This is a genomic window from Sporomusa sp. KB1 (genome assembly GCF_007830295.1).
In the GTDB taxonomy this organism is placed as follows: domain Bacteria; phylum Bacillota; class Negativicutes; order Sporomusales; family Sporomusaceae; genus Sporomusa.
Genome location: NZ_VLKC01000002.1, coordinates 4,206,552 through 4,385,056 on the forward strand (window position 1 = coordinate 4,206,552; position 178,505 = coordinate 4,385,056).

Sequence of the window (178,505 nt, forward strand, 5' to 3'; positions counted from 1 at the left end):
GATGGTTTAACACGGTTTTTTGGGCGAAAGATAAAAACAATCCCAGTGAGTTATGGTAAGTATCCAATGTATTTATCCAAGTTTTAAGGCATTCCAGACCATCATCTGTTATGCTATACAATTTTTTTGCAGGACCCGAATTTGATACATCCCAAACGGCAGTGACATGTCCACGCTGTTCCATTAGTTTCAAGCCCCGGTAAACTCCGGCGGGATCAGGTTTCTTGTTTCGAAGCATATCGGTTTCTTGTAGCTTCTGCACTAAACTATAGCCATGTAGTTGATTATCAACTAGAAGAGTAAGAATAGCTGGATTGATGAATCTTTCAAGATTGGCTCCTGTGCATGGGCAATCTTGAAATTTTTTCTTTAAACTAAATTTTAACATTTGGACGATACCTCATATCTTCACTTATTTTATCTTAGTACGCGAGTCAAGACTCCGCCTGTAGAGGCGGCGTTAATCAGGTGGAGTAGACTCTCCAACTGAATCCTCAATATTTCAGCTATGCTGAAACGAGTTCACTTCAGATAGTTTGGTTGATACTTTAAAACGTATTGCAGTGCAACAAGCTCCTAGTATATATAACCATAAGTAATATGAATTATCAATGCTGTTACGGGCGAAACAAAAAAAGAACAGCCTACTATTTTGCAATCATTACAAAAAGAATAGCACACTTAGTAGACTAAGTCCAGTACTTGAAAGATATCGCTGCAAATTTAATCAAAATTATTAAATTTTTATATCAAGCGTTAGAGTGTCCAAAATTCTTTGCATAGCACATGCTAAGTATTAATTGACCTATTCTGTTAAATGTGTTAGTCTTATAATAAAAATTGTAAAATAATGCAAAGAAAAGGCCGGTGAATTTATTCAAAGATTTATGCCCATGTTTATAGATAATTACATATGCAAATAATCTTTTATTATGGAGGAACCAAATGAATATTGAAAAAATAGTAGACTCTGTTTTAGCAGGCTGTGTGATATCAAGAGAAGAGGCACTGACTTTATTAAATGTAGAAAATAAATCCACTGACTTTTATAAAATATTATCGGTCGCGAATCGTTTGACACGCCAAAATTTTAATAACAAAGCATATATTTTTGCCCAAATCGGGATAAATGCTGAGCCATGTACGAAGAACTGCAAATTTTGTTCAATGGGAAAAGATCATTATTCTATGGAAAGTAAATGGCGAAAAGATTATAAGACTGTTTCTCAAGAAGTTGATAAGCTAATTGAGGCGAACATCGACGATTTATTTTTGATGACTACTGCCGATTATCCTATTGATGATTTTTTGGCGATAGCAGAAAAAGTAAAGAAGAAATTACCGCCTACTATCAAATTTGTTGCTAATATTGGGGATTTTGATGTCAATATTGCTTTAAAATTAAAACAAGTCGGATTTACCGGGGTATATCATATTCATCGCTTAAAGGAAGGCATTGATACCGATATAGAGCCGGAAACAAGAATAAAAACACTTGACGCTATTGTCACTGCCGGTCTTGATCTATACTATTGTGTGGAGCCTATTGGGCCGGAGCATAGCTACCAGGAGCTTATGGATGAAATGATGCGGGCACGTGACTATCATGTAAAAGTAATGGCAGTTATGCGAAGGATACCTGTACCGGGAACACCGTTACATGATAAAGGTCAAATAACCGCGCTAGAATTAGCCAAAATTGCCGCAGTAACACGGATTGTATCGTTACCATCGCGCGCGATGAATGCTCACGAAGTGACACCGTTAACGCTGCTGGGCGGAGTTAATCAATTGTATGCTGAAGTAGGCGCTAATCCCAGAGATAATAATTCGAATACTGAAAAAAACAGAGGAGTATCGGTATCTGCGATCAAAAAATTACTATCGGATGTTGAATATGATATTTGAAATGTCACCGTTTTGATGCGGTTGTGTGATTAGAATAAAATCGGGAGTATAGACTTCAGGGGATTGTCGACAAGAAAAGGCACTTTACGCAAAGCGTAAGGTGCCTTTTAAAAAATGGCGAAAGCTTTGAAAGAGTTGCCTTAGTGTTAATTGCAAATAAATTTAATCTTGCAATTGATAGAATTTTACTATAAAATAATAGTAGATCTGAAGCACAGAGTGAAACTGGAATGAAGGGAAGTTGATGCATACACAGTGGTTTCAAGCAATAAAGGAGGAAGAAAATTGCAACATAAAAAACTGATACCGGGTATATGTCTCTTACTATCATTATGGCTCTTGGTAGTACCGTTCCTTTTTCCACCATGTGTTTCACAAGTTCACGGGATGGGGCATATGTCTTGCTGGTATACATGGCATGCCGAACCATTTAACGCAATTATGGCTGTCATTGTCAGCATCTACCTCATTTTTACATCAAGCTCTCAGGTAAAAAAAGCATTGGGTCTGGTTTTGTGCATCTGTGGAATTATTGCCGCAGCACTACCCCAGTCGTGGGGACTCGGCATGTGTGTCAAAGATACTATGGCCTGTCATAAGACTTATCTGTATACAATGGTGGGAGCGATTCCCTTGTTCTTATTAGGCATAAGTATTTTCTGCAAAAATTTTCGCAGTCATACACTGATTGACAAGGATGAAGATGAATGACTTTATTTCACATGATCCGCAGCAACCTTTTACATAGAAAACTGCAAAATAGTATTCTCATTATAGCGATCGCTATTGGCGTTGCCGTTGCTTTTGCGGTATCCGCACTGTATAAAAGCTCGGATACCGGCATGAATGAGGCGATCAAACGTATGGGCGCCGATATCGTCATTGTTCCCAATACTGCTGAAATCGAAGGCGGAACACTTCTTTACGGCGGCGCACCTGTAAATGTTTATATGAACAAATCTAAATTAGAGGAAATTAAAAACATTCCAGGCCTTGCCTCTGTATCGCCGCAGTTCTTTGTGCATACACTTTCCGGTGCTGACTGCTGCAGTATCAATATTCCAACACGTGTTATCGGGATTGATCCTGCAACTGACACTTATATTAAACCGTGGCTGCCTGAAGCCTATAACGGCAGCTTACCGGAAAATAGTGTTATTATCGGGGCAAAAAATGATTATGCAGGAGAACCGCAAATCACGATTCTCGGAAAAATATTCGATGTTGCTGCCGTTGCCGGAGAAACCGGTTCATCCATAGACTATTCCATCTATATGAATATAGATACTGCCCGCCAGCTGGCAAAAGACAGCGAGTGGTTCAGCTTTATATGGGCTAAGGCCGGACAACCGGACAAGCTTATATCGGTTATTCTCGCTAGAGTGGAAGAAGGCGCAGATATAAACTACATCAATGAATATCTTGCTAAAACAGGGAGCATAAAACTCATTGTAGCTGTTGATGTAAAAAAAAGCATTCAGAGTCAAATGCAGCTTCTCATTCAAATCATCGGTACGCTCAGCTTTATCATTATTGGTACGGTCATCTTTCAAGTATTCGCTAGTTTTTATCTTTCCATGCGGCATCGACGCGGCGAATATGGCATTTACCTTGCTCTTGGCGCATCTCGCTGTAAGATGTATACGCTGATTATCGGAGAAGCAATGTCTATTTCCGTAATCGGCGGATTTATTGGTTTGCTTGCCGGCATGCTATTGTATCGTGGCTCGTGCAGCTTCCTTGCCGCACTGCGTTCTTATCCGCTGATTTCTCTTTCTAGCGGTGAACTTTTCATAAGTGCCGTTATCACATTTGCTGTTGGCGTATTTGTTACAACCGCCGCCTCTGTTTTACCAGCGTGGCAGGCGGCAAGGTTAGATCCAAGCAGTGTGATGACAAAGGGAGAATATGATTGATGAAAAAAACATTGATTGAACTCAAGACTATTCATAAATCATTTGGCAAAATCGACATCCTGAGGGGGATCAATTTTATCGCCGCAGCAGGGAAAACCACGGCTATCACTGGCAACTCCGGCGAAGGGAAAACTACGCTGCTCTCCATTATGGGGTTGTTGCAAAAGCAAACTTCCGGGAGCATCTTAATTGACGGCAAGGATGTTGCTGATACTGACATTGCTGAACTTTCCAAAATTCGTGCCGCTCGATTTGGCTATCTTTTTCAAGCACCGCGCCTTGTGGGCTCACTGACTGTTCTTGAAAATACACTTGTCTGTGCTGCACTTGCCGGGAAAAACAATATGCAAAAAAAAGCCGTCGCACTTCTGACTTCTCTTGGTATGAGTAACCATCTGGACTATAAGCCGGAACAACTCAGTATTGGGCAAATGCGCCGTGTTGCCCTTGTTCGAGCGCTTATTATGGAACCGGATATTCTGTTGGCCGATGAGCCGACAAATGATCTCGATCCTGCATTATCCCAAATCGTCACATCATCTCTCTTTAAAGCAGGCGAAAACGGATCTGCTGTTGTGATTGTCACGCATGACCGCTTTCTTGCCGCTAAGACGGATTGTGAATATAATCTGGCGGACGGGTTCTTACAGCTTGTCCGCTAAAAAGAGGAGGCCCAAAAATGAATAAAAAATTTATTGCTTTTTTACTCGCGATTATGGTAGCGACAGTTTTCGTCATTACTGGCTGTGGCAGTGACCAAAAAACTGCTGCAGATCAAGCCAAAAACAAAACGGAACGGGTTTATAAAATCGGCTATTGGGGCGGTACCTGTGAAGCGCCTATCTTTGCCGCTTACGAAAACAAGGTTGCTGAAAAACTTGGTATCAAAGTTGAACTCGTACAAATGGCATCAACAAATACTGCTGAAATGCTTTCTACTGGTAAGGTTGATGCTGTCCTTTCATCCCCTGGTAGTTTCAAAGGTATTGAACAGGGAATGGATCTTGTATTAATCGATGCCGCTCATACTGGCTGTATTCAAGCATGTGCTCCGCTTAATTCTCCAATTAATAGCGCCGCTGACCTTAAAGGGAAAAGAGTTGGTGTAGACGCCATGGGAGGCCCGTTGATGGCCTATCTCAGCAATGAACTCAAACAGCATGGCATTGATCCGAAAACAGATGTTGAATGGAGAGTTTATCCTCCGCCTCAACTCCAGACCGCAATGGATAAAGGTGAAATCGATTGCTTTGGTACCTGGGACCCGTTTGCGCAGATTCCTGTAAACGAAGGTAAAGCAAAAATTATATGGAGCAATGTAACCATGTCTCCCTATAAAGATTACACCTGTTGCTTCGTAGGTGTTAACGGCAAAGTTGTTAGAGAAGAACCTGAAGTTGCTAAAAACATCCAGGCGTTTTTCAAAGCGGGCGGCGAATTCTGCAATACACAACCAGATGAAGTTGCCAAGATGATGGTTGAAAAAAAATACACCGGCGGTACGCCTGAACTTAATGCACAGCTCATCAAAGCCTATCAATGGTTTTCCGATCCGGCACGTGGTTTAAAGGATTGGAAATGGCATGTCAAAGTATTCAAAGACGTTGGTGTATTTGACGCATCTACAAATCCGGAAGAGCTTATTCAAAAATCCTATAAAATTCTTGAATAAAGTTGGGAACTATGCAAACTTTTAAAAAACAATTTGTATTATGGGCGCCGGTTTTAGCATTGATTATTACACTGGGCATCCATATTGAAATGCCTAACAAGCAACTGGTTAATTCCAGCTACTATACGATGCTCATTTCTTTCCTTACTTTTGTATTCGCAGTTTGGGCTATCGGCGCAAATTTTAAGCAGAACTGGTGTAAAAAACTTTCGTATTACTCGTTATATATTACTGTTGTCATTCTTTTAACACTAATTTATGAAATTATTACGTTGAAAGAAGCCTTGCTTCCATTACCATTTTTCCCATCGCCGGTCAAGATCTTTGAAGCGTATGTCACTGACTGGGCGGTTCTCTTAAAGAGTGTTGCCTATTCCATGCGTCTGCTTGTTCTCGGTTACTTCATTGGTCTGATGCTTGGCATCCCGAGTGGTTTAATGATGGGATGGTACGAAAAATTCGGCTATTGGATGAATCCTGTCGTCCGTATTATTGGGCCAATTCCAGCTACGGCTTGGATTCCTGTCATTCTGGTAGCTTTCCCGACTAGCTTTTCCGGAAGTGTGTTCCTTATTGCCTTAGCGGTCTGGTTCCCAGTTACAGTCATGACCTGTTCAGGTGTCTGCAATATCAATAAGTCCTATTTTGAAATTGCCCGTACACTGGGCGCGGATGAGCGCTATCAGCTTTTGAAAATTGCGCTTCCCGGTGCGGCTCCAACCATATTTGTTGGTATGTTTATGGGCCTTGGTGGTGCTTTTGTTACCCTCATTGCAGCCGAAATGCTGGGAGTAAAAGCCGGCCTCGGCTGGTATATTAACTGGGCACAGGGATGGGCTGAATACTACAAACTCTATGCAGCTCTTGGCATAAGCGCGTTCATGTGCTCCGGCTGTACATCGCTTCTTTTCACAGTGCGTGACCGGATTCTTGGCTGGCAGAAAGGAACTGTAAAGTGGTAGACATAAAGAAAGAATCCCACATAAATGGGGAAATATCCATCCGCAATGTTTCAAAAATATTTATTGATGCACGAAATACAGAAGTAAAGGCTCTACATAATATCAAGCTTGAAATCAAAGCCGGTGAATTCGTTACGATCATCGGTCCCAGCGGCTGTGGAAAATCCACACTCTTGCGGTTGATTTCCGGACTCGACAACCCAACCGGGGGCGAACTTTATATTGATGGCGAGCGTATTACCGGACCTCATTTTACACGCGGTTTTGCCTTTCAAAATCCAACGCTGTTTCCGTGGAACGATGTATGGCACAATGTTGCTACCGGTCTCGAAGCACGTGGTATTCTCAAAGAACATATCGCTGATGTTGATGAATATATCGAGCTCGTGGGATTGACCCCGTTCAAAAATGCTTTTCCCCATCAACTTTCCGGTGGGATGGAACAACGTGTAGCACTTGCCCGTGCCCTTGTAAATCATCCGAAAGCTTTGCTTTTGGATGAACCGTTGGGCGCTCTTGATGCTTTGACTCGCATGAGCATGCAGGATGAGATCCTGCGCATTTGGAACGAACAGAAAATGACGCTTCTCTTTGTTACACACGATATTGATGAAGCCATTTATCTCGGCGATCGTGTTGTTATTATGTCAGCAAATCCCGGACAAATACAAAGGGTCATTGATATTGATATCCCCAAGCCGCGCCGCAGAAATGACGATACCTTTTTTCAATATAAGAAAATCATGTTGGATGCGCTTGGCGTAAACAGCGATTAAATGCATCTGTACTAAAAAAATAATAATTAATGGGGTGGGTTATGTATGAATCAAGAAGTTGAACAAATTCTCAATAAAGCAATTGCCGGTACAAAAATCACCAGTGACGAACTGCTCCTTTTGTTGCAGCAAGAGCCAGAATCCAGAGAAGCATTTGCTATTTGGCAGGCAGCCCGGCAGATCGGCAGGGAATCCGCCCATGGGATGGCGGAAGTTCATGCCCAAGTCGGTGTAAATGCGGGGCCTTGTTCTATAAATTGCCAATTTTGCTCATTTGCGCCGATTAACGACGTATTTCATGAAGAAAAACGCTATTCGGCCGAAGAAATTGTCGAACGTGCTTTGCGTTTTGAAATCGATGGTGCCAATGCTATCTATCTCATGATTACAGCGGACTATCCATTTGATCTCTTTCTCGAAGTTTCCCGGGCAGTTCGCAAAGCACTCAAGCCAGAATCAATCATGGTTGCTAATGTAGGAGATTTTGGCGATGCTGAAGCAAAACAATTGAGAGAAGCCGGGTATGCCGGTATTTATCATGTATGGCGCATGGGAGAAGGGGACACAACAGGAATCGATCCGGCGACTCGCAAAGAAACCATGCTAGCGGCTAAGCGCAATGGTCTCAAAGTCGGGACTTGCATTGAACCTTGCGGTCCGGAACATCCTTTGACTGAAATTGTAAAGCGGGCCGTATTTCTCCGTGATGAAATTAAACCTGTTCATACCGGCTGTGGCCGCCGTCTTCCCATTCCTACATCACCGCTTAAGCGTCACGGTATTATTGATAAGCTGGCTCAGGCACTTCGTATGGCGGCAACTCGCGTATTTTTCGGATATGAAATTCCTTGGCATGCCGGTGATCATTCTATTCTTGGCGGTGTAACCGGATGTAACCTCTCTTGGGCCGAATCTGGTTCTAATCCTCGTGACACCAAAGCCGATACCATTATCGGTGCAACCGTAGCAGAACGCACGGAAGCCTTTGAAGAAACCGGCTGGAAAGTTGTTAAAGGTCCATCCATTATGTTTGGCGGTAAATAAGGATTGTTAAAGGCTCTCTATTATATATAATGACAAACATGCTTGGTGACCTCCAACGCTCTTGTACTGCTGGAGATCATTAAATAAAGTATGTTTGCGAAACATTTTAAACATTCCATTCGGACTGAGAAAACGAACTGCTTGATGAACTGATTTCCACTTTTGAAATTAAACGTTCACTTAGTGTAAAGGTGTCCTTAGGATAATGCAGGGGCAGAGGTACTTCTTAAGATCACCTACTGAGAATACAACAAAATGGGAGGCAACAAATTATGAAAAAAATCACAGCAGCTTTAATCGCTATCATGCTTGCGGCAGTTACGCTTCTTGGCGCAGGCTGTGGCAGTGCAAAAAAAGAAGAAGCCAAAACGACGGCTGAAGCACCGAAGGTAATCCGTATTGGCGCCGTTCCATCTACCAGTTATGCACCTTTCTGGGTCGCAAAAGATCTCGGTTATCTTGACGAAGAACTCAAAAAAGTCAACTACACTTATAAGCTCGAATCGTTTAGCATCGGTTCAGTTGTAAAAGACGCATTTGTTTCCGGCAATCTTGATATGGGTATAATGGGTGAATTTGCTGCAATTGTCGGCAAAGCAAATGGTGTCGATTATAATATCGTGGCGAATGTCACTACGAATACAGAAGGCCGGGGTCTTCTTATTAGAGCCGATAATCCTGCCAAAAGTATTGCCGACCTCAAAGGCCAGCGGGTAGCAGCTACAAAGTCCAGTTCTCATCATCTTGTCTTTATTGACCTAATTAGAGAAGCAGGAATGAAGCTTGATGATGTTCAGTTTATTCACATGACAGACGAAGATGGTGTTACAGCGCTTCTAAGAGGCGACGTTGCGGGAGTTTGTGTTTCCGATCCGATTCTCACACGGGTAGCCGAAAGCGGTGACGGCAAAATTATCGGTTATGGTCCCGGAGCCAGCATGTGGGTTGCGACTGGCGAAACAGTAAAAAACAATCCGGAAGCTGTCAAAGCTGTTCTCGCTGCCTGCCAAAGAGCAGATGATTACATGAATACGCATCCAAAAGAAAGCGCACAGATCGTTCTCAAATATGTAAAGAAATTAAAACCAGAACTGGCGGAACAGATCCTCGGCAAATATACCATGATTACCGAACTTCGCCCATCGGACGTTGAATTCATGTCCAATACCGCTAAGGAAATGTATGATATAGGTGTAATTCCGAATAAAGTTGATAATGCAGAATTTGTAATTACCAATTTTACGAAAAAATAATCTCATTAGAAACTGAAAATGTAAGATTGCAATGATGCATAAAATTGGTTCAGGGGCTGCTGATACAGCACCTGCCATCTACTACTTTGCAATCGGATCTTGACTGTTGAAAATCCGGCAGTCAAGATCTTTTTATAGATGCGCACTGCAAGGAGAAGAGATTATGAAAGTTGGGGCAATGCTCAAAAATATTCTGATGTTTTTCAGTGTGCCGCTTGCTGTTATCTTCATATGGGCTTTCTTTACGATGAATGGCAAAATCAATCCGATTCTGTTGCCAACGCCATGGGATGTATTTTACCAGATTTATGCGATGGCTATTGGCGGTGATTTGTGGCTGCATGTCGGCACGAGCTTGCGCCGTGTTTTGATGGGCTATGCGTTAGGAGCATGTGCCGGTATTACACTGGGGCTTCTTATCGGCATCTTTCCCATTCTCGATGAACTTTTGGGCAGTGTTTTTCTGCTATTGCGCCCGATCCCGACATTGGCATGGATACCATTATCGCTGTTGTGGTTTGGCATTGACGAGAAATCAAAATTGTTCATCATTTTCTTAGGCGCATTTTATCCAATCCTTATCCATGTGTGGAGCGGCGTCCGGCAAATTGATTTAAAATATGTGGAACTGGCTGATGTTCTTACGTTGCCGCGTTTTACCTTTGTGCGCCGCATAGTCATTCCCCACTCACTGCCGTACATCATGTCTGGGCTTAAGATTGGTCTAGGAGTTGCCTGGACATGTATTATTAGTGCGGAACTGACGACTGCTGTTGTTGGAATCGGTTTTTTCATGACACAGGCTCGTTCGATGGCTCATACAGATATGGTATTGGCGGCGATGATTATTATTGGCATCATTGGCAACGGTATCTATGTTATTTTGGGGTTAATTGAAAATCGGCTGATGCCTTGGCGCAAAGGGATAGCGAATGACTAAGAAAGCAAGGGGCGCAATTTCATGAAATTATCAAGAATGCACCGGTGGCTGCTCCGTGCGGCTATACCGCTCATTATTATTATTGTTTGGCAATGGATTGCATCAAGCGGTACGCTCAAGCCGGTTATCCTGCCTAAATTCACTGACGTTTTAATTGCCCTGTGGAAAGTCATTATCAGTGGCGAATTTATCAAACATATTGGGGCGAGCTTTTTGCGTGTTATTGCTGGATTTTGTATTGGCGGATCGCTAGGAATTCTGTTTGGTTTCGCCTGCGGATTGTTTCGTTCGTTGGAAAAGACTTTCGGCAATTTTTTTATGATGCTGTTTCCGATTCCTAAGCTGGCGTTTGTGCCTATCTCGCTCCTTTGGTTTGGCATTGATGAGGCATCAAAACTATTCATCATCTCGATGGGGGCATTTTACCCGATTTTCATTACAGTATCAAACGGTGTGCGCCAGTTGGATAAAAAGTATGTTGAACTTGCCACTGTCCTGCAATTATCGCGTGGTACTTTTATCCGGCGCATAGTTCTTCCCAATACCTATCCGTACATGATAAGCGGTATGCGTATCAGTATGGGTGCCGCATGGATGTGCATTATCGGCGCGGAACTTGCCGCCGGCGTCGTTGGTATCGGCTATTTTTTGCAAGATTCGAGTACGCTTAGCCAGACGGCAAAAGTCATGGCAGGCATGATCTCAATCGGCATTGTTGGCAAGTCAATGGATTATGCATTGCGCTGTATTGAAAAACGCATAAGTAACTGGCGGAAGGCTTACACAGGCAGTCTATAATTGATACTGAATTCGTGGAGGAACCGTATGAGCGATCAAGATTACGTACGCATTGAAAATGTCAGTAAAACTTTTCAGGTAAAAACCAATAAAATTGTTGCCTTAAAGAACATCAGTCTGACCATTGCCAAAGATGAAATTGTCAGTATTGTTGGAGCCAGCGGCTGCGGCAAGAGTACGCTATTACGTCTCATATGCGGACTAGAGATAGAATATGAAGGCAAAATTAGTATCAACGGAAGTAAATTGAGCGGACCGAGCCGCGGCGTTGGGGTTGTCTTTCAGGAACACCGCCTATTGCCGTGGCTGACCGTCGAACAAAATATCCATCTTGCAATCAATCACTTCACAAAAATGCAAAAAAAAGAATTGGTTACAAAATATCTCGAACTGGTCGACTTGCCCGGGACGGAAAAGTATTTTCCGCATCAACTTTCTGGCGGCATGGCGCAGCGGGTTGCAATAGCACGAGCTCTCATAAGTAAACCGGAAATTCTTCTTTTGGATGAACCATTAGGCGCGCTTGACGCGTTGACTCGAAAAAATATGCAAAAAGAAATTCTGCATATCTGGGAAAAGGAAAAAATAACAATGATCATGGTCACACATGATATTGATGAAGCAATCTTTCTCGGTTCGCGTATAATCGTTATGACACCGCGCCCTGGCACGATCAAACGGGATATTGCCGTGCCTCCCAGCGTGGTAAAAGATTATACCGATGCCGAATTCATGCGTCTGCGCAATGAAATTTATCATGAATTTTCATTGTAACGATTGAAAGATAACGCGAAGGATTATCTTTGCGATGAACGAAATCAAGCACTTTTAGCTAAAAAAATCAAAATTACGGAGGCTAAACAATGAGTGGTTATCAGAAAACTGTAGGGTCATTACTATTTTTGCCGGAGATGACGATTCCGGCGGAAATGGGAGATATGGATTACGATTGCAGCATAGATCTTTACTTCGGTGAGATTAAACCAGAAGAAACTGTCTTGTGTATTGGTGCTGGTGATGGAAAAGAAGCACTGCATTTTTCTTATTTCACGCGCCGCAAGGCTTCTATCATTGCCGTTGACAGCATGCCGGAAAAAATCGCCAAGGCAAATGCAAACTTTAAAATTGCCGAAAAATTGAATCCATGGTTTCGATCCGAGTATATAAAAAGCATACAGGGCGATGCTCTAGACTTGCCATTGCCATCCGAATGTGTGAATCTAGTGGTTTTCAATTGCCTATTGAACACAGTTGAGACAAATGATCTAAAAAAAGCGTTAGCAGAAATCAATCGCGTTCTCAAATCAGGTGGGCGGCTTTATATCTCTAGCACTGTCACGAATTCTCCGGTACCAGAAAAACTGAAAAACGATGAATCCCTGCGCACCGAGTGTTTACCTGACGCTATATCATTTGAAGACTATGTCGGCAAATTTGCCGATGCCGGCTTTGGCGAAGTGCAGATCCGCGGGCGCCGCCCATATCATGTGTTTGGAAAAGTGCGCTATGGAATTGCGGAAGATATCATTCTTGATACCGTTGAACTCGTTGCCTTTAAAATACCCGTGTCAAAGGAAGGCCTTTGTTGTTACATAGGTGAAACGGCGACCTATACAGGGAACGATGAATCCTATGATGACGGTAATGGTCATATTCTCAAGCAAGGTATTCCGTTCAATGTGTGCAATAAAACAGCAGGACAACTCCGCTCTCTTGGTCGTGCAGACATCGTTCTAACGCCGCCGACATACCATCACGTAAGCCAGCAAACAGGGAAAAATTCATGTAATTGCTATGCTGGTTCTTCGACAGAGGGTAAGACAGCATCATCGTGTTGCGGCACCTCGAAAAGCACTTTGGAAGCGGATTGTTGCTGCGGGCTTGACATGCCAAATACATCATTGTGTTGCAGTGCGGAGAAACCTTCTGTGACAAAAAAAACATTGGACATTGAGTATCTCTATCTTGACCTTGATGTTTGTGAGCGTTGCTCGGATACGGACGATGTGCTTAGTAATGTTCTTGTCGAAATTGGATCACTGCTTAAAACTGCCGGATACGACGTGAAGCTCAACAAAATTCATGTTGCTACCCGTGCAATTGCACAGCAATATAAGCTGATGACTTCACCTACACTTCGTGTGGACGGACGTGATCTTGCTATTGAATTCAAAGAGTCTCTTTGTGCCGAATGTGGTGATTTATGTTGTGACAGTACGGTAGATTGCCGTGTATGGGTCTATGAAGGCAAAGAATACGATGTGCCACCGAAAGAGATGCTATTGAATAAGATATTAGAAGCTGTTTACACTAAACCGGAACCTTTTGAGGAAGAACTTTATGTTATGCCCAAAAACCTTGAAAAATTCTTTGATGGCATAGAGAGGCAGGCGGATGGATGCGGTTGTTGTAAATCCTAAGTTCTTAGAAATTCTGGCACTTCGAAGGTGGCGCAGGATGCGGCATAAAACGTATAAAAGGCCAATAACAAAACCCAGGATTTCCGGGGCTTTCCCGGTCCTGGGTTTTGCTGTTTTGTTGGCTGATCTCTTAATACGAGAGTAAAAATATTACTATTGCAAATTTATTTACACTTGCAATTAAAATCATATTGCTATATAATGTCAATGGTGGTCTAAACACATGGCAGGACTGCAACATTGCAGTTTTGCCCTATATTTTTAGTTTATCGATTGCATATTATTTTAAACTTGCAATCGATATTTTTTTAGTATATACTGGTTTTGAGGTGATAAAAGTGACAATCTTTCTGAGACGGGTTAAAGCAGATATAGATGCTGGAAAATTGGCATCTGCCGTACTTTATCCGGAAAGACATGCAACTAAGCTCGATCACTTGATAAGAATTGGGGATGTAATCGGGCACCGTGATTCCCTTACACAACTTCAGCAAAAAATATTGAGTACAGCAATTTCTCTTGTCTATTCCTCTGGGGAATTTGACTATACGCGGGCGTCATGCAAAATGCCAATCAATCAATTTTTAAAGTTCTGCAATAGTAAACAGGAAAATATGTATCATAATCTGCTATGTGAAATTGAAAAGGTAGCGTCAAAAGGAATATGGCTCTACGAAAAAAAACATAAAAGATTGGCTCGGACACATTGGTTTCAAACTATTGAATATGCAGACGGAGACATTGCATTTCAATTTGCTAATAAAATTCTGGATCTGATTGCCACTATAGGGCCTAACGATGTCGAGCGGCAGTTAATAAAAGAAATCCAATATAAAGGGAAATATACGCGAGCCATTTTTGAAATCATTAGCTCCTCAAAGACGACGGGAGTGACTGAGTACAGCATTCCCGAATTAATGAAACGTTTATCTTTGGAGCATACAAGATATTCTTATGGACAGCTCAAACTTCGGGTTCTGGAACCTTCGCTGCAAGAAATTTATGATCAGGACGATGCAATATTCGTTCAGTTTGGTCCAACGTTTTCCGGACGCAGAGTTGAAGAACTCTGGTTTAAAGTAACGACCGGGGAAGAAGCCCGGAAATTACGAGAAAAAGAGCCAAAATTTAAATTCGCTTTGCCGAAGGAAAAACCAATCGAACAGACTATGGCTTGATTACTATGGTCTTGTGTTGAAAGCCGAACCAAAAAAATTGGGGGAGGTGTACGCCAGATTTTGAAAAAGGTTTTGCTACCGGCATTTAGATAAGACTAGTTATCTACAAGAATGCAACAAAATGGGAGGCAACAAATTATGAAAAGAAATTTGGCAATAGTGTTGACACTGAGCTTTGCACTGGGGATTGCCGGAACTACCTTTGCCGCTGGCCCGTTTGCCGATGTGCCAACGAAACACTGGGCCTACGACGCTGTGGGCAGTCTGGCGAAAGCTGGCATCATTGATGGTTATGGCGATGGAACATTCCGGGGTGACCACATTATGACCCGTTATGAAATGGCGATGATTGTGGGTAAAGCAATGGAAAAAGCCGAAAAGGCTGACATGCAGCAAAAAGAACTTATTAAAAAACTGTCAACAGAATTTGCCAGTGAACTGCAAAATCTCGGGGTTAAAGTTGATAGCGTAAAAACGAAAGTTGACAAACTGCCGCAGTTTTCCGGTGAAATAAAAGACCGCTACCGCAATGGGGATATAACCAGTCCAGCAGGCATTAAACAAGCCACCTGGATTCAGCACAAACAGATTTTGGCCTTTGATGTGAGCGGTAAAATCAATGACGAGTGGAAGTATATGTTTGAACTGCGCAACGATAACAAAACCAACCAGGGAGCCTATGCTGGTTACCTTGGCAACGATGAAAGCACTTCAAACTTTGGCAGCTATGTTCGGGCTGTTAATGTTCAAGGACCAATTGGTTGTTTTAACGTCACCTTGGGCCGGCAAGACTATTCATTGGCCACTGGATTTATTAATGGCGCTTCCACCTTGCAAGGGGCGAAAGTAAGCTTCGGCAACACCGTTAAGGTAAATCTGGTTTACGGTCAAGATTTCCGAAGCGGCAAGATTTTTTCATCAGATAATAAGCAATTTTTCCTGGCTACCAGCGACGAATTTTGGGACAGTAAATCGGATGGCAGTACAATTGTCACCGGTGGTGATGTCAGCATTCCGGTAGGTCCCGGCACATTGAAAGCGACCTATTTCCAAACAAAGAACAATGATATCAATGTGACAACTAAACGTTGGGAAGCCGGGTATGCAGTTCCCTTTGCACATGACTATATTTTTACTGGTGCCTATGCCAAATCGAATGCCAATGAATACAATAAAGGTTATATACTGCAAGTCAGCTATAAGGGCGCCAATTTGAATAAACCCGGCAGCTATGGCGCTTGGGCTCACTATCTCAAAGCTGATCCCTCAGTAATTTGGGATAGTTTCAGCGGTGTTGCTGATTGGACCTATGCCGCATCAGGCTCGAAAGGTTATGAGATAGGTTTCGCATACGTTCCGGCTAAAAATATTAAATGGGATATTTATTATGACGATATCAAAGCCACCGTTCCTGGCGACCAATCAAAGACTAAGTTTTATCAGACCCAGCTACATTTCTATTTTTGATTGATAGGACCGGAACATTCCATCAATGAAAGTCAATCATGATGTGCAGTTAATCATACTGGAGGTTAGGTACAGATGCTAAGAAGAAAAAGTATTTGCACAAAAATGATTATGGCTAGTTTGCTTGTGGCGCTTTTAGTGAGTTTGTCGTCATGCCCGCAGTTCCTTAGCGCTACCGCGAACGCCAATGCGGAAGATTCCAGAAATCAAGGGTTTGTTAACAAGATTCGCTTATAGCCCCTATGAGTTTGAACGACTTAATGAAGAACGGAACCGTCAAAATAATTGACGTGAGGCCGCCTGAACGCTATCAGAAAGAGCATCTTCCCGGGGCCGTTTGGCTATACTGGGGAGATTTGCTAAATCCGGATAAAACGCTCAAAAATGCCGGCGAGTTGCGAAAAATATTCACTGCAAAGGGAATTACTCCGGACAAGACGGTCATTACCTATTGCCAGGCCGGGGTTCGTGCAGCACATACTGCTTCTGTACTGAGTAAGGTTCTTGGCTTCAAAAACGTGAAAAACTATGCCGGGTCGTGGATCGAATGGAGTCAACGAGAGGAACTGCCGATGGAAATTGATGGGCAAAATAAATCATTCTCTCGAATAGATACTTTGCAGATTGCTGCGACTAATTTGCAAACCGCTTTGTACAAAAAATCATCCCAGACACAATTTTTGTGATCGGGGTGATTTTTTTTATCTTAAAAACTAGACTTTGTCTTTTAATTGTGTTAGTCTCATAGTGAGAAAGCGGTAAATTATGTATAAAAATAATTAAATTTATACCTGACAAAACGGAGGGAAAAATGGATCAACAGCAATTACATGTCATGGAAGCCAACTGTACACAGGAAAACTTGCCTCGTTGTACCGCCGCCTGTCCGATTCATGTTGATGCACGGGGAATGATGGCGGCGGTTCGCAAGGGGGATTTTTCGGCGGGATACGACTTATTTGCCAAAATGGCGCCTTTTCCGGGCATAATAAGCCGGGTTTGCGATCATCCCTGTCAGGAGGCTTGCAAACGGGGGGAAGTCGGGGACGGGATTGCTATTAATGCTTTGGAACGGGCTTGCCGGGACTTCAATACCAAGTCACTGATTAAAAATAATTGGATTCCGAACAAAGATAAAAAAGCGGCAGTGGTGGGGGCCGGAATTAGCGGTTTGACTGTTGCTTTGGATTTGGCAAAAAAAGGTTATAAGCTGACGGTATTTGATGCCGGGAATGAATTTGGCGGCCGGCTGCTGAAAATTCCGGAGGCTAAGCTGCCCCGGCAAATTATAGCCGATGATTTTGAGATACTGACTAGTCTGGGCGTGCAGGCGAAGTTTGGGGTTACTGTAGGTAACAGTGATGGCGCCGATGTATTGTTTGACGACCTGTTGACGGAATTCGACGCCGTTTATCTGGGTCTCGGTCAGATAAAGGCGGCTGATTTAGTCTTGGGACTGGAAATGGATAGTGATGGCTGTATACGCATTGATCCGGTAACTTTGGGCACCAGTAACCCGAAAGTATTTGCCGGCGGCAGCTATCGTCAGGATAATGGCAATCTATCGCTAATAAATTCGGTTTCCGACGGCCGGTCGGCAGCGGTTTCCATTGACCGGGTCCTTCAGGGGGTGTCGCTTACCGCCAGCCGCTCCAATGAGGGTCCGCTGCCAACCAGGCTTTTCACCAGCACGGAAGGGGTTGAACCGCAGCCGGTGGTGGCCATGGCTGATCCCGGTCAGGGTTATACCGGGGAAGAAGCAACGGCGGAAGCGGAACGCTGCCTTGATTGCCAGTGTATGGAATGTGTAAAGCTATGTGAATATATGAAGCATTATAGAGCTTTTCCCCGCAGCTACGCTCGGCAGATTTACAAGAATATGTCCAGTGCAGCGGGTCATAAGTCTAATCAGATGATAAATTCCTGCAGTATGTGCCGACTTTGCGAGGAAGTGTGCCAGGATAATTTCAGTATGGCGGATATCTGCCGCAAAGCGCGGGAGACCATGGTCAGCACCGGGAAAATGCCGCCCTCGGCGTTCGGTTTTGCCTTGCAGGATTTGGAATACAGTAACAGTGATGCCTTTGCCCTGGCCAGACATGAGCCCGGGTTTTCCAAAAGCGAAGTTATGTTTTATCCGGGGTGTCAATTAAGTGGTTCCGCGCCCGGGCAGGTTATAAAGGTTTATAATTATCTGCGGGCAAAAATCAAAGATGGCGTCGGACTTATGCTTGGCTGCTGTGGGGCCCCGGCAGATTGGGCCGGTCAAAAGGAAATATTTATTAAAACAATTCAGTCGATAAAGTCCGAGTGGGAGCGCATGGGAAAACCCAAAGTAATACTAGGCTGTCCGACTTGTTTTATGATCTTTAAAAATAATTTGCCGGATATTTCGGTTGAATTTTTGTGGACCTTTATTGATCAAATCGGTCTGCCGGAGGTACCAGCGACCGAGTCATATACTCTGGCAGTACATGACTCCTGTACCACCCGGTATGAGAGAGAAGTTCACGACAGTGTTCGCAATATTTTACGGCAACTGGGACATAAGGTTGAAGAATTAAAGACCAGCCGGGAACTTACCGAGTGCTGTGGCTTCGGCGGATTAATGCAAATTTCAAATAAAGATCTTGCCCATATGGTTGTGGACCGGCGGACTGGCGAAAGTGACAAAGATTATGTGGCTTATTGTGCAATGTGCCGTGACAATTTTACCAACCGGGGGAAAAAGACCTATCATTTGCTGGATTTGATCTTTGGTGATAAAACTGGGAAAATTGCTGCCCGGCCACCGGTCGGATATTCACAGCGGCACGAAAACCGCGCCCGGTTAAAAAACACTTTACTGCGGGAGATATGGGGTGAAGCTGTACAGGATAAACCAGCGTTGGTAAAATTGGTTATTTCCGATGAGTTAAGTTCGCTTATGGAAGACAGTCTGATATTGGTTTCCGATTTGCAGCAGGTGGTCGAATATGCGGAACGTACCGGTAATAGGTTGCAAAACAGCACTAACGGTCATTTTCTTGCTTACTATAAGCCGGCTTATGTGACGTACTGGGCAGAATATTCAGCCGGTGAAAACAGTTTTGTTATTCATGATGCGTATAGCCATCGTATGGAAATAACTGATAAATGAGGGAAAAATCATGATTAAACAAGAACAAAAAGAGATGCTGGGTAATGGTAAGGATGTCATTGGCGCCAAATGTGATATTTCGTTAAAAGACGAGATGCTAGGTAATGGTGAGGATGTCATTTGCACCAAATGTAATATTCCGTTAAAAGTGGGGTATGTTACTCTGGCTTATGTGGGCGCTACTTTTCCGGTTGAACTTTTTAAATGTCCGGAATGCGGGATGGTTTATATCCCGTCGGGTTTGGCGCGCGGCACAATGTTACAGGTTGAAAGGGCCTTGGAAGATAAATGAAGGGTGATGTTGGTTGCAGGCGGATCTTACCGTCGAGTACTTGCAAAAAGCGCATGACTTGGCCGTAACCGGAATTGATGTATCGGAAGAATTTATCAGGGAGGGATGCCTGCGAGCTCCGTAACCTAATTTAATACAGGGCAACGGGGAAAACCTGCCCTTTGTGGACAGCGGCGGATAGCGAAACTGGGTGATAACGGACGGTTATGCCTTCGGATACCGGGCGGGCTTTAACCGGGGCCTGGTTCCCGGTGTTTATATCCAGTGCGACTGGGATATTTTTTAATGATAGCGGAAAAAACCGAATGTTATGTTAAATAAGATGAAGGTGGTAATCCATATGGATGTAAATAATGCAGATTACTTTCACTTACTGAAACTGGCTCATCAGGAATTATCCTGCAGTCAGATTTTATTGCAGATGAGACTCAACGACCAGGGTAGGGAAAATCCGGAATTAATTCGGGCTATGGCCGGCTTGGTCGGCGGCCTGGGATATTGTGGGAAAATTTGCGGGGCTTTGACCAGTGGGGCTTGTTTATTGGCCTTGTACGCGGGAAAAGGTTCAACCGAGGAAGTGGAAGACAGCCGGCTTAACGCCATGATTGAAGAGCTGGTGAAGTGGTTTGAGCAGGAGGTCGGTTCCCAATACGGCGGCACGGACTGCAATATTATTTTGGAGGGTAATCTCCAAAACCGTATCCAGCGGTGTCCGCAGATTCTTTTGCAGACCAATCAAAAGGTGAAGGAAATTCTTGAAGCCAATGGTTATGATTTATTATCTGGTAAACTCGAGGCTTGACCAGTTGACAGCGGGGGAAGTGAAGTAAGGAAGCCTTTGAAAGACTTTTGCGGCCAATACTAAATGAAAAACAACCATAACTTACAGTTGATGATATTTTCCTGGAAAGGGTGTATTTTGTGGCACCAGATGAAAAGCTTTTAAATAGTACGGAAAGTGTGTGTCCCGAATGTCTTAAACGGATTCCAGCCCAAAATGTAAGACGCGGTAATGATGTTTATCTTATTAAAGAATGTCCGGACCACGGACAGTTCAGCACGGTAATTTGGCGGGGGGAACCGGCTTACGAAAGCTGGGCATATCCCAAAAAAGCTTCCTCGCCGGCGGCTTGCGCGACGGAAAGTAACAAAGGCTGTCCGTTTGACTGCGGTTTGTGCTCGGACCATCATCAACAGTCCTGTGGTGTACTGTTGGAAGTAACGTCCCGCTGCAATCTGGCTTGTCCGGTTTGCTTCGCTGGCATTACCGAGGGCGCTGCCGGTGAAGATCCTGATTTATCAGTCATCGAAAGCTGGTATCGCATGTTGCTCGCCAGCGGCGGACCGGTTAATATTCAATTGTCGGGCGGTGAGCCGACAGTACGCGATGATTTGCCGGATATTGTTGCACTGGGACATAAACTGGGTTTTAATTTTATTCAGATTAATACCAACGGGTTACGACTGGGTAAAGAGTCGGAATACGTTGCAAAGTTGAAAAAGGCTGGACTCAATTGCGTATTTTTACAATTTGATGGTACTAATGATAAGATATATAAACATATCCGGGGGACTGCCTTACTTGAACTGAAGGAAGCCGCAATTAGACATTGCGCCGAAAATGAAATTGGGGTGGTGCTCGTTTCCACTTTGGTACCCGGGATTAATACCGGCAATATTGGCGAATTGATAAATTATGCAGTACAAAAAATTCCTGGCGTTAGGGCAGTCCATTTTCAGCCTATAGGTTATTTTGGACGCTACCCTAAGGCACCGCGGGATGAAGGCCGGATTACGATCCCGGAGGTCATCCGGGCTCTGGAATCTCAGACCGGCGGTAAAGTAAAGACGGCTAATTTTTTGCCGCCGGCTGGCGAAAACGCTCATTGTTCATTTCACGGTAACTTTGTTTTAATGCCGGATGGTACCTTGAAATCGTGGGTCTCCGATCTTTCCGGCTATTATTGCGCCAAAGCTGAACCCAGCAGTGAAGGGTCGGTACATGCCCGGAATTTTATGGCTAAACAGTGGAGTGCTCCGAAAGAGCCGCTAAAGTCAATCAAGCGACTTAAAGAGGCGCCAAAAGTCAAACCGGCAATTAATGTAAGCAGCATGAGTGATTTTTTGGAGCGGGTACACACGTATACGCTTAGTATTTCCGGGATGGCGTTTCAGGATGCCTGGAATTTAGATTTAGACCGGTTACGGGATTGTCATATTAGTATTGTAAGTCCTGACCACCGGATCATACCATTTTGTGCCTATAACTTAACTTCCTGCGCTGGCCGGGCCTTATATCGCGGCAAAGGACCGGATCATGGATAATACTATCGATAAAACAGTCTATGAAGCCTGGATAGCGAAAAAAATAGGTTGGACAGGCAAAGAACTGACAACTAAGCTGTTAATGGAATATCAGTTGTCCATGTTAAACAAGGTGATTAACCGGGCTTACGAGCATAGTTTTTTTTATCGGCGGCATTTAAAGGATTACGGTAAATATCCGCTTACCAGCCTGGCGGATCTAGAGCGGTTTTCCTTTACTACCCCGCAGGACTTGCAGACCGCTGGCCTTAAAATGGTTTGTGTAAACCAGGGTGAGATTAGCCATGTGGTGACGCTGGAAAGTTCAGGGACGACCGGGGAACCTAAACGGCTGTATTTTACCAGTCAGGATCAGGAATTGACTGTCGACTTTTTTACCCAATCCATGTCCATGCTCATCCGGCCTGATGAACAGGTATATATACTGTTGCCGGCCAACCGGCCGGGAGGAGTGGGGGATCTATTATACCAGGCGCTGAAAAGGCTAAACGCCAAACCGGTAAAGTATGGGCTGATTTCCAGTCTGCCAGAAATGCTGGAAAATTTAATTAACCAGCCGGTAAGCTGTCTGGTGGGTATTCCAGTGCAGATTTTAGCGCTGGCCAGGTATTATGAACATCGGGGGGAAAAGCGAAAGATACCGTTAAATAAGATCCTGCTCTGTACGGATTATGTTTCTCAGGCAATAAGTAGGGAAATCGAGCGAATATGGGACTGCGAAGTTTTTGACTATTATGGTATGACGGAAGCCGGTTTGGGCGGCGGCATGGAATGTGGCGCCCGCTGCGGGTATCATCTACATGAAGCCGATTTATTTTTTGAAATTGTCGATCCGATGACTGGTCGTCCGGTTATGGAAGGTCAGCCGGGCGAAGTGGTAATTTCCACTTTAACCCGGCAGGGAATGCCTTTACTTCGCTACCGGACCGGCGATTTATCCCGTTTTATTCCCGGACGATGCCGTTGCGGAACTATTTTACGTCGGTTGGAGAAAGTCCGGGCCCGCAAGAGCGGGCTGATTTCAATCGGGAATGGCGGTTGTTATATTACGATGGCCGATCTGGATGAAGCATTGTTTTCTATTCCGGACGTGGTAAATTTTACGGCAGATGTAACAAGGCAAGCGGATAGAAGCGATTTGAAAATATCGTTATATACTTTAAGCCGCAATATGGATGAATCGGAGATTAAGCAAACCTTGTCCTCCATTCCCGCGGTTGGTTCGGCGCTGGCGGCCGGAAATTTTGATATTATTACGGAATGTTTGGTGGTAACTGATAAAATTTCCGCCAACTCCGGCAAACGGAAGATTAATTTATAAATAGAATACGGGGACGGATAGAAACCTGAAAAACGGATGAATTTGGGGAGTGTAAAATTAAGTGTGTAAATTCGGAAGAATTTATGCACTTAATTTTTTTGTGTGGAGTGTGATAAAATGGTTTAGCCGTTCGGGGATAAGTAGAGTTTCTCAACTATCCGCCTGGCTTACTATTGCTAGGCTCTCTTCCAGGAGGGCTAAAATATTGCAACTTTTTCATGATTTCTTCAAAATATCTTCATAATTATCATGTATACTGAAGCCAATATCAAACAACCTATAGTTTACGGTTATCGCAATAACCTCAAGGAGGAAATACGATGAATAAAACAGTTTGGATTGTAGTGGCGGTCATAGCAGTAATAGCAATTAGTATATATTCGGGATACAACAATCTAGTCGGCTTGAACGAAAACGTAAACGGCAAGTGGAGTCAAATAGAAAACCAACTTCAGCGCCGAGCAGATTTGATTCCTAACCTGGTGAATACAGTAAAAGGCTATGCCGGGCATGAGCAGCAAGCCATACAAGCAGTTGCCGATGCACGGGCAAAATTGGGCGGTGCCCAAGGACCTGCTGCTAAGGCCGAGGCCAATGCTGAACTAACTTCTGCACTAAGCCGATTACTGGTAATATCGGAAAACTACCCTAATTTAAAAGCGGACAAAAACTTTCGGGCACTTATGGATGAATTGGCAGGTACAGAAAACCGTCTAGCGGTTGCCCGTAAAGATTATAATGAGAGTGTCCAAGTCTATAACACTTCTATTCGCTCATTACCTGCAAGTATTATTGCAGGGTCCATGGGATTCGGTCCGAAGGAATACTTTAAGGCCGATGAGGGTGCAAAACAAGTACCTCAGGTGAAGTTTTAGCCGGACTATCGACGATCAGAGGATATTGAATATAGTTCAACGAAATGTAACGTATAGTGTTAGTCACATGGCCAGCAGCTAGAGGAGGCTGGGTATTAATTAAAGTAAAAACTAGCTGGCGTCCTTTAAGTGACGCCAGTTTTCTGTCAGCAATATTATAATTTGGAGGGAAAAGCAATGTCACAGAAGTCAGTATTAATTGTTGATGATGATGTAAAGTTGGTAGAGCTACTTGAATTGTATTTTCAAAAAGATGGGTTTGTCGTATATACAGCCAACGATGGGTTGACTGCCTTAAAAGCAGCCCGGGATAAGAACCCTGATATCTTGGTACTTGACTTAATGCTTCCTGGAATGGACGGATGGGATATCTGTAGGACACTTCGGCGGGATAGTGAGGTGCCTATTTTAATGCTTACCGCCCGGGATGAAGAGAGCGATAGACTAGTTGGACTGGAGATTGGTGCCGACGATTATGTCACCAAGCCTTTCAGCCCTAAAGAAGTAGTGGCTCGTGTTAAAGCAATACTCCGCCGAACAAAGGGAATAACAGTGAAAACTCAACCGCTGCAAATGGGAGATGTAGTTATTAACATTGAACAGCATCAAGTAACAAAGGATGGACAACCTATTGAGCTAACGCCCACCGAATTTAAGATTTTAGAGCTACTTGCGTCCAATCCGGGCCGCGTATTCAGTCGCTTACAAATTGTTGAGCAGACGCAAGGCTACTCATTTGAGGGGTATGAACGCACCGTTGATGCACATGTGAAGAATCTGCGACGCAAGATTGAGGATAATCCTAAAGAGCCGGTATTCCTTCAAACTGTGTACGGTGTGGGATATCGAATGGCAGGGACTCAGAATGAATAGTATCATTTATCGAATTACAGGTCTGATGTTCCTGGCGGTAGCTATCACTGTTTTTTTGCTTATCTACCTAGCTAATTCTCAAATGACTGATTTGTTCCAAGAGTATGTTACTATTCAGCAAATGGAAGTTCATCACAGTATGATAACACAAATGGGAGCAAGTGGACAGGAGCAAGCGGGTATGATGGGGATACCCGAACAAAATTTTCTAACCTCTGTACATCAATCGCTCATTTGGGTTGGCGTAGCCATACTGATGGCGGGATTGGCCGCCAGTTATTTCTTGGCTCGTAGTATTACTACACCTTTAAGAAAACTCAGTGCAGCTGCCTTGGAGATTGAGCGGGGCAACTTTGCCCAGAAGGTTCCCGTTAATTCAAAAGATGAAGTTGGAAGGCTTGCGCTGGTTTTTAACAAGATGTCAGAAACGCTTGATAGTAACAATAAACTTCGGCAGCAATTTCTTGCTAATATAGCTCATGAACTACGAACCCCGTTGGCAGTAATCCAAGGCCACTTGGAGGGGATGATTGATGGCATTATTGAACCTAACCTCCAAAAGCTTGCTTCTCTCCATGAAGAGGCTGTTCGTCTGTCCCGCCTTATTAAGGACTTAAAGGATTTGTCATTAGCAGAGGTTCGGCAGTTATCGTTAGAGGTCAAAGACGTTAATGTTAATCATACCGTTGAACAGGCCTTGTACATGCTGAAACCACTTGCTGACGAGAAAGAAATCACCGTTTCACAAAATTTGACGCCTGATCTGCCAACAATTACAGCTGATACCGATAGAATTTGCCAGATATTTTATAACCTAATTACTAACGCTATTCGCTATACGCCGGAAAACGGTCATGTAACTGTTTCAACCGAACTAACCAAGTATGCAGAGCAAGACTGGATAAAGATTACTGTCGACGATAGCGGTCCAGGTATTGACGCGATCGATCTACCCTTCATTTTTGACCATTTTTACCGAGGTGACAAATCACGGGATAGAAAAAGTGGGGGTACAGGACTTGGTCTGGCTATTGTTAAACAGCTCGTTGAAATTCACGGCGGTAAGGTGCAAGTCGATAGTGTAATTGGCAAGGGGAGTTCCTTTTATGTCCTGTTGCCTGCAAAGTTCACAAAAAAGCCATAATTTCTTCATGAATGTTTCCATTTAAACAAATGCTGTGACATAATCATTACCCCAACTTTTAAGGTAATGATTATGTCACGGCTTTATTTTTTGCACCAGAACCGGATCATCTGGCGATGCGATGTTTACTTTCTAAACAATAGTGTTGCAAAAAGTGATTTTTTAGATGTTTTTGCGAAATCTAGTGCTTTCTAAATATAAGTAAGCTATAACAAATATAAATAAACATAAACAAATATAAATAATCATTAGATTATATTTATGTTAGTTATAAACATATATACTACTTTACATTTTTGGTAGTTATAGTATATAATAATGTAGAAATACAAGAAAAAATGTCTAAAATAGGAATTTATTTTCAAACATAATCTTTGTTAAAGCATGAACAGAGTAAAATGTTGGGATTGTACTACTGACGGTTAAGTGGAGTTTAAAATTTATACACTGGCGAATAGTTTTGTCTAACCCATTAAGGCATGATAGGCAATCGGTGGTGTAGCTGGAAAGGCTGCGTCTTCTTTTGGAAAGGAACATTCAAATTACATTACGGGATAGTTATGCATACTGCTAGGTTCTGAATCTACAATGAAGTTGTGACTTCAAAAAACAGGGCTTAGTTTCTATTCGCAAAATGTAATTTACGGATTATTTAATGATAATAACCGGATGCTTCCTTATCAAAAATAGGAGGCGTCCGGTTATTATTTTGACAAGACTTATGCACTTACTTCCGATGAAGTACAACAATAAGGAGGCTTTATTTATGGAGAAGATAAACTACGGTAATTTTTTGCAAAAATATCCTGCTAACCCAAATCGGCTACGGCTACAATGATACAAAAACATTGGGGAATCGCATTTTCCATGTCCGCAATTGTCCATCTGGTGATCTTTGCCGGCATCGGGCTTATGTACTTTCAGGATCAACAACAGAAGGCTTTGCCAGAGCCTCTGCTCCCCATTGAAGTGGAATTGGGTGAATATATCAGTGATGACGATCATGCCGACGCACTGGTACAAGCAGCGACTGCCTCACCGTCTGGTCGGCCTGAACCGGCAACAGACGACCGGCTTCCATCCGAGCAGGCTTCCAATCTTGCCCAGCCTGCTCCCGTTTTAGATCATGCTAATGCTATTGACGAAAAATTGACATTCAAAGGCAAAACAACACTGACCGGAACCGCTGCTGGTAATGATGGTGCTGCCACGACTATGACCGACCAGTTAGGTAATGGTAATGGTAATGGTAATGGTAATGGCGCCTCCGAAAGTTCACTGTCCGGCGGTTCAGGCAGGCTTCCCTATGTCATTGACGGTCCACCGCCGTCTTACCCGGAAGAAGCCAGAGTTCGCGGTTGGGAGGGAGCAGTGCGCATACGGGTCTTAATCCTCGAAAATGGAATGGTTAGTGATTCGGCAATTGTGCAAAGCTCCGGTTATGGCAGCATAGATCAATCGGCTATCAAAGGATTGCGCCGCTGGCGGTTCAGTCCGGCTTATCAAGGCGGGCGACCAGTTCCGGCCTGGGTTGTTGTACCTGTTATATTTAAACTTCAATAAATAAGCCTAAGAACAAAATAATTCAGGGGAGAGATTATTTATGAAAATTAAAAAATCCAAAAAAGCAATTGCAGCTCTTGTCGTATCCTCTTTATTCACTGTATCGTCATCCGCCTTTGCAGTAGAGACGGCACCTGACAGTGAAATGAATCCTGTGGTAGTATCGGCAGCAAAGCCGGAAAAAGAAAAAACACCTGGTTACGATCGTTTGGCTGTTCCAGAAAGCAGTAAGGCGGCAACAGAAATCATTACCAGGGAAGAAATTGAGGCCATGCACCCCAAGGATGTAATGGAATTAATCGAAAGCGGGTCAGGGATTATCGGTATGCGCTGGGGTAATAAAGGGTATTACAAAGTCGAGACTCGTGGTGGCGATAGTGTCGGGTTTATCATTGATGGTGTTTATTTTCCCGAAACCCAGGCTTCGCGTGTAATTGCCAACCTACCTGTTGACATTATCGAATCCGTCACCTTTGTCAGAGACGCATCCATTCTGACAATGGGGCCAGTGGCTTCAATTGCCAGCAATTTCGGCAAGGGCGGTACTCCCAATCAAGGCTACATTATCATAAAAACCCTCAAAGCCACCAAGTCGATTAACCAAGCCAAGATAAGTTACGGAACTTTTGACACGGAAAAAATGAGTTTGGTGCATGGTGATCAGATCAATGATACGGCTTATTATACAATGGGCTATGCGAAAGACAGGAGCGACGGCAAGAGTGGTTGGTATAACGGCAGGGATTTAGACACTTATTTTCTGAAAGTCGGCGACAAAGGCCCGGACTGGTTTGCTGATATGACACTGATGGTCAACCGTGGCAGGAATGACCAGCAAGCCTGGTTTGACGCAAATGGCAATTACATGAATTTAAGCACTTTGGGCAAATGGGATCCCATTAATACGACACTATTCACGACTAATGCAGCTAAACAATGGAATGAACATAATACAACCTCCTTCAGCTTCGGCTACAGTTCGGTACGATCAACCAGAGTTACGCTGAAAACGGGAAAAGGCATAGACGAAAATGAATACCTTCGCGAATTGAATTTGATGCATACGATGAATTTTGGCCGGGATACGCTGAAGTTTGGCACTCAGGCTATATGGTGGCATTCGCCGACTGGGGTGCAGGGAACAGCGGGCTACGAACGTCAGGAGGAATTGTACGGAACCTATCTGTACGGGGAAAGACAGGCTAATGATAAACTGACACTGGATGCCGGGGCACGGTTGGATAAAAAACATATTACCAAAGGGGTTGCTAAATATTTTAATAACGGCAGTGGAAGTGGTGTAGCCTATGATAATAGTTATGGGGAGTTATGGGATGGAGATTCAACCAGCTTTTCTCTGGGAGCAGCTTATCAAATGGATTCTGTCTATAAGCTGTCTTCGAGGTTGGGATATTCGCGCCAACCGGCCGGAAAATATCTCCTTACGGAAAATAATGAAAAACTGGATCCGGAAGAACGCTATAAGTATGAGGCCGGTATTGTAGCAAACTATAATAAAATGCTAAATGCCTCATTGACAGCATTCTGTTATGATATTAATGAAGCCCGGGTATCTACAGGAAAATACTATTATGACGCGGATAATAATCTTTCGTCCATCTATACCGGCAAAGATTTGGTGCGCAAGGGATTTGAACTGGCATTTCATGGCAATTTATCCGATCAGCTCGGTTATAAATGTGGCTACTCCTATTTCACCTCAAGCAATGCGCTAGATGACAGCCAGTCTCCCCATAATCGCTATAATCTAGCACTTAACTATAAAAACAAGGATTTTGCGGCCAATATCATGCTGCTGCATGTTAGCAAGTTTGAAGGTACGACAAATGCCAATAATTTGAGTGACACTTGGACGACGGCAGGTACCATAGGCGGGTACACCACCATCGACGCCAACATCAGCAAAGAATTGGACAAGAATACAACACTTACTGTGTATGGACGCAATATCACCGACCAACGTTATGTCAAAGGCATGAACTATTATGATTCCGGCGCTGAGTACGGGATTGAGCTCAGCAAGAAGTTTTAAATAAGGCGAATATTGCCGGTATTGGACAGGAGCCAAATCAAACGGTTAAAAATAGCGGACCATTTGAACAGCCGTTATGATGATGGCTTATGACGGTTCTGTGGAATGGAAGGGGTAATATGGCAAAAGTAATTGAGCAGTCTGCTGAATCATTAAAAATTATCATATTAATCATGATCTTAATCGGTATATTTTTCTTATCTTTCACGGTAGGCCGTTATGCGATTGCACCAGATATTGCCTTTGGAATTCTTGTATCAAAAATTATTCACCTGACACCATTTTGGCCAGAGGATATGGAAATTGTCATGCTAAAAATCAGGTTGCCAAGAATTATGGCCGCTATATTGGTGGGAGCGGCCTTATCCACTGCTGGTGCCGCTTATCAGGGCATGTTTCGCAATCCAATGGTCTCTCCCGGAATTTTAGGAGTGACATCCGGTGCCAGTTTTGGTGCAGCTTTAGCAATATTGCTGTCCTTAGATGCGGTTGGCATTCAAGTGACTGCTTTTGCTTTTGGATTATTGGCTGTGGTGATAACATACATGATTGCAATCTGGTTGGGGAAAAAAGGCGAAACCATTCTGATGATGATCCTGGCAGGCATTATAATAGGAACTTTATTTACCTCATTTGTTTCGTTGATAAAATATGTGGCTGACCCCAATAACACACTGCCAGCTATTACCTATTGGCTAATGGGCAGTTTGGCTTCTGTTAACGATAGTGACGTGTATCTGGCTGCTGTTCCGATTCTGACCGGATTGTTTGTGTTGACATTGCTGCGCTGGAACCTGAATGTCATGTCTTTTGGCGATGAAGAAGCAAAAGCATTAGGGATAAATACCGTTCGATTGCGGTTTTGCGTTGTTATATGTGCAACAATGATAACGGCTTCGGCGGTGGCAATTAGCGGCGTGATCGGACTGGTGGGGCTGGTTGTGCCTCATTTGTCCCGGTTGCTGGTGGGACCTAATTACAAAATTTTGCTTCCTGCATCAAGCCTTATGGGTAGTATATTTATGTTAATAGTAGATAACTTAGCGCGAACCTTGTTTTCTTTGGAAGTTCCTTTAGGAATTTTGACTTCCATAATTGGGGCGCCATTTTTCCTGTATTTGCTCTTAAATACGCGAAAGGGATGGGCTTAACAGAGGAAAGAATGGCAGCTTTACGACCAAGTGGTTACGGAAAAATATTTTTGTATGATATGGAGGCATGACGATGAATGGATTGATCAATTGGGAGGTTTTGCAGCAACACAGGCAGATGCCCTTTGCCAATATGGATGAGGACTCGCAAAAAAAACGCTGGGGAAGTTTTGCCGGTATGTATGACGGCATGGCAAAGCTGGAAAAGAATTTTACTAAGAACCAGGTGGAGCAGATGCTGTTGTCTGCTGAGGATTCGGTAGTGGACATCGGCTGTGGGCCAGGACGATTGTCTGTTCCCGTGGCAAAAAAAGTAAAGCGTGTTACAGCGCTAGATGTTTCCGAAGAGATGCTGGCAAAGTGTATGGAAAATGCCAGGAGTGAAGGCGTTGACAATATTACGCCGCTAATGTCTAATTGGTTATCAGATGACGCAGTTGAAAATGTTGGAAAACATGATATCGCAATTGCATCGCGCTCAGTGGGATTTTCCGATATAGTAAAAATCAATGCTATTGCCAGGAAATATGTCTATATTTTAGGCTGGGCAAATGCTCCAAGTCTTCGGGAAATACAACTGGACTTTCTTGCGGGCATTGCGCCGGAAAAAGTGCCACAGGATCCGTATGCCCGCATGTTTGGCTATAATATTATGTTTAATATGGTATATGATATGGGAGCAAATCCGAATATTGTCGTGGTGGACGATGGCTTTGAGCGTGATTATGTTTCCAGAGAAGAGGCCTATGCAGAGCTACGTTTTGTTGGCGAGATTCTTCCGGAATTTGAAGAGCAATACCGCCGGAATATTGATCGTTATTTGCTGCCAAAGCAAGACGGGGGATTTAAACTCCTGAGAAAGACTAAAACTTTTGTGATGTGGTGGCGGCCGGAGGAGATGATGATATAGAGACTACAGGAGATGTGAAACGATGAGGATAAGTAAATATCTAAAGAATATACTGCTAGGGAGTATGGTACTAATTGTATTCTTGCTGTCTGGATGTGCAGAGGTCACCAATTCACCTGCAACGGAGTCAAAACCGGGCATTACTATCACCGATATGAGTGGGGCACAAGTAAAAATTCCTGCAGCAATTGACCGAATTGCAGACGCATGGCCTGCCCACCACGCTATACTATGTATTTTAGGTAAAGGTGACAAGGTAGTAGCCACGACAGCAGTGGCGCAAAGGCCGTGGATGGAAAAAATAAACCCGCAATTGAACAATGCGGTAGCTGTTTTTGATACAGCAGGTACCAATATGGAAGAATTGGTAAAGGCAAAACCGAACATTATTTTTATTACCTCCAATAGCAAGAACGCGGGAACACTGGCAAGGTTGGGCATTCCTGTTGTTCAACTTTATTTTACGGATTTTGACAGTTTAAAAGAGTGTGTTAGAATTACCGGCGCAATTCTTGGTGAGCAGGCAAAAAACAGAGCGGAAAAATATATAGCCTATCTGGATGGCAAACTTGCCGGGATAACCGCAATAACATCCCCAATTCCCCGGGAGCAGCGGCCGAAGGTTCTGCATATTACATCATTGACTCCTTTGATGGTGGATGGAAAAGATACCATTGTAAATTCCTGGATTGAAGTAGCCGGTGGCACCAATGTGGCAGACATGGACGGCAATGGCAAGGAAGTGTCGCTGGAACAGGTGAGCAACTGGAATCCGGATATTATCATCCTGGGAAATACAGCGTTTATGAAAGGTGGAAATATTGACGGACTATTGAAGAATCCGGCATGGCAACATGTAAGAGCAATAAAAGAAGGCAAGGTATATATCAATCCAGAAGGGGTATTTTTCTGGGATCGTTATGGCGCGGAAGAGGCATTGCAGATTCAATGGGCGGCCAAGCTTTTACACCCCAATAAATTTGAACATATCAATATGGTTAAGGAAACAATAGATTTCTTTAAAACTTTTTATAACTATGATCTTTCCGCAGAAGAAGCGGAAAAAATACTTAACGGCAAACGTCCTTAAAGGGATAATATATTTGAATAACTAGAAAAAATTTTTAAAATATAAAGGTAAAGCTGCCTTCTTTACAGTAATTCTGTTTAGAAGGCAGCTTTTCATATACGTTTTATTGGCGGAGGTTTATTTGCTGGAATATGCTGCCGGACACCAGGTTGCTTGTTTAGCGATGGAAAATAGTAAGTAAGCTAAGTGTAAGCATGCTGCAACTGAGCTTGCATCTTCGTCTATTGGACTTTAATTATCAAAATATCTTAGTTTTTGCTTGCTAAAAACAAAAGGGGATGCCTCGCCTAGGTTAAACAACCTATTTTGAGACACCCTTCTTTTAGTTAGCCTAACGGTAATGAACGATGGGAAAGGCCTATGGCAACTTCATTAAGATTTAATACGCCAACCCCAAAATAAACAGCTACACAAAGATGTTCGCCATAACGGGCGATACCAATTTTGCCGCCCACATTAAGGCCTACGGCTTTAGTGGCAATTTGCTCTAAGGCGTCATGCACAGCACCGGCAACAGCGCCTTCACCGATATGATTGGAGGGTACTAAATTTTGACGCTGGGCAGCCACAGCGGCCCGTTCAATAATTTTTTTCACTGAAGGAATAAACTCGCCACCAAAATCTACGGCTACTGCCTGCATGTTTTGTTTTGCAAGCAGCTGGCGGACAGCTTGTTCATCTTGTCTGCTGTCACTAATCGCCATTCGTAAAGCAGCTCGCCCGACATCGATACTGGTTATATCATCATTCATAAGTGCTCTCCTATTATTCGTTCGTAATAATGATAGGCTGATCTGTAGTAATTTTCTGCGTATCAAAGATCGCCACTGTCAGGAAGGTTAGCAAACAGACTGACCACTCTAAATAGATGGGTTGGGCAAATACTCGCACTGCAGGAATGAATTGCCAAGCCAATAGCGCCAGGATGCCGGCAAGTGTTGTATAGAAAGCTGAACTTCGGCGGCATAAGCCTGGTGCAAAGAGGGTGGAGAGAAATACAAGTGTAAAAGCTGTTGTTAAGCTTAAGCCCAGTAATAAGGTTTTCAAAATTCCTACTGCATTAAAGGCCAGCCATAGCGTAATAACCCCAAGGGCTAAAATGGTTACGCGATTAATTATGACATAGTTACTTTCCGTAACCTCAGAGTTGATGAAACGTTTATAGATGTCCTGGGAAAACAAGGTGCCCGCGCCGAGCAGCAGGGTGCAGGCTGTTGATACATCGGCTGCCCATAAGGCGGCAAGGGTGGTACCGGAGATTATGGGATCAAGTCCCATAATAATCTTGGGCATTGCCAAGGTTGCCTGAACATTAGGCATCGCTACTTTGGCGGCAAGACCCATGACGGCACAAAGGAACCCAATCGGGAAAATTAGGACTGCGCCCCAAATAAAACCGTGTTTTGCAGCTTTGGCACTAGCAGCGCCACAAGCAACTTGTACCGGGCCTTGCGCTGTTATTGACTGGGTAATCATGACCGCAAACCAGGCAATTATAGTAGCTGGTCCCAGACCGCCGAGCGGGCCAAACCAGTCGGTGCCAGGCGGTAATTTGGCCGCGATGGCAGGTAAACCACCCTGCTGGTTTACTGTCATGATAGTTCCTGTAATAACACCAACATAAATTAAAACAACACTGACGACATTTGACAAACCAGAAGACCATAGGCCGCCGATCAACGTTATGCCAATGAAAACAACGGCGCTGGTAATCATCCCGCCGGTAAAAGAGAAGATCTCGGGCAGCAGAGAAGATAAAATGGCTCCGCCAGCCAAGTATTGCATGGAGGTTATGACTAATTGGATGGTAATTAAACCAATAACACTAATGACACGGCCTTTTTTATCATAATAGCGCTCAAATAATTCAGGAATAGTAGTGCAGTTCATTGCACGATATTTACCTGCCGCGAGTATACCCATTACCAGGGCACCTGCTGACCAGGCGCCATTATACCAGCCGGCAGCAATACCTGCGGTGAAGGCGTTTTCAGCAACGCCAATGGTCGAGGCAGCGCCTACGGCCAAACCAGTAACATTGGCAGCGACTAACAGCGTATTCATCTGCCGTCCACCAAATAAAAAGTTTACACTGCCACCTGAGGCCTTACGTTTGGCGTAAAGACTAATGATAAAAAGCATAAAAATATACAGAACCACGATTGAAAATTGTATCGACATACTCCATCCTACCTTTCTACACCTAACTAGTTATTGGCCGGTTACACACAAATCACTCACTTTCCGGGCTATTACAATCCTGCCATCCTACACTACCGAGCCAAAACATTAATTCTACAAATTTTATGGTAATCAATTAGGTAAAAAGTGTCAATGGTGATATCTGTAAAATAATTTACAAATATTGCAAACTTGGCAGGATATTGGTGCAATATGTTGAAATAGTACTGTCAAAAGCATAATGTGAGGTAGGACTTATGGGGATTCTGCAGAAAAAGCTTCTTATTGTGGTTCTGCTGGCATGCGGGATAGTAGTCTATAGTTTCCATAGCTTTTGGCAAAAAGATCCTGGTGACCCGGGGGAGAGCGCGGTGTCAACTGCTCCGGGGAATTTACCAGCCACCAATACTACTGTGAATAGCCCTTCAGGCAGCGAGGTTGTCGTCTATGTCAGCGGTGGAGTGAATAAACCCGGTGTATATAAACTTCCCCAAGGCAGCCGGATTGTTGATGCGGTTACTGCAGCAGGCGGGTTTGCCCTTGGCGCAGATCCTGTCAAAATTAATTTGGCATTGCATTTGAAAGATGAGATGCAAGTCAATGTTCCTTATACCGTTACTGCTGCCGGTAATGGTACTCCCAATTCAGGCGCGTCTGACAGCAAGTCTGATGATAAAATTAATATCAATACCGCCTCTGCGGCTGAGCTTGATAAGCTGCCAGGCATTGGTCCGGCACTGGCTGAACGGATTGCGCAATTTCGTACAGCAAACGGGGCATTTAGTGATCTTGCTGACCTCAAAAAAGTACCCGGAATTGGTGAAGCCAAATACAATCAGTTTAAAGATAAGATATCCCTGTAGCCATGGAACTAATCAATATCCTTTTATTTGCCTGTGCTGCTTTTGCAGCAGGTATCTGGCTGGCGGCATTATATAGCTGGCATTTTTCCACTCTTGTACTATTGGCTGTTTTATTGGTAATAACTTCATTATGGCGAATTATTCGTAACTATCAGCAGAGCTTTTGGCCTGTTATCGGCCTGTTTTTTGTAGCTGGAATGCTTTGCTATCATCAGGCTGTTATGGTACGAGCGGACGATATTGGCAATTATGCAGGGCAGACTGTCAATATCGAGGGCACTTTGGCGGCTGTTCCTGAGATAACACCGATTGACGGACAAAAAAGACGGGTACGCTATCTGCTCAAAGCGGAAAAGGTTATACCCACAGGAGCAAAGGTGGCCTGCTCTGTTACGGGAAACATCAGAATAAATATCCAGTATAAAGAGGCAACGAGTAAACCGGCAGCCTACGGCGACAAAGTAACCGTTACAGGAAAATTATTAGAGCTTCATGGCTATAATAATCCAGGTCAGATTGATATGGTTGCCGCTCTTAAACGGCAGGGTATCACTGCCCGCATGAGCGGACAAGAACAAATGCTGCAGGTGCTTACTCCTTACAAGGGGTATTCCTGGCAGGTAGTCCTGGCCAACTGGCGAGACAGAATGATTACCGGGCTGCAGCAAGTAATGCCGGTAAATGATGCTGCTATTTTGACAGCGGTTCTGTTTGGCGGCTATCAGGGAATAGATAAGGATGTTATCAGTGATTTTGCAGCAACAGGGTTAATCCATATTTTATCCGTATCAGGTGCACATATCGCGCTTGTGGTTGGTTTGATAACCTGGCTTGGCAGACGACTGCGTTGGGGTCCTTTATTTACGGTAAGCTTAGCGGCTATGGCAGTTATTCTTTATGCCTGCATTAGCGGGCTAACGCCACCAGTCATTCGTTCCGCGCTTATGGGGCTTATAAGCCTGCTGGCGGTAATACTTGAACGGGAAAGTTATGCCCCGGCAGCCTTGGCAATTACCGCATTAGCTATGCTCATTTATCAGCCGCTGTTATTATTTGATATTAGTTTTCAATTATCTTTTGGCGCTACCGCTGGGTTGGTCTTTTTGTATCAGCCGACGGTAGACTATCTGTCACGCTGGCCTTCCTGGCTAGCAGGACCGTTAGCAGTGACGCTTGCGGCGCAGCTGAGTGTATTGCCGGTAATTGCCTGGTATTTTAATAGTTTCTCACTGATCTCTTTTGCAGCTAATATTATTGTCTTGCCTGTTATTGAACTGGTAATTATTCTGGGCTTGGCAGGGGTCATTATTTATACAATGGTTCCGGTTGCCGGCAATATAATCTTTGTGATTAGCAGTCTCTTAATCGGCCTTGTTATGCTGCTTACCGAACTGCTGGCAGCAGTGCCTTATAGCTTTGTATATATACCTGCAATCGGGATAATAGGCAGTGGCGGGTATTATTTCGTCTTAGCCTGGATTTATGGCTGGCGTCCGTTTAAACTGCCAGGGCCGGGACAACTTGTTCGTCAATGGCCGCGCTCCTGCAGTTTGGCAGCAGTACTGCTTAGTATCACCGTGGCAGTGTATGTTTTGTATCCAAAGCCCCTGACAGTGCATTTTATTGATGTGGGGCAGGGGGATGCAACCTTGATTATTACTCCCCATGGCCAAGCGGTTTTGGTTGATACTGGCGGAACTATGGGAGAATCAGATTTCGATATCGGGGCGAGGGTAGTTGCTCCCTATCTTAAGCATTACGGCGTGAGGGCGATTGATTATCTGATTTTAACCCATGGGCATCAGGATCATGCTGGTGGAGCAGCTGGTGTTGCTAGTGCCATCAGGGTTGCTAATGTGCTCTTGCCGCAAGAGAAATACTCACCGCCAGTGCAGGCATTGCTTCGTTCCCAACCGTTAGCGGTTATTCCTGCTTATACTGGGCAACGCTTTCAGCTTGATAAGGTAATAGTTAGTATTGAGCAGGCTGGGGACGAATCTGAGACCATTTTGCATACCGCTGCCATTGGTGGAAATGAAGTGTCCAGTGTAATCCGAGTGAGCTATGGGCAGCATAGTTTTTTGCTTACCGGCGATTTGACAGCACAGGGGGAAGCGTCACTTTTGACAAAAGGTCTTGCAGCTTGTACTGTATTAAAGGTAGGACATCATGGCTCAAGAACATCCACTACCGAGCCTTTTCTACAAGCTGCCGCTCCTAAATTTGCGGTTATTTCTGCCGGCTATGGTAACCAATTCGGTCACCCGCACCCGGAAACACTAAACCGGCTTGCCGCAAGGGAGATTGTAGTGTATCGCACAGATAAACAGGGTGCGATAGTGTTTACCTCGGACGGCAAACAGTTAGCAGTTGAACCTTATATAAAATAAATTAAATGTGGTGAATTATGGATTATAAAGCAGTGCTTGCCGGTATCAAGCAGAATAAAATTGCTTCAGTATATCTTCTGCACGGTGAAGAAACCTATTACATACGTCAGGTTGAGCAGGCTCTTATTGCCAGTGTCGTGCCTGTAGAAGACCGGGATATGAATCTTATTATTTTTGAGTCTGATCCGCAGCGGGAGGAACTTATTAATACGATTGAAACAATACCATTCCTTGGCGAAAAGAACCTGATTATTGTGCGCAATACAGGGCTATTTAGTGCCGGCCACAAAGCAAGTGGCAGCGAGGTTCAGGATAAAACAGATGCTGCCACCGAACGGTTAATTACGTTGTTTGGCAACATGCCTGCCTATAGTCATGTTGTATTTATTACACCAGATAAACCTGACAAACGGCGCAAACTTTTTAAAGCGCTGGAGAAAAACGGTGTGGTGTTGGAAGCGGCACCATTAAAAGGTAAAGAATTGAGGAGTTGGCTGACACAGCGGCTGGCAGAGCTTAAAATAAAAATGGCTCCTGATGCCCAGGAACATTTATTGGCAGCTGTCAGCATGATGCCGCAGGTTTCACTCGATTTTGTGAATAATGAGTTAGAAAAAGTCCTTTTATATACAACAGGCAAGTCACGCATTACCCAGCAAGACTTACTGCAGATCTTATCAACTGTGCCGGAAATATCGGTTTTTGCCATGGTGGAAGCATTAAGTCAAAGACAAACGCCTCAGGCATTGGCGTTACTTTCTGAGCAATTGACAGCAGGTGAACATCCGATACGGATACTTGTTCTTTTAGCCCGGCAAGTTAGACAGCTTTGGCAGGTTAAGGATCTCATCCAAAAGGGCCGTGGCAGCCGGGAAGTTGCCGATTTTTTCAAAGTTCCTGGTTTTATTGGTGAAAAGCTGGTCAAACAAAGCCGTAGTTTTAATGAAGGTAAATTGAAAACCGCTCTACTTAGTCTAGCAGCCGCTGACCGGGATTTAAAAGCAAGCAGGAGTGGACCGGTAGTATTGGAAAAAATAATAATAGAATTGTGCGAGTAAAACGAGTAAAAAAAAACGAAAACCCTGTTCGCTAGCGAACAGGGTTTTACTTATTACGCTTGTTGAGTAGCATTGGCTTTAATAGCCAAGCGGGATTTCTTACGGGCAGCGGCATTTTTATGAATAACGCCCTTGGCGGCTGCTTTGTCAATAACGCTTGCGGCATTAATCAGGAGGTTCTTGGCCTCATCTGCTTTACCAGCATTCACAGCTTCCTCCACCTTACGGGTAGAAGTTTTAATCGCTGATCTTACCGAATAATTGCGGGCACGCCGTTCAGCGTCAGTTTTTACGCTACGCTCAGATGACTTAATATTTGGCAAGTAATTCACCTCCTTATGTATATATTACTAAAATATTTTAGCATGGCATTCAGGAAAAAGCAAGCAAAACACCATAATAAATAGCTTCGTATAGGTGCCTTTTTTTTCGGAAAAGATAGGTCTAAGACATATTGGGACTAAAGGAGAGAACATATATGGACCAAATCGTTACTACAGTACGGACCGACTTGGCCTTAGAAGCGCGTGAAATGTTAACAAAAAGGGTGCGTGAAGACATTCCCGGTGTTTTGATTGAAACCAGTGAAGATGAGGATGCTATTATAACCCGTGTAAGTATTACTACCCCGGAAGCAGAACGAATGATGGGCAAAATGCAAGGGAAATACATTACTATTGAATCACCAGGCCTCCGCTACAAAAATACCCCGCTGCAGCAAAAGATCATGAATTTTTTGGCTAATGAACTTGTTGGCATGACCAAATTGCCACGTAATGCCACTGTTTTAATTGTGGGGCTTGGCAACTGGAACGTTACTCCTGACGCTTTAGGACCACGGGCGGCGCATAAAATTGTTGTAACCCGTCACCTTCAGGAGATGCTGTCTCCTGAACTAAAAGACGGTGTGCGTTCAGTATGTGCTATTTCTCCCGGTGTCCTGGGGATAACCGGTATGGAGACAGGTGAAATCATCCAGGGAATTGTAAGTAAAATCAAGCCTGAGTTGGTAATTGCAATTGATGCACTGGCAGCAGCGTCAAGTCAGCGGGTAATCACCACAGTTCAATTAGCAAGTACCGGTATCCATCCTGGTTCTGGTGTAGGAAATAAACGTTTTGGTCTTACACAAGCTTCTTTGGGCGTGCCTGTTGTCGCAATTGGAGTGCCAACTGTAGTCCATGCCACTACAATTGCTATGGATACCATTAATACCTTACAAGAACATGCTGCTTTTGGCCGCTATTTTAAAAGTATGGAAAATTTGTCTGATCAGGATCGTCACACTATTGTACGGCAAGTGCTGCCGGAAATGCTCGGAGACCTTATGGTAACGCCCAAGGAAGTTGACCGGCTTATCGAGGATATTGCTGCTGTTGTAGCTGGTGGTATCAATCAAGCGATGCATCCTAATATTGACTATGAGAACATTCATATGTATTTACATTAATACTATAGCTAGTCCGATAATAAATGTACTATCGTCTTGCTGCCAGGCATATAGATTGTATGTAAACAAAATTCCAATAGGTAGTCTGGTGGAGGCGGCAGCAATCAATGGTATCAAGAAAAGAGCGAAAGCAAAACAATACCAATAGGCTTTGGATTAAGTTCCTGCGAGTTTATGACACCTCTAAAATAGTAAATATAGCATTTATTAGCTGCATGATGGCGATGGCAGCAGGATTAGCATTTAGTACTTATCTTAATTGTACAACCAGTGCCATTCCTGTAAGCGGATCAGCCTATTATGGCCAACGTCTTCCGGCCTTGTGGCCGAACGCGAAAACCGTGCTGTTTTTAGGTGTCCCAGGGTTATCTGAGATATCCAGGCCGCAAAATGCAGTAAAAATAACGCCTGAATTTACTGCCGGGACTGTCAGTCATCGCTTAGTGTCATTATTGGCAAATATTGATTTTAGGGATTTACGAACCTTATTTACCCAAGAGATTCCTTTTATGCTGGCTTTTACAAAGCCAGGTACACCTGTTGTCAGTGCTGCAACTCTACCGAATTTTCCCCAATTTGACTCTCAAAGTGTAAGTAAAGAAAAGCCATTAGTGGGGATCTATCATACCCATACGGCAGAAGCATTTATTCCTAATTCCGGTGTTGCACACCGGCCGGGCGGTCAACGTGGTGATATTGTAGAAGTAGGTGAGGCTTTAGTCCGCCAGCTTGAAAAGTCTGGTGTTAAAGCCCTCCAGAGTCAGGCTATTCATGACTATCCCAGCTTTATGAAAGCATATGGACCTTCAGAAGCTACAGCCCAAAAAATGCTAGATGAAAACCCCTCGCTGCAAATGATTTTTGATATTCACCGTGATGCTGAAAAACGCGAAAATATCACAGCTATCGTCAACGGCATACAAGTAGCCAAAATTACTATTGTTGTAGCTACTGGCCAGCAAGATTTACCACAGCCCCATTGGCAGCAGAATCATGCTTTTGCTAAATTAATTGAAGCTAAACTTAATGAAAAATATCCTGGCTTATGCCGCGGTATTCAACTTGTAGAATGGCGGTATAACCAGCATCTTCACCCGCGCGCTCTCTTACTTGAGGTAGGTTCGCAGGAAAGCAGCAAGGAAGAAGCAATACGGAGCATGGAACTGCTGGGAGACATATTGGTCGAGATACTTGCTGAAAACCGGTAGTTGCAGTAAGGAGGATTGCCATGTTCCGACAGGTGGTGACACCAGATATAAGGTTGATTATTCGTGGTCTATTTATATTGCTAACAATTATCGCCGTTGGTGTGGGGATAGTTGAATACCAGATGGCAACACTGACTCATCGTCCAGTGCAAGAAATTTTTGCAAATAGTGTTATAGTAACTATTGCCAATTATTTAATTCCTGTTCCCATGAAAATTGAAACTGAATTTTCGCGATTAGAATATTGGCTTGCTGTCTGGCATCAACAATTTGTTGACGAAGCATTTAGAGCTAAACAGGTGGCTGGCGAATATTGGAAGCAGGTTAAGCCTTATGTTGACACTGCATCGCAAACCCTAAGAACAAAAACCTGGCAAGGGGTGCAGCAGTTGGATGAGTATATCCGTGAATATAGGTAAAACTTGCAGTTTGCGGGCTGCTAATGGTATAATTTATAGAAGTATGTAAAAAAGCTTTATTATACCAGGGAGGAGCCCCAGTTATATGGATACAGGACATATACGTAATTTCTCAATTATAGCCCACATCGACCATGGTAAATCTACCATTGCAGACCGGTTGTTGGAGTATACAGGAGCTCTCTCTGCCCGTGAGATGGAAGAACAGGTATTAGATCATATGGACCTTGAACGGGAGCGTGGCATTACAATCAAAGCCCAGGCTGTGCAGCTAGCTTATACAGCCAAAGACGGCGAAACCTACATGCTCAATCTTATTGACACTCCCGGACATGTTGATTTTACATATGAGGTTTCCCGAAGCTTAGCAGCGTGTGAGGGCGCGTTGTTAGTCGTTGATGCAGCGCAAGGGATTGAAGCACAGACGCTTGCTAATGTTTATTTAGCTCTTGAGCATGATCTTGAGATTATTCCTGTTATCAATAAAATTGACCTGCCAAGTGCCGAACCAGAGCGAGTGAAAACTGAAATCGAAGAAGTAATTGGGTTAGATACCTCTGATGCAGTTCTGGCTAGTGCCAAGACTGGTACTGGTATTGAAGAAATTCTTGAAGCGATTGTAAGAAAGGTTCCCCCACCTGCAGGTAAGGCTGACGAATCGTTAAGTGCTTTAATTTTCGACTCTCATTTTGATTCTTATAAAGGCGTAATCGCTTATGTACGGGTAATGAACGGCAGTATTAAGCCAGGTATGAAAATTAAAATGATGGCCACTAATAAGATTGTTGAAGTAGCGGAAGTTGGTGTTTTCAAGCCTTATCTGGCTAATGTTGCCCTATTAGGGCCAGGCCAGGTCGGCTTTGTTGCTGCCAGCGTAAAAAATGTAATCGATATCCGGGTAGGCGATACAATTACCGGGGCAGAACATCCAGTAGCTGAACCTTTGCCTGGCTACCGCAAAATTACGCCGATGGTGTATTGCGGGCTTTACCCGGTAGACAGCACTGACTATGAGAATTTGCGGGACGCTTTAGAAAAACTGCAGTTAAATGATGCATCACTGGTCTTTGAACCGGAAACTTCCATTGCGCTTGGTTTCGGTTTTCGCTGCGGCTTCCTGGGACTTCTCCATATGGATGTTGTTCAAGAACGCCTGGAACGCGAATATAATCTAACCCTTATCACTACTGCACCAAGTGTAATTTATCGTGTGTTTAAAACCGATGGCCAGGTTGTCGAGATTGAAAACCCGTCAAAATTACCGACAGTACAAGAAATTAACTATGTGGAAGAACCGTATGTAAAAGCAACCATCATTGTTCCTAATGATTATGTAGGCCCGGTTATGGAGCTTTCACAAGAAAAACGCGGCGAATTTAAAGATATGAAATATCTGGATACGAACCGGGTTACGCTAACCTATCATTTGCCACTTAGTGAGATTATTTTTGATTACTTTGACAAGCTGAAATCATCGACACGCGGGTATGCTTCTCTGGATTACGAACTTTGTGGCTATCAGACCTCAGAGCTTGTTAAATTGGATATTTTACTTAACGGCGAACCTGTGGATGCCCTTAGTGTAATTGTCCATCGGGATCGGGCTACTCATCGCGGCCGGCAGCTTGCCGAGAAACTCAAAGGGATTATTCCCCGTCAAATGTTTGAGATTCCTATTCAGGCCGCTATTGGCAGCAAAATAATTGCCCGCGAAACGGTAAGAGCTATGCGCAAGGATGTACTTGCCAAATGTTATGGCGGTGATATTACCCGTAAGCGAAAGCTGCTGGAAAAGCAAAAAGAGGGTAAAAAACGCATGAAACAAGTGGGTAATGTGGAAGTTCCCCAAGAAGCCTTTATGGCAATTTTGAAAATGGACTAAGGGTAAATAACTATGAGTAAGCTTGGTCTATATGTGCATATTCCGTTTTGCCGGAAAAAATGTTTATATTGTGACTTTTCTTCTTATGCTCTGGCTGAGCATCTGTTTGATGCCTATACTACCGCCTTGTGTCAGCAGATTGCTGATCAGGGCGGTATGCTATGTAAACCACCTGTTGACACAGTCTATATTGGTGGCGGCACACCCAGTGTACTGCCTGTACCTTTATTGGAAAAAATACTTACAAGCCTGACTACGAACTTCACTATCCAACCGGGGGCGGAAATCAGTATGGAAGCCAATCCTGGTACAGTCACCAAAGAGCAATTGATTGCGATAAAGGCTATGGGTATAAATAGGCTCAGTTTTGGTGTTCAATCTTTTAATGACAAATTGCTTGCCTGCCTGGGACGAATTCATCGAACGCCAGATAGTCTTGCGGCGATAGAAGCTGCTTACAACGCTGGGTTTACTAATATAAGTATTGATTTGATGTATGGCTTGCCAGGACAGACTAGTGACGGTTTTGCCCGGGAACTTGAGCAGGCAGTAGCACTACATACCAGTCATATTTCAGTCTATGGTCTTAAACTGGAAGCAGGCACTCCACTTGCAACTGCTTATGACCAAGGCGTACTTATCTTACCAGATGAGATAGAGGAAGAATCCATGTATGATCATATGACTGATTTTTTACCCACTCACGGTCTCATGCGCTATGAAATTTCAAACTTTGCCCGCCCGGGAAGCGAATGCCGCCACAACCTAAAATACTGGCGATATCAGCCCTATTTGGGGCTTGGCTGTGCAGCGCATTCCTTTTTACAGGGTGAGAGGATAAGCCAGGTAACCGGGGTTGAGGACTATATTGAAGCGATAGCAACCAAAAGTTCAGCTGTCGCTATGAAAGAACAGCTTACAAAAAAAGAGTCGATGGCTGAATATATTTTTTTAGCTTTACGGACTGTAGAGGGAATGGGAGTTGCAGCATTTAACCAATATTTTGCGACTGATTTTTTTAGTCAATTTAGTAAAAATTGGGATAATCTTACCCATCAAGGTTTAGTGGCAACAGATACTAAACAGATATGGTTAACTGAGCGGGGTATGAAGTTTGGCAATATTGTATTTCGTTCGTTTTTGCCTGACTAAATACACATTTACTATCTTGACATTAACCCCAATGAGTGGTATTTTTTTAGTAGGTGTTAGCACTCGACTGACACGAGTGCTAACAAGAGGGAGGTGGACCCCATGTTAGATGAAAGAAAGCGGAAAATTTTACAGGCTATTATTGACGATTATATATCTACAGCCGAACCGGTCGGTTCACGGACGATTGCCCGTAAGTATGATTTAGGCATTAGTCCAGCCACCGTCCGCAATGAAATGGCAGATTTGGAACTTTTGGGCTATCTTGAACAACCACATACTTCCTCTGGCAGAGTACCGTCAGTCAAAGGCTACCGCTTTTATGTTGATTGCTTGCTGGCTCCACCTCAGATTTCCGCTAAAGATATCGCAATCATTGATAATTGGTATCATACCAAAGCGCGCCGGATGGAAGAGGTTTTTCAAGAAACTGTTAAGATTATGTCCCGCATGACCAGTAATGTTTCCATGGTATTGGCACCACAGGTGTCGCAATGTACCTTTAAATACATTCAGTTTTTACCATTGGATGAGCGACGTTCGATTGTTGTCATCGTTACAGACACAGGCCTGTTAGAAAACAAAATTATCGCCATACCTGAGGGGCTTAATCATGAGGATTTGGGGCGTGTGGCCAATGCTATAAATTCCCGTCTGGGAGGGTTGGCTGTTGACCTTATCACAACGCCGGTTCTAAAAGATATACAAAATGATATTTTGCCTGATCCTCAAGTGTATGAGCGGGCGATCACACTTTTAAAGCAAGTACTTACTGTGGAAAAAAATGAGAAGGTGTATCTTGGCGGCACAACGCAAATGTTAAATCAGCCTGAATTCAGGGATGTTGATAAAATCAAAGGCCTCTTAACCATGCTTGAAGAAGACAGGTTACTGTGCGATATTCTCCACATGTCCAACAGTGACGGTGTGATTGTTACGATTGGTCAGGAGAATAAATATACTGGCATTCATGATTGCAGTGTTGTTCAGGCCACCTACCGTATTGATGGTCAGGTAGTAGGAACTGTAGCTGTGCTTGGACCTACCAGAATGGAATATGGTAAAACCATGTCAGTGCTTAAGTTTATGCAACGCCATTTAGGTGAAATTTTGAAACAGTATAAAGTGTTATAGATGGGAGGAACTACATGAATTTGAAGCAAGCTGGCAGTGGAGCTGATGTTGATGAACGGTTAGCCGCATTATTAACAAATGCCAATGCTGTACGGGCCATAACTGCTGCTGTGGAAGGAACTATCGGTCCTAAAGGACTTGATACGATGCTGGTTGACCGTTTTGGTGAAGTCATTATTACCAATGATGGTGTCACTATATTAGATAAAATGGATGTTAACCATCCAGCAGCCAAAATGCTTATTAATACAGCCAAAGCGCAACAGGCAGAAGTGGGTGATGGTACAACTACAACCACAATTATGGCTGGCAGCCTGGTCTCAGAGGGTGTAAACCAAGTCATGCGCGGCGTGCCGGTCGCTAGGGTCATTGAAGGTGTGAAATATGGTATTGCCCAAATTTTAGCGGGTGTACGCGAACGCTCGCGCAGCATTACTGATGTTAATGACCCTATTTTGCGGAGTATTGCCATGATTGCCGGACGGGAGCATGAGGATATTGCCGATTTAGTTGTAGAGGCTGCCAGGCTGATCGGCGTAGAAAAACTTAATGAATACAATTTCAAGTTATCCGAAATTATCACCGCCGAAGCTAGTGCTAACAATGAAGTATTTATGGGCGTTATTGTTGATCAAGAACGTATGTCCCAGGAAATGCCGGAAAAAATAGTAGATGCCAAGTTACTGCTTGTTGATGATGCGCTTGAACCAGAAGAGATTGAAGACGAGGCCTTAAGTACTGAGACCGGCTTTAAACGCTATATTGATTTGCAAGATGAGTTTAAGAAAAACGTGCAGAAAATTGTCGAGCTTGGTGTCAGCGTAGTTATGGTGGACCGGGGCGTACATAGTGCTGCTGAAGAAATACTTACAGATGCTAATATAATGGTTATTGAGCGTGTATCCTCAAAGGATTTGCGGCGGGTAGCCGACCACACAGGTGCACGCATGATTAAACGCACAGGTCTTAAAAAAGAATCTGCCGATATTGGAAAGTACCTGGGTACGGCAGAAAAGGTATACCAGGATGAAAAGCTTGAACAAGTGCGCGTCCTTGGTGGTAATGGCAAACCTATGGCGACTATTTTGGTCGGCGCAGCTACAGAAGAGGTGGTGGGAGAACGCGAGCGTATTGCTAAAGATGCGGCATCCAGTGTACAGGCGGCAGTGAAAGGCGGCTATGTACCAGGGGGTGGTTCAATCGAAATTGCTATGGCGCGCGAGGTTATCAAATACCGGGAGAATCTCAAAGGCATGGCTGCCTATGGCCTTGACTGTGTGGCCAATGCACTGAAACAGCCATTGTCGCAAATTGTAGAGAATGCCGGTTTTAATCCACTGGAAAAAGTAGAAGAAATTATAACTACGCAAGTGGCGCAGAACTCAGATTCGTTAGGTGTTGATTGTGATACTGGTGAAGTAGTCGATATGCTGGTACGGGGTGTAATTGATCCTGTCCCAGTCAAGCTTCATGCTATCAAGGCCGCTGGTGAAGTGGCTGTGGCTATTTTGCGTATTGATACTATTATTAAGAAAAAAGAAGAAGGAGCCAATGCCCAGAAAGCGGGCGGCGCCGATAACAGCATGCCTGATTTTTAATTTGGAGGTGAAAGTTAGTGACACAAAAGGAAAACGAGCAAGAGCAACCAGCACAAGAATGTGTTCTTGACGAAACAGCTGACGAAAATCCTGAAATATGCTTGGCATCTGATGATGTAAGTCAATTGATGAGCGCGTTAGAGGAGAAGAGCCGGTTGATTGAGGAAATGACTGACCGGTATAAACGATTACAGGCCGATTTTGATAATTTTCGGCGGCGTACCAGGCAGGAGAAGGAAGAATTATCAACAGTAGTGGCTGAACAAATTGTTTGTGAGCTGTTGCCTGTGGTAGATAACTTTGAACGGGCAACGGCCAGTAAGGCCACAGATCTTGATACATTGGCAACAGGAGTGCAAATGATCTTCAAACAATTGCACAATGCTCTGTCTCAAATGGGTGTAGAGTCTGTCAATGCGGTTGGTACTGTTTTTGACCCAACCCAGCATGAAGCCGTCATGCGGGTTGCAGATGATACCCAGCCTGATGGCATGGTAGTTGAAGAATTGCAAAAAGGTTACAAAGTAAAGGGACGATTAATCCGTCCCAGCATGGTAAAAGTAGTAGGAAATTAATTAACAAGATTTTTACTTAAGGAGGAATTCGATAATGGCAAAAGTAATTGGTATTGACCTTGGTACTACTAACTCATGTGTGGCTGTAATGGAAGGCGGCGAACCTGTTGTTATTCCAAATCCGGAAGGCAGTCGTATTACCCCTTCAGTTGTAGGTTTTTCAAAAAATGGTGAACGCCTTATCGGGCAGATAGCTAAGCGGCAGGCAGTATCTAATCCTGACGGTACTGTTAGCTCCATCAAACGTCATATGGGTACTACTTATAAGGTAACTATTGAAGGAAAAGACTATACTCCCCAGGAAATTTCGGCAATGATTTTGCAAAAACTTAAAGCCGATGCCGAAGCGTATCTTGGTGAAACTGTAAGTCAGGCAGTAATTACTGTACCTGCCTACTTTACTGACAGTCAACGCCAAGCCACAAAGGATGCTGGTGCTATCGCCGGCCTGGAAGTGCTGCGTATTATTAACGAGCCTACAGCAGCTGCTCTGGCGTATGGTATGGAGAAAAGTAATGACCATACTGTGTTGGTATTTGATTTAGGTGGCGGCACCTTTGATGTGTCTATTCTTGAGTTAGGTGACGGTGTATTCGAAGTTAAGGCTACCAGCGGCAATAACCGTCTTGGTGGTGATGATTTTGATGAGCGCGTTGTAAATTGGCTGGTAAGCGAATTCAAAAAAGAACAGGGTATTGATTTGTCCAGTGACCGCATGGCTATGCAGCGTCTGAAAGAAGCTGCTGAAAAAGCTAAGATTGAGTTGTCAGGGGTACTTACTAGCAATGTTAATCTACCGTTTATAACGGCTGACCAAACTGGCCCAAAACATCTTGATCTCAACCTGACTCGTGCCAAATTTGATGAGTTAACAGCTGATCTTGTCGAATCTACTATGGGACCAACCCGTCAGGCATTAAGTGATGCCGGATTATCTGCGAGCGATATTGCTAAAGTTATTCTTGTTGGTGGTTCTACCCGTATTCCTGCTGTTCAGGAAGCCATTAAAAAGTCTTTAGGCAAGGAACCACACAAAGGGGTTAACCCGGACGAGTGCGTGGCTGTTGGCGCAGCTATCCAAGCCGGTGTACTTGTCGGCGAAGTCAAAGACGTACTGCTGTTAGATGTTACCCCACTGTCTTTGGGTATTGAAACTCTGGGCGGGGTTTTCACCAAAATTATTGACCGCAATACCACTATTCCGACTTCCAAGAGCCAAACCTTCTCGACTGCTGCCGATAATCAGCCATCTGTTGATATTCATGTCCTCCAGGGCGAGCGGGAAATGGCCTCCTATAATAAAACCCTGGGACGTTTTGAACTTTCAGGTATTCCGCCAGCTCCCCGGGGTGTACCACGCATTGAAGTTAGCTTTGACATTGATGCCAATGGTATTGTTCATGTATCAGCAAAGGATTTAGGTACAGGTAAAGAACAAAAGATTACCATTACTTCTTCTGGCGGTCTGGATAAAGATGAAGTAGAAAAAATGGTTAAAGAGGCCGAATCCCACGCAGCTGAAGATAAAAAACGCAAAGATGAAATAGAAGTACGCAACAATGCTGATTCTTTGGTCTATAATGCGGAAAAAACCATTAAAGAATTTGGTGATAAGGCCGACAAAGCACTGGTAGAGCAAGTTCAACAAGCTGCTGACAAACTTAAAGAGTCGTTAAAAGGCAGTGACATTGAAGTGATCAAGGCTGATACCGAAGCTCTTACCAAGCCGCTCTATGAATTATCAACTGCTATGTATCAGGCAACGGCGCAAGCCGAAGGTGCACAACCAGGCGGTCAACAAGCTCCTGAGGGCGCTGCTCCTCAGGACGACAAAGTAGTTGATGCTGAATATAAAGTGGTGGATGAAGATAAGAAATAAACTTGTTTCAGCATAGCTGAAACATCGGCGGGTTCAGGTGGGGAGTCTACCCCACCTGAACAAAATGCCGCCTGCAGAGGCGGGAGTCTTAACTCGCCGCAAAAGATAAAATAGCTGGGATGGTGTGAAGTGAGTAAGCGAGACTATTATGAAGTGCTGGGTGTAGCCAAAACAGCATCTGAAGATGAGTTGAAAAAGGCGTACCGTAAATTGGCCCGCAAGTACCATCCTGACGTTAACCGCGATAACCCTAAGGAAACCGAAGAACAGTTCAAAGAAGTCAACGAAGCTTACGAAATTCTATCTAATGCCGAGCGCCGGGCGCAGTATGACCAATTTGGTCATGCTGCGTTTGATGCTGCTAACGGTGGTGGCGCTGGCGGGTTTGGCGGTGGCGGCGGTGCTGGTGGATTTTCTGATATATTTGATATGTTTTTTGGCCAGTCTGGTTTCGGAGGGTTTGGTGGCGGTCGCAGTCCAGGACCTGAACGTGGATCTGATTTACGCTACGACATGGAAATTAAATTTGAGGAAGCTGCTTTCGGATTAGATACGGAAATTCAAGTACCTCGTACCGAAGATTGCAGTGCTTGCCAAGGTTCAGGTTCTGCTCCGGGAACGCATCCGGAAACTTGTCCTGACTGCCGCGGCACAGGCCAAGTTCAGGTAACGCAAAATACTCCGTTTGGTCGCATGGTTAACGTTAAGGCCTGTGATCGCTGTCATGGTGAAGGTAAGATTATAAAATCACCTTGTAAAGAGTGCCATGGCCGGGGAAAAGTGCGCGTTAACCGCAAAATTAAAATTAAAATTCCTGCCGGTGTTGATAATGGTTCCCGGCTTAGAGTGACCCATGAAGGAGAAGCCGGGCAACGTGGCGGTCCTCCCGGAGATCTGTATGTTTATCTTTTTGTAAAACAGCATAAACTGTTTACACGTGAAGGCAATGACGTTATTTGTGAAGTACCAATTAATTTTGTGCAGGCTACCTTGGGTGATGAAATTGAAGTTCCCACCCTGGATGGTAAAGTCCAGCTTAAAGTTCCTGAAGGGACACAAACCGGCACTGTATTTCGCGTTAAAGACAAAGGCATTCCGCATTTACGCGGTCACGGGCGTGGCGATCAACATGTGCGTGTTAAGATAGTAACACCTAAAAAATTAACCAATCGCCAAAAAGACCTGTTGCGGGAGTTTGCGAATGCTGGCGGGGCTGATCCTACTGCAGAGGAAAAAGGGTTTTTTAAAAAGTTTAAAGACGTCTTTGGTGTTATGTAATTGGTAGTGGTTTATTAATTGAAGTTTAAGGGGCGATGGCGCATGAAATGGTCTGAGATCAGCATTCAAACCTCCCATGAAGCTACAGAAGCAGTAGCTAATATCTTCCATGATCTAGGGGCAAGCGGGGTAGTAATAGAAGATCCTGAATTGATTAATACTTACCGGCGCTCAGGAAGTTGGGATTACTGCGACATCCCCGAAGAACTGGAGACTGAAGTTGTAACTATTAAGGCTTATTTGCCTGTTGACGAGTTCTTAGATGATAAACTGCGCGTGTTTGAAGAACGGTTCAACAGTCTAAAGGAACATGATCTTGATAAAGGGCGTGGCTGCATACATTGCCGGGAAGTCCAGGAGGAGGATTGGGCCTCGTCCTGGAAAGAATATTTTCATCCAGTGCGGGTAAGTGAGCATATTGTCATAAAACCGTCCTGGGAAGAATATCTGCCCGTTGAAGATGACATCATTATTGAACTTGATCCGGGGATGGCTTTCGGTACAGGTACACATCATACCACTTCGATGTGTATACGCGCACTGGAGGATGTAATCAAACCAGGACATACTGTCTTTGATGTGGGTACCGGTTCCGGTATTTTGTCAGTAGCTGCAGCTAAGCTGGGCGCAGCTTTGGTTCATGCGATTGATCTTGATCCGGTGGCAGTACGGGTCGCAACAGAAAATGTTACCTTTAACAAGGTTGTAGATACTGTTACGATTACCCAGGGAGATCTGTTGACAGGTGTGACCGGTAAGGCTGATGTTATTGTTGCCAATATTATTGCTAACATAATAATAAAAATGCTGCCAGATGTCCGTAACCGACTGGCTAATACCGGTGTCTTCATTGCCAGCGGTATTATTAGTGAGCGTTTAAGCGATGTTACCCAAGCGCTGATTGAGAATGAGTTTGTTATTGATAAAGTGATAGAAGAAGGCGGCTGGGTAGCCATTGTAGCTAACAGCGTCAGCCGGTAACGCTGTTATGCGCCGTTTCTTTATTGATGCACCACTCAGCGAACATATGGTTATTGCGAATGCCGATGCCCGCCATATAGCTTCCGTGCTTAGGCTTAGTGCCGGTGCTACTGTCCTGGTATCTGACCGGGACGGTAAATCGGGTAAAGCCGAAATCATAGCGGCAAATCCAGAGGCTATTGAACTTAGGCTGCTTGAATTTCTTGAAGATACAACCGAATCGCCGATTAACATCTGGTTGGTTCAAAGCTTAGCTAAAGGCGAAAAGATGGATTTTATTATCCAAAAAGCAGTAGAACTTGGTGTGTATGGTATTATTCCGGTCGCCACCGCACACTCGGTAGTTCGCTACGACGCTGCCAAACAGGTAGATAAGGTAGCGCGCTGGCAGAAAATAGCCCGGGAAGCAGCCAAACAGTGTGGCCGCAGCTGTATTCCGCAAGTTTGTCAGGTAACTAGTCTGGCGCAGGTATTGGAAAATAATGAATTTGCCGCAGCCAATAAAATCATGCTGTATGAAGGACAAGCTGCCCAGGGAATAAAACAGGCGCTTACTGATTCTAGCAGCCAGACCTATGTGCTGTTTATTGGCCCGGAAGGTGGCTTTAGCTCAGCTGAAGTTGATTTATGCCAGGAACATGGCATAAGAATTGTAACCATGGGACCGCGTATTATGCGTACAGAAACCGCCGCGTTAGCAGCTATTTCTGCAGTTATGTATGAATGCGGCGATTTGGGGGGCTAACTATGCCACAAGTAGCGTTTACAACGCTGGGGTGTAAGGTAAATCAGTTCGAAACTGAGGTCATGGAAGGCCTGTTTAAGGTTCGTGGCTACAAAGTAGTGGACTTTGACCAACATGCCGATATCTATGTAATTAATACTTGTTCTGTTACTAATCTTGGCGAAAAAAAATCCCGCCAACTTATTAGACGGGCCAGCAGGCAAAATCCAGCGGCTATTATTGCTGTTGCTGGTTGCTACTCGCAGGTTTCGCCTGACAAAGTCTCACAAATTCCCGGTGTTGATGTTATTGTCGGTACACAAGACCGGACACGGATTGTTGAACTGGTCGAAGAGGCTGCTAACAATAACCGTACCCGCCAGGTTAATGTTGTTGCTGACATTATGCAGGCTAAGGAATTTGAAGATATACCCCTATTTTCAATGCCTGGACGAACAAGGGCTTTTCTGAAAATCCAGGAAGGCTGCACTAATTTTTGCACCTATTGTATTATTCCCTATGCCCGTGGGCCTTTGCGGTCCCGAACACTTGCCAGCATTGCTGTTGAGACTGAAAAACTGGTGGCAGCAGGATTTAATGAAATTGTGCTTACCGGAATTCATCTTGGCGCTTTTGGCCGCGATTTAGTACATAATAATGGAGCCGAAATCACATTGGTTGAGGCTGTTGAGACGGTGTTATCGGCTGGTGTCCAGGGACTCATGCGCCTTAGACTGGGCTCACTTGAATCGATAGAGCTCTCTGATCGATTGATTTCCTTAATGCAAACCGATAAACGTCTTTGTCCGCATCTTCATTTGCCATTACAAGCAGGTGATGACCAGATCTTAATGGCCATGAACAGACAGTACACTACAGCTGAGTACAGGGAATTAATTACCAATATAAAAGCCCAGGTGCCGGGGATTGCTATTACAACAGATATCATTGTAGGGTTTCCTGGTGAAACTGACGAACTATTTGAAAATACCCTGAATTTTGTTGCCACAATAGGTTTTGCCAAAATTCATGTATTTCCTTATTCTCGTCGTACTGGTACGCCTGCTGCTGAATTTTCAGAGCAGGTGCCAGCAGCAGATAAAAAAATTCGTGTACAACGCTTGCAGCGCCTCGCTGACAAGCAGAGTAGAGCGTTTTACCAGTCATTTTTGGGACAAAAGCTGGATGTATTATTTGATACCGTAGAGGCGAAGGGGATTATCTCTGGCTTAACAGGCAACTATGCCCGCATATATGCAGCTGGTAACCAGGAAAGTATTGGGAGAATTGCTGCTGTTAAGCTGGAACGATTTCATCAAGATGGTCTTTGGGGTCAAATAACGGAATATTTTTCTTGAATACCATATTTTCAGCAGGAGTTTATAAAATTAAGCAGAATATTTTAGATAGTAAGTGTATATTACTATCTACTGCGGAGGGAATGCCCATGCAGGAGGACTGTATTTTTTGTAAAATTGCAGCGAAAACCATTCCGGTAAATGCCGTTTATGAGGACGAATATCTTATTGCTTTTCCTGATATAAAGCCTGCGGCACCGGTACATTTGCTGGTAATACCTAAGAAGCATATTGACAATATTCTTGAGGCGGCTCCTGAAGATACTGCTTTACTTGGGCATATTTTGGCGACTATTCCCAAGATAGCAACCATTGCGGGATTAGCGGAGGATGGCTTCCGCACCGTTATCAATACCAAAGATAACGGTGGACAAACGGTTTATCACCTTCATTTCCATGTATTGGGCGGTAAATTCATGACTTGGCCTCCAGGTTAATATTGACAAGATTCAGTGTGCTAGTGTATAATAATTAGGTGTATGTTATTCAAGTACACTTCCTCGTAATGGTTCTAGTGGAGGGAGGGAGATCAGATGTCTGAAGTTAAAGTAGGCAAAAATGAAACGCTTGACAGCGCACTCCGCCGGTTCAAGCGCACTTGCCAAAAAGCCGGGGTGCTTGCAGAAGTTAGAAAACGCGAGCATTATGAAAAACCGAGCGTAAAACGCAAGAAAAAATCCGAAGCAGCGCGTAAACGTAAGTTTAACTAGTTTCGGAGGGAGTAATTTCATGTCTCTTAAAGACAGATTAACTGAAGATATGAAGCTGGCCATGAAGGCGAAAGAAGCCGGAAAATTGCGGCTTTCTGTTATCCGTATGGTTCGTGCTAATATCAAGTATGTAGAGATTGACAAAAAAAGAGAACTTTCTGAAGAGGAGGTTCTCGATGTACTGGCTAAAGAAGTCAAAATGCGCCGGGATTCGATAGAAGAGTTCAAAAAAGGCAATCGTCTTGATTTAGTGGAGAACCTTGAACACGAAATCGATATTCTGATGCAGTACCTTCCTCAACAATTAGGCGAGCAAGAGTTACGTGTGCTTGTGGCTGAAGCTGTTAAAGAGTCTCAAGCTGTGAGCGCTAAAGATATGGGCAAGGTTATGGCTGTGCTGATGCCAAAAGTGAAAGGGCGCGCTGATGGTAAGTTAGTAAATACCGTTGTGCGCGAGTTCTTAAATAAGTAGAACAGATTTAAATCCGGCGTTAAAAGCGTCGGATTTTAGTTTTAGTATTTCGCAGTAAGAAGTTACAGATGCAGGCAGGTGGGGTATTGGCAGAAAGTCTGTAACCAGCTAGCTGTATGGTATCAAAAAAATAAGACAAGCAAAAGCTTGTCTTATTTATAGTCAGCGAAGCAAAATTCTATGTTGTTGCTATAACAGATACTATAATTTGTGGTAGGAATAGTAGTACGTTATTTCATCAGTAGTAGTATAAACTACAGGTAGTAGAAACAGTTGCTACATATAGGCTATGTTTAAATTGTGCAATCATAGAGATAGTTTGCTAAAAAAATGATACAAAGGCTTCACTCAAACTATATTAAGACAATAACATGCAATAATCGACATGTCAATAGAAAAACAATAAGTTAAAATTTTCAAACTTTCGACAAAACACATTTTAGAGAAAAACAGGAATGCTGCTATTTGCTGACGAATATACTAGTAAGGCAAGATAACAACTCTGGGGTGAGGTGAATCTATGCGGTATACCGTCGTAAATAAAATTTTAATTGTACTGTTAGTGACTTTGTTTTTCTTATTTATTGTGGACAGGCCGGCTGAAGCCGCTGGAACCGGACCAGTAATTAGCATCGCCATTAAAGGAGAGATTAATGGTGGTCAGGCTGCTCTTGTTCACAAGGCTATGGCTGATGCTGAAAGTAAACAGGCACAGGCTATTTTACTGGAAATTGATACCTTTGGCGGCTTGGTTGACTCGGCTGTTAGTATTCGGGATATGATTATAAGCTCACCGGTGCCAACTATTTGCTATATAAAAAACCGGGCGTGGTCGGCAGGAGCACTTATTGCGATTTCTCATAAGCATATTGCGATAGCACCTGGTGGTAGTATTGGCGCTGCAGAACCAATACCGACTACAGAGAAAACGGTGGCTGCCTTAAAAGCTGAATTTGCTGCAACAGCGAACAAAACCGGCCGTAATCCCCAGGTAGCTGAAGCCATGGTAGATAAATCGTTAGGCTTCCCAGGCTATGCTGAACCAGGTCAAATACTGGCGCTTACCGATTATCAGGCAACAAAGGTTGGTTTTGCTGATATCGTGGCACCTGATCGCGATGCGGTGGTAACGCATTTTGGGTTTGCAGGCAGCCCGGTAATAGAATATACATTAGGCTGGCAGGAAAAAGCGGTAGGCTGGCTGGCTGATCCAACAGTTAAATCTTTTTTAATGTCAATTATATTTTTAGCGGTGTTGACAGAAATTAAAACCGCGGGGCTGGGGGTAGCTGCCCTGATTGGGTTACTGGCAGCGGCACTATTTTTTGGCAGTCAGTGGATTACCGGGATTGCCGGCTGGCTGGAGATCCTTCTGTTTTTGGGAGGTATTCTGCTAGTATTCCTTGAGCTTTATACACCAGGTGTAGGTCTATTTGGAATTAGTGGTATTATTGCGATCTTTGCCAGTTTATTTTTGACATTAGGGGCTAATGCTGCTGCCATTAATCTATTAGCTATTAGTTTAGTGGTTTCCATTATCGTTTTTTTAGTATTGGTAAAACGTCTGCCTTCAAGCAAACTGTGGTCAAGGCTCATTTTACATGAGAGTGAGACAAAGAGTGCGGGTTTTAGCAGCAGCCTTGATTATAGTCTATACCTTGATAAAACAGGAATAACCCTTACAGGGCTTCGTCCTGCCGGAACTATAATAATTGATGGTAATCAACTTGATGTAGTCTCTGAGGGCCAGTATATTGCGCCTAATAAATTAGTAAAGGTGGTGAGTATAACCGGCAATCGTATTGTAGTACGACTTATTAATCAATAATATAGTGGGAGGTAGTGTATTTGTCAGCTTTATTAGGTAGTGCGTTTATTGTAGTACTGGTAATTGTTGCTATCAGTTTATTTCTGCATTTTGTTCCCCTTGGCTTGTGGATTTCAGCGTTAGCGGCCGGCGTCAATGTTGGTATTTTTACCCTTGTCGGCATGCGGCTCAGACGGGTGCCACCAAGTAATATTGTGCTCCCTTTGATTAAGGCTAACAAAGCAGGCCTTACTGTACACGTTAATCAGCTTGAAGCCCATTATTTGGCAGGCGGTGATGTTGATAAGGTAATTGATGCTCTGATTGCCGCTCATCGTGCTGAAATCCCGTTACCATTTGAACGTTCTGCGGCCATTGACTTAGCTGGACGGAACGTGCTTGAGGCTGTTCAAATGAGCGTTAACCCCAAAGTCATTGAAACTCCGCTTGTTTCAGCGGTAGCTAAAAATGGTATTGAGCTCAAAGTAAAAGCGCGGGTTACTGTAAGGGCTAACATTGATCGTTTGGTTGGTGGTGCGGGCGAGGCTACAGTTATAGCCCGTGTTGGTGAAGGTATTATTACTACTGTAGGCTCGACTGACGACCATCGGGATGTATTGGCTAACCCTGATTTTATTTCGCATACTGTACTGAATAAAGGGTTGGATTCCGGCACTGCGTTTGAAATTCTTTCCATTGATATTGCTGACGTTGATGTTGGCCGCAATATTGGCGCCGAGTTGATGACCGACCAGGCGGAAGCCGAGAAGCGTATTGCGCAAGCCAAGGCCGAAGAGCGTCGCGCTATGGCAGTAGCCCAGGAACAGGAAATGCGGGCTTTCACGCAGGAAATGCAGGCGAAAGTAGTAGAGTCGCAAGCCGATGTACCGAAAGCGCTTGCGGTTGCCCTAAAAGAAGGCCGTATTGGCGTGATGGACTACTATAATATGAATAATGTGCTGGCAGATACGCAAATGCGTGAAACCATTGCCAAAGCAGGGCCGGTAGAAACCTCGACTGCGCCAAAGACAGATGAACCTAAAAATAGGTAGGTGAAGCTATGGAAAATTTAATTCCGTTGCTGTTACTACTGGTATTGTATCTTGTACCTGAGTTATTAAAACGGCGAAAAAATCCTAAAGACTATAAATATCCTGATATTCCGGATAACGTGCCTCAACCGTCTCATAGACCACCAATTGATATAATTAGTAAGCCTGCTTCTACACCAATAACAGATGTTAGCATGGAAGCTCCGAAAAGCTGGGTTACGTCTCCGAAACCAGCGATAACGATGCCTGCTCCTGTAAACGTACCACACACCACAGCTGCAGATTCACCATGGCAAGGTAAGCTTTCGCCGCAGCTAATACAAAATGGCTTGATTTTTTCAGAAATAATTCAGCCACCGCGTGCCTATCGCCCTATTTGGCGGCGCCCTAAATAACCTGCTGGTAAAAGTAGACTGAATTAAAGCCTATAACCTAGTGGAATTACTAGGTTTATAGGCTTTTTCTTTTGTGGTTTACTATAAATATTATGTAAGCATCAAGGGCGGCTTTGGTTTTGTCAGTAAATGTAAGAATAAGAAGATAAGAATATAGTTACATTTACTGGAAATTTTAGGTTCGACTGCTCATTTGGTGAGGGAGATTGCAGGCTTGCCAGCCAATCTCTGGCTGATGTGTTGGCCCAAACGGTCTGCAAAACTTCCAGTGCTCCCGATAGAAGTATTAAGCAATACCACGGCGGCATAGTCGCCTTTGGTATTGAAGAAGGCATAGGAACTGTAGCCACCGGTTGCGCCGTTGTGCCAGTAGTTTCCTGATTCAGTATCGTAGAACCAGGCAAGTGCGATGCGTGTTCCAGGAAAGGCATCAGCGCGCAGTTCATGTTGCTGAGTGAGCGCGGCGGAGAGTGTGGCGGCTGCGGTGGATTTTGCAATGGGCTTGAAGGCTGTAGGATGGAGATTGGCCTCAAGGTAGGTGAGCATATCTCCTGCCGTGGATCGGATGGCTCCTGCTCCGGCCAAAGCGTCCATATTCCAGGCGTGTGCCGGACGGTGATCTCCGTTGTGGCCGGGGATGAAGCGAACTAATTGTTCGGGTGTAAGGGAAACAGTTGTGTCTTTGAGTCCGAGTGGATCGACGACTTCCTCTTTTAGAAGGGCGGGATAAGTGAGGCCCGAATGGACGGCAAGGGCTTGGCCGAGAAGACCAAAACCGAGGTTGCTGTAAAGGAAGCCGGAGGTGGCTGGTTTGGCAACACCTCGGTTGGCCAGAAACTCATAAAGATTGACCGGATGATAGTCGGCATAAGGGTTGACTAAATCGGCAGGTTTGAAGTTATCCAGCATTCTTGGGAGACCAGAGTGCTGAGTGGCGAGATCAAGGAGGGTGATTTCATCGCCTGCTGGTTTGGCGACGGTTCCGGGCGGCAATAACTCGCGGACAGGTTCATCGAGCGTAACTTTGCCCTGCTCAACTAACTGTGAAAGGATGAGCCCGGTGAATGTCTTTGTGATGGAGCCGATTTCGAAAATCGAGTCAGGCTTGGCGGTGCCATAACTGAATATACGGCGAACCCCGTGTTCAACAACTGCGATGGTGACGCCTGTTCCGGTTGTGGGGCTAAGCCACCCGGACTTGAGAGCTTCAGCGATGTCCTTGTCGAGAACCGATTGAAGGTCGGCTACTGCTACGGGAGACAGAGCAGGGTCGTAGGTGGGCGGCGGAATGGGAGTGGCGGTTAATTCGACCGACTGGCGTGTGAAATTCAGCGGCAAAGGGACGCCCTGGTTCCATGTGCCAGTCAGGGCCTTTCCATCTGCGGAGAGCTTTCCACTCCAGTATCCATGAACTACTGGAACATCGAAGGAGAAATCTTCGCCCGAAAAGACAACATTGGTACATTCGAGACCCATGGCGTGCTGATCCAGGCTGTCAAGAGTGCACAACTCGTGTCCTGCGCTATCGCTCTTCACGTGTAGCTGGATGCGCAGTGTAGCGCCGTTACCCTGCAAGGTCCCCAACCAGATGCCATCGACGGGGGCAGGTTTGGCGGCAGGAATAAAAGTGTCGCAAACGAAGTTCAGGGGCTGTGGTGTTCCTTGGTCCCAGGTGCCAGTGAGTCCGTCGGCTGTGACGATACCCTTCCACGTCCCATGGACGGCGGGAACGGAGAAGGTAATGGATTGTCCGTCGAGATGAAAGTCGGAACAGGGGAGCCCGATAGCACCTTGATCGATGCTGTCAAGAGTACCTGTCACTGTGCCTGTGGCGTCGACCTTCAGATGCAGCTTTATGTGCAGAGTGCCGAGGGTTCCTGTGTAGTCTCCACAGATAGTTGGTTTTTGCACCTGCGATTGGTCGCCAGCGTCTTCCGCTGCAGCGATGCCCGGTATCCAGAGGGCCAGGCTCACTGCCAATACACAAAACAGCGCTCGTATTATTTTTTTCATCAACATTCACTTCCTACTCGCTATACTTTAGTATATATAATACAGATGACGTCCATTTCTATAATATACCTTGTTATGTATTGAAAACCGTGCGCCAAACAAATAATTTTACTCAAAATAGCAATAATGGTGCATATATACAAGGGACTTGTCGGATTTAGCTAGAATAAATTAAACAATATGCCTAGTTTGGTAAAGTATAATCTCAAAATAGATTTAGGTTACTAAATTTTAGGAGGAATATTAGATGCCAAAAGATAAAACCCATTGGATACTTGCATCGGAAATTGGAAACCGGCTGCGGGATGAACAACTAAAAAAGTTGATTAGCAATAACTATGCTTCATTCTTAGTTGGTGCAATTGCATATGATATTCCATTTTTCGGTAGAGGAAAATATAGTCATACTCTCACAGAAAAAGCCAGTGAACTTCATGGTGTTAAAACGTGTGATGTTTGGGAACCGATTATAAAATTACTTCAAAGCTATGTTATGTTCAAAACTGCCGATGATTCGGTAATTGCATTCGTATTAGGATGTATTACTCATATAATAATTGATAGTCAATTTCATCCTTTTATATATTTTTTTACAGGTTATTATGATGTTGACAGTAATAAAAGAAACCATGCGATAGTTAAACATAGAGAAATTGAAGCCCACCTGGATTTATATTATTTAGAAAAGACGGGATACACTGGTCCGGTAAGTGCTAAAGTGATAGTTGAACAATTACATAGACCTACATTAATAACAAACTTAGCTCTGTTATATTTTGGGAATAGGGGAATTAAAGAAGTTGCTATGACTCAGAACTGTTTAAATAATTATATTAAATATCAAGGTCTATTCAGTAATTATTTTATAAAATGCCTAGTAAGCATTGTTGGCTTAGCGAACGATGAAATGAAGAAAATAAGTGCATTATTTTATCCTAAATCGATTGCACCTACATATCGTCAATTGTTTGACAATACGGAATGGTATCAACATCCTTCATCAGGAAAAGTAATTGAGGAATCTCTAAAAACGATATATGAAAACTGTATTGAGGTTATGGTTTCAACTATCTGTCAATTTAGCTCCTGCAAAACGATTGAAGATTATCTAAATGTTATTAGGAAATTTCCAGCGGTATCTTTGGAAACTGGTAGTGAATGTGCCAGACCTTCATTAATGAGATATTTTTCATGAAACGTCCCTTGTTGTTCCCTGCTGGTCTTGGCATCAGGCATTTCTAGGGTGAAATGTCTTTTCTAACTATGGTATAATAAAATTTAGTTCTGCACAATTGTAGAAAAGGAAGGCGTATAATGAACTGGTTTTTTTGGAAAAGCAATAACTATAAAGAAATGGATACCCGAATAGAGCAGCTGGATGAAAGTCTGCAGCAAATAAAAAATATAATGCTTGCTATGAGTAATACGGTTACTGAGTGTTGGGAGCAGCAGGAAGAGAGCCGTGGGCAACTGACAAAATTAACGCGTTTGCAGTATAAATCCGGACAGGAAACGCAGAGTAAGCTGGAACAATTAGCCCAGGGCTTGCTGGTGGTGCAACAGCTTGTTGCGGGTGAAGAACGTGCTGCGGCGTTAAAGCAACAGCATCAATATGCACTAGAAGTATTACTGAGGCAGCTTGATGACATTGATAGTGTTTCTGCCGGGCTTATTCATACGGAAGATAATGCCTGGCAACCGTTATTTAAGGAGTGGGCGCAGCGAATAATAACCGCATTGGCTGAAATGGGGATTTATGAGATTCCTGTCCTGGGCAAGGTATTTGACCCCCAAATGGCTGTAGGGGTGAGCAGTGTGATCAGGCCAGCGGAATTGGCGACTGTCACTCCCTATGAAGTAGCAGAAGTTGTAAAACGCGGTTTTATTACTGGCGAGGGACAGTTATTGCGTAAGGCGCAAGTGATTACATATCAGGAGGGGAAAGGTTCCAATGAATAACAAAGCACGTCCGGTAGTAGGTATCGATTTGGGAACGACAAATTCGGCAGTGGCATACATTGTTAACGGCAAACCGAAGATCATTCCGTCGCCGCAGGGACAGGAAATTATTCCCTCGGTAGTTTTGCTTGATATGCAGGGTAAAATTCTTGTAGGTGACGCGGCAAAGGCGTCACAAGTAGCTATGCCGGACCGGGTTGTAGCGGCAGTTAAGCGAAAAATGGGTTCTAATGAACCGGTATATATGGCAGAGCAGGCTTTTTCACCCCAGGAAATTTCGGCCATGATTTTAAGGGAACTCAAAAGCTATGTGGATAATGCGTTTGGTGAAGGGGAAAAAGAAGCTATTATTACTGTGCCAGCCTATTTTACTGACGAGCAGCGCCGGGCGACGAAGCAAGCGGGGGAATTGGCCGGATTTGTGGTAGACCGGATTGTTAATGAACCAACGGCAGCCGCCTTGGCGTTTGGATTAGAACAGCTTGAGGAAGACAAGCATATTCTGGTATATGATTTAGGCGGCGGCACCTTTGACGTTTCGGTTGTAGAGATGATGAGTGGTATTTTGGAGGTAAAAGCATCAGCCGGTAATAATCAACTGGGTGGGGAAGATTTTGACTGGCTGTTAGTGGATTGGCTGGCAAGCAAGATTAAAAAAAGCCATGGAATTGATCCGTTAAAGGATATCCGTGCTAAGAGCCTGCTTAAGGAACAGGCCGAAAAGATTAAGATTGAATTGTCCTCTGCCGAAAAAACAGCCATCCATTTGCCGTTAGTAATGATGAAAAATAACCATCCGGTGGGTCTGTCCACCGAAATTACCAGGCAAGATTTTGTTGGCCTCATTGAGGGCATGCTTACCGAAACTGTGGATTGTGTGCGGCGAGCCATAGCTGACGCCAAGGTAGACGTGTCTGAGATTCAGGAAATTCTGCTGGTAGGCGGTTCAACCCGCATACCGCGTGTGCGCGAGCTACTGACAGCGTTTTTGGGCAAAGAACCGCGTTGTGATGTTAATCCTGACGAAGCTGTGGCTTTAGGGGCGGCGGTGCAGGCTGGTTTAAAATCAGGTGAGTTGGCAGACAGTGGCCTGATTATTACTGATGTGGCTCCCTTCTCGTTAGGAACCAGTATTTTAGGCGAGCGTCAGGGGATAGCCCGCAATGGTTTGTTCAGTGTAATCATTCCCCGCAATACTACTATACCAGTCACGCGTACTGAACGGTTTTATACAGCCATGCCAGGGCAAACCACCGTTCAGATTGATATTTATCAGGGTGAGCATGAACTGGTAAAATATAATCACAGTTTGGGAGAGTTTTTGCTGGAAGATATTCCGGCTAATTATAAGGATGTTGAGCCTATTGATATTACCTACCGTTATAATTTGAATGGCATTTTGGAGGTTACGGCCAAATGTGTCAGCAATGACCGGGAAGCGACACTGACTGTCCATGATGCCTTAGCAAGGGATTCCAAGCAGCAATTTGTGCAAAGTCTGGACAAGCTGCAAGCCTTGTATGAAAATGCGCCAAAAGAGGAAATAGATGAGGAAAGCGAATTTGATTTATCTGATTTTGACATTGAAGATGAGGAGGACGAGGCCGGAGAGGCTTCTATCGAAGACCTACGCGAGGAAATAGGCATGCTGCAAGGCCGGCTAGCGGCAATAATGCCAGACAGCAACGAGCTTCAGCGGCGAAAGATAGATAAGCTCAAACGCAGACTGGAAGAGGCTAAACTGCTGGAAAATACAGCAGACATCCAAGAAATTATCGACGAGACGACAGATCTGTTGATTGATTTGGAGATGGAGGATGAAGAATAATGCCGAAGCAGGAAGTGCTGTTTGCGGAGTTGCTTCCCCAAGAGGAGAGCCCTGTTTCCGGACAGAATACTACCGGGAAGCCAGGCGGCAAAGCGGGAATAAGGCGGCGTAAAAAAGCCAACCGTAAGGTAGAAGATTATTATGCATTGCTGGCGGTAAACCAAGATGCGGAAGTTGCGGATATCAAGCGGGGATATTTGCAAAAGCTTAGGCAGTATCCGCCTGAGAACTACCCGGCAGAGTTTGAACAGATCCGCAAAGCCTATGATACATTACGGGATGCTGCGCAACGTAAAGAATATGATATTGTACGCCAATACGGCGAATCAATTGAAGATTTATTAGATGAGGCAGTTGGTCGCAGGGGAATAACAGCCCAGTCGGTTAAGCTGCTGCAACGGGCAGTTAAGATTGATCCCCTGCACACCAAGGCTCGCTTGGCACTTGCTTATGCACATATTTACCGTGATGAGGTAGCTGCTTTTGAGAGACAGTTTGTCGAACTTATGAGCCAGGCCGGGCCTAATAAGTGGCTTACCATAATGGGAGGAAAAATCACGCAGCTGTTGCAAGTGGGACGGATAACAGCTGCATTTGATGAATTGCAAAAAGTAACCGCTAGGCAGCCTGATGCTATTAAGAAACTGTGGCCTGTATACATAAATGTCTATGGCGAGGCAGGAGAAGTGGAGCTACTGCTGGCAGAGGTTGAAACGGCCATAAAAGCTATTGAGACACCTGAACCGGCTAATGCTGAGCTGTATGTAGCTTGGATTCAGGTGGTAATTGCTTTCGACGAGAGCGGAAAAAAAACAGACAGAGTGTTGAGTGCCACGAAAAAGTGGCTAAAGAATTTTACTAACACAGCAGATTCGGCAGATATTTCAAAGATTTTTAGTAAGGAATATGAAAAATGCCGTGAGGCAAGTGAATATCAAAGTGCCAAGATATTCATTGATTTAGCCATTATGGCAGACCAGAAAAATTCGGATTTACAGCAATATGCGCTCGAAATCCAAACGGTAGTGCAGATAATGCGGGAGTTTGACCGTATTTTGGACGATAAAAGACTGTTTCCAGGTGTTATAATTGAAGCATTGCGCTGGGTAAGCGAAGAATTCCACGTATTGGAAGAAGAACTGGAAGAAATGACATATTGGCTGCCGCCAGAGTTCCACGAGGAAATTTCAGATATGGATGAAGATTATGCTGCCGGTATTATTTTGCTGAAGAAACGATATCCTGTGATATACCGCCACTATCAGCAGCGGTGGGAGGCAATGTTTAAAGAAAAAACGGCTGGTTTAAACAGGGAAGAACGACGAAGCCTAAGGTTGTAGCTCCGTGAATGTATGCTAAAGGCACACAAAGATTAATTAGGTACACTGAGAAGCGGGTTCTGCAGAACCGCTTCTCATATTTTCTTCCAAAAAATAAGGGACTGTCTCAATTTTATTGAGACAGTCCCTTTTGGGATCATTGCTGGATATTGAAATTATAGTTCAGACCGTTATTATTATCCCAATTATTTGCTGAATCTTTAAAGGAGACGCATAGTGTATCATGGTTGTTAGCTATGACAGTAGTCTCAAAACCAGAAGGTGTTCTGGTCATATGCACATCCTGAGTATTTTGCCATTCAAAGCCATAACCAATATGAGCATGAACACAGGAAGCACCACTTTGGGGTAATAATCCGTTGTAGCAGATTTTCACATCTTCGCCTGGATGGGGATTGGTAGGGCTGATAATTACACTGTTCGCTAAATACTCGTTGCTGTTTGCCTTAAAGATCATATTATCTCCTCCTTTTGATCGACTATAGCTTAGTATTTCACAATTAAATTTCATCATTCCTGTAGATTACTGGTAAGCATTAATAATAGAAAAATAAATAGTACATGTAAATTTTTAGCTCAGTGGGAACAATATTTGTATTATCTTGCGAGGAGGCTGCATATGAAAAAAAAAGATTGTATTGCTATGGTACTTGCCGGAGGAAAAGGTACTCGTCTTAGCTCACTAACTTCAGCTATTCCCAAACCGGTAGTACCTTTTGGCGGAAATCATTGTCTCATCGACTTCACACTAAGTAATTGTTTCAATTCCCATATTGATACGATAGGTGTCTTGACACCAGCTAAACCATTTAAGCTTCCAAACCTGATGAAACGGCAAGATGCCAGTTCGACAATATATTCTTTACCTCCACTAAATAGACTGCAAAGTTGTATAGCTAGCGAATATACTGGAACTGCTAATGCTGTACATGCAAATGTAGATTTTATTGATCAATTTAACCCGGAGTACATTTTAATAGTATCAGGTGATCATATTTATAAAATGGATTATACTGAACTTCTTGCTTATCACAAGGAAAAAAGTGCAGTCGCAACCGTTGCAGTTACCACTGTTCCATGGGCAGAGACTTATCGGTTTGGCATCATGACTACTAAGACAGATGGAGCTATCGCAGAGTTTACCGAAAAACCAACTAATTCCCAAAGCAATCTTGCATCTATGGGGGTCTATATTTTTACTTGGGCAACTTTGAAAAAATACCTTTTACAAGATGCTTGCAATAAAAAATCCAGCCATGATTTCGGTAAAGACGTTATCCCCACTATGCTGAGCCAGGAAGAAAAAATGTATGCCTATTCATTTAAAGGATATTGGAAAGACGTGGGGACAGTAGAAAGTTTGTATGATGCGCATATGGACTTGCTAAGAGAGCCTCCCGCACTTACTCTCGTAGATGCCAATTGGCCTGTTTTTTCTACCATGGCAGGAGATGTGGCCCAGGCTGCCATTTTATTTGATAAAGAAAGAAATTCGCTTTTACATAGCGGTAGTTCAATCAACGGATTAATTAATGGATCGGTTATTTTTTCTAACGTATATATTGGGAAAAATGCCAGTATTAAAAATTCCGTAGTTATGCCCGGAACCGTAATTGGTGAGGGGGCATGTGTTGAGCGAGCAATTGTTGGACCTGGGGCATATATTAGAGATGGTTACAGCTTGCTGGGGGATATTGATGGCTATTCGCGGATTGCAGTAGCTAGTGAAAATTCTACCATTCCTGATGGTTTGCCAATATATGCGCTCGACAGTCGCGAAAAGATAAAACAGACTGTATCTAAAATAAAAAGCGACTCAATATTGGATTTTGGCAGTCCTTCTTTGGTGAGAAGATGAAACATATACTGCCAAAGTATTTGAAGGCAAGCAGAAAATAAGACTGGACTGTAAAAGCGAGGTCTGGACATGAATTATGAAAAACTTTACGGCGTCGGATTATTGGCGGCGGCTGGCAAGGCAATATCAATTGTTATACGGCAAGTTCTATTTAGAAACAGGAGGAAACAAGTGATGGTTAAAAGCAAAGACCGGCATGGAAAGACGGTTGTAGAAGCAGAGACAGCCTTAGCTATGATAAGTTTTGGAAATGAATGGGGTGAATTGAAAAACCAGACTGAGAAAGAAAGGTTTAAGGCGCATTTTTTAGATAGATTAAAAAGTCTGCATGGAAAAACACTAGCCGCGTCTTCTGATTGGGAGAGGTATAGTGCATTAGCCAGTGTAGTGCGGGACTATATCAGCAAAGACTGGATTGCTACCAAACAGCATTATGCTGCTACGCATAGCAAACAGGTATATTATTTTTCCATAGAATTTTTGCTGGGGCGACTATTGGGGTCTAACCTGCTAAATTTGGGAATAAAAGATATTTTCCAGGAAGTATTGGATGAGTTGGGGATTAATTTGGCGCAAGTAGAAGCTCAGGAAGAAGATGCGGGACTTGGTAATGGGGGACTTGGCCGTTTAGCCGCTTGTTATCTTGATGCTATGGCTTCTGAACATATTCCGGGGCATGGCTGTGGTATACGTTACCGATACGGACTTTTTGAACAAAAGATTGTTAACGGATATCAGCAGGAGTATCCGGACAACTGGTTGAAAAACGGCTATCCATGGGAATACAGACGGCCGGATGAAGCAGTGGAAGTTAAATTCGGCGGCAACATACGAATACAGATTAACGGAAAAACCGAATACATTCATGAAAATTACGAATCAATCATGGCGATTCCCTATGATATTCCTGTAGTCGGTTACCAAAACCATATTGCTAACACGCTAAGGTTATGGAGTGCTGAAGTAAAATTGCAAGACTGGGTATGCTCTGGGTTCAGTCGTGATGACTGTCAGGGAACAATTGAATATACCCAAACAGTGCAAAATATTTCAACTATCCTCTATCCGGACGATAGCTCTTATGAAGGCAAGGTTCTCAGGCTAAAGCAGCAATACTTTATGGTGTCAGCCGGGTTGCAAAGCATTATCCGCAATTATAAGGCTGTAAACACCGATATCGGTCAATTATTTAATCACATAGCTATTCATATCAATGACACGCATCCGGCACTGGCCATTCCTGAGCTTATGAGGATCCTGATGGATGAAGAGAGGCTGGGATGGAACGAAGCATGGGATATTACCACTAAGACCATATCTTATACGAACCATACGATATTGCCGGAGGCCATGGAAAAGTGGCCGGTCGAAATGGTGAAAACTTTGTTGCCGCGCATTTTTATGATTATTAACGAAATCAATGAGCGGTATTGCCGGGAACTGTGGGGCAAATATCCTGGCGAATGGGAGCATATTCACCATATGGCAGTGATTGCCGATGAACAAGTTCACATGGCCCATTTGGCTGTTGTAGGCAGTCATTGCGTAAATGGGGTGGCAAAACTTCATACCCAAATTCTCAAAGAGCAGGTTCTGGCAGACTTTTACCATTTTTCACCCGCTAAGTTTAGAAATATTACAAATGGTGTTACTCATCGACGTTGGTTGATGCTGAGCAATCCGTCGCTGGCTGCACTGATAAATGATAAGATTGGGCCGCATTGGATTGAATATCCCTGCGATATGGCGCAGTTAATGAGCTATGCCAATGATACCGGTTTTCAACAGGATGTCGCTAAGATCAAATTTCAGAACAAACTAAATCTGGCGCAGCATATTAAAGAAAAGTATGGTGTAAACGTTGATGCCAATTCCATTTTCGACGTGCATGTAAAACGTATACATGCCTATAAAAGGCAGCTTATGAATGTGCTGCATATTATGGATTTATACAACAGGATAAAAGATAGTCCGTCTCTTGATATCATGCCACGAACCTTCATTTTTGGGGGGAAAGCGGCTGCAGGCTATTTTGAGGCAAAATGTACAATTAAACTAATTCATGCACTGGCTGATATGGTAAATAACGATAAAAGCATTCGTGACAAAATAAAAGTGGTATTTATGGAAAACTATAATGTTTCATTGGCTGAACTTATTATTCCTGCTGCTGATGTCAGTGAGCAGATTCCTACTGCCAGCAGGGAGGCTTGCGGTACCGGAAATATGAAATTGATGATGAACGGTGCCGTTACCATTGGTACATTAGATGGCGCCAATATTGAGATTCGCGATGTTGTGGGTGATGAAAATATCATTATTTTTGGACTCACTGCCCGGGAAGTACTGAATTATTACCGGCATGGCGGCTACAATTCATGGGATATCTACAACAGCGATATAAGAATCAAAACCGTTACCGAGCAGCTTATTAATGGCTTTTTTCCGCAGGGACGGGATGAGTTTAAAGTGCTGTACGACTCCTTGCTCTATCACAACGATCGTTACTTTATGCTCAAAGATTTTGCTTCTTATGTGGAAGCTCAGAATTTGCTTGACAGCCGGTATAAGGATCATAAGATGTGGTCAAAAATGTGTATTGCTAACATTGCTCATTCGGGGAGATTTGCAGCAGATCGGGTATTTACCAAATATGCTATGAATGTTTGGGGAATACGGCCTGATGATCCTGTCCGCTGTGATTGCTCAGATGACGAATTCATGAGTTTCCACCATACCGGTTGTACGCGCAGTAATCAGTCAAGCAGCATGCCGTTACAATAAGCAAAATGAGATGATCATTGTGCAGAACGGAATTTCAATTTTGCATAGTGGTAGTTCAATCAAAGGACGCTAATTGCATTATGCGACAGCAAAATGGGGGGGAATAGTATGACGTTGAAAGGAAAAGTGCTGATTGCGCAAGGCGGGGGTCCTACAGCGGTTATCAATCAAACGTTGGCAGGCATTGTTTTAGAATCGAGAAAATATGGAGAAATGACCCGGACTTACGGAGCGATTCATGGCGTAGAAGGTATAGTTAACGAGAATTTCTTAGATTTGACGCAGGAAACGAGTCATAACTTGGAACAGGTTGCAATGACGCCATCGTCAGCCTTATGGTCTACGCGGATAAAGCCGGATAGCAAGTACTGTCATGAGATTTTTCAAGTGTTGCAAGCCCACGATATCAGGTATTTCTTTTACATTGGAGGTAACGATTCTGCTGATACTGTTTGGATCGTGAGCGAAGAGGCCAAGAAGGTTAATTATGATTTAAGGACTATTCATGTTCCCAAAACAATTGATAATGATTTAGTTCTAAACGATCATACTCCTGGTTACGGTTCAGCGGCTAGATTTGTAGTTCAGGCATTCATGGGAATCAATCTGGATGTTAGAGCCCTTAGAGGCGTTTATATTGGTGTTGTGATGGGCCGGCACGCGGGCTTTATGACAGCAGCTTCCGCTATTGCCCAAAAGTATCCAGATGATGGACCACACCTTATATATCTTCCGGAACGAGAATTTTCTATGGAAAAGTTCTTAGCAGATGTTAAACAGATGTATGACCGTCATGGGATGTGTATTATCGCTGTTTCAGAAGGAATATGTGATGCCGGCGGTGTGCCGATTATCGCTACTATGCGCAAGGATCTCGAAATCGATGCTCATGGTAATGTAAATCTCTCCGGCACGGGTGCCATAGGAGATTTATTGGCACAGCAAGTGAAGGCTCGGCTGGGAATTTCCCGGGTTCGGAGTGATACATTTGGCTACCTGCAGCGATCATTTGTGGATTGTGTTTCCGATATTGACCAACACGAGGCGAGGGAAGTAGGTGAAAGAGCCGTTCAAATGGCTTATTGGAATAATGTTAATGGATCACTCACTATTCAGCGAACCGGCAATTATTCTGTTGACTATCGCTTGGCTGGAGTGGAAGAAATTGCAGCAAAAACAAGGGTTATGGCGGATGAGTTTATTAATAAGGAAGGTAACCATGTCACAGACGCCTTTAGATTATATATAAGGCCTTTACTGGGGTCTGGATTACAAATACCATCGCATTTAAGGGCACCCAGAGTGCCGAAGCTGCTAAATAGTGAGTGAACTTCAGCTATGCTGAAACAAGTTCACTGGAAATCTTTCGATTGCATATAGACATTTTCCGTTCTCCCTTGAAATCAATCATTGACCGTAATAGCATGGCCCCTGGCATACGCCAGGGGCCTAAAGTATATAGACAAGTTATCGAGAATTATTAAATTTAGCAATAATTACAGCAACAGAAATAATCGCAGCCCACATAAGATAGTCCTTTATTAGATCTAGTAATTCTAGCATTATTTTGTGCCCCTTTACCATTTATAAAGGTATAATCATCTATTTTTTTAACGGAATCTCGGGTCGGGCCAATACCTATGATGGTAATACCTATAAGGCCACCAAATATCTTGCTCAAGAATAACTACATTCGGCTCCTCGTGATCACTGTACCTTTTATACCGTAAAACAACTTCATTACTGATAGGATGCCATCCGTCTTTGCCAATAATTATGTATTTAGGATCTACATCGCTCTCATCCATAGACAGCCTAAAATTCACATACCTTCCTTTAGATATGTGAAAATCAATCGCTCTCTCATCTCCTGAAGTCGTAAATTTGTAGGTTATCTCTTTGCCCTTCTTATTAATCTGAAAGCAATCATTATTGTCTTTGTTGTACTTACCAAAAACATCCTCAAAATTACCGTCAGTACTTATAGTTCCGCTGAAATTATGCGTGCTTCCATCAGTGGTCATTCGCAAGTGCACGCCTTCTTTATCCTGCCACAAAAAATATCCTATAATCTTGCCCGGGATAAGCTCAAGTGGCCGATCATCGAACTTCTGGGGAAATGATGCTGCAAATGCACTACTACAAAAACAAAAAACACCTAACAATGTAATAAATAAAATCCTCCATTTTTTCATGGAATCGCTCCTTTCTATCATCGGTTTCGGAAGTACCAAGAAGTTTACTCATTCTATACTACTAATAATGGCTTAATACTATTGTAATATTTCAAAACCAGCTAATCAAGGCATTCAAGAACAAAAAGCCATACCCGATGGATATGGGCTAAGAACAGCTGACCAATCCCGGTTATTTCTTGCGGCTCTCTTGGGCGGGCATGTGCAGCTTATGGGAGCGTATAGTCCCGCGATTTTAAAAGAACATGTAGAAAGTGGCACTATCAGAATACTAGGTGTTGCCGACGAGAATAGATTAACCCTTCCCGGCTTTGAGAATGTACCAACCTTCAAGGAGCAGGGAATCAATGTTGATTTTAGCTTTTGGAGTAGAATCGCGGCTCCCCAAGGTATAACGCTAGCCGAAAAGGCCAGACTGATAGCAGGGCTAAGGGAACTAATCAATGACCCTGACTTCAAAAAGAATATGGAGGAACTGGGAATGTCAGTCCAGTATATGGGGCCAGAGGAATTTAGTGAAAGATGGATAGAAGATAATGCAAAATTGACGAAAACAGTAAAAGAGACCGGAATTGCAGAACTTATTGCGTCTCAGAAAAAATAAATCGTGGGTAATTTTCTCAAAACATCATCGCTCTGTCTCCTATATACCAGTATAATTTATGTCAATAACCCCGTCTCCCTGTTTCTCCGTCCCCCTGTTTCTCAGTCTATTTCCGGTACCGTTTGAAAATTACTTTTATATCTCACATAAATAGGGTATAATAGACATAGATTAATACAGCAAAACGCCCCTGCTGGTAACAGGAGCGCTTTGCATTTGAAATAGGGAGGCTACCTGAGCCAAATAGTGATTGCTAATGGTTTAAGTAATATTATCGTTATGGCGATAATTAACCAGACAATCACTCGCGGAGAAATCCACATGGTACTCACCTCCTTATTCAGTTTGGGACGAGTTGGCGCTCGTCCCATTTACATTATAACGTGGTTTTGGTAAGATTGGTATAAATAGTAAGCTGGAGCCGCCTCAGTTTTGTGTTTTAATGAACCGTAACGTGAGATGTATTGAAATTTGTAAGTAGGTTTGGATTAGGTTGTTGCTATAACCGTAACACGTAGTGTACTGTCTTAAATGCTAAATGTAATAAGCGTAAAAAACTCCTAGTGTAGCGAACTCTCGTTATATAGGAGTTTTTTATAAATTTTTCTAAAAAAGAGAAAAATTGCATCACTGAGTTATAATATGTGTGTTAATATAGTAGTATGAATTTATTTTTGTTTCCAATCCTATATACAACGATTTTAATTAAGAGATAAGGAGGGGGAAATTTGTATTTCGAGTTAAAACTAACGATACTGCTGAAAAGATCAACGCATCATTTACAGATGCAGGAAGCGATCGGGAACTGGATTAGTCAGGCACAACTATCCGATCCTCTTTTCAAACAAACCCATTATGACAAAACCTATAAGCATTTTGTATTTAGCAACTTATATCCCACTGAAAAAGACGGGATCTATCAGCAAGGGCGTATCTATGTCCTGACGATTCGCAGTTCAATTGCAGATACCTTAACCCGTATTCAGCATTGTCTCAAAAAATGCCGGGAAAGTGAATACGTTCAGCTTGTTGCCGGCGAGCAGCGAGCAAGGCAGCTGGGACACATTACGGAGCTGCTTACGATTACACCGGCGATTGTGACAATCGACCGGCAGCCATGGGTGCCGGAAGACAATATTGAATTACTGATACAGCGACTCCATGCTAATGCCGAAAAGAAGTTTAAATCGCTTTATCCTGAGGCTCCGGTACAGAAGGGGCAGCCCTTTATTCAGGGCATTACCATTGAGAACCGCAAGCCGCTGGCTACTGCCTATAAAGGCCGTAAATTATTAGGCAATAAGCTGCACCTGCTTATTCACGAGGACGAGTATTCACAAAAATTAGCCAACGTAGTCATGGGCTCTGGGTTAGCAGAGAAGGGCTCGATTCTTGGAGCGGGCTTTTGCCTGGCAAAATACCTCAAATGATGCAAGGAGGTGAAGTTTTTTGATCAGAGATTTGACAGTCGGCTTTCAAAAGGCACAGGAAAAGTTTTCCTCGAACATTCAGGAGAAGTTTCCTCCCATCATTCAGGATAATTATAAGCTAAAAGAGGGGATTTTTATCCGGCTGAATGTGAATCAGAGCTGGGAAGACCAGGTTGCCTCATTTGAACAAAATCATTTCATTATTCGTCGCCAAGAAGAACCGCAAAATACTGAATTGCTCAATTGGTTTAAATGTCAAGACTATTTAAGCTCACTGGTAGATATGAATAAACCGGTTGATTCAAAAAAACAAGTACATAGTAATAACCCGCTGGCGCTGTTCATGAAAAGGGAGGTTTTCTTGGCCGAAAAACAGGGAGGTAAGTACACTACCCAGGAGAACTTGGAGCGCTACTTACTAGCCACTGGCAGCGATCCGGTGCGTCAAAAATGGCTGGAAATGATACCAAAGGTAAAAAGCAGGAGTAGCAAAGATAACAGTCAGAGGGAAGTAAAGCCTTCAGTGAATGGGTTAGCAAAAGAACTGCAATTTTTTCAACAGTCTGAATACGCAGTGGCATTGACTTACCTTGATAGCTGTGAACGGCTTCAACTGATCGGACAGATAACAAAGTGGTATCACACCAATCTTGCAGTGTTAACGGAGTATATTGGACAACTTCCTTTTAAAAATTATGTGAAGCTGTTTTTTACTTTCGACTCTCCGGCTCCAACCCTTGTTTGTGAGCAAATATATGCCTTTGAATATGTACTGTATACCATCCCCAAGATTTTTAACAGCAATGACTATAACCAGTTGGTAGCTGCAGAACTCGTCGGGCTGCCAAGCTTTGATATGACAATGAACAGTAAGAAGCCCTTTATGGAGCATAAAACAATGCGCAGTCAGGCCCCTGAACGGGTTACTCTGCAGCAGGCAATGATGGCCAAGCAAACTACAGAATGGCTGGCAGCGGCTAAGCCCCCCTATGCCACCAATAAAATCGGCTATGAGTCAGGGTTTGTTCCGCCAACCGGTCATGTACCACCGGAAGGCACCTTTCATGTCTATATGGATGGAAAGTATAATGAACTCTATGGTTTTGAGAATGTTCCTTTTCCGCCAACGACAACGGTACAGGTAGAGTGGCTTAATATTTTGCAGCTAAAAGATCCTGCTGGTGATGAAAAATATTACGAAACCATTCAGACTGCGGAAGCCTTGCAAAAAACAATTAGCAGTAGATTCTTTCGTGGCCGGTTGAATCATTCGTTTATATTGAATGAACCGGACGTTAAAGCCGGGGAATTTACCGCTCTGATGGCAGCTTTGTATTTGCAAAGCAGGCAGGCTTTTCATGATTGGTTCTATAAAGGGACAACTGTTTCACTACGGGGGATTTTTGCTAAAGTGACGTTTCGATTGCTGGTGGAACAATTCATTCATGTGGAAACGTCGCGCATAGCAGAGCTTGCCGATGCTTTCAATCTGCGTTTATCTATCCAAATGGCAATTGATGATAAGGGAGGCAAAATAATGGCAGATCGCATTAAAGGAACAATGGATTCTTTGCGCGACAAGCTGGTAAATGAAGGGCTTGTTGTATGTGCAAATGATGAAGAGTTTTATTTTATGGCCGGGCAATTGGCGTACTACTTAATTAGTCAGTCCAGAACACAAAAAATAACTGGTGAGATGTATGAGCCTTTCTTACGGGCAAAAAATGGGCATCAGTTGAAGAAACGCCTGGAGGAAGCGTATATGCTTTATAAGCATGAGATTTTTTCCGGTTATCGCCGATTCAATCAGGCCTTTTCCCTAGTGCTGGGTTATGTGCCGGAGACCGATAATCAAGGCAGTGCCCGTGAACTTTTATTGGCAGGGATTTTCGCAGATAATTTGTTATTTGAAAAAAACGCTAAAGGAGTGGAATGAGATGGCAAAAATGAAGCAGCGTGTGATTGGCTTAATCGGTATTGTCAGCAGAATGGCAAATTGGAATGCTGATTTTACGGGATTGCCGAAGACAACGAGTGACGGGAATATTTTTGGCAGCGATAAAGCATTGAAATATAGTATAAAGCGTTTGTGGGAATGGAACGGAGAAAAAGTGCTGTATATTCGGTCCTACAAATTGGGGAAGGGCAAAGAAGGCGAAAAACTGCAGCCCCGGGATTTACAGGAACGATACCAGCAATTATTTGGTGAAAGTGTGTCCAAAGATTCGACGATTGTATTGAAACGATTATTTTCGTGTGTTGATGTTATGAATTTTGGAGCTACGTTTGCGGTTGAAGGACAAAACATCGGCTTAACCGGTGCAGTGCAAATTGGACAAGGCTTCAACAAGTATGATGAGACCAATGTAGAAGTACAGGATATCTTATCTCCCTTTCGCAACTCCAATGAGAAGAGTCAGGAAAAAGACGCCACTTCTATTGGCAAGAAAATCATGGTCGATGAAGCGCATTATATTTATCCTTTCACAGTAAACCCGAACCACTATGAAAATTATATTGGATTGCCAGGTTTAGATGAGTTTCAAGGCTATACACAGGAAGCTTATGCCGCCTTCAAAGAAGGCGCTTTGCTTGGGGCCACTGCCCTGCAGACAAACAGTAAGTCCGGCAGCGAAAATGCTTTTAGTCTGTTTATTGTATTAAAGGAGAATGCACTAGCCTATCTGCCTAATCTGGATCCTTACGTTACGGTATATAAGAACGAGAATAAAACCATTTATGATCTGTCGGCAATTGCCCCGATGGTGGCAGGCATCCAGGAGCAGGTTGAACAAATTGAACTCTACATCAATCCTTATGCAGCAGAAGTCCGTTTAGAGCTTGACGGCCTCAAGCGTTACAATATTATTACGAGGGCGGCGCTGTAACCATGCGTACACTTCGGTTTGAACTAAAAGGCGAAACGGCATTTTTTAAGAAACCAGATGTCAATAGTTATGCCTATTTTACGTATAGCCATATTCATAAAATAGCCTTGTTCGGGATGCTTGGGGCAATACTCGGTCATGGTGGTTATATGCAGCAATATGATGTTAATTATCCGTTGACTACTAATCGCAAAAAGGCAAAAGAAGTTCAGGTGTTTCCCGAATTTTACGAAGTATTTCAGCAGGCCAGGGTCAGTATCATACCTCATGGGGATCGCGGATATTTTGCTAAGAAGCTTCAGATTTTCAATAATACGGTCGGTTACGCCAGTCAGGAAGAAGGCAAAGTCTTAAATGTGCGGGAACAATGGCTGGAAAAACCACATTGGACAATTTATGTCGCAGATGATGAGGGGTTGGCAGCTGGTATTTTTGCGAAGCTGTCCGAAGCCTTACTGCAGTCGCAAAGTGTATATATGCCGTACCTCGGAAAAAACGATCACCCCGCAGCAATAACTAATCCGGCGCTGGTGGAGGTTAGTCCGGCCGGGCAGGTACAGTTTATTGACTCACTGCATCGCAGTGATACTCTTGCTTATAAGGTGAGGGGCAAAATTAAGCCTGGCCAAGGTAAAAGCTTTTTCAAAGAATGTATGCCTGTTGCCCTTAATGCAGAAAACAACGGGTATGTTTTCCATCCTCTGGTAGTAGCCAATCATGAGATTGATCAAGCTTCCATTAGTGAAGACGATTATCGTAATTTGTATTGTGACGGGGAGCGCGTATTGTATTTTATCTAATAGTTATCCGGGGTGTAATGCGGCATCCCGGATATTGCTTTAGAAAGGAGTTTTCTTCTATGGGAATCGGAGCCTATCTGATTGACGGTGCTGAGATATTACTGGCTCACACTGCGAAGAAGGGAACAGGGAAAGAGCCGGAATCACTTATCGAGCATTCTAATTTAGTGCTTCACTATGTAGATAAGCTTTCTGAGCACAATGGATTATCGTCGGCCATTCAAAGAGCTGTAGCAAACCTGACCGTGCAGGATGAGCCGCTGACTCTTGCGGCCCAATATTGGGTTGTCAAATGTTTTAGGCAAGCCATATATTTGCATGATCTAGGTAAAATCAATCCTGTATTCCAGAAGAAAAAAATGGGTAATCAGCAAATAGAAAAGCTATCCCTGCCAGGGGATTCTAATCACGCACTCCTATCTGCGCTACTGTACCTGGATATTCATCTTGCCGAGCTTGATGAAATTGAATTTCCCGGGGCTAATTCGTTGGTGGGCAATTTCATGAAGCAAGTGCTATACGTATTTGCCTATGTTATTTCACGACACCATACGTATCTGGCGAATATAGAAGAACCGGATGGCGAAGAAACCAGTTTTGAAAAACAGCTGCAGTTGTTGCAGAAAAAAATTCAGCGCTATCCTGGCTATGTGCATTACTACCGGTATAAAGAGAGGCTGTGTTCTAGAGAAATCATTGCAGAGATGTTGAAGAGCAGATATCAACGCTTTACTGATACACATTCACCTTTTCCTTTTTATGTTTTAGCGAAATTGCTATATTCCACTATGGCAGCCTGTGATTTTTATGCTACTTATGCCTATGACGCAGAAAGAAGTCTGGAGTTTCAGTATTTTAGCAAGAAGCAAGAGCTTCGGCCTGTACTTGAGGCCTTTCACAACACCGAAATCTATCGTGGTGTACAAGAGTTACGCAATAATCCGCAGACCACAACGCTTAGTCCTATTAACAGATTGCGGTCAGCTTTGTTTTTAGCTACAGAAGCAGAGCTGCTGCGCAATTTGGATAAGCAGCTATATTATCTGGAGGCTCCTACAGGTTCCGGCAAGACGTATATGTCGATTAATTTAGGATTAAAATTGCTAAACAGCGAATTAGGGCTTAATAAGTTAATCTATGTGTTTCCTTTTAACGCATTGATTGAGCAGACTAAGCTGACCTTAGATAAGATTTTTCCAGATGAACTGCGCAACCAATACCCTATGCCTGTAATCAATTCAATAACACCGATCATAAGTAAAAAAGAAGAAGCTGCTGAAACTGGCAATGGAGAAACAGAGCCGGACTTTGACTACAAGTCAGTATTGCTGCAGCGGCAAATGCTGCAATATCCGGTGATGCTGACTTCTCATGTTAACTTTTTTAATTATCTGTTTGGGCTGGGAAGAGAGTCCAATTTGGCTTTTACTCATTTGTGCAACAGTGTTGTTATTCTAGATGAGATCCAAAGCTATAAAAATGCAATCTGGAAAGAAATCATTCATTTTTTACAGTCCTTTGCCAAGCTGTTGAATATGAAAATAATTATCATGTCAGCCACTTTGCCTAATTGGGATTTGTTAGTAGCGGGAGAAAGCGATACATGTTCTCTAGTTACTGAGCGAGAACAATATTTTCAAAACCCATTATTCCGCAATCGGGTGCAGCTGCATTTTGAACTTCTCGAGAAAAAAGTCATAACGGAAGAGGAATTGCTGGCCGAAGTACTCAAAAAACTCAAAGACCGGCAGGCGCAGGGAAAATCTACCCGCTTATTGATTGAATTTATTACGAAGGGTGCTGCAAGAAGTTTTTATCGATGCCTGCAGTCAGCGAAGCTGGACATCCCTTTATTTGAGTTGACAGGTGATGACAGCAATTTATTGCGAAAAGAAGTTTTAAAACAACTTAGCAAGGATGAAAAAGACAATTTTTATTTGCCGAATGCCATAGTTGTGGCCACTCAGGTGATTGAAGCGGGTGTTGATATCGATATGGATATTGGCTTCAAGGATAGTTCCATGCTTGACAGTGAAGAACAGTTTTTGGGGCGAATCAATCGTTCGTGTTTGCGTCCGGATTGCCACGCTTACTTTTTTAATATGGTTAAAACAACACTCATCTATCGCGCCGACCAGCGTACGGCCTATGATCTGCAAGACGAGGGCTGTCAAAAAATGTTGCAGGACAAGGACTTTAGCGGTTTTTATCATTTGATAATGGAAAAGATTAATGCGGAGCGACAAAAAGCTAATTTGAAAAACTGGTCCTATTTTACCGCCAGTGTGCAACAATTACAGTTTAAAGAAGTAGAAGAGGCAATGCGGCTAATTACAGAAAAACAGTATACCTTGTTTATTGCTCATGCGGTGGCTTATAAAAATGAGGACGGCGAAGCAGAGCAACTGGATGGGGCGCAAGTCTGGGAAAAATTCAAGGTTCTTTTGGCGGATCGGGAAATGGAATACGCTGAGCGAATCGTGAAACTTTCACAAATTAAAGAGAAAATGGCCTATTTTACTTTTAATTATGGGATTCAGCATAGCGGCAAGCAAACACCACCTCAATTTTATACTGAAGTAGTTGGCACGCTATATTACGTACCCGATGGTGAACGTTTTATGGAATTGGATAAAAATACAGGGGCGAAGAAGTTTAACCGTCAGGCTTATATCGGTGAGGAGGTGTCGCCGCTCTTATGAGAATAACAGGCACCATTGTTAATTATTATATCCATTGCAAGCGGCAGTGCTGGCTTTTTGCTTATAAGATGAATTTCGAAGATGATAGCGAAGATGTGCGTATCGGGCGCATATTACATGAAATTCGCAGCGAAGGACGCACTAATACGGAGATTCAAATTGAAGGTATTAAAGTTGATAAAATGACTGAAGAGTATGTTGTAGAGTTGAAAAAATCGGATGCTGATGTGGAGGCTACAAAATGGCAGACTCTGTATTATCTGTACATACTCAAACAAAAGGGCTTGGAACGTAAAGGGAGACTGGAGTTTATTGAGCGCAACAAGCAAACGCACAAAACTGTTGAACTGGAGTTGGACAATCCTACGGAATTAAAATTGATTAGTTTATTGGAAGAAATAGAAGTGTATTTGCAACAAGATAAGCCGGTGCCGGCAATTTATGCCAAGAAATGTGAGCGCTGTGCTTACTATGCCTATTGTTATATTTAAGGAGGGATGAAGGTTGGCAAAATCAGCTCCGACTACGCGCTATATTCGCACGCCGGGAACCTTAGGGCGTGAAGACAATTCATTGACATTTCGCAATGAAAAGGGTATTACGCACATTCCGATAAATGGGCTGAAAGAGCTTTATTTATTGAATGAGATATCGTTGAATAGCAAGCTGTTCACCTTTTTATCAATGGCAAATATTACAGTCCACTTTTTCGATTACTATGGACAATTTCGCGGTACTTTCTATCCTAAAGAAGCTCGGGTGAGTGGTAAAGTGATGCTCTTGCAGGCGAAGGCTTGTTTGGAAAATCGCCTGCCGATCGCAGTTGCCTTCGTTGGAGCGATTGCGGCCAACATTCACGAGGTACTGTACCATTACTTCAAGCATGGCAATAAAGAAATCAAACCCTACTTGGATTGGTTAAAAAATGACGTGCCTGATTTATTGCCTAAAATAAAAAAAGTTCCTACCCTCCTAAGTTTAGAGGGGGAAATCTGGCGGCGCTTTTATGAAACTTTTCAATTGATTTTGCCTGAGGACTTTGTGATGAATCGCAGAGTGAAGCGGCCTCCTGACAATCCCATCAATGCACTGGTCAGTTTTGGTAACACAATCCTGTATACAAAAACGATATCGCAAATCTATCATACGCATTTGGATCAGACGATCAGCTTTCTGCACGAGCCCAGTGACCGTCGCTTCTCGTTGAGCCTGGATTTGTCAGAAGCATTCAAACCATTGATTGTTTTTCGTACTATTTTTGAAGTTGTTAACAATAGAAGAATTCAGGTCAGTAAGCACTTTGACAAGAAATATAATTACTGCTTATTAAACGAGGCGGGACGTGATGTATTCATTACCGCCATGGAAGAACGCTTACAACAGGTATTTGAGCATGGCACGATGAAGCGAAAAATAAGCTATCTGACTGCGATCAAATATGATGCTTACAAGCTGAAAAAGCATGTTGTCGAGGGAACTCCATTTACACCTTTTCTGGAAAAAGACCGGAGGTAAGCATATTATGGCAAAAAATTATAATTATGTTATTCTTGTCTATGATATTGGTGAGAAGCGTGTAGGAAAAGTATTTAAGATATGTAAGAAGTATTTGGTTCCTTTCCAAAAGTCGGTTTTTCGCGGCGAAATTACTCCTGCAAATTTAATTAAACTTCGAAGTGAACTTCAAAAAGTCATTGATAAAAAAGTTGATTTTGTAGCTCTTTTTAAAATGACCGGTGATTATGTATTTGATGAAGAAGTTATCGGAGTTCGTATCCATGATCAAGAATCAATGTTACTGTAAGAAATTTCCCAACCGGCATAATCTCTAGGTGAGGCTTGCGCCCAAGAGTTATAAGGGATGAAGAGTAATCTTGGGGTAAGTGCTTACATGTTGCTCTCCGGTTGGGAAAATATTGCGAAACCCTTGCAAACGTTGTATTGTATAGCTATAGGTGTTTTTGCAAAGCTTGATTTTATTGGCCTTTGACCGTAACATGGATGTATTGAAACAGATACGCCGCCGACAACATTCGATACCTGCGTTCTTTGACCGTAACATGGATGTATTGAAACTATCTGAGCACCCATCGGGATAAACAGCGGTTAATCCTTTGACCGTAACATGGATGTATTGAAACTAGATTTTGTTATCGATCCGCTTGTAGGAATCTTTCTTTGACCGTAACATGGATGTATTGAAACAGATAGAAATCCTGTTTAATCTGTTCGCGTTTGTCCCTTTGACCGTAACATGGATGTATTGAAACGCGGGAACACCTGTTTTTTCTGATACTTGTTGAGCCCTTTGACCGTAACATGGATGTATTGAAACTATGTTTCGCAGGCGGCGTTTACTGCTGGAAATGGCTTTGACCGTAACATGGATGTATTGAAACAATTAGGCTCTGTTATGCTATGGAAACCACCGTTATCTTTGACCGTAACATGGATGTATTGAAACCCGGTTACAGGCGGTCCCTGAGTAGGAGGCAATAATCTTTGACCGTAACATGGATGTATTGAAACTCTGATTTGCTAGCCTGTTGTGTTACCGTTGTTGGCCTTTGACCGTAACATGGATGTATTGAAACAACGCCATGCTCCCTAAATACTACCACGAAGCCTCCCCTTTGACCGTAACATGGATGTATTGAAACTAGTATTGCGGTGGTCTGCGCTCCAAGCATATAGGCTTTGACCGTAACATGGATGTATTGAAACTTGGCCTGATCGGGATTAATACCCAACTCTTTGGCTGCTTTGACCGTAACATGGATGTATTGAAACATTTTAACTGCTGCAATGCTTTCCAGTGCCTCCACCTTTGACCGTAACATGGATGTATTGAAACTAGTGCTGGATCGATGTCCAACCATTAACACCTGCCTTTGACCGTAACATGGATGTATTGAAACTATGGCATGATTTTCTTTTTTCTTGCCACCTACTTCCTTTGACCGTAACATGGATGTATTGAAACCCTAATGCAGGCGAGAGCGTTAACTCGTGACTCTCTTTGACCGTAACATGGATGTATTGAAACTGATGTCTTCCCATGTGGATTCGTAAGACTGCCGCCTTTGACCGTAACATGGATGTATTGAAACATCTACTCCCCACCATCCTCTGTATGAAGTCGGCACTTTGACCGTAACATGGATGTATTGAAACTAAAAGCAAGTACCTTGCTGAGTAACTATAGTAATTCTTTGACCGTAACATGGATGTATTGAAACCCTTCAATCGCGAGTTTAAGCATGTCTCAGCCTCCCTTTGACCGTAACATGGATGTATTGAAACAGAGTAAATTCGTTTCTTGGCATCTACTTGCCCCTCCCTTTGACCGTAACATGGATGTATTGAAACTAGGACGATAACAACCCTTGAGAAACGCCAGATACCTTTGACCGTAACATGGATGTATTGAAACTTGATCAATTAAAATAGCCAAGGAGGACACGTTATGCTTTGACCGTAACATGGATGTATTGAAACAGAATATCTTGCGCTACTTGCTGCTCGACTAGACCTTTGACCGTAACATGGATGTATTGAAACTCTTACTAAAATTGTTTCTAATGCCCTCTATCTGCCTTTGACCGTAACATGGATGTATTGAAACTTGTAAAAGCCGCACATTGTTTTTCGCCTTTCAATCTTTGACCGTAACATGGATGTATTGAAACCCAAGATACACTATACTGAGAACCTATGCCTTTACCTTTGACCGTAACATGGATGTATTGAAACAATATTATAGCCATGTCCTTCTCGGCCTCTTCAATCTTTGACCGTAACATGGATGTATTGAAACACATCACACAAGCTTATCGGCACCGTTAGAACTCCGCTTTGACCGTAACATGGATGTATTGAAACTTGTAAACATAATCAATATTCCCCCCATTTATTTCCCTTTGACCGTAACATGGATGTATTGAAACCATAAAGTAAGCGTAGTATATGGTGCTAAATGCCTTCTTTGACCGTAACATGGATGTATTGAAACTATTTAAGCGCATTAGCTCGATGTAGGTCTAATACTCTTTGACCGTAACATGGATGTATTGAAACCAGCCGCCGCCAACGTCATGCCCGAATACTTCCGCCTTTGACCGTAACATGGATGTATTGAAACTATTGTTGGGCATACTCTCTTATGCCGTCCGGTAATCTTTGACCGTAACATGGATGTATTGAAACATAACGACTGCCTTGCTTAACCAATCAAGTTATTTCCTTTGACCGTAACATGGATGTATTGAAACACTTCAGCCTTTGACTGTTGCTGCTCCCGGCCCCACCTTTGAACGTAACATGGATGTATTGAAACATGTCCTCTGGCCTGCTTGCTCTCCCATAGAGCGCTTTGACCGTAACATGGATGTATTGAAACACAGCCTCAAGGAAGTTTTGCCGGCCAACAGGGTCAACTTTGACCGTAACATGGATGTATTGAAACTACATTAACGCTTGCGCTTTAATTGCCAAGTTGGCGCTTTGACCGTAACATGGATGTATTGAAACTCCTGAATAATAGCTGCGGGTATTTGAGGCGGCTCCTTTGACCGTAACATGGATGTATTGAAACTTAGCGAACATAGCAGTAATTAGTAGCGGATCTACCTTTGACCGTAACATGGATGTATTGAAACAAAGACAAACTTTGTATGTTTTGAGGGACTATGACTTTGACCGTAACATGGATGTATTGAAACTAAATACGAATTTACTCCAAAACCAAAGGAAACCAACTTTGACCGTAACATGGATGTATTGAAACACTGACCGGCCATAGGTGACAGTAAGATCTACATTGCTTTGACCGTAACATGGATGTATTGAAACCCGTACTCGACTGAGCCAGGTCCTTTCTCAGCACCCCTTTGACCGTAACATGGATGTATTGAAACATTATATTGCCCTGCTGCCGTGAAGTTCCCAATATACTTTGACCGTAACATGGATGTATTGAAACATCTGATTACCATCGCTATCAACCGTCGTAACAGCTTTGACCGTAACATGGATGTATTGAAACCCCCTAGTAAAAGAGTGGGCAGACATGGTACTGTTCCTTTGACCGTAACATGGATGTATTGGATCGGCTACACTAAACTAGACAGATTCTATAAGGTCATGTAAAACTATAAGAAAAGAAAAAGGAGATTTACATGACAACAAGACGAGCTAAAAGAGAATTTACCGACCAATTCAAGCAACAAATGGTCCAACTTTATAACAGTGGAAAACCCCGCTCAGAAATCATTAAAGAATACGATTTAACCCCTTCAGCATTCAATCAGTGGGTCAGCAGAATAAATACTACAGGATCGGCAAAAGAATGTGATAATCGTAGCCCGGAGGAGCAAGAGTTAATCAAACTTCGTAAAGAAAATCAGAAATTGAAGATGGAAAATGATATTTTAAAGCAAGCAGCGCTGATATTGGCACAAAAATAATTGTAATCCGGCAAAATGCTCATAAATACTCTATATCAGCGATGTGTAAATGTTTAAAGATTGCCCGAAGTACTTATTATTACGAGATAATTAGCAAGTCGGATGAACGCGATTTAGAAACAAAAGTTGACTATATTTTTCATGAGAATCATGATGTCTACGGAACAAGAAAAATCAAAATAGAGCTACAAAAATTGAACTATCAGGTGTCTCGCCGCCGTATCGGAAGAATCATGAAAAAGAACGGTTTAGTCTCAAAGTACACAGTTGCCCAATTTAAACCGCACAAGCAAAAATGTAATGAAGAACTTGTTAAAAATGAGCTGAAACGGCAATTTACCGGACAAGCTCCCTATGCAGTGGTTGTCAGTGATTTAACGTATGTTCGAGTAAATTACAAATGGAATTACGTTTGTATTCTTGTAGATTTGTTTAATAGGGAGATTATCGGCTACAGTGCCGGGATTCATAAAGATGCGCAATTGGTATATGATGCATTTGCAACAGTAAAGACAGATCTGCGAAACATCCAGATGTTTCATTCAGACCGAGGTAGCGAGTTTAAAAATGAACTACTTGATGAAGTAATTTCTACCTTTGATATCAAACGTTCCCTTAGCATGAAAGGATGCCCTTATGATAACGCTGTAGCAGAGGCAACCTTTAAAATATTTAAAACCGAATTTGTATATGGCCGAAACTTCGATAGTATATGCCATCTACGCCATGAACTAGCCCGGTATATTGACTGGTTTAATAATACTAGAATTCATGGTCTCTAAATTACTTAACGCCAGTTCAATTACGCCAATTGACCTTATAAAAATTGTCCGACTAAGTGTTGACAATCCATGGATGTATTGAAACATGCTCTGCGCCACTACCTCGGCTACTCTACGCTTCCTTTGACCGTAACATGGATGTATTGAAACTTACTACCTCGTTTAGCAATGCCAGACACCGTAAAACTTTGACCGTAACATGGATGTATTGAAACGTCGTTAAACGAATCAATTAACTCTACTGCTGCGCCTTTGACCGTAACATGGATGTATTGAAACTTGGAGATAATACCGGATTGTACCAGGGCAGACAGTCTTTGACTGTAACATGGATGTATTGAAACCGCCAAGTTGGAGAAGGCGAATACAGAAAATACGTTCTTTGACCGTAACATGGATGTATTGAAACAGTATTTGTAGGTATCAACAAAGCAAGATAATTGTGTGACTCATGGAGACCTCGTAGCGTCTGAATTAAGCACACCGTAAATGGGCCGGTGTATAAAGAGAGTCAGGGTACTGGTAGTTGTGAGCATCAGGGTACATTCTCTCATTAATAAAGTTTACCATCTAACAAATTTAAAACGTGCATGGGACAAACGGCAAAGTACGGATATTGGGGGTAGCAGCGTCAACGTGTCTTTCTATTCCAGGTCTCGAGAATCTAGTAAACAGCAGTAGGCGTTTTCATAGGTTCAAAAGAGAAGTGCTTGTATCATTTGCCCATTATTTTGTATTATACTTTCAGAATACGAAGCAGAAAGAAGGTTTTTATCATACGGAACATAATATTTGACGTTGACGGTACTTTATGGGATACAACGGAAGTGGTGGCTCAAGCCTGGAACAAGGCAATTTCTGAAGTCGGTGGAACTGCGGCAGTGGTAAGTGCTGCAGTGTTAAAGAAAGAGTTCGGTAAGACGATGAAGGTCATTGCCGATAGTTTATTTTATGATGCCGATGAGAGAACTAAAGAGTTACTAATGGAAAAGTGTTGCATATATGAGCATGAGGCACTGGAAGAAAATATGGATAACCTGCTATTTCCCGATGTTGTAGAAACCATAGAAAAACTTTCCGAAAAATATGGTTTATTCATTGTAAGTAATTGCCAAGCGAGCTATATTGAATTGTTTATGAAAAAGGCGGGTATTGAACTGTATATTAAGGATTGGGAATGCTTTGGCAACACTGGCAAAGGAAAAGGCAAAAACATCATGCTACTAGTGAAAAGAAACAATTTAACCGATGTCGTATATGTTGGCGATACTCAGGGGGATTATGAGGCAACACAAATGGCTCAGATTCCTTTTATTTTTGCAAAATATGGTTTTGGTCATGTGGAAAACTATGAAAGGGCGATCAGTAGAATAAACGAGCTGCTAAATTTGTAACTGCGGTGGGGAAAAAGGGGCACACGTAAATAGAGGAACATCTTCCTCAAAATTTCGTGTGCCTTGTATTGTTTCTCCAAGTATGTAGTGCCGGAGGCATTTGAACGAGTAAAAGCGAACAAAGGAGCGGCCGAAATCGACGACGCAAGCCTGGAAGAATTTGAAGCAGATTTGAAAAACAACCTCTAAATTGAATAGTGATAGAAATAGTGAGCCGGTTGGAGTGGTTAATCGCCTTGTTCATATTTTTACAAATAATAAAAAAAATTTCTTTTAAGGAGGAATTGGGTAATAAATGTAAAATATATACAATATATTAATTTAATTTTATTTAATTTAGTATTTTAAAAATATTTAATATAGCGTGTGATATAGGCAAACTTGTCGAAAGATGAGGACGCAAAGCCATGGGTCTAAAGATTTTTTATCTATGATTGCCAGGTTGCTAATTTAATATTAGTACTGGCAGTCTTTTTTTGAGATTTTACCATTATTTGCGTTGTTTGAAATGGTGGCAGACAGCAAGAAGCCTGCAAGCTGATTCGAAAAAGATTGTAGGCTATATAGGAGCAAAGTAAAGATATTTAAGTTGCCATTACCAGGTGAAGGCGATAGGAAAAGTGGGGAATTAAGAGATGATTTACTATGAGTGATATGCTAAGGCGTGTTCAACCCATATATGAGATTGTCTTAAAGAAATTTTTTTATTGCTGGTGTGTTTTTGTCTCCGATGTGGTGCAGACACTAATTTATAACGCTCTTGCCAAAGGAAAGATAGGTAAATGGGATATTTTGAAGAAGTTAGTGGTGGTCTAACGGTGGTCAATCAAGAGCATATTCCTAACAAATTGAAAAATAAGATCAGTATGCTTCTTAATGGTTTCAAGATAAATATTTTTATTCAAAGTGACTTAGGGCCGGATGGACATATTGGGCAACAGTGGTTGGTTACAACGTCGGAGAAGCTTTTGGTTATTTCTACGGATTTGGAGAAACTAATTGTCCATCATAACGTCTTAATTAAAGATATTGCAGCAATAAACGCCGAAAGGGAATTCGGAAACGGCTGTTTGGTAGCAAATATAAATGGTGAACACGTGATGTTTATCCGCTACACTAATGCACTTGTTCGAGAGTTTAGTTATGTCGCAAGATGTCTGCAAGCGGAAATAAAAGGAGAAGATATTCCAGATATAAGTGAAGAAGACTTGTCCCGTCGATGTTCCCAATGTGGGTTTCCACTTGACTGTGGATCAGATGTGTGTTCGAACTGCGTCAATACCAGAAAAACAATTCGACGGCTCTTGTGGTATATTAAACCGTTCAGCATTGATATTGCAATGACATCGCTACTCCTTATCGTATCTCAAGTGATGGCGTTGGCGCCGCCTTATCTATCCAAAATACTCATAGACAACGTGTTTGAAAAAGCTGAAACAATGGGTGGGCATGCAACAGGCGCTCAGGAACATCATTTAATTGTGATGCTTGGAATTATTGTCCTTGCATTGTTGTTAACAAACGTTATTTCTACAGTTTTAGGAATTATCAAAACCCGTATTGCAGCTAAAATCGGGTCGAAGGTTGTTCATAATATTCGCATGGATCTCTATACTCGGCTTCATCGGCTTACTGTGGGTTTCTTTGATAAACGGCAGACTGGATCAGTGATATCTCGAGTATCTCAAGATACAAGTGCGCTGCAACAATTCTTGGCGACGGACATACAGCAGATGATTTCCAATCTTATGAGCCTGCTACTGGTGCTTGTGATTGTGTTTCAGCAAGACTGGAAGCTGGCGGTATGGACGGTTGTTCCGGTTCCATTTACAGCAATTGCAGCAACTTTGATTTTCAGGCGGTTCCAATGGATGTTTGGCAGAGTCGGGCATAGATGGTCAAAGCTGCACGCTGTTATGTCCGATTCGTTGCAGGGCTTACGTGTGGTAAAAGCATTCGCTCAGGAGGATCGCGCAGTCAAACGGTTCGAGCGCCGAAGCGAAAGTTTGTGTGCCGCGAGTATGGAAGCTGAACAGACATGGGGTACATTGTGGCCTTTACTGTGGTTTATGATGTCTGCAGGACAGTTTATTGTCTGGTATGTCGGTGGAATAGGCGTGATTAACGCAGGAATTACCACCGGCACACTAATAATGTTTATAGGATATATGGGCATGCTTTATGGTCCGGTGCAGATATTAACAAGAATGTGGGATGGGATAGGAAGCTGCCTCGCTGCTGCTGAGCGTGTCTTTGAAATCATGGATGCGCAGCTTGAGGAAAGCCAACCAGAAAACAAGACCCGGCTGTCTGATGTTAAAGGGTATATCAAATTCAACCATGTGACATTCGGTTATGATAAAAATCTGCCGGTGTTACATGATATAGATGTTGAAATAGAGTCTGGTGAGATGATAGGGATTGTGGGGCCATCGGGCGCAGGAAAGTCCACTATGATAAATCTCTTATGCAGATTTTATATTGCTCAGGAGGGTGCAATAGAGATAGATGGCTTAGATATAAGGAATATCCGTCTGGAAGACCTGCGAAAGCAGATCGGCATAGTCCCTCAGGAGTCGTACTTGCTTACGGGAACGATTGCGGATAACATCGCCTATGCCAAACCCGATGCACATCCGGAGGAAATAATCCAAGCTGCAAAAGCCGCTAATGCACATGATTTTATAGTTGGTCTTCCAGATGGCTATGAAACTCAGGTTGGGGAGCGTGGACAGTCGCTATCCGGCGGTGAGAGGCAGAGAATAGCAATAGCGCGTGCAATCTTGCATGATCCCAAAATACTGATATTGGACGAAGCAACCAGTGCAGTCGACACAGCTACAGAAAAACAGATTCAGCAAGCGCTTATGCGACTAGTAAAAAATCGTACAACTTTCGCTATTGCACATAGGCTCTCGACACTGCGAAATGCCGACCGTCTACTTGTTTTGGAAAAAGGGAAGTTAATAGAATGTGGCACACATGAGGAACTGCTTGCCAAAAATGGAGCATATTCAAAACTTGTCAATATGCAAAATGAGCTTACAAGATTGGTGGCCGTGGGTGGATAATATGATTAATGCAAAAATATTGGATAATGTTGAAAAGAGCCTTGATGAATCCGTAAAGGTTAGATATCTTGAACCATGTGATTTTGAACTGATGAAAAATGACGGTTGCAGTGTAAGGCTGACCCTACGAGGTGAAAGGTCAGTAATTAGGGTAAAGGCGCGTCGGTGCTTTCCTTACTCATTCGATACGAAATATATTTCCATTAGCGATGGAGCCGGCGAAGAAATAGGCATTATTCGTGACCTGTGCGAACTCAACAAACAATATCGCCGCTGGATAGAAGAGGACCTTGAGATGCGCTATTTTACTCCGCTGGTAAGATCAATTTTAGCTATAAAACGTAGGTATGGAGGTATGGAATGGTATGTCGATACCGACTGCGGTTCAAAGAAAATACTTACGCTTGGTGTCCAGGATACTATGGTCGAAGTTCAACCTAACCGCTATATTATTAATGATGTGGACGGTAACCGCTACGAGTTATGTATTGAAATGCTGGATGAGACCAGCAAAGCCATATTGAATAAGCTGATTTAGAATCTGAAGCATCAAATACAAATAAAATACTGCGCAAGACATTGTTTTAATAATTATGTCCGATTAAAAATATCAATTAGAAAGGACTATTATAATGAATGAAACACAAGAAAGTTTAGGCGAACGATCATCGGTGCGTCGATCATGCACATTAATGGTAACACATCAATGCAACTTGAATTGCACATATTGCTATGAATCATACAAATCTGACAAGCAAATGCCGCTTGAATTGGCCAAAAGTCTTGTTGAAAAAGAATTTGAGTTTGTTGCTACACAGAATCAGTTCAAAGAGATTGTGTTTGACTTTATTGGCGGGGAGCCATTAGTATGTTTTGCTATGATAGCTGAGCTTGCCGAGTGGATGTGGTCAATTTCTAGGCCGGTACCTTATGTGCTCTTTGCAACAACCAATGGCACTCTTTTAGATAACGATAGAAAAGCATGGTTTGAAAAACACAAACATCAATTTTGTCTGGGATTGAGTCTAGATGGGCCTCTTGAGACACAGGAAATCAATAGACGGGGATCTTTTTCAAAGATTGATCTCAATTTTTTTCAGCAACTTTGGCCTGAACAAGGCGTAAAAATGACACTCTCACGTGAAACCTTGCCAACTTTGGCAGAAGACGTTATTTATCTTCAAGAGCTTGGATTTGAAGCCAGTTTTAATCCGGCAGTGGGTATTGACTGGACAGAGCAGGACGCTGATATATATGAGCAGCAATTAGACTTGCTGGCCAAATACTATATGGATCAAGACGGCTCGGTCACTCCGGCTCATGCATTTACGCTAGATTTTGCCCCGCTACTACCGGAAAACTATAAGCCGCATAAATATTGTGGTACGGGCACTAATATGGTGACTTATGACGTTGACAGCAATGCATATCCATGCCACATGTTTACCCCAATTGTCTTAGGAGAGAATCGAAGCGAGGATATTAAGCGATTCGATTTCTATGCGCCGGAGGGACTGATTGATGACATGTGCAGGGAATGTCCTTTGATTATGATGTGTCCGACATGCTATGGCCTCAATTATAAATTTCGCAATGACATTGCTTTGCGTGATCCGGCTACCTGCAGAATGTTTAAGCGACAGATTTTGGTGGCACATCGCTATCAATTAGATCTATTGACACGGAATGGAATTCCCACTTCCAGCGAGGATCTGTCTAAAGCAAAGGTGTTAATAAATGCTAACGATATTTTAGAAAACGCCATTATGACATTTTCTCATAAATGAATCTTAGTTAACAATATTGATGATTCTGGCATATGATGTGTCTGACTAAACCTTTGATTCATTCATGTGTCTAAAATCAGGACTTAACATGGAAAGGAGGTGAACGACAGATGGATTATGCAAAGAAGATTGATGCATTGCGTCAAGCAGTTTCACAGTATGAACGAGAGCATGGAACCTTGTCCACATGTATATCGGATCAAACTGCTGTTGGTTGCATTCAATGTCATGCAAATTGTTATTCAGATTGTACCAGTTCTTGTGCGAGCAGTTGTTTTAGCTCGTGTAGGTCTTCGTATGCCAAGTAGTCTGCAAGGCGTAGGAACATGCAGAGGCGTTTGGCCTCTGCATGTTCTGTATTATATAAAGTATTGCGAATAATAATCAGGTGGTATGACGGAGGGGTATTTTGGAAGATTGTTACTTACGAGTTATGGCTGTGCTTTCTTGCGAAAGCATTGATGCCATATTGAAAAAAGTAGACGAGTGGTTTGCGGAAGGATGCAACTGCATTCATTTGATGATTTCAACTCCTGGGGGATCAGTGGCTAATGGGATTTCACTTGCTAACTATTTGCGAGGTATTCCAATCGAGGTGAATACCTACAATTTTGGTGCTGTCGATTCCATGGGGGTCGCTGTCTTTTGTGCAGGAACGCGAAGGTTTTGTACGCCGCAATCACGTTTTTTAATTCATCCAATCTGCCTTTCGCTTTTGGATAATCAGTCTATAGATGAACAATTTTTGGCCCGCAAGACTCGCGAAATTGAAGTGGACACCCGAAATGTTGCAGGGATTATCAGTGAAAGAACAAGCATGAGTATCAACGAAATCATCAACGCCATGCGGTATGAGACGATTTTTGATGCACAAGAAGCCCTCAAGTATGGTCTTGTTGATGAAATACGCCCTGTATTCATACCGCAAAATGCTCGACTATATACTATTTATTCAGATTGTTCTGCTAAAGAGCATTTTCCGAAGACGAAGGAATAAGACACAATCATCGTTAGACAATTTATTATTATTGAAAACAAGAGACCGGGACCATGTTTTATAGTTTTCTCCAAAACTAATATCATGCATTCGGAAATAGATCAACCCAACAGATGTTATTTTTGAAACAAAATCCCTGTCGTGCGCTACGAAAGTGAGGATGCGTAGCATCCTCACTTTGCTTAACTAGAGATGGAGGAAGGCCCTCCGAAGTCCGTAGTAGTGATGAAGCTTCGTAGTTTGTAAAATTAATGCATGTTTTTAAATTATTATAAAGAATATAAAAAAATAGAAATATAAAACCAAATAAATACGGAGGAAACTCACTATTGATTAAACAGCTACAACAATTTTTTAGCCTATCATGGTGTGAAAAACGATTACTTTTCGTAAGAGGGCGAGGGATCAGGCTTGCGTTATTTAAGTAATTGCGTTAGATTCACTCTAAATAAAGCAATTTCTTAATATTGCAAGCCTAACCCCGAATTTTACTATTAGAAATGAACTGGCGTTTCATCACCCAAAAATCCCACGGCTTTAGCCGTCGGGAGTGTCAAATCTCACATAAATAGGGTATAATAGATATAGATTAATACAGCAAAACGCCCCTGCTACTAACAGGCGCGCTTTGCCTTTGAAATAGGGAGGCTACCTGAGCAAAATAGTGATTGCTAATGGTTTAAGTAATATTATCGTTATGGCGATAATTAACCAGACAATCACTCGTGGAGAAATCCACACGGTACTCACCTCCTTATTCAGTTTGGGACGAGTATGCGCTCGTCCCATTTACAATACCGTGGTTTTGGAGCTGCTTCCCGACAATGGTAGTAACGAACCGCAACATTGGATGTATTGAAACTTATAAGTCGGTTTGGATAAGGTAATATTGTTGCTAGAGTGACAGTTGGGGACGTCCAACTGTCACTCTAGCGGGTGTGAATCCCGCCTGGGAAGGCCTAGCAAGCTGCCCTATATCCAGCCTTGGGACTGAAGCGGTAACGTCATTTATACCTATGTCTACCATTGTTGTTGATAATGATACTAGAATAATGCTACTTAATGAGGTAAATATATCGCTATCTTTACCTGACCATAACGAAATAACTTCCGTTCTCCCTTGAAATCAATCATTGATCGTAATATCAGGGCCCCCGGCATACGCCAGGGGCCTTATTTTTGTTAAAAGAAGGAATTTAATGTTATTTTGTGGTAGTAATAATGTTATACAATTAATTTGTGCTGATCCGGCTATAAAAGAACATGTTGCAAACGGCAAAGTACGGATATTGGGGGTAGCAGCGTCAAAGCGTCTTTCTATTCCAGGTCTCGAGAATCTAGTAAACAGCAGTAGACGTTTTCATAGGTTCAAAAGAGAAGTGCTTGTATCATTTGCTGTATTATACTTTCAGAATACGAAGCAGAAAGAAGGTTTTTATCATACGGAACATAATATTTGACGTTGACGGTACTTTATGGGATACAACGGAAGTGGTGGCTCAAGCCTGGAACAAGGCAATTTCTGAAGTCGGCGGAACTGCGGCAGTGGTAAGTGCTGCTGTGTTAAAGAACGAGTTTGGCAAGACGATGAAGGTCGTTGCCGATAGTTTATTTTATGATGCCGATGAGAGAACTAAAGAGTTACTAATGGAAAAGTGTTGCATATATGAGCATGAGGCACTGGAAGAAAATATGGATAACCTGCTATTTCCCGATGTTGTAGAAACCATAGAAAAACTTTCCGAGAAATATTGTTTATTCATTGTAAGTAATTGCCAAGCGGGCTATATTGAATTGTTTATGAAAAAGGCGGGTATTGAACTGTATATTAAGGATTGGGAATGCTTTGGCAACACTGGCAAAGGAAAAGGCAAAAACATCATGCTACTAGTGAAAAGAAACAATTTAACCGATGTCGTATATGTTGGCGATACTCAGGGGGATTATGAGGCAACACAAATGGCTCAGATTCCTTTTATTTTTGCAAAATATGGTTTTGGTCATGTGGAAAACTATGAAAGGGCGATCAGTAGAATAAACGAGCTGCTAAATTTGTAACTGCGGTGGGGGACGGATATCTTACAGGGGGACGGAGGTTGTGTCTGCAAATAATGAGAATGTGAAAAAGTTTGCAAGACAGTACCACCGTCCCCTTACTTCCTTAGCAGTTGTATCAATATGTAATAGCAAACTGCAGGCTGGCAGACAAATAGTGTATTTAGCAATTAACGTGTCAGTGAAAAAACAGGTGGAACCCGGAAAGGTGGTAGTATGAATACGCTGCTCTCTTATATGCAGGAGCTCTATTGTGGTTATTGCCCATCGGTTATCGACTATCCGGCAGGCTGACCGGATTTATGTGCTGGAGCAGGGGCGAGTGTTGGAGCAGGGAGATTATCTGTCACTATGTAAAGACAAATGAAGCAGGTTTGCCGCTTTAGCGAGCGTAGATGACATGGGTTGAGACAATATGCTTTCAAAAAAATTCCGGAAAATAATTGTAAAATATAGAAGGATTATGCATGAAAATGTATAATATATGGAAATAAAGGGGTAATTTTCATTTATAGGGAAATAGAAGTAATTAATTATTGCAACGTTTGAATCATATAATGCCAAAAGTTCTGGGAAGGAGTATATAGGTGGATAATAAAATCAATACTGACTTGATCACTTTTCGCTCGATAACTGATGCCGACCTCGAATTTTTATATCGCGTTTACGCTTCCACCCGCAATGAAGAGATGGCAGTTACGGGGTGGAATGAAGCTGATATCGAAAACTTTTTGCGCATGCAGTTCAACCTGCAGCATACTTACTACAGGCAAACTTATCCGCAGGCTGCCTTTGATATTATTCTCATTGATGGTATTCCCGCCGGGAGATTATATATCGACCGCCAGCAAGACAAAATGGTAGTTATTGACATTGCTTTATTGCCGGAGTTCCGGAGACGGGGCGCAGGCGGGAGAATCATGAGAAACCTAGTGGAGGAGGTGGATAAAGAGGGCCTGCTAATGAGTTTGCATGTGGAATGTAATAATCCGGTGCGCTTATTTTATAAAACATTAGGCCTGGTAGAGAAAGGTACGTATGGTGTTTATTATTACATGGAAAGATCCAGACCGGAGGTTTGAGTAATGGTTGCCAAATTGCATAAACAAGATTTTGAACCTCATCTAAACGAGCAGTTTATAGTACACAGCAATGAAATTGGTCCGGTCGAGATGGATTTGGTCAAGGTGTCTGGACAAACTACCGGAAAGCTTGAGTCGTTTTCACTGCTTTTTTGCACTGCTGAAGGCAAGGCTTTTCGGCATAACACCTGTCAGGTGACACATCCGGCAATGGGGGATTTCCCGCTTTTTTTAGGACCGGTTGACACTGGCAAAACAGACGGGATTTATTATGAAGCTGTGTTTAACTACATTATAAATAACAACAAGGAGGGGTAAGTAATGAGTGATCCGTATATTGGAGAAATCAGATTATTTGCCGGTAACTATGCACCGGAAAACTGGGCGTTGTGTAATGGCAGTCTGCTCAGTATCAGCCAATACGAAGCGCTTTATGCTCTGATTGGTACTACTTATGGCGGTGACGGGGTGACAAATTTTGCAATCCCGGATTTGCGGGGCAGGCTGCCTATCCATATGGGTACATATACAGTACAGGGGGATACTACGGTGACTTATCCCATCGGCTCAACAGATGGAGCCGAGACGGCTGCAGTAACTGCAGATCAAATGCCTGTTCATACCCATACTGCCTGTGGGCAGTCGGTTACAGGCACACAGCCCGGTCCTGGTGGTAATGTCTGGGCTGCTCCTAGCTCTGCTGGAGTTGCTGTTAATCAGTATCTTACAGATTTATCCGGCATAACACTGAAGTCGATGGATGCTAATTCTATCCAAAGCACAGGCGGCAGTCAGGTGCATAACAATGTTATGCCTGGTATTGTTTTGAACTACATTATCGCTTTAGTTGGACTTTGGCCGGACAAACCATAATAAAAAGGAGGAATAGACAGATGGCAGAACCTTTTTTAGCCGAAATAAGAATGTTTTCCTTTAACTATGCCCCGCGGGGCTGGGCCACTTGTGACGGACAATTGCTGCCGATAGCGCAGAATTCAGCGCTGTATTCATTGATCGGAGCTACCTATGGCGGTGATGGTAGAACTAATTTTAACCTGCCGGATCTACGAGGACGGGTGCCTATTCAACCAACTACCACAAGTGAAACCGTGAAATATGGCAAACCTGGCGGTAAGGCGCTGGAAACTCTTACAGCAGCTCAGATACCGGCACATACCCATAATGTTATGGCAGATAGTGCTAATGGAACAAGTGCTTCACCTTCTCCTCCCGCGGATCAGACAGCTTGGGCGGCAGCGCCGCAAAATCCGTTTGCGCCTTTTGTGGATAGTACAAAAGTAGCACTGAATTCATCAGCCATTACAACATCTGGTGGCGGTCAAGGGCACAGTAATATGCAGCCGTATCAGACGATTAATTTCTGTATTGCTCTTATGGGCATTTATCCGTCACGGCCTTAAAGACGAAAAGGAGGGAAAAAATATGGCAGATCCTTTTATTGGAGAAATCAGGATATTTGCAGGCAACTTTGCGCCTTATGGCTGGCTTTTTTGCCAGGGGCAGGAGGTAGGCGTCAATCAATATACGGCGCTTTATTCGATAGTTGGTACTCTCTACGGAACTACTGCTAATCCTACTCAAACGTTCAAATTGCCTGACCTCAGGGGTTATGCCCCGCTAGGCTGGGGGAATGGACCTGGATTGACACAACATCCTATTCTTGGACAAACGACAGGCAGTGCTACAGTGGCCTTGAGTTCTTCACAGATGCCAAACCACAATCATACCGTACAATGTACCACTAATGCGGGGACGGTTAGCAGTCCGGCTAATGGCATTTGGGCGAAATCAATAGGGACGGCTTTATATAGTGTACGAACGCCTGATACCCAAATGGCTGCACAAGCACTTCAGACGTCAGGCGGCAACACCGATGGCAGCGTTGCCGCCCATAATAATATGCAGCCATATCTGGGAATTAATTTTATCATTAATTATGACGGAACATACTTACCTAGGCCGTAATGAACATAATGGGAGTAACGATAATTTTCCAAAAATGTCGTAATCTGCAAATGTAATTAGCGTATTTCCTGCCAGATTTTTGCTGTTTTGGCAGGAATATTGCTGTTTTTAACGAAGCTAATGTATGGAAATCGGATTTATTATCTAAATATTAAATAGTAGGAGGAATTTATAATGAATCAAGTTCAAAAAAGCAAGTTTGTCGCAATTGATGAGGAGCAGGTGGTTTCTTCGCCACTGGGCAACCAGTGTGCTTGGCATAAGCCGGTAATTGTTAGTATTGATATGAAAAAGACTCTGTATTCTGTGGCTAGTGGTTCTGATTCAAGTTCAGGTTTGGGACATAATTAGCATAGGGACAGACAAATGAGTGGTATTTTTGGCATTATGAACAGAGATGGTCTATCGGTTTCTTTTACTGTGCTTGAAACTATGCGCCAGAAGATGGCGGAATGGGCCCCGGATGGCGGTGATATATGGTTAGATGGGGAGGTTGGGCTAGGTCAGGCGCGCTTTTTTAACACCCCAGAGGCGCACTATGAGCATTTGCCTTATTTTGATACTACTACTGGTTTTGTTTTTATAGCTGCTGCGCGGCTGGACAACCGGGAAGAATTGCTTGCTGCATGCGGTATCCAAAAGGGTGATGCATTGACTATTGGTGATGGTGAATTGCTCCGGCAGACGTACCTGCGCTGGGGTGAAGATTGTATTAAGCGGGTCTATGGTGACTGGTCTTTTGCCGCTTACCATCCGCTAGAACATAAGCTTTTTTTAGCCCGCGACCATTTTGGCTATACTGCGCTTTACTATTATATTGATGCCAAAGTCTTTGCATTTGCTTCATCACGTAAAGCTTTGCTTGCTTTAGGCCTAGTGCCTGTCGAAATGGATGAACTCTATTTGGCACAGGTGTTAGTTTCGTGGACTGATTATCATGGGGAGCGCACTATACATAAGCAACTTAAACGGTTACCGCCTGCTCATCGTCTTATAGTAACCCCGGAACGATTGGACAAATGTTGTTATTGGCGCATGGAAGATACACAGGAATTACGCCTCTCGCGTAGAGAAGATTATATAGAGGCTTTCAGGGAAGTATTTAAGGAAGCTGTTAAAGTGCGCTTACGAAGTAAAGGAAGAATTGGCGTATCATTAAGCGGCGGGCTTGATTCAAGTTCGGTTGCCGCTGTTGCCGCCAGTTTGTTGCGTGGTGAAAATAAACGATTAAATGCTTACACTTCTGTACCGCTGACCGAAACGAGCGTTTATAGTGATAAGAATTTGTTTGGCGATGAATTCCCATTGGCTCAGGCTACTGCAAGGCAAGCGGGAAATATTGATTTGTACCCGGTTACAGCCAAGGCAATCAGTCCGATTCAAGCTATTCGCAGCATGCTGACAATCCGAAATGAGCCAACACATGCTATTGCAAATTCTTTTTGGATAAGAGCTATTAGGGAAATGGCAAGAGAAAACGGTTGTCGTGTTCTGCTCAACGGACAATGTGGTAATGCCAGTATTTCATGGACAGGCGATGTATTTTCACAGCCACTTCTATTTCAAGTTAGTCATTTTGGCTGGAGGCGTTGGTTGAAGGAGACGACAAAACGTTATGCGCCACTTTCGTTACTGCAGGCATATCAAAAAGTATATATGTCTGGTAAGACTAAGTGGCAATCATCGGCTATTCATCCTGATTTTGCGTACCGTCTCAATTTATGGGAACGGATGTTGGAATCGCCAACTTCACTTCTTTATATAAAGAACACAGAACTAGATAGACGTTGGTTACTGCTTAAACCGGGTCGTTCGTTTGTTGGTGCTGTACATGCGGAAAATCGTGCAGCTTTTGGCATTGATACACGCGATCCTACCGCTGATATTCGTGTTTTGACATTTACACTTTCGGTGCCTGATCGCATCTTTATTGATCCAAAGACGGGTTTGAACCGGTGGCTCATTCGGGAGGCAATGAGAGGCTATCTGCCTGATGAAGTGCGGCTTAACCGTCGTTTTGGACAACAGTCGGCAGATCTTGTACCGCGTCTTCGCGTATGTGCTGCTGAGGTTGAAGCTGCTCTGGACGAATTGGAAGATGGTTTTGCCGTAGATTATTTGAATGTACCCTATATGCGTCAAGTGTGGCAGGTGGTTCAGAATCAGGATACACCAGAAGCTTTTCGCAAAGCAGGCAGTATCTTAATGCGTGGGATTATGGCTGGATTATTTGTCAATGAATTTTATAATCAAGAGTGAATGATTAAAAGAAATATTAATTTGTATGCGATTGCAAAAGGGGTAAGTAGAGAATAATGAATTTGACCGCAATACTGCCTGAGCTTTTAACCGGTATCAAAATTAAGACTGCCACATTACCAGCTGAATTAGTAGATGCGACCTCGCGTGGTGTGCTTTGGCAAGCAGCGCTAGGCCGTTTTTTGTTAGATATCCCGGAAGTTGGCCGTTATCTGGTGGAGGACGGGCAGCGGGTTGTGATTGACGCTCTACCACAGGCGGCGGACGAGGAAGTGATACGTTTTTTTCGTATGGCTCCGCTAGCAGCACTGCTTTATCAACGCAATATTCCGGTATTTCATGCTGCCGCTGCGGCTATGCCAGACAGGGAAGAATGCATATTGTTAGCTGGAGACTCAGGTGCAGGAAAGTCGACTTTACTGGTGGCATTGCTGCAACGTGGCTGGCGGTTATTAGCAGACGATTTGGCGATTGTCAGAACAGATAAAAATGGAAACTTAGCGGTTTTCCCTACTTCTCCGGAGGTTGTGCTGTGGAGTGATGCAGTAGAAAAGCTGGGTTTGACCAAAACGGACAATGCTAGCGGACGGCAGGTATTATCTTGGAGCGACAGATTCGTCAATAAACCACTTCCATTGTGCGCTGTTTACTGGCTTGCCGTTAAAAACCAGGATGGCCTTCAAATTAGTGAGCTCGAAGGTATAAAACGTTTTCAAGCAATGGGTTTATTGGCCTACAACAGCCATATTGCCGATGCTTTGTTTGACCCCAAAGAATATTTTCGTCAAGCAGCGGTGTTTGCTCAATCTATTTCTCTGTATCGCTTGTGTCGTTCGCGGGGGTGTTGGAGTGCGGACAAACTGGCAGATATGGTGGAGGGAAATATACTATGACGAATACATATACGTATACAGCATATGGCTTGATTTTGAGCGTGCCGTTTCCCTGCCCGGTATTGATACCTGCTCCTGCCGTGGGAGCCAGGCCGGATGTTGTAGTAGCCTATGGCCCGGTGCCTAGGGAGTTAAGCAAGCCATTATTTAGCGATGATGACTGGAAGAATAGCTTCACGTGGCAGGCTGCTCCCGGATGCTTTCTACTACGTGCAGGAAAGCGCGCAGCCTGTTTTTTGGTGGAAGCGGGAACGAAAATTACTATTGAACTTAATTCCGCAGCTGAAATGAGCCGGGTTATTCACCACTTTCTTCACAGCGTTTTGGCAGCCGTATTACGTCAGCGTGGCTTGTTGGTGCTGCATGGTAATACCGCCATTACAGCGCAGGGGGCGGTAGTGATTACCGGTACATCGGGAGCGGGAAAATCCACTACGCTGGCTGCTTTGCTTGAACGGGGCTGCTCAATGCTTGCCGATGATGTTACTGTCCTCCGGCAGGCTGGCAATGGCGGTATTGAGGCTTTACCGGGTATACCCCATGTAAGCCTGTGTGATGATGCTGCGAACGGTCTTGGTATTGACCCGGACGATTTTCCCCGTAATCCCTTACGACGCGCCAAAAGTGTAATTCCTGTCGCAGATAGCATGAGTCATGCATCGGCGCCGTTGCGAGCTATCTACTTTCTAAAACATTCTGCCGGTGAGACGATGCGGATTGAGCCTATTAACGGTACGGCCAAGTTTGCTGTTCTGCAGGAATGGATATATGGCCCGCTATTGCCGCAGGAACACCCGGCAATATTTTCGCTTTTAGCGGCGGTGGCTGAGCAGGTGAATTTTTTCCAGCTAGAGCGTCCTGTAAATAAATGGACAGTTCCAGAGCTAACGGAGGCAATTTTAAATGGGTAAGATTTTTTGGCTGGCTTCTTATCCTAAGTCGGGTAACACTTGGCTGCGGATACTGCTTACTAATTATTTGCGTAATAGTAATGAGCCAGCTGATATTAATGAACTTGACGGTGGGCCGATTGCCAGTTCCAGGGTCTGGTTTGATGAATGGACAGGCATTGAGGCATCGGCGCTTAATGATACCATTATTGAGCGGCTGCGCCCTGAGGTTTATCGCTGTCTGGTACGGGAAACTAAAGAACCGTTGTTTATGAAAGTACATGACGCCTGGGGGCGGACTGACCGGCAACAACCATTGTTTCCCGCCGATGTGACCGGCGGGGTGGTTTATATTATCCGTAATCCGCTGGATATGGTTGCATCCTGCGCAAATCACTGGGGTGTAAGTATTGCAGCAGCGGTGGATAATCTTGTCAACCCGGATTTTGCTTTAGCACAGTCATCTGCTGCAATAGCCAATCAACTCTGCCAGAAACTTGGCTCCTGGAGCAGTCATGTCCAGAGTTGGGTAGACCAAGCTGGTTTGCCCATATGCCTGGTGCGTTATGAGGATTTGCATCAAAATACAGAAGCATTGTTTGAACAAGTAGTGCGTTTTTGCGGGTTGCCCTTTGATGAAAAGCGGGTTTGCAAAGCAGTTGCTTTTTCCAATTTTGCTGAGTTAAAACGTCAGGAAGCGGCTAGTGGTTTTAATGAAGGCCCTGTAACGTTATCCAGTTCTTTTTTTCGCCGCGGTCAAGTGGGCGCCTGGCGGGAGGAATTACCGGCCGAACTGGCAGAGCGGATTATAGAGGCGCATGGTGAGGTTATGCGCAGGTTTGGCTATTTGGATGCTGATAACAACAACCTTTAAGATGAAGAGGTGCTGGTAAATGAATTTAGAATTAAATACTAGAATTGTGCGGATTGCTGATTTGATGACTACTTCCGTGGATAAAGAAATTATAATTATGAACTTAGCAAAAAATAATTATGTAGCCTTAGATGATATCGGGCGGCGCATCTGGGCTATATTAGAAAATCCTTGTCGTATTGATGAGCTTTGTCAGCAATTAAGCCAGGAGTATAAGACTGATTTGGCGCAAGTAACCGCTGATGTGCTGCCGTTTCTGAATGAATTGCAGGCTGAGGGTTTGGTGTGTACTGCCGATGAAGTTTAATATAGATCAACTTACACCAGAGCTTCAATTGATGCTGGCACTCCTCAGTGCTGATACTATTGCTATTAAAATGGCAAGAATCAATAAACTAATTTCAGAACATATTGATTGGGACTCTTTTTGGCGGCTGATTAACCGTCATGGGGTATATCCGCAGATTTATGAGCTGTTAAATAGTTTGCCTGGGGGGCTTGTACCGGAAGCAGTAATGCTAACATTACAAAAACAGTGCCATAACAATGCTGCGCAGGCTATGAAAAATGCTGGTGAGTTGGTAAGACTAGTACGCATTATGGAAGAAAACGGGATAAAGGTCATAGCTCTCAAGGGACAGACACTGGCACAGCGTCTGTATGGCAATATTGCGCTACGAACAACAGGCGACATCGATATCCTGGTAGCAGCCGAGAATTTGGCAAAGGCCGAAGATATTTTAGTTAGCTGCGGTTATCATGAGGAGTATGTCGAACAAAGGCTGACTGCCCGGCGTCAGGATATTAATTTTAGAAATGCACATCATAGTAATTTTTTGCATGATGAACGTAAAATACATGTCGAACTGCACTGGCAGCTTTGCTATTCCGGGTTGGAACTGCCACTGTCTGAAGCGGCAAAGCTTCAAGAAGTAAATTTGGCTGGCTGTTCAGTAGCTACGCTTGCTGATGAGCCGTTGTTACTATTTCTGGCACTACATGGCTCGATGCATAGCTGGGTTCAATTGCGGTGGCTATATGATATTGTAATGTTTATGAAGCCTAACAGTGGTATTGATTGGGAGCGGGTAGCGGTTTTGGCAGAACAGTTAGGTATTAGTACCATTTTCCGGCATACGCTGCTTTTGGCAAACTGTCTTCTTACTGTGCCGCTGCCAGCAAATTTATCGGCTGCCATTAAGAATGATGGTAAGGCTTGGAAACTAGCTGAATTGTCGTTGCTTCTGTTTCTGGCTCGGGAACGAAAGTTTGCTCAACCGACACGCTGGAATAAAGTTTCCTGTTGGCTTAAGGATAAATACTACAATTTGCGCTTGCGGACAGGCTGGAACAGAGCTGAATATTTATTCATGCATTTTCGACCGAGTTACAGTGATTTGCAACTTGTTTTTTTCTCAGACCGGTGGTACTTTTTATATTATCTGTTACGGCCTTTTACTTGGTTACGACGGTCAGTTATGAGACAGTAATTGCAGGCAACAAAGGAAGGAAAATCATGTCAATTGAACTGAGGCAAGTGGAAAAATGGTTTGCGGATAACTCCGGCAATGCTATACAGGCTATCGACAAGGTAGATCTTTCGATAGCTGACGGTGAGTTTGTGGCTTTGCTGGGACCGTCTGGCTGTGGAAAATCAACACTAATTAATTTGATTGCCGGACTTGATGCGGTTAGTACCGGGGAGTTGTTATTTCAAGGCAAACCGATATGCAATCCTGGTGCTGACCGGGCGGTGGTTTTTCAGGAAGCAGCATTGTTTCCCTGGTTAACTGTCATCGAAAATATTAAGTTTGCTATTCAAAGCGGTACCGGACGCGAAAAAGCAGACAAGGCGCTGTATTACATAAATTTAGTGCATCTTAACAAGTTTAAACACGCTTATCCGTATCAGCTTTCCGGCGGGATGAAGCAACGGGTGGCAATTGCCCGTGCATTGGCGACAGATTCGCCTGTTTTGTTAATGGATGAACCATTTGCGGCGTTGGATGAGCAAACCAGAATGATGCTCCAAGCAGAATTGCTACGAATTTGGCAGTATACGAAGAAAACTGTTGTATTTGTTACTCATCATATTCGTGAGGCTATTTATCTTGCAGAACGTATTGTCTTGTTTAGCTATCGTCCGGCAAGGGTGATCAAAGAATATTCAATTAGTATACCAAGACCGCGTGTGCCAGACAATTTTGCTGCAGCACAATTAGAAGCGGAGATATTAGCCTATTTGAAAATTGAAATGGAAAAGGCGGTAGCAGAGGAAATTGGCGAGGAGTATCTATTGGAAGCGGCTGCTAGTAGTAGCGATATTGGTGATCGTATGGGAAGTAGTATATAGACTGGGGTTTTGGCCACCGTTTCTGTTGCCGTCGCCATATCAGGTAGGACTGACATTGTGGTATGGCGTTGCTGATTTTTCGTTAGTAATTGCTGTCTTAGCAAGCTTTCAGCGGCTTATTATCGGCTATGTACTGGCGGTGGTATTGGGAACGCTCTTAGGAGTGGCATTAGCAAAGGTTCGCTGGCTTGATGATACGGTTGGATTCTTGATTTTGAGTGTACAGACTGTACCCAGTATTGTCTGGCTGCCGCTTGCCTTGTTATGGTTTGGGCTAAATGATAAGGCGGTTATTTTTGTAGTGGTAATTGGTGCTTTATGTACGATGGTAATTAGTGTGAAAACGGCAATACAGGGCGTATCCCCGCTTTTAATCCGTGTTGCCAGAACTTTGAGTTATCGTAATATTCGTTTGTTTTTTAAGGTTTGTCTTCCAGCTGGCTTGCCTGGGATTATTACGGGTTTGCGTTTGGCCTGGGCATTTGCCTGGCGATCATTAATGGCAGGTGAGCTGATTGGGAGTGGTTCAGGTTTAGGACAGGTGCTGATGACTGGGCGTAATCTGGGTGATATGAGTCTGATAATTGCGGTTATGATCATAATTAGTGTACTGGGGTCTGGGATTGAGTTATTACTGTTTCAAAGGCTGGAGGCAAATGTATTGAAAAAATGGGGTCATACATAGTGATTAAAAGCGTTTTTTTGTGATACCTTGCTGTGATATTTGGGGAGGATTTTATATGCTTAGTCGGAAACGGTCTTTTACTATAATAGGTAGTATGCTTATAGTTTTTCTGTTTGTGTTTTTGTCAGGTTGCAGCCAAAAGCAAGTGGGGCAGCCTAAACTAAGGTTAGGTTTTTTTCCGAACGTTACTCATGCTCCAGCTTTGGTCGGGATAGACCAAGGCTTTTTCCAAAACGAGTTAGGGGAGCTTAGGCTGGAAACGCGAGTTTTCTCTGCCGGACCTGAATTAATGGAAGCCATGGCAGCCGGAGAAATTGATGTGGCTTACATTGGTCCAGGACCGGCTTTAACCGGCTTCGCCCGCGGAGTGCCGCTGCAAATTATTTCCGGAGCCAGTAATGCTGGTGCTGTGCTGGTGGCTGATCCAAAATGTGATATTAACAGTTTGCAAGACCTGGCTGGTAAGAAGATTGCTATACCGCAGTATGGGAATACCCAGGATATTTGTTTACGGCATCTGTTAGTGGAAAACGGCCTGAAGGATAAGGCTAAGGGGGGAAATGTGGAGATTTTTCAGGCTGCACCAGCTGATGTGTTGTCCCTATTTAGCCAAAATCAGGTCGATGCAGCGCTGGTACCTGAGCCGTGGGGGGCAATATTGGAACAAAAAGGTGGAGCTAAGCTGGTGTTGGATTGGAATCATATTTGGAAACAGGGCAACTATCCCACTGCTGTCGTTATTGCTAAAAAAGACTATGTTGAAAAAAATCCATCTATAATAAAAGCTTTTTTAACTGCTCATCAAAAAGCGGTTGAGTTTATAAACCAACATCCTGATGAACGGGGTAAAATAGTAAACAATCAACTAAAGATTATAACAAATAAGGAAGTTCCGGCAGAGGTATTAGAGACTGCTTTTCGACGTACCCAAGCGACTATTGATATTGACTGGCAAGTATTGCAGGAGTATGCCGATATATTAGTTGAGGCCGGTTATTTGAAAGAAAAAGTCGATATCTCGCGAATGAGGATGTAAAAGCCTTTTAGTACTTACGGCTTTCCAACTGCCTGGGTTAATTTTATTACAATATTTGTTACAATTACCTATAAACAATATAAATTACATAGAAACCCCAATAGCGATAATCCAGTATAAAAGGCGATGGTAAACGTATAAAAACAGTGGATAAAAATCCCCTGTTTTATTTTTTGCTTTTAGTACACACTAAAGTTGCAAGCAAATTATAAATTAAGGGGGCAAAACATATGTCAGAGTATAAAGGCCGCCTTACTTATGCAAAAGGCACCTATATGGAATTTGTCGTTGCTCCTAACCAAGATGTTGATTTTGGCAATATTTTAGTTGTTGAAGGCAAAAACCAGGATCGATTTTATATTCGCGCGTATGACTTTAAGATTAAGTCACGTTGGTCAGGAATGAATGGTGTCAGCTATTTAATGAGCAAGCTTGATGAAAATGGGCAAGTGGCTAATCAAGAAGAGCTTGACTTTTACTTGGGCGGTAACCATACTGTAAAAATTGGTATTGCCGAACAGCTTTGTTATGTTGATGCTGAGGGGCAGATATTTAACCCTAAAACTTGTCCTGATTTTTTTTGTGAGGTTCGTGGTTTATCTGCCGATGATACCGCTTTATTAGATGAAATGAAGGGTGACCTTGAAATTGGTTATTTAAAAAGCGGCCGGGAAGTCCTTAAGTTACCTGTCGGTATATTTGGGTCTAAAGCCATCACCGAACATATCGGCATTTTTGGCACAACCGGATCAGGGAAAAGTAATCTTGTAAAAGTACTTTCCAGTTCGATTATTGACAGCAACAACTACGGATTGCTAATTTTTGATGTTCATAATGAATATTACCATGATTTGTCACTCCACCCTAAAGTGAATGATCGACTAGTGGTTTATAATACCAACCCTGAACCTGAACGGAAAAATGTGAATAAACTTGTGTTAAACTATAATGAAGTTGATCCTGAAGATATTACGGCTTGCGCAACCTTCAGTGACCCGCAGCTTGATGCTATCTATAAGCTGTCGTCTGTTTGGCAGGATCGCTGGATGGAGTATATTTTAAAATATGAGGCTGAGGATATTATTGAAGAGATAGCCGGTTGTACCGGTCAGAAATTTCAATCCCGTACAATCAGTAAGATCAAAAGTATTTGCTGGAACCTGGAGCAAGAGTTGAATATTCATGATGAAATAGGGGCTTCCGGAGAAATAACTGCGGTTGGGCAAATGCTAAAGGATTTGGAACAAGGTAAAGTGGTATTGATTGAACTTAAAAATATCTCCCCTGTCGGTGAGCAGGCGTTGTCAACCTTGTTGTCAAAAAAGCTGCTGCACCATTATGCTAATAAGTCCGAACTGGCACGTTCTGAGGCTAAGCCAATATTAATTGTCCTTGAAGAAGCACATCGTTTCCTGGGTAAAAAGGAACAAAGTACCCAAAATGTATTTGCCAGACTAGTTAGCGAAGCCCGAAAATTTAATATTGGGTTATGTGTTGTAGACCAACAACCCCGCCTATTAGCAGATAAAGTATTGTCACAACTAAATACCTTATTTATATTAGGCCTGGCTTCCAAAGCGGACCGAGGTAAGCTGGAGTCTATGTGCCGCAAGGATATATTGCAGCAGCGCAATGAAATTAAAAATCTGGATTGCGGGGAAATGATTATCGCTACAAATTATATGCGCTTTGCTGCCCCGGTAAAGGTTCACAAATTTGAGGAGTATTTAACGGCATTAGCAATTTGAATAGCGTACTTTACTGAAACTCCCCTTCTCATGTACTAATTAGCCTATTGATAGGCATAGATTGGTATATGAGGGGGGATTTTACATGTTACGCCGTAAGGGAAGATTACAATCTTTGGCTGGACTTTTGGAAATACCACAAGATATTGTGATGGATTTGCCGCGCATAACGATGCTTGGCAATAAACAACTGCTAGTTGAAAATCACAAAGGGATAATTGAATATACCCCTTCGCTTGTTCGAATAAAACTCAGTCAGGGAGAATTGTTTATTTATGGTCAAATGTTAACCTTAGGAAATCTCCAAGCTGAGCAAATTCTAGTTGAAGGTGTGGTGCAAAAGGTTAATTATGATATTTAATGCGAATTATCTGCGTGGCGCCGTGAAAATCCGCCTCAGCGGCCCTATGCCTGAGCGGTTTATTAACCTTTGTATTGTTGAACAAATTTTACTATGGGGTATTACTAAAACTGATGAAGATTTGATTGCCTGGATCAGGTTGGAGGATTTTTTTCGAATTCGACCTTTGGTGATATGCAGTCATATCAAAGTAAAAGTACTGGCATATCGCGGTTTGCCTTTCGTTATCAAACGTATCAAACAGCGAAAAATGCTGCTGCTTGGAGGTATTTTATTTTTTGCTTTGCTCTATACCTTGTCTTCTTACATTTGGTTTGTTGAGATTACTGGTCTAAAAAATATACCTGATCAAGAAGTACGAACTATTGCCGAGCAGTATGGTTTGAAGGCGGGTACTATAAAAAATAATATTAATAGCAAGGCGGTTGAACGGGAAATAGCATTACATGTTCCTGAAGTAGCGTGGGTAGGAATTAATTTTACCGGGACCCGGGCAGTTGTAGAAATCGTTGAAAAAACCATGCCTAAACAGGAAGATAAAGCTCCGGCGCACCTTGTTGCCGGCAAAGATGGCGTAATTAATGAAATTATTGTTTTAGCCGGGCAGGCGGCAGTGAAAAATGGTGATACCGTCAAGAAAGGTGATCTGCTAATAAATGGAGTCTTTCTTGAACCTGCACCAGCGGCACTTGAAGGTCAGCCGTCAATTAGTAACATACCAAGGGAACTTCGCGCCAGAGGCATTATCAAAGCACGGATATGGTATGAAGGCTATGCGGAAATCGAATTAAAACAAGCTACAGTTACCCGTACCGGTAATCAACAAATAGCGGTAGCTATGAAAATTGGCAGTTCTGAGGTATCATTTAATGAGCTGCCAGAGCCGCCATACCCAGAATATGAAACTGAGATTATATATAAACAATTGCCACTATGGAGGAATAGGGAGGTAGTTGTCGAATCAACTATTACAATATACCATGAAATAAACACCGAACATAAAGAAAAATCGTTTGAAGAAGCACGCAATGAGGCTCATGCCAAAGCCCTCCAGGCAGTGCAAAGCAGTATTCCTGAAACAGCCCAAATAGTATCGCGCAATTATGAAGTATTAAAAACTCCGGCAGAGGACATAGTTAGAGTAAAAGTAAATGTGGAAACCATCGAAGATATTGGGCAAACTATAAATATTTATCAGTAATTATTCTAGTAGGGGGCATTGTTTTTTTGGAAAAACGAATTAATTTTGTAGATACTAAGGAAGCTATCGCTGTTTTAGGAAGAAATGACGAATATCTAGGATTAATTAACCAACATTTTTCCTGTAGAATGACAGCAAGGGGAACAGAATTAATTTTGGATGGCAAAGATGGTGAAGTCGGACAGCTTACTCGTTTGTTTACTGAGCTTAGTTATCTGTATAGAGAAGGCAATCCGGTAACAAGCCATGATGTACGGTATAGTATTCAGATGATTCTTGATGGTCAGGCGGATTTTCTTCACCAAATGTTTGCCGATACTGTTTTGGTTACAGCCAGAGGTCGTCATATTAAGCCCAAAACCCTTGGGCAGAGCTACTATTTGGAGGCCATTCGCCGTAATCATATTACCTTCGGAATAGGGCCGGCAGGAACAGGGAAGACTTATCTTGCGGTTGCTATGGCAGCATTTTCCTTGAAAAATAAGCAAGTAGAAAAAATCATTTTAACTCGTCCAGCAGTGGAAGCTGGTGAAAAGCTTGGTTTTTTACCTGGGGATTTACAAGAAAAGGTTGATCCTTATTTGCGGCCTTTGTATGATGCCATGTATGATATCATGGGAATAGATACTGTACAAAAGTATATGGCCAAAAATATTATTGAAGTGGCACCCTTAGCTTATATGCGGGGACGTACACTTGAGGATTCCTTTATCATCTTGGACGAAGCCCAAAACACAACTGCTGAGCAAATGAAAATGTTTTTAACAAGAATGGGCTTTGGTTCAAAAATGGTAATAACCGGTGACATAACCCAAATTGATTTACCAACAGGGGTTAAATCAGGTCTTAAGCATGCCCAAGCTGTGCTGGCCGAGGTGCCTGGTATTGCAATGCTTACCTTAAACGAAGGTGATGTAGTACGACATGAAATAGTCAGCCGTATCATCAAGGCTTACGCACAGTATGATCAAAAGCAATAACTATAGCTCGCGTTGGTTCTGCAAAACGCTGAGCAGTGGTATGGAGTGAAAAAGAAGATGATATCGGTTAATAATAAGTTGCGGGATTTGTTTGCGCAGCCGGTCAACATACAGACCCATTCAATAGTACGCCGAACCGTGGTATTTTTCATTTTCTTTGCCTTATATATGCTTTGTTTATCAGCTGATTTTATTCCAGAAAAAATATCACTGCAAATTGGTCAGGTAAGTGACCGGGATGTAATTGCGCCGAGAACAGTGTCTTATATTGACAATGTTAAAACTAAGAAACTTGAACTGGAAGTTATGGCCAGTGTGGCTAATGTCTATGATATGGATATTGCTGTCATGGCAAAAGCCGAGGAGGATGTCAAAACCATTTTTCGTACAGCACAAGCCATTCAAGTAGACAAATCACTGACCGCTGAACAAAAAGTGGAAAAACTTACCCGCGAATTACCAGTCGCATTGTCTAGTACAGTGGTTCACGGGCTGCTGAATTTGGATGATACGGGCTTATTAAAAACGGAAGATTATACTAAATCTATCTTACGCAAGTATTTACAACGCGGCATCAGAGATGATGACATTGATATCGCCAGAAAGCAGGTAGTGCTTGAGGCAGAAGAATTAGGTCTTGGTAAAAATGCAGAAGCTGTTGTAGCTGGTATTGCACAAACCCTGATCAGGCCTAATTTTATTCTAAATGTTCGAGAATCAGACAAGCGTAAGCAATCGGCACTGGCTAATATTGAATCTGTGCGGGAAACTGTTCGCAAAGGGCAGATCTTAGTAAGACGTGGTGATATTGTAACTAGTGAACAGATTCATGTTATGGAAGAATTAGGATTATATGCTGGAAATATCAGTGAAGTAAGGGTTTTAGGGCTTACTTTGTTTGTGCTTATAGTAATGGGGATTTCCTTAGGTTATTTATATCGGTTTGCAAACCCTATTTATAATAATAATATGCATTTAATTTTATTAGGTTTAATTGTTTTAGTTACCTTGCTGATTGCTAAGGTTGCTCATTATTATTCAGACTTTGCCGCGCCAATTGCGGCTGGAGCACTGTTAACGGCCATTTTGATTGATCCCCGGGTAGGGATCTTAATCAGTGTGATTATGGCTATGTTTTTTGGTGTGATTGTAGATCATGACCTGCGCGCAGTAGTTGCTGCGCTTATTGGTGGTATGGCTGGGGTTTATAGTGTAACCAAAATGGCTCATAGTTATAGTCTCGCGCGGGGTGGAGTCTGGATTGCGGTAATTAATTTCTTAGTAATTGGTTCAACAGGTCTCATCCAACAGCTTAATGGCACAGAAGTACTATTTCAGGGAATGCTTGGTGCCATTAGCGGGATTGCTTCCGCAGTAATTACTACCGGTCTTTTACCTTATCTCGAGCATGTTTTTAATATTACTACGCCAATCAAGCTGCTGGACTTGGCAAAACCTAATCACCCACTACTGCAGCGCCTGTTATTAAATGCTCCGGGGACATATCATCACAGTGTACTTGTGGGCAATTTGGCGGAAACCGCTGCTGTAACGGTAGGGGCAGATCCGGTGGTTGTAAGGGTAGGTGCTTATTATCATGATATTGGTAAACTTAAACGGCCGTATTTTTTTATTGAAAATCAATCAGGCTGTGAAAATCCTCATGACAAAATTGCACCGTCACTTAGCACGCTTATTGTTATATCCCATATCAAAGATGGGTTTGACTTGTGTAAGGAGTACAAATTACCACAGGTAATAGTAGATATCATTCAGCAACATCATGGTACTACACTAGCGTCCTATTTTTATAAACGAGCTACGGAAACTGAACATGGTGAATGTGTTATTGAATCAGACTTTCGCTATGAGGGACCGAGACCACAGACCAAAGAGGCAGCCCTTGTTATGCTGGCCGATTCTTGTGAAGCGGCGGTGCGCTCCATTAGTAAGCCTAACGTTAATCGTATTGAGGCCACTGTACGAAAAATCATTAGGGAAAGACTGCAAGATGGGCAACTTGATGAATGCAACCTAACGTTACGCGACTTTACGATTATTGGCGATGTGTATATTCGACTATTATCCAGCATGTTCCATAGTCGGATTGAATATCCTGAAGCTCTCAAAGAGCTTGAGAGGAGAAAAACTAAAAATGGAAATAGTAATAAACAACCGGCAGGAAAAGATGAGAGTAACCACTGCAATGGAACAAATGCTGATGCAAGTGTTAAATAAAGCGGCTGAGGTTTATGGACTCAAGCCGCAAACTGAGGTAAGTGTGGTGCTGGCTGACGATGAATACATTCATCAGCTTAATCGTCAGTACCGTAACAAAGATGCACCTACCGATGTATTGTCATTTGCTATGAATGACCAGTGTGCAGGCGAGCCTGAGCCTGATATTACCGATACTCCTGATGATATTGAAATTTTGCTGGGAGATATCGTAATATCACTGGAAACCACAGCCAGGCAAGCGGAAGAATTCAATCATAGTTTAGAACGCGAGCTAGCCTATCTGACTGTCCATGGGATGTTGCACCTCTTAGGTTATGACCATGAGGTTGAAGCAGAGAGAACTGAAATGCGCCGGGAAGAAGAATATGTTTTATCACTGCTCGGTATTACCCGTGAACAATAGGTGCTGCTTGCAGATAATAATGGCTTTTCGGTACGCTATAGCTGGTATTATTTACTGTATCCGCAGCCAGCGGCATATGAAGGTTCATTTGCTGGCTGCCTTTGGGGCATTAGGGTTAGCATGGCGGTTTGAGCTAAGCGGAATTGAGTGGGGCGTTTTATTTTTGACGATTGCCGGCGTCATTGCAGCCGAAGTATTTAATACTGCATTAGAAGCTCTTGTTGATAAAGTTTCACCTGAGTTTCACCCGCTGGCCAAGATAGCCAAAGATGCTGCTGCGGGAGCCGTTCTCATTCAGGCAGTAGCTGCGTTAGGTGTTGGCTATGTTCTATTTTGGGACAAAATACTAAAATAGGTGAGGAAGATGATGGAGGAACTGGTTAAGGCTGCAATTAGCGCTAGAGAACAAGCTTATGTGCCATATTCGGGATTTAAAGTTGGAGCTGCGGTACAAGGAAAAAGCGGCCGTATTTATAGTGGCTGCAATATTGAGAACGCTTCCTACGGATTATCGAATTGTGCTGAACGTACTGCGATTTTTAAGGCAATATCCGAAGGTGAACAAGAGCTTATTGCCATAGCCGTAGTAGCTGATACGCCAGGTCCGGTATCGCCATGTGGTGCTTGCCGGCAGGTTATGGCTGAGTTTGGTATTAGAAATATTTTATTAACGAACCTGAACGGTAAACAGCGGACGGTTACCATCGAAGAACTTTTGCCCTTTAGTTTTACCAAAGGTGATTTTATCAGTTAAGTCTACTTTATAAAAAATGGTGGGAAAAATAATGAATGAAGAAAACTATAAATCAGGTTTTGTCGCGGTTATTGGCCGGCCTAATGTTGGTAAATCAACGCTGATGAATAATTTGATTGGTCAAAAAGTGGCCATTATGTCTGATAAACCCCAAACAACCAGAAATAAAATTATGGGTGTTCTTACACAAAAAGATGCACAAATCTTATTTATTGATACTCCTGGCATGCATAAACCTAAACACAAGTTAGGCGAATACATGCTCAAGGAAGCGGAAGGCTCTCTGCGGGACGTAGACGTTATTTTATTTGTAGTCGATGTTACTGCCGAAATGGGAGCAGGAGAACGCTATATACTTGATAACCTGGCAAATGTTCGTACACCAGTTATTCTTACAGTAAATAAAATAGACCAAATTGAAAAAACAAAATTGTTTGCTATTATTGAAAAATATACAGCACAATTTAAATTTGCCGCGGTAGTACCGATTTCGGCACTTGATCACACCAATTTTGAAGAGTTGGTTAGTGAGATCAAATCACATCTTGAACCAGGTCCACAATATTATCCTGAAGATATGATTACTGATCAGCCTGAACGTCTTGTCATTGCCGAGCTTATCAGAGAGAAAGTGTTACATTTAACCAAAGAGGAAATTCCTCACGCTATCCTTGTTGACATTGAAGAAATCGTTACCAGACCTAATGATAATTTGTATGTTAGAGCTGTTATTTATGTTGAACGTGAGTCGCAAAAGGGGATTGTTATCGGTGCCGGTGGTCGCCTGCTTAAAGATATCGGCCGCCTGGCCAGGGGTGATATTGAAAATCTCTTGGGCTCTAAAGTATATCTTGATCTATGGGTTAAGGTAAAAAAAGATTGGCGCAACCGGCCTAATGTGTTAAAAAGTTTTGGCTTTGAGTAAATTTAAAATAAGCTACCGCTGTGCGGTAGCTTATTTCAATTATTGACCAATACGGCGCATAATGGTATCATTTGTTAGAGAGGTGAATAAATGAATTGGGCTTCTAAATATTTTATCAATGGATTAATTGTAATTGTACCTATTGCCATTACGACTTTTGTAATTATTAATATTTTTTCCTTTACTGAGCAGCTGCTAGGTCAATATCTGCCGATTCATTTTCCTGGATTGTCACTGATTGTCGTACTATTTTTGATTGTAATTGTCGGCTGGCTATCCTCACATTGGCTTTTGCAAAAAGTAATTGGGTATGGGGAACGCCTGGTAGGCTCAATACCAGTGGTAAAATTCATTTACAACAGTGTAAAACAAATATCAACAGCTGTATTTGAGTCTCAGGAGTTGCTAAAACATGCAGTATTAGTACCTTATCCTCATCCGGGAGTTAAGGCATTAGGCTTTGTTATGCCTGAATTGTCGGTGCCCTTGGCTGATAAATTTACAGAAGAACATGTGTGCGTTTTTGTTCCCATGAGTCTTAATCTGACCTCTGGTTTTAATATTATTCTGCCCAGTCGGGACATAATACCTTTAGACGTAACAAGCGAAAGCGCACTGCAATATGTTATTACCGCCGGTGCTATTATGCCGCGCAGTAATGATTCCAATAACTAGGGAGAGATGCTTTATAGATTCGCCATTATTCAGTTCGGTTAAGTTGGCGGCCGCTCTGTTACTTGTCTTAATTAATGGTTTTTTTGTATTATCCGAGTTTTCATTAGTCAAAATTCGTAAAACTCGACTGGAAGAACTTGCTCAGCAAGGTAATACCCGGGCTAAATTAGCTTTAAAGGTTGTAGCTTCACTTGATAGTTACCTTGGCGCTACGCAACTCGGTATTGCTTTATCATCCTTGGCACTTGGCTGGGTGGGTGAACCGGCTATTTCCTCCTTGATAAAACCTATTTTAATGAATTATTTTCCTGTTTCAGAAGGACTGATTACTACAGTTAGTATTACCTTGGGATTTACTGGCATCACATTTTTTTACATTGTTTTAGGCGACCTTATCCCCAAATCACTGGCAGTGCAACGCTCGGAAAGTATGGTGTTGTCCTGTATATGGCTACTCACTATTTTCCATAAAGTCAGCTATCCGGTCATTATGCTGTTTAATCGTACAGCTAAGTTGCTTTTAAGCGCAATTGGAATGAAAGCAGCGAGTGAAGCTGATCTGGCTCATTCGGAAGAAGAATTACGGATGATTGTCAGTGCCAGTCATCGCGGCAGCGTGCTTAATCAGATGGAAAGCGAACTTATTGACAATGTTTTTGATTTTGCTGATCGTTTGGCGCGGGAAATTATGGTGCCAAGGCAAGATATGGTATGTTTGTTTACAGACGATCCATTTGAGGAAAATATGCGAGTGGTACGGGAAACCGTGCATACGCGATATCCATTATGTGTGGAAGACAAAGATCATATTATTGGTATGGTCCATGTTCGTGATTTGATGGATTTTGATATGTGCGCACCAGGAGAGCGTGACTTAACTGCTATTGTTCGGGAAGTACTGGTAGTTCCTGAAGGAATGTCAGTAGCTCATCTACTGCAAGTCATGCGCCGCAAGTGTACACACTTGGCTATTGTTGCGGATGAGTATGGCGGTACAGCCGGGCTTGTAGCGCTGGAAGATGTGATTGAAGAGATTGTTGGTGATATTCAGGATGAACATGATGAGGTAGCAGATATTGAAATTCAACGTCTGTCTGATGGCAGTTATGAATTTGACGGTGGAGTTCTTTTGGATGATGTGACTGAACTTCTGAATATTCGATTGGAAGATCATGAGGAAGATACGCTAGGTGGTTATATATTTGGAGTGTTAGGACGTCGTCCGGAAACTGGTGATAAAGTAAATATTGGTGACTATTCATTTGAGGTACTTCAGGTTACCGGTTTCCGAATTGTAAGAGTTAAGGCAGTACCGCTTTTTCCAGAAGCTGCGGCGAACGATAGTTTGGAATGAGTTAATTGATTATCTGGCTAGTCCTGTTTGTCAATATAAGTTGAAGGGATGATGTCGAGTGTTATTACGGGAAACTTTATGGGAAATTTTTTTTAGTACCGGTAATATCGATGCTTACCTTGCCTATCGCGCTTGTTCAGATTGTCATTGTAGCAACCAACAGCAGTCAGACGATGAAACCACACAATCACTACTTGCAGAAAAATATTTTTCAAAAGATGTATTACGTGAGGTTAAATGGCATTAGAGTATCCGTCAGAAGCCATTCTATTAGCAACACGCGACTGGAGCGCTGCTGATAGAATGGTCACTTTGTTTTCCCGCGAGCGTGGCATTGTTACTGTGATGGCATATGGTGCCCGCAAACCTAAAAGTAAGTTGAGTGGTGGTCTCCAGCCGTTTACTCATTTAAACTTGCTGTTGGCTGGCGGCAAAGGCATGGACTTAGTCAGGCAGTGTGAAGTTGTAACTTCATTTCGGGAAATTCGGGAAGATTTAACCAGATTAGCCTATGCCAATTTCATTGCCGAATTAACGTTAGGGCTATGGCCACAGCATCAGTCTGAGCCAGCAGCATTTGATATGTTGCTGGCAGTGCTAACGCTTCTGGCAAAGCGCAACCCGCGCATTGCTGCTCTGGCAGGTGCTTGGCAATTGATGGTCTTGGCCGGCTTTCAGCCTGAATATGAGTGTTGCGCGCACTGTGGCTCCAAATTGAGTTTGCCGGCCTATTTCAGTTTTATCGAAGGCGGAGGTACATGTATTGCTTGCAGTCCGCCTGGCACAAGTAAATTCGATCAGCCTGACCGGGATTTTTTAGCTAAGCTTCTATCGTTGGATTTGCGGCAGCCTGGTCAGTTTACCGTGACTGCTACGGTCTTGTCAGTCGCTGAGAGTCTGCTGTACGGTTTTGCACGACACCAGTTAGAACGTCCACTTAAGTCATTAGATTTTATTAATAAGCTTACTACTCTATAGGTAGAATAACGTTTTTCAAACAGGGAAGACTAATCCTAAATTAGTGGAGGGTATACAATGGATATTACTTTGGAAAATATTGATTTGATTCGTGAACGCACCGGTATTTCGTATCGGGAGGCTAAAGAGGCTTTGGAACGTAATGATGGCAATGTAATTGATACTCTAATTGAACTTGAAGATAAAAGTAATAGCAGCACCAAGTGGACCGAGGAATTTTCGGTGCGCTCCACCGAGGTCATTGACAAAGTGAAAGAACTCATTCGCGAAGGCAATGTTAATAAGATTCGCGTCAAGCATGAGGGACGGGTGCTGGCAGATATACCTGTAGCTCTTGGCGCCATTGGCGCTGTGGTGCTGCCTCAATTGGCCGCTGTGGGTGTTTTAGTGGCTGTGTTTAAGCGGTGTACTATCGAGGTGGTACGCGAGGATGCAGAGCCGCCTGAAACTGGCAGGGAAGATTCACAAACTGAAGTGGACAAGTTCTCGCAAAATATGTAGTCTAAACGGCCACACGCATTTCTGCAGCTTAACAAAAACACTCTTTTCGTGAGAAAGGGGTGTTTTTGTTATTGGACTAAAAAGGACTTTAGCAATCTTTCTTGAATCCATTTTATGTAAGGCATTTATTTATTATGTCTAAGATTAAAAACAAAAACCTGACATGACGGAAAGGAATTATGTTATGAAAGAGCTGGATAGGAAAAACCAAAAATTTATTGTTAAAATCATATTTCTGGCTGGCATCATGCTCCTGATTATTTTAAACTTTTCCAGTGCTATTTCTGTAGTCAAGCAAGTATATGACGTTCTTTATCCTCTGCTGCTGGGGCTGGGGATTGCCTATATCATAAATATTTTAGTTTCCGGCTATGAAATGATTTATTTTCCCAGGAGTAAAAATAAATTAGTAATCCATAATCGTCGAAGTATCGCTATTATATTAGCGATACTGACAAATGTTCTGATTATTGTGATGTTTTTGCATATTGTTGTTCCTCAGATCGGTCAGTCGATAGCTCTGCTTTCAAGTGGAGTTCCCGATATGTATAATAAGGCGGTCGAATGGAGCCAGCAAAGCGTTAATGACATTCCCGAAATCAAGGCTAAAATCAGACAACTTGGAATTAATCAGGAATCAATGATAAACCAGTTTTTGAGCTGGCTCCGGGATTGGGCTGGAGGAACAGTTTCTTTTATCGGTTCGATTTTTGGCACCTTATTTAATTTGGTATTTGCAATAATATTCGCCATATATATTTTATTTTACAAAGATGATCTAAAGCGGATAATAAACAAACTAGCTCATGCTTTTTTATCTTTTGAACATCGGGAGAAGTTAATTGAGAGTTCAAAGATCATGGATGATACTTTTAGGTGTTATATTGTTGGCCAGTGTAAAGAAGCAGTTATCTTTGGAATTTTATGCACATTGGGGATGCTGATTTTTCAATTTCCTTACGCAACCGTAATTGGATCGGTGATGGGACTGACAGCTTTGGTTCCCATTTTGGGGGCTTATCTTGGCGCAATAGTGGGCTTTCTGCTGATTGCAGCCGTTGACCCGATCAGAGGCGTATTATTCATTATTTTTATTATCATCCTCCAACAAATAGAAGGAAATCTGATATATCCGAGAGTGGTCGGGAAAAGTATTGGCTTACCTGAAATATGGCTATTTGCTGCGGTAACGATCGGCGGGGGATTGATGGGCATTACCGGCATTTTTTTAGGTGTTCCGGTTGCTGCGACGATATATAAACTGATAAGTAAAAATGTGAATGACCGGTTAAAAGCAGTGGAATCCGCAGCAAAGATATCTGATTTAAAGTAGGCTTACCGGATTTAATTGAGGGTTAAATAACAGTAAGCCCTTGATTTTCCTATATTTCCATGATAAAATTTTGTATATTGGATACTATAGCTAATATAAAGCTATGTAACGATTAAAGTCGAAAATCAAGGCTATGCGGGAAATAAGTAACCTTTTTCAAGCAGCGAACCAGGGAGAGTGAAAGCCCGGTAATACAAAAGGTGAAGGCCTTCCCAAGCTGCAAGAGGAAATCTCCGGGTTGATCGAAAATGTTCAGATGCATTTGGAAATCAATTTCGTGAGAAAGTAAAGCTTGCTATACTTTGAGGTGGGGCGTTTTACGCCCAATCAGGGTGGAACCGCGGGAATAACATCTCGTCCCTGTAACTTAATTACAAGTTACGAGGACAAGATGTTTTTATTTTTTAGGAGGTAAAATTATGACATTCCAGGAGATTATCCTGACTCTGCAAAATTTTTGGGCTAAGCAACATTGTATTATTCAACAACCGTATGATGTGGAAAAAGGGGCAGGAACCATGAATCCGGCAACTTTCCTTCGGGCATTGGGGCCTGAACCATGGAATGTATCTTATGTTGAACCGTCACGCCGGCCGGCTGACGGACGTTATGGCGATAACCCTAACCGTCTGTATCAGCATCACCAGTATCAGGTCATTATGAAGCCGTCACCAGCCAATATCCAAGAGTTGTATTTAGCCAGCTTGGCTCAGTTGGGAATTGACCCGGCTAAACATGATATTCGTTTCGTTGAAGACAACTGGGAATCACCGACCTTAGGTGCTTGGGGCCTAGGCTGGGAAGTATGGCTTGATGGTATGGAAATTACCCAGTTTACTTATTTTCAGCAAGTTGGCAGTATTGATGTTAAGCCGGTAGCTGTAGAAATTACCTATGGCTTGGAACGCTTAGCTATGTATATTCAAGGCAAAGAAAATGTTTTTGATATCGAATGGGTAGCAGGCATTTCTTATGGTGATGTATTCCATCGCAATGAAGTGGAACATTCGCACTATAATTTTGAAATTGCCGACACTACAATGTTATTTACTCTGTTTGATATGTATGAAAAAGAAGCCCTGCGGGTTATCGAACTGGGTTATGTGTTGCCGGCCTATGATTATGTTTTAAAATGTTCTCATAGTTTTAATCTCCTCGACGCCCGGGGGGCGATCAGTGTGAGTGAACGTACCGGTTTTATCGGCCGGGTCCGCAACTTAGCACGACTGTGCGCACAGGGCTATCTGGAGCAACGTGAGAAGCTGGGGTATCCACTCCTAAAGGGAGGTAAGTAATCATGACCAAAGATGTACTATTAGAAATTGGCACCGAAGAAATACCAGCCAAGTTTATGCCTGCTGCCTTAGCGCAGCTTGAAAATACGACAAAAGCAAAACTCACAGAACTTAGAATTAGTTATGGCGCGGTTCGGGCTGTGGGTACACCACGCCGCCTGGCAGTTATTGTAAAAGAAGTGGCTGTCACGCAAGCCGATAAGCATAGTGAAAACAAAGGTCCCTCGATAAAAATTGCTTTTGGCCAAGATGGCACTCCCACCAAAGCTGCTTTAGGCTTTGCCAGGGGACAGGGTGTTGATCCGGCGGCATTGGTTGTTAAAGATGAGTATGTATATGCCATTGTCCAAGAGAAGGGCCGCCCGGTTGCCGAACTTTTACCAGGCTTATTAGCTGACATAGTAACAAGCCTATCATTTCCTAAGAGTATGCACTGGGGCGACCTGGATATGCGTTTTGTCCGTCCAATTCGCTGGCTGGTAGCGTTATTTGGCAATGAAGTTGTGCCATTTTCTTTACCGGGAGTAACTTCCGGTAAGGTTACGCGAGGTCACCGTTTCCTTGGGCAGGCAGAGGTAACTGTCAATTCTGTGGCAGACTATATTGCTTGCCTTAGCGAAAATTTTGTTATGGTTGATCAGGATGTACGCCGCCAGATCATCAAGGAGCAAGTTGAGAACCTGGCGATCAGCCGGGGAGGCACGGCGACCATTGACCAGGAGCTTTTAGAAGAAGTAGTGTATTTGGTAGAATATCCGACAGCCCTATGTGGCGATTTTGAAGCTAAATACCTTAGTCTGCCACCTGAAGCTATTATTACTCCCATGCGTGAACATCAACGCTATTTTCCGGTGACTGGAAAAGATGGCAAACTGTTGCCTATGTTTATAACCGTCAGGAACGGCGGCTCTGAACATATTGATATTGTTCGTCATGGCAATGAGCGAGTACTTAAGGCGAGACTTGCGGATGCCCGTTTCTTTTTTGAAGAAGATCGAAAGCTGCCACTAGCAGAGCGGGTAGAAAAACTTAAGACAATTGTATTCCAGGAAGGATTGGGTACACTTTATGATAAAGTGTTACGCTTAGAACGTTTAGCCACTGGCTGTGGTCAAATACTGGGTGTTAGTCAGGATGAGCTTACTATTGCCAAGCGCGGTGCGCAGTTATCTAAAGCTGATTTGGTAACAGGAATGGTGTGTGAATTTACTGAACTGCAGGGTATTATGGGCCGGGAGTATGCTAAGCTGAGCGGTGAACGTCCCGAGGTCGCTGAAGCTGTATTTGAACATTATCTTCCACGGTTTGCCGGTGATGGTTTGCCACAGACTACTGCCGGCCGGTTAATTAGTATCGCTGATAAAATGGATAATATTGTTGCCACCTTTAGTCGCGGCCTTATTCCTACCGGCTCTCAGGACCCCTATGCGCTGAGGCGCCAGGCACTGGGTATGGTTAATATTTTAATTGATGCTAAGTATCATGTTTCCTTAAGTGCCATTGCCGCTCAGGCCATGGATTTGCTCGGTATTACCGATAATGAGCGAAGGACTAAATTAGTAACAGATATTCAGGAATTTTTCCGCTTGCGTATTAAAAATATTTTAACCGAAGAAAATTTGCGCTATGATATGATTGATGCTGTATTGGCTGCCGGTAGCGATGATATTTATGATACTTGGCTGCGTGCTAATGCTATGGCTGTAGAGGGCGGTACAGTGGCAATGCAAAAAGCCGTACAGGCCCTTGTTCGGGTGGGGAATCTTGCGAAAAATGCCACTTCTGAAGCTATTGATGTCAGTTTGTTCACTGCTGATGCCGAACATGCTTTGTACAAAGCCTACATTGATGCGCACACAGTTATAGCCAATTATCATGCAGAAAAAAATTATCAGGGAATACTTACTGTGCTGGCGGCTATGGCTGCACCGATTGATGCATTTTTTGGTGCAGTTATGGTTATGGTTGAAGATGCTAAGGTTAAAAATAATCGCTTAGCTTTATTAAAATCCATAGCAACACTAGCAGCTCAGACGGCTGATTTGACTAAAATTGTAGTCATGTAGTTGAGTAATACCGGGGCAAAAAGGGGTGAGAGTGATTGGGCTTAACGCCGCGCCAAGAAAAAATTGCGGGGATGGTCAGAAGTTTAGGACCGATTACAGGGGAACAAATTGCTGAACGTCTTAATGTAACAAGGGCCGCGCTCAGACCTGATTTAGCGATCCTAGTGATGTCCGGTATGGTAGAAGCTCGTCCTAAAGTAGGTTACTATTATACTGGAAAAAATGTAATGAGTATGCTTACTGATCAAATAAGCAGGATCAAAGTTCGGGATGTCCAGTCAGTTCCTGTTGTTATTACTGCCAGTACAAGTGTTTATGATGCTGTCGTTACCATGTTTCTTGAAGATGTTGGCTCAGTCTTTATTGTTGAGCCGGCAGGTATTCTCACTGGAGTGGTATCCCGCAAAGATGTGCTAAAAGTAGCCCTTGGAGGCAGTGATCTGCATAAGATGCCAGTTAAAGTACTTATGACACCTATGCCGAAAATCGTGGTAACTTCTCCCGATGAATCTGTACTTGCAGCGGCAAAAAAAATTATCGATAACGAAGTTGACAGTCTGCCGGTTGTAGCGATTGCTGATCATCAGGAACCAAAAGCTTATGAAGTAATCGGACGACTAACCAAAACCAATATCGCCAGATTGTTCGTTGAACTGGGCGAGGGACGAGGAGGAGAACACTATAGCTAACCTACCGATTATTTACGCATTGTCTGATTCGATTGGTGAAACAGCCGAGCAGGTGGCGCGAGCCACTGCCAGTCAATTTAACTCCGGAGAATTTGATATTATCAGAATTCCGTATATCAACTCGGTGGAACAAATTGCCGAAACCGTGCGGGAGGCGACAAAACATACCTGCATTATTTGTCACACTTTGGTATCACCTGATTTGCGGGACGCATTGCTGGAACAAGCTCAGGAACACAATATTCAAACAGTGGATATCATGGGGCCGATGATTCATGCTGTCCAAAATATTACAGAAATGACACCGCGGCTGAAGCCAGGGCTTGTTCATAAACTAGACCAGGAATATTTTAAACGGGTAGAGGCTGTGGAATTTGCCGTAAAATATGATGATGGGAAAAACCCCTTAGGTCTGTTAAAAGCCGATATTGTTATTATTGGGGTATCACGCACTTCCAAAACTCCCCTTAGTATGTATTTGGCGCATAAAAAAGTAAAGGTGGCCAATGTGCCGCTTGTGCCGGAAGCACCGTTGCCGCAGGAACTATTCCAAGTACCTTCGCATCGTATTGTCGGCCTGATTATTGACACGTTTAAACTTAATGAAATCCGTAGTGAACGTCTAAAAACCATGGGCTTGGCACCAGATGCCAGCTATGCTAATATTAGCCGGATCAATGAAGAACTGGATTATGCCCGTACTATTATGCGGCGGTTGGAATGTCCGGTCATTGATGTATCAAACAAGGCAATCGAAGAGACAGCCAATCGAATATTAGAAGTTGTTCAGAAAAACAAACTGGCAAATGGCTGAAAAAATCCCTGGCGTAGCATAGTAGTGCTACCTGCCAGGGATTTTTTACGCTTAAATAAAACTATTGGAATCAACATTATAGTTTACAGAATCAGCTGTCCATTCGTTTTCACCCTGAGACACATGAACATTGCCATTAAAAGAAGCGATTCGGGTATCCCAAGAAAAGTCTACCCTATCAGCGCTAATCGTTAGGCCGGTACGGGAGAAATTTACACCACCATCAATACTCGCTCGATTTTTAGTACCATAAACATAGACACTGTCACCGGTAAAGGCGATATCGTCCTGATTCACCGTTATGCCGCCTGCGCCCCATACTTCCAATGTGGCTAAATTTACTTTGGCCTCACCAGCTGTAATCACCCTATTCCTAACCTCAATGTAAACATTGCCTTTTAGAACATATAGTCCTGTATTAACATCAAAGTATGTACGGTCAGCAGTTATGACTGGTTTGGCCGCGAATGCAGTGCTTGTTACGAGTAGAAACATTAAAAGCACCGAAAATAATATTCTGCGATACTTCATTCTGTGGCCCTCCTTTCTTAAAACTTATTATAGCAAATAAGTTTTAATCCTGTGTAGCCTGTAATGAAAAATTAACATTGTAATGCTACAGGTAAATAATGTTATAATATACCTAAGGAAGGAGGCGCTTTTAGCATGAAAGTCCGTGAACGAATTGAAGAGCAGGAATTTAAAATCTTATCAGCCTATGCGGCGAAAAGCCGCGATGCCGTCAGGGACAAAGAAGAGGATTTGTGTGATTTCCGTACCGCCTTTCAACGCGACAGGGATCGCATTATTCATAGTAAATCGTTTCGGCGTCTTAAGCATAAAACACAGGTGTATATAGCTCCGGGCGATCATTATCGGATGCGTATGACACATAGCCTGGAGGTTGCGCAGATATCCCGCACTATCGCCCGTGGTCTAATGCTCAATGAAGACTTGACTGAAGCGATTGCTGTAGGCCATGATGTAGGACATACTCCGTTTGGTCATGCCGGCGAATATGCATTGCGTGAACTTATTGGTCATTACAATCATAATGAACAAAGTTTGCGGGTAGTAGAACATCTCGAACGGGGAGGACAAGGGCTTAATCTGACTGCAGAAGTTCGAGATGGCATACTTAACCATACTGGTGATAATAAGCCGTTTACCCTGGAAGGTAACATTGTTCGCAGAAGTGACCGTATTGCCTATCTGTGCCATGACTATGATGATGGTATTCGCGCTGGTATGATAAAACCTTCTGATTTACCGCAAAATGTTAGTAACGTCTTAGGTACAAATCCATCCAGTATGATAACCGTAATGGTTTCTGATATTATTACCGAATCAGAAGGAAGAAACGAAATTCTTATGTCTGGCAGGGTTAAAGCGGCTATGGATGAGTTTCGGGCGTTTATGTTTAAAAAAATCTATCACTCAGCCGAACTCGAGCCTGATCGAAAAAAATCCAAGTATGTTGTTAGTAAGCTTTTCGAGTATTATATGGATAACCCTGGCAGCTTGCCTCAGGAATTTTTGGAACGGGAAGAGCGCTGGGGATTGCAGACGATAGTTATTGATTACATTGCTGGTCTGACTGATTTGTATGCAATAAAACAATTCGAAAAACTATTTATTCCTGCAACCTGGGGAATACCCCAATTATAGCAGAGCTTACATAGGCTCTGCTTTTGTTTTTTGAACAAATATTATTACTTTTGTCAAGATGTAAAAGAGGAATTTTATCATTTATATTGAATAATAATTATTAAAATAAAGATGATAAAGACTGTGTCCATAACTTTGCAGGTAGTTGCATACTTTTGGCAGGAATATTAACCTGAATGTAGAATTAAGTCAAAGCTTGGAACTATTTGCATATTCTGCAAACCTAAAACACAGCGGGAAATTTGTCATTGCCTGGATAAGGTGAAGTTATATGAAAGATGCAGTTTTCGATGATTTTATCGATAGGTTGCGGTCAGAAAGCGATATTATTAGTATTGTTTCCGATTATGTATCCTTAAAAAAGAAAGGAAAAAATTTTTGGGGCTGTTGCCCTTTTCACAGTGAGAAGACACCGTCATTTTCAGTAAATCCGGATAAAGGGTTTTTTTATTGTTTTGGATGTCAGACTGGCGGCAATGTTTTTAATTTCCTGATGCGAGTGGAAAATATTACTTTTTTTGAAGCGGTAAAACTGTTAGCTGCTAAGCTAAATATTCCTTTGCCGGAAAGAGAAAAAACACCGCGTGAACAAGCCAAAGAACTAGAACTTGCCAGAATCTATCAAGTAAATGCATTAGCCAGAGATTTTTTTCACGCCTGCTTGACCAAAACTAATTATGGAATACCTGCCCGTGAATATTTGGCTAACCGAGGCATATCTGCTGAAACCATTGACTTTTTGAAATTGGGGTTTGCTCCGCCATTATGGGATAAACTATCATTAACCTTGAGTGAGCGTGGTATTCCCCTTGATATACTGCTCAAATCCGGTTTATCTGCTCCGCGTAATTCTGGTGATGGTGTGTATGACCGATTTCGCAACCGTATTATCTTTCCCATTAGTGATGTAAGAGGGCGGGTTATTGGTTTTGGCGGTAGAGTTTTGGATAATAGTCAGCCCAAATATCTCAACTCGCCAGAAACTGAGGTTTTCAACAAACGCCACGTTTTGTATGGATTTGATAATGCTTATAAACATATTCGGGATTTAGGCCAAGTGGTTATTGTCGAAGGGTATATGGATGTTATCACTCTTTATACTCAGGGTATTAAGAATGTAGTTGCCTCCTTAGGCACGGCTTTTACACCTGAACAAGCCAGAAATTTGATTAAGCTTAATGCAGAATTATTATTTTCTTATGATAGCGATGCTGCTGGACAAAATGCCACTGTTCGGGCACTAGATACTGCTCGCTCGTTAGGGGGGACCATTAAAGTAGTAACCATTCCAGATGGCAAAGACCCCGACGAATTCGTCCGCAAGCATGGCAGTCAATCGTTCCTGGAGTTACTCCAATCGGCTCAGCCGCTGCTGGATTACCAACTGGACCAAGCGCTAAAATCGGATGATTATTCTACCGTCCAGGGTAAAATCGCCGTTGTTGGTAAGTTGACACCTATTCTGGCCGAGACGGATAATGCCGTAGCAGTTAATGCCCATATTACCCGTTTGTCGCAAGTGCTTGCTGTTGATGAAAGCGCTTTACGGAGCGAAATTAGAAAGTATATTGTTCAATTTAAAAAGGATAAAAATGTAAAATCAGGGAAGCCTATAAATATTGCACTATTATACAACCAACCAACTCCCGCGGTAATTCAGGCAGAACGTCAGTTGATTCGATTAATGTGCGATGATTTATCACTTATCCCTTATATTTTAGCTAAGCTTTCACCACAAGAAATACAAGGAACTCTTCAACAAGAGATAATTAATTTCATAGTTAATGCGTATAATATGGAAAACCAAGTAATGCAAGCAGCGTTTACTGCTGGTGTAAATAGCTTAAGTGAAAAAGCAAACAACGAGTTTTCACAGATTATGTTGATGGAAAACCAGTTTGATGATGTCGTCCAATTGGTTGATGACTGTATAAAGACGATTCGATTAGCACATTTGACTGTATTATATGAACAACACCGGCTAATGGCCGATGAATTAGAACGCATGGGGGATAGTAACTTTCTGCAGGAATTAGCGGAAAGTCAGCGAATTAAACATGAAATTAGCAAATTACATCATTAATAAACAAGTATGGGTAAAGCTACTACCGTTAATTGCCAAAGGAAGGGGGGGGAATTGTGGCTGATAAGAAAACTACGCCGGTCGAGCACGTAAATGAGCTTTTGCATAAAGGCAAAAAGCGCGGAGTGTTAACATATACCGAAATTATGGATACTATGCAAACGGAAGACATGAGCCCTGAAGAAATCGAAGATATGTACGAAATCTTCAGTAATAAAGGCATTGAAATTATTGATGAAGCTCCGGATGCTGAGCTTATTGAGAATCCAGAGATGGAAGCAACGACCGAAGAAGTAGATATTGATCTCACCATTCCTGAAGGCATTAGTATTGATGATCCTGTTAGAATGTATCTTAAGGAAATTGGCCGGGTTCCACTTTTAACTGCTGATGAGGAAATTAAACTGGCCAAACGTATGGAACAAGGTGATGAAGAAGCGAAAAGGCGGCTGGCCGAAGCGAATTTAAGGCTGGTTGTAAGTATTGCTAAGCGTTATGTAGGCCGCGGTATGCTGTTTCTGGATCTGATTCAGGAAGGTAACTTAGGCTTAATTAAGGCTGTAGAAAAATTTGACTATAATAAGGGTTATAAATTCAGTACCTATGCTACCTGGTGGATACGTCAGGCAATAACCAGGGCTATCGCTGATCAAGCCCGTACTATCCGGATTCCGGTGCACATGGTTGAAACTATTAATAAGCTGATTCGGGTATCCCGTCAACTCCTACAGGAATTAGGGCGGGAACCATCACCGGAAGAAGTGGCCAAAGCTATGGAAGTCACTGTTGAGCGTGTCCGGGAAATTATGAAAATTGCCCAAGAACCTGTATCACTGGAAACGCCAATTGGCGAAGAAGAAGATTCTCACCTGGGTGATTTTATTGAAGATCAGGATGCCCCTGCTCCGGCAGAAGCTGCTTCTTTTATGTTGCTTAAAGAACAGCTGGAAGACGTTTTGGAAACGCTCACTCCCAGAGAAGAAAAGGTATTGCGCCTCCGCTTTGGCTTAGATGATGGGCGGGCTCGCACATTAGAGGAAGTCGGGCAATTTTTTGGAGTTACCCGAGAACGTATTCGTCAAATAGAGGCGAAAGCACTTCGCAAACTTCGCCATCCCAGCCGCAGTAAAAAATTAAAAGATTTTCTTGAATAAAACGCAATAATCTCTTGACGTAATACGGACATTGTTTTATAATAATCAACGTTGGCGATATTCCTCGATAGCTCAGTTGGTAGAGCAATCGGCTGTTAACCGATTTGTCGTAGGTTCGAGTCCTACTCGAGGAGCCAGTTATTAGCTGATAAAACAGGCTTTCTTCGGAAAACCTGTTTTAATATCTCTCTAGGGCCTATAGCTCAGCGGTAGAGCAGCCGGCTCATAACCGGCTGGTCCCTGGTTCGATCCCAGGTGGGCCCACCAAATTGGGATGTGGGAGGCAAGAGGTTAGAGAAGTGACATACTATTCCACATCTCACCTCTAACTTCCCGCATCCTACCTCTCAAATGGCCCGTTGGTCAAGCGGTTAAGACACCGCCCTTTCACGGCGATAACGGGGGTTCGATTCCCCCACGGGTCACCATTTCGATGATTCGAGGTTCGATAAATCGTGAGTTCGAACAAACCGAGCATGTGAACGAAGCGAACCCACGAATACGGGCGATTAGCTCAGCTGGGAGAGCGCCTGCCTTACAAGCAGGATGTCGGCGGTTCGATCCCGTCATCGCCCACCACACCTAAAAAAAACCTGCGAAGCAATTCGCAGGTTTTTGCTATACATACATATACTAACAGGGAAATTTACTGGAGGACTATGCACGTGAAAATAGGAGAACGTTTGCAGGCAATTGCCGATATGGTTCCTGTCGGAGTGACTATGGCTGATATTGGCACCGACCATGCTTATCTGCCGATATATCTTATTTCCCATAATGTTGTTGCCCGGGCAATCGCCGGCGATATTCACCAAGGCCCTTATCTATCGGCTAAAAATGCTGTTGTTGCCGCACAGTTAGAAGAGTTCATCTCAGTCAGGCGCGGTAACGGGCTTGAGGTAGTACGTCCGGGAGAAGCTGAAACTGTCGTTATTGCCGGTATGGGTGGTTTGAATATTATTGATATCTTACGCTCGCGACCGGAAGTAACAGCTACACTCAAGCGTCTTATTGTACAACCCATGATTGCAGCGGCAGCGGTCAGAATGTGGCTGCAAACCAATGGCTGGCAAATAATCAGTGAACAGCTTATCCAGGAAGATGGTAAGCTATATCAGATTATTGCGGCAGAGCCTGGTGAAAGTCAGCCCTTTGAGCCTATACTTTATGAAATAGGTCCGCTGCTCTGGCATTCAAGACATCCGCTGCTGCTGCTGCATATTGAGGAATTAATTGTGCATTTACGCGGTGTGCTGGCGGCGATGGCAGGAAGTGCTGAAGCCGTACATTCTGCGAAATATAGAGAATTTGCCGATAAACTTAAGGATTTGGAGGACAAGCGCACATGTCTGTAAAATGCCATGAAGTTATTACTAAGCTTGAACAATTGGCACCAAAGCATTTGGCGGAGGATTGGGATAATATTGGTCTCTTAGTTGGTAGTCCTGAGCAAACTATTCATAAAATCATGATTACTTTAGATGTAGACCAAACGGCTATTAATCAGGCCATTACTGTAGGTGCTGACATGATTGTTTCCCATCATCCTGTATTGTTTAAAGGTATTACCAATATTCGTACTGATTCACCGTTAGGCAGCATGCTATTTGATCTGATTAAAAATAAAATAGCCGTATATGCCGCTCATACCAATTTGGATAGTGCTCCTGGTGGTGTAAATGATATTTTGGCCCAAAAGTTTCAGCTTAAGGATAGTAAGCCGCTGTCAACAGTGTATCAGGAAAAGCTATATAAATTAGTAGTCTTTGTCCCAGCATCTCATGTTGAAAAAGTACGAATAGCTATGAGTGAGGCTGGCGCAGGCCATATTGGCAACTATAGTCATTGTACCTTTCAGACCAAAGGGGTCGGAACCTTTTTACCGTTAGCGGCAACCACCCCGTTTATTGGCAGAGAGGGTCAGCTTGAATTTGTTGATGAAAGTCGAATTGAAACCATTGTCCCGTCAGGGCTGCGCTGTCGCGTCATTAATGCTATGTTAGCGGCTCATCCCTATGAAGAAGTTGCGTATGATGAATATTTACTACAAAACAAAGGGCCTAACTGCGGCTTAGGAAGAATTGGACGACTTGGTGAAGCTATGTCGTTACGAGATTTTAGTAACCAAGTAAAACATTTATTAATGGTTAATTCAATAAAGGTGGCTGGTTCAGCCGATACAGTAATAAATCAAGTGGCGGTATGTGGCGGCAGCGGGGCAAGCCTTATTAAAAATGCCATTAAAGCAGGGGCCGATGTTCTGGTAACCGGTGATGTAAAGTATCATGAAGCGCAACAAGCCCTTATGGAGGGGCTTGCGATTATTGATGCCGGTCACTTTGCTACCGAACAACCGGTGGTTCAAAGTGTAGCTGCCTATCTAGATAAACAAGCCCGTGAAAATGGTTGGGCTGTAGAAATGATTGCTAATAATTCAGGCAAAGATGTATTTACAGCGTATTGACTTGTTTGGTCATTAGTGTTATGATTTTAATTCATAATAATATGGCTTCTGAGTACGAAAGATGATCGCAGATGTTTAGGGCATTTGAGGAAAGTCCGAGCTCCATAGGGCAGGGTGCTGGATAACGTCCAGCGAGGGCGACCTTAGGGATAGTGCCACAGAAATGTAGACCGCCTGACGTTTTGTCAGGTAAGGATGGAACGGTGCGGCAAGAGCGCACCAGCAGTCAGGTAACTGGCTGGCTAGGTAAACCCCACCTGGAGCAAGACCAAATAGGGAAGGGATGAAGCTGCCCGCTGAACCTTCCGGGTGTGTCGCTAGAGTCGTCAGGCAACTGGCGACCCAGATAAATGATCGTCGCCGCCAAAAGCGGAACAGAACTCGGCTTATTGACTACTCAGAAGGAAGCATAGTAAAACCCGCAGACTTTTTGTTGTCTGTGGGTTTTGTGTTATTTCTACAGATGTAACGATTTGGGGTTGAAATATTCTTGGTTGCCAGAATGAGTAATGGTGGCAAACTTTTGCCGGAACAGTAGTGATTATCATCATATTTTCTTAAAAAGTTTTTTACGCTCTAGACAAATGCTATTTTTATGCTATAATAAAAGCATAATTAAATTCCAGAGTCAATGATGACTCCTTCACATGATACTTTTATGTGAAGGAGTCTATATTTTTTTCTTCATTTCTTATATTGTGCTAGTGTATAAAAATACACGTTATATTATTTTCAAAAAATTTACAGCATAAATTATTCAAATTTAATGGTAAGATGAAAAATTGAGAGGGGTTTTTTTGATGAGCAACCTAGGTGAAATTTTTGGTTCAAATGTATTTAATGATGCTGTTATGAAAGAGCGCCTTCCTAAAGCTACTTACAAAGCTTTACAGAAGACAATTGAAGACGGTCTTCCTTTAGACCCGGCAGTTGCAGACGTAGTAGCAAGCATAATGAAAGATTGGGCACTTGAAAAAGGCGCAACACATTTTACTCATTGGTTTCAACCAATGACAGGCATAACTGCTGAAAAACATGACGCATTTATAGCGCCAACCGCCAATGGTAAGGCTATAATGGAATTTTCAGGTAAAGAATTAATTAAAGGCGAACCAGATGCTTCTTCCTTCCCCTCTGGTGGCATTAGAGCAACATTTGAAGCCAGAGGCTATACTGCCTGGGATTGTACATCACCAGCATTTATAAAAGATGATTCTTTATGTATACCAACTGCTTTTTGTTCATATACAGGTGAAGCTTTGGACAAGAAGACGCCATTATTACGTTCAATGGAAGCTTTATCCAAACAAGCGTTACGTGTATTAAAAGCTCTTGGTAATACAACAACAAGCAAAGTTATTACAACTGTTGGGCCAGAACAAGAATACTTTATAGTTGATAAGAAAACGTTTGAACAACGAAAAGATTTAATATTTACCGGCAGAACACTTTTTGGTGCTAAACCTCCCAAAGGACAGGAATTAGAAGATCATTATTTTGGATCAATCAAAGAAAGAATTTCTGCCTACATGAAGGAACTGGATGAAGAACTTTGGAAGCTTGGAATTGCTGCGAAGACTAAGCATAACGAAGTTGCTCCGGCACAGCATGAATTAGCACCAATATTTTGTACTACCAATATTGCAACAGACCATAACCAACTTACTATGGATATAATGAAAAAAGTTGCTTTAAGACAGGATCTTGTATGCTTATTACATGAGAAACCATTCGCTGGAATCAACGGTTCTGGTAAACATAATAACTGGTCAATGGCAACAGATGATGGAATGAACCTACTTGAGCCAGGTTCTACTCCACATGATAATAAACAGTTCCTGGTATTCTTGTGCTCTGTTATAAAAGCAGTCGATGAATATGCGGGTTTATTAAGAGTATCAGCTGCAAATCCTGGGAATGATCACAGACTAGGTGCTAACGAAGCTCCTCCAGCTATAATATCAATATTCTTAGGAGAGCAATTACAAGACATCTTAGAACAAATTGAAAAGGGTGGAGCGACAAGTTCTAAAACCGGCGGTCATATGGAAATAGGTGTTACTACACTTCCGGCTTTACCCAAAGATGCAACGGACAGAAACAGAACATCTCCATTCGCATTTACCGGCAATAAGTTTGAATTTAGGATGTGTCCTTCTTCTGCCTCCATCGCGGAGCCAAACTTTATTTTAAATACTATAGTAGCTGAAGTATTAAGTGAAGTTGCCAATCGATTAGAAGCGGCTAAAGATGTATGTGCTGAAGTTAAGGCAATTCTTACTGAATATGTAACTAAGCATAAGAATGTAGTGTTTAACGGAAATGGATACTCAGATGAATGGGTAGCTGAAGCTGAAAGAAGAGGACTTCCAAACGTAAAGACTACTGTAGAAGCTACTAAAGCATTAATTGATGAAAAGAACTTAGCAGTAATGGAAAAACATGCCGTATTAAGCAGAGTAGAAATGGAATCCCGCTATGAAATAGCTCTTGAAAATTATGTCAAGACTATTAACATTGAAGCTTTAACAATGATTGAAATGGCTAAGAGACAGATACTTCCTGCAGTTATCAAGTTTGCTACCACCCTTGCTGAATCAATTAATACAATCAAAGCTACAGGTATAGCAGCCGATCTAACTGCTCAAACTGAATTGCTAACAGAAGTATCTTCATTAACTGCATCTTTAAAGAAAAATATTGCTGTTCTTGAAGAAGCTGTAGACAAAGCTTCAAATGCTCATGGAGATACTTACGAGCAAGCTTCATTATTCAGATTTGATGTATTTGAAAAGATGGATGCTTTAAGAAAAGTTGCTGATACACTGGAAACTCTGGTAGATAAAGATGTATGGCCAATGCCAACTTATGGCGACTTATTATTTAATTTGTAATAGAGGCAAGTCTAGTTTGATGAAGAACCCCATATAATTATAGTAACCTATTAGAAAAAAGCACTGGCCCTTTAAACCAGTGCTTTTTTTATATTATATGCTAAACTATTCAAATGTAGTATTACTAAAGACCAAGGATACTTAGCCTTTTAACAGGTTAGATGTCATTCCTCTATTGGTATTTCAGGTCCTTGGAGTTGGTACTGATAAAAAATCAGATCAAGCCATCTACCAAATTTATAACCAGCTTTCCGGATTGTACCAGACTGGCTAAAACCTAATTTATCGTGCATTAATCTACTGCCTTCATTACTCGCGTCTATACCAGCTACCATTGTAGCATAGCCTTTGGTGTTAGCAATCTTTATTAACTCTTTCAGTAGCGCGGTCCCGATATGTTTTCCTCTATGGTCTTTGTGGACGTAGACTGAATGCTCTATCGTATACTTATACGCAGGCCACGCCCTGAAGGGCCCAAATGTGGCAAATCCGACGACGGTATTGTTTTCTTCAAACACCAGGATAGGAAATCCGTCTGCTACTTTCTTCTCATACCATGATGTTCTATCTTCAAGGGTATGGGGTTTATAATCATAGACTGCTGTGGTATTGAGTATTGCCTCATTATATATTTCTAGGACAGCCGTTAAATCACTGTATTCTAGATGGCGAATCATAGGTATAACCTCCACATAAATTCTATTTGAGTAAAGGGCTGCTTGTTTGAGATTTATGTTCGACGTAGACATTGACGCTTCCTGCTTTGTTTTGCAACCGGTATTCATAACTTTGTATACTGGTTACGGTCTTCTAGACAAAATGTATTTATATGCTATAATAAATACATATTTAAAACCTGAGTCAATGAAGTCTCCTTACAAAAGTGGGAAGAGTTTGTTTTTTAGTTGTATTGACCAGGAAAAATGAGAAAAACTATATTGTAAGATATTTTATGTACGAGGTGAAGGAAAGTGGTAAAAGATTTAGTGTATCTTATTCCTGCCGGTAAGTATGGTAAAGAAGAAATTGCAAGCCTGCTCACTAACCATCCTGAGATTAAGTTTGCCTCACTTGTTGGTATTGATTTGGCAGGCAACGATACTGATGAGAAAATCCCTATTGAACTATTTATTAAGGACATGGACGATTTCTATAATGGCACAGCAGTACAAACAGATGGCTCGTCTGTTGTTCTTACTGGCATTGCCGTATTAAACAATGCCAAAGTAGATATGCTTGCCGATGCCAGTGTAAATTGGTTTGTAGATTATAATTTTGAACATATTGATGAAGAGACAGGTAAGCCTATCGGCACACTGCGTATTCCTGCTTATCTGGTACATAATGGTCTCAGAGTTGATTCGCGGTCAATTTTGGCACAAAGCTTAGAATATAGTAAAGGTGAGCTACTGGACCTCTTTAAAAAGAATGCCAAAATTGCCGGCCTGGAACATATTAATGGGGCTGATGTAGAAGATATTATCTTTACCTCTGCTACTGAACTTGAGTTTTGGGTAAAAACCCCTGCGAATAAGGCTGACGTTGAAGATCTTTCTGCTTCACAGGTGATGCAAGAGCAATATTGGCAGCGGACTCGCGGCAGTGTCCGCACGGCAATGGAACAGGCTTTGATGATGATGAAAAACTACGGGCTTGAACCAGAAATGGGGCATAAAGAAGTTGGCGGCATTAAAGCCCAGATTGATGAAACCGGTCATTTGAATCATGTTATGGAACAGCTTGAAATTGACTGGAAATTCTCTAATGCCTTACAGTGTGCAGATAATGAACTTCAAGCCAGAATTTTAGTTAAAGAAGCTTTCCGGGCAAATGGTCTTGACGTAACCTTTAAGGCAAAACCAATCATTGGTGTTGCTGGCAGCGGTGAACATACACATGTTGGTTTTGCTGCAAAACTTAAATCAGGCAAAGTTGTCAACCTATTCTCACCAACCGATATGAAACAATACTTCTTAAGTGCTATTGGTTATGGTGCCATCATGGGTCTCTTAAAGCACTATGAAGTAATAAATCCGTTTATCTCTGCTACTAATGATTCGCTTAACCGTTTAAAACCAGGCTTTGAAGCGCCTGTATGTATTGTAACATCGCTAGGACATAATCCGGCTACACCATCCCGTAACAGAACTATTTTAGCCGGTCTTGTGCGTGATGTTAATAGTCCAATGGCTACTAGATTTGAGGTTCGTTCTCCTAATCCATACACAAATACCTATACTGCCTTAACAGCCTTCTATATGAGTATGCTTGATGGTATTAAAGCAGCAGTTAACTCTGGTAAAACGGTAGAAGAGCTTGATGCAGAATTATCCAAAGACGCGGGCAAAGAAGGCTTTTATCTTGAAACAGACCGGGCATACCGTAGCGAACACGATGTCTTTGATGATTATTCTGCTGAGGAGCGCGACCGCCTGTTTTCTAAACCGCCTGCAACTGTTTGGGAGAACATGCAGAACCTTAAAAAGTATCCAGAAAAAGTGAAAACTCTTACTGCCGGCAATGCCTTCCGTCAAGAACTCATTGAAGCCTTCGCCGCCGGTGCATTGGTTCGTTGGAAAGCGGAACTATTAAACCGTATTATTCCAGAAAACCTGAGCATTGTTAAAGAGGCTAAAGCTTTACATGAGGCTGATTCGGCCAGTGATCTTGATTTGACCAATTGGGATAAAATCAATACCATTCGCGTGTATTTAGCGAAAGACTGTATGCTGCAAAAAAGCTTGTTTACCCGCATTAAAGAGGCGATTCAAACTGGCGATTTTGATGCCGTATCGGAAATGCAAATTGAAATGTCAGCTAAAGTTGGCGAATTAGAGATTCTTTATCGCGAATATAAGAAAAATATGATTCATATTTGTTAGAACGTTCAACGTTAAAATGCAAAAAATCCAGTAGACATTACTGGATTTTTTGTGCTTATCCTATTAGATTACTGGACCCAATTGGGGTGGATAGTCCCTGCTATCAATATTTGATGGGAGTGATGATAGCTGATTCACACTATTTCAAAAGAAAATAGTAAAGCTTATTATAATCTTACCCAGGCATATGAAGCGGAATTTTCAAAACTTACTCATGAAATGCCTGACGAGGATGGATTGTTCAAAATCCAGACAGATATTGATCATGAACATATTGGTTACTTGCTATATGATAAGAAGAAGCCAATTGGCTTTATGGTTGTTTGTATGGGGGAAGTGAAAGATGTAGCGGAATTTTATATAATACCTGGAAAACGAATGAGTGGGTATGGTCAAACCTTAGCCAGTTATGTTTTTTCACAGCATCCAGGGCGATGGCAGGTTCGTCAGATTACCGGTGCTGATTCGGCGAGGGCCTTTTGGCAGAAGGTGATAGATAAGATAACCGCTGGCAATTATCTGGAGGAAGTAGTCCAGGATAATGATTGGGGGTGTGTTTCCAGGCAGTCGTTTGAGCTTGCTGGTCGTGCAAAAGAATAATTCCCCTCGCCAACACGGGTTGACTGCCCAATTAGATTAAATAATAAATTTAAATGACATAAAGACAACAGGAATTATGCTAGAAATATGGAATATAGCAGTATATTAGCTTGAAGGAGGGTCAACTATGAAAAAAAATGCTTGTGATATGGGCAACTTGTTTAGTGATCTGGAAGGACTGAGGATAGCCGTTGATATGGAGGCGCGTGGCCGGGATTTTTACAAAAAAGCAGCTGCGAAAACAGATAATAAAGAACATAAAGCATTGTTCATGCTGCTTATGAATGAAGAGACTACCCATTTTGATCAATTTACTCAACTGTACAATAAAATTAAAGAGGGTAAGCTCCCGGATTCCAATGACTATTTATTTGACCAAGAAACCTCAAAATATTTAACAGTTCTTGCAGAGCCGCATATTTTCCCAAAAGACAAAGCAGAAAAAGCACTCCCTGAGCTAATGACTGCTGCCGAAATTTTGCAGGCTGCTATCCAGGATGAAAAAGATGCTATTCTATTTTATGATGCTTTAGCTAAATGTGCTAAATTTGAAGAAACACGCAATATATTTAATCTGCTAAAAGCGGAAGAACAGACTCATGTAGTAAAACTTCGCGAAATACTGGACAGTTTGTAGAATAGAATTCAAAAAACAGTGTCTTTTGGCGCTGTTTTTTTTGATAAAAAATTCATATCTTAGCAGGATTTTTATAGTTTATATCTAATTATAATAATAGTCTATTACATATTATTATTTTATGGGAGGTTTTAATAATGGAAGTTAAAACAGATTTACTTGAAAAAGGTGCTATCGTTCAACGTGACAGAGAAACATACGCAATTGCGCCACATATTCCTGGTGGTGTTATTCTTGATATTAATGTACTTAGAAAAATTGCTGATGTTTCTGAAAAATATGGTGCCAAGGCGCTTAAGCTGACTTCGGCACAGCGGATCGCTATTGTTGGTATTCCTGAAGATAAAATTGACGCTGTTTGGGAAGAACTTGGGATGGATAAAGGTGCTGCAGTTGGCCTTTGCGTCCGGAGTGTGAAAATTTGTCCGGCAACTCATTTCTGTAAACGTGCACAACAAGATGGATTAACTTTAGGTCTTGCCCTTGACAAAGCGTATCATGGTTTGGAATTGCCTGGTAAGATGAAATTTGGCGTTAGCGGCTGTACTAACTCCTGTGGGGAGAGCTGGGTTAAAGATATTGGTCTTGTTGGTACGAATAAAGGCTGGAAAATTGTAATTGGCGGCTGTGCCGGTGCTAAACCCAGAATTGCCGATCTGTTAATTGAAGCAGTACCTCAAGAAGAAGTACAGCCGATTATTGATAAGATAATTGCTTACTACAAAGAAACTGCCCGTAAGCATGAACGCCTTGGTATGCTGATAGACCGGCTTAGTCTTGAGGCGGTAAAAAAAGGAATATTAGGTTAAAAGATAAGTCTTAGTTGTTAAAAAGATAAAGCGTCTGCTCGTCAGGCGCTTCATCTTTTTAACAAGGTTTATAGAAATTTTTACAAAATAGCGTTATACTGTCTATAGAGAGTTGCTTAAGGGGGCGATTGCTATGCAAGCTAATAATTTATATGATATAAAATGGGTTCTTACACAGATAGAACAAGTATCCCAATTTAGTCAGGATAACGCTGGCATTACCCGCCTTGCATTCACTCCCGCCGATCATCAGGCCCGAAATTATATCATTAGCCTGATGCAAGCAAGTGGACTTACCGTACATATTGATGCCATCGGCAACATCATAGGACGATTTCTACCAGAAGGCATTGACACTGATAGTAGCCCGGCTGTTGCAACAGGCTCTCACCTTGATACAGTGCCGTCAGGCGGCAAATATGACGGTGTCCTTGGCATCGTCTGCGGTTTGGCAGCAATTAACCGTCTAAAGTCGTGTAGTGATATCAGGCATCCTCTAGAAGTGATTGTTTTTGCCGCTAAGGAATCCAGCCGTTTTAACTTGCCAACTATAGGAAGTAAAGCTATGGCTGGGCTGGTTACTGCTGCCACCCTGAACGCGATTAAGGATCAGGACGGTATCGCTTTATCAGCCGAACTAGCTGCTATCGGATTCCAGACTAAGCAGATTTCCACTGCGAACCGCTCCAAGAATAGTATAAAAGACTTTGTAGAACTGCATATTGAACAAGGGCAAGTTTTAGAACAAGGACGAATTCGTATTGGCATTGTTGATAAAGTTTCCGCCCCTACTAGATTGAAAATAATCGTACTAGGAACAGCTGGTCATTCTGGTGTTGCCCCTATAGAGGAGCGTCAGGATGCGCTTGTAAGTGCAGCCATGATTATTTTGGCTATTAGAAATATTGCCGCTGAATATGAGTACCAAGGTGCGGTGGCTACCGTCACAATTTTAAAAACCTATCCAGGCACTATTAATGTAATTCCAGGTAAGGTTGAAATGTGGGTAGATATTCGAGGTACAGAGCATGAAAGCATAATTGAAATATTGCAGGAAATTAAAGATGCTGTCAGTTCCATTGCCGATGATTATAATACCCCGATTGCAATTGAAGTGTTGTCATCAGAAAAACCGGTACTTCTTGACGATACTATAAACCAAATAATGGAAGCTGCTTGTTGTAAATTAAAGCAAACCAGTGTACGGCTTGATAGCCGTGTTGGCCATGACGCTATGAATATAGCACATATAGCGCCTGCCGGCGTAGTATTGATTCCCTGCAAGGATGGTATTAGCTACAACGCTTGCAAAGAGGTAGCTCCTGATGACATAGCGGCTGGTCTTGATGTATTAACAGAAATCCTATATCAATTAGCCAAATAGGCTATAAAGGCTATTTCTTTAAAGGGAGGTATATTTTGAAAATCGATGTTTGTTTTACTCCCAACGATTTTACCAGCAAAGACTATTATGGTTACCATGCTGTGGTTATTGATGTGCTGCGGGCAACTACCAGTATTGCCACTGCGTGCGCCAATGGCTGCCAGTGTGTAATACCTGTGAAAACGGTTGAAGAAGCGTTCTCACTAAAAGCTAAAAATCCTGATGCAGTATTAGCCGGGGAACGCAGTGGTTTGCTTATTCCCGGATTTAACTTGGGAAACTCACCCTTTGAGTACACCAAAGACCAAATATACGGAAAAACAATTGTCATGACAACAACTAACGGTACATTGGCATTAAACAAAGTGGCTGCTGCTCAAAAAATATATGTAATGGCTTTTGCTAACGCCGCTTCCATAGTTACCGCTCTACACCAAGCACAAGAAAATACGATTATTGTATGCGCTGGCTCGGAGGGGAAATTCTCCTTAGAAGATGCTTTGTGTGCCGGTCTGGCGGCAGATTGCCTCAGTCATGAAGCTAAGCTAAGTGACACAGCATTGGCAGCGCAAGCTATGTATCGGGATTTTGCTGCCGATTTATTTGCAAGAGTATCCCAATCATCACATGCAGACTATCTATGTAATATAGGTTTTGAAAAAGATGTTGCTTTATGTTTGAAACAAGATACGATAGCTGTTGTTCCGGTATTCGCAGCAAACGCTATAACTGCATAACTGAATAAAATGCAACCGGGTAATCTCAACATGGCTTGCGCTACGACTTGGCACAAGCCGTGTTTTCTTTATTTTACCGCTATTATTTATGTAAGCTATATGATAGAATATCTTCGGATTCAAACCATAGACGAAAGGAGTATTTCTATTGAAAAAAAAGGCAGTCGCTATCCTTTTGATGGTTTTCGCAATGCCGTTGTTTTCATCAGCAATGCCCCGAGCAGAAGCCGCAGTGTGGGACAATAAACTAGCTGAAGTCGTTACAGGAACGTCAACTGCTGACCAGATACAAGCGTTACTAAAATTACGTGAGACTCTAAAACAAGATGATAAGCAGGTTTTATGGGGAACTCTTGCCCAGACAGCGATCGATCAAACCGGAAAAACGGATATGGTAAATACTCTTGCTGCTTTGTCGCAGCAACTGTCAGCCCAAGAGCAAGCAACTGCTAAAGCAAACCTTGTTAAAGCAGTAGAAACCGCTGTGCGCAGCAAAGTAGATGAAACGGTTAAAGAAGCGGTAACTAATCGTCTGGCAGGATACCAGGATGAAGTTGCGCTGCTTTCTACATTACTCAATAGCAGTAATGACCTGACACCTAAAGCCGTACAAAATAACAACTCCCTTGCTGGTGCACCGCAAAACTATAGTAAGCTGATTAACATGACTGCGACAGCTTACGGTCCTGGTACAACTGATAATGGAAAATGGAATGACCTGACTTATGTAGGCGGCAAGGTTAAGAAAGGGGTAGTGGCCGTAGATCCTGCTGTTATTCCCATGGGAACCAAACTTTGGGTTGAAGGTTACGGCCAAGCTATAGCTGACGATCAAGGCAGTGCGATTAAAGGCAATCGTATTGATTTAGCGTTTAATACCAGACAAGAAGCGCTGGATTATGGGATTCAAAATGTGAAAGTATATGTTCTGAAATAACCGGCTTCGGCCGGTTTTTCTTTGCTCATATCCCTTTGTGTAGTTGCATATATTTGGGAATGAATATGCTATCTACAAGGAGGGGACAAAGTGAATTCCATTTTATCGTTTGGATTCAGAAAAACATCGATATTTTATGGTATAGCGATTTTTGCTATTTTGAGTATTGTTTTTAGTATTATTGGCTTTGAGTATATGGATGAACAAGAACTAGCATCAATAGATACCAATCAGCCAACCAACGCACCCACAGGTAAAGTGAGTGTAGTAATAAATACTCAATCTAAAGTACTTGAAGTTTATAATGATGATCAGATATATAAAAAATACAGGATTGCAGTAGGCAAAAGCAAAACCCCGACGCCGATCGGAGAGTGGAATGTGGTATGGAAAGACTATAATTGGGGAACTGGATTTGGAACACGCTGGATGGGATTGAATGTGCCTTGGGGCACTTATGGCATCCATGGGACAAATAAACCCTGGTCAATAGGTCAATTTGCCAGTCATGGCTGCATTAGACTGCGTAATAAAGATGTTGAAGAATTGTTTGAATGGATTCCGATTGGGACTCCGGTGCGCATTGATGGTCGAAAAGCTATAATTAAAAGAGACCTTAAATATAAAACTTCAGGATCTGATGTTGTTGCCTTACAACTGAAACTCAAAGAACTTGGCTACTTTCAGGGTAGAGCAGATGGCTTGTTTGGCACTATGACTGAAGAAGCTATTAAGGCTTATCAGGCAGATAAGGGAATTACTACTACCGGTGTAGCTACCAAAGAGTTTTGCACCGCGTTGGGGATATAGAATTAGTAAGAAATTTTATCGAAATATCAAGAAGTTGACGAAAATAGGTGATAAGTGTAAAATACAACCTAGTACTGGGTTTGACCAAGCTGATATTCCGGTGTATTCTAGGTATAATGCCGAATCCTTATAAGGTACGGGGGACCCAATACATATATAGGGGTGAATCCGCTAACGCGGTAGGGCGTTCTTAACCTCTTCTCTTTGGCCCGAATCCGACAGCTAACCCCGGAGGCTAACGCGTAAGGTTTTGTGTTTTGCTTTGCAGTGCATGACACTAACCTTAGAGGCATACTGAAAAGAGAGGTGATCGATTGGGAAAAAAATTTTTTAGGGTCTTTTTTTGGCTTTCTTTACTGATAGCCGTAAGCATTCCCTCGGTGAGCATGGCTGCGGGACCACAGGAGCAACCCACTATAATGCTCGGGGCACGCGGCGATAATGTGCGGATTGTACAAAAATATTTGGCTGACAGTGGTTTTTATGCAGGAGACATTGACGGTATATTTGGTCCAATTACTGCTAAGGCTGTAAAAGAATTTCAACATAGTTCCTCTCTTAACGTAAATGGCATTGTTGATAAAGAAACCTTTGCCTATTTGGGACGGCTGGCTGGGATGCCAAGCAGGTATAGCCGTGCCCTTAGTATGAAAGCATCGGCCTACTCTGCGTATGACCCGGGCAATGGCAGCTATACATATGGCGGAAACCTTTTGCGTAAGGGTTTGGCTGCTGTCGATCCAGCAGTTATTCCTTTAGGAACCCGGCTATATATACCAGGATATGGCTATGCAATAGCTGACGATATTGGTGGTGCAATAAAAGGCCAGCGTATTGATTTAGCATTTGATAATCGCCATGAGGCATTGAATTTTGGCGTGCAAAGAGTAACTGTGTATGTAGTTGACGGATAAATTGCAGGTTTCGGCCTGCTTTTTTTGTTTACTGATAGCAGCTATTGTTATTATCCCCCAAGAATATTAAGAAGCTTCAAGTACTATACTACTGATAGAATTTGAGTATTTCATGGGGGTTGGTTAGGATTGAATTTTATCTCAAGTGAAATGCTGCCGTTGGTGCTGGCTTGTGTTTCTGGGGTGTTAATGGCAGTGCAGGGATCAATTAATGCTGGTTTGAGTAAGGTTATTGGACTGCTTGAGGCTACGTTTGTCGTTCAACTTACGGGAACTATTTTAGTCATGATGCTACTGTTTATCGGTAATATGGGCAAAGGCAATCTGTCTGCATGGCAGGAGGCACCATGGTATTCCTGGTTAGGAGGTATTCTTGGTGTTGCCATAATCTATCTGGTAGCCGCAAGCATTCCCAGTGTCGGTGTTGCCAATGCCACTACGGCCATTATTGTTGGACAAGTATTAACAGCAATCATAATTGACTACTTGGGGGGATTTGGTCTTGAACGTATGGCTTGCAGTCCCAAGCAGCTAATTGGCTTGGTATTACTCGCAGTTGGTGCTAGACTGCTATTAAAATAGTTTTTTTTATCTTTTTCTTAATTAAGGTGTTAACAAAAAAAAAATTATGCGGTATACTTATCATTAGGATTTTTTGGTAATGTACTAACACAAGGAGGCAAGGCATGGATTTTAACTTTACTCCCGATCAATTGGATATGCAAAAAATGGTAAGAGATTTTGTAGCGAAAGAAATTGCGCCTCACGCTTTAGAAATGGATAAAGAAGGTATAGTTCCATCTGATTTATGGAAAAAGCTTGATGAGGCAGGCTTACTTAATTTAACTGTACCAGAAGAATATGATGGGCCAGGTCTTGACGCACTCTCAATTGCTCTCATCTATGAAGAATTAGGTAAAGGGTGTGCTGGTGTAGCTACAACAACCGCTGCGAATGCTTTAGCTTCCTACCCAGTAGTACTCTTGGGGTCCGAAGAGCAAAAACGTAAAATGTTTAGTGTCATAAATGATGGCAATTTGGCTGCCTTCGCACTAACTGAACCAGGTGCAGGCTCAGATGCCGGCGCAGTTGCAACAACTGCTGTTAAAGACGGGAACGAGTATATACTTAATGGCACAAAATGTTTTATTACCAATGGTGGTATTGCTGAAATATATATTATTTTTGCCAATACTCGCAAAACTGCTGGTATCCGTGGATTGACAGCCTTTATTGTTGACAGGAACACACCAGGCTTCTCTGTTGGTAAAGAAGAAGAAAAGATGGGCATCAGAGCTTCAAATACTTGCGAATTGATTCTGGAAAACGTACGTATTCCTATGGAAAACAGAATTGGCCGCGAGGGCGAAGGTTTTAAAATTGCGATGAAAACACTGGATGCTGCCCGGCCATTTGTTGGTGCTGTATCAGTTGGGCTAGCACAAGCTGCATTCGAGCTAGCCGTTAAATACTCAAAAGAACGTGTACAATTTGATAAGCCCATTGCCTCATTTCAGCTTGTTCAGGCCATGCTGGCCGATATGGCTATGCAAATTGAAGCTGCCCGTTTACTGGTATACAAGGCTTGTTGGTTGAAAGACCAGGGAGTTCCTTATTCCAAAGAATCAGCCATTGCCAAGTGCTTTGCCGCTGATACTGCCATGAAGGTTACGGTTGATGTCGTCCAAGTACTGGGCGGTTATGGCTATTCCAAAGAATATCCGGCAGAAAAATACATGCGTGATGCTAAAATTATGCAAATTTATGAAGGTACCAATCAAATACAGCGACTGGTAATTGCTAATAATATCCTGTACTAATTTATAATTTTGATACTTGACTTTAGTAGTTAACCGTAATATAATACATATGTGTTTAGGGACTATAGCTCAGTTGGTTAGAGTACTACGTTGACATCGTAGGGGTCTCGCGTTCGAGTCGCGATAGTCCCACCAGGTAATTCAAGGCTTCCGAGATTTCGGGAGCCTTTTTGTTATTCAGAGGGAAAGGTTAACTTTCCCTGGATAACAAAAAGGCTTTTGCCGGCGTCCTAAAGGACTTAGCACAAGCCAAGTCTTTCATTCACTACATGAAATGTCTCCACAAAATCCAATTTTCTTCTTTATTTTTGATGGTAACGCCAGCCCTAAGTCAACTACATCAATCTTTATCGGAGTTGGTTCGGCAGGAAGGAGAAGCGTGGTTTCAAGAGACTCCGGGTAGTTCCCAGAAAAGAAAAGGTATTCGTTACCTAGGCGACCTATCTCAGTTATCTCAAATTCAGGATAGCGAAGAAGAGTAACCCGCAGACCCTGATTTTTTTTAAGCTGTATCTCTTTGATTTTAATTATCGTGATAATTTGAAGATAAAGCTCTTTAGCATATTCAGCCAACATTTTCACCACCTTTTAAAGCAAAAATTCGACAAAAACCAATAATGTCCTGTAAGATTGCAAGATCATCGCAGAGACAGGTAGTTTTTGCAGTAATAAAATAATACGGTAATCAGTGTGAGCAAGCGGCATTACTTTGGTGGTGTCGCCTAATATATTGCAGGAATGTTGCCCCTTTTGCCGAATAATTTAAAAAATAGTAAAGGAGATAATGATATGGAGTCTCAATATTTTTGGATGAGTCTGGATGACTTAGAGCAAGTAGTAATTGGAAATGGAGAAGTTTTGTTGATTAATAAAAATGGAGAATCAACAAGGATCGGGACTACTGTCGATGAAGCAAGAAAGAGATTAACAGATTTCGGCAAGGATGAAGATTTCCCTGATTTTATGAATGATTATAACGGGTAAGCCGTCCTTCGGGGTGGCTATTTCCAGTATATAATTTGTTTCACCAATCATAACGAGCGAGAAATGCAAGTAGCCGCTATGAGAGACGAATCAATTGGCCGAAACAGGAGTGAAAACCCTGATTATCTTGTGCTGAATGGAAGAAGATAAGTTTTACGAAGAAGTATTGTAATAATTACGAGCAGTTTTAGGATTTGCCGATAAATTGCAAAATCAGCCGCACCCCGAAGGATGCGGCTTTTTCATAAAAAATGAACCCGCCTAAAAGGTAGGTTCACCGTACTATATATCAGGTTAGACTCAATTCCCTAGCATGGAAGATGATAGTATATAACAAACCAGCGCTGCTATGGTGAAGCAAATTCCGAGAATCACTGGAGCGGCGCGATATAGAAAATACACGGTATCTATGGATTTTTCAATAGTGTTAAAGAAAGAAGGCCTCATTAAATCTCCTCCTCAATATATACTTGTACTATTATTTTATCAAATATATGCTTCTATGCATATATATTTTTTTCTTCTTTAAATTTTTGCCACAATTCTTAAATAGCATGATGATGTTACGGAGGTGTATGTCTGATTGATGGGCATGCAGTGTCCTCTTTTCATTTTGTTGCTATAGTCTGACGGCCCCAGGCATTTCGGGCATATACCATTTTTAGGCCGTCCAAGCAGAGGGTGTCAATACTTGCAGGAATTAATTTACCTTTTGTCGAACGTTAATATGAATTTAGTAAACGGGAGAGGGTTGATTGAATGGAGCCAATGGAAATTATTTGGATAAATGACGACAGTAAAGAAGCAATTGTTAAACATGACAGTACTTATTTGTTCCAAGATGGAGCAATGTCAATCTATGATATGGGTAAGTCCTTGTTAGATGTAAAAGAAGTGCTAGAGAAAATAGGTAGAGAAGATATAGTCGAAGAGTTAACTGGAAACGGTATTTTATAACTCAGAGTCCGATGGGCTCTTTGGTACGATAAAAGTGTAATTGTGTTAGGCAGATTTTGGCTGTAGCCTTCGGGGTGCGGCTTTTTTATTTACATATGCAGCAGGAATTCATCAGCTCGTATGTAAATATATGTATTAGTTACGCTTCCGGATGTTTGATTACAAGGGAGGAGTCTGCGATGCATAAATATCTTGCTCCAGACAGGATAGATGTTTTGCGAAATTGTATGGTTAGATATACTCAGCCTGAAGCATTTAATGATCTGTTTGAAGATAAACCTTACATAGCTAAAATTACAAAAAAAACTTGCCTATATAGACAAGTTTTTTTTGGTGGCGGCACAGGGATTTGAACCCCGGACACTGCGGGTATGAACCGCATGCTCTAGCCAACTGAGCTACGCCGCCGTATAAAAAAATAGTAAAATGGAGCTAGTGACCGGGATTGAACCGGTGACCTTATCCTTACCAAGGATACGCTCTACCAACTGAGCTACACCAGCATTGGTTGCGGGAGCAGGACTTGAACCTGCGGCCTTCGGGTTATGAGCCCGACGAGCTACCAACTGCTCCATCCCGCGATATTGGCTTTTTGCCACAAAGTAGATTATATAGTAGAGCAAATAAGATGTCAATCTCTTTTAGGCCAAATGGGCTGGTGATTAATGGAAGGCAACCTGGCGTTGACTACTGTTAATTAATGGTGTATATTAAATTATTGTACTGTTTACGTTATTAAGAGTGTAATCCCATAGAGCCTTGATAAGATTATTCCCGTTAACACAACAGTTATGCTATAAAAAGTAATAGAATTAACTTTAGGAGGAACCAATGTTAAATCTTGTTCCCGAAATTAGTAAACGCCGTACCTTTGCAATTATTTCCCACCCTGATGCTGGTAAAACAACATTAACAGAAAAATTATTGTTATATGGTGGAGCTATTCGTCTGGCTGGTTCGGTCAAGGCGAGAAAAGCCCAAAAGCACGCTGTATCTGACTGGATGGAGATTGAGAAGCAGCGTGGTATCTCAGTAACGTCCAGTGTCTTGCAGTTTGATTATGATGGTTATCGCGTTAATATACTAGATACTCCTGGTCACCAAGACTTTAGTGAAGATACATATCGTACCTTGATGGCTGCTGATAGCGCAGTCATGCTGATTGATGTGGCTAAAGGTGTAGAAGACCAGACTAAAAAATTATTTCAAGTTTGTAAACAGCGTGGAATACCAGTATTCACCTTCGTGAATAAGCTTGACCGCTATGGACGTAACCCGTTTGAACTTATGGAAGAACTAGAGAAGGTTCTAGGTATCCGTGCTTATCCGATGAATTGGCCAATTGGAATTGATGGTAATTATAAAGGCGTTTATATACGTAAGCAAGCTAAGATAGAATTGTTTGAACGCAGCGGTGAACATGGACAGTGGGCACTCCCGTCAACGCAGGGCAGTGTAGATGATCCGGCTTTTAAAGAACTGCTTGGGGAGGAAATTCATCAGGCATTATGTGATGATATTGCGCTTTTAGATGTGGCTGGTGAAAAATTCGATTTTGACAAAGTAACCAGAGGGGAACTTACCCCAATGTTTTTTGGCAGTGCTATGACTAATTTTGGGGTTCGCTTGTTTTTAGAGGACTTCTTAGAAATGGCACCACCACCTGTGCCAAGAATGTCCTCCGAAGGCTTTATTAATCCTGATAATGATAAGTTTTCAGCTTTTGTGTTCAAAATTCAGGCTAATATGAATCCGGCTCACCGTGATCGCTTGGCTTTTATGCGGATATGTTCAGGTAAATTTGAACGGGGTATGACTGTGTATCACGTACAGTCTAAAAAACCGATAAAGCTGGCACAACCACAGCAGTTTCTGGCGCAAGAACGAACAATTATTGATGAAGCCTATCCGGGAGATATCATTGGGTTATTTGATCCAGGAATTTTTGGTATTGGTGATACCTTGTGTCAGGAAGGTTCAGTCTTTACATTTCAGGACTTTCCTGTTTTCCCCCCGGAACAGTTTGCTCGCATTCAAGCTAAAGATACTATGAAACGAAAGCAATTTGTTAAGGGAATGACTCAACTGACACAAGAGGGAGCTGTACAGGTCTTTCATCAGCCTAATTATCCTGTAGAATCTTTTGTTGTTGGCGTTGTTGGCTCATTGCAATTTGAGGTGCTTGAATATCGTCTGAAACACGAATATGGTGTAGATATTTTAATGAATAAATTGCCGTATTCGATAGCTCGCTGGCTTATTGGCAAAAATTTTGATGGTAAAGCTATGAAAAATATGGATAGCGGTCTTTTGGTACAAGACATCAAGGACAGACCGGTTGCCTTAATCAGTAATGAATGGCAGCTTAGATGGGTAGTAGAACGGAATCCGGAAGTAGAATTCCTGGTCGTGCCTGAAGATGCACAGCAGGTCTAAGGGGGCATAAGGCTATGTATTCCTTTCCGCTAGAGCCTGATGAACTTATTAAGAAGAAATGCCTCGCCAGTTATGCTAGTAATAGAGAAGTTTTAACTGGAGCGCTTTACCTGACAGATCAGCGGTTGGTATTTGTTGGCTATGCTCTTAACATTACCAACAAATATATGGATGAGGTACCGTTAGCTCATATTAAAGAAATACTGCCGGAAAAGACTTTTTTTGTTATCCCCAATGTGCTTAAGGTAGTTACTATCAAAGATAAGGTGCTTAAATTTGTTGTAGAAGGCCGTAATGAATGGCTTAAGGCCATTCAAAGACAGATTAACATAGTTGACTAATGTAAAACACCTAACTCTCTTCATTGTCATTGTATGCAAATAAGCTGTGAAACATATACTATATGAGAAGGGAGTGATGGTGGTGAATTTGCTTTCCATCGGCCTGAACAAAGCGACCGGGAATATCAAGGAAAAGTTGGAACAGGATTGTAAGATACTGACTCAAGACGGCTTCCGGGTAGTTATCGAAGAACTGGATCGAGGCAATTACAAGTTCTTGGGCATAAATATTATTGATGGCGAATTATCTTTTCGCAATTATGAAAGGATAAAAGCAGTTTTAAAAAACAGTGTATCTCAAATACTTGCCGATTGGATTATTTCCAATGAAGAACAGCGACTCATAAATAAAATTGTTGCCAACAACTATTTTTATTTTAATCATGACGAACGCGCTACATTGGAATCAAATGCTTTGCGAGTGCTTGCTGGCAGTTCGGCCCGTTATAAGCTAATACTAACTCGCATTTTAGATTATCTTGAGAATCACCATGAATTAGTACTTGATGGTTTTTTGAATTTCCGGCTAAAAGATTACCGCTTACAGCTATCACAGGTTATTGATAACGTTGTTGATGACTTTATGATGGAACTTGAATACAAGGAGTTTATTCGACTTTTACGTTATTTCGTCGATGTTCAGGAGCCACGCGAAGAGGAAGCTCATGTAGTTATCAAGGATACGGTTTTTACTCTTTTTGATTCACATGGCAAAGCAATTACTAATCAATATCTGGACGACATGGTGTTGCCGAATAGAACTGGCGATAGTTTTGACAGCCTTAACTATGAAGATATGTTAATAAGTACTTTAATAACCATTGCACCACGGAATATTATGATACATAGTACTAATCGACTCAGGGACAAAGACCTTTTAGATACAATAAAAAGTGTATTTGATGATCGGGTAATAATTTGTAAGGGTTGCGAAATGTGTTCAACTGATTATGCCGGCAAATCAAATCATACTGAGTCATAAACTTGACATTCTTACTAAATTTGTATATAATCTTTGGTAATTAAACATTGTTATCAACAGTAATGCCGAGGACAAGATACTATCGTGAAAGGCGTTTCAGAGAAAAGATGCCGCAGGCTGTAAGCATCTTTGCGCAAACCAATAGTATTACCACCTTGAAACTGCTTCGCTGAACCAAAAGTAAGCCTAGCCGGGGATATCCCCCGTTATCAAAGTCTGAGATGGCTATTGGCCAAACAGGGTGGAACCACGGGTATAAACTCTCGTCCCTATAGGGAATGGGAGTTTTTTTATTTGGGTTAAGGAGGCTGCCAAAACATGAGTAAAATTAAGATGATATTAAAGGACGGAGCCGTACGTGAGGTTGAACAGGGAATAACCTTGGCTGAAGCCGCAAAATCTATTAGCCGCAACTTGGAAAAAGCAGCATTGGTTGCTAAGGTAAATGGTCAAGTGACCGATCTAACTGCCAAATTGGAAAATGACGCCAATGTTGAATTCTTAACATTTGACGATGAGGATGGCAAAGCTGCTTTGCGCCATACCTCTTCACATATTCTAGCTCAAGCCGTTAAACGTCTGTACGGTGATGTAAAATTAGGCATTGGCCCATCAATTGCCAATGGTTTTTACTATGACTTTGATACTGCTCATACGTTTACCCCTGAAGATTTAGTAAAAATCCAGGCTGAGATGGAGAAAATAGTAAAAGAAAATTTGCCACTTGAGCGCAAGACAGTTAGTCGCGAAGAAGCCCTTCAGCTGTTTGCAGCACAAGATGAGGTATATAAACAGGAGCTTATTCGCGATTTACCGGAAGATGTGGCGATATCTCTATATAAGCAAGGCGAATTTGTTGACTTATGTGCAGGACCTCATGTTCCGGTTACTGGCCGGGTTAAGGCTATCCAGTTGCAGAGTATTGCTGGTGCTTACTGGCGTGGGGACGAAAAACGTAAGATGCTGCAACGCATCTATGGAACTTCCTTTGAAAAGAAAGCTGATTTAGATGCCTATATCACTATGATGGAAGAGGCGGCCAAACGTGACCACCGCAAACTAGGCCGCGAGCTTGATCTGTTCAGTATCCAGGAAGAAGGTCCGGGATTTCCTTTTTTCCATCCGAAAGGTATGGTTGTTCGTAACGAACTTGAGGCTTTTTGGCGTAAGTTGCACCTGAAATTTGGTTATCAGGAAATTAAAACCCCCATTATCCTTCATCAAAAACTCTGGCAACAATCCGGTCACTGGGATCATTACCGTGAAAATATGTATTTTACTAAGATAGATGAAGAAGGCTATGCAGTTAAGCCGATGAATTGCCCTGGGGGGATTTTGGTATATCGTACGCAGCACCACAGCTACCGGGACCTGCCGCTACGGACCTGTGAGTTAGGACTTGTTCACCGTCATGAACTTTCAGGAGCACTGCATGGACTGATGCGGGTACGCAGCTTCACTCAGGATGATGCCCACATTTTTATGTTGCCATCACAAATTAAGACTGAAATCAAGAAGGTTATTGAGCTTTTCAATACGGTATACAGCGTTTTTGGATTATCCTATCATGCCGAACTAAGTACTAAACCGGAAAAAGCCATGGGTTCTGATGAAATATGGGAAACGGCGACAACCGCTCTTAAAGAAGCATTAGAAGAGCTGGAAATGCCTTTTAAAATTAATCCGGGAGATGGTGCTTTCTACGGTCCCAAAATTGACTTCCACCTTCAAGATTCCATCGGGCGTACCTGGCAATGTGGTACCATTCAACTGGATATGCTGATGCCGGAAAAATTTGACCTGAATTATATCGGGGAAGATGGACTTAAACATCGTCCGGTAATGATTCACCGGGTAGCTTATGGTAGTTTAGAACGCTTTATCGGTATTTTAATTGAACATTATGCCGGAGCATTTCCAATATGGTTAGCACCTGTACAGGTTAAGCTATTGCCAATAAGTGAACGTCATGCTGAGTATGCCAGAGAACTTGCACAAAGTATGTTTGACCAGGGTATTCGCGTCGAAGTAGATGATCGCAACGAAAAGATCGGCTACAAAATTCGTGAAGGTCAAATGCAAAAATTACCTTACATGCTTGTGGTGGGCGACAAAGAAGCGGAAACCCGTACTGTGGCTGTTCGTAAGCGGGGACAAGGGGATGTTGGCGCAATGCCTGTTGATGATTTTATTACAATGGCAATTGCTGAAATTGCTGCCAAAAGCTGATGTACTGTCGAAAATAGCTTGACTTACCTGAATTTAGATGTTATTATAATCAAGTGATTCAAATATTGCATTAAGCAGAAGCCATCCACTTCTCACCTTACAGCGCAGTACATGTTGTTGGTAAGGTTATAGTAAGCAAAACGATTTAGTTATGCTATTGCGCGGGTGGTCTATGCCACCCGTTTTTTATTTGATTGAAACAAAATACATCAGGAGGTGAGCGGCAATTAGCAAAGAGACTTTAAAGATTAATGAAGAGATTCGGGCAAAGGATGTTCGCGTAACCAGCAGCACGAATGAGCCATTAGGGATTATGTCGCTAAGAGACGCGTTGCGTATCGCGGGGGAGCAAAATCTTGATTTAGTAGAAGTAGCACCAACTGCTAAACCGCCGGTATGCCGGATCATGGATTTTGGCAAATTCCGGTATGAGCAACAAAAACGCGATAAAGAAGTCAAGAAAAAGCAAAAGGTAGTTTCCATTAAAGAAGTTAAACTTCGTCCCAATATCGAGGATCATGACTTTAATGTGAAGTTAAAAAATGCCCAGCGCTTTTTAGAAGATGGCGACAAAGTCAAAGTAACAATCATGTTCAGAGGAAGGGAACTTTCTCATCCTGAACTTGGCAGACAAGTGCTGGTACGAATGGCTACCTTACTTAAGGAAATGGCTAATATCGAACGTGATGCCAAGCTCGAAGGTAAAAATATGATTATGATTGTAGCTCCTAAGCCCAATACTACACAATCTAGCACCTAAATAGAAAGGGGATATCTTACTATGCCAAAAATGAAAACACGCCGAAGCGCTGCTAAACGTTTCAGAGTAACCGGCAGCGGTGAATTTAAACGTTCCAAAGCTTTTAAAAGCCACATTCTTGAGAAAAAATCTCCGTCGCGTAAACGCAACCTGCGTAAAGCGGCTATGGTTAGCAAATCTGACCACGAACGCGTAGTGAAAATGCTTCCTTACGCCTAAAACTATAAACAATTTATAAGTACATCAGGAGGTATCTGACATGCCAAGAGTTAAAAAAGGCGTTACTGCACATAGACGTCATAAAAAAATACTTAAATTAGCCAAAGGTTATCGTGGTTCCAAGAGTAAGCTCTTCAAAAAAGCTAACGAAACCGTGATGAAAGCACTGTACTATGCACGTGCTGACCGTCGCACCAAAAAAGGCGATTTCCGCAAACTATGGATTACCAGGATTAATGCTGCCGCCCGTATTAGTGGTATTTCTTACAGTCAGCTTATTAACGGACTCAAAAAAGCTGGTGTAGAAGTTAACCGTAAAATGTTGGCCGACATGGCAGTTAACGATATGCCCGCATTTGGCAAGTTAGTAAGCGCTGCTAAAGATCAACTGAAATAAGATAAGGACTTGGCTTGTGCCAAGTCCTTTAGGACGCCGGCAGAAGCCTTAGCCGTTCAATCCAGGGAAAGTTAACCTTTCCAGCTGGATAGCAAATTCCCGAAATTTTTTTTCGGGAATTTTTTTATGCATAATATTTATAAATATTGGTATTACTAGTAAACAAATCCAGTATCCAAAGATAATTTTTAAAATTTGATTTATTTAAATTTTGGGATAATTGGCAGGTTTTTTTTGGCTCATGGCGAATAAACATTATATAACAAATAATTGGCAATTTAAAAATTGTTTAATAAAACAAAAGGAGGAGTTCACCTTGGCCCTAGTAGCAATGAAAGAATTACTCCAGGATGCAAGAAAAAGAAAGTATGCAGTTGGTGGTTTTAATGTATTTAACTTTGAGACGTTAGGCGCTGTTATTGAGGTGGCAGAAGAACTAAAGACTCCCCTGGTGCTTGGCATTCCTGAGCGGTTATTTAAATTTGTCGATGTTGATACCCTGAGTGCTGCAATGAGTAGAGCTGCCCAAAAGGCTTCTGTACCTGTAGCTCTCCATCTTGACCATGGACATACTTATGAAGGGGTGATGAAAGCCATTCGCTGGGGATTTACGTCTGTTATGTTTGACGGTTCAGCATTGTCTTTCGAGGAAAACTTAAAACGCACTAAGGAAATTACTCGCATAGCCCATTCTCTCGGTGTATCAGTCGAGGGTGAATTGGGCTATGTTGGTTGTTATGGCAATATAAAAGATATAAATGAAGAAAATTTGGTTAAACCAGAGATGGCCCAGGCTTTTGTAGAGAAAACCAAAGTGGATGCATTAGCCGTCGCAGTGGGGACAAATCATGGGGTTTATCACGGCAGTCCCAAACTTAATTTTTCGCGGCTCTCTGAACTTAATAGTACGGTTAATGTACCACTTGTTATGCATGGCGGTTCAAAACTTACTAAAGCAGATTACTATAGCTCAATTCAGTCTGGCATAACAAAAATTAATATTGCTACAGATATGTCGCTGGCTGCCGCCGAAACAGTAAAAGCTGAATTGGCTAAAAATCAGTCTGCCAATTATATTTACTTAATGTCAATGGTTAAAAATGGCGTTAAAGATTCAGTTCGTAGATATATGTTATCTTTCGACTGCATCTCAAAAGCAATATAGCTGACAACAATAGACGCATATAACCCCCCGGCGCATAGTGCGAGCGGGGGGTTGTTTAGTTTTCTGAATTTGAGTATAATCTATTGTACCACCGCCTTCTGATGAGAAAATTAGGTCAGGAGACATACTGATTTTAATAGGGCAAACGGAAGGAATTCAAAAGATGGAGGAATTAGAGTGAGCGAGTATATTTCCAGCGCTGCTAACAAGTTGATTAAGGAAATAGCCTCACTTCGCCAACGAAAATACCGGGATAGGCTGGGTATGTTTCTGGCAGAGGGTGTGCGTCTGGTCGAAGAGTGTGCTAACGCTGCCTGGCCTGTAAAGATGTGCATTTATACGGAAGAAGCCGCTGCACGTGAACGGGCCAAGGCTGTCATTGAACGATTATCGGCTACAGATTGCCGAATGATCGCAGTGTCAGAGGATGTTTATAATAAGATTTCAGATACTGAGCAGCCACAAGGAATTATGGGTGTCTTAAAAAAACGTCAGTTTTCTATTGAACAGTTGCTTCTTAGCCCGGAAAAACTGCCATTACTTGTTGTTTTGGATGGTGTTCAAGACCCGGGCAATGCAGGAACTATCATTCGTACTGCAGATGCTGCCGGCTGCAGTGGGGTTATTGTGCTGAAAGGGTCGGCTGATATCTATGCCAGCAAGACTGTACGGGCAACAATGGGTTCTCTATTTCATCTGCCGGTAATGGAAGGCTTGTCTTCTGCTGAACTAATACACAGCCTCAAGCAATCTGACATAAAGCTGCTGGCAACCTGTTTACAGCAATCAGACGTTTATTACCAAGCTGATTTTAATCGTCCGGCAGCCATTATTTTAGGTAACGAAGGTCAAGGTATCAGTCCTGAGCTTATCAGCGCCGCTGATGCCTGCCTCAATATACCACTCGTTGGTCATGCAGAGTCGCTTAATGTTGCCGTAGCTGCTGGCGTAATACTGTATGAGGCCGTAAGGCAGCGGGCAACCTTGTAATTTCTAAAATGCTATGATATAATACGTTTAGCAATGACGGAAATTGCCATTAGGGCAGAGAGGGCGTGGTCTTACGATGATGACCGCCGAATTCTTCTGGAGATTGTTTGAAGCTACAGGTTCCATTGCTGCGTATTTATGGTATAAACGGTTAAGGTTACAATAATTTTATAGTAAAACTTTATGCAGTGCGATGAGGAAGAGAGTATGTTAGCCACGTTTTCTACAGGGAGGATGCTGCCAGAGATTGAGAGCGGCACTGAAACAGTTAACAGAAGTTCACTTCTGAGTACCTGGGCTGAAGAGAGTTACTTGTGTAGGTCTGGCGTTTTTTCCGCGTTACAGGAAATAGAGTATAATTAGGGTGGTACCGCGAAATCAAGACTTTCGCCCCTTGGGGCTGGAAGTCTTTTAATTTTTATTCTTATCTTATATTCTTTAGGAGGCATGTATGGAACAAGAACTTAATTCGTTAAGGGACACAGCGCTTACTGAGTTGTCCGCAATCGACAATAAAGAAGCGCTTAATGATCTAAAAATTAAGTATTTAGGTAAAAAAGGTTTACTAACTGGTATGCTGCGTGGGCTGGGGGCATTAACCCCTGAAGAACGACCACGGATAGGCCAAGTGGTCAACGAAATCAGAAATGAGATTGAAGATATTATTGCCAGTAAGCTGGGTGCCATGAAGCAGGCTGAACTTTCCCGCAAACTGGCATCAGAAACCATTGATGTAACATTGCCAGGCCGTCTGGCTGAGATTGGTCATTTGCATCCACTGACACTGACTTTAAACCGGATTAAAGGCACCTTTATGCGAATGGGTTTTGAAATTGCTGAGGGTCCGGAAGTAGAAAAAGACTATTATAACTTTGAAGCATTAAATCTGCCGCAAGATCACCCGGCTCGTGACATGCAAGACTCTTTTTACATCACTAAAGAGTTCTTGCTTAGAACGCATACTTCACCTGTACAGGTCCGGACATTGCAGTCGGCAGAGCCTAACCAGCCAATTCGGATTATTGCTCCCGGAAAAGTATACAGGCGGGATTATGATGCTACTCATTCCCCAATGTTCCAACAGGTGGAAGGTCTGGTAGTTGATAAAAATATTAGTTTTGCCGATTTAAAAGGTACACTGGAGTTATTCTTAAAAGAAACGTTTGGCAACAGAGTTAATGTACGGTTTCGTCCTAGTTTTTTCCCGTTTACTGAGCCAAGCGCCGAAGTGGATATTTCCTGTGTAATGTGCGAAGGCAAAGGGTGTCGTGTATGTTCAGGCACAGGCTGGTTGGAAATTTTGGGTTCTGGCATGGTCCATCCGCGTGTACTTGAAATGAGCAGTTTTGATCCGGATAAAGTCAGCGGCTTCGCTTTCGGTATGGGAGTAGAACGGATTGCAATGCTAACTTATGGTATTGATGACCTCAGATTGTTTTTTGACAATGATATGCGGTTTTTGCGCCAATTCTAAAGCTATATATTCCGCATTTAAAAAGTTTGCAGGCACAGGCGGGTAGTGTACTCGTCTGCAAAAATTTAACACGTTGTATATAGTGAAAGGGGAAGGTTATGAGAGCGTCAATTAAATGGCTTAACGATTATGTTGAAATAAATGAAACACCTGAAAAACTGGCAGATATGCTGACAATGGCCGGTATTCCGGTAGAAGCGGTGGAAACGTTAGGGCAAAATATCTCTGGTGTAGTCACAGGCAAGGTAGTTGAGATTGCCCCACATCCTAATGCGGATAAATTGTCGGTATGCAAAATTGATATCGGCACCGATCTGCTGACAATTGTTACTGGGGCAACCAATGTCCGCCAGGGACATATTGTGCCTGTAGCTACCGTTGGTGCTGAGCTTCCTAACGGAATGAGTATTCAGCCGACAAAACTGAGGGGATTGCTGTCAAGTGGTATGCTATGCTCGACAGAAGAGCTTGCCATTGATAGCAAACTGGTTGCGCCTGAGGCGAGAAATGGTATTTATATTTTGCCTGCTGATACCGCTGTGGGCATTGATATTCGCGTGGCACTGGGACTTGATGATGTTGTGCTTGCCTTCGAGCTCACGGCCAATAGGGCAGACTGTTTTAGCATGATTGGTATTGCCCGGGAGATTGCTGTACTAACAGGTGCATCGCTAAAAAAACCGATGCTTAATTTAAAAGAAACCGGCACAGAGAAAGCTGCCTCACTGACAAATATCCAGATTGCTGACTCAGAGCTTTGCTCACGATTTGCGGCAAGAATTATAAAAAATATAAAAGTTGGACCATCACCTGTCTGGATGCAACAGCGTATTCAGGCGGCGGGTATGCGGCCAATTAACAACATTGTTGATGTTACCAACTTTGTTATGCTGGAATTTGGTCAGCCCATGCACGCCTATGACTATAACCTGCTTGCCCGTCACAGTCTGGTTGTACGCAAACCTAATCCTGGCGAAAAGTTGACTACGCTTGATGGCATTAAACGGGAGCTTGAACCAGATATGCTGGTTATTGCTGATGCCGTTCAGGCTGTTGGTATTGCCGGAGTCATGGGAGGACTTGCCACTGAGGTTACCGCCAGTACACAAAATGTATTACTGGAGGCGGCCGCATTTAAAGGCTCGAGTATTCGCCGGACTTCGCGTGCCCTGGGACTTCGTTCAGAGGCCTCCGGCCGGTTTGAGCGCGGGGTAGATACTGTGAATATTATTAGAGCACTTGACAGAGCCGCCAGTCTGCTTGAAAGTATGGGAGCTGGTGAAGTTTGTCCCGGTATTGTTGATGTTTACCCTGATATACAGCTGCCAAAACAAGTAGTATTTACACCGAAACAAATAAATAATTATTTAGGGACCGATATACCGGCTGAAACCATGACCGCGATATTAAAACGCCTCGAATTTGATGTAGAAGCAGGTTCGGAGATAATTACTGTGACAGTACCTACCTGGCGGGGCGATGTTACCTTGCCAGCCGATATTTGCGAAGAGATTGCCAGAATTTATGGTTATGACAAAGTTCCTTCGACTACACCTGACGGCAGCATGGCGCAAGGCAAACAAAGCAATACCCAAAACACTATTGATAAAATTAAGAATCTGTTGACAAGCAGTGGCTTTTCAGAGATCCTTTCTTTGAGTTTTTTCCATCCGGATTCTTTAGATAAACTCAATATTCCGTCTGACAGTGCACTGCGCCAGGCTATTGAGGTTTTAAACCCGATTACCGACGATTTTCCTCATTTACGTACTACCTTGCTGGGGGGAATAATGGATACTATTGTCCGCAATCTTTCCCGCAAAAATGAGGACTTAAAGATATTTGAAATTGGCGCAGTCTTTTTGCCGGAAGAATTACCACTCAAGGATTTACCTCAAGAACCAGTTATGTTGTGTGGTGCCATGATTGGCAAGCGCCATACCCTTGCTTGGAATCAATCAAGAGATATGGTGGATTTTTATGATGCCAAGGGAGCCGTTGAAGCCATTTTGGCAGGACTGGGAATTAGTGATTATATCGTGGAGGCAGGAGAAAATTCAGCATTACATCCTGGCAAAACAGCAGTAGTAAAAAAAGACGGCGAGTTATTAGGCAGTATTGGTGAAGTACATCCTCAGGTACTTGATGCTTATGGAATTAACAAGAAAATTTATGTATTTGAGTTAACTGTAGGAGCATTAGTTAAGGCTGCGGCCATTAATCCCAGCTATCGGTCGCTGCCTAAGTTTCCGGCAATTACCCGTGACCTGGCTGTTCTTTTGCCTGAAACGATTGCAGCCTCCAATGTGACTGAGGCTATCAAGGCAAATGCCGGTACACTGCTTACGCAGGTTCAATTATTTGATGTGTATACCGGGCAGCAGGTGGAAAAAGGATTACGCAGCCTGGCCTTTTCACTGACTTTCCAGGCTAGTGACCGTACGTTGACTGATATAGAAATTGACGAACACTACAAAAATATAGTTGTCTATTTAGAAAAAACGTTTGCAGCCAAACTTCGGGACTAACGCAATTTACTCACTATATAAGCGGTTTATTCCGCTTTTTCTTTTTTTATGCAGGAATTAGTTTTTGGTTGGGAGAAGTATATTCTTAAAAAATATATCGTTTTAGGTGGACTATGTCAGATAAAAAAAACAAGGTAACTGTTCAGATATATGGTGAAAGCTATGCTTTAAAAGGAAATATTGAGCCAGAACGTATTATGCGTTTAGCTGCTATGTTGGATGAGCGCATGAAGAAGACCGCTAAAGCCAATATCAGGTTATCGCCAACCAAAATAGCTGTACTCACAGCGTTAAATATTGCCGATGATTTCTTGCGATTAGAGCAAGATTACCTGGAGCTTATTGATCTGATAAAGGAAGACAAATAGCACTTTGTCGTTATTTCGGTATAACACGTTTCTGTCAGGTTAATAATACAGACAGAAAAGGAGTGGTACCGTGTTTGACAGCGCCTCAATAAGTCAGGTTTTATTTCGCCTGCTATTACTATGCACCGTCGCCTTACTTGTTGTCAGATTGATGGGTAATCGTACGGTCGGTCAACTATCGCCATTTGACTTTGTTATTATGGTCGGTATTGGGGATATTATTGTCGCAGGCACTATGGATCAAAATCCTACAGTACAGTCAGGCATTGAGAGTTTATTAATATTACTTGCACTGCAGCAGTTGATCGGGTATTTGGCTTTGAAGAATAAGACTTTGCGCAAATGGTTTGAAGGTACGCCTGTAACTTTAGTGCAAAGGGGCCGCCTTATTAAAGAAAATTTTTCTAAAACCCATTTTAACTATGATGACTTACGCCAGGAGCTTCATAAAAAAGGCCTTGATATGTCTGATTTGAATATAATTGAAACGGCTCGCTTGGAAAGTTGCGGTGAATTTACGATGGTTCGTACACCTGAAAATGAACCATTGACGAAGAATGAGTTTGAAAGCTATATTAAGAGTATCTATGATAATCCGCTAAGTCTCGCCGGTGAAAAATGGACAAAATTTGAACAATTTATAGATGATGTTCAATTTCTAGCTACTTATTTACGTGAACAACAAGGATTACATACGACAACCGGGCAACCAATTGTTGATAAAGAAAAAGAGTTCCATTAACGAGAGGAAGGGATGCCCCTTCTTCTTTCTTTAGCCTATTACTGGTATTACGCCTGCAATAATAGAGGTTTTGGGAAAGGATGAATTTTGTGATTGAATTACTCGCACCCGTCGGCAGCAAAGAAGCCTTGGTGGCAGCAGTAGAAAGTGGTGCAGACGCCGTTTATCTTGGAGGAAGAATGTTTGGTGCCAGACATTACGCCCCCAATTTTACGGATGAAGAATTGGCAGAGGCCGTACGCTTTGCTCATTTGCGCGGGGTATCGGTATTCGTTACCGTGAATACTCTTGTTGATGATAAAGAAGTTCCTGTTTTGGTCGATTATTTGCGGCATTTATATGAGATAGGTGTAGATGCCATTATTGTGCAAGATCTGGCAGTTGCCGCAATCGCTAACAAGATAGTGCCTAACTTACCGCTTCATGCCAGTACTCAGATGACGGCTCACAATTTAGCAGGGGTTACCTTTTTGGCCGGTATGGGCTTTAAACGCGTAGTGCTGGCACGTGAATTACAGCTTACCGATATTGAATATATATGTAAAAACTCCACAGTAGAAATAGAGACATTTATTCATGGTGCACTATGTATTTCCTATTCAGGCCAATGTCTAATGAGCAGCATGATTGGTGGCCGCAGCGGCAATCGTGGGCGCTGTGCCCAACCGTGCCGTCTGCCTTATACGCTTGTTGATGCTGCTGGTAATGATTTAGTAAAGGAAGCAGATGCCGGCGAATATTTGCTTAGCCCCAAAGATTTTAACACAATAGCAGCACTTCCTGAACTGATTCAAGCTGGTATAGCTTCTTTTAAAATTGAAGGACGGATGAAACGTCCGGAATATGTTGCCGTTGTTGTTGATGCCTACCGGCGGGCAATTGACAATTACCTGCTTAACTGTGATGAATATACTATTAGTGAGCAAGATCAAAAGGATCTTGCTCAAATCTTCAACCGCGATTTTACTACCGCACACCTTTATGGTAAGAACGGACGAATGATGATGAGCGACCGGCGGCCCAATAACCGTGGTGTACGGGTTGGACGGGTACTTTCGTATCAGCATAGTGGTAAAATAGCGGTTATAAAACTGGATGAACCACTTGCCATAGGAGATATTATTGAGTTTTGGGTTAAGGTAGGCGGCAGGGTGAATGTCACTGTTCACACTATGACTGTTGACGGTAATCCGGTTACTGAAGCCCAGGCTCATACTGCTGTGGCCATTCCAGTAAGTTCACCGGTTCGGGTGAATGACCGGGTATTTAAGGTTTTTGATGCTAAGCTGATGGAGCGGGCCAGAGCTTACTTTACCAGAGCTGAGGCCGTACGCCGGATACCTGTTACTATTACCGTAACTGTTGCTGAAGGCAAGCCGCTGGCAATTAGTATAACAGACAGCGATGGTTTCACTGGTCAGGCCCAAACCACTTTCATTGCCGAAAAGGCACTAAAAAGGCCTCTTACACCAGACTTTGTAGCAAAACAAATTGAACGGTTAGGGACTACCATTTTTGCGCTTACTACATTGGACTGCCAGATTGAAGGCCAGGTAATGGTGCCTGTCAGTGAGATTAATGATGCCAGACGCCGGGCAATCGAAAAAGTAGAAGCTGCCAGGTTAGCTAAGTTTGCACGAGCACCACTTGCTAAGGATAAATCTATTGGCGAGTTATGGCCGCAAATACGAACAATACCAAGCAAAAACCAACCTGCACTGGTGGTAAATGTCGACAGTATGGATAAAGTTAAAGCAGCCGTAGATAATGGCGCCGATATTGTTATGTTTGGCGGCGAATGTTTTGGGAACCGTTCATTATCTGACGAAGATTATCGCCAGGCAGCAGCTTATGCCAGGCAGCATGGCCGTAAGATTATTTTTAATACGCCACGGTTAGTGCAGCAAGGTCAACTGGCTGCACTACAAGAGCAAATCATGCTGTTTAATGAGCTTAAGCCTGAGGCAATCAGTGTCGGCAATATTGGCACCATCCAGCTGCTTCAGGAACTTTCTACTGTACCCTTGCATGGTGATTATCCTTTAAATATCTATAATAGCATTGCTGCTAACTATTTAACTAAAGTAGGATTAACCAGTCTGACTCTGTCACCAGAGCTTACCTTTGTCCAAGTCGAGGAGTTAGCCGGGAAAAAACTGGCTCAGCTGGAATGTTTAATACATGGTCATTTGACACTGATGATTTCCGAATATTGTATGCTTGGTAGTTTTTTAGGCGGCCCGGATAGTAAGAAGTGTAATCACGCCTGTCGGCGTAATCAGTATTGGTTACAGGATAGAAAAGAGGAAGTGTTCCCAATAGTTACCGACCAATTTTGCCGGATGCATATTTTAAATGCCAAGGAATTATCCATGCTGCCACATATCCCCAGATTTCTGCGAGCCGGTCTTAGCCGGCTCAGGTTTGAAGCTAAATATAGTCCGGTTAATGAAGTTGCCAGAATTACCGGATTATATCGCGCATTAATTGATCTCGGAGAAAATCATCCGCTACTTGTGGAGGATAAAGTTTCCAGTGCCGAACATGAAAATATCACCCGGGGACATTATTTCCGGGGGGTTTTATAGTTAGTTAGAGGAGAATTTATATGGAAGCAGCCGTATTGTCAACATTAGAATATAATAAAATCCGGAATATGCTTGCCGAGCGTACCGGTTCCATCATGGGACGGGAACTTGCCCAAGAACTGGTACCCGTGAAGGATGGGGTGCAAGTACAAGAGCGTCTTGCCGAAACAGCCGAAGCCCGCGAGATTATGAACAATGTCCCCACTGTACCGTTAGGGGGGATTCGCGATGTGCGGGCCACAATAAAAAGAGCCGAACTTGGTGCTATCTTAGAGCCGCATGAACTCTTAGCTGTAGGCAGTGTGCTCTATGCCGCCAGACGGATAAAAGGTTTCTTTACCGATCTCCCTGTTGAAACACCGCTTTTAAGTTTGCAGGCCAGTCAAATCATCGTCTTGCGAAACATCGAAACCATAATTGAGGCTACAGTTACTGAACAAGGCTTAATTCGCGACGATGCCAGCAGTGAACTTTTGAAGCTAAGGCGAGAAGTAAAACAAGCCCAAAGCCGGGTAAAAGAAAAATTGGATAGTATTTTGCGCTCCGGTGAGTACCAGAAGTATTTTCAGGATGCGTTAGTCACCATGCGTGGTGACAGGTATGTTATTCCGATTAAGCACGAATTCCGCAATAATTTTCCAGGTATTGTCCATGATCAATCAGCCAGTGGGGCTACTTTATTTATCGAACCAATTGCCATCGTTAATTTGAATAATGATATAAAACAACTCCTAGCTGCTGAAAAGAATGAAATTGAACGAATTTTAACAGTAGTAACCGGGCAAATAGCTAAAGTTGCCGGGAACCTCGAAGAAAATCTTGCAATTTTAGCTCACCTGGACTTTGTTTTTGCTAAAGCTAAGCTGAGTATTGATATGCGAGCCATTCAGCCAACTATCAATCAGCAAGGCTATGTTAATCTCATCCAGGCCCGGCATCCATTGATAGCTGTAGAGCACGTGGTACCAATTGACGTACAGCTTGGCCGCCATTTTACTACTTTACTGATTACCGGCCCTAACACTGGTGGTAAAACCGTGACACTTAAGACGGTAGGTTTATTTGCGCTTATGACGCAAGCTGGCTTGTTTATTCCGGCTGCGCCTGATTCTGAGATGCCGATTATCGGCAATATTTTTGCCGACATTGGCGATGAACAGAGCATTGAGCAAAGTTTAAGCACATTTTCCGGCCATATGACCAATTTGGTTGGAATACTACAGCAGATAAGCGCTGGTGATTTGGTATTGATTGATGAAATTGGCGCCGGAACTGACCCGAGTGAGGGCGCGGCCCTGGCTATGTCAATTTTGGAATATATCCATAGAATTGGTGCCAAAACCATTGCAACTACCCATTATAGTGAGTTAAAAACATTTGCTTATACCAGACAGGGAATAGAAAATGCCAGTGTCGAGTTTGATATCCAAACCCTGCGGCCAACCTATCGTCTCCTGATCGGCATCCCTGGCAGCAGTAATGCCTTTGCTATCAGCCAACGGCTGGGGTTATCAGACACAATTATCGCCCGCGCTAAAGAGTTAATTCATAAAGAGCATACCGATTTTGAAACCGTTCTCCATGCGCTGGAAGAACAGAAGAAGTCCTATAGCGTAAAACTGGATGAACTAACCCGTTTGGAGCAGGAAATGGGAAAAGTAAAAGCAAAAATCACTGCGGGAGAACAAGCTATTGCTGAAAAAAAGAATACCGTATTAGCTAAAGCCCAGGAAGACGCTGCTGCCGTTATTCGCCAGGCCAGGCGCAATGCGGAAGAAATAATTGGCGAACTAAAAGCACAGTTTTCTGAGCACAGTAGCCGGGAAAGACAGCATGCTATTGAAAATGCTCGTCGGCAGCTAAGGGCAAGCACTGCGGAAATTAACGGCTTTGATATTGATGGTCAGGAAAATTCAACTGAATTGTCAGCAGACGAAATTAAACCAGGGATGAATGTTTATGTTACGACAGTAAAACAAAAAGGACAAGTGCTAGCAGTAAATGGTTCAACCGTAACTGTACAGCTGGGAATTTTGAAAATGACAGTAGCTGCTGCTGCCTGCCAGATACTGTCTGAATCAGGTAAACCCAAAGAACCATCAGCAACCAAAAATGTTAACATAACTATAAGAGATTCTGCAGCAAGACAAATTGATATTCGGGGCATGACAATTGAGGAAGCAGAAATTGTACTGGATAAATATATTGATGATGCCATACTATCAGGATTAAATGAGGTACTTATTATTCACGGTAAAGGGACAGGTGTTTTGCGCAAAGGGGTAAAGACATATCTGGAAAATCATTCGCATATTAAAGGAATACGCATTGCCGATCTTAATGAAGGTGGCACAGGCGCTACTGTAGTCAGATTGGCTTAGGATGAGTAAACAAAAAACAAGGGTTCCCTCGGAGCCCTTGTTTTTGTTTAAAAATTATTTTTCCAGTTTAAATATCGCCCATAGTTTTTTTCTTCCGCTTCATCTACATCTTCACTTGGCTGGGGAGGAGGCTGTTTTTTAAGTGGCGGTTGCTGTACAGCATTTGCCGGTGGAGGAGGTTCTGATTCTGTTGGCTGCTTTGAAGCTTTCGTGTGAGGCTCGCCTTTAGTCTCAGGTTCCCCTTTTTCATGTGGCGGATTACTGCCACCAAGGCCACCGAGATTGTTTATTAATCCCATCACAGTTCCGATAGTGCTGGGATTAAGCTTTGATTTAAGCTGGGGGTTGTTTAATAGCGGCAGCAAAGACAGCAAGGTATCAGGAGAAAAACCGCCGCCATCACCGCCTTTGGCTAAATCACCCAGCAGTTTATGTAGCGGATTACTAGTTGTTGCCGGCTTGATTTGTTGTGGCTCTCTGACAGCTTGAGTACGGGTCATTATCGAAAATAGGCATAACAGTGATATGATAGTTATGATACTGTCCAGTCCTGTACCAGTGGTAACACTCGTGTCCAGCATTCTGGTTATTGAACTTAGTAGTGACGAAGACCCGGTGTTATCGGTGTCATTCGACATAAAACCTCCTCCTTAAAAAACGCCAGGGATTTTAGGTAGATTTAAATCAGTGGCAAGTTTGCCCATGGCAGCTTGATTTAAATCACGGGATTTTGCCAAGGCATTATTTATCGTAGCTAGTAATAAATCTTGTAGCAGAGCGGCGTTATCAGCAGTTAAATATTTGCTATTTAATTGAATAGCGATAAGTTCTTGCTGTCCATTAACGGTTATTTTAATAACATCACCACTAGACACTTCAATTTTTTCTTGTTTGAGCTGCTCCTGCGCGATATCAACATTTTGCTGAACTTTTTTTACCATTTCCATAATATTACCAAACTGTTCAAACACTGTTATGCACCTCCTATTTTTCTTATCCAGAGGGAAAGGTTAAGTTTCCCTGGATTGAAGACCAAGGCTTGTGCCAGCGTCCTAAAGGACCTGGCACAAGCCAAGTCTTTTCTTATCTAATTTATTCAATTGCCCAAAATTTGTGAGTGTCCTGATGAACACCGAGAGAGCAAATCTGAATGTATTTCATATATTGGAGTAGAAAAATGTTTTATTGAAAGGTGATGGACATATGCGTGTGCGGAAATATCACCGAAACACCGAAAAATCTTTTATAGAAAAACCAGCTCTCGATGTAAAGCACGAAACGGATTCTGAGGAACCTACAACCGAAAAAACACCTAAAGTTCTGTCTGCAAAAGCCTCACCGAAACTGAACTCGCGAGGGCCTGCCGCATTATTTAGAAAAATAATGAAAAATCCTAATCTAAATGTTCAGCTAATGATAATTGTTTTAACTTTGGCATCAGACAATTTTCCTATGGACAGAGGTATTACTTCCATGTCATCGACTGTCGATAAAATTCGCAATATGACCGACGTCATAAACAATACCATGCAATCAGTTAAAGTGGCTACCGATGCGCCTAAACAAATTAGAAGGCTATTTGAAACAAGGGAACCTTAGTAGGCAAAATCTCAATTAAGGCCAGTAACACTTTGCCGGTAAAATGTATATATTGAAGTAGAAGGGTGGGCCGTACTTCGCCCTTATGAATGATAAGTAAGGAGGTAGTTTAAATGTCTCGTTGTGGATTTGGCGGTCATGGATTTGGAGGTATTTGGATTATCATCATCATTCTGCTACTATTCTTCTTCGAAGGTGATGACACTACTCTGTGATTTTTCTACTTACATCTAGGGACACGCTTAAAGCGTGTTTCCAGTTCCCCTAACCAGAGCTTAACTTCCTTAAAAACAGGATCTCTTTAACCATTTACTATTCTTTATGATTGAAGATAATACTGGGATTACTGGTTAATAAAAAAACTATGGTAATGTATATGCGCAAACAGAAAAAAACACGCGTAATTTTTTACGCGTGTTTTTTTTAATTCTTTTTCCCATCATTGGGCTTAGGTGGGGGTGGGGGTGCTATCGTAGTATTATCGCCTTTTGCCGGCGGTGGTGGCAAAGTTTGTTCACCTGCAGGCGTGCTATCGGTATTAGTATTCTTACCTTTGTCATCTTTATTATCTTTACTGTCTTTTGTTGCAGGAACCGTTGATACTTTAGTAGGCTGAGTGCCGTCAACGAAAATCTCACTGCGGCTGTCCTTATTATTAGGATCGTTTACTAGCAGACCATCTTTATCAGAGACTCTGGCAGCTACGATGCCGGAGGGTTTGACAAAATCACGTGCTACATATTTGTCCGCAACACCACTCATAAAACTTTTCCAAATGCTGGCAGGGACTGTGCCGCCGGTAATGCCGTTTAGATAATCCGGATTATCACAGCCCAGCCAGACAGCGGCCACTAAATCAGGAGTAAAGCCCACAAACCAAGCATCCCGATAATCACTGGTGGTGCCTGTTTTGCCAGCAACCGGACGCCCAAAGTAAGCTCCTGTACCTGTACCGTTGGTGATAACCCCCTTCATCATATCAGTAAGCAGAAACGCACTGCGCTCATTAACAACGACTTTTTCTTTCGGAACATATTCCTCAATTACTTTGCCATTGCGATCAATTACTTTAACAATGGCAGTAGGCTCAACCCGAACGCCGTTATTTGCCAGTACCCCATAGGCGCTGGCAATTTCCAGCGGGGTAACTCCCCTGGTAAGACCACCTAATGACATGGCTAAATTTCGGTCATTAGTATTACCATCAAGTACTAGCGTAGAGATCCCCATCTGCTGCGCATAGTATAACGTTTTATCAATACCAGCTTGTTGTGCCAGTTTGACAGTAGCTACATTCAACGACTGTTCAAGTGCAGTTCGCATTGTTACCGAACCGCGAAAACTCCGGTCATAATTCACAGGCGACCAGTTGCCAAAGGTAACTGGGCTATCAGAAATAACACTCGCTGGTGTAAAGCCACTTTCGATAGCTGCTAAATAAACAAATGGTTTAAACGCAGAACCTGGTTGACGTTCTGCCAAAACGGCCCGGTTAAATTGATCATTGCCCCGACCACCAACCATTGCTTTTATATGACCATTATGTGGCTCAATGGCGACAAGTGCTCCCTGCGGTTGTTTAATACCATTATCATCTGTTTTCATTGTTGGCAGCTTTTTCATGGCTTCTTCTGCTTTGTTTTGCATTTCAAGATCTAATGTTGTATATACTTTAAGACCATCTTTATATACGGCATCAGCACCATATTTATCAATAAGAACTTGTATTACATAATCAGTAAAATACGCAGCAGGTGTAGTAGTGGTTTTTGGACGGGCAGCTAGTTTAATTTCAGTAGTTCGTGCTTTAGCAGCCGAAACTGAATCAATATAGCCATATTTGACCATTTGTTCGAGCACAACACCTTGTCGTTCTTTAGCTGCTTTTAAATTGCTTGTAGGCGAATAATAGTTAGGACTTTTCGGTATACCGGCAATCATAGCACATTCAGCTAAGTTTAAATCTTCGACATTCTTGCCAAAATATACTTGCGCTGCTGTCTGAACCCCATAAGCGCCTTGCCCAAAATAGATGTGGTTCATATACATTTCAAGTATTTCGTCTTTGCTATATTGCCGTTCAATTTGTAACGATAAAAATGCTTCCTGAATTTTACGCTTAATTGTTTGGTCTTGAGAAAGTAAGGCATTTCTGGCGAGCTGCTGAGTTATCGTACTGCCGCCTTCAGAAATTCCCTTGTCTGTCAAATTAGACCAGACAGCACGCAAAATACCGCGAGGATCAACACCACTATGTTGATAAAAGCGGGCATCTTCAGTAGCAATAAAAGCATGCTGCAGATTTTTTGGTACTTTATTGATAGAGGTCGGTAGACGATTCTCAACTGAGTGAATTGTAGTAATGAGTTTTCCATTAGCATCAAAAATTTGGGAAGAAACGGCGGGGCGTATGTCGCCTTTTAAGCTGGGCATGGTATGAATACTAGCAGTTAAAAAACCCAAACCGGCCCCCATCACCATAACCAAGAACACGAGAGTTGCAATAATCGCAAATCTTCGGGACTTTTTCTGGGGGCGTCGCCGACTATTTTCTTGATTTTCATTATTTTTATCTTGCATACTTTCATCCCCTTACAGATTCAATCATAATGACACTAAAAAATGTTTTGAGCAGATTTAAAGGATTTGATTCGCTAACCATTATATCATAAAAAATCTAATGATAGGTATTTCTTTGTCAACAGTTTGCAATATTAAATTTGTTATGTTATAATGCAGCTAAAAATGGTAATTTTTCCCGTTGAAATTAACGTATGTTTCTAGCTATTGATATAACATGCTGAAATTGACAATGTGGTCACAAATATATTAAAATAATGGAAAGTATTGCGGGTTTACTCCCGTCCCCGAACTAGGGACGGTTTTATTTATTTCTATTTACCAGTGCATGAACCCGGTGAATAAGGAGGATTTTAACAATGTCTGTATTAGATGTACTCAGAGAACGAGGATTTATTCAGCAGCTAACGCACGAAAATGAAATCGCGGAGTTATTGGATAAAGAAAACATTACTTTTTATATCGGTTTTGATCCCACGGCTGATAGCCTGCATGTCGGGCATTTTTTGGGAATGATGGTGATGGCTCATATGCAGCAGGCCGGACACCGTCCTATTTGCCTCATCGGTGGTGGGACGGCGATGGTAGGAGATCCTTCTGGCAAAGCTGACATGCGAAAAATGTTGACTGCAGAAATTATCAACCATAACGGCGAGCGGTTTAAAAAGCAAATGCAGCGGTTTATTGATTTTTCCGAGGGCAAAGCATTGATGATGAATAATGCCGACTGGCTATTAAGACTTAATTATGTAGAGTTTCTGCGAGATATCGGCATGCATTTCTCTGTTAATCGCATGTTAACTGCCGAATGCTTCAAACAGCGGATGGAAAAGGGCTTGTCATTCCTAGAATTTAACTATATGCTAATGCAGAGCTATGATTTTCTGGAACTTAACCGTCAATGCAACTGTATCATGCAGATGGGCGGTGACGACCAGTGGTCCAACATCTTGTCCGGTGCAGACCTTATCAGACGTAAGGAAGCCAAACCAGCCTATGGGCTGACCTTTACTCTACTGACCACCAGTGATGGGCGAAAGATGGGTAAGACAGAAAAAGGCGCTCTCTGGCTGGATGCAGAAAAGACTTCCCCCTATGATTTTTACCAATACTGGCGCAATGTTGATGATGCCGATGTAGAAAAATGTCTGGCCTTGCTAACTTTCTTGCCAATGGAAGAAGTTCGGCGACTGGGTGCTCTTAAAGATAAAGAAATTAATATCGCCAAGAAGACACTGGCCTTCGAGGTGACTAAACTAATTCATGGACAGGAGGAGGCTGAGAAGGCTGAGCAGGCTGCAAAAGCATTGTTTGGCGGAGCAGGGAATTTGGATAATGTACCAACTGTATCGATAACTACTGATAGTCTGGGTGCAAAACTACTAGATGTTCTTGCAAGTACAGGAATTGTTGCATCCAAAAGCGAAGGGCGGCGACTGATTCAGCAAGGTGGACTCTATATTGGTGATACCAAGGTAGCTGATCCCGACTTGCTCTTGACAGCTACTCTATTTGAAAATAATAATCTCCTTATCCGTAAAGGTAAAAAGAATTATCATCGTATTGTCATAGAATAGAATAAAAATTGGGTCGCATCTGCGACCCAATTTTTATTCTTTGCGGCGAGTTAAGACTCCCGCTTCTGCAGGCGGCGTTTGTTCAGGTGGGGTAGATTCCTCACCTGAATCCGCCGATATTTCAGGATGCTGAAACAAGTTCACCTTCCTAATAGCATTTCCAACAATTTAAATTATAATGAATGCAAATATTTAGTAACCAATAACCATCTTTCACCATATATATAATCAACCAGAGAAAGAGTAACAGGAGGAGGAGGGGGAGAAATGCGGTTTTCTGTTCGACGCAGACGCGTAATACCACTCTTTCCATTAGTAGCAGTTGTTTTAATAATTTTAACGGTGTTCTTTTTCTGGAGGATGGAAACCCACTTAAAACCAACTCTCATGGCTATTGCTGAAACAAGGGCAACTCGGATTGCAACTCAAGCCATCAACAATGTCATTAATAATCGAGTAAGTCTTACTGTTGATCCTAAAACCTTGGTAAATGTTACATTGGATGAACATGGACGAGTGGTGCTTATTCAACCTAATACGATGGAGTTTAACCGATTAGCTGCAGACACTACCATGAAGGTACAGGATGCGTTGGAAGAGATAACGGAAGAAAAAATCAATATTCCGATTGGTCAGGTATTAGGCAGCCAGATGCTGGCCAGTATGGGGCCTAAAATCACGGTTACCATTATCCCGGTAGGTACAGTCCAGGTTAAAGTAGTTGATAAATTTGAACAAGCTGGTATTAATCAGACCAGGCATATGGTCTACTTGGCTGCTACCACACAAATCCGTATTGTAGTTCCGCTAGTAAGTCAAAGTGTTAGCGTCAACACACAGGTTCCTATTGCAGAATACGTTGTCGTTGGTGAAGTGCCAAATACATATGTTCAATTCCCATTCCCGCTCGATAGTGACCTCCTAAATGGAAATAATGCGGGTAGCAATAACGGTGGTGCTAAGAATTAATCCTGCTCTTACTGACGGCACTATATATTCGGATTAAATAAGTTTGCAGTGCTGGCCGGTGAAGTATTGACATAGTAGGGACAACGTGATATCATATGTAAATGTCGTCGCTATAATGAAATGAATGAAAAGTAGTCGACACTAGCACATCCATGTGCGTCGTTCCCTGAAAACTGAACAATGTAAGTAATGCATCAAAAATGCCAGATGTGCGGTTGTATGTCGCTTGCGACATACAAAACCAAAAACAATTTCTTAATAGCTTTAAAGAGCCAATTGGCTTTTCATAAAATTTTTATGGAGAGTTTGATCCTGGCTCAGGACGAACGCTGGCGGCGTGCCTAACACATGCAAGTCGAACGGGGAGTTATTTATAACTCCTAGTGGCGAACGGGTGAGTAACGCGTAGACAACCTGCCTCTAAATTGGGGACAACACCGCGAAAGTGGTGCTAATACCGAATGTGGTATCTTGGTCGCATG

At 42.7% G+C, this 178,505-nt stretch carries 159 protein-coding genes, 8 tRNA genes, 1 rRNA gene, 1 other RNA gene, 1 pseudogene, 2 CRISPR repeat arrays, 2 riboswitches and 1 other annotated feature (2 of these 175 cut by a window edge); of the genes and pseudogenes, 154 read left to right on the forward strand and 16 right to left on the reverse strand.

Going from position 1 to position 178,505, the window contains the following annotated elements:
- A protein-coding gene (locus SALPA_RS23380; protein ID WP_145099701.1) for a PadR family transcriptional regulator crosses the window boundary here: on the reverse strand, nt 1-388 show its 5' portion. It extends 8 nt beyond the left edge of the window; the window shows 388 of its 396 coding nt (coding positions 1-388); the start codon lies at nt 386-388; its stop codon lies off the left edge, out of view.
- A gap of 557 nt (nt 389-945) precedes the next feature.
- Here SALPA_RS23380 and SALPA_RS23385 point away from each other — a divergent pair.
- The 29 genes from SALPA_RS23385 to SALPA_RS23525 all read left to right on the forward strand — a co-directional run bounded on the left by SALPA_RS23385 (nt 946) and on the right by SALPA_RS23525 (nt 33,070).
- Complete coding sequence (locus tag SALPA_RS23385) at nt 946-1,908, forward strand: radical SAM protein (protein ID WP_145099704.1); 963 nt, start codon at nt 946-948, stop codon at nt 1,906-1,908.
- 285 nt (nt 1,909-2,193) lie between these two features.
- Nucleotides 2,194-2,619 (forward strand): DUF4418 family protein, encoded by a 426-nt coding sequence (locus tag SALPA_RS23390; RefSeq protein ID WP_186451201.1) that lies wholly within the window; start codon nt 2,194-2,196, stop codon nt 2,617-2,619.
- Nucleotides 2,616-3,824, forward strand: a complete 1,209-nt coding sequence (locus SALPA_RS23395) for an ABC transporter permease (protein WP_145099709.1) — start codon at nt 2,616-2,618, stop codon at nt 3,822-3,824. Before SALPA_RS23390 ends, SALPA_RS23395 begins: the two co-directional genes overlap by 4 nt.
- On the forward strand, nt 3,824-4,486 hold the full coding sequence (locus tag SALPA_RS23400; RefSeq protein ID WP_145099712.1) for an ABC transporter ATP-binding protein: 663 nt from the start codon (nt 3,824-3,826) through the stop codon (nt 4,484-4,486). The genes SALPA_RS23395 and SALPA_RS23400 overlap by 1 nt, the downstream gene beginning before the upstream one ends.
- 17 nt (nt 4,487-4,503) lie before the next feature.
- Nucleotides 4,504-5,496: an ABC transporter substrate-binding protein gene (locus SALPA_RS23405; protein WP_145099715.1), complete on the forward strand. Its 993-nt coding sequence runs from the start codon at nt 4,504-4,506 to the stop codon at nt 5,494-5,496.
- Nucleotides 5,497-5,507: 11 nt separating this feature from the next.
- Entirely contained in the window at nt 5,508-6,458 is a 951-nt protein-coding gene (locus SALPA_RS23410) for an ABC transporter permease (protein ID WP_145099718.1), read from the forward strand.
- Nucleotides 6,452-7,234: an ABC transporter ATP-binding protein gene (locus SALPA_RS23415; protein ID WP_255451319.1), complete on the forward strand. Its 783-nt coding sequence runs from the start codon at nt 6,452-6,454 to the stop codon at nt 7,232-7,234. Before SALPA_RS23410 ends, SALPA_RS23415 begins: the two co-directional genes overlap by 7 nt.
- 45 nt (nt 7,235-7,279) lie before the next feature.
- Complete coding sequence (locus SALPA_RS23420; protein WP_145099721.1) at nt 7,280-8,278, forward strand: radical SAM protein; 999 nt, start codon at nt 7,280-7,282, stop codon at nt 8,276-8,278.
- A 272-nt stretch (nt 8,279-8,550) separates the two neighbouring features.
- Nucleotides 8,551-9,531, forward strand: a complete 981-nt coding sequence (locus tag SALPA_RS23425; protein WP_145099724.1) for an ABC transporter substrate-binding protein — start codon at nt 8,551-8,553, stop codon at nt 9,529-9,531.
- A 163-nt stretch (nt 9,532-9,694) separates the two neighbouring features.
- Complete coding sequence (locus tag SALPA_RS23430; RefSeq protein WP_145099727.1) at nt 9,695-10,471, forward strand: ABC transporter permease; 777 nt, start codon at nt 9,695-9,697, stop codon at nt 10,469-10,471.
- Nucleotides 10,472-10,492: 21 nt separating this feature from the next.
- Nucleotides 10,493-11,269 carry an ABC transporter permease gene (locus tag SALPA_RS23435; RefSeq protein WP_145099730.1) on the forward strand — a complete coding sequence of 259 codons (777 nt, stop codon included), beginning with the start codon at nt 10,493-10,495 and terminating at the stop codon, nt 11,267-11,269.
- Nucleotides 11,270-11,296: 27 nt separating this feature from the next.
- Nucleotides 11,297-12,043 (forward strand): ABC transporter ATP-binding protein, encoded by a 747-nt coding sequence (locus tag SALPA_RS23440; RefSeq protein WP_145099733.1) that lies wholly within the window; start codon nt 11,297-11,299, stop codon nt 12,041-12,043.
- 89 nt (nt 12,044-12,132) lie between these two features.
- The gene (locus SALPA_RS23445) at nt 12,133-13,689 is read left to right on the forward strand and encodes a DUF2703 domain-containing protein (RefSeq protein ID WP_145099736.1); all 1,557 of its coding nucleotides are present in this window, start codon (nt 12,133-12,135) and stop codon (nt 13,687-13,689) included.
- A 191-nt stretch (nt 13,690-13,880) separates the two neighbouring features.
- A complete protein-coding gene (locus SALPA_RS23450; RefSeq protein ID WP_222428101.1) occupies nt 13,881-14,867 on the forward strand; it encodes a replication initiation protein in 987 nt (328 codons plus the stop codon).
- 138 nt (nt 14,868-15,005) lie between these two features.
- A complete protein-coding gene (locus tag SALPA_RS23455; protein WP_186451203.1) occupies nt 15,006-16,334 on the forward strand; it encodes an S-layer homology domain-containing protein in 1,329 nt (442 codons plus the stop codon).
- Between the two features lie 242 nt (nt 16,335-16,576).
- Nucleotides 16,577-17,020, forward strand: a complete 444-nt coding sequence (locus SALPA_RS23460) for a sulfurtransferase (protein ID WP_145099745.1) — start codon at nt 16,577-16,579, stop codon at nt 17,018-17,020.
- Nucleotides 17,021-17,145: 125 nt separating this feature from the next.
- On the forward strand, nt 17,146-19,473 hold the full coding sequence (locus SALPA_RS23465; RefSeq protein ID WP_145099748.1) for a pyridine nucleotide-disulfide oxidoreductase/dicluster-binding protein: 2,328 nt from the start codon (nt 17,146-17,148) through the stop codon (nt 19,471-19,473).
- 10 nt (nt 19,474-19,483) lie between these two features.
- Nucleotides 19,484-19,765 carry a DVU_1557 family redox protein gene (locus SALPA_RS23470; RefSeq protein WP_255451320.1) on the forward strand — a complete coding sequence of 94 codons (282 nt, stop codon included), beginning with the start codon at nt 19,484-19,486 and terminating at the stop codon, nt 19,763-19,765.
- Nucleotides 19,766-20,105: 340 nt separating this feature from the next.
- Nucleotides 20,106-20,567, forward strand: a complete 462-nt coding sequence (locus tag SALPA_RS23475) for a DVU_1555 family C-GCAxxG-C-C protein (RefSeq protein ID WP_145099751.1) — start codon at nt 20,106-20,108, stop codon at nt 20,565-20,567.
- Nucleotides 20,568-20,686: 119 nt separating this feature from the next.
- Complete coding sequence (trsS, locus tag SALPA_RS23480) at nt 20,687-22,090, forward strand: radical SAM (seleno)protein TrsS (RefSeq protein WP_145099754.1); 1,404 nt, start codon at nt 20,687-20,689, stop codon at nt 22,088-22,090.
- Nucleotides 22,083-23,411 carry a DVU_1553 family AMP-dependent CoA ligase gene (locus tag SALPA_RS23485; protein WP_145099757.1) on the forward strand — a complete coding sequence of 443 codons (1,329 nt, stop codon included), beginning with the start codon at nt 22,083-22,085 and terminating at the stop codon, nt 23,409-23,411. The genes trsS and SALPA_RS23485 overlap by 8 nt, the downstream gene beginning before the upstream one ends.
- 320 nt (nt 23,412-23,731) lie before the next feature.
- The gene (locus SALPA_RS23490; RefSeq protein WP_145099760.1) at nt 23,732-24,286 is read left to right on the forward strand and encodes a LemA family protein; all 555 of its coding nucleotides are present in this window, start codon (nt 23,732-23,734) and stop codon (nt 24,284-24,286) included.
- Nucleotides 24,287-24,463: 177 nt separating this feature from the next.
- The gene (locus tag SALPA_RS23495; protein WP_145099763.1) at nt 24,464-25,159 is read left to right on the forward strand and encodes a response regulator transcription factor; all 696 of its coding nucleotides are present in this window, start codon (nt 24,464-24,466) and stop codon (nt 25,157-25,159) included.
- Nucleotides 25,152-26,303: a cell wall metabolism sensor histidine kinase WalK gene (locus SALPA_RS23500; protein ID WP_145099766.1), complete on the forward strand. Its 1,152-nt coding sequence runs from the start codon at nt 25,152-25,154 to the stop codon at nt 26,301-26,303. The genes SALPA_RS23495 and SALPA_RS23500 overlap by 8 nt, the downstream gene beginning before the upstream one ends.
- An 834-nt stretch (nt 26,304-27,137) precedes the next feature.
- On the forward strand, nt 27,138-27,866 hold the full coding sequence (locus SALPA_RS23505; RefSeq protein ID WP_145099769.1) for an energy transducer TonB: 729 nt from the start codon (nt 27,138-27,140) through the stop codon (nt 27,864-27,866).
- Nucleotides 27,867-27,906: 40 nt separating this feature from the next.
- Nucleotides 27,907-29,919 carry a TonB-dependent siderophore receptor gene (locus SALPA_RS23510; RefSeq protein ID WP_145099772.1) on the forward strand — a complete coding sequence of 671 codons (2,013 nt, stop codon included), beginning with the start codon at nt 27,907-27,909 and terminating at the stop codon, nt 29,917-29,919.
- A gap of 119 nt (nt 29,920-30,038) precedes the next feature.
- On the forward strand, nt 30,039-31,070 hold the full coding sequence (locus SALPA_RS23515) for an iron ABC transporter permease (RefSeq protein ID WP_145099775.1): 1,032 nt from the start codon (nt 30,039-30,041) through the stop codon (nt 31,068-31,070).
- A gap of 73 nt (nt 31,071-31,143) precedes the next feature.
- Nucleotides 31,144-31,980, forward strand: coding sequence for a class I SAM-dependent methyltransferase (locus SALPA_RS23520; RefSeq protein ID WP_145099778.1), 837 nt, complete (start codon nt 31,144-31,146; stop codon nt 31,978-31,980).
- 22 nt (nt 31,981-32,002) lie between these two features.
- Complete coding sequence (locus SALPA_RS23525) at nt 32,003-33,070, forward strand: ABC transporter substrate-binding protein (RefSeq protein WP_145099781.1); 1,068 nt, start codon at nt 32,003-32,005, stop codon at nt 33,068-33,070.
- Nucleotides 33,071-33,396: 326 nt separating this feature from the next.
- On the opposite strand, the gene SALPA_RS23530 is transcribed toward SALPA_RS23525, so the two are convergent.
- Both SALPA_RS23530 and SALPA_RS23535 read right to left on the reverse strand, forming a co-directional pair.
- A complete protein-coding gene (locus SALPA_RS23530; protein WP_145099784.1) occupies nt 33,397-33,822 on the reverse strand; it encodes a HutP family protein in 426 nt (141 codons plus the stop codon).
- Between the two features lie 13 nt (nt 33,823-33,835).
- Nucleotides 33,836-35,251, reverse strand: coding sequence for a sodium:solute symporter family protein (locus tag SALPA_RS23535; protein WP_145099787.1), 1,416 nt, complete (start codon nt 35,249-35,251; stop codon nt 33,836-33,838).
- Between the two features lie 257 nt (nt 35,252-35,508).
- Here SALPA_RS23535 and SALPA_RS23540 point away from each other — a divergent pair, with 257 nt between their 5' ends.
- The 3 genes from SALPA_RS23540 to holA are packed head-to-tail and all read left to right on the forward strand — an operon-like array spanning nt 35,509 to nt 39,562.
- Nucleotides 35,509-36,114, forward strand: coding sequence for a ComEA family DNA-binding protein (locus SALPA_RS23540; RefSeq protein WP_145099790.1), 606 nt, complete (start codon nt 35,509-35,511; stop codon nt 36,112-36,114).
- Nucleotides 36,115-36,116: 2 nt separating this feature from the next.
- Nucleotides 36,117-38,504, forward strand: a complete 2,388-nt coding sequence (locus SALPA_RS23545) for a DNA internalization-related competence protein ComEC/Rec2 (protein ID WP_145099793.1) — start codon at nt 36,117-36,119, stop codon at nt 38,502-38,504.
- A gap of 17 nt (nt 38,505-38,521) precedes the next feature.
- On the forward strand, nt 38,522-39,562 hold the full coding sequence (holA, locus tag SALPA_RS23550) for a DNA polymerase III subunit delta (protein WP_145099796.1): 1,041 nt from the start codon (nt 38,522-38,524) through the stop codon (nt 39,560-39,562).
- 53 nt (nt 39,563-39,615) lie between these two features.
- Here holA and rpsT read toward each other — a convergent pair whose 3' ends face one another.
- Nucleotides 39,616-39,885 carry a 30S ribosomal protein S20 gene (rpsT, locus tag SALPA_RS23555; RefSeq protein ID WP_021167716.1) on the reverse strand — a complete coding sequence of 90 codons (270 nt, stop codon included), beginning with the start codon at nt 39,883-39,885 and terminating at the stop codon, nt 39,616-39,618.
- A gap of 155 nt (nt 39,886-40,040) precedes the next feature.
- On the opposite strand from rpsT, the gene gpr reads away from it, so the two are divergent.
- The 19 genes from gpr (at nt 40,041) to SALPA_RS23650 (ending at nt 59,636) form a co-directional block, all read left to right on the forward strand.
- Nucleotides 40,041-41,012, forward strand: a complete 972-nt coding sequence (gene gpr, locus SALPA_RS23560; protein WP_145099799.1) for a GPR endopeptidase — start codon at nt 40,041-40,043, stop codon at nt 41,010-41,012.
- Nucleotides 41,013-41,119: 107 nt separating this feature from the next.
- On the forward strand, nt 41,120-42,220 hold the full coding sequence (gene spoIIP, locus SALPA_RS23565; protein ID WP_255451321.1) for a stage II sporulation protein P: 1,101 nt from the start codon (nt 41,120-41,122) through the stop codon (nt 42,218-42,220).
- 20 nt (nt 42,221-42,240) lie between these two features.
- Nucleotides 42,241-42,639 carry a hypothetical protein gene (locus SALPA_RS23570; protein ID WP_145099801.1) on the forward strand — a complete coding sequence of 133 codons (399 nt, stop codon included), beginning with the start codon at nt 42,241-42,243 and terminating at the stop codon, nt 42,637-42,639.
- An 85-nt stretch (nt 42,640-42,724) separates the two neighbouring features.
- Entirely contained in the window at nt 42,725-44,521 is a 1,797-nt protein-coding gene (lepA, locus tag SALPA_RS23575; RefSeq protein WP_145099804.1) for a translation elongation factor 4, read from the forward strand.
- A gap of 12 nt (nt 44,522-44,533) precedes the next feature.
- Nucleotides 44,534-45,673: a radical SAM family heme chaperone HemW gene (gene hemW, locus SALPA_RS23580; RefSeq protein WP_145099807.1), complete on the forward strand. Its 1,140-nt coding sequence runs from the start codon at nt 44,534-44,536 to the stop codon at nt 45,671-45,673.
- Nucleotides 45,674-45,775: 102 nt separating this feature from the next.
- Nucleotides 45,776-46,807: a heat-inducible transcriptional repressor HrcA gene (gene hrcA / locus SALPA_RS23585; protein WP_145099810.1), complete on the forward strand. Its 1,032-nt coding sequence runs from the start codon at nt 45,776-45,778 to the stop codon at nt 46,805-46,807.
- A gap of 14 nt (nt 46,808-46,821) precedes the next feature.
- Complete coding sequence (locus SALPA_RS23590; RefSeq protein WP_145099813.1) at nt 46,822-48,405, forward strand: TCP-1/cpn60 chaperonin family protein; 1,584 nt, start codon at nt 46,822-46,824, stop codon at nt 48,403-48,405.
- A gap of 17 nt (nt 48,406-48,422) precedes the next feature.
- Nucleotides 48,423-48,980 (forward strand): nucleotide exchange factor GrpE, encoded by a 558-nt coding sequence (gene grpE / locus SALPA_RS23595; protein ID WP_145099817.1) that lies wholly within the window; start codon nt 48,423-48,425, stop codon nt 48,978-48,980.
- Between the two features lie 34 nt (nt 48,981-49,014).
- A complete protein-coding gene (dnaK, locus tag SALPA_RS23600) occupies nt 49,015-50,859 on the forward strand; it encodes a molecular chaperone DnaK (protein WP_145099819.1) in 1,845 nt (614 codons plus the stop codon).
- 129 nt (nt 50,860-50,988) lie between these two features.
- Nucleotides 50,989-52,137 carry a molecular chaperone DnaJ gene (dnaJ, locus tag SALPA_RS23605; protein WP_145099822.1) on the forward strand — a complete coding sequence of 383 codons (1,149 nt, stop codon included), beginning with the start codon at nt 50,989-50,991 and terminating at the stop codon, nt 52,135-52,137.
- Between the two features lie 42 nt (nt 52,138-52,179).
- Nucleotides 52,180-53,118, forward strand: coding sequence for a 50S ribosomal protein L11 methyltransferase (gene prmA / locus SALPA_RS23610; RefSeq protein WP_145099825.1), 939 nt, complete (start codon nt 52,180-52,182; stop codon nt 53,116-53,118).
- Nucleotides 53,119-53,125: 7 nt separating this feature from the next.
- Complete coding sequence (locus tag SALPA_RS23615) at nt 53,126-53,863, forward strand: 16S rRNA (uracil(1498)-N(3))-methyltransferase (protein WP_145099828.1); 738 nt, start codon at nt 53,126-53,128, stop codon at nt 53,861-53,863.
- A 2-nt stretch (nt 53,864-53,865) separates the two neighbouring features.
- Complete coding sequence (gene mtaB, locus SALPA_RS23620; RefSeq protein ID WP_145099831.1) at nt 53,866-55,200, forward strand: tRNA (N(6)-L-threonylcarbamoyladenosine(37)-C(2))-methylthiotransferase MtaB; 1,335 nt, start codon at nt 53,866-53,868, stop codon at nt 55,198-55,200.
- An 89-nt stretch (nt 55,201-55,289) separates the two neighbouring features.
- Nucleotides 55,290-55,637, forward strand: a complete 348-nt coding sequence (locus SALPA_RS23625; RefSeq protein WP_145099834.1) for a histidine triad nucleotide-binding protein — start codon at nt 55,290-55,292, stop codon at nt 55,635-55,637.
- Between the two features lie 96 nt (nt 55,638-55,733).
- Nucleotides 55,734-55,910, forward strand: coding sequence for a 30S ribosomal protein S21 (gene rpsU / locus SALPA_RS23630; RefSeq protein WP_021167731.1), 177 nt, complete (start codon nt 55,734-55,736; stop codon nt 55,908-55,910).
- A gap of 19 nt (nt 55,911-55,929) precedes the next feature.
- Nucleotides 55,930-56,382 carry a GatB/YqeY domain-containing protein gene (locus SALPA_RS23635; protein ID WP_145099837.1) on the forward strand — a complete coding sequence of 151 codons (453 nt, stop codon included), beginning with the start codon at nt 55,930-55,932 and terminating at the stop codon, nt 56,380-56,382.
- Nucleotides 56,383-56,902: 520 nt separating this feature from the next.
- Nucleotides 56,903-58,210, forward strand: coding sequence for a nodulation protein NfeD (locus tag SALPA_RS23640; protein ID WP_145099841.1), 1,308 nt, complete (start codon nt 56,903-56,905; stop codon nt 58,208-58,210).
- 14 nt (nt 58,211-58,224) lie between these two features.
- Nucleotides 58,225-59,241: a flotillin-like protein FloA gene (gene floA / locus SALPA_RS23645; protein ID WP_145099844.1), complete on the forward strand. Its 1,017-nt coding sequence runs from the start codon at nt 58,225-58,227 to the stop codon at nt 59,239-59,241.
- Between the two features lie 8 nt (nt 59,242-59,249).
- Nucleotides 59,250-59,636 carry a hypothetical protein gene (locus SALPA_RS23650; RefSeq protein ID WP_145099847.1) on the forward strand — a complete coding sequence of 129 codons (387 nt, stop codon included), beginning with the start codon at nt 59,250-59,252 and terminating at the stop codon, nt 59,634-59,636.
- 189 nt (nt 59,637-59,825) lie between these two features.
- Here the strand turns inward: SALPA_RS23650 and SALPA_RS23655 are convergent, their stop codons facing one another.
- Nucleotides 59,826-61,649 carry a serine hydrolase gene (locus tag SALPA_RS23655; protein WP_186451206.1) on the reverse strand — a complete coding sequence of 608 codons (1,824 nt, stop codon included), beginning with the start codon at nt 61,647-61,649 and terminating at the stop codon, nt 59,826-59,828.
- A 247-nt stretch (nt 61,650-61,896) separates the two neighbouring features.
- Between SALPA_RS23655 and SALPA_RS23660 the strand changes: the two genes are divergently transcribed.
- The 4 genes from SALPA_RS23660 to SALPA_RS23675 all read left to right on the forward strand — a co-directional run bounded on the left by SALPA_RS23660 (nt 61,897) and on the right by SALPA_RS23675 (nt 66,776).
- The gene (locus SALPA_RS23660) at nt 61,897-62,844 is read left to right on the forward strand and encodes a zinc dependent phospholipase C family protein (RefSeq protein WP_145099854.1); all 948 of its coding nucleotides are present in this window, start codon (nt 61,897-61,899) and stop codon (nt 62,842-62,844) included.
- A 119-nt stretch (nt 62,845-62,963) separates the two neighbouring features.
- Nucleotides 62,964-63,608, forward strand: a complete 645-nt coding sequence (grpE, locus tag SALPA_RS23665; protein ID WP_145099856.1) for a nucleotide exchange factor GrpE — start codon at nt 62,964-62,966, stop codon at nt 63,606-63,608.
- Nucleotides 63,601-65,436: an Hsp70 family protein gene (locus SALPA_RS23670; protein ID WP_145099859.1), complete on the forward strand. Its 1,836-nt coding sequence runs from the start codon at nt 63,601-63,603 to the stop codon at nt 65,434-65,436. The genes grpE (SALPA_RS23665) and SALPA_RS23670 overlap by 8 nt, the downstream gene beginning before the upstream one ends.
- Nucleotides 65,436-66,776 (forward strand): DnaJ domain-containing protein, encoded by a 1,341-nt coding sequence (locus SALPA_RS23675; RefSeq protein ID WP_145099862.1) that lies wholly within the window; start codon nt 65,436-65,438, stop codon nt 66,774-66,776. Before SALPA_RS23670 ends, SALPA_RS23675 begins: the two co-directional genes overlap by 1 nt.
- A gap of 136 nt (nt 66,777-66,912) precedes the next feature.
- On the opposite strand, the gene SALPA_RS23680 is transcribed toward SALPA_RS23675, so the two are convergent.
- Nucleotides 66,913-67,233, reverse strand: a complete 321-nt coding sequence (locus tag SALPA_RS23680) for a carbohydrate-binding protein (protein ID WP_145099865.1) — start codon at nt 67,231-67,233, stop codon at nt 66,913-66,915.
- Between the two features lie 162 nt (nt 67,234-67,395).
- Between SALPA_RS23680 and SALPA_RS23685 the strand changes: the two genes are divergently transcribed.
- From SALPA_RS23685 to SALPA_RS23695, 3 genes are all read left to right on the forward strand, one after another.
- The gene (locus SALPA_RS23685) at nt 67,396-68,634 is read left to right on the forward strand and encodes a sugar phosphate nucleotidyltransferase (RefSeq protein ID WP_145099868.1); all 1,239 of its coding nucleotides are present in this window, start codon (nt 67,396-67,398) and stop codon (nt 68,632-68,634) included.
- 234 nt (nt 68,635-68,868) lie between these two features.
- Nucleotides 68,869-71,418 carry a glycogen/starch/alpha-glucan phosphorylase gene (locus SALPA_RS23690; protein ID WP_145102213.1) on the forward strand — a complete coding sequence of 850 codons (2,550 nt, stop codon included), beginning with the start codon at nt 68,869-68,871 and terminating at the stop codon, nt 71,416-71,418.
- Between the two features lie 108 nt (nt 71,419-71,526).
- On the forward strand, nt 71,527-72,747 hold the full coding sequence (locus SALPA_RS23695) for a 6-phosphofructokinase (RefSeq protein WP_145099871.1): 1,221 nt from the start codon (nt 71,527-71,529) through the stop codon (nt 72,745-72,747).
- A gap of 281 nt (nt 72,748-73,028) precedes the next feature.
- Here SALPA_RS23695 and SALPA_RS23700 read toward each other — a convergent pair whose 3' ends face one another.
- A complete protein-coding gene (locus SALPA_RS23700; protein ID WP_186451207.1) occupies nt 73,029-73,613 on the reverse strand; it encodes a hypothetical protein in 585 nt (194 codons plus the stop codon).
- Between the two features lie 190 nt (nt 73,614-73,803).
- Here SALPA_RS23700 and SALPA_RS23705 point away from each other — a divergent pair, with 190 nt between their 5' ends.
- The 51 genes and pseudogenes from SALPA_RS23705 to SALPA_RS23950 all read left to right on the forward strand — a co-directional run bounded on the left by SALPA_RS23705 (nt 73,804) and on the right by SALPA_RS23950 (nt 127,964).
- A complete protein-coding gene (locus tag SALPA_RS23705) occupies nt 73,804-74,217 on the forward strand; it encodes a tripartite tricarboxylate transporter substrate binding protein (protein WP_255451322.1) in 414 nt (137 codons plus the stop codon).
- A 728-nt stretch (nt 74,218-74,945) separates the two neighbouring features.
- Complete coding sequence (locus tag SALPA_RS23710) at nt 74,946-75,647, forward strand: CRISPR-associated endoribonuclease Cas6 (protein WP_145099877.1); 702 nt, start codon at nt 74,946-74,948, stop codon at nt 75,645-75,647.
- A 19-nt stretch (nt 75,648-75,666) separates the two neighbouring features.
- The gene (locus SALPA_RS23715) at nt 75,667-77,583 is read left to right on the forward strand and encodes a hypothetical protein (RefSeq protein ID WP_145099880.1); all 1,917 of its coding nucleotides are present in this window, start codon (nt 75,667-75,669) and stop codon (nt 77,581-77,583) included.
- 1 nt (nt 77,584) lies between these two features.
- On the forward strand, nt 77,585-78,535 hold the full coding sequence (locus SALPA_RS23720) for a type I CRISPR-associated protein Cas7 (protein ID WP_145099883.1): 951 nt from the start codon (nt 77,585-77,587) through the stop codon (nt 78,533-78,535).
- Between the two features lie 2 nt (nt 78,536-78,537).
- Nucleotides 78,538-79,335, forward strand: coding sequence for a type I-B CRISPR-associated protein Cas5b (cas5b, locus tag SALPA_RS23725; RefSeq protein WP_145099887.1), 798 nt, complete (start codon nt 78,538-78,540; stop codon nt 79,333-79,335).
- Nucleotides 79,336-79,394: 59 nt separating this feature from the next.
- A complete protein-coding gene (gene cas3, locus SALPA_RS23730) occupies nt 79,395-82,037 on the forward strand; it encodes a CRISPR-associated helicase Cas3' (protein WP_145099890.1) in 2,643 nt (880 codons plus the stop codon).
- Nucleotides 82,034-82,528: a CRISPR-associated protein Cas4 gene (gene cas4, locus SALPA_RS23735; RefSeq protein ID WP_145099893.1), complete on the forward strand. Its 495-nt coding sequence runs from the start codon at nt 82,034-82,036 to the stop codon at nt 82,526-82,528. The genes cas3 and cas4 overlap by 4 nt, the downstream gene beginning before the upstream one ends.
- 13 nt (nt 82,529-82,541) lie before the next feature.
- Nucleotides 82,542-83,552 carry a type I-B CRISPR-associated endonuclease Cas1b gene (gene cas1b / locus SALPA_RS23740; RefSeq protein WP_145099896.1) on the forward strand — a complete coding sequence of 337 codons (1,011 nt, stop codon included), beginning with the start codon at nt 82,542-82,544 and terminating at the stop codon, nt 83,550-83,552.
- A 7-nt stretch (nt 83,553-83,559) separates the two neighbouring features.
- Entirely contained in the window at nt 83,560-83,841 is a 282-nt protein-coding gene (gene cas2, locus SALPA_RS23745) for a CRISPR-associated endonuclease Cas2 (RefSeq protein WP_145099899.1), read from the forward strand.
- Between the two features lie 180 nt (nt 83,842-84,021).
- Nucleotides 84,022-87,146: direct repeats of the CRISPR family, unit length 29 nt; unit sequence CTTTGACCGTAACATGGATGTATTGAAAC.
- Between the two features lie 68 nt (nt 87,147-87,214).
- Nucleotides 87,215-88,325: pseudogene (locus SALPA_RS23750) on the forward strand (IS3 family transposase).
- A 15-nt stretch (nt 88,326-88,340) separates the two neighbouring features.
- Nucleotides 88,341-88,693: a CRISPR direct-repeat array (repeat unit 29 nt; unit sequence CTTTGACCGTAACATGGATGTATTGAAAC).
- A gap of 322 nt (nt 88,694-89,015) precedes the next feature.
- Complete coding sequence (locus SALPA_RS23760; RefSeq protein ID WP_255451323.1) at nt 89,016-89,678, forward strand: HAD family hydrolase; 663 nt, start codon at nt 89,016-89,018, stop codon at nt 89,676-89,678.
- Nucleotides 89,679-90,042: 364 nt separating this feature from the next.
- Nucleotides 90,043-90,128: riboswitch (cyclic di-GMP riboswitch) on the forward strand.
- Nucleotides 90,129-90,460: 332 nt separating this feature from the next.
- Nucleotides 90,461-92,749: an ABC transporter ATP-binding protein gene (locus SALPA_RS23765; protein WP_145099904.1), complete on the forward strand. Its 2,289-nt coding sequence runs from the start codon at nt 90,461-90,463 to the stop codon at nt 92,747-92,749.
- Nucleotide 92,750: 1 nt separating this feature from the next.
- Complete coding sequence (locus SALPA_RS23770) at nt 92,751-93,287, forward strand: DUF1854 domain-containing protein (protein ID WP_186451209.1); 537 nt, start codon at nt 92,751-92,753, stop codon at nt 93,285-93,287.
- A 154-nt stretch (nt 93,288-93,441) separates the two neighbouring features.
- The gene (locus SALPA_RS23775; RefSeq protein ID WP_255451447.1) at nt 93,442-94,536 is read left to right on the forward strand and encodes a radical SAM protein; all 1,095 of its coding nucleotides are present in this window, start codon (nt 93,442-93,444) and stop codon (nt 94,534-94,536) included.
- Nucleotides 94,537-94,969: 433 nt separating this feature from the next.
- Entirely contained in the window at nt 94,970-95,533 is a 564-nt protein-coding gene (locus tag SALPA_RS23780; protein WP_222428103.1) for a ClpP family protease, read from the forward strand.
- A 1,392-nt stretch (nt 95,534-96,925) separates the two neighbouring features.
- Nucleotides 96,926-97,591 (forward strand): HAD family hydrolase, encoded by a 666-nt coding sequence (locus tag SALPA_RS23785; RefSeq protein WP_255451448.1) that lies wholly within the window; start codon nt 96,926-96,928, stop codon nt 97,589-97,591.
- Nucleotides 97,592-97,631: 40 nt separating this feature from the next.
- Nucleotides 97,632-97,808 carry a hypothetical protein gene (locus SALPA_RS29270; protein ID WP_186451210.1) on the forward strand — a complete coding sequence of 59 codons (177 nt, stop codon included), beginning with the start codon at nt 97,632-97,634 and terminating at the stop codon, nt 97,806-97,808.
- Nucleotides 97,809-98,175: 367 nt separating this feature from the next.
- Nucleotides 98,176-98,670 carry a GNAT family N-acetyltransferase gene (locus SALPA_RS23790; RefSeq protein ID WP_222428104.1) on the forward strand — a complete coding sequence of 165 codons (495 nt, stop codon included), beginning with the start codon at nt 98,176-98,178 and terminating at the stop codon, nt 98,668-98,670.
- A 3-nt stretch (nt 98,671-98,673) separates the two neighbouring features.
- Complete coding sequence (locus SALPA_RS23795) at nt 98,674-98,988, forward strand: hypothetical protein (protein ID WP_145099915.1); 315 nt, start codon at nt 98,674-98,676, stop codon at nt 98,986-98,988.
- 3 nt (nt 98,989-98,991) lie between these two features.
- Nucleotides 98,992-99,543: a phage tail protein gene (locus tag SALPA_RS23800; protein WP_145099918.1), complete on the forward strand. Its 552-nt coding sequence runs from the start codon at nt 98,992-98,994 to the stop codon at nt 99,541-99,543.
- A 20-nt stretch (nt 99,544-99,563) separates the two neighbouring features.
- The gene (locus SALPA_RS23805) at nt 99,564-100,091 is read left to right on the forward strand and encodes a phage tail protein (RefSeq protein ID WP_145099921.1); all 528 of its coding nucleotides are present in this window, start codon (nt 99,564-99,566) and stop codon (nt 100,089-100,091) included.
- Nucleotides 100,092-100,113: 22 nt separating this feature from the next.
- Complete coding sequence (locus tag SALPA_RS23810) at nt 100,114-100,656, forward strand: phage tail protein (RefSeq protein ID WP_145099924.1); 543 nt, start codon at nt 100,114-100,116, stop codon at nt 100,654-100,656.
- A 174-nt stretch (nt 100,657-100,830) separates the two neighbouring features.
- A complete protein-coding gene (locus tag SALPA_RS29275; RefSeq protein ID WP_186451211.1) occupies nt 100,831-101,007 on the forward strand; it encodes a hypothetical protein in 177 nt (58 codons plus the stop codon).
- 15 nt (nt 101,008-101,022) lie between these two features.
- Nucleotides 101,023-102,915 carry an asparagine synthase-related protein gene (locus SALPA_RS23815; protein ID WP_145099927.1) on the forward strand — a complete coding sequence of 631 codons (1,893 nt, stop codon included), beginning with the start codon at nt 101,023-101,025 and terminating at the stop codon, nt 102,913-102,915.
- Nucleotides 102,916-102,971: 56 nt separating this feature from the next.
- The gene (locus tag SALPA_RS23820) at nt 102,972-103,808 is read left to right on the forward strand and encodes a hypothetical protein (RefSeq protein WP_145099931.1); all 837 of its coding nucleotides are present in this window, start codon (nt 102,972-102,974) and stop codon (nt 103,806-103,808) included.
- Nucleotides 103,805-104,719, forward strand: a complete 915-nt coding sequence (locus SALPA_RS23825; protein ID WP_145099934.1) for a hypothetical protein — start codon at nt 103,805-103,807, stop codon at nt 104,717-104,719. The genes SALPA_RS23820 and SALPA_RS23825 overlap by 4 nt, the downstream gene beginning before the upstream one ends.
- Complete coding sequence (locus SALPA_RS23830; RefSeq protein WP_145099937.1) at nt 104,712-105,572, forward strand: sulfotransferase domain-containing protein; 861 nt, start codon at nt 104,712-104,714, stop codon at nt 105,570-105,572. The genes SALPA_RS23825 and SALPA_RS23830 overlap by 8 nt, the downstream gene beginning before the upstream one ends.
- A gap of 19 nt (nt 105,573-105,591) precedes the next feature.
- The gene (locus SALPA_RS23835; RefSeq protein ID WP_145099941.1) at nt 105,592-105,879 is read left to right on the forward strand and encodes a PqqD family protein; all 288 of its coding nucleotides are present in this window, start codon (nt 105,592-105,594) and stop codon (nt 105,877-105,879) included.
- Nucleotides 105,869-107,062, forward strand: a complete 1,194-nt coding sequence (locus tag SALPA_RS23840; RefSeq protein ID WP_186451212.1) for a nucleotidyltransferase family protein — start codon at nt 105,869-105,871, stop codon at nt 107,060-107,062. The genes SALPA_RS23835 and SALPA_RS23840 overlap by 11 nt, the downstream gene beginning before the upstream one ends.
- A gap of 26 nt (nt 107,063-107,088) precedes the next feature.
- Entirely contained in the window at nt 107,089-107,925 is an 837-nt protein-coding gene (locus tag SALPA_RS23845) for an ABC transporter ATP-binding protein (RefSeq protein WP_145099947.1), read from the forward strand.
- Nucleotides 107,900-108,610 (forward strand): ABC transporter permease, encoded by a 711-nt coding sequence (locus tag SALPA_RS23850; protein WP_255451449.1) that lies wholly within the window; start codon nt 107,900-107,902, stop codon nt 108,608-108,610. The genes SALPA_RS23845 and SALPA_RS23850 overlap by 26 nt, the downstream gene beginning before the upstream one ends.
- Nucleotides 108,611-108,665: 55 nt before the next feature.
- Nucleotides 108,666-109,646 (forward strand): aliphatic sulfonate ABC transporter substrate-binding protein, encoded by a 981-nt coding sequence (locus tag SALPA_RS23855; protein WP_145099953.1) that lies wholly within the window; start codon nt 108,666-108,668, stop codon nt 109,644-109,646.
- 230 nt (nt 109,647-109,876) lie between these two features.
- A complete protein-coding gene (locus SALPA_RS23860) occupies nt 109,877-111,394 on the forward strand; it encodes an ATP-binding protein (RefSeq protein ID WP_145099956.1) in 1,518 nt (505 codons plus the stop codon).
- A gap of 85 nt (nt 111,395-111,479) precedes the next feature.
- A complete protein-coding gene (yqfC, locus tag SALPA_RS23865) occupies nt 111,480-111,755 on the forward strand; it encodes a sporulation protein YqfC (RefSeq protein WP_021169922.1) in 276 nt (91 codons plus the stop codon).
- Entirely contained in the window at nt 111,745-112,956 is a 1,212-nt protein-coding gene (yqfD, locus tag SALPA_RS23870) for a sporulation protein YqfD (RefSeq protein WP_145099961.1), read from the forward strand. The genes yqfC and yqfD overlap by 11 nt, the downstream gene beginning before the upstream one ends.
- Before the next feature lie 26 nt (nt 112,957-112,982).
- Complete coding sequence (locus SALPA_RS23875; RefSeq protein ID WP_255451324.1) at nt 112,983-113,936, forward strand: PhoH family protein; 954 nt, start codon at nt 112,983-112,985, stop codon at nt 113,934-113,936.
- A gap of 45 nt (nt 113,937-113,981) precedes the next feature.
- Complete coding sequence (locus SALPA_RS23880; protein WP_255451325.1) at nt 113,982-116,174, forward strand: HD family phosphohydrolase; 2,193 nt, start codon at nt 113,982-113,984, stop codon at nt 116,172-116,174.
- Entirely contained in the window at nt 116,125-116,580 is a 456-nt protein-coding gene (gene ybeY / locus SALPA_RS23885) for an rRNA maturation RNase YbeY (protein ID WP_222428200.1), read from the forward strand. The genes SALPA_RS23880 and ybeY overlap by 50 nt, the downstream gene beginning before the upstream one ends.
- A gap of 19 nt (nt 116,581-116,599) precedes the next feature.
- Nucleotides 116,600-116,935, forward strand: coding sequence for a diacylglycerol kinase family protein (locus SALPA_RS23890; protein ID WP_255451326.1), 336 nt, complete (start codon nt 116,600-116,602; stop codon nt 116,933-116,935).
- Nucleotides 116,936-116,947: 12 nt separating this feature from the next.
- Nucleotides 116,948-117,334 carry a cytidine deaminase gene (locus SALPA_RS23895; protein ID WP_222428201.1) on the forward strand — a complete coding sequence of 129 codons (387 nt, stop codon included), beginning with the start codon at nt 116,948-116,950 and terminating at the stop codon, nt 117,332-117,334.
- Between the two features lie 31 nt (nt 117,335-117,365).
- A complete protein-coding gene (era, locus tag SALPA_RS23900; RefSeq protein WP_186451213.1) occupies nt 117,366-118,259 on the forward strand; it encodes a GTPase Era in 894 nt (297 codons plus the stop codon).
- Between the two features lie 90 nt (nt 118,260-118,349).
- Nucleotides 118,350-118,934, forward strand: coding sequence for a DUF502 domain-containing protein (locus SALPA_RS23905; RefSeq protein WP_145099976.1), 585 nt, complete (start codon nt 118,350-118,352; stop codon nt 118,932-118,934).
- Nucleotides 118,918-120,288, forward strand: a complete 1,371-nt coding sequence (locus SALPA_RS23910) for a hemolysin family protein (RefSeq protein ID WP_145099978.1) — start codon at nt 118,918-118,920, stop codon at nt 120,286-120,288. Before SALPA_RS23905 ends, SALPA_RS23910 begins: the two co-directional genes overlap by 17 nt.
- A gap of 58 nt (nt 120,289-120,346) precedes the next feature.
- The gene (locus SALPA_RS23915) at nt 120,347-120,535 is read left to right on the forward strand and encodes a YqzL family protein (protein ID WP_145099981.1); all 189 of its coding nucleotides are present in this window, start codon (nt 120,347-120,349) and stop codon (nt 120,533-120,535) included.
- Entirely contained in the window at nt 120,526-121,266 is a 741-nt protein-coding gene (gene recO, locus SALPA_RS23920) for a DNA repair protein RecO (RefSeq protein ID WP_145099984.1), read from the forward strand. The genes SALPA_RS23915 and recO overlap by 10 nt, the downstream gene beginning before the upstream one ends.
- 57 nt (nt 121,267-121,323) lie before the next feature.
- Nucleotides 121,324-121,767: a DUF4342 domain-containing protein gene (locus SALPA_RS23925; protein ID WP_145099987.1), complete on the forward strand. Its 444-nt coding sequence runs from the start codon at nt 121,324-121,326 to the stop codon at nt 121,765-121,767.
- A 184-nt stretch (nt 121,768-121,951) separates the two neighbouring features.
- On the forward strand, nt 121,952-123,100 hold the full coding sequence (locus tag SALPA_RS23930; protein WP_186451214.1) for an AI-2E family transporter: 1,149 nt from the start codon (nt 121,952-121,954) through the stop codon (nt 123,098-123,100).
- 419 nt (nt 123,101-123,519) lie between these two features.
- Nucleotides 123,520-124,395: a glycine--tRNA ligase subunit alpha gene (gene glyQ / locus SALPA_RS23935; RefSeq protein WP_094606227.1), complete on the forward strand. Its 876-nt coding sequence runs from the start codon at nt 123,520-123,522 to the stop codon at nt 124,393-124,395.
- A gap of 2 nt (nt 124,396-124,397) precedes the next feature.
- Nucleotides 124,398-126,461, forward strand: coding sequence for a glycine--tRNA ligase subunit beta (gene glyS, locus SALPA_RS23940; protein ID WP_145099993.1), 2,064 nt, complete (start codon nt 124,398-124,400; stop codon nt 126,459-126,461).
- Between the two features lie 35 nt (nt 126,462-126,496).
- Complete coding sequence (locus tag SALPA_RS23945; RefSeq protein ID WP_145099996.1) at nt 126,497-127,150, forward strand: helix-turn-helix transcriptional regulator; 654 nt, start codon at nt 126,497-126,499, stop codon at nt 127,148-127,150.
- Nucleotides 127,143-127,964, forward strand: a complete 822-nt coding sequence (locus SALPA_RS23950) for a pyruvate, water dikinase regulatory protein (protein ID WP_145102222.1) — start codon at nt 127,143-127,145, stop codon at nt 127,962-127,964. The genes SALPA_RS23945 and SALPA_RS23950 overlap by 8 nt, the downstream gene beginning before the upstream one ends.
- Before the next feature lie 51 nt (nt 127,965-128,015).
- Here SALPA_RS23950 and SALPA_RS23955 read toward each other — a convergent pair whose 3' ends face one another.
- A complete protein-coding gene (locus SALPA_RS23955) occupies nt 128,016-128,495 on the reverse strand; it encodes an LptA/OstA family protein (protein WP_145099999.1) in 480 nt (159 codons plus the stop codon).
- Nucleotides 128,496-128,630: 135 nt separating this feature from the next.
- On the opposite strand from SALPA_RS23955, the gene SALPA_RS23960 reads away from it, so the two are divergent.
- From SALPA_RS23960 to SALPA_RS24010, 11 genes are all read left to right on the forward strand, one after another.
- Nucleotides 128,631-129,632 (forward strand): deoxyguanosinetriphosphate triphosphohydrolase, encoded by a 1,002-nt coding sequence (locus tag SALPA_RS23960; RefSeq protein ID WP_145100001.1) that lies wholly within the window; start codon nt 128,631-128,633, stop codon nt 129,630-129,632.
- A gap of 271 nt (nt 129,633-129,903) precedes the next feature.
- Nucleotides 129,904-131,715 carry a DNA primase gene (gene dnaG, locus SALPA_RS23965; protein ID WP_145100004.1) on the forward strand — a complete coding sequence of 604 codons (1,812 nt, stop codon included), beginning with the start codon at nt 129,904-129,906 and terminating at the stop codon, nt 131,713-131,715.
- 56 nt (nt 131,716-131,771) lie between these two features.
- On the forward strand, nt 131,772-132,869 hold the full coding sequence (gene rpoD / locus SALPA_RS23970) for an RNA polymerase sigma factor RpoD (RefSeq protein WP_145100008.1): 1,098 nt from the start codon (nt 131,772-131,774) through the stop codon (nt 132,867-132,869).
- A 61-nt stretch (nt 132,870-132,930) separates the two neighbouring features.
- Nucleotides 132,931-133,006, forward strand: a tRNA-Asn gene (locus tag SALPA_RS23975).
- Between the two features lie 55 nt (nt 133,007-133,061).
- Nucleotides 133,062-133,136 (forward strand) — tRNA-Ile (locus tag SALPA_RS23980).
- Nucleotides 133,137-133,222: 86 nt separating this feature from the next.
- A tRNA-Glu gene (locus SALPA_RS23985) sits at nt 133,223-133,297 on the forward strand.
- Between the two features lie 75 nt (nt 133,298-133,372).
- Nucleotides 133,373-133,448: transfer RNA gene (locus SALPA_RS23990), tRNA-Val, on the forward strand.
- A gap of 86 nt (nt 133,449-133,534) precedes the next feature.
- Nucleotides 133,535-134,224, forward strand: a complete 690-nt coding sequence (locus tag SALPA_RS23995; RefSeq protein ID WP_186451215.1) for a class I SAM-dependent methyltransferase — start codon at nt 133,535-133,537, stop codon at nt 134,222-134,224.
- Complete coding sequence (locus tag SALPA_RS24000) at nt 134,215-135,333, forward strand: Nif3-like dinuclear metal center hexameric protein (RefSeq protein WP_145100013.1); 1,119 nt, start codon at nt 134,215-134,217, stop codon at nt 135,331-135,333. Before SALPA_RS23995 ends, SALPA_RS24000 begins: the two co-directional genes overlap by 10 nt.
- Nucleotides 135,334-135,382: 49 nt before the next feature.
- Nucleotides 135,383-135,737, forward strand: an RNA gene (gene rnpB, locus SALPA_RS24005) — RNase P RNA component class A.
- Between the two features lie 396 nt (nt 135,738-136,133).
- Nucleotides 136,134-138,227 (forward strand): glutamine synthetase III, encoded by a 2,094-nt coding sequence (locus SALPA_RS24010; RefSeq protein ID WP_145100016.1) that lies wholly within the window; start codon nt 136,134-136,136, stop codon nt 138,225-138,227.
- A gap of 164 nt (nt 138,228-138,391) precedes the next feature.
- Here the strand turns inward: SALPA_RS24010 and SALPA_RS24015 are convergent, their stop codons facing one another.
- Entirely contained in the window at nt 138,392-138,904 is a 513-nt protein-coding gene (locus tag SALPA_RS24015) for a GNAT family N-acetyltransferase (protein WP_145100019.1), read from the reverse strand.
- Between the two features lie 294 nt (nt 138,905-139,198).
- Here SALPA_RS24015 and SALPA_RS24020 point away from each other — a divergent pair, with 294 nt between their 5' ends.
- From SALPA_RS24020 to SALPA_RS24075, 12 genes are all read left to right on the forward strand, one after another.
- On the forward strand, nt 139,199-141,109 hold the full coding sequence (locus tag SALPA_RS24020) for a glutamine synthetase (protein WP_145100021.1): 1,911 nt from the start codon (nt 139,199-139,201) through the stop codon (nt 141,107-141,109).
- A gap of 219 nt (nt 141,110-141,328) precedes the next feature.
- The gene (locus tag SALPA_RS24025) at nt 141,329-141,709 is read left to right on the forward strand and encodes a hypothetical protein (protein ID WP_222428107.1); all 381 of its coding nucleotides are present in this window, start codon (nt 141,329-141,331) and stop codon (nt 141,707-141,709) included.
- A gap of 127 nt (nt 141,710-141,836) precedes the next feature.
- On the forward strand, nt 141,837-142,346 hold the full coding sequence (locus tag SALPA_RS24030) for a ferritin family protein (RefSeq protein WP_145100027.1): 510 nt from the start codon (nt 141,837-141,839) through the stop codon (nt 142,344-142,346).
- 137 nt (nt 142,347-142,483) lie between these two features.
- Complete coding sequence (locus SALPA_RS24035; protein WP_145100029.1) at nt 142,484-143,155, forward strand: NAD(P)/FAD-dependent oxidoreductase; 672 nt, start codon at nt 142,484-142,486, stop codon at nt 143,153-143,155.
- Between the two features lie 133 nt (nt 143,156-143,288).
- Complete coding sequence (locus tag SALPA_RS24040; protein ID WP_145100032.1) at nt 143,289-144,539, forward strand: Zn-dependent hydrolase; 1,251 nt, start codon at nt 143,289-143,291, stop codon at nt 144,537-144,539.
- Nucleotides 144,540-144,574: 35 nt separating this feature from the next.
- On the forward strand, nt 144,575-145,276 hold the full coding sequence (locus SALPA_RS24045; RefSeq protein WP_186451216.1) for a 2-phosphosulfolactate phosphatase: 702 nt from the start codon (nt 144,575-144,577) through the stop codon (nt 145,274-145,276).
- A gap of 148 nt (nt 145,277-145,424) precedes the next feature.
- The gene (locus SALPA_RS24050) at nt 145,425-146,213 is read left to right on the forward strand and encodes a 3D domain-containing protein (protein WP_255451327.1); all 789 of its coding nucleotides are present in this window, start codon (nt 145,425-145,427) and stop codon (nt 146,211-146,213) included.
- 90 nt (nt 146,214-146,303) lie between these two features.
- Nucleotides 146,304-147,023: a L,D-transpeptidase family protein gene (locus SALPA_RS24055; RefSeq protein ID WP_370516719.1), complete on the forward strand. Its 720-nt coding sequence runs from the start codon at nt 146,304-146,306 to the stop codon at nt 147,021-147,023.
- Between the two features lie 107 nt (nt 147,024-147,130).
- Nucleotides 147,131-147,275: riboswitch (cyclic di-AMP (ydaO/yuaA leader) on the forward strand.
- Between the two features lie 62 nt (nt 147,276-147,337).
- Nucleotides 147,338-147,937, forward strand: coding sequence for a peptidoglycan-binding protein (locus SALPA_RS24060; protein ID WP_255451328.1), 600 nt, complete (start codon nt 147,338-147,340; stop codon nt 147,935-147,937).
- Between the two features lie 129 nt (nt 147,938-148,066).
- Nucleotides 148,067-148,519, forward strand: a complete 453-nt coding sequence (locus SALPA_RS24065; RefSeq protein ID WP_255451329.1) for a DMT family transporter — start codon at nt 148,067-148,069, stop codon at nt 148,517-148,519.
- Between the two features lie 104 nt (nt 148,520-148,623).
- On the forward strand, nt 148,624-149,757 hold the full coding sequence (locus tag SALPA_RS24070; protein WP_145100037.1) for an acyl-CoA dehydrogenase family protein: 1,134 nt from the start codon (nt 148,624-148,626) through the stop codon (nt 149,755-149,757).
- 58 nt (nt 149,758-149,815) lie between these two features.
- Nucleotides 149,816-149,892, forward strand: a tRNA-Val gene (locus tag SALPA_RS24075).
- 123 nt (nt 149,893-150,015) lie between these two features.
- Here the strand turns inward: SALPA_RS24075 and SALPA_RS24080 are convergent.
- Nucleotides 150,016-150,333 (reverse strand): hypothetical protein, encoded by a 318-nt coding sequence (locus tag SALPA_RS24080; RefSeq protein ID WP_145100040.1) that lies wholly within the window; start codon nt 150,331-150,333, stop codon nt 150,016-150,018.
- A 174-nt stretch (nt 150,334-150,507) separates the two neighbouring features.
- On the opposite strand from SALPA_RS24080, the gene SALPA_RS24085 reads away from it, so the two are divergent.
- The 3 genes from SALPA_RS24085 (at nt 150,508) to SALPA_RS29280 (ending at nt 152,051) form a co-directional block, all read left to right on the forward strand.
- The gene (locus SALPA_RS24085; RefSeq protein WP_222428108.1) at nt 150,508-150,741 is read left to right on the forward strand and encodes a hypothetical protein; all 234 of its coding nucleotides are present in this window, start codon (nt 150,508-150,510) and stop codon (nt 150,739-150,741) included.
- Nucleotides 150,742-151,500: 759 nt separating this feature from the next.
- A complete protein-coding gene (locus SALPA_RS24090; protein WP_145100045.1) occupies nt 151,501-151,698 on the forward strand; it encodes a hypothetical protein in 198 nt (65 codons plus the stop codon).
- 179 nt (nt 151,699-151,877) lie between these two features.
- Nucleotides 151,878-152,051: a hypothetical protein gene (locus SALPA_RS29280; protein WP_186451217.1), complete on the forward strand. Its 174-nt coding sequence runs from the start codon at nt 151,878-151,880 to the stop codon at nt 152,049-152,051.
- Here SALPA_RS29280 and SALPA_RS24095 read toward each other — a convergent pair.
- The 3 genes from SALPA_RS24095 to SALPA_RS24105 form a co-directional block, all read right to left on the reverse strand.
- Nucleotides 152,030-152,106 (reverse strand) — tRNA-Met (locus SALPA_RS24095). The two genes, SALPA_RS29280 and SALPA_RS24095, sit on opposite strands and share 22 nt — an antisense overlap.
- 19 nt (nt 152,107-152,125) lie before the next feature.
- Nucleotides 152,126-152,201, reverse strand: a tRNA-Thr gene (locus SALPA_RS24100).
- Between the two features lie 2 nt (nt 152,202-152,203).
- Nucleotides 152,204-152,279, reverse strand: a tRNA-Met gene (locus SALPA_RS24105).
- Nucleotides 152,280-152,529: 250 nt separating this feature from the next.
- Here SALPA_RS24105 and SALPA_RS24110 point away from each other — a divergent pair.
- From SALPA_RS24110 to SALPA_RS24185, 15 genes are all read left to right on the forward strand, one after another.
- Nucleotides 152,530-154,134, forward strand: a complete 1,605-nt coding sequence (locus SALPA_RS24110) for a peptide chain release factor 3 (protein WP_145100048.1) — start codon at nt 152,530-152,532, stop codon at nt 154,132-154,134.
- A gap of 14 nt (nt 154,135-154,148) precedes the next feature.
- Complete coding sequence (locus SALPA_RS24115; RefSeq protein WP_145100051.1) at nt 154,149-154,475, forward strand: GRAM domain-containing protein; 327 nt, start codon at nt 154,149-154,151, stop codon at nt 154,473-154,475.
- Nucleotides 154,476-154,557: 82 nt separating this feature from the next.
- Entirely contained in the window at nt 154,558-155,457 is a 900-nt protein-coding gene (gene ytxC, locus SALPA_RS24120; protein ID WP_145100054.1) for a putative sporulation protein YtxC, read from the forward strand.
- A gap of 318 nt (nt 155,458-155,775) precedes the next feature.
- Entirely contained in the window at nt 155,776-157,686 is a 1,911-nt protein-coding gene (gene thrS, locus SALPA_RS24125; RefSeq protein WP_145100056.1) for a threonine--tRNA ligase, read from the forward strand.
- A gap of 66 nt (nt 157,687-157,752) precedes the next feature.
- Nucleotides 157,753-157,883: a sequence feature (ribosomal protein L20 leader region), on the forward strand.
- A 29-nt stretch (nt 157,884-157,912) separates the two neighbouring features.
- The gene (gene infC, locus SALPA_RS24130) at nt 157,913-158,446 is read left to right on the forward strand and encodes a translation initiation factor IF-3 (RefSeq protein WP_072137560.1); all 534 of its coding nucleotides are present in this window, start codon (nt 157,913-157,915) and stop codon (nt 158,444-158,446) included.
- Between the two features lie 21 nt (nt 158,447-158,467).
- On the forward strand, nt 158,468-158,665 hold the full coding sequence (rpmI, locus tag SALPA_RS24135) for a 50S ribosomal protein L35 (RefSeq protein WP_094606205.1): 198 nt from the start codon (nt 158,468-158,470) through the stop codon (nt 158,663-158,665).
- A 40-nt stretch (nt 158,666-158,705) separates the two neighbouring features.
- Nucleotides 158,706-159,062 carry a 50S ribosomal protein L20 gene (rplT, locus tag SALPA_RS24140; RefSeq protein WP_021169976.1) on the forward strand — a complete coding sequence of 119 codons (357 nt, stop codon included), beginning with the start codon at nt 158,706-158,708 and terminating at the stop codon, nt 159,060-159,062.
- A gap of 316 nt (nt 159,063-159,378) precedes the next feature.
- Nucleotides 159,379-160,227 (forward strand): class II fructose-bisphosphate aldolase, encoded by an 849-nt coding sequence (locus SALPA_RS24145; protein ID WP_145100059.1) that lies wholly within the window; start codon nt 159,379-159,381, stop codon nt 160,225-160,227.
- A gap of 177 nt (nt 160,228-160,404) precedes the next feature.
- Nucleotides 160,405-161,217 carry an RNA methyltransferase gene (locus SALPA_RS24150; protein WP_145100061.1) on the forward strand — a complete coding sequence of 271 codons (813 nt, stop codon included), beginning with the start codon at nt 160,405-160,407 and terminating at the stop codon, nt 161,215-161,217.
- A gap of 451 nt (nt 161,218-161,668) precedes the next feature.
- Nucleotides 161,669-162,691, forward strand: coding sequence for a phenylalanine--tRNA ligase subunit alpha (gene pheS, locus SALPA_RS24160; RefSeq protein ID WP_145100066.1), 1,023 nt, complete (start codon nt 161,669-161,671; stop codon nt 162,689-162,691).
- A 98-nt stretch (nt 162,692-162,789) separates the two neighbouring features.
- The gene (pheT, locus tag SALPA_RS24165) at nt 162,790-165,219 is read left to right on the forward strand and encodes a phenylalanine--tRNA ligase subunit beta (RefSeq protein WP_145100069.1); all 2,430 of its coding nucleotides are present in this window, start codon (nt 162,790-162,792) and stop codon (nt 165,217-165,219) included.
- A gap of 113 nt (nt 165,220-165,332) precedes the next feature.
- Nucleotides 165,333-165,587, forward strand: a complete 255-nt coding sequence (locus SALPA_RS24170) for a cell division protein ZapA (protein WP_145100071.1) — start codon at nt 165,333-165,335, stop codon at nt 165,585-165,587.
- 70 nt (nt 165,588-165,657) lie between these two features.
- Nucleotides 165,658-166,329 (forward strand): DUF421 domain-containing protein, encoded by a 672-nt coding sequence (locus SALPA_RS24175; protein WP_145100074.1) that lies wholly within the window; start codon nt 165,658-165,660, stop codon nt 166,327-166,329.
- 80 nt (nt 166,330-166,409) lie between these two features.
- Nucleotides 166,410-168,917 carry a DUF3656 domain-containing protein gene (locus SALPA_RS24180; protein WP_255451330.1) on the forward strand — a complete coding sequence of 836 codons (2,508 nt, stop codon included), beginning with the start codon at nt 166,410-166,412 and terminating at the stop codon, nt 168,915-168,917.
- A gap of 20 nt (nt 168,918-168,937) precedes the next feature.
- Nucleotides 168,938-171,298 carry an endonuclease MutS2 gene (locus SALPA_RS24185; protein ID WP_145100080.1) on the forward strand — a complete coding sequence of 787 codons (2,361 nt, stop codon included), beginning with the start codon at nt 168,938-168,940 and terminating at the stop codon, nt 171,296-171,298.
- Nucleotides 171,299-171,345: 47 nt separating this feature from the next.
- Here SALPA_RS24185 and SALPA_RS24190 read toward each other — a convergent pair whose 3' ends face one another.
- Entirely contained in the window at nt 171,346-171,936 is a 591-nt protein-coding gene (locus tag SALPA_RS24190; protein WP_145100083.1) for a hypothetical protein, read from the reverse strand.
- Between the two features lie 12 nt (nt 171,937-171,948).
- Nucleotides 171,949-172,269 (reverse strand): YbaB/EbfC family nucleoid-associated protein, encoded by a 321-nt coding sequence (locus tag SALPA_RS24195; protein ID WP_021169990.1) that lies wholly within the window; start codon nt 172,267-172,269, stop codon nt 171,949-171,951.
- A gap of 232 nt (nt 172,270-172,501) precedes the next feature.
- On the opposite strand from SALPA_RS24195, the gene SALPA_RS24200 reads away from it, so the two are divergent.
- Nucleotides 172,502-172,897 carry a hypothetical protein gene (locus tag SALPA_RS24200; RefSeq protein ID WP_145100086.1) on the forward strand — a complete coding sequence of 132 codons (396 nt, stop codon included), beginning with the start codon at nt 172,502-172,504 and terminating at the stop codon, nt 172,895-172,897.
- A 423-nt stretch (nt 172,898-173,320) separates the two neighbouring features.
- Here SALPA_RS24200 and SALPA_RS24205 read toward each other — a convergent pair whose 3' ends face one another.
- A complete protein-coding gene (locus tag SALPA_RS24205) occupies nt 173,321-175,477 on the reverse strand; it encodes a transglycosylase domain-containing protein (RefSeq protein WP_145100088.1) in 2,157 nt (718 codons plus the stop codon).
- A 359-nt stretch (nt 175,478-175,836) separates the two neighbouring features.
- On the opposite strand from SALPA_RS24205, the gene tyrS reads away from it, so the two are divergent.
- From tyrS to SALPA_RS30580, 3 genes are all read left to right on the forward strand, one after another.
- The gene (gene tyrS / locus SALPA_RS24210; RefSeq protein WP_145100091.1) at nt 175,837-177,054 is read left to right on the forward strand and encodes a tyrosine--tRNA ligase; all 1,218 of its coding nucleotides are present in this window, start codon (nt 175,837-175,839) and stop codon (nt 177,052-177,054) included.
- 267 nt (nt 177,055-177,321) lie between these two features.
- Nucleotides 177,322-178,023: a sporulation protein YunB gene (gene yunB / locus SALPA_RS24215; RefSeq protein ID WP_145100094.1), complete on the forward strand. Its 702-nt coding sequence runs from the start codon at nt 177,322-177,324 to the stop codon at nt 178,021-178,023.
- A gap of 294 nt (nt 178,024-178,317) precedes the next feature.
- Nucleotides 178,318-178,505 (forward strand): 16S ribosomal RNA (locus SALPA_RS30580); it runs 878 nt beyond the window's last position.

Bases quoted from the DNA above. Each gene is read 5' to 3' on its own strand.
- SALPA_RS23385 (WP_145099704.1), top strand. From the start codon at position 946: ATGAATATTGAAAAAATAGTAGACTCTGTTTTAGCAGGCTGTGTGATA.
- SALPA_RS23395 (WP_145099709.1), top strand. From the start codon at position 2,616: ATGACTTTATTTCACATGATCCGCAGCAACCTTTTACATAGAAAACTG.
- SALPA_RS23400 (WP_145099712.1), top strand. From the start codon at position 3,824: ATGAAAAAAACATTGATTGAACTCAAGACTATTCATAAATCATTTGGC.
- SALPA_RS23405 (WP_145099715.1), top strand. From the start codon at position 4,504: ATGAATAAAAAATTTATTGCTTTTTTACTCGCGATTATGGTAGCGACA.
- SALPA_RS23410 (WP_145099718.1), top strand. From the start codon at position 5,508: ATGCAAACTTTTAAAAAACAATTTGTATTATGGGCGCCGGTTTTAGCA.
- SALPA_RS23420 (WP_145099721.1), top strand. From the start codon at position 7,280: ATGAATCAAGAAGTTGAACAAATTCTCAATAAAGCAATTGCCGGTACA.
- SALPA_RS23425 (WP_145099724.1), top strand. From the start codon at position 8,551: ATGAAAAAAATCACAGCAGCTTTAATCGCTATCATGCTTGCGGCAGTT.
- SALPA_RS23430 (WP_145099727.1), top strand. From the start codon at position 9,695: ATGAAAGTTGGGGCAATGCTCAAAAATATTCTGATGTTTTTCAGTGTG.
- SALPA_RS23435 (WP_145099730.1), top strand. From the start codon at position 10,493: ATGAAATTATCAAGAATGCACCGGTGGCTGCTCCGTGCGGCTATACCG.
- SALPA_RS23440 (WP_145099733.1), top strand. From the start codon at position 11,297: ATGAGCGATCAAGATTACGTACGCATTGAAAATGTCAGTAAAACTTTT.
- SALPA_RS23445 (WP_145099736.1), top strand. From the start codon at position 12,133: ATGAGTGGTTATCAGAAAACTGTAGGGTCATTACTATTTTTGCCGGAG.
- SALPA_RS23455 (WP_186451203.1), top strand. From the start codon at position 15,006: ATGAAAAGAAATTTGGCAATAGTGTTGACACTGAGCTTTGCACTGGGG.
- SALPA_RS23460 (WP_145099745.1), top strand. From the start codon at position 16,577: ATGAGTTTGAACGACTTAATGAAGAACGGAACCGTCAAAATAATTGAC.
- SALPA_RS23465 (WP_145099748.1), top strand. From the start codon at position 17,146: ATGGATCAACAGCAATTACATGTCATGGAAGCCAACTGTACACAGGAA.
- SALPA_RS23470 (WP_255451320.1), top strand. From the start codon at position 19,484: ATGATTAAACAAGAACAAAAAGAGATGCTGGGTAATGGTAAGGATGTC.
- SALPA_RS23475 (WP_145099751.1), top strand. From the start codon at position 20,106: ATGGATGTAAATAATGCAGATTACTTTCACTTACTGAAACTGGCTCAT.
- SALPA_RS23485 (WP_145099757.1), top strand. From the start codon at position 22,083: ATGGATAATACTATCGATAAAACAGTCTATGAAGCCTGGATAGCGAAA.
- SALPA_RS23490 (WP_145099760.1), top strand. From the start codon at position 23,732: ATGAATAAAACAGTTTGGATTGTAGTGGCGGTCATAGCAGTAATAGCA.
- SALPA_RS23495 (WP_145099763.1), top strand. From the start codon at position 24,464: ATGTCACAGAAGTCAGTATTAATTGTTGATGATGATGTAAAGTTGGTA.
- SALPA_RS23500 (WP_145099766.1), top strand. From the start codon at position 25,152: ATGAATAGTATCATTTATCGAATTACAGGTCTGATGTTCCTGGCGGTA.
- SALPA_RS23505 (WP_145099769.1), top strand. From the start codon at position 27,138: ATGATACAAAAACATTGGGGAATCGCATTTTCCATGTCCGCAATTGTC.
- SALPA_RS23510 (WP_145099772.1), top strand. From the start codon at position 27,907: ATGAAAATTAAAAAATCCAAAAAAGCAATTGCAGCTCTTGTCGTATCC.
- SALPA_RS23515 (WP_145099775.1), top strand. From the start codon at position 30,039: ATGGCAAAAGTAATTGAGCAGTCTGCTGAATCATTAAAAATTATCATA.
- SALPA_RS23520 (WP_145099778.1), top strand. From the start codon at position 31,144: ATGAATGGATTGATCAATTGGGAGGTTTTGCAGCAACACAGGCAGATG.
- SALPA_RS23525 (WP_145099781.1), top strand. From the start codon at position 32,003: ATGAGGATAAGTAAATATCTAAAGAATATACTGCTAGGGAGTATGGTA.
- SALPA_RS23530 (WP_145099784.1), bottom strand. From the start codon at position 33,822: ATGAATGATGATATAACCAGTATCGATGTCGGGCGAGCTGCTTTACGA.
- SALPA_RS23535 (WP_145099787.1), bottom strand. From the start codon at position 35,251: ATGTCGATACAATTTTCAATCGTGGTTCTGTATATTTTTATGCTTTTT.
- SALPA_RS23540 (WP_145099790.1), top strand. From the start codon at position 35,509: ATGGGGATTCTGCAGAAAAAGCTTCTTATTGTGGTTCTGCTGGCATGC.
- SALPA_RS23545 (WP_145099793.1), top strand. From the start codon at position 36,117: ATGGAACTAATCAATATCCTTTTATTTGCCTGTGCTGCTTTTGCAGCA.
- holA (WP_145099796.1), top strand. From the start codon at position 38,522: ATGGATTATAAAGCAGTGCTTGCCGGTATCAAGCAGAATAAAATTGCT.
- gpr (WP_145099799.1), top strand. From the start codon at position 40,041: ATGGACCAAATCGTTACTACAGTACGGACCGACTTGGCCTTAGAAGCG.
- spoIIP (WP_255451321.1), top strand. From the start codon at position 41,120: ATGGTATCAAGAAAAGAGCGAAAGCAAAACAATACCAATAGGCTTTGG.
- SALPA_RS23570 (WP_145099801.1), top strand. From the start codon at position 42,241: ATGTTCCGACAGGTGGTGACACCAGATATAAGGTTGATTATTCGTGGT.
- lepA (WP_145099804.1), top strand. From the start codon at position 42,725: ATGGATACAGGACATATACGTAATTTCTCAATTATAGCCCACATCGAC.
- hemW (WP_145099807.1), top strand. From the start codon at position 44,534: ATGAGTAAGCTTGGTCTATATGTGCATATTCCGTTTTGCCGGAAAAAA.
- hrcA (WP_145099810.1), top strand. From the start codon at position 45,776: ATGTTAGATGAAAGAAAGCGGAAAATTTTACAGGCTATTATTGACGAT.
- SALPA_RS23590 (WP_145099813.1), top strand. From the start codon at position 46,822: ATGAATTTGAAGCAAGCTGGCAGTGGAGCTGATGTTGATGAACGGTTA.
- dnaK (WP_145099819.1), top strand. From the start codon at position 49,015: ATGGCAAAAGTAATTGGTATTGACCTTGGTACTACTAACTCATGTGTG.
- prmA (WP_145099825.1), top strand. From the start codon at position 52,180: ATGAAATGGTCTGAGATCAGCATTCAAACCTCCCATGAAGCTACAGAA.
- SALPA_RS23615 (WP_145099828.1), top strand. From the start codon at position 53,126: ATGCGCCGTTTCTTTATTGATGCACCACTCAGCGAACATATGGTTATT.
- mtaB (WP_145099831.1), top strand. From the start codon at position 53,866: ATGCCACAAGTAGCGTTTACAACGCTGGGGTGTAAGGTAAATCAGTTC.
- SALPA_RS23625 (WP_145099834.1), top strand. From the start codon at position 55,290: ATGCAGGAGGACTGTATTTTTTGTAAAATTGCAGCGAAAACCATTCCG.
- rpsU (WP_021167731.1), top strand. From the start codon at position 55,734: ATGTCTGAAGTTAAAGTAGGCAAAAATGAAACGCTTGACAGCGCACTC.
- SALPA_RS23635 (WP_145099837.1), top strand. From the start codon at position 55,930: ATGTCTCTTAAAGACAGATTAACTGAAGATATGAAGCTGGCCATGAAG.
- SALPA_RS23640 (WP_145099841.1), top strand. From the start codon at position 56,903: ATGCGGTATACCGTCGTAAATAAAATTTTAATTGTACTGTTAGTGACT.
- SALPA_RS23650 (WP_145099847.1), top strand. From the start codon at position 59,250: ATGGAAAATTTAATTCCGTTGCTGTTACTACTGGTATTGTATCTTGTA.
- SALPA_RS23655 (WP_186451206.1), bottom strand. From the start codon at position 61,649: ATGAAAAAAATAATACGAGCGCTGTTTTGTGTATTGGCAGTGAGCCTG.
- SALPA_RS23660 (WP_145099854.1), top strand. From the start codon at position 61,897: ATGCCAAAAGATAAAACCCATTGGATACTTGCATCGGAAATTGGAAAC.
- grpE (WP_145099856.1), top strand. From the start codon at position 62,964: ATGAACTGGTTTTTTTGGAAAAGCAATAACTATAAAGAAATGGATACC.
- SALPA_RS23670 (WP_145099859.1), top strand. From the start codon at position 63,601: ATGAATAACAAAGCACGTCCGGTAGTAGGTATCGATTTGGGAACGACA.
- SALPA_RS23675 (WP_145099862.1), top strand. From the start codon at position 65,436: ATGCCGAAGCAGGAAGTGCTGTTTGCGGAGTTGCTTCCCCAAGAGGAG.
- SALPA_RS23680 (WP_145099865.1), bottom strand. From the start codon at position 67,233: ATGATCTTTAAGGCAAACAGCAACGAGTATTTAGCGAACAGTGTAATT.
- SALPA_RS23685 (WP_145099868.1), top strand. From the start codon at position 67,396: ATGAAAAAAAAAGATTGTATTGCTATGGTACTTGCCGGAGGAAAAGGT.
- SALPA_RS23690 (WP_145102213.1), top strand. From the start codon at position 68,869: ATGATAAGTTTTGGAAATGAATGGGGTGAATTGAAAAACCAGACTGAG.
- SALPA_RS23695 (WP_145099871.1), top strand. From the start codon at position 71,527: ATGACGTTGAAAGGAAAAGTGCTGATTGCGCAAGGCGGGGGTCCTACA.
- SALPA_RS23700 (WP_186451207.1), bottom strand. From the start codon at position 73,613: ATGAAAAAATGGAGGATTTTATTTATTACATTGTTAGGTGTTTTTTGT.
- SALPA_RS23720 (WP_145099883.1), top strand. From the start codon at position 77,585: ATGGCAAAAATGAAGCAGCGTGTGATTGGCTTAATCGGTATTGTCAGC.
- cas5b (WP_145099887.1), top strand. From the start codon at position 78,538: ATGCGTACACTTCGGTTTGAACTAAAAGGCGAAACGGCATTTTTTAAG.
- cas3 (WP_145099890.1), top strand. From the start codon at position 79,395: ATGGGAATCGGAGCCTATCTGATTGACGGTGCTGAGATATTACTGGCT.
- cas4 (WP_145099893.1), top strand. From the start codon at position 82,034: ATGAGAATAACAGGCACCATTGTTAATTATTATATCCATTGCAAGCGG.
- cas2 (WP_145099899.1), top strand. From the start codon at position 83,560: ATGGCAAAAAATTATAATTATGTTATTCTTGTCTATGATATTGGTGAG.
- SALPA_RS23765 (WP_145099904.1), top strand. From the start codon at position 90,461: ATGGGATATTTTGAAGAAGTTAGTGGTGGTCTAACGGTGGTCAATCAA.
- SALPA_RS23770 (WP_186451209.1), top strand. From the start codon at position 92,751: ATGATTAATGCAAAAATATTGGATAATGTTGAAAAGAGCCTTGATGAA.
- SALPA_RS23775 (WP_255451447.1), top strand. From the start codon at position 93,442: ATGGTAACACATCAATGCAACTTGAATTGCACATATTGCTATGAATCA.
- SALPA_RS23780 (WP_222428103.1), top strand. From the start codon at position 94,970: ATGGCTGTGCTTTCTTGCGAAAGCATTGATGCCATATTGAAAAAAGTA.
- SALPA_RS23795 (WP_145099915.1), top strand. From the start codon at position 98,674: ATGGTTGCCAAATTGCATAAACAAGATTTTGAACCTCATCTAAACGAG.
- SALPA_RS23800 (WP_145099918.1), top strand. From the start codon at position 98,992: ATGAGTGATCCGTATATTGGAGAAATCAGATTATTTGCCGGTAACTAT.
- SALPA_RS23805 (WP_145099921.1), top strand. From the start codon at position 99,564: ATGGCAGAACCTTTTTTAGCCGAAATAAGAATGTTTTCCTTTAACTAT.
- SALPA_RS23810 (WP_145099924.1), top strand. From the start codon at position 100,114: ATGGCAGATCCTTTTATTGGAGAAATCAGGATATTTGCAGGCAACTTT.
- SALPA_RS29275 (WP_186451211.1), top strand. From the start codon at position 100,831: ATGAATCAAGTTCAAAAAAGCAAGTTTGTCGCAATTGATGAGGAGCAG.
- SALPA_RS23815 (WP_145099927.1), top strand. From the start codon at position 101,023: ATGAGTGGTATTTTTGGCATTATGAACAGAGATGGTCTATCGGTTTCT.
- SALPA_RS23820 (WP_145099931.1), top strand. From the start codon at position 102,972: ATGAATTTGACCGCAATACTGCCTGAGCTTTTAACCGGTATCAAAATT.
- SALPA_RS23825 (WP_145099934.1), top strand. From the start codon at position 103,805: ATGACGAATACATATACGTATACAGCATATGGCTTGATTTTGAGCGTG.
- SALPA_RS23830 (WP_145099937.1), top strand. From the start codon at position 104,712: ATGGGTAAGATTTTTTGGCTGGCTTCTTATCCTAAGTCGGGTAACACT.
- SALPA_RS23835 (WP_145099941.1), top strand. From the start codon at position 105,592: ATGAATTTAGAATTAAATACTAGAATTGTGCGGATTGCTGATTTGATG.
- SALPA_RS23840 (WP_186451212.1), top strand. From the start codon at position 105,869: ATGAAGTTTAATATAGATCAACTTACACCAGAGCTTCAATTGATGCTG.
- SALPA_RS23845 (WP_145099947.1), top strand. From the start codon at position 107,089: ATGTCAATTGAACTGAGGCAAGTGGAAAAATGGTTTGCGGATAACTCC.
- SALPA_RS23855 (WP_145099953.1), top strand. From the start codon at position 108,666: ATGCTTAGTCGGAAACGGTCTTTTACTATAATAGGTAGTATGCTTATA.
- SALPA_RS23860 (WP_145099956.1), top strand. From the start codon at position 109,877: ATGTCAGAGTATAAAGGCCGCCTTACTTATGCAAAAGGCACCTATATG.
- yqfC (WP_021169922.1), top strand. From the start codon at position 111,480: ATGTTACGCCGTAAGGGAAGATTACAATCTTTGGCTGGACTTTTGGAA.
- yqfD (WP_145099961.1), top strand. From the start codon at position 111,745: ATGATATTTAATGCGAATTATCTGCGTGGCGCCGTGAAAATCCGCCTC.
- ybeY (WP_222428200.1), top strand. From the start codon at position 116,125: ATGAGAGTAACCACTGCAATGGAACAAATGCTGATGCAAGTGTTAAAT.
- SALPA_RS23890 (WP_255451326.1), top strand. From the start codon at position 116,600: ATGGCTTTTCGGTACGCTATAGCTGGTATTATTTACTGTATCCGCAGC.
- SALPA_RS23895 (WP_222428201.1), top strand. From the start codon at position 116,948: ATGGAGGAACTGGTTAAGGCTGCAATTAGCGCTAGAGAACAAGCTTAT.
- era (WP_186451213.1), top strand. From the start codon at position 117,366: ATGAATGAAGAAAACTATAAATCAGGTTTTGTCGCGGTTATTGGCCGG.
- SALPA_RS23905 (WP_145099976.1), top strand. From the start codon at position 118,350: ATGAATTGGGCTTCTAAATATTTTATCAATGGATTAATTGTAATTGTA.
- SALPA_RS23910 (WP_145099978.1), top strand. From the start codon at position 118,918: ATGATTCCAATAACTAGGGAGAGATGCTTTATAGATTCGCCATTATTC.
- recO (WP_145099984.1), top strand. From the start codon at position 120,526: ATGGCATTAGAGTATCCGTCAGAAGCCATTCTATTAGCAACACGCGAC.
- SALPA_RS23925 (WP_145099987.1), top strand. From the start codon at position 121,324: ATGGATATTACTTTGGAAAATATTGATTTGATTCGTGAACGCACCGGT.
- SALPA_RS23930 (WP_186451214.1), top strand. From the start codon at position 121,952: ATGAAAGAGCTGGATAGGAAAAACCAAAAATTTATTGTTAAAATCATA.
- glyQ (WP_094606227.1), top strand. From the start codon at position 123,520: ATGACATTCCAGGAGATTATCCTGACTCTGCAAAATTTTTGGGCTAAG.
- glyS (WP_145099993.1), top strand. From the start codon at position 124,398: ATGACCAAAGATGTACTATTAGAAATTGGCACCGAAGAAATACCAGCC.
- SALPA_RS23955 (WP_145099999.1), bottom strand. From the start codon at position 128,495: ATGAAGTATCGCAGAATATTATTTTCGGTGCTTTTAATGTTTCTACTC.
- SALPA_RS23960 (WP_145100001.1), top strand. From the start codon at position 128,631: ATGAAAGTCCGTGAACGAATTGAAGAGCAGGAATTTAAAATCTTATCA.
- dnaG (WP_145100004.1), top strand. From the start codon at position 129,904: ATGAAAGATGCAGTTTTCGATGATTTTATCGATAGGTTGCGGTCAGAA.
- SALPA_RS24000 (WP_145100013.1), top strand. From the start codon at position 134,215: ATGTCTGTAAAATGCCATGAAGTTATTACTAAGCTTGAACAATTGGCA.
- SALPA_RS24010 (WP_145100016.1), top strand. From the start codon at position 136,134: ATGAGCAACCTAGGTGAAATTTTTGGTTCAAATGTATTTAATGATGCT.
- SALPA_RS24015 (WP_145100019.1), bottom strand. From the start codon at position 138,904: ATGATTCGCCATCTAGAATACAGTGATTTAACGGCTGTCCTAGAAATA.
- SALPA_RS24025 (WP_222428107.1), top strand. From the start codon at position 141,329: ATGCCTGACGAGGATGGATTGTTCAAAATCCAGACAGATATTGATCAT.
- SALPA_RS24030 (WP_145100027.1), top strand. From the start codon at position 141,837: ATGAAAAAAAATGCTTGTGATATGGGCAACTTGTTTAGTGATCTGGAA.
- SALPA_RS24035 (WP_145100029.1), top strand. From the start codon at position 142,484: ATGGAAGTTAAAACAGATTTACTTGAAAAAGGTGCTATCGTTCAACGT.
- SALPA_RS24040 (WP_145100032.1), top strand. From the start codon at position 143,289: ATGCAAGCTAATAATTTATATGATATAAAATGGGTTCTTACACAGATA.
- SALPA_RS24070 (WP_145100037.1), top strand. From the start codon at position 148,624: ATGGATTTTAACTTTACTCCCGATCAATTGGATATGCAAAAAATGGTA.
- SALPA_RS24080 (WP_145100040.1), bottom strand. From the start codon at position 150,333: ATGTTGGCTGAATATGCTAAAGAGCTTTATCTTCAAATTATCACGATA.
- SALPA_RS24090 (WP_145100045.1), top strand. From the start codon at position 151,501: ATGGAGCCAATGGAAATTATTTGGATAAATGACGACAGTAAAGAAGCA.
- SALPA_RS29280 (WP_186451217.1), top strand. From the start codon at position 151,878: ATGCATAAATATCTTGCTCCAGACAGGATAGATGTTTTGCGAAATTGT.
- SALPA_RS24110 (WP_145100048.1), top strand. From the start codon at position 152,530: ATGTTAAATCTTGTTCCCGAAATTAGTAAACGCCGTACCTTTGCAATT.
- SALPA_RS24115 (WP_145100051.1), top strand. From the start codon at position 154,149: ATGTATTCCTTTCCGCTAGAGCCTGATGAACTTATTAAGAAGAAATGC.
- thrS (WP_145100056.1), top strand. From the start codon at position 155,776: ATGAGTAAAATTAAGATGATATTAAAGGACGGAGCCGTACGTGAGGTT.
- rpmI (WP_094606205.1), top strand. From the start codon at position 158,468: ATGCCAAAAATGAAAACACGCCGAAGCGCTGCTAAACGTTTCAGAGTA.
- rplT (WP_021169976.1), top strand. From the start codon at position 158,706: ATGCCAAGAGTTAAAAAAGGCGTTACTGCACATAGACGTCATAAAAAA.
- pheS (WP_145100066.1), top strand. From the start codon at position 161,669: ATGGAACAAGAACTTAATTCGTTAAGGGACACAGCGCTTACTGAGTTG.
- pheT (WP_145100069.1), top strand. From the start codon at position 162,790: ATGAGAGCGTCAATTAAATGGCTTAACGATTATGTTGAAATAAATGAA.
- SALPA_RS24170 (WP_145100071.1), top strand. From the start codon at position 165,333: ATGTCAGATAAAAAAAACAAGGTAACTGTTCAGATATATGGTGAAAGC.
- SALPA_RS24180 (WP_255451330.1), top strand. From the start codon at position 166,410: ATGAATTTTGTGATTGAATTACTCGCACCCGTCGGCAGCAAAGAAGCC.
- SALPA_RS24185 (WP_145100080.1), top strand. From the start codon at position 168,938: ATGGAAGCAGCCGTATTGTCAACATTAGAATATAATAAAATCCGGAAT.
- SALPA_RS24190 (WP_145100083.1), bottom strand. From the start codon at position 171,936: ATGTCGAATGACACCGATAACACCGGGTCTTCGTCACTACTAAGTTCA.
- SALPA_RS24200 (WP_145100086.1), top strand. From the start codon at position 172,502: ATGCGTGTGCGGAAATATCACCGAAACACCGAAAAATCTTTTATAGAA.
- SALPA_RS24205 (WP_145100088.1), bottom strand. From the start codon at position 175,477: ATGCAAGATAAAAATAATGAAAATCAAGAAAATAGTCGGCGACGCCCC.
- tyrS (WP_145100091.1), top strand. From the start codon at position 175,837: ATGTCTGTATTAGATGTACTCAGAGAACGAGGATTTATTCAGCAGCTA.
- yunB (WP_145100094.1), top strand. From the start codon at position 177,322: ATGCGGTTTTCTGTTCGACGCAGACGCGTAATACCACTCTTTCCATTA.